This window comes from Marinobacter alexandrii, assembly GCF_005871205.1.
In the GTDB taxonomy this organism is placed as follows: Bacteria; Pseudomonadota; Gammaproteobacteria; order Pseudomonadales; family Oleiphilaceae; genus Marinobacter; species Marinobacter alexandrii.
Genome location: NZ_SWKM01000014.1, coordinates 169,782 through 400,467, shown reverse-complemented (window position 1 = coordinate 400,467; position 230,686 = coordinate 169,782). Strand labels below are relative to the sequence as shown.

The following is a 230,686-nucleotide window of genomic DNA, read 5'->3' as shown; positions in this document are numbered from 1 at the left end:
ACCATTTTTCTCAATTATCGCGACATTTCTAAGAAATATTAATGACGCTCTATTTCAGGCCCGGTTTTTGCCTAAGTAATATAAAGAGGTCAAAGGGCTTCTTTCATTAGGTTAGCTACGGTCAATCATCCAGATGACAGCGATGAAGGTAGAGCAATAATGATGAAAATTCTTTTTGTAGTTCTAATTAACTTATGCTCAATAGGAGCATTTGCCGATAATTTAAAGGAAATGGAGAAAAAAATGATAGACCAAGATGAACAAAGACCAGAGGTACATGAAAGCATTGCTATAGCCTCCACAGAGACTTTTTCAGGTACCTGGCCTTTTAAAGCTCGTTATACTGATGCTCCCGGGTTCAGAATGCATTATGTGGACGAAGGCAAAGGTGAAGATACACTTTTGCTTTTACACGGAGAACCAACCTGGGGGTATCTTTACAGGCAACAAATTACTTCCTGGAAACAATATGCTCGCGTGGTAGCGCCAGATCATATGGGTTTCGGGAAGAGCGCAACACCATCATCTCGCACATATTGGCTTCAGGATCATATCGATAACCTGGAATCTCTGGTATTGAGTTTAGATTTAAATAACATCACCTTGGTTATGCATGATTTCGGCGGCCCAGTTGGCATGGGATTAGCGGCCCGTCACCCGGATAGAATTAAATCCATTGTGGCAGTCAACTCGCCGACACCTTTTGGTCAGCCCGATATCGGTGAGCGGTTATCAGCGAATGTAGCAGATTCGCCATGGTTTCAATGGATCGTAAACGCGGAATCGACGGGTATATTGGAGGAAGTTCTTGGCCATTTAGATTTCAATATTCTGTCAACCCTGAAGTTAAACGGCTTTGTCGATAACAGTATCATTAACGAAACCTGGATTTCAGCATATCGAGCTCCGTTTCCAACCCCCGCATTTGCCCTGGGCGCAATCGGATGGGCCAAGGGATTTGCGGTTGGTAAGCACCAGTTTGAAGTGCCAACGGCAGCCGCTAAAAACGAAATAATGAAGAAGCCGGCGATGGCGATTTGGGGTGTTCAAGACCACACTCTCCACGCTAATCACTTCCTTCCGCTTTTCGAAGCCATCTTCCCGTCAGGCGAAGTTCATCTAATCTCTGAGGCTGGACATTACAGCCTTGAGGATTCCCCCGAGGAGATCACCAACCTGGTTATTGAATTTTTGAGAGGGCAAAAATCATCGTAGTTATCCGCAGTTAAGTAACATGCAATTAATCGAAAATGGGTTGCCGGCGTCAATACGCGACTAAGATTTAAGAAAGAGGTGACATGCTATGAACGAACTTGATCTGCTGAATGAGGCTGACTCTCGTGGCCGTCGCTATGTCGCAAGCGTGGGTGAACGGCGCGTATACCCCGACGCCCATTCGTTGGCAAAGCTCTCTCAATTCAATGAAGCCCTACCCGAAATTGGAGCCAAGGCGATTGATACGCTGACACTTCTTGACGAGGTAGGATCGGACGCAACAAGTGTATCGAACGGACCACGTTATTTCGGATTTGTGATAGGCGCAGTGTTACCAGTAGCAGCCGCCGCAGAACGCATGGTGCTTGCCTGGGATCAATGTGCCTCATCCTTTCAAAACTCCCCTGTCGCAGACGTAATAGAACGACGAGCAGCTCATTGGATCCTGGACATCTTAGACTTACCGCGGGAAAGTGCAGTGAATTTCGGAACCTCTGCATCGACTTGTGCCCTTGGGTGTTTGTCAGTAGCAAGACGTGAACTGCTCAAGCGTCAAGACTGGAATTTAGATACCCAGGGTTTGGCGGGAGCGCCCGAGATTCGAGTTGTTCTTCCTCAAAATGTCCACGTGACGGTCAAAAAAGCGCTCAGAGTACTGGGGTTTGGCGAGCGTGATATTTCGTTCGCTCCGGTTGACCAATACGGAAGAATTGAACCGGAAAAACTGCCGAGAATTGATAGTCGCACGATTCTTTGTTTACAGGCAGGCGAAGTAAATACCGGAGAGTTTGATCTTTTCGAGCCACTGATAAAGCAAGCAAAGAATGTAAATGCTTGGGTTCACGTGGATGGCGCTTTTGGGCTCTGGGCAAGGGCCAATGGAAGGACGCGATGCCTGACGGATGGAGTGGAGCAGGCCGATAGCTGGACCACTGACGGGCATAAATGGTTGAACACTCCTTACGATACTGCCGTCGGTATTTGCCGCCACGCCACGGCCGTATCAGAAGCGATGAATAGTGATGCGGTTTACTCAACGTCTTCTGACGATAGCCAAAAAAATCTTGGTCTTGAATTTTCTCGGCGTGCACGAGGAATATCAATGTGGGCCGCGCTCCGGACTCTTGGCCGTGCGGGTGTAGCTGATCTGGTGGAGCACAATTGCGGTCAGGCCCAAAGGCTAAAAGATGGACTGGAAAGTGCGGGATTTACTATCCACAACCGTGTCGTGCTAAATCAAGTGCTCGTCAGCTTAGGATCAGAATTACAGACCAACATGCTGCGCGAAGCGGCTGAAGCGAGTGGCGAAATCTGGTTTGGGCCGACGGTTTGGCAGGGGAAAACTGTGTTTCGGTTAAGCCTTTCATCATGGAGAACCACCGAGGGAGATATCGATCGAGCAATTAAATTACTCACCGATTTACGAACGAGTATCCTTAAAACATGACGCTCAGCGATAGTAAGTCGCGTATCCCATAATCATTATGCCCATTCATGACAAGAGCGGGGTGTCTCAATCTTCAATGACTTGATGCGCCCCCTAAGCGTAGAGGCATTCATGCCCAAGAGTTGCGCGGCCCCGCCCCTGCCCGATATTTTCCAATTAGAGGCGTCGAGTGCGGCAACGATGTTGTCCCGGTATGACCGTTGCCATTCAGCCTCTGTTACAAACCGATTGGCATACCAGTCACCGGTTTCGGAAACTCGAGATGCTTCTTGGGGATTGGTAGAGAAAGCTTCCGTTAGATTTAAATGATCGGGGTCTGAAAGTATGACCGCGCGCTCGATGAGGTTTCTCAACTCCCTTACGTTTCCTGGCCACTCCTGCTTTTGCAATTGTGATTGTTGCGCGCGGTCAAGTTTCAAAAGAGGACGACCATGGGCTTTACACGTAAGCTCAAGAAAATAGGTAGCCAAGGCCACAATGTCCTCTTTACGGTCTCTAAGTGGAGGGACCTCGACGGGAAAGACGCTCAGACGATAATAGAGATCTTCTCTAAACTCCCCTAATGCTACTGCTTGCAACAGGTTTCGATTGGTAGCTGCAACAACCCGTACATCGACGGTCTGCGTTGTCTCGTTCCCGACAGGTTCATACTGCCCTTCCTGTAGAACCCGCAGAAGTTTTGCTTGCAAGTGCATTGGTATTTCGCCAATTTCATCTAGAAAGAGCGTGCCGCCATCGGCCAGCTCAAACCGCCCTGCGCGATTTCGGTGTGCACCGGTGAAAGACCCTCTAACATGGCCGAAGAATTCACTTTCGAATAGCTCTTGAGGAACTGATGCGCAATTTACTTTTACAAATGGTTTGGCGCTCCGCGCACTCGCATCATGAATTGCCTTCGCTATAAGCTCTTTCCCGACACCCGATTCACCCAAAATAAGCGCCGTTACTGGCGTCCTGGCAACAGCCCGGACCCGGTCTAGAGTTGAACGTAAGGCTTCACTTTCTCCAATAACTCCTGAAGGATTAGTTGGGAAATCAAAGGAATCCGCCGAAAATGGCTGAAGCTGTGCAACGCTCTTGGAATTGGTGGATTCCGATACCGTGAGTTTTTCATTGATGGCGCCCATCTCTAATTCCCCAAAAAACTGACTTCAACCATTAAAATAGTCCTCGATAAACGCGCTTTCTTCCAAAGATCAGCCTTACAGATTTCCGCGACTTCGATTTGGTTCTCAGGGGGTCTGATGACGGAGCGCGCCGGGAGTAACCCCTAGCGTTCTCGTAAAAGCGGTCGTCATATGGCTTTGTGATGAAAAACCTGTCGTATAGGCGATCTCAGCCAGAGACATGGTTTTGTTCCCAAGTTGCCTTGGCACGTACCTCATTGGGCTCTGCAGAACTACACATCTCGGCAATGAGCGTGATGCATAGGCTCTCCAGGTATCGCAAGGGGGGCATTTGGGCGGTCACTAGGCTACGGATTTTTTTGGCCAATGTAGTCACAAACGGTGAAGGACGGCCGAATAGTAAGTGTGGATTAAATACATCGACAGCTAACCCGGTGATACTTGAAATCATTGGACGAGCGAATTCAAAGTCGAAAACTAAGACCAATACTTCAGGGGCGAATTCGGATGATCCGCTCAAAACGAAATCTGGTGGCGCGACGAAGTATTCGAATGGTTTCCGCTCGTAGTATTTGAGGCGACCGTCGCGGACCGAACTTACTCCAGTCGACGGACCGAAGTTGATGCTTGCAAAAGTGTTGTTCAGGCGAACATTTAGAACTCGTTTCCCAGGCGGGACCAGCTCGACAAAAAAATCATCAAACTCAATACGCCTGCCCCATACGGGAAGTCTGGATGAGGGCGGCGCTGACATTGGTAACACTTGATAGCCGGCGCCTTCCAATTTTCCGCTCTCGCTTTCGTAATTGCAGACTTTGATCTTTTATCTCCATTGCTGCCATGTCAACAGTATTCCATCCGGCTCTCCCCTCAAGCTCTTCGCAGCCACTAGATATCCAAGATCAAGGACGTTCCTTTAGCCCGAGAGACACAGGGGCACATCAGCCGTTCACTATCCCGCTCGAAGGGTGTGAGTGCTTCGTCCTTGTGTTCCGGTTCCCCCGTAAGGACCTTTACGGCGCATGATTTACACTGGCCAACACGGCAACTGTTTGGAATCTCCACACCAGCTTCCAAAATCGCATCGAGAAGTGTTTGCTCTTGTGTCACTTGCACCACCATGTCGGAGCGCGCAAGCGTAACTTCAACGGGCTTGGCGCCGGCCTCTACCTGGGTATCAAAACGTTCGAACCGAACTCGCTCTCTGTTAATCCTAAGTCGGTCCGCGGCTTTCAGTACGCCATTCATCAATTTCCCGGGGCCGCAGACATAGACCTGAGCATTTCTGGGCGCGCGCATTAGAACTCTTTCGAGATCCATTCTCTGGCTCAGATCGCCAATGTAGCTGGTCATTTTCGACCCGAACGCCCTTTCCAGCCGATCAAGGTAGGCCATTGTCGACGCACTCTTACCCGCGTAGTGGAGCTCAAAATCGACTCCCCGGTCTTGCAGCGCCTGAGCCATCGATTTTATGGGAGTGATACCGATGCCACCGGCAATCAGGACAGCTGGATTGTTATCAGTCTGAATATCGAAGTAGTTGATTGGCCAGGATGTTCCCAAGACGCTACCTAATTGATAGTTCTTGTGGATCCATTCTGATCCTCCCCGCCCATCGGGCTCGCGGAGTACCGCAATTTCATAGATGTCCCGTCGATTTGGATTGGAAGCAATGGAATATCTTCGGACGTCGTTCTTACCGCCCACAACCACGGGCACTTCGATATGCGCTCCTGGGTTGATTTCAGGTAGCGATTCGCCGGAGGGGGACCTTAGTTCATAGGCCCGAATGTTTTCAGCGAGTCTTCGCACACCCGTTATGACCAACTCCAGCTCACCGTCCCCGATCTTCGAGATGTTTGGCTGTCCCAACTGCTCTCCCCGGGAACCCAGATCACGACTTTTTTCGCGCTCGGCTTCGATCAGCTTGTCGACCTCGTACTGGCTGTATCGGGGCGTAATATGCTGGGGGCAATTCCAGTCGAACGCCTCAACGTGGATGATCATCCCCCGCTCCACACGTGCTCGATAGGCATCATCTTCCAGAAGCGCCATGTTTTTGCTTTCCCCAGGATCAACCAGCTCCATTCGGCCTAGTAACTTCAGCCGGGTACGATTGGTGTAATCCATGAAAAATAGAGCAACGCGATTGTTGCCCAGCACATTACCGGCTGTAACGTATTGGCGGTTTCCTGAGTAATCAGCAAAGCCGAGCGTGGACTGGTCAAGAACTTTCATAAAGCCGACGGGCCCGCCACGATGCTGCAGATACGGCCACCCGGTCTCGCCAACGCTCGCCATATAGAAGCTGTCTCGGGCTTCAATAAAGGCCTTTTCGCGCTCACTCAGCAGGTTATTGTGATCTGGTCCCGAATCCATGGCGGCGTAACCCGAGCGACTACCCAGTGTCTCCTGAACCTGCCTTACGGTCTGAGTAAAAGCAATTTGGGCAAATTTGTGAGCCATGGTTTTCTCCCGGGAATTAGTTTTCTGCAGGAATGGCCGAGATGCGCTGTCTAATCAGGCAGTGCTCCCGGCCATCAACGTCAGTGGCTAAGCTCGAGCTCAACAGACGGGAAGTCAATCGCGACCCGGCTGGCTTTGCCCAAGATATTGGTAAGAACATTCATCCCAACGTGTGTGATAATTTCGACAATATCCGCCTCTGAAAAGCCAGCATCCCTCACTTCCTGAAGCTCAGCGTTAGTCACTTCACCATTATGTTCAGTAATCGCTCGCGCAAACTTCACTGCTGAAGCGGCCTTTGCATCCTCACTGCTCCCTGCTCTGTTGGCCTCGATTTCTGAGCTACTGAGTCCCGCCTTGCGACCAATGGCCGTATGAGCAGAAACGCAGTACTGACAGGCATTTTGCTGAGCGACGGTCAACGCAATCCGCTCGCGGGTTTGCGGATCGAGGCTGCCTTCCTCTGCAATAGAATGCAGTCCCAGAAAAGCCCGCAGTGCCGAAGGAGAGTTTGCAAACACCTTCAGAAAGTTAGGCACCATTCCGAGTTTTGTCTCGATAGCTTCTAGTAACTCCGCTTGCTCAAATGTTGCATTGCCTTTTTCAATAACGTTAATCCGGCTCATAGCTTCGATCCTCTGATGACTTCAAGCGTTCCGGAGTTATCCCGGAACGTGCGATCACTATGGCTGTTTCCCGAAAATTGGAGAATAATCGACGCCAACAGAATATTATTTCGCGTGGGGTAATAATCGAATGGATCGCATTCATCAGATGCAGGTGCTGGTTGCCGTTGCAGAGGAACGAGGCTTTTCATCAGCGGCTCGGCGACTGGGCCTCTCAGGACCGGCAATTACGCGTGCCGTTGCGTCCCTGGAAGAGGATTTGAACGTTCAGCTTTTCAAACGCACAACCAGGCAGGTTCGCATTACTGAAGCCGGAGCTCGGTATCTGGAGGACGTCAAACGAATCCTGTCCGACATAACCGAGGCAGAGGAGACAATCTCGGGAACCACCGCTGCGCCAAGGGGGCATCTTGTTGTAACAGCTCCGACAATGTTTGGTCGCCTCCACGTGATGCCTGGCATTGCAACGTTTCTCAAAAAGTTTCCAGAAATGACGGTAGACGCACTTTTCCTTGACCGAATCGTGGACATGTTGGAAGAAGGCGTAGACGTAGGTGTGAGAATTGGACGACTGCCAGACTCCAGTATTCGAGCCAGGAAGGTTGGTGAGGTCCGTACGGTTCTGGTCGCCTCCCCCGATTACCTAAAGGCCAGGGGTACTCCGCGCTCCCCACAGGATTTGGCAAAACACGCGCTAATTGCAGCCAGAACAGGCAACTTCTCGCCAGCTTGGGGATTTAGTGCTGAAAACCGGGAGATCAGCTTAAAAGTAAAACCGAAACTAACCGCCACATCGCATGACGCCGTTATCGAAGCAGCAGCCAACGGTCTCGGGATTACACGGGCATTGTCCTATCAGGTGGCACCGGCTGTCGCAGAAGGAAGGTTAATGATTGTGCTTGGAGAATGGGAGCAGGCGCCAATTCCTGTACACATAATTCATCGCGAGGATCGTAGTGCCCCTGTAAAAGTTCGTGCTTTCATTGACTGCCTTTGTGGCCATTTGGAAGCAGATCTTGTCTGAATAAGGAATCCCTGTTGATCACTCTTTGACCTGCGTCATGACGCCTAATGCCAGCCTTGTTATACAGTTAAACAGTTCATCGAGATCAATTTGCAGTACTGTGGAGTTTTGCCGCGTATTACAGGTGTTATTGCCCGTCAAGTTTGCCGTCTGAATCCCTGTGTCGGTGCTCCCCTAACCGCACAAGGGAGCAAATCATGTTTCAACGCATTGTTGTACCTCTGGATGGTTCATGCCTGGCTGAATGGGCGTTGCCTCACGCTATCAATCTCGTCAACGCTCTTGGCATCCAACTCGTTCTTATTCGAGTAATGGAGCAGGCTGAGAACAACCGTTCTCTGTACCCACCGGATCCTATCGCCTGTGACGCCATGCGGGCTGAGGCAAGGGCCTACCTGGATTCGGTCGCCTCCAGATTGGGTGGTCTTGGCATACATCCAGAAACCCGCATTCTGGAGGGCGAAACCGTTGATCAGATAATTAGCTTTGTGCGGCAGGATGGGCATACGCTTCTCGTCATGACAAGCCACGGTGTTGGTGGTATCAGCCATTACATGCTTGGCAGCGTTGCTCACAAATCGATTCTACAGGCACATGTTTCTTTCCTGCTGGTGCGCGCCTTCAATGACCAGTGCCAAGCGCTTCAGGAATACCACTACAACCGGATTACCGTTCCTTTGGACGGTAGCAGCCGATCTGAGTGCGTGCTCCCGATTGTTGAGCTTCTGTCACGCCATAATGACAGCACTGTGGATCTTGTCTCTATAGTGCCCTCACTGGTTCACCAGTATCAGATTGACAAACATGACCATCGGCTAAGCAACATTCAGGAGCTTCAGACCGAGTTAAAAAAGAAGATCGATGGGTATCTGGATTGCATCGGAGACCGCCTCAGGAACGAGAGCCTTCACGTTCAACGCCAGGTGAGAATCTCGGATTCGCCGATGTCAGCAATCTGGGAGGCCACTCGCAAAGGTCGATCAGACCTGGTGATCATGGCTGCCCACGGCCGAAACTGCGTTAGCCACTGGCCCCTCGGCGCCCTGCCCCTCAACGCACTGGTTTATGGGGAGACCCCCCTGTTGGTACTCCAGGATCTGGAGCCACATGAAATAGAACCTACTTTTGCGGAGAGAGCGTCCGCTGAAGCCTGGGGGCATTGATGACAACGGAGACTGATCGGGTTGGCGAGATCAGCCCGAAGGCCACCGACACACAGGCCTCTTGCCATCCTGATTTTCAAAGCCAATGGGCTGCTATTAGCCCGGGAGATCGGGCGGCGCACAGTGACATTGCCAGGAATTTGGGGCGGTTCACCAAGCAGTTGGATAGAACCCACGAGGACTTGCTGGCGTTACGGAGTAATCCGGCTGCTGCTGGACCGTGGATCGACTGGTATATCGATAACGAATATCTGATCCGGCGGGTTCTCCAAAGGCTTCGCAGAGACCTGTCTGCTTCCTTTGTTGCCCACTTACCCCGATTAATATCAGCGCCTGCAGCCGGTGTTCCCCGCGTCCAGGACATGGCAAGGGTGGTGCTCGACCTTTCAGAACTGAAATTCGACCAAAATGTCCTCGAGGTGCTTGTTCTTGAGCTACGAGACTCGGCGCCCTTAAACACCGCTGAACTCTGGGCCTTTCCTCTATTCCTTCAGTATCAGGCGATGAAGCTTATTCAGGAAGAGGTCCATCGCCGAATAAACGACGTGAAGGCAAGAACTGAGCAAGAAGGCATGGTGGATACTGACCGGCGCGACGTCGTTGCCGACTGTATCCAGAGCCTGCATCGCCTACAACGCACTAACTGGCAGAATTTCTTTGAGCGCACCTCCCAAGTTGAACTTCTATTGGGGCTAGATCCGGCAGGTGCTTACAAGCAGATGGATTTTGCCACCCGAGACAGGTATCGAACTCGGGTAGAGCAACTCGCCAGGCGCAGCCAACTGGATGAACTCGCCGTCGCTCGCTGTGCGCTGGAACTGGCGAATGATACCCAAGAAAATGAAACCAGCAATGGCGCCTCTACGGGCCATGTTGGCTATTTTCTGATCGGTGACGGATATCGGATTCTCGAGGAAAAGGTAGCCATTAAACCACCGGTTACGACAAGGTTGCGACGCTGGGCAGTCGATCATCGGCTAAAACTCTATTTTTCGGCCCTGACCTTGCTGACTACTGTTCTTTTTGCACTGCCGACACTCTATTCCCTGCACACCGGCAATTTGTTTAAGGCCATTCCTGTCATGCTGGTGGTCATTGTGCCGGCTCTGATTCTGGCGTCAGTGCTAATTAATTGGCAAATAACGTTGTGGATTCCGCCCAGGGTTCTGCCAAAAATGGATTTTAGCCGGGGCATTCCATCAGACCACAGAGCCGCGGTGTGCATGGCACTGCTTATCGGTCAAGAGAGTGATATCCAGAATTCCCTGGAGCAGCTCGAAAAACATTACCTGGCCAACCCCGATCACCATCTCCGCTTCGGAATACTGACTGGGCTTTTTGACGCACCCGAAGCGACCACTCAGAAAGACCAGCGGCTGCTGACTTGCCTTGATGCAGGTATCGCCGACCTGAACAAAAGGTATGAGCACGAGGGGCACGGTCCTTTTTTCTGGATGCATCGCGCACGGTGTTTTGCCTCACATGAAGCCATATGGATGGAGTGGGAACGTAAACGGGGCAAGTTGAAGGAATTCAATCATTTTCTGCTGACTGGCGAACTGGGCTCTTTCACCCACACGGGCGGTGACATTGAGTGGTTGCGACAGGTTCAGTACGTCATTACGTTGGATGCAGATACCGTGCTGCCGGTGAGAGGCGCTCAACGGCTGATTGGGACCATCGCTCACCCATTGAACCAGCCAGTCTGGGACGAAAAAACGGGCGAAGTTCTGTCTGGCTTCAGCATTCTGCAGCCCCGCATTGAGATCAACCCGATCACCGCAACCCGAAATATTTTCACCCGGATCTTTTCTGGTGATCGTGGTTTGGATCTATACACGCTGGCCGTCTCTGATGCTTACCAGGATCTGTTCGGCGAGGGCATTTTCACTGGCAAAGGGCTTTATCACGTAGGCGCTTTTGTCGCCAGTCTCCGCAACGCCGTTCCGGAAGGAGCCGTGCTCAGTCACGACCTTTTTGAGGGAATTCATGGCCGCACAGCTCTGGTCAGCGACGCTGTGATGTATGAGGAATATCCACCCGAGTACCTGTCGTTTAGTCGTCGGCTGCACCGATGGGTTCGTGGCGACTGGCAACTTCTGCCGTGGTTGTGGCCAATGGTTCCCTCGGAAAGTGGAGAGAAAATGCCGAACCGGCTGAGTGGCCTCCACCGCTGGCAGCTCACCCACAATCTTCTCCGCAGCCTTCAGGCACCCTGGCTCTTGCTTCTACTTTTTCTGGGCTGGTTTGCCCTGCCCGGATCACCACTCCACTGGACGGTACTGGCGTTGATTACATTGCTTGTCCCGAGCCTGACCGGTGTGGTGGGTTTAGCTCACGCCACCATCCGCAGAAGACGGTCCTCCGAGCATGTGCGCAATCTGAAGGGCGATTTGAAACGTTGGATTCTCGCGGTTGCCTTTCTTTCGCAGGAAGCGGCGACAACGGTGGATGCGATTTTTCGATCGGTCTATCGCACCTATGTGAGTCATCGTCACCTGCTAGAGTGGTCGCCAGCGGCGCTCGAGGCCGGGCGTTCCAATGGCTCTTCTCTGGGCCGATATTGGCGATCGATGGGAGTCGGCCCTGCCATTGCTATCATTACCGCAGCAGTACTCGCGGCAACCACGCCATCCATCCTGATCTTCGCTGCGCCGATCCTCCTCCTGTGGTTGGCATCACCACAACTGGCCTATCTGGCCAGACAGGATCGCACCCCGCCAATGGAAAAGATCCGTTTGGAAGACAGAACACATCTTAGACGCCTGGCGCGCCGAACCTGGTACTTTTTTGAACGTTTTGTTGGGCCTGAAGATCACTGGTTGCCTCCAGACCACTTCCAGGAAGACCCCAAAGGCGTTGTTGCGCACCGCACCTCTCCCACCAATATCGGCTTGCTGCTAGTCAGTAATCTGACTGCTTATGATCAGGGTTACATCGATGCGCAGGAACTGATTATACGTTCGCGAAATACGTTGAGGACGCTCAGTAAACTGCCCCGCTTTCGCGGCCATATCCATAACTGGTGCGATACTCAGCACCTGACCACGCTTCCGCCGGCGTACGTTTCTACTGTCGACAGTGGCAACCTGCTCGGGTCGTTGCTGACTCTTAAGCAGGGGCTTCTGGGGATTTCCCACGATAAGGCCTGGCGTTTTAGCCACTTTGAGGGACTACTGGACACCGTTGGCGTGCTTGAGGACTCCCTGGAGGAATACCCCTCAACCGAGCCTCGTAATGTGTTGGCAGAGGAACTCATTGACCTCCGACGGCTTGTTATGGCCGCTGCACACCGTCCTGAGCAGTGGCCTGATCTGATCGGAGAGCTGGAAGATCGCTTGAACCGACACGTGGACCCAGCCGTCCAGCAAGTGTTGAGGGAGCCCAAATCGCTGCCGCCGGAAATCCTCGCAGATTTGCGGCTTTGGCTGGAGCGCTCACACCATCACATCAAGCGAATGAAACAGAGCCGGGATCAATTCCTACCCTGGTGGTCGAGACCTGAAGCCACGCCAGATTTTCCAGCCAGTGGGGTGTCGTCGGCCCAAAAGGAGTGCTGGGAGGCCCTCACAGAGGCCATGGTTCAGCCAGCATCCTTTGCTGAACTTGTTTCCCTGCCGGATCGGCTGGAACCGGCACTCTCGGAGCTGATGCTGGATAACCGAGAGACCGCCCTGCCCGAAGCTATACGACAGTGGCTCACGACAGTGGCCGCTCAGATTCGAGAGGCAGGAAAAGCAGCGGACGCTCTTATTAAATTGGCCACTGAACTGGCAGATACCTGCGAGCTATGGTTCGAGAGTACCGACCTGGCCTTTTTGTATGACAGGGAGAAAAAGGTTTTCAGAATCGGTTACGACGTCGATCAGGGCAAACTGGACGAGAACGCATACGACTTGCTGGCGTCAGAGGCACGGTTAGCGAGTTTTCTTGCGATTGCCAAGGGTGAAGTATCAGCAGATCACTGGATTCATCTGGGCCGCCCGCTTACCCGAGAGCAAGGGCAGGCTCTCCTGCTGTCCTGGAGCGGCACCATGTTCGAATATTTGATGCCCCAATTGATGATGCGCGAACCCGCAACGACTCTGCTAGGCCAGAGTGGACGGATCGCCATTGACCATCAGATCCGCTACGCCAGCAGACATGGCCGGCCATGGGGCATATCAGAATGCGGCTATAGTCTCCTGGATGGCGCGCAGAATTATGCCTACCACGCCTTTGGTGCGCCGGAACTTTCGCTCCGCAGCAACAAGGGCGCTGAGGACTGGGTAATCACACCTTATGCCACCTTCCTTGCCATACTCTGGCGGCCACAGGCGGCCTTCGACAACCTCCGGCGGCTTGAAAAAATGGGCATGCTGGGCAGGTATGGATTTTTTGAAGCAGTGGACTTTACCGAGCGCCGCGTGGAGGTCGGCCGCACCTACAGCATTGTGCGCAGTTACATGGCGCACCATCATGGCATGTCACTGGTCAGCCTGGGCATTGCCCTTTGTGCAGAGCACGCGATTTCCCGATTCTCCCGCGATCCAAGAGTGGAAGCCTGTGAACTGATCCTGCAAGAACGGGTTGCGCTGGACGCGGACGTGGAATACCCAACCTATAGCGAACAGGAGACACTGCCGTCAGGGCTACAGCAGGTGCCACCGGTCACTCCCTGGCAAGTCCCGCTCGACAGCCCAACCCCACGCGTGCATTTACTCTCCAACGGCCGGCTGAGCGTGCTTGCGTCCAGCCGAGGTGCGGGGGGCACCAACTGGAAATCCGACGCCATCACCCGCTGGCGCCCCGATCCAACGCAGGAGCGCTGGGGCAACTGGATTTACCTTCAGGATCGGGACAGCTGGGATCTTTGGTCTATTACACGGGCGCCCATGAGCGGGAGAGGCATACGAGATTCCGTGCGTTTCTACAGCCACTGCGTCGAATACAAACGACAGGATCAGAACCTGGTTCAGGCTCTCGAGGTCGCTGTCTCGCCCTGGCATGACGTTGAATTACGTCGGATTTCATTGACCAACCACGGGGACAAAACCAGAAATCTGAGGCTGACAAGCTACGCAGAAATGGTGATGGCAGATCCGAGGGCGGACAGCCAGCATCCGGCGTTTGGCAATCTGTTCGTCCATTCTGAATTCCTCGCAGACAGGTCCCTTCTGATCTTTGAGCGCCGAACCCGGGATCCCAAGGATCAGGCACCGGTCGTAGGCGAGTGCCTGATCGGTCGCTCGGGGATTATCGCGCCAACCGCCATTGAGACAGATCGTGCCAAATTCATCGGCCGTGGAGGGTCATACGCCCATCCCAGTGCTCTGGAGCCCACTAAGGGACTCTCTGGTTCATTGGGTTATACCCTGGATCCGGTCTCAGTGCTGCAGACAGACGTGGTTTTGGAGCCGGGCGCTTCGGTCCAGCTGGCGTATCTGCGTTTTGTAGGGGAGTCTCGTGAAGACGTCCTTGCCCTGGCTGCACGTTTTGCGTTCTGGCCCCGCGTTCAGCGGACCTTCGAGGAAGGCGAAAGCCAGGCCTGCCACGACCTGTGGCGAAACGACTTGAGCAACGACGACTTCCGCAAAGTCATTGCCCTGACCTCTGCACTCATATGCTCTCCGCCACAACTCAGAGCAGCTGTGCCTGTGCTTTCCGCAAATCGATTACAACAAGCCAACCTCTGGGGCGTCGGCATCTCCGGTGATTTCCCGATTATTCTGGTCAGGGTGGGACGTGAGGCCGATGTCGATACAGCTCACCTGCTATTGAAAGCGCATTCCTTCTGGCGCAAACGCAACCTCAAAGTGGATCTGGTGCTGCTCAACATTGGCGACAGTGGTTACGAGGGCACAACACAGGACACCATACGAAGGTTGCTGGCACAACACAGTGTTGAGGCCTTTGTCGGTGGTCGTGGCGGCATCTTCCCGCTGACGGCAAACTCACTCGGTACTGAAGAAGTGGTGCTGCTGGAGACGGCCGCCAAGATGGTGCTGGATGCATCCGGGGCATCGCTTGCTCATGCACTTCAAAGTCTCGACCGGCGGGAATCACCGTTGCCAAGATTTCGGGGTAAGCCGCCCAGTGCTGTGCCTTTTGATGACCATAAGCTAGAACCAGTCAACGACCTGCATTGCTTCAATGGACATGGTGGTTTCTCCGCAGACGGTCGGGAATATGTGATCAGTGTTCGACATCGCCACCCTACCCCGGCGCCCTGGATCAATGTGATTGCCAATCCGCTTTTCGGAACCATCGTTTCCGAATCGGGAGGGGGCTACACGTGGTTCCAGAACAGCGGAGAGAATCGCCTGACCAGCTGGCGCAACGATCCTGTGCTTGATGAGCCATCCGAGTGTCTCTATTTACGCGACGAGGAAACCGGGTTGTTCTGGTCTGCCACCGCCAAGCCCGTGCCCCATGAATCTGAATACCGGACAAGACACGGTGCAGGTTACTCGTGCTTTGAACATGTTCGCCATGGCATTCATTCTGCAATGACCATTTTTGTTCCCCCGGAAGATCCGGTGAAAGTCGTGCGCCTGGTTCTTCGCAACCTATCCAGCAGGAACCGGCGAGTCACGGTGACTTATTACGCAGAGTGGGTTCTGGGGACACGCCGCGAGGACACCAGCCCCTATTTGCAGCCTGCATTTCTGCCAGAACAACGCGCCCTGATCACGGCCAATCCTTACAACCCTGACTGGCCAAACCAGATTGCCTTTTTAGCAACGGATCAGCCCGTACACGGCTACACAACCGATCGCACTGAATTCATTGGTCGCTCAGACAGTCTGGGCAATCCGGCAGCCTTGAAACGTGTGGGCCTGAACAAGCGTGTTGAACCCGGCCGAGACCCCTGTGGGGCATTACAAATACATGTGGACCTGCCCCCCAACGGCGAACACACGGCCGTGTTTTTCCTGGGGGCTGAGCAAGATTTTGAATCTGCTTTTGCTTTGATTGACCGCTATCAACAACCCGCAGCCTTCGATTCAGCCTGGCAGGCAAGTCAAAACTATTGGCAGGAAACCCTCGATGCCGTGACGCTCGATAGCCCAGATGAAAGTGTAAACTTCATCTTTAACCAGTGGCTTATTTATCAGACCCTTGCCTGTCGAATGTTCGGCCGCAGCGGTCTCTATCAGTCCAGTGGTGCTTTCGGGTTTCGGGACCAGTTACAGGATTCGATGGCACTGCTACATACCAGACCCGAGGTCTGTCGTAATCAGATTCTGGCTGCAGCGGCCCGCCAGTTCCCCGAAGGTGACGTGCTGCATTGGTGGCATCCGCCCCATGCCCGAGGTGTGCGAACACGCATCTCCGATGACCTTGTCTGGTTGCCATTAGTTGTCAGTGAATACCTTCAGGTAACCGAAGACTTCGCCCTATTGGATGAACAGGTACCCTGGCTATCCGGAGAGCCCCTTGCCGACGGAGAAGCAGAACGCTACGCCCATTTTGAGGTTTCCGACGACGAGGCGTCAGTTTACGACCATTGCCTCCGGGTTCTTGAGCGCGCTAATAGAGTAGGCCCCCATGGTATCCCCCTCATCGGCGGTGGCGACTGGAACGATGGCATGAACCGGGTTGGTCTTGGCGGCCGTGGTGAAAGTGTGTGGATGGGATGGTTCCTGATCGTAACGCTGCAGCGGTTCAATTGCGTCGCGACGGCCCGGGGCGATCAGATAACGGCTGAAAACCTTGCCGCTCGTGCGGATCACCTCGCCAAAAAACTGAATCAAAATGCCTGGGATGGGAAGTGGTACCGCCGAGCCTACTACGACGACGGTACGCCAATGGGATCTGCCGGCAAACCGGCCTGCGAGATAGACTCCATACCCCAGTCCTGGGCTGTTCTCTCAGAGGTGGCGGACACCACTCGCACGAAACAGGCAATGGCCGCGGTCTGGGAAAAACTGGTTCGCCCGGACCCTGGCCAAGTGTTGCTATTCACACCGCCATTCAGAGGCCGGGGAAAGGGACAACCCGACCCAGGATATATCGCAGCCTACCCGCCCGGAGTCCGGGAAAATGGCGGGCAGTACACTCATGCCGCCTGTTGGGCAGGCATGGCGTTCGCAGCGCTGGGTGACGCAGATAAAGCCAGCGCCGTTCTGGATTGCCTCAACCCCGTCAATCACGGGGATTCTGAGGCCCGCATTGGCCAGTATCAGGTGGAGCCCTATGTGTTGGCTGCCGACATTTATGGGGAAGCACCCCACATCGGACGCGGCGGCTGGACCTGGTATACCGGCTCTGCCGGCTGGTTATACCGGTTTATTCTTGAGGGCGTTCTCGGCATCCGGCGGGTGGGCAATGAGCTTCAGGTAAAACCGTGCCTGCCCCCCAAATGGCCGGGCTACACGCTGCGTTACCGCTATGGTCAAACGGTCTATCGAATTACGGTGAAGAAAGGATCAGAGGTGTTGTCACCTACCGACGAGCACAATACCGTATCGCTCATCGACGACGGAAAGAGCCATGAAATTACGATCAGGTTTTAGGATGGGTGCCTGAATTTTTCTCAGATTCGCTCTTAAACAAGTTGCCAGAATGAGTCGCTCAGATCGATTATAAGTGCGCGCTTGGCACTCAGTCTCATTGAAAAGTTGATTCCGCTCGCCACTTGTGCGCCGAAGCCAGGCAACTTGGAAACAATGCCATTCAGGTTTGCGACCTCAACTCCCAGGGGTTCCCCCAGCAGCCCTGACAATTTGCAACATCAGGTCGCAGCGGGAACCTGGCCCCGCTGCGACCAGGGGAATTCCTTCACCGGCAAATGGATCAGCGCAGACAAAGCCCCGACTCCCACACCTACCCACCAGACCAGCGTGTAGTCGTTGTAGAGATCGTACAAGGCGCCGCCCAGCCATACGCCCAGAAAGCCACCCAGCTGGTGCGAGAAAAACACCACACCATACAACGTACCCATATATTTCAGGCCATAGATATGCGCTACCAGTCCGGAAGTCAGTGGCACCGTTGCCAACCAGAGTGATCCCATCGAAACAGAGAACAAGACGACTGTTTCCGGTGTTATCGGCGCCATGATAAAGGCTGCGGATACCAGGGTTCGCAACAGGTAGATAGTCGCCAGCAGATACTTCCTCGAGTATTTGTGCCCCAGCCATCCGGCGAGCAGCGTTCCACCGATGTTAAACAGCCCAATGAGCGCGATAGAAATGGCGCCAAGCCCAGAGGCAGACGTAACGCCCAGTACGTAAAGCAGACTGTCTGTGCCAATTGGCCCGCACATTTCAGTGATAAAGGCCGGGAAATGCGCAGTGATAAAGGCCAATTGGTAGCCGCAGGAGAAGAAACCGATGAAGATAAACCAGAAGGTGGGGTCCTTGAGCGCACGTTTGAGTACAACCCCCATCGGTTCTTCCGCCACCGTCGACTTCGCAGGTTTCGGAGCCCGCATCAACGTGAGCGCGAACATGGACACCAGAACAAACCCGGCAAAAATAATGAACACCGATTGCCAGGGCATCTGGCTCAAAAGTGATTGGGCCACCGGCGGCCCGACAATCTGGCCTGCGGAACCCGCCGCTGTAGCTATGCCCAGGGCCATGGACCGGTTTTTATCGGAAGCCGCGCGGCCGACCACGGCCAGAATGACGCCAAAGCCGGTACCGGCAATACCGAAGCCAACTAGTATTTCCAAAAATTGATGCTGGCCTGGTGTAATGGCCAAGGATGATAGAACCAGCCCAACCACATAAACGACACCGCCTGTGAAAATCGCTTTGCGGTCGCCATAGCGTTCTGCGAACGCACCGAAAATAGGCTGGCCGATTCCCCAGAACAGGTTTTGGATGGCAATGGCCAGGGAGAAGGATTCGCGAGGCCAGGCAAATTCCAGGGCTATGGGCAGTTGGAACAGGCCAAAGGAGGCCCGAACCGCAAAACTCACAAGAATAATGATGCAGCCGGCGACCAGGACCGGATTCATCAATCGGTCATAAGGACCGGACGAGGTCTTCTCCAAGCTAATGTCTTCTCTGTCGTCACTGTCACGCATTTCGCTGCCTTTGACCATCCGTCTTACTCGGCTATATTGCTAATCAAACGTTTTCATTGCTGCTTCCCACTCCTCAAAAATCAGGTCACGCTTTGCCTGGTCGTTGTACATCAATAACGACAGGCTTAGAGGAATCGGCTGAAAACGGGTATCCGGCCGCTGGCTCAGGGAGTGAGCAGGTAAATCGCCTACGACCTCTTCACGAATTGGAAAAAGATTGGCTTCATCGGCCAGCAATTGCTGACCATCAACCGAGAGCAGGAAATCCAGAAAGCGATGGGCAATCTCGGGGTTCGGAGCTCTTTTCGGAATGAAAGCAGAACGCATAACCAACGCTGTGTAGTCGTCGGGCATTACAACAGAAACATTAGAGTACCGTTCAGACCAGGATTTGGCGTAAGAGCCGAGGACGTTGTAAGCGATGAGGATTTCGCCCGAGTTTACACTCCTCAGCATCGAAGAGCTGCTGGGAAAACGTCGAGCACGATGTGTTCCAAAGGCTTCAAGCAAACGTCCATAGCTACCTGATTGCTGGCGGTCATGGGCCCAGGTCAAATACCCCACGCCGACCTTCTCAATATCAAAGGTTCCGATCTTCCCCATCAGTCGATCACTTTCCTGGCGAATAAGATCGAGCAATTCTGAACGAGTTTTGGGCTGCTGATCTTCGGAGAGAAACTTGTTATTGATAACAATTACTGCCGGTTCGTAGGTAAAGCCAAATACCTCGTCGCGCCATTTCGCCCACTTCGGTAACGCCTGGGTTTGATCCGATTTATGGGGTCTCGCGTGTCCATCGTTGACCAGTTTGACCTGCAGATCCATTGCAGAACTCAGTACTAAATCTGGGCTCTTAGGCAATCCTTCCAGATAGCTCTCGTAGAGAACCCGCGTATTAAACTCAGAGTAGCGGATAGAAACATCAGGGTGACGCTTCTGGAATTCCGCCAACACAGGCTCAACGACGGGAAAATCAGCAGCTGCATATATCTGCAACACAGACGTCTCATTTCCAATTGCAGGCAGCTGGTACACGTCTTCTGCGAACACAGCACCGCTCCAGAGCGCCAACAACAGCGTTAACCGCCTAAAATAGTTCATCGAGTCGCTTTCCCATGGAAAAGAATTTCCACTGTGAGCCCCCGCGGAAAGTTGTCTTTTAATTGAAGGTGGGCATCATGGTGGGCTGCAACCTCTTGCGCTATGGCCAGACCGAGCCCGCTTCCTGATCGTGGATTATTCGGGCTGCGATAGAACTGCTCAAAAACATGTTCCCTTTCCTCCTCGGGTATGCCCGGACCCTGGTCGCTGATGCTAATCACTGGGCCGTCAGAATCCGGTTCGCTCCGGAGATCCACTTCAACAACGCTATTTTTGGGGCTGTACTGTATAGCGTTTTCAATGATATTCCGGACCATCTGTTTCAAAGAAAACAAGTCTCCAGAGATCACAACGCTGGCATGTCCCAAGTATGCCACTTCAACTCCCTGATGAAGCGCGGATACAGCGATCTCTCGACAAACCTCTTCGATCAACCTGTCCAGGGGTACGTCGTTAAAGGATTCGCTTCTTAACCGGTGAGCTAACTGAGCCCTATTCAACAGCTGACTAACCGTCGAAGACAGCATGTCGGTGCACTCGACCACGCGTTTTAACTGCTCCTGACGCAACTCAGGATCATGTTCGTTTAGTGCGTTTTGCGCTTGGGATTTCAAGCCGGCCAACGGCGTACGAATCTGGTGAGCGGCCTCTCCGGTGTATCTTTTTAGCCCGTCCAGAGTCGACGCAAGCTGTGACATAAAATGATTAATTGTCTGCAGAAGGGGGCGCACCTCCTGTGGCACGTTTAGATTCAGCGGTTTCAGATCGACTGGTGATCGCTTGCCTAAGGCCAGATTCAGTTTATTCAGGGGCCGAAGGATCATCCAGATACCAAACATTATGACAACCAAAGCGACCAGAATGATGCCACCCACCACTTGCAATGCCCGCCAACTGATACCGTCTGCAAGGCCGTTGCGTGCAAGCAACGTTTGGCCAATTTTTACCCGTACGGTTTTCGCCACGCCCAGGTCCTTCAGTACACGTTCCACCGTTACAAACCGGACTGGCTCACCACTGTAATCTGCTTCGAAAAAACTCACAGGTAACTGGCCTACTGACCCCTCCATACTGGGCGCTGCTTCCTGATTATCGGATTCCGGCAGACCTTCGTAACCGGTAATATGAGCACCACCGACAATATCGATGGCATAGAAAACACGATCGTCAGGAGCAAGTGCGAGGGTATCGAAGGCGGATCGCGGCAAATCCACAATTACCCTCCCTTCCTGCAGCCTTATGTTTTCCGCCATTTGAAATGCCGCACCGGTGAGCAATCGGTCATAGGACAACTGGGCCGCTCTCTGGCCGTATTTGTTGGCTCCCCAGTAACTCACCGCCGAGAATATAAACAACAGAATGATCGCCATCGTTGCCAGTTGCTGCTTTATCGAATAGCTAATAGGCTCAGCCATCTTCCCTATCCAGCAAATAACCCAGGCCACGAAGTGTTCGAATTTCTACGGTACTCGTCTGAAGTTTTTTTCTGAGACGCGCGACATAGGTTTCTATTGCATTAGGGCTGGGGGAATCATCAAAACAATAGAGATGATCGAGCAACTCTTCCTTGCTTAATACTCGTCCAAGATGACTGAGAAAAATCTCTAACAGACGGAATTCTCTCTGCTTAAGGTCTATTGGTTGCTGATCGATTGTGACCGTACACGCACTACGATCCAAGATAAGGTTGCCGTAGGTTATTGTATTGTCGGCTTGTCCCTGGCTACGCCTGAGCAGTGCGCGACTTCTCGCTTCAAGTTCACCGAAATCAAACGGTTTTGTAAGGTAATCGTCTGCCCCAAGATCAAGAAGTTGTATTCGGTCGTATATCTGATCACGGGCGGTGAGTATCAATACCGGTGTATTGGTCTTACGGCTACGCAGATTTTGCAACACTCGGTCACCACTTAGACCTGGGAGATTAAGGTCCAGAACCACAAGATCGTAGGCGGTATGTTTCAGTATGTCATTTGCCGAATCCCCTGTTGTTACCAGATCGACGCCATGACCTTGCTTAGTGGCGTGCCGGTGAAGAGCCTCTCCAAGGATTTCATCATCCTCAACAATTAATAATCTCATTAACTATCCACACTATCTTTTTGTTTTATATGAATATATGCAAAAACTCTGCTCTGCCTTACTTACTATACTAACAGGACACTCTGCCACTTCAGGAACAAAATCTATGCCCGCTATATAGCCTAGAGGGCTTTTGGTGTTGTGACAGGTCGGTGACAGGTTCACTGGTTAGCGTTGGCTCCTGTGTATTCATTTGTATACAAACAGGAGTTGAGTAAACCATGTCGGTCATCAACCAGAATTATGACTTGGTGGTAGTCGGTGGCGGAAACGCTGCGTTGTGTGCCGCGATCACTGCAGCGGAGCATGGCGCACAGGTATTGATACTTGAGGGCGCCCCCAAGACCTATCGCGGAGGCAATTCGCGCCACACCCGCAACTTCCGTTGTATGCACAACTCGCCCATGGAAGTTCTGACAGGAAGGTATGACGAAGAAGAATACTTTCAGGATTTGCTCAAAGTCACCAAAGGTAAAACCGACGAGACGCTGGCTCGCCTTGCCATTAGAGGTACTGAAGAGAGCTACCGATGGATGCAGAAACACGGGGTTCATTTTCAACCCTCTTTGTCCGGCACCCTATCCCTGTCACGGACAAATGCCTTCTTCATGGGTGGCGGAAAATCGCTGGTCAATGCCTACTATCGGGTAGCCGAGAGCCTTGGGGTTGATGTCCTTTATGAAGCTGAAGTGACCCATCTGGAGCGCCAGGACAACGTTATTGTCTCGGTCGAATTCATCTACAACGATTGCCGTGAGCAGCTCACTCCGAAAGCTGTGGTTGTAGCCTCCGGCGGATTTCAGGCAGATCTTGACTGGCTCGCCCGCGCCTGGGGACCTGCGGCCCAAAATTTCCTGATACGGGGCACGCCCTACAATCGTGGCGTTGTGTTGCGTGATTTGCTCAATCAAGGGACTGAGCAGGTTGGCGACCCAACCCAGTGCCACGCTGTGGCCATCGACGGCCGCGCGCCTAAATTCGATGGTGGGATCGTCACCCGTCTTGACTGTGTGCCCTTCTCGATTGTCGTCAATGAAAACGCGGACCGTTTTTATGACGAAGGTGAGGATGTCTGGCCTAAACGCTATGCCATTTGGGGGCGGCTTGTAGCGGCACAGCCGAACCAGGTTGGCCATGTGATCATTGATAGTAAATCTATCGACCTTTTCATGCCCTCGGTCTTTCCTCCACTCAAAGCCGAAACCATCGAAGCGCTTGCCTTGAAAATGGAACTAGATCCAGCTTCATTGCGCACAACCGTCGACCAATTCAATAACGCGTGCGCGGGCGGAGACTTCCACCCTACCGAGCTAGATGGCCTGGCTACAGAAGGCATTACACCTGCAAAAACCAACTGGGCACGCCCTATCAATAGTCCGCCCTACTACGGCTATAGCCTGCGTACCGGCGTCACTTTCACCTATCTCGGTTTGAAAGTGGATGAAAAAGCAAAAGTTCAAACCAAACAGGGTTCGCTCGACAACCTCTGGGCTGCGGGTGAAATCATGGCTGGATCAATTCTCGGCGAAGGGTACCTGGCTGGTTTTGGTATGACCATCGGGACCGTATTCGGTCGTATTGCCGGCGAGGAGGCAGCACGTTATGCAACCAATTGAAGTAGTAAATATTCAAACAAACGATGAGCCTATCCGAAACCAGGCCCTTGAAGAGGCCCGCCGCCAGTTTCAGATATGCAACGCATGCCGATACTGCGAAAGCTATTGTTCTGTCTTTCCTGCCTTGCATCGGCAACGCGAACTTGAAGACGGCGAGCTACAGCAACTCGCGAACCTTTGCCACAACTGCCGTGCTTGCCACTACGCGTGTCAATACACAGCTCCCCACGAATTTGCGATAAATGTTCCAGCGGCACTTGCAGAAGTGCGGCAACAGGTTTGGCAGGACAACGCTTCGCCTAGGTGGCTGGCGCGGCTGTTCCACCGCAGTGGTGCAGCAATTGCCGCTATCGCGTCTCTGGCTTTTGGGCTTTTACTGTGGCTCGCGCAATGGCAGTCAGGTGGCGATGGTGCGGGTTTCTATGCAGTACTCCCGCACAATGTAATGGTGGCAGTGTTTCTTCCAGCGTTTATTTTGCCCCTGATTGCCGTGGCTGTCGGGCTCCGGCGTTACTGGCAAGGTATCGGTGGCAAGAGAATTACCCTAGCGCACCTTCGAGCGGCCATGGGCTCAGTTGCGACAATGAAAAACCTGGCTGCAGGCCATGGTGATGGGTGTAACTTTGAAGACGAAGATCGTTTCTCGAATAAACGCCGTCTTTTACATCAAGCAACAATGTATGGTTTTTTACTCTGTTTCGCAGCCACAAGCGCTGGAACGATCATGCATTACCTGTTTGACCTGCCTGCCCCCTACAGCCTGTTTTCTGTTCCGAAACTGCTGGGCATTAGTGGCGGCATTTTACTCTGTATAGGTACTCTCGGCCTGGCCTACCTGAAAACCAAAGCAGACCCGGAATTGTCCGCTCAACATGTCTGGGGTGGAGAAATGGGGTTTATTCTTTTGCTTTTTGCCGTGAGTAGTACCGGGCTTCTGTTATACGCCTTTGCCAATAGTAGCTGGTTGCCAGAGTTGCTGACGCTGCATTTGGGCACCGTGCTTGCGTTCTTTGTACTCTTACCATTTTCGAAGATGGTGCATGGGTTCTACCGGATGGCAGCACTGATCCGCGACGAACAGACGAAAACTGACGGTTAGGAAGGGGAAAGCAGGATGTCCCGGGCAGAACATGCTTATCAAAGGTTATTGCAGGCCATTATCGACGGAAGCCTAAAGCCAGGTGGACGAATTCTTGAGGTTGATCTGGCCAACTGGCTTGGAATAAGCCGGACTCCCGTTCGAGAAGCGTTGAAACGGCTTGAATCAGAAGGGTTGATCTGTAACGCGCCCCGCCGAGGTATGGTCATTGCCCAGTTGGATATACAGGCGATTATGGAGCTTTATCAGATGCGCGAGGTGCTCGAAGGCACAGCTGCGCGTCTGGCTGCTCAACAGTGTTCGGAGGCAGAGGTGTATAACCTCCGCGAGTTGCTGAGCCAGGAACAGCAATCCCAACACCATGCGGCTGATCAGGCGGTCAAGAATCGCGAATTTCACAATGCAATTTACCTCGCTGCCCATAACCGGTACCTACTCAAATCCCTGAATAGCTTGAGAGATGCCATGGCACTGCTCGGACCAACCACGTACATGTTGGATAGCAGAGCTCAAACCGCACTGTCAGAACATGCAGCCATCGTTGATGCCATCGAAAGCAGAGACCCGACGGCGGCGGAAAGTGCAGCAAGAAAGCATATTCGCGCGGCGCAAATGGCTCGTATTCGGTTGGGCCGCGAGCAATCTAATGCATGCTCCACCACCAGCCGAGACAAAGTCACCGGATGACAGGTTGATGACAGGTTCCGTCATTAGGGTGTGTTGACTGGAATCCTAAAATTCCGGCAATAAAAACACCAAATTAAAAGGGGACGGTAATGTCAAAAACAAAAACAGCCAGTTGGATAGGTACGGGTATTATCACAGCACTTGTCGCCGGCCAGGCTATGGCCGCCGACGTTGGCAACGGTTATCAATTGAAAACCAAGAGTCGCTTGGTGCATTTCGATAGGGAATACGAAAATCCCACGAACGACCGGTCGCAGTCAGCTTTTGCAATCACTGCTGACTGGACTTCACCAAGGTTTGGCGACTGGATCGGATTTGGAGTTTCCCCTTATTTCGTTGAAGATCTTCACGCCGGAGGGCGAGTTCGCGAAGACGTTTTAACGGTTAAGGATGATAAAGCGCAGGGCTTCGCATTGCTCGGACAGGCTTTTGTAACACTGACTCCCTCTGACAATCTCGCCATCAAACTTGGTAGGCAAACCCACAAGTCCATGCTCCTGAGCAGTTCCGGAAGCCGTGCCGTTCCGAATACTTTTCAAGGATTAAACACTCAGTTTCATATAAATAACAACATTTCCCTGTTCGGCGCCGTTTACGACAAATGGTCGCCCCGTGCAAGTGACAGCTTTGAAGGTTTTGCCACGGACCAGTCTCGTCAAGGTGACATTGACTTCGTTTCAGTCGTCGGCATCGGTTACCGCCTGGATACGTTTCAAGCCGATATGGAATACCTCAGTGCAAAAGACTATCTCAGCAAGCTTGGCCTGAGAGTGAGTAACAGGACCAGTTTCGATGGTTCAAGCCTGAAACTGACTGCCGGACTATTTACCTCCGCTGATAATGGCGATCTTTTCGTTACAGGAGCCGAAGGTGGAGATCTGGATGATGAGGACGCAACCGGCAGCGTCGCTGGTGTGACAGATAGTGAAAACAACGGACTAGGTGCCTATATTGAAGCGCAGTGGGCCGTGAACAACTTGGAATTGACAGCGGCGGTGTCTAAATTCGATGACCTCTGGATTGAAGATAACTTTTCCGGTGATCATGGAACGAACCCCTTCCCTACTCGCTCTCGCATTGGACCCGACGTCGCGAACACCAATGAAACCGCAGTGATGCTGGCCCTCAAATACGACTGGAAAGACTACGTTCCTGGCCTGCAAACCACTGTGGCGGCAGGCCAGGGATGGGATGCAGAAAACTCGGCCAACCGATCGTTGGGTAGCGCCGATGAAGACTGGCGTGAGTTGGTCGTTGGTTACAAGGTGCCAGCCATTAAGGGGCTGAAATTTAAAGCCATTTGGCACGACTACAATTCCGACGAAGTGGGCAGTGTCGATGGTGTGAAACCCGACCAGACAGATGTACGCCTGTACCTGGATTACTCCTACGCGTTTAACTTCTAACCCCCAGCTTGCTCAAACAGTGGCTCTAGCGCCGCTGTTTGACGCTCGCGCCCGAACGCCCTCTCTCCTCTCCTCTCGATATTCCAGACATCCTTCCGTGACAGGTTGCTGACAGTTTGACCCGATAACGTGATGTGAACGCGCAGACCAGTGCGCCTTTCTCTTGAATTGATTAATTAGACAGTCACATCGGTCGGGAGTGATATCAATGTCTGTAATAAGAACACGTTCCACATCCGAGTTAACAAAGCTCGTCCCCCCGAGCATAGCCAGCCTTATCGATTTCCATAGGCCGGCCTCCGATTCCGGTGGATCAGAACATTCTGATGAACTCGAACACGTTGCGATCTTGAGTACCAACTGATTGTCATTGACCGGTGGCGAAAGTCCAGGCGATGGCACTGTTACCGGTCCTTTTTATTCCCTCTCAGGCTCATGAACCTCAGCCGCTCCGGCCGAGCAAAGCTTCTTCCCGATAGGAGAAAAATAATGCCGACTCAAACTGCAATTCCCTGCACTATGATGCGCGGAGGTACCTCCCGAGGACCTTATTTTCTGGCCTCTGATTTACCGGAGGACAGGAGTACCCAGGATCGGGTAATCCTGGCCGCAATGGGGTCCGGAAACGCTCTTCAGATCAACGGTATCGGCGGTGGTTCCAGCCTTACCAGCAAAGTGGCAGTCGTTTCTAAATCTCAGCACCCTGACGCTGACGTTGACTTTCTATTTGCTCAGGTGTCCGTTGAGGAATCGATTGTTGATACATCGCCATCCTGCGGAAATATCCTCTCGGGAGTAGGCCCTTTTGCCATAGAAAAGGGGCTGGTATCTGCAAGCGTTGGCGAAACACTGGTGCGCATTCGTAATCTGAACACCAACTCCCTGGTTGAGGCCGTCATAAAAACTCCCAACGGGACTGTCGATTACGACGGCGACGCGTCCATTGATGGCGTCGAAGGCACAGCCGCACCCATCCTTCTAAATTTCCTGAATGTTGCAGGGAGTAAGACCGGCCAGCTCCTGCCCACGGGCAAGCTCAGAGACCGCATCGACGGCATAGAGGTAAGTTGCATCGATGCAGCAGTACCTATGGTTCTCATACCGGCATCATCGCTCGGCAAGCGCGGCGACGAATCCAAAGCGCAGCTTGATGAAGACGTAGAATTATTGCGTCGTATCGAAGCGATCCGACAGGAAGCTTCCTGGAAAATGGGGCTTGGCGATGCAACAGGCAAAGTCATTCCGAAGGTGGCGCTTTTATCCAAACCGCGCCATGGCGGCACCATTACCTCCCGCTATTTTGTTCCCCATAGTTGCCACGGCGCCCATGCGGTCACCGGTGCGATCTGTGTAGCGAGTGCTATTGCCCTGCCCGGTTCTGTTACTGATGAACTGGTAATACGCCCTGAGGGAAAGCAACAGACTATCCAGATCGAGCACCCGAGCGGAAGAATCGATCTGGCTCTCGAAATCGATTACACGGCGACAGGCCCACAAATTCAACGAGCCGGCCTGATTCGAACCGCCCGAAAATTGTTTCAAGGCGATCTCTATGTGCCTTCCCAGATCTGGTCCTACTCAAGAAGCCACGCCTCGTAAATAGCGCTCATTAGTAACCCGCCAAATACGCCAAGGAGTCTCTATTGATGACAGGTTGCTGACAGGTTGGCTACGTAATTTAAAAGCTAAGCCCGGTTAAGGCTCTCTGCAATGGCCGGCATCAAAGACAAAAACAAAGCAATGCAGAATAGAGAGGATAATTATGAATCAGCTATCCAAAAATCGTTCCTGGATCGATGCGATGAAAGGTTTCACGATCATTGCCGCCATTTCACTAGTGGCTGGTACGGCAACATCGGTTCAGGCAAGTGTTGATTTCGCTGACGAACGAATTGAATGGGTTGTTCCGTTCAAAGAAGGGGGAGGCTCTGATACCTGGGCTCGTTTTTTTGCGCCGTTGATCTCCGAGAACTTGCCGGGACAGCCTCCGGTAGTCGTCAAGAACATTCCAGGTGGTGGTTCCACAAAGGGAGCCAATTATTTTGACCGTCGCGCCGAGCCGACTGGTCTGGAAATTCTGGGCACCTCCGGCTCGACCCAGTTCCCCTATCTACTGGGTGACCGCCGGGTGAAGTACGACTATAAGAACTGGACACCGGTATTGGCCTCACCCACTGGCGGTGTTTTCTATGTCAGCCCGGAGTTAGGAATCAAGTCTGCAGAGGACTTGGTAAAACTTCGGGGCGAGTCAATAAAGTACGCAAGCCAAGGCGCTACATCCCTTGATCTGGTTCCCCTTCTCGCTCTTGAGATTCTGGATATTGACGTTCACGCAATCTTCGGTATGAAGGGCCGTGGCGCTGGCCGGCTGGCGTTTGAGCGGGGGGAGGTGAATGTTGATTACCAGACCACCTCTGCCTACCTGCAAAAGGTGCTCCCTCTGGTTGAGGAAGGAAAAGCGGTGCCGATTATGTCGTGGGGGGTTCTCGATGACAACGGCGATCTGAAGCGCGATCCCACCTTTCCCGACCTGCCCCACTTTGCCGAAGTTTATGAAATGATTCACGGCAGCAAGCCCGAAGGGACGGCGTTCAAAGTTTGGAAAGCCTTTTTCGTTGCCGGCTTTGCCGCGCAAAAGGGCATCTTCCTGCCGAACAATACCGATCCAGAAGTGATTGAAGCCTGGGCTAAGGCTGTTGAAGACACTGTGGCTTCGCAAGATTTCAAGAACAAAGCCAAAGCTGTTCTTGGATCTTACCCACAAGCAGTTCAGGCAAAAGCCTCAAAAGCCTTCAAGGTTGCACTGGACATGGACGAGTCTGATCGCGCTTGGGTCCGTGATTGGCTAAGCACACGCTATCACGTCCGATTCTAATAACTGTCCAATCATTTTTCACCAGGCGGGCCTCTTCAGGACCCGCCTCGCGAACGCAACCTTGAGGTAAGGAACCATGATTGATGCATTCCTGGCCGCTCTGGCAACTGCCACCACCGGCACGCACTTACTGTATCTTGTCGGCGGCGTGGGGCTCGGGCTTGCCATCGGCATTTTCCCGGGCCTGGGGGGGATAGCGGGCCTCTCGCTCCTTCTGCCTTTCCTCTACGGCATGGAACCCACTACCGCTCTTGCCATGCTTATTGGTCTTGTCGCCGTCATTCCTACTTCCGACACCTTTACATCCGTATTGATGGGAATACCGGGCTCAAGCGGATCACAGGCAACGGTTCTGGATGGATTCCCAATGGCGAAACGTGGAGAGGCAGCCAGGGCACTGGCTGCAGCCTTTTCATCATCGTTGTTTGGCGGAATTTTTGGTGCTTTGGTACTCACGGGGTTCGTCCTCGTAGCTCGCCCAGTTATTCTCGCCTTTGGTTCTGCCGAATTATTCATGCTGACACTGCTTGGCTTGAGCATGGTCGGTGTGTTGGCCGGCAATAGCTTGCTCAAGGGCCTGGGTGCCTGTGGAATTGGATTGTTGCTCGGAAGCGTTGGCGGTGCTCCGGCAACCGGAGAGTACCGAATGACCTTCGGTAACTTTTACCTGATGGATGGGCTTCCTCTCGTCGTTGTAGGCTTGGGCATTTTTGCCCTACCAGAGATTATCGATTTGTTGCGGCAAAATCGTGCCATCTCCGAAGCATCCGAATTGGGCAAGGGTTGGTTGACCGGGGTCAGTGATCTCATAAAGCATAAATGGCTGGCACTGCGGTGTGCCGTTCTGGGATGCGTTGTTGGTGCCCTTCCCGGTCTCGGCGGAAGTGTAGTTGACTGGATCTCCTATGGTCACGCAGTGCAAACCACCAAGGACAAGGAACATTTTGGTAATGGAGATGTTCGGGGCGTTATAGCACCCGAATCGTCCAATAACGCGAAGGAAGGCGGAGCGTTAATCCCAACCCTGCTATTCGGTATCCCGGGATCAGGCAGTATGGCTGTGTTCCTGGGCGGGATGATTCTTATCGGAATCGAACCCGGTCCGTCCATGGTCACCACCAATCTGGACATCACCTATACGATCGTATGGTCACTGGCGCTGGCAAACCTGGTTGGTGCTGGTGCTTGCCTCATGCTTTCCAAATGGGTGGCGAGGATTACGACGATTCCGTACGCCTTGATGGCTCCTTTCATGATCACCATCATTTGTTTCGCAGCGTATCAAGCTACGCGTGATTTGAATGACCTTGTGGCATTGGTCGGAATCGGAACTCTCGGCGTGCTGATGAAACGATTCGACTGGCCAAGACCGGCGTTCCTGATTGGTTTCGTGCTGGCGAGCGGCATGGAGACATACCTCTATCAAGCGGTACAGTTCGACGGTTGGCAATTTCTGACCAAGCCCGGCGTGCTGATCATCGGAACCCTTACCCTCATTTCTATTTTTTTCGCGGCACGACATACGTCCGATAATTCAAAAAGTAAGGCCACCGAAAACGACAGAGCCCAAGACACTGAATCGCGACCTAAACGTGCAACCAACTTGCGGCCACAGACACTGTTCGCTACTGCAATATTCCTCACGTTCGCTTATGGACTCTACGACGCCTTACAGCAATCGTTTCTTGGTAGCGTGTTCACCGCATCTGTTTGCGCGGTCATGCTTGTCATAAGTGGCGCGGTGCTCTTCAAGCTTGCGAGCGGACGTATAGATGACCCGGTAAACCACGACAAAGAGGTGGTAGAGGAATACGTTAGTAATCAGGGCATCGCCAGTCTCTTCCACTATCTGTACTGGATTATCGGATTGGTGATTAGCTGTTACCTGTTCGGGTTCCTGATATCAGTCACCGGCTTCTTCGTCACGTTCTTGCTTGTGAAGGCGCGGACCTCGTTGGTGCGGACTGCCATGCTGACGTCCTCCATTGTGGTGTTCATGGCCAGTCTTTCACACATCATGGTACTGGACCTTCCAAACGGACTTCTGCAAAGCGCAATTGCATTACCCTGGCCTTTGGGCTGAGGGCGTCTGCGAAACTCCTGAACCTGAATCCGGAGAGTAATATGACAGTACCAAAATCAATCCTGATGCCGCTGTCCAGCAGCGGCCAGGAGAAAGAACGAATGCTCGGTGCGTTATCGGTGGCGGCCTATTTCAGCGCTCATTTGGAGGTGCTCCATGCAACCCTCAATCCACGCCGATTCATTCCGGATGAGGTAGTGGCACGCCGCATGCCCCAAAGTTTACTTCAGGAACTTGAGGCGTTGGCGAGCAAGTATTCCGTAACTGAATCTTCGGAACTACAACAATTATTCCAGTCGCTATGCGACCAGAACCATGCACCTCTTACCGAACAACTGATACATGACGCGCCAACAGCTTGCTGGCAGGAGATCGTCGGTTTGCGCAGTGAGCTTGTTGGCGAACGAGGCAAGGTCCACGACCTGATTATTGTTCCCCAACCGAAGTCCGGCACACCGACCTCGACATTCGAAGCTGCAATAATGCGCAGTGGTAAACCGGTACTGTTGATGCCGCGTACCCTGACCACTTTTTGCGCTGATCGCGTCCTGATCGCATGGAATGGCAGCACTGAAAGTGCGCGAGCTGTTGCAAGCGCGCTGCCGGTCTTGAAGGCTGCCAAACAAATCGTTGTTGGATGCAGTAATCGCTCTTCCGCTCGAGAGCCTGGCATCGACAAACTTATCCAATACCTGGCACGCCACGGCGTCGAAGCAATTGGCAAACAATTTGACAGCCATCGTCTTGCTGCGGGTGAAAGCCTACTGCAACTTTCAGATTCTATCGGCTCCGATCTCATCGTTATGGGCGCCTACACCCACAGGAGAGTTCACGAACAGATCTTTGGTGGGGTGACGCGACATATGGTTGGTCACGCAACGATACCGATTTGGATGATGCATTGAGGGCTGAATGATGCGGACCAGTTGAAGCTGGTCCGCATTGGTTACAGTGAGGCGTGGCGCTAGTCCATGCCTACCACCAGACTTCCGCCTGGGCGCCAAAGGTCAGCCCGTTACTGTCATCCGGTCCGATTGAATCGCTAGCGGCATTGTAGTCATCGCTCCAGTTTGCATAGGTGGCAAACAGGCGCAGCTGGGGCCGTGCGAAGAAGGTTTCGCCAGGTGACCATTGTTGGGCAATCGTTACCTTCTGCAGGTCTGAATCCTCTGCTCCCGATGCTTCCGGGGAAACCCGGTCAAAGCCCAGTTCAACCGCCGTACTCATCAACGGGCTCCAGTAATAAGTGGGACGGACCCCGAAGGACGTCCACTGACTACCCTGGTTATTATCCAGACTGGTGTCCTCATAAATACCCACATAGAACATATCCATATCGCTACCCAACGGAATCAGACCGTGGTCGATGACACGGACCATGGAGCCTTGGTTTGCGGCACTGCTGTTGCTCCGGCCACCACTGGCGACCAGTGAGTCCTTGGCGTACTGCAGGGTAAGCTTATTGTAGCCACCAAGAAAATTCGCCTGCTGATGTTCGGCGGTGAACATGTAGCCGTCCTGATCATCAACACCGGCGCTCTCCTGCTCGTCGTCCAGATTGGCACGGCCGTAGTCGATGCCCACTTCCAGGGTACCGCCAGGGTTGACGGGCAGGCCAGTCCAGCGCACGTCAATGATGTCGTTGGTAACCGGGTCCCCAGTTCCTAGATCGGCACCGTCACCGGTTTCGTTGTTTGCAGAGCGAGTCCAGGCTACATGCAGGAGGCCGGTGCCAACATCGATATCCTCAAGGCCCGCGCCTGGACCGGATACATCCCAGTAGAAGAAATCGTTGATGTGAACATCGTGGCGCTGATAAAAGCGTTTGCCAATCCACAACGTTGAACCTGGCAACGATTTGATGACGTTGGTGCCACGCACGTTGAACTGCCGCACGGCAATCGTTGCATCGTCGTCGTTCACGGTTTCAAAATCATTCTCCTGAGGAGTGATGTACGCGATCATCGAGTCGACGTAGAAGCTGGTGTCATCCTGCCTGAAAACCTCAGAACCCAGCTGGATCTCAGCATAGGTTTCACACTCGTTGCCCAAGCGATACTTGGAGACACCCGGTGCGGAAAAGCAGGCCTGATCACCACCACCTGCGGTGGCGCCGATACCAGACCGGAAATAACCGTGAAAATCGATTGCGAATGACGTGGTTGAAACCATCATCGCCGCGATGGCGGCAGTAAGCTGGTTTCGGTTGGGCAGAGGAAATTTTGTGTATTTGTTCATTGTATGCCTTTGTTGTTGTTAAGTGTGATGTTGGTTTTATTCGGGGCGAACTTAGCCGGCCCCGACCCGGCTTTGGTGCTCTGGTCAGCGGTCCCTGCAATGAATATTTGTCGAGATCGATCGAATCCAGATCAACAGATCACGACTAGGTGATTTGCGCGTCCTCTTGGCAGGCCATGAAAGCCGCAACTTCGTCTCGGCTTGGCAGAGATGTAAAGGCGCCTGCATGGGTGACTGCATGGGCGCCACAGGCGCTGGCAAAGGTCAATATGCTCTCCAGCCGCTGTTGATCGGTGCCCACCCCTTCCAGATCGGCAACCGACATATCCAGCTCGGACAAGCGATACAGCAAACCTCCGACGAACGCGTCTCCGGCGGCGGTGCTATCAATCATATGTACATTGGGCGGCTGGATTGAGCCGGTTTGGTGGGCGGTGTAGTAACGAAGCGGTTTACCGCCGTCAGTGATCAGAATCAGCGAAGCTCCAGCGCTCAGAATTTGCTTCAATACCGTGGCTTCGTCCGTATGTCGGCACAGGAAGGCCAGCTCTTCAGCGGACAGCTTGACCAAGTCCGCTTGCTTCACGCAGGCCCACACCGATTCAAACGGATCAGCGCCTTCGGGCCATAGATTGTGCCTGAGGTTCATGTCAAAGCTGACCAGCCAACCAGCGGCTCGCGCTGCATCCAGACCGGCTTGGGTAGCTTCCAGAATTCCAGGTTCTGTCAGCGTGTTGGAGCAGAAATGGAAGATGCCACGGTTCTCAAACCATTCCGGCTTAAAGTCGCCCGGGCCGAACAATAAATCGGCTGAAGGCCCACGATAGAACTCAAAGCTGCGCTCGCCCTCTTTGTCCAGTGATACAAAAGCCAAGGCGGTCTTTGCCTCACTGGTTTGCAGCAGGTAGTCCGTGCAGACCTGCATGGCCTCAAGCGACTGAACGAGGAAATCACCAAACATGTCCGCGCCGACTTTACCGGCAAAATAGCTGTGGCCGCCGAGCTTACCGATTGCTGCGGCAACGTTTGCCGGCGCACCGCCAGGATATTTGGTAAAGCGCTCAGTCTCTGACTCGGTGCCCTTCCCGTCCTGATCATCACTGACCCGGCTAGAGAGCATGTCTACCAACAGTTCACCGAATGAAATGACTTTGATCATTGGTCGCCACTCTCCTCAGCCACCAGGCCTGCCTTGGCTGTTGCGCCCGAATCTGCTTTGTCCCCGGCCAGATGCCGATTAACGATATCCATCAAGCCCTGGGTTGATGGGTCGTACTCGTTGCTTTTCCCATCAATATCCCGGCTGATGTCATTAGCTAACCGTTTGCCGAGCTGCACGCCCCACTGGTCGAAGGAGTTGATATTCCAGATAGCTCCCTGCACGAAGACCTTGTGCTCGTAGAGAGCAATCAGGGCGCCAAGATTTCGCGGGCTCAATTCGTCCAGCAACAGCACGTTGCTTGGGCGATTACCGGTGCAACTGGCGTACTGTTTGTCTTGTGTATCGCCATTCATAAACGCATTGGCCTGGGCCAGCATATTGGTCAGCAAGGCAAAGTGATGTTCTTTGGTGTCTTCATCGGCTTTCAGCGAAGCGATAAAATCGATGGGAACAAAACGGGTGCCCTGGTGAAGCAACTGAAAAAATGCATGCTGGCCGTTAGAACCGGTTTGCCCCCACACAATGGGACCGGTGGCATGGCTAACCGGATTGCCATCGATGTCCACTGATTTACCATTGCTCTCCATGTCCAGTTGCTGGAGAAATGCCGGCAGTTGGTGCAAGGCCTGATCGTAAGGAATGATCGCCTGGGTTTCCGCGCCCAGGAAATTGATGTTCCAGATGCCGATAAGGGCCAGAAGGACCGGCATGTTGGCCTCCAATGGCGCGTTCAGGAAGTGCTGGTCCATGGTGTGCGCGCCGTCGAGCAGTTCGATAAACGCGTCAAACCCGATGCTCAAGGCAATAGGCAGCCCGATGCTGGACCAGAGTGAGTAGCGCCCTCCCACCCAGTCCCAGAACTGGAAAATACTGTCCTCGCGAATACCAAATTCTGTAGCGGCTTTGATGTTGGTCGAGACCGCGACAAAGTGCTGGCCCATGTCGGCTGTGGTGCTCTGGGTTTGCTCCAGGAACCAGCGCTTGGCGCTGTTCGCGTTCAACAGGGTTTCCTGGGTGGAGAAGGTCTTGGTCGACACAATGAACAGCGTGGTTTCCGGGTCCAGCCCTTTCAGCACTTTTTTGAGGTGCCGGCCGTCGACGTTGGAAATGAAGTGAACGCTGAGGTCCGGGTGCTGGTAATCAAGCAGGGCCCGGCACACCATACTGGGACCAAGATCCGAGCCGCCGATTCCGATATTCACAACGTTGCGTATGCGCTTGCCGGTGTAGCCCAGCCATTGCCCGCTCCTGACCTGTTCGGTGAAGGCCCTGAGTTTTTCCAGGCTGGCCTGGACATCTGGCATTACGTCGCGGCCGTTTACGACAATCGGCTGGTTACCGAGGTTGCGCAACGCGATGTGTAGAACCGGACGTTCTTCGGTGACATTAATAGCATCGCCGGCAAACATCTGTTCCCGACGCCGCTGCAACGGCGACTGTTCAGCCAATTCAAGCAGGGCGTCCATCACCTGCGGCGAAATTTTGTTCTTGGAATAGTCCAGAAACAGCTCGCCCAATCGCAGACTCATCTTCTCGAAACGATCCGGATCCGCTTTGAAATAATCCGCAATACGGTCGTCCCCAGTCTCATCAGCGAGTTGTTCGAGCTTGGTCCAGGAATTAGATTTGCGCAGTGAGTTCATATCTGTGCTCCCTTATACTTCAGGCTTCTTGAAGTGACTGAAGGCCTGAAAAAACACCGTTCGTTTCCAGCTTGTCGAGTTCCGCCTCAAAGGCCTCTTCAAAGTCGCTGGAGTTGGCGAGGGTGGTCCCGAAAATGTCCGCCATTCCCAGGAAATCTGAGGTCAGGTTGGCCCTGTCTTTAACAGCGGATTTCAGCCGCGCAGCCAGCGGATCATTAATCTCATGGTGCTGGCCCTTCTCATCTTGGCCTCGCAGGTAAAGCGCCCAGCTGGCGATGATCATGGCTACGCGTGATAGCGGGCGCCCTTCGTTCACAAGCGTCTGGACCGTCGGTACCAGGAACTTCGGTATCTTGCTGGAGCCATCCATACAAAGGCGGGCCAACTCGTCGCCCATTTGGGGGTTGGAGAAGCGTTCGATCAGGGTCTGCTTGTACGCGGGCACATCGATGCCTGAGATTTCTCCCAGTATCGGCGTCACGTCCTCATCCATAAAGCTGCGGATAAACTGACTGAATCGTTCATCAGCCATCACTTCGTGGGTGTAGCGGTAACCGGCCAGATACCCGAGGTACGCCATCGCAGAATGGCTGGCATTCAGCAGGCGAATCTTCATTCGCTCGTAGGGCGCTACATCGTCCGTGAACTGAACGCCTACCCTTTCCCATTCCGGGCGACCGTTGCAGAAGTCATCTTCCAGCACCCATTGGCAGAAAGGCTCACAGATCACCGGCCAACCGTCCTCAAGGTCGTAATGCTCTTTCAGCCACTGACGGTGTTTGTCATTGGTTCCCGGTGTGATGCGGTCAACCATGCTGCTTGGAAAGCTGACATTGGCTTCAATCCAGCTTGCCAGGTCAGCATCTCTGAGGTTGGCAAAAGCCAATAGAGCTGCACGGGCGACGTGACCATTTTCCGGTAGATTGTCGCAAGACATGACCGTGAATGGTGGCAAATTACGCGCTCGACGCCGGTCCAGAGCCTCGGTCAGATAACCGAATACGGTTCGAGGTTGCTGAGGATTCTGCAGGTCGTAGCGAATGTCCGGATGGCCCTCGTTAAACCGCCCGGTATTGTCGTCGACGTTATAGCCGCCTTCGGTGATCGTCAGTGAGACAATTTTCACTTGGGGGCTTGCCAGTTTTTCGAGCACGGCGTCCTGTTCCTCAGGCGCGAACAGGAAATCGGTGATGGAGCCAATCACGCTCGTTGCATTGGTGTTGTCGGCGCCAAGTTCGATCAGCGTGTAGAGGTGGTCCTGCCCGGATAGCACCTGTTGCATGGTTCGATCCGCTTCACGCAGCCCAACACCACAGATCGACCAATCCGCGCTGCCACCTGCCTGCAATAGCTGGTGGGTGTAAGCCGCTTCATGGGCACGGTGAAATCCGCCCACGCCGATGTGAACGATGCCATGCCGGAGGTTACCCCGTTCGTAGGCAGGCACGGACACCTCTGGACTCAATTGGTCCAATGTTGAGTTATTCAGTTTCATAAGAGGTCACGCTGCCATTCGGCTGGGTTTCTGAACGGCGTTACCCTGCTCATCGAACAAGTGGCATTCATCCACGTGCAGGCGTAAACCGATGCGATCACCGTAGTTACAGGCAAAGTTGCCGGGCATACGAACGGTCAGCGTCTCCTGGCCATCTGTTTTCACGTAGCAGTAGGTATCGCTGCCCAAGCTCTCGGCAATGTCCATGTAGCCAGTCAGTGAACTCTCACTCGGTTCGACCACATCAATGTTCTCCGGCCGAACGCCAACGGTGACAGCACTGCCCTTGCGCAGGTGTTCACTGGCCGCAGGTAAGTTTACGGAGGCACCCGAAGTCAGCTCAACGGTCACGCTGGAGGCATCAATAGCCGTTACTTTGCCCGGCAGGAAGCTCATCTTGGGCATCCCAAGGAAGCCCGCAACAAAGCGGTTAGCAGGATTGCGGTATAGCTCCAGAGGTGTACCCACCTGTTCAATCCGGCCCTGGTTCAATACCACCACTTTGTCGGCGAGGGTCATGGCCTCAACTTGATCATGGGTAACGTAAATCATGGTGGCGTTCAGATCGTGGTGAAGGCGAGCCAGCTCCAGACGCATCTGCACCCGCAGGGCGGCATCCAGGTTCGACAGTGGCTCATCGAACAGGAACACCTTGGGCTGGCGCACGATGGCACGGCCAATCGCCACCCGCTGACGCTGGCCGCCAGACAGTTCTTTCGGTTTGCGCTCCAACAAAGGCTCCAGCTCCAGAATTCGAGCAGCTTCGGCGACTTTTTTGCCGATCACGTCCTTGGTTTCTTTCGCCAGCTCCAGTGCAAACGACATGTTCTTGCGCACGGACATGTGGGGGTATAGGGCGTAGCTCTGGAACACCATCGCCAGATCACGTTTGGCCGGGGCCAAATCTGTGATCTCTTTGTGGTCCAGCATAATGTGGCCACTGGTGACTTCTTCCAGCCCGGCAATGGAGCGCAGCAGTGTGGACTTGCCGCAGCCTGACGGCCCGACAAACACTACGAATTCGTTGTCTTTAATCTCGAGGTTAATGCCCTTGAGAATTTCGATATCCCCGAAGGATTTCTTGAGGTTCTTTATTGTTAAGTTAGCCATGGGAAATCTCCGTTATTTGACAGCGCCAAAGGACAAGCCGCGAACCAGCTGTTTCTGGCTGATCCAGCCAAAGATAAGAATAGGAGCACAAGCCAGGGTCGATACGGCTGACAACTTGGCCCAGAACAAGCCTTCAGGGCTTGAGTAAGATGCGATCAGGGCCGTCAACGGGGCCGCTTCCGAAGCCGTGAGGTTGAGTGACCAGAACGCCTCGTTCCAACTGAGAATCAGTGACAGCAGCACCGTTGCCGCCAGACCGCCCTTGCTCATGGGCAGCAGTACCCGCCAGATCTCCTGGAACAGCGTGGAGCCGTCCATTCGAGCGGCCTCGAGCACTTCTTTAGGTATCTCTTTAAAGTAGGTGTAGGCCATCCAGATCATGATCGGCAGATTGATCAGCGTGTAGATGATGACCAGTCCGGTTTTGGTATCGAGCAAGCCGGTGTCTTTGAACAGCAGGTAAATCGGCACCAGCACGCCAACCGGCGGCAGCATTTTGGTGGACAGCATCCACAGCAGTGTCCCTTTGGTACGCTTGGTCTCAAAAAAGGCCATGGAATAGGCGGCGGGTACGGCGAGCATCATTCCGATGATCGTGGATCCGAAAGACACCACCACCGAATTCCAGGCAAAGTGCAGATAGTCACTGCGTTCGTTAACCAGCGTGTAATTCTCGAGGGTCGGCGAGAAGAACAATTGCGGCGGTGTGGCGAAGGCATCGATTTCTGTTTTGAAGCTGGTCAGCAGCATCCAGAAAATCGGGAAGAAAATGGCCAGGGCCACCCCCCACGCCAACACCCCCATAAGCAGGGTGTTCAGGCTACGTCGTTGTTTTAGGCTAAGCATTTTGTAACCTCCGGAAATCATTGTTTTTCAGTCAGGCTTTTGCCAATCAGCCGCACCAGGAAGAAGGCGGCAATGTTGGCCAGCACAACGGCGATCAGGCCACCGGCCGAAGCCAGTCCGACATCGAACTGCAGCAACGCCTGGCTGTAGATGAGGTACGCAAGGTTGGTAGTCTCATAACCTGGCCCACCGCCCGTGGTGGTGAAGATTTCGGCAAAGATTGACAGCAGGAAGATGGTTTCAATCATCACCACCACCGCAATCGGACGAGCAAGGTGCGGCAATGTGAGATGGAAGAACAGAGCCCAGGGACCGGCGCCATCCAGGCGTGCCGCTTCCTGTTGTTCCTGATCCAGAGACTGCAGTGCCGTCATCAGCAGCAGAATGGCAAACGGTAGCCACTGCCAGGAAACGATCATGATGATCGAAAACAGCGGAAACTCGGAAAACCAGTCAATCGGCGTGGCGCCAAAGAACTTCCAGATGGCTGCAAAGACTCCTGACACCGGGTGCAGCAGCAGGTTCTTCCAGATCAGAGCATTCACGGTCGGCATGATAAAGAATGGCGATATCAGGAGTATCCGGACGATGCCCTGGCCCCAGAACGCCTGGTTAATCAACAACGAAATGAGTACACCCAGAACCACGGTAATCAACAGCACGGCACCGACCAGCATCAGAGTGTTGCTCATGCCCGCCATGAATCCGAAATCGGTGACAAAGAACCGGAAGTTTTCCAGTCCCACAAATTCGTTATCGCCGGGATACAGCAGGTTATAGCGAATCAAAGAAAAGTAGATGGTCATGGACAGCGGAATCACCATCCACAGTGCCAGGACGAGCACCGACGGCGACACCATGAAACGATTGATGCGGGAGGTCTTCCTCTTGCCGCCCTTGCGGCTGTCCTGTTGGGGTTCCGCGGCGGGGCTCGCGGAACCTACATTCAGAGTGGTGGTCTTCATTTCGGTTCTCCGGTGACCCCAAGCAGGCTCCGCCAAAGCGGTCCCTGCATCAGGTCATTGTTGTTTCGTCTTGGCCGGGTATTCAGTTGGAGTAATAGCGAGCGCGAGTCATCTCACGCAAGGTGATCGATTGCGCCGCCTTCAGCGCGTGATCGACCGACATCGACCCTGCCAGCGCGCCCGAGATTAGCTTGCCGACCTGGGTTGCGATCGACTGAAACTCCGGGATAGCGGCAAACTGAACGCCCACATAGGGGGAAGGATTCAACGTGGAATCGTTGGGATCGGCGTTGCCGATTGCTTCCAGGGTTCGGGTCGCAAACGGAGCAGCTTCAAGGTATTCCGCGTTGTCGTAGGTCGAGGTGCGTGTGCCAGGCGGCACATTGGCAATACCGTAGGTTTCCTCAACCAGCTGGCTATAGGCGCGGGATGTGGCCCAGGTAATAAAGGTCTTGGCCGCTTCTTTGGCGTCCGAGCTCACCGGAACCGCCAGGGCCCAGGACCACAACCAACCGGAACCTTTAGAGGTTACCTGCTCCGGCGCCAGGGCAAAGCCGATCTGGTCAGCCACCCTGCTTTGCGTTTCGTCGGTCAGGAAAGCACCAGCGACCGTAGCGTCCACCCACATGGCACATTTGCCACTGTTGAACAGCGCGAGGTTCTCGTTGAAGCCGTTGGAGCTGGCGCCAGGAGGTCCATAGTTGCCGAGCAGATCAACATAGAAGCTGACGGCGTTCTCCCACTCAGGCCCGGTGAATTCAGGTTTCCAGTTCTCGTCGAACCAGCGGGCACCGAAAGCATTGGCCATGGTGGTGATCAGCGCCATGTTCTCGCCCCATCCTGCCTTGCCGCGCAGGCAGATACCGTACTGCTCTTCTTCCGGCTTATGGAGCTGTTCGGCAAAAGACTTCATCTGATCCCAGGAAGGCTGGTCAGGCATGCTGAGGCCATTGGCCTCGAACAGATCCTTGCGATAGAAGGTCATGGAGCTTTCGGCGTAGAACGGCAGTGCGTAAAGGGTGCCCTTGGAGGACAAGCCCCCAAGAACTGAAGGGAAAATGTCTGCCATATCATAGTCCGAAGGCAGATCCTTCATTGGCGTCAGCCAACCCTTTTCACCCCAGATGGGTGCTTCGTACATGCCGATGGTCATCACATCGAATTGGCCGCCATCTGTGGCAATATCGGTCGTCAGGCGCTGCCTCAGGACATTTTCCTCAAGCACTACCCAGTCCAGATCGATGTGTGGATAAAGCTTTTCGAATTCCTCGGAGAGGCCCTGCATGCGAACCATGTCGCCATTATTCACAGTGCCGATCGTTACTTTGGTGGCGGCCATTGCGGAGGACGCAACAGCGGTCATGCCAACCGCCATAACAGCGGAAAGATATCGATTGTTGTTCATGCTCGAACCTCTGTTTGTTTTTGGAGTAGGTCGATCAAATTGCTCTTAATTCGTAGAGCTTTCTTAAACTGTAGACCTGGCGCAATCAACACGCTTGGACACAGCTAATTGCACGAGCCAATTACACGCTCTATGTGAGAACCGAACAAATACGTACCTTGTCATTTTTCTATACTTTTTTGCTGTCTATCGGGGTCGCCCACTATTGGCGCGGCGCCCCTTTTAGGCCGAAACCGAGCACCAGCGGGGGTTCTAAACGAGAATTGGCGATCAGGAAAGTGAAATACTTATAACCAGAAAGTATTGCTCTAAAAGTGATAACTAACCAATAAACAGGCGGGAGATTGCAGGTGGTCAGCTCTGGTACAGGACGTCCAGGGAGGTTTTTCGATATTCCGATGGGGTCATTTTTTTCACGTCGTAGAAGCGACGGTTGAAGTTGGCGATGTTATTGAAACCAACCAAAAAGCAGATTTCAGTAATGGGTTCGTCACTGTGAGCCAGATGCTCGCAGGCTTTGTTGATGCGGAGGCTATTAATGAACTCAATGAACCTATGCCCCGTGGCTTTTTTGAAGAACTTCGAGAAATAGGTTGGGCTGACGTTCACATGCGCTGCCACCTCTTCGAGAGAGATCCCGGTGTGGTAGTGCTCGAAAATAAGATCCAGGGCCTGGTTCAGCCTGTTGAGAATTTTTTCATCGGTGATGGGCAGGTAGGTCGAAGAGGACAGCACACGGTAATCGGTCATTGCCGCCAGAAGTTCAATCAGCGTCCAAAAACGGGTCAAGCGTCGGAATCCGGTCGATTCGGCAATTTCCTCAAACAACGCAACAGCCTCTGGTATCTTGGTAGCGTCCAGAAATTCGATGCCATACTCGGCACGTTGCCAGAACGGCGCCAGAGCTCGGGTTTCAGGAAACACCGAATCACAAGCGGTGATGAGGTCATGGGAGAAATTAATGACCCGGTCGCGCAGCTCAACCCGCTCCCCTTTCTCTATGTTGCTGATCCAGTTATGGGGGAGATTAGGGCCCACCAGAATCAAACTGTTGGGAGAAAAATTGCCAATATAATCACCAATAAAGACCTTGCCTGAAGTTTCGGTGATCAGGTGGAGTTCATACTCCTCGTGATAGTGCCAGCGCACAAGCATGTGCGGGTAGCCATGATCCAGATACCGGATCGACCGATCCCCCCGCTGCTCAACCCATTCAAACTCGGGTTTGATGCGTTGCTTTTCAGCTCCCATTACGCCCGCCTTTCAGAAGTGTTCTCTACCCGTAGTGTACCGCATTAAACTGAACCTGAAATCTGGTGATTATCATCGAGACTGATGTTAGCTATATCGCGTCATTATTATTCCATCGCGACCGAACCGGAGAGAATGACTTCAAGCCAATAAGGCGTTGTCGTTCCAATACATCCCATTCAAACAGGTGGAATTTCAAATGAAAGCTCTGAACAAACTCTTATTCGTTGTTACCGTAATATCTTTTTCTGCATTGGCCCAGGCCGAAGGCGTAAGCCAAGACGATATCGAGCGCGGCAATAATCCGCAATCCGAGACAACTGTGATCAATAGCGAAGTCTGAAACATTGCATTGCATCAGAGGCGGTCCGCGTGACCGCCTTTTTTGTGCCAGTTGAGCCGATCCAACACCTCTGGACGCCCTTACCTTCAGAAAAAAGCCCCTACTGCGTTGCCGGCAGTAGAGGCATTTTTTTACGATCATTTTTCTCATCACGTTAAGTGATGCTCCGTCGTTTAAGGTCAGGGCTCTATGAGCTCTGCTTTTTTTCTAACAGCTTTCGATGTGCGGCAGAAGACCACACCCCACTAAACTCCTCGACAACGCCCAACTGCGCCGTCGCAAACGCCAGCTTGGCAGACAGCCGGTCCTGTTGGGCTGAAATGAATGTTCGATTGGCGTCCAGCAGATCAAGATAGCCGATGGCGCCCTCGCGGTGCATTGTCGACGCGATGCTGAAGGATTCATTGGCTGCCTCGAACGCCCTACCCGTTGCGCGATCAGCCTCCAGCGCTCGTCCGTAGGCAAACACCGCCACTCGTGTATTTGCTACTGCATCAATGATGGTCTGCTTGTAACGGATATAGCTTTCTTCTGACACCGCGTTCTGGCCCTCTACGCGCTGGAGGATCAGCGGATAACTGAGCAAAGACCAGGAGATTCTCGGCGAAATACTCGCGGTGCTCTCATACCCGTCGGATACCTCTGCCAGGTTGGTAAAACCAAGGAAGCCCTCCACCGAGAACTGCGGATAGAGCTCAGCCCGCAACGCATTTCCCAGGGCCACTTCCCTGGCAAGCGAAGCCAGTGCACCGCCGATATCGGCACGCAGTCGCATGGCTTCGTTCGCCCGATCAGCTTCCGGAACCCCAACCGACGCGGCCAACACGCTGGACGCGGGGCTCAGGAGCAGTGTCTCGGGATCCTCATTGACGAGAACCGAAAGCACCGCTTTCGCCCGATACAACTGTGCCCGGGCGTCAGGCAATTTGGCCCGTTGCTGTTCCAGCAAAGTGTCTGCCCTCGCAAGGTCCAGCTTAGGGGAAATACCTTCTTTCACCCTAAGCGCCATGACCTCCCGAGTGTCTTCAAGCGCCCGGATATCGGCGCTGATCAACTCAACCCGCTGTCGCGAAGCTTCCCACTCAAGGTAGGCACGCACAACGCCGACGGTCACTTCTTTCAGCATCGCGCGCTGGTTATTGAGTGCAACTTCCAGACTGGCTTCCCCGGCATCAACCAGAGCGTGAAGACGCCCGAACAGGTCCATTTCCCAGGACGCCGCAAGGCCGACAGAGGAGGATTCCTGAACACGGTTTCGGTCGATAACCTCGTATTCACCGGCTACCTCGCCTTGTGGCAGAAACCGGTTTTCATCGGCACCAAGATCCGCCAGAGCCTGACGGACCCGCTGCCCGGTGGAAAGCAGATCCAGATTGGCTGCCTGAGCGACTTCAATCAGTCGGTTGAGCTGGTCATCCTGGTAATCTCTCCACCAGCTGACCGTGGTTGAGGCATCAGACTGTACGCCGAATTCCAGGCCTGCGAGGTAACGCTCGTTGGCGTCATGTCGTTGCTCGTAGTCAGGCGTGGCGGCACAACCGACCAGCAATAATGAACCCAGCACTATGCTGACAACGTTCTTAGGCATGGTTGGTCTCCGCGATCTGTTCGAGTGCTGCCTGGGTCTTCTCATCGGACCTTGCTTCGGTCTTCGTCCGTTGAATCACTGCGTAGAACACCGGCGTGAACAGCAGGCCAAACACCGTTACACCAATCATTCCGGAGAACACGGCAATGCCCATGGCCTCGCGCATTTCAGCACCGGCACCACTGGCCAGCACCAGCGGAACCACGCCAGCGGTAAACGCAATGGAGGTCATCAGGATCGGGCGCAACCGCAAGCGGCAGGCTTCCACGATCGCCTGATAGTGGTTGTAGCCTCTCAGATTCAGATCCCGGGCAAACTCCACCATTAGAATCGCGTTCTTGCTCGCAAGGGCCACCAGCACGATCAGCCCGATCTGGGTGAAGATGTTGTTGTCCCCCGAGGTCAGCCAAACTCCGGCCAGCGCAGACAACAGGGTCATCGGTACGATAAGGATGATGGCGAACGGCAACCGCAGACTCTCGTACTGGGCGGCGAGGACAATAAACACGAGCAGGATCACCAGCGGGAACACGTACACCATTGTGTTACCGGCCAGCTCTTGCTGATAGGTCACTTCCGTCCATTCGTAGGCCATTCCTGCGGGCAGTGTCTGAGCCAGTACTTCCTCGATGGCCGCCTGAGCCTGGTCGGAGCTGAAGTTCGGGGCTGGTGCGCCGTTCAGTTCCGCGGTGGGGTAACCGTTATAACGCATAACCCGATCCGGGCCGGTGGTGGCCTGGACATCCATGATTGCTGACAGCGGAACCATCTGCCCCTGCCGATTGCGGACTTTCAGGTTCAGTATGTGCTCCGGATCAAGCCGCTTTTCAGCCTCTGCCTGGGCAATCACCTGATAGGTACTTCCAAACAGGTTTACGTCATTGACGTAGCGTGACCCAAGGTACACCTGCAATGTGTCGAAGACCGACTCCAGGGGAATTCCCAGGAGCATCGCCCGTTCCCGGTCTATGTCCAGGTCAAACTGAGGCACCTGGACCCGAAAGCTGGAGTAAAGCCCGGTCAGCGCCGGGTGTTTGCGCGCCTCGTTCAGGGTGGTCTGCAAACTCGCGAACAGTGCTTCGAAGCCCTTGTTTCCGCGGTCCTCTATCTGCAGTTTAAAGCCGCCGGTGGTGCCCAGGCCCAGAATGGGGGGCGGCGGGAACACCGCTACAAAGCCTTCGTCGATGCCGGCAAACGCTGCATTCAGCTTACCCGCAATGGCGCCGGCGCTGAGTTCCGCGCTGTCTCGATCGCCAAAGTCATCCAGTGGCAGAAAAACAATGCCGCTGTTTGGGCTGTTGGTGAAGCCATTGATGGAGAGCCCCGGGAAGGCAACCGTATTGGCTACGCCATCCGTTTCCAGTGCAATCTGTTCCATTTCACTCACCACGGCCGTGGTTCTATCCAGGCTCGAGGCGTCAGGCAGCTGCGCAACGGCGACCAGGTACTGCTTGTCCTGCTGGGGAATGAAGCCGCCAGGAACGGTGTTGAACAAGGGGCCCGAGAAAACGGTAAGACCAACGTAAACCACCCCAACGATGGCACCGTAGCGGATCAGTTTCTTGACCAATACTTCGTAGGCCGCACCCGTCCGGTCAAAAAACCGGTTGAATGGCTGGAACACGAAACGGCCGAATACCTTGTCCAGCCCCCTGGACAACCGATCCGGTTTTTCGCCATGGCCTTTGAGGAGCAAAGCCGACAGCGCTGGTGACAGCGTGAGTGAATTGATGGCCGAGATGACGGTCGAAATGGTGATGGTCAGTGCGAACTGCTTATAGAACTGGCCGGACAACCCGGTAATAAATGCCGTCGGAATGAAGACCGCACACAACACCAGGGCAATGGCGATGATCGGCCCGGTCACCTCATTCATGGCAACCTTGGTGGCCTCACGGGGCGAAAGGCCCCGTTGAATGTTCCGTTCCACGTTTTCGACCACCACGATGGCGTCGTCGACCACGATGCCGATAGCCAGTACCAGTCCGAACAGCGACAACGTGTTGATCGACACTCCAAGCCATTGCATCACAGCAAAGGTGCCTACTAGAGAGACGGGGACCGCCACCAATGGAATGATGGATGCGCGCCAGGTCTGCAGGAACAGCACCACAACCACAACCACCAGCAGGATTGCCTCAAGCAAGGTGGTAATCACCGCGTCGATTGAGCCGCGAACGAATACTGTCGGGTCATACACGATGTCGTAGGTTACGCCCTGTGGAAACGATTCAGACAGCCGATCCATGGTTCCACGAACGCTGTCGGAGAGCTCGATGGCATTGGAACCCGGGCGCTGGAAGACCGGCATGGCAACAGCGGGATTGCCGTTCAACATAGCCCGTAGCGCGTAAGTGTTCTGGCCCAGTTCAACACGGGCCACGTCCGATAACCGGGTAATCGCCCCGCTCTCGCCAACCTTGAGCACGATATCCCGGAACTCTTCCAGCGAGGTCAGGCGACCGCGCACATTCAGCAGAAGTTGGAACTGGCTATCAGTTGGCGCAGGCTGCGCGCCCAGGGTACCGGCCGCAACCTGACGGTTCTGTGCGCGTACAGCGTTAACAACATCCGATGCGTTCAGGTTGCGGGCAGCGAGTTCATCGGGCTGAAGCCAGAGACGCACTGCATACTCACCACCACCGAACAGCTGCACATCACCCACGCCACCCAGGCGAGCTATTTCGTCTTTGACATTGAGCTCAGCATAATTGGCCAGATAGGTGATATCTCGGCTGTCATCCGGCGAGTGCAGATGCACGACCATGGTCAGATTTGGTGATGATTTCTCGGTCACCACACCCAGGCGTTGTACTTCCTCGGGCAGACGTGGCAAGGCACTGTTGACGCGGTTTTGTACCTGAACCTGGGCTTTGTCCAGATCCGTACCCAGGGCGAAGGTCACCGTTAGCGTCATGCGTCCGTCGGCGGTTGCCTGAGAGGCCATGTACAGCATGTTTTCGACGCCATTGATTTCGTCCTCAAGGGGCGAAGCCACGGTTTCGGCAATCACTTTTGGGTTTGCCCCCGGGTAATTCGCGGTGACAACAACCGTTGGCGGAACCACTTCCGGGTATTCACTGATTGGAAGCTGGAACAGCGAGATACCGCCCCCGATCAGGATGACCAGGGACAGCATGGTGGCGAATATCGGCCGATCTATAAAAAAGTGGGGAAATTTCATGGCATCGGCCTCAGAACTCTACGCCGGCAGTCTGCTGGACTTCCGGTGCGTGCTCTTCAAGTGTGAACGCAACGCCCGATGGCGACTCAGACAGCATGACCGGATCAATAGTCATACCAGGCCCTACCTTGGCCGTGCCATTGGCCACCAGTACATCACCCTCAACCAGACCCTGCTCGACAACCCGGAAGCTGCCGAATCGCTCGCCAATTTTCACAGCGGTGTAGTTGGTTTCACCCTGCTCATTCACAGTCAATACAAAGCGGCTGTCCAGGTCGGTGGCAATGGCGCGGTCTGGAACCATGATCTTGTTTTCTGTTTCTGCTACAGCGATCTTGACCCTGGCAAAGGCGCCCGGCACCAATGCGTCACCGGAGTTGCCCAATACCGCCCTCAGCCGCAGAGTACCCGTGTTGGTATCAATGGTGTTGTCAACAAAATCAATCCGGCCAACGTGAGGAAAATCCTGCTCGCCGGTTAATTGAATGCGAACCGGAGAGCTCAACGCTCGATCTCGGGCGCTGAAGAACCGGTACCAGGTGCCTTCGTCCATATCGAAATAGGCGTAACGGTCTTGATCAGAGACAATGGTCGTCAGATGGCTCTGATTGGCGATTACGGTATTCCCAGCGGTAATGTTTGCCCGGGAAATCACTCCATCGATGGGTGAACGGATAGTGGCGTAGCTCAACTGTAGCTCTGCTTCCCTGAGCTGGGCGTTCAGGGATGAAACCTCGGCTTCCGCCTGCTGCTGCACGGAGCCGCGCAGTTCCGCCTGCTCTTCAGAAATGGCGTTGCTGCGCAACAGCCGGCCCGCACGCTCGGCTTCAGCTTTTGCTTGGTGAAGCGCGGCGCGCGAACGAGCCAGTTCGGCGTTCAGCTGTTCAATGCGGGCGTTAAGGTGGCGATCATCCAATTGGAATAAGACGTTGCCCTTCTCCACCTTTTGCCCCTCGACAAAATGGACCTTGTCGATCACGCCGGACAGTCGAGGCCTAAGCTCAACACTTTCGGGTGCTTCAATCCGGGTTGTGTACGTTTTCTGGGGTTGAACCCGGGCACTGACGGCGGCGATCACCTCAACCGACGGAGATCTCGCTTCGCTCGCAGTGTCCTGCGCTGCACTCTCGCAACCTGCTAGAACAAAAACTGCCGCACTCAGTACGGCGAGAATTCGATAATTCATCGGCTAGACCCTTTTTCTTTCATGATGGGGACTTCGGCGGGGACCTGAGAGAGGACACAGATCAGTGACTGCTAAAACCCAAACCGGAGTTGTTCTTGCCGAGAATTATCTTTACTTCGTGGATGCAGGAATAATCATCATGCCGTATTGGTTTTATCACTGGGGGTGATATTGCTCTGCTGATCCGGCGAGTCACCCTGTGGCGCCCCACTCCATCGGCTAGCCCTTCCAGCGACCAACGAACCGACGACTTGAACTTTCAACGGGAGGTTCGTTCTGACGTCTGACATTTTTAATGTCCGACTTAGACCGCTTCCAGGTGCCGACCACAGGGCGAATTGGCCATGATGTCATGCCAGCGGTCCCGAAGCAGACGCTCGAGAAGTTCGCGCATCCAGATAATGCCGGGGTCACGGTCATGACGGGCGTGCCAGATCAGGTAAAGACTGGTGGGATCAATCTCGAACGGCAACGCACCCATCCAAAGTCCATTTACAAAACCACAATCCTGACTAATCAACTCCGGCACCGCCGCGATCAGGTTCGTGTCTCTCAATATCTGCGGCACAATCGAAAAGTGGTTAACCGTGGTGGCAATTCGGCGGCTCTGCCCCTTCTGATCCAGGTAGCTGTCTACGAAGCCATGAGCTTCGCCTGACATGGACACCAGCAGATGGCGCGCCGACAGGAACTCTTCCATGGTGATGGGCCTGCCCGCCAGCGGATGGCCCTCGCGCATGGCAAGAACATACCCACCCTCGAACAACCAGGTACTGCGCAGGCTGTGGTCATGCTGGTTCAACACACCAACCGCCAAATCAACATGCGCCTCTCTCAGATCGTCATAGCTGCCATCCGGGGTGTACGGAACCGCGTGCAGGTCAACGCCCGGCGCTTCTCGCTCAAGTAACTCTATGAGCGGCCGCCAGATCATTTCCACAATGACATCGGTCGCAGCGATCCGGAACTTCCGTTTGGAACTGGCCGGATCGAACTGGGTGGCACTCACCGCGTTGGTCAGAGCGTACATGGGATTGCCAACCTGGTCCCATAGGCTCAGAGCGTAAGACGTCGGCTCAATATTGCGCCCTTTTCGGACGAACAAGGGGTCGTTCCAGATCTGGCGCATCCGAGAAATAGCGTTCGACACCGCCGGCTGTGTCATGGCAAGCCGCTCTGCCGCCCGAGTAACCGAGCGTTCAGTCATAATGGCATCAAAAATATAAAGGAGTTGCAGCTCCTGCGTTTTCATCGTGTAGGTTCCTGGAACTGGATAATGACGACTGTCGCCAATAAGTCTGCCGAGCAATTACATAGGGCGCAACTGAAACGCAAAAACGCCCTGCCAAGCGACAGGGCGTTCAAGCGGCTTAGGTTGTCAGATATTACCTTTCACGAAGGTACGCAATTGACCGAGGCTACCGGCGCCAGTTTGACGGGCGATAACCCCACCGTCGCGGAACAGTGCCAGCGTCGGGATGCTCCGAATGCCCATGCGGGCTGCCGTTTCGGGGCTGTCGTCCACGTTCACCTTGGCTACAACCAATTCGTCGCCAAACTCATCGGCGATTTCCTCAACGATCGGCCCCACGGTTTTGCACGGGCCGCACCAGGGTGCCCAGAAATCCACCAATACCGGTTTGCCGTTTTGGCTCACTGCCGTCTCAAAATTGCTGTCGTTTACATCGATAATGTTTGTCATTCTATTCCTCCTTTCACTTTGATACTTGCCCTAACCATGCAGTCTGGTTCGGATTAAAACCAATTGTTCAGACGTATACATGGCATTTCCCCAGATGATGACCGCGGCCGCATCAACGACTGCTCAGTCGTTTACTGAGCACCAGGCCACCCCAAGCCAAGGTGCGATCCCCCGTACCACTTTTGATCTCCGAGCTCTGAACCCGAAGCACATAGCTCAGTTCCACTCCGTTCCAAAGCGAGTGGGTATACCCGCCCCACACCTCCGCCAATAGGATATTCAGGTCATTAGCGCCAAGTTCATGGTCGGAATCCCGGAACTGCCCCTGTAAGAACGCGTTGTAGGCGCGGGCCTTTACCGATAGCCCTCCCCAGAAATAGTTTTCCCGGCCGCCCGAGGCTGAAACACCTGGAGCCCGCTCCCCGTATGCCATCAACTCGGGGTTGAAGCGGTTATCAGGTGAGGAGATCAACCCATCACGAAACACCAGAGCGGCACCAAACTCCGTCAGATACCCCACGCTTCCGAAATAGGTCACCTTGAACTTGCTGTCCGGCTCGCTGCCATTAAGGTACTGGTGATAGGCGGCTGAGTACCGCAGGGTCGGCTCGCCACCCTCTGAAACCTGGTGGTCCCAGCCCTCCGCCTTGTCACTTCCAATGACCTTATGGATAGAATTCTGGCCCGATTCGAACAGATCCAGGCCAAGGGCACCGATCGTCAGCGAGGTGGTCCAACCGGACTTACCAGCTAGGCCCTGGTAGCTTTTGCTGGTCGACAGGTACACCAGGCTACTGTAAGGACGGTCGTCATAATCAATCCGCCGGGCGGAAATTTCCTCGGGAGTAAAGCCATAAACGCCGAACTCCAGTGAGGTACTCGCGGCCTTGTCGGGAAATGCAGTAAAGCTGCCCAGCAAACTACGATCGATACTCCCTGCCAGGCGCGAATACACATTGTTGCCAAACTCCGGAGAATTCGATGCGTAGGTAATCGCCACGCCAGCGGTGTAGTCCCGGTCCGTTTGAGTTGGGGCAAACAGATCGTTGTCCGTAGACAACGCGATCACAGAATCCGGACCAGCCGCAAGACCGGTGGTTGAGACTGCGGTAAAACCGAGTGCAAAGGCGAGTGAAAGGTAACGCATGGCCAACTCCAGTACTTCGAGATCGTTGATCGAGTTGGCGGCTATTCTTGGCAGGAAGGGCGTCGAGGACTAATAAGAAGATCGTATTTGGAGTATCACTATCCGTGATACGTACGTAGTTGTACTTCGTTTTTTAAACATGATTGGATTTCGTCACTCGTTAAGTCAGCTTGAGGAAGTCCTCCTATCTTTATGGTTTAATTTATCTTTAACATTTTTCATCGGAAAATTAGCAGTTCGCGAATGATCAAGACAAAGACCGAATGCCCAAAACCATAACCTGGCGTGATATCACCCATACTGATTCCGAATTATTCACGGCGCAAAACCGTCCGCATACTTCACTCCATCAGATAGCGACCACCTAGTCGGTATCGATTGAAGCATTAACCAATTGAAACTCAGGAGAAGATGTTATGCGTAAATTTGCTCTGGTAACCCTCGCCTCACTAATCGCCTTCGCGGCCATTCCTGCCCATGCAACTCTGGCGGATCGCAAATCTGACGAACCGCGTTCAGAAACTGCCCAGCCCGCACCTTATAGCGGCCAAGTGGTCATTCGCGGCGAAGTTCGTTCTGAGAATGCCAAGAAGGACGCTGCAGAGCCAGCACCGTACAGCGGTCAGATTGTTATTCGTGGTGAAGTTAAGTCCGAAAGCCACGGCTAAGTTTTGAATATTTCATGTGCGTCTTGGCACCAGGGACGGTGCGTTTTTCCGATGACTCCGCTTTAACCGGCTTTACCGCCCTCTTTGCCTAACCCTTTTCGCTCTTCCCTCCGCTCTTTAATCCAATCTTCCATCCACTCAGCCCTGCATCCATGGCGGCCTGCTGCCAATTCGATCCAGCAGAAAATCAATGAACACCCGAACCTTGGCCGTCAATACATTGGACTTGGGGTAGACGAGCCAAAGCGCCGGCTCCGCATCCATCTGGTAATCTGGCAGAACCTGAACCAGGGTGCCTTCGGCGAGTTCCCGATGAACGCTCCACAGAGCATGTATGGCAATCCCTGCCCCCTCCATAGTCGCTATCTTGTAGCTCAAACCGTCATCGATAATCAGCCGGTTTTGCGATGTGCGGGGATTAAATTGACTCTGCTCACTCTGGGGGCCGGTCAGGTTGATCGTAGCCTGGGACTTGAAGGCTATTAGCTGGTGGGCGCGCAAATCGTCCGGGTGCCCTGGTGTTCCCCATTTCGCCAGATACTCGGGGGAGGCGCAGAATACCCGTTGATCATCCGCCAGTTTCCGCGCTTTCAGGTTGCTGTCTGGCAGCACCGCATCTCTCAGGGCAAGGTCAAAGCTGCCCTGGATAAGATCCAGCTCCATATCCGATAACCGCAAATCGAGATTAATGCCCGGGTACTGGTCCAGAAACTCGGGTACCAGCGGCATGATGTATTGCTGGGCGAAGGTGCTGGATGCGGCAAACCGTAAGGTACCGGACACGTTTTCATTGCCAAACCCCATGGCCGCCAGCGCCGCATTCTCCTGCGCCAGAATTTCCTTTGCGAAGGGCAAAAACTCCGCGCCCTCGGTCGATAATGCCACTTTTCGTGTGGAGCGACGCAGTAGATCGGCTCCGACCGTTTTCTCCAGTTTGGCAAGCCTTGCACTGGCAACGGCCGGAGGCATGCCCAGTTCCCGACCGGCGGCACTTATGTTGAGCTTCTCCGCGGCTAGAACGAACAGTTTAATTCCCTCAGTATCCATGCCTTCACATCCGCCTGAAAATCATGAAATTCTATCCAACGTTTTTTGAGGCGATAGATCAGGCCTCAGCAGGAACGCAGTCGATGTCCTTTTGACCAGACTTCCGGGTCGATAGCCATGCCTGAGCAATACCCGACAAAATAATCAGCAGACATCCCGAGAGCTGCATAGTATTCAGACTCTGGTCAAACAGGGCCCAGGCAATTGCCACAACGGTGATGGGTTCGAGATAAGCAAGGGTGCCGAACGTAGCTGCGGGCAACTCCCTCAAAGCGACAACTGCCAACATGATCGCGAGGAATCCAGGTACCAGACCCGCGGCAATCAGCCAGCCCCACTGCGCCATAGCGATGCCCTCACCTTTAATCAGCATCAGTGGCAACATGCACAAAGCCCCTGCCAGCATTTGGAAGCCGCTGCGGCTCAACACATGAATACGATCGTCGATCAGGCGATTGGTTAACATAAACGCTGAGTAACACAGCATGGCACAACACGCGTACACCAGTCCGATAGCCTCCTCTGCTCTCCCGCTCAGACTGAAGTTAAACTCCATCATCATCGCGAACCCCAGTAACGCGAAGCCAATCAGCCCGATACTGGCGGTGGTAAGACGCTCGCCGAGGAAAAAATGGGCCACTACCGAAGCAGTCACCGGGGCCAGATACATCACCATGACAGCGTTGGCCATACTGGTGTATTCAATGGCCAGTATGTAGAACATAACGAAACCGGCAAGGAAGGCACCGGTGACAAGTACCTTTCCTCCAGGCCACATCAAGACCTTGCTGCGTTGCCCGCTTGCAAACAGATAGGCCGCCATCAAAAGCGCACCGATGAAAAGACGATAGAAGGTGACGGTCTCAGCACCGGCACCAGCATAGAGAGAGATTGCACCGATGGTACCCATAAAAACGGCTGACAGCGCTGCTGCCCAAAGAAAAACCACCGAACCCGACTTAGCCCTCATATTCCCTCTCTAACCAGAATAAACACGACGCCCAATCCTCTGAGCGCAACCGGCCAACACCATTGTCGGCAATGGGAACTGCCCTCAAAGCAAAAGGAGCGGAACGTTGCCCGGAAATCCCCGCTATGTAAATACCACCAACCGACGGCCATACGCTGAACCCAAACCAGCCCATAGCCGTGGCACTTTGGCATTTATATTCATTTTACGAATTCTGAAAACGATTATTGGCCATTTATTCTGCTTTTACGAATCAATAATCTGTTCGATAGATTTTTGAACAAACCACAGAATGAATTGGAGGCACACAATGAAAGCGATGGTTCTCAATCAGTACGGCGAGCAGGCAGCGTTTGAGCAAACGGAAATGACAGCACCCTCGGCCCAACCCGGCCAGGTGATCGTCCGCGTTGCGGCAACAAGCATCAACACCGTCGACACCATGATCCGCCAGATGGGCAAGGATCTTCCCCTCTCCCCGGAGCTACCTGCAGTGCTCGGCATGGACTTCGCCGGAACTATTGAGGCCCTGGGTGAAGGCGTGACCGGTTTTGCACCCGGCGACGAAGTTTACGGATGTGCTGGTGGCCTGGCCGATTTGCAGGGTGCCCTGGCTGAGTACATGCCCGCCGACGCACAGCTGATTGCCCACAAACCCAAGAGCCTGACGATGCGTGAAGCCGCCGCTTTGCCGCTGGTCGGCATAACCGCCTTCGAGGGACTGCAACGTGCCGGAGTGAAAGCCGGACAGAAAGTTCTGGTTCATGGCGGAACTGGTGGCGTTGGCCATGTCGCGGTTCAGTTGGCCAAACACTTTGGTGCCACTGTTTATTCAACAGCCTCCGGTGAACAGGCATTCGACATCCTCAAAGGCTACGGCGCTACGCCAATCGACTACAAGACTGAAACCGTAAACGACTATGTCCAGGCCCACACTTCGGGAGCCGGGTTTGATGTGGTATTCGATTCAGTCGGTGGCGCAAACATGACCAACAGCTTTGAAGCGGCGGCCCTGAATGGCCATGTGAGCACGACGGTCGCCATGGTTGAGCTGGACCTAATGACAGCGCACTTCAAAGGCCTGTCGATTCACGTTGTCTTCATGCTGATCCCCATGTTGCACAACCATCATCGGGAAGCGCACGGAGACATTCTGGCGCAACTGGCGCAGATTGTGGATCAGGGTGGCGTTAAACCACTCCTCGATGATCAGCGCTTCAACCTGGCCGAAGTGGGTAAGGCCCATGATCGACTGACCAGCGGCCAGGCCATCGGCAAGGTCGTCGTGGAGATTTAACAAATGCCGGCACTGAACGAGAGCACAAAGACATTTGCCCAGATCAATCGGGGCTACAATCAGGTCTTTCAGCCGAATCGATTGAGTATTGGCCTGGTAGCTCCGCTGGAGAGTTACTCCAGCGGCCCCGTACCGTCGATGAATCGGCACCTTGAACGTGTGCGATTGGCCGAGAAGTCCGGTTTTTCCGCGGTATGGTTGCGCGATGTCCCATTCAATGTGCCCTCGTTCGGTGATGCCGGCCAAGTATTCAATCCGTTCGTTTATCTTGGTTTTCTGGCGGGGCAAACCGATCGGATCGCCCTCGGTGTCGCGAGTCTGATATTGCCACTTCGCCACCCTGCGCATGTTGCGAAAGCCGCAGCAAGTGTCGACCAACTGTCCGGTGGTCGTTTGATACTTGGAATCGCATCCGGCGACCGACCCGATGAATACCCGGCCCTCAACGAGAGCTACGCAAACCGGGGCGAGCGTTTTCGGGACAGTTTCGAGTACATCCGCAAGATGGCCGCAACCGCACCGGCATTTGAAAACCGCTATGGTAAAACGAACGGGGAGATGGACCTGCTTCCCAAGCCAGCGGCAGGAAAGATTCCGATGTTGATTACCGGCGGAAGCCAACAGGAGCCACAATGGGGCGCTCGCCACAGTGATGGCTTGATTACTTACCCGCGCAATGTTGACGACCAGGCAAACGCCGTGAGGTCATGGCGTGACGGTATTCCCGATAAAACAGGGGTTTCAAAGCCCGTGATGCAATCCCTGTACATCGACTTGGTGGCAGATCCCGATGCACCGCCTCAGCCCATTCATCTGGGCTTCAGATCGGGCATCAAGTTTCTGAAGACTTACCTGAAATCGTTGGAAGAAATTGGTGTAAACCATGTGGCGCTGAACCTACGGTTCAATCAGGCGGACATTGAGGAAACGCTCCTGTACCTCGCAGAAGACCTGCTCCCCGAATTCCCGGCATAAGGACACAAACCATGACCAAGAAAATCCTGATCACCGGCGCTACTGATGGCATCGGGCTGGAAACCGCAAAACGTCTCTACTCCGAGGGACACACGCTTCTTTTGCATGGAAGAAATGCAGAAAAGCTGGCGGCGACAGAAAGAACGTTGGCTGACAGCAGAGGCGCGGGACTGATCTACACCTATAAGGCGGATCTGTCGCGTCTGGCTGAAGTGGATTCTTTGGCAGAAGCCATCACCACAGAGCATGACCAGTTGGACGTGATCATCAATAACGCCGGTGTCATGCGTGTTCCTGAAACCGTCACCCAGGACGGACTGGATGTCCGGTTCGCCGTGAATACGGTTGCACCGTATCTGCTGACAAAGCGCTTGCTACCCGTTCTGGCGCCCGATGCCCGGGTTGTGAACCTGTCATCCGCCGCACAGGCGACGGTTGAGCTTGACGCCCTTCGGGGGAAGAAGCGCTTTCTGGACGACATGTCGGCTTACGCCCAAAGTAAGCTGGCTTTGACCATGTGGAACCATGCCCTCGCGCAGTCCAGCAGCCATCAGGGGCTGGTTTTTGTGGCGGTCAATCCCGGCTCCCTGCTGGCGTCAAAGATGGTCAAAGAGGGTTTCGGAATTGCCGGAAAAAGCCTGTCTATCGGAGCCAATGTGCTTGTCCGCGCAGCGCTTTCAGAAGAGTTTGCCAATGCTTCGGGAAAGTATTTCGACAACGATAAAGGTGGGTTCGGAGCGCCACACGCGGACGCTCTGGATGACAGGAAATGCCGAGAGGTTGTAGCAGCTATCGAAACGTTAGTAGCCGCTGTTGGTACGAATATAGATGGTCACTTCATCACCGAAAATGAATAATCCAGTTGCGGAAATTGGATGACAGATGTAGCAATTTGTGTGGGAAAAGGCTTTGTCGCTCACACCTGAAATCACGACGAACAGCTGTAGTGCGACGACCCACCAACGCCAAAGAGTTCCAACGGCTTTAGCCGGTAGTATTTTTCTTCCACGTCTTTCGATTGCTCGGCGTATGGTTGCGTGAAGACTTCCTGTAACTCTCGCAGCAAAGAATAGTCTCCCGCAGCCGCTTGTTGATAGGCAGGTACCACGAACCATTCCCGCAAACTGTATTTTGGATTAACCAGTTTCATCTGACGAGAAAGCTCCTCGCGAGACTGCAAAGCCGTCAGTGATTTCCATTTCGTAAACCACTCTGACCAGGCTGCATCCATCGCTTCCGGATTGGCACCGTGCCTCGAGCCGGTATAAAAGCTCTTCTTCAGAGGGGTAATATCATCAGGCACGCCGGAGAGCTCTCGAAAGAAAATGGTGTAATCAACAGGTGTGTTCACCATCAAGCTTTCGAGCTCGCTGAACAAGGCCGCGTCAAAGGTGGCAAGCCCGAGTTTGGTCGCCCACATTTGCTCCATTTGCTCTATCATCACCCTTGAAAAACCACTTTGAATCTCTTCGAGCTGTTGCAGATGCTCTGGATCTGCCGTCAGCAAGGGCCGGAGTGTCGAGCAGAACGTGTGGAAATTACGCTCTGCTGCCGCCGGTTGATTCAGGAACGAATAGTGGTGTCCGCCACCCGTCCATGGCTGGTACTGCGGGTTAAAAACGTCACAGAATCCAAATGGACCGTAGTCGAGAGTGAAGCCCCCGGCGGCACAGTTGTCACTGTTAAAGTTTCCCTGGCAATAGCCGACGCGGACCCAGTTGGCCACAAGCGACGTGAGCCGACCGCGGAACTCACGCGCGAGCAGTACCAGTTTTTCGGCAGTGATCAGTGTTTGGTCAATGACGTCACTGTACTCACGATCGATCAAATGCAGCACAATCTTCTCAAGCTCCTCCATGGCCTGCGGATGCTCATTCTTGCGAGCACGGCGACTAAAAAGCTCGAGTTGGCCAACCCGAATGAAAGAGGGTGCGACGCGGGTCGAGATCGCGACTGGCTCAGATATCAGTACATCTGGATTCATCGAACGTGAAGCCTCTGAGTACCAGGGGCGCCTGACCTTCTCTGTTTTCGAAACGTACAAACTCAACGACCGAGACGTTGGAACCCCGAGCGCGTGCATATGCTCTTGTGCCAGGAATTCCCGAACACTTGACCGAAGAACCGCCCGGCCATCCCCACCCCGGCAGTAGGGCGTCCGGCCGCCACCTTTAAGCTGCATTTCCCAACGCTGTCCATTGATAACCGCCTCAAGCACCGAAATGGCGCGACCGTCGCCGTATCCGTTGCCGGTTTGGAACGGGCACTGTTGGCTGTATTCGGTGCCAAAGATGGAAAGAGCGTAGCCGCACGCCCACCCTACCCGGCGCATCGGCTCCGGAACCTGCGATAGGTCGCCGGAGAATACGCGCACAAAGTCGTCGGACTGCACCATGTTGTCAGCGAAGCCCAGTTCGCGAAACAGAGTTTGGCCGTGCGCAATGTACTCGGGGTTCTCGATGGGTGTGGGATTTACCGGAACATAGTGGCCCGAGAAGACTTGACGCGGCTCGTGGTCGGCCCCGTTTGCTTTCGCCTCAGGGTCACAGTTAAGAGTGTCCATGAGCGAAAAGTCAGCCAGCTCTGCGACATCCTCGAAGTTCGAGATAAAAGGAGATCTCTCCTGGGGCGGTCGCTTTAGCATAGGGGCTCCTCGCACGTAGATTTGATGACGGTCAGCAGTGTGCATGGATAAGTGAGTTCTGTCTTGCGTTGACTGGGTTGTCTGCAAAATCTGACCTGCTTCCTCATGCCCTACTCCTGACGCCATAGCCGATTCGTTTTTCATCGCCAGCGCTTTGCCAAGGACTCTGTAGAAGACTAGATTAGATGCCCAAAGGAAGGGAAAACAAGACAGATGAAACCGCTCTTTTTGATCGTCGGTTACCTGGTCGTTGTCACATTGCCGTTGGTCCTGTCCTGGTGGGTCGGCGGACCGCCGCGCCAGTTCCAGCAGGAACTGGCCTCCGGCATGGGCATTCTTGCCTTCTCGATGGTCCTCATGGAATTCATCTTGTCAGGCCGTTTCAAGGCCATTTCAAATGGCGTAGGCCTGGATGTAACCATGCGGTTTCACCAGATCATGGCCCGTACGGCACTGGTCTTCGCTCTGCTGCACCCGTTTCTTTACCAGGGGACGCCCTCAGGTGGTCAACGCCCATGGGACCCCACGCGTGCATTGACGATTACGACAGATTTTTCCGCTCTGTCGACAGGCATTGCCGCCTATCTGCTTCTTCCAAGCCTTGTGCTGCTGGCCATCGGGCGCGCCCAATTAAACTTCAGATACGAGACATGGCGTCTCTTACATGGGATAGGCGCGCTTTTGATTGCAGTTCTTCTGTTGCACCACACCGTGTATGCAGGGCGGTACGGATCGCAGCCTGTGATGAGCTGGGTGTGGTTGGCAATGACTGGACTGGCTATCGGGTCTCTACTTTCTGTTTACCTCCTGGTTCCCCTTCTGCAAAGGGCCCGCCCCTGGCGGGTGACCGCCGTCGCCCGATTGACGCCCAAGCAGTGGGAAGTGACCGTAAAACCAGACGGTCATCGTGGGCTGGATTATAAAGCCGGGCAATTCGTCTGGCTCAATGTGGGAAACAACCCTTTCTCGCTGAAAGAAAACCCGTTCTCCATTTGCTCAGCGCCAGCGGCCGGACCGGAACTATCGTTCATGATCAAAGAACTTGGCGACTTCACACGGACAATCGGCCAGATAAGAACTGGAACAGTCGCCTATCTTGATGGCCCTTATGGCAATCTTTCTCTCGATGGTCGCACTGAACCTGGGGTCGCTCTCATCGCAGGGGGCGTCGGCCTTGCCCCGCTGCTGGGCATACTCAGGCAAATGCGCCTGACCGGCGATGCGCGCGAGGTAAAGGTGATCTATGGAAATCGGATAATCGATCAGATTGCCTATCGTGAGGAGTTGGATACGGAGGACGTCTTCTATGTTCTTCAGGAACCGCCAGAAACCTGGCATGGAGAGACAGGCTTCATAGATGCGGCGCTAATCGATCGGGTATTTACCGAGAAAGAGTTCAGCGAATGGGTCTTCGTGATGTGCGGGCCGGCAATCATGATGGATATCGTTGAAGATCACCTGATTGAGAGGGGCACGCCCTCTCATCGTATCCTGTCGGAGCGGTTCAGCTATGACTAATCCAATCAAACGCCTGAGCACACGGCGAAGGGTTTCATGGATAATCTGGGCCCTCAACATCACACTATGCTCGATACTTCTTGTTTTCGTATTGCGCTAGTGAGGGTCTAAGTCTTGACCTTAATAGCCAGCTTTCCCGAAAAGCGCTTGGCCATGAAGTCCTCCTGAGCCTGCACCACATCGCGCAAAGCGTAGGTTTTTGCCACCACCGGACGAATTTCATTCCGCTCGATATAGCCGATCAGGTTCTCGAATACGCGTTTTGGCTGCCAGGTAGACCCGAAAAAGCTCAGGTCCTTCAGGTACAGAGTGCGCACATCCAGTTCCACAATGGGGCCGGCGATCGCACCGGATACCACGTAACGCCCGCCTCGGCTCAGCACCTCAAGCAGCTCCGGCCACTGCGGGCCAGCAACCAGATCCGCCACCACGTCAACGCTGTCCTTCTCAAGCGTTTCAAGCAGAGATTGACCTCTGGGGATCACCTTATCCGCCCCCAGCTCTCGAACCTCATCGAACTTGGCTTCCCCACACACTGCAATGACCTCAGCGCCACGACGCTTGGCCAATTGAACCGCAGCCGATCCGACACCGCCGGAAGCACCGGTAATCAGAATGCGTTCACCTGCCTTCAAACCGACTCTGTCCAGCATTCCCTCCGCCGTGGAATAGGCACAGGGGAACGAAGCCAGTTCGGTGTCAGTCAGGTTGCTGTTCACCGCAAACACTTCGCTGGCGCGTGCCACGGCGTATTCCGCGTAGCCGCCATTAAACTCCGAACCGAACGTGATGAGGTTGTAGGAAGAGGGATCATCAGGCGCCTGTTGCATGGGGCGCACCAGCACCCGCTCGCCGATCCGGCCCGGGTCCACGCCCTCACCTACGGCAACAATACGGCCACAAGCGTCAGCACCCTGAATGCGCGGAAAGCTCAGAGGCTGTCCAGACCAGCCACCGTCTTCCTCGTTGGCGGACTCAAAACCGGCTGCGCCCTGGTCCGTCCCGGTCGTCACGCCTTTGGAGTACCAGCCAGTGCGGGTGTTGATATCGGTATTATTGATTGCGCTGGCACCCACTTCGATCAGCACCTCGCCAACACCGGCCTTGGGGACCGCGAGATCGTCCCGGTACTCGAGCTTGTCCAGACCACCATGACCTGTAAGCACTACGCCCGCCATTACCTCAGGAATGTCGTTCTGTTTCATGCTGCTGCCCTCAATCATCGCTTTGCAAATGCCCGCCAGCGCGGAATGTCAGGCTGACATCATAAGAGCCCCCTATAATTCATTCAAACAAATAAATCTGATATCGTAATTCACCTTTCGTGAACAACAAGCCAACTGGTTTAACCAGCACTTAAACCTTACTCCGGAACGCGCCATGAAACCCCTGCTAGACCTTGAGTTGCTGAATACTTTCTCCGTTGTCGTTGAAGTGGGAGGGTTCAAGGAAGCCGCTGTAAGGCTGTATCGGTCGCAAGCGGCTGTGAGCATGCAGATAAAGCGCCTGGAAGAACAACTGAGTCAGCGACTGCTGGAGCGAAGCAATCAGGGCATCAAGCTGACCGATCCTGGAAAAACGCTCCTGGCCTACATCGATCAGCTGCTGCGCTTGAACAACGAAACCCTAAGCGCCTTGAGCTCAGAGCCCCTTCGGGGGCCGGTGCATTTCGGCATTCCTACCGATTACGCCCAGACCTTTCTGGATCATTTCCTACCGCGCATGCGGGATTCCTTCCCCGAGCTGGTTCCGCGCATCACCTGCGGCCGCAGCCGCAAACTTCGAGAGTTGGTGAACACCGGCGATCTGGATCTTGCTATTGTGACCGACGAAGCCCAGTTTCCCAATGAAAAGAACCTGTGGTCAGAAAGGCTATGTTGGTACGCGCCAACAGGAATGCCCCTTGAGCAACAGGGCTCCCTGCCCGTGGCACTGCTGGAAAGCGATTGTGCACTGCGAGACCTTGCCCAACTGGACCTGAAACAGTCTGGCCTGGCCCATCACCTGGTGATCACAAGCCCAGACATGGCCAATCTGTATTCTGCAGTAGAGAGCGGCCTGGCGGTGTCACTGCTACCGGAGTCGTCAGTTTCCTCGGAGAAGGTCCGGCCACTGCGCATGGACAGCCTGCCAGACCGGCGCCTGCTCACCATGAACCTGATTGAGGCAGGAACACTCGGCAAGACGTTTCTGGAGCCATTGGAGAACTGCATTCTCGAGGCGGCGCGAGCCGTCGACGCACACCGTTAAACGACTAAGCTTAGCGATTAACAAACTCGGGTGCCGGCTTGGCGCCAAACTCCCGGCTCTTGGCCATGATCAAAAACAAGGCGCCCACAACCATTGCAGCGGAAGCCGTATAAAGCCCTGCGGCATAATCTCCGTTGTACTCTCGCAGCAGTCCGGTGATCGCCGGGGCGATAATTTGAGCAACGCCATAGAAGATGGTCATCTTTCCCATGAATTTAGCGGGCCTGGAGGGATAGAAGCGGCCCGCCATGGTGAGCACCAGGCAAACAATGCCGACAAAGGTGCCGCCGAACAGAATGGCGCCTAGCATCGTAAACACGATATTGGGTTCAATGATCGGCAACAAAATGCCCACAGCTTGCAGTAGGCTCGCAACTATCATCGCATTCAGGTTGCCAATCCGGCGTGCAATGAGATCCCAGAGCATGGCGCTCGGCGCTGCGGCCAGCCCCATCACGAGAAAAGCCCAGACGCCCTTACCTTCCAGTCCGGGCAATTCATCAACCAGCGCAACGATGAAGGTCGCGCTGACCACATAACCAATGCCGGCACAGAAGTAAGCAACGGTGAACAGTCTCATGAAGGCGGCACTGGGTGGCGAATCCTCCATGGATTTGTGGTTGAACCCGACGGGCACCGGCACCGGTCGCGGCAACCAGCCCAATGCCGGAATCAGAAGGATGGCACCAATCGCGGTCAATACCAGCCACTGCTCGCGCCAATCAAAAACCGTGTTCATTAGCTCAACGGCGGCAGCACACAGAACCATACCCAGGCCAACGCCACTAAACTGAATGCCCAACTCACTACGATGGTTATTCCGCATCAGCCAATTCAGCACCAACCCCGAACCTATAAGCATACCGGCGGCGCAGCTCAAACCAGCCACGAAGCGCAGGATCGACAAAAGCCAGAAGTTTTCAGTCAGCCCCATGCCCGCTGTTGTAACCACGGCCAAGAACAGGCCTATCCGATACAGCCGGTCCTTGAGTTCCAGGTCACTGATCATCGACGCGATTAACGCGCCACACAGGTAACCCAGATAGTTAATCGCCGCCAACCAACCGCCTTCAGCCGCTCCCAGGTCTGTGTTCTCCAGCATGGCCGGTAACAGTGGCGTGTAGGCAAAGCGGGAAATACCCATCACCAGGATCAGGTTCAAAACCCCTGCGGTCAGAACCTTATAACGTTGGGCTGGGTCATTCATGAACACCTCAAAAGCCGGCTAGCCGGAAATGATTGAAGAAAAGCGGGGTCCGAAACATCAGATGAGCGCCCTTTTAACCCAATCCATGCGGTCCTGCCCGAAAAACAGCTCGTCGTTGACAAAAAAGGTGGGTGCTCCGAACACGCCTCGGGCTACTGCCTCATCTGTGGCTTCTATCAACTCACTTTTTATCGCGGGTTGCGCGATGGCCGCCATCGCTTCATCAGCATCGAAGCCCGCCCGGTTAAGGATGTCCGCGAGAACCTCCGGGGACGACAGATCCCGACCCTCCGCCCAGGCGGCAGAAAACATAGCTCGATTGTATGCCTCTATCCGTCCTGCCGAAAGCGCCCAAAGCGCGCCTCTCATGGCGTTCACCGTGCTGAAGATAAAATGTGGGTTTAGTTGGAAAGGAAGGCCATAGTAATCGGCGTGCCGCTGAAAGTCGGCTTTGATCCACTCCCACTTCGCGGGGACCGTTACCGGAGAGGTGTTGCCTGTCGCTTTGAAGACCCCCCCGAGCAGAACCGGCTTGTAGTTGATTGTGGCGCCGGTTTCTTTGGTGAGTTCCGGTAGCCGCATGCACGCGAAATAGGATGCGGGGCTTATAAAATCGTAATAGAAATCAACACTCTTGCTCATACTGAATACCTCTTTTTGGTCAGGGGCTACCAGGACTCGGAGAACGGACGGGCATCCTGCTCGAACGTCCAGGCCGAGCGGGGCTGGTTATGGAGGTGCCAGTAAATATCAGCGAGATCATCAGGCTCGATGATGCCGTCCTCTCCTTTACTCGTATAAAGGTCTGGTAGAAATTCAGCGGTTGCCTCGTTACGGATAAGACCATCAACAACCACGTGGGCTACGTGAATGCCCTGTGGCCCCAGCTCCCGGGCCATGCTTTGCGCCAACGCCCTCAGGGCATGCTTGCCTCCGGCAAACGCAGCAAAACCACGGCCACCTCTGAGGCTTGCCGAGGCTCCGGTGAACAGGATGGTTCCCTCGTTGCGGGACAACATTTTCCTGGCAACTTCCCGCCCCACCAGAAAACCCGCCAGCGCGCACATTTCCCAGACTTTTCGATAGATCCGGGTGGTGGTTTCACAGAGATCGAACCGGACATTTCCGCCGACATTGAACACAGCCACCCGTATTGGACCCAGCTCCGATTCCACCCGGTCGATCAGTTCGCTGACCTGGTTCTCATCGCGGGCATCGGAATGAATGGCGGTGGCACTTGACCCCAAGGCGCTGATTTCAGCCTTGAGCGTATCCAGATCTCCACGTCGACGAGTGACCACGAGGTGGTAACCCTCCTTGGCAAAGCGGCGCGCAATTGCTGATCCCAGATGGTCTCCTGCGCCGATGACCAAAGCGATTGGCTGGTCTTCGGTTGCCATTCCCGTCTCCTGATTCAGTGATGGAACTGGTCAAAGCCTATCCCACCGAATAACATATAGGAAATCGATTATTTGAATCCTTACCACAACCAACGGTTATGACATGGAACTGCAGCAACTGCGCCTGTTCCTCGCGGCGGCCGAATCGGAAAGCTTCACTCGGGGAGCCAAGAGAGCCTTTGTTTCTCAACCGGCACTATCAGCATCGATAGCAAAACTGGAGGGTGAACTTGGCGTAAAACTGTTCACGCGAAACAAGCGCAACGTAGTATTAACGCCCGCCGGCAGAACCCTGTTTGAGCGCGCCACGCGCATCGTAGACGAATGCAACAGAGCTCGCGATGAGCTCAAGAATCATGACCAGCAACGGATGCTGAGGCTCGGGGTCATCAACACTTTGTCCATTGCCAACGTTGCCCGACTGATCGAACCCTACCGCCGCGAAAATCTCAGGCTAAGACTCCAGGTTTTCGACGCCAGCAATGATGAAATGGAGCAGTTAGCCAGGAAAGGCAGAATTGATCTGGCGTTCACCGTGCTCTCTGGACGTTCCGCCAGCAGACACAGCTTTATACATTCAAAATCTCTGTTTACCGAACCGTACATGGTCGCCATGGCAGCGCATCACCATCTGAGTGAATCGCCTTCACTGACTCTTTCCGATCTTGAGAGCGAACCCTTCGTTTCCCGCTCCCACTGTGAATATCGCCTGATGTTGCAGGAGTTAATGAGATCGGCAGGTACCCGGCTAAACGTGGCTTATGTGACTAATCAGGACGACCGGGCGCTATCTTTGGTCCAACAGGGCGTTGGGATAGCGATCGTTCCGGCGCATTATGATGCCCCGAACGTTGTAAAACGCCCTCTTACAGAACTGTCGGCACAACGATCCATTGGTTTTGAGTGGGCGGACAGTGACAATCAGGAGGAGATCGATCGATTTATCGATTTCGCCTCCACCGTTCGCTGGCCTGACAAATAAGGAAGTCGAATGCCAATGCAATTAGTCTGGCTTCATGGCCCACCAGCCGCGGGGAAGTTGACCGTCGCAAAAGCCTTGCAGAGAAATCACAATTTCAAGCTTTTTCACAATCACCTGGCGGTTGATCTGAGCATGGCCATTTATGACGCCTTCGGTGATAAAGACTTCCACCACTTTACCAATTCAATCAGACGCCAGACGCTGTCCAAGGCGAATGAACTTGGGGTTGCGCGCATGGTGATGACCTTCATGACCTGCGCGCAGGAAGATGAAAAGGAAATCCGTCGATACCTGGATTTTTTTGAATCTGAAGGCATTGAAGTCTACCCAGTTCAGCTTCACCCGAGGCATGACGTACTACTCAGCCGTTCAGTGTCAGTAGAGCGGCAGCAAAGTCACAAGATCTCCTGCCGGGACCACCTTTCCGAGTTGCTGTCTGAGTGGCAATTCCTACCCATTGAGCACAAAAATGCGCTCCAGATCGATAATTCCGAGCAGTCTCCGGAAGATGTGGCACGGCAGATCATCGCGGATTTATTGACGCGCTGAAAACCCATGGGCCGATTGCTCGATAACTCTCCTGAGAGCGGCACGTTGGCCGCTCTCAGGAACATTCTTATTGGTTATCGGGCTGGCCAATTCCCAGTAAGTTATTCGCCGAATCACGAATTTCCCGGTAGCGCTCCGGGTTGTTAATCAACGTGTCCAGATCGTCCTCGGGAAAGATCTTTTTCTTCTTTTGCTGGGCTTCGTCTTTGGTAAAGATCGAGGGCAATAGCCGCTCCAGACACCGCAACATAACCTCAGGCGAAACTGAGGCCCCGGGCGACGCGCCTAGCAACGTGCCATAGGTCTTGTCGCTGGACACAAGAATCTCAGTGCCCATCTGTAAATCACCGTCTTTAATGATTTGCACGCGCTGGCCAGCCTCTATGGCTTTCCAGTTGAATTTCTTGCTCATGCCTGGTGCGAAGCTTTCGAGCTCCTCGAACATGCTTTTCTCGCCTTTAAAGGTCTCCGAGACCAGATACTTAACCAGCGGAAAGTGCTCCAGGGCGACGTTCAGCAGGCCTGGAATATCGTGCAATCGCATAGAGCTGAGGTAATCAAAGAACCCGCGCCCTTTCTCCAATACCGGTTTGAAGGACGCGAAAGGCCCGAACAGAAGATAGTGCTGACCATCCGCGACCCGTAAATCCAGGTGCGGCACCGACATGGGAGGCGCGCCAACGGCCGCCTTGCCGTAGGTTTTCGCCCGGTATAGCTCGGCCTGCTCTGCACTGATCGGTGCCTGCAGGAACCGCCCGCCAACTGGAAACCCGGTAAATCGACTGCGGAATGGCAGATGGCTTTTCTTCAACAGCGGGAAGGCGCCGCCACCCGCGCCCACAAACAGCACATCGGCCCGATGTTGTATCGCGGCCCCGTTCTGCTCGGCTTCGATCAGCCAGCGGCCGGTGGGGCTGCGGTGCACACGCTTCACGTGAGTGCCGTATTCGATTTTCACACCAAGCTCCTGCACGGCGTGGGCGGCCATCTGCTCAGTCAGGGCGCCAAAATTGACGTCGGTACCGGTTTCAATCACCGTCGCCGCCATCTTTTCGTGGCGCGGGCGCTCCTCCATCAGATACGGAATCCAGCTCTTGATCTCGTCGAAATCCTCGGAGTACTGCATGTTCTCGAAGAAATGATGAGCTGACATTTCCTTAAACCGCAGTCTTAGCTCTTCAATGGACGACTCAGACACAATGGTGCAGTGCTTGGTGCGGTTGATGAAACTCTTCGGGTCCTTAATGGCGCCCCTTTCGATCAGATGCGCCCAGAACTGCTTGGCGATATTGAACTGAGCGTGGATCTTCAAAGCCTTCTCAACTGAAATGACCTCTTCATCCACGGGGGTGTAGTTAAGCTCGCAGTTGGCCTCGTGCCCGGTACCGGCGTTGTTGAATACCCAGGAGTTACCCGCCCCGGCATGATCCAACCGCTCCAGAATGGTCACTTCCAACTCGGGAGCCAGCTCTTTCGCCAAGGTCGCAAGAGTGGTGCCCATAATCCCCGCGCCGATGATGATCACGTTCATAAACTTTATCCATCCGCCTGAATTTTCGTGAGTTTAGTCCACAGGTTTAGTCTACAAAGGGACCGTACCAAAAAGTACTAGGGCCCGAAGGTACCATGCTTCACCCCTTCCCTGGGAACCAGTTTTGGCCGATCCTTAAACAGGAACCAAGACACTCTTGCCCACCGGCATGCCATTGTTATTGAAGAGGCCCCACAAATTTTTAGCCGCCAAAAACCCTTAAAATCCCGCAACAGGTCTACCCCAACACGGAAGTTTACGTTAAGGTAAACGCGTTCCAACCCTGACACAGATCTCACCCGATCCCGTCAGGCTGTCTTTCGAGACTTTAACTACACTCCCAAAAGGAGTGTTTTGTTCCTCAGGCCATCACCCCAGGAAGAGGATTATGACAACAACAAAATCCAAAGTTGTATATTCCCCAGTGTTTACCGATGGTGCGGAATTCCGGATTCCCACCTTCAAGTTACTGAAACAGGACGGCTCGCTCTACAAGAGCGCCAAGGCTCCTGATCTTGATAAAGAGAAGGCCCTGCGTATCTACCGGGCCATGGTCACCACGCGGATTCTCGACGAGCGCATGCTTGCCGCTCAGCGCCAGGGGCGTTTGAGCTTTTACATGCAGTGCACCGGTGAAGAAGCCGCCGTTATCGGCAGCACCGCTGCGCTGGATGATGGTGACATGATCATGGCGCAATACCGGGAACAGGGCGCCCTCGCCTATCGCGGTTTCTCCATCGACGAGTTTATGAACCAGTTGTTCGGTAACGAGCTGGACTATGGCAAGGGCCGCCAGATGCCCGTCCATTATGGTTCCAAAAAACTCAACTACATGACCATTTCATCGCCCCTGGCCACTCAGATTCCTCAGGCCACAGGCTACGCTTACGGCCAGAAAATGGCGGGCGAAGGTCATTGCACCATTACTTACTTCGGCGAAGGCGCCGCCTCCGAAGGCGACTTCCACGCCGCCCTGAACATGGCCGCCGTGCACCGCGTGCCGGTGATCTTCCTGTGCCGCAACAACGGCTATGCCATTTCAACACCCGCCGCTGAACAGTTTGCGGCCGACGGTGTTGCACCCCGCGCCTACGGCTACAAGATGGACGTGATCCGGGTGGACGGCAACGACATCCTGGCCATGTACCAGGCCACTCAGGAAGCACGAAAGCTGGCGGTGGAGCATAACCGCCCCGTGTTGATAGAAGCCATGAGCTATCGCCTGGCTGCCCACTCCTCCTCCGACGACCCCTCAGGTTATCGCAGCAAAGACGAAGAAGCCGTCTGGCGCGAGAAAGATCCGATCCTGCGCATGCGTTTGTGGCTGGAAAGCCGCAAGTGGTGGAGCGAAGACGACGAAAAGCAACTTCAGGAAAACATGCGCCGCGAAGTGCTTGAAACCATGAAGCGGGCGCAGAAGCGGCCACCTCCCGCACTCGATACGCTGGTTACCGATGTTTACGACGAAGTTCCGCCGCACCTGGCAGAACAGTTCGAAAAGGTAAAAGCGCACATCCGCAAGTATCCGGATGAGTACCCAAAGAGTGCCGAACACGCGAAGGGAGGGGCCTGAGATGAGTAGGATGAACATGCTCCAGGCCATCAACAATGCCCTGGACACGGCGATGGCCGAAAACGAGAAAGTACTGTGTTTTGGCGAAGACGTCGGTGTATTTGGCGGCGTTTTCCGAGCCACCAGCAACTTGCAACAAAAGTACGGTAAGGCCCGCTGCTTTAACACCCCACTGGTGGAACAGGGCATCATCGGCTTTGCCAACGGCCTGGCCGCGCAGGGCTCGGTGCCCGTGGCCGAGATTCAGTTTGCGGATTACATCTTTCCGGCGTTCGACCAGATCGTTAACGAATCCGCCAAGTTCCGGTACCGCTCTGGCAACCTGTTTGATGTAGGTGGCCTGACCATTCGAGCGCCCTATGGCGGCGGTATTGCCGGTGGTCTTTACCACTCGCAGTCACCGGAAGCCTATTTCGCTCACACACCCGGTCTGAAGATTGTGGTACCGCGCAACCCTCATCAGGCCAAGGGCCTGTTGCTGGGCGCGATTCATGATCCCAACCCTACCCTGTTCTTCGAACCCAAGCGGCTGTATCGCGCCTCCGTTGGCGAAGTGCCTGATGAGGATTACCGCCTGCCGCTGGGCGAAGCCGAAGTAATCAAGGAAGGCTCGGACATTACCCTGCTGGGCTGGGGCGCCCAGATGGAAGTGATCGAGAAAGCCGTGGAAATGGCCGAAAAAGAAGGCATTTCCTGTGAGATTATCGACCTGAGGACCATCCTGCCCTGGGATGTGGAAACCGTTGCCAACTCGGTGTTTAAAACCGGACGCCTGGTGGTCACTCACGAAGCTCCCCTGACCGGCGGTTTCGCCGGTGAAATCGCCGCCACCATACAGGACCGTTGCTTCCTGTATCTGGAGTCTCCGATTGCACGGGTTACCGGGATCGACACACCGTTCCCGCTGGTGCTGGAAAAAGAGCACCTGCCCAATCACCTGAAGGTCTATGAGGCCATCAGGGCGAGCGTCGATTTCTAGGCTGGTATCAGGACAGGAGAGTAACCATGAGTGATTTTATACTGCCCGATATCGGCGAAGGTATCGTGGAATGTGAACTGGTCAAATGGCTGGTCAGTGAAGGCGATCTGATCGAAGAAGATCAGCCGGTGGCCGAGGTAATGACCGACAAGGCCCTGGTGGAAATTCCTGCGCCCTACAAAGGCCGAGTGACTCGCCTTTATCATAAGGAAGGCGACATCGCGAAGGTGCATGCCCCGCTATTCGAACTGGTCGGCGAAGATGATGAATCCGGCGCTGGACAATCGAAGCCGGAAGCCAAAGAACCAGAGCCTTCAGCAGGACAAGAGCCCTCAGCGGGAGAAGAGCCCTCAGCGGAAGAAAAGCCGTCTGCCGAGCAGGCCTCCGTGGCCACCGCGAATCAGGGCGATGATGCCACCGAAGATTTTATCCTGCCGGATATTGGCGAAGGCATTGTTGAGTGTGAAGTGGTGGAATGGCGCGTTTCCGAAGGTGACGAGATTGAGGAAGACCAGCCCGTGGTAGACGTAATGACCGACAAGGCGATGGTTGAGATCACCGCACCCAAGGCCGGCCGAGTCACCAAGCTTTACCATCAGCAGCAGGAAATGGCGCAGGTGCACTCGCCTCTGTTTGCCTTTATCCCTCGCGAACGTGACGAGCCGGTCGAGCCGAAGGCCAAGCCCAGCCAGGCTCCCGCCCAGGATTCAGCGCCAGCCGCTGCGCAACCGGCGGCAGCACAGAACCGGCAACGCATTCCGGCCAGCCCGGCGGTTCGTCGATTGGTCCGGGAACACAGCCTGAATCTGGCCGACATTAGTGGTTCCGGTAAAGACGGCCGCGTGCTGAAGGCCGATGTGCTGGCTCATCTCGATAAGCCAGCAACCAAGCCCGAAAGCCAGGCACCTTCTGCTGAGGCCAAACCGGCACCCACTAGCGGTCGCCGGCAAGCAGCGGGCGAGCAAGAAGTTCGCGTTGAGCCGATCAAGGGCATGAAAGCTGCCATGGCCCGCAACATGGTCACCTCGGCAACCACGATTCCCCATTTCATCTACAGTGAGGACATCGATGTCACCGACCTGCTGGCCCTGCGCGAGAAGCTTAAAGTAGAGGCCGAAGCCAAAGGCTCGCGCCTCACCCTGATGCCTTTCTTTATGAAGGCCATGGCTCTGGCGGTGCAGGAATTCCCGGTGCTCAACAGCCGTATCAATGACGATGTCAGCGAGATTCACTACCTGTCCCAATGCAACATCGGCATGGCGGTGGACGGCAAGGCCGGCCTGATGGTCCCCAACGTCAAAGGCGTTGAAAGCCTGACTATGCTGGGCGTTGCTGACGAAGTGGCGCGACTGACCGAAGCCGCACGATCAGGTCGGGTCAGTCAGGAAGACCTCAAGGGCGGCACCATCACCATTTCCAACATTGGCGCATTGGGCGGCACCTACGCCTCACCCATTATCAACGTGCCGGAAGTGGCCATCGTTGCCCTTGGCCGGACCCAGAAGCTGCCGCGCTTTGATGCCAATGGTCAGGTCGTGGAACGGGCTATCATGACAGTAAGTTGGGCCGGTGATCATCGCATTATTGATGGCGGCACCATTGCCCGCTTCTGCAATCGATGGAAAAGCTACCTGGAATCGCCGCAGTCGATGCTGCTGCATATGGGCTAACGGGCAATCATGACGCAGGCAAAACAGATCCAGCAGTTCTACATACCCGAAGAGCAATCTGTTTACCTGCTCAGTCATGACGATGCCAAAAAGCTCAAGGACTGGGTGGCGCTGTGCGCCGCCCAGCTCCGCCAGCTCGGTTACCATGACATCGAGATGATTGGCAAAGGTGCCTACGGGTTCGTGTTTTCCGGCCGCCTCAGTCTGAAAGGCACGAGCGATCTGGAGCACGTATTCAAGTTCACCCGCATCAACCTGCCCCAGCACCTCCAGGATCGGCTGGAAGATGAAGCCTACATTCTCGAGCAGGTTCGGCACCCGAGAGTTCCCCGACTGATTTCCTACCAGCGCGCCCACAACCAGCCCATTCTGGTGATGGAACGGGCCGCAGGTCTTAATCTTGAAGAAGTATCCCTCCGTGAGGGTCGCCTGAAACCGCGGCTCATCATTCGAATTGCCGATCAGCTTGCGGACATACTGCGCAACCTGCGGCGTGAATCCGGCCCGGCCGGACGCCCCATCGTGCACGGCGACATCAAGCCTTCGAACCTGGTCTTCGACGCCAGCACCGAAAACATCGCCCTGATTGACTGGGGCTCGTCGGTGTTCGCACAGCTGGATGCCAACCAGCAGTTCATCACCGCCAATGTGATGGAGCTGATGTCCGATAACCTTCAGCAAACCAACGCCCGGCTCGGCGATGTCTATTTCATTGGCTCGGAACAGTTAAACGGCGGGCTCTCGTCACCGCGCTTTGACGAACAGGGCGCGGCCGGCACCCTGTATGCCCTGGCCTCGGGCCAGTCCTGCCGGTTCGGCCATCAGGCTATTCCGGCGTCTTCGCTCGGGCTACCCATGGAATTTGCGCGCATGCTGGATGGCATGCTGTCACCGGATCCGGAAACCCGCCGCATAGCCGGCGATTACTACCTGAGTGAAATGCCAAGAATGGCACACACCGTGATGATTGACCTGCCGGCCAAACCAGTCACGCCGCAGGTTCCGGTGTGGGTGCGGGCCTCGGACCAGGAGATTGATACAGTCGTTTACAGCTCCCGGAAGTCTTTCCTGAGGGAAGAAGGCGCGCCGGAAACCCTGAACGACGTCAACGACGTACAGCTGGACCGTTACTACAAGAACTTCATGCAAGGCATGGGCGAAACCGAAAAAGCCTTCCTGGCGGCGGTCAGTCGGTTAGGCCGATACCCGGTCGAAGGTGGCCTCGCGGTGCGCTGGGAGACCGACGGCGTGTACATCGACACCTCCCTGAACCTGCACGACCCGAGCCTTAAAACGGCCTTTGTGCAGGCGGTCAACAACATGGTGTATCTGGCCCAGGCAATCTATCGCAAGGGTATCTTCAAGAGCTGTCTGTTCAACGCCCGAAACACCCTGCACATTGATCGCGCCGACCCAGATCAGCCATTCCTGGTAACACCCGACATGAACCTGCACTACGAGGTCAGTTCGGCACCGGAGGTGGAAGACGAAACCCGCGTTCACTCCTACTTCGAGGACGGCCCGGATCCCGAAGAGTTTCTGGTACTGCCGGAAACCATCATCCATGCGTTGGAAGCGCTGAACAATATCCATCATACCGGGATGATCATCTTTGAAGCCCTGCCCAAGCACCTGAAGATTCACAGCCATTACCGGCTGCTGGATCCGGACCAGGAGCCGGAATTCAGCCGGCTGCTGGATGAAATCCTGTCGGCGGTGGAACAAATCACCGGGTTGGGCGTGTCCGGCTTCATGAAAATGCCCTACAAAGACACCCGATTTTTCCCCCACATCGAGCACCTGCCCGAGAGTTATTACCCCCGGAATCCCAGATCCACCGGCGTTACTTCTTGACCGACTACCTGAATGACCGGCCTGCCCTACAACTGTCCTGAATGACGGACAAAACCTGTACGTAAAGCCGGACATTTGTATCCAGAATTCAGGACAAGTTTGCACCTGTACGCTGACAATCCCCTATAAATCATACACGTGCGGATATGGTGCAGTTTTTGAATAGTTTTTAGTCGCAACTGTTGAGTTTTTTCAAAAATTCCAGGCACGCCTCAATAACAACAAGGAACATTGCATGCGACTATTTCTCCTGACCTTTTTGCTGTTCAGCCCGATGTGTTTTGGCAAGACCGTGGTCGTGATAGAAAGCTATCACGGCGGCTACAAATGGGATGCCGACTACGTTGCCGCTGTAAAATCGGTATTAGGAACAAAGCACGATATTCACATCCTCGAATTGGACACCAAGCGGCTGAAAAAATCGGAATGGCCCCAGAAAGTTGCCGAGATTCAGCAGGCCGTTGCCAGCATTCAGCCAGATGTTGCCATTCTCGGCGACGACAACGCCTTTACCCTTATGGCCGAGCATTTGGTGAGCCAGCAGATTCCCGTTGTGTTCCTGGGTGTCAACGGCGGCCCGGAACAGCACCCGACACTAAACCACCCTCTGGTGACGGGCATCCTCGAGCGGCCATTTTTCGGAGAGAGTATTCGACACCTGCGCAAGGTGCTGAAGAAGAATGAACGCTTTCTGGTCCTGATGGATGATTCACCAACCATGCGCAATGCGGTAAATGAGTATTTCGGGGATGAGCGCCAGCCTACCCTCTACGGGTCGCGTCTCGATATTGTCCTGACCAATGACAAGCAAACCTGGCTGGAATCGGTGTTTAACGCCCATTACCGGTACGACGCGATTGTTGTTGGCACCTACCACACCATCCGCGACGAAAACGACAACTACGCGCCGCCGAAAGAAATCATGACCGAGGCCTACAACCGCGCCCAGGTGCCGATCTTCTCATTCTGGGACATCTTTGTGGGTGAGCAGGCAGGCATAGGCGGCTTCACCGTATCTGCCCATCAGGAAGGGCTGACCGCAGCGCGCCTGGCGTCGATGATCCTGAATGGGATGAAACCGGACCGCATTCCGCAGATGAAATCCCTGAGCGGGCATTACGTGTACAGCCGCAGCGGCATGGAGCACTGGGATCTGGAGCTGTCCTCGCTGATTTCCAGCCAGTCCAATTTTGTGGATTAGCTTCGCCGCCCTGCTCCTTTAACTTGGTAGCCACTCAGCGCTGAGTGGCTTATCACTGGGCCTGGTCAGCGGGCTGCGGGTTTCGCTGGCTCTCCATCGTCAGTAACGCCTGTTTACGCTCAAGCCCCCAGCGGTAGCCTCCGAGCTGACCATCGCCCCTAAGCACCCGGTGACACGGAACCAGCAAGCCAATCCGATTCTTGCCGCAAGCCGTCCCGACGGCACGGGTAGCCTTGGATTTGCCAATGCCATTGGCCACATCGCTGTAGCTGAGCACCGAGCCTTCCGGAATGGTCCGCAGGAAGTTCCAGACCTTGATCTGAAATGCGGTACCACGGATATCGAGAGGAATATCAGGTCTTGGCGCCGCGTTATCAATGTGACGATCCAGCGCTTCAATCCATTGATCCAGCTCCGGGGCGTGTTGCGCTGAGGAAGCACTCAGGTCTGCCTTGGGAAATTCGCGTTGGAGCGCATCGAGCAGTGAATCAGCAGTATCGTCAAACTGCACAAAACACACGCCCTGGTCGGTGGCCGCCATCATCACCAGGCCCAGTGAGGTATTCCGATAGGCGTAGCTGATACGCTCGCCCTCGGCACCTGCCCGGTACGCCGTTGGCGTCATTCCCATGCTGCGTTTTCCCTCGCCATACACCCGGCTCACAGAGCCATACCCGGATTCAAAAATGGCATCCGTTACGCCACTGCCCTGCCTGAGCGATTGCTTGAACTGGCGCATCCGCGCAGCGTCTTGATAGGTCTTGGGCGACACCCCGAGAACGTCCTTGAACACTTTCTGCAGGCGCGACGGAGACAGCCCCACTTCCTCAGCCAGACTTGCCAGCGTGAGTGGTTGGTCGGCTCGCTGTTCAATGGTACGCGCCAGCTGAATCATCTGGGCACGACGTTTATCGGAATCGCGCCCGGAATTGGTACCTTGCATTGTCGTTTCGCTTGGCATTGGCATCACCGCATCCTCATTCCTGAAACCATACAACCATCAGAACCGGTTTCCTATGCTGATGCCATCCGAATCTTGCCCGATTCTTGCTGCCACGAATGCATGAACCCGTCGCCGTTGTTGGCACACTGTGTGGTGGTGCACGGAATACAGTAAAGATCTGGTCGATACTCAACCCATTCGCACAACCCCATCACATCCAGAGAGGGTTACTCGTATGAATTCCGCCAAACTCAGCACCGTCAGCACCGTCAGCAAGGGCCTGTTATTGTCCGCTGCACTCGCCGTCAGCTCTCAGGCCCAGGCCAACAGCGTTAACGTCATTTTTGCGGCCGAAAACGCCCTTTACGGCGCCGGCTATTACATTGGCCGGGCCGATGGCTGGATGGACAAAGCCCTGCGACAAGGCATTCGCGATTTCCAGACTCGTAATGGCACACTGGAAGCTTCCGGTGTTCTGGACCCAGACACTCTTTCTGCACTTGGGATTTCCAACAGCTCCGGGCAAGCAATATCAGGTAACGTCGTCGCCAACAAAACAGCGGCCCTGGCCGCCTTAGGCATCTCTGAACCCAAGCCCGGTTCCAAGGCTCAACCTCAGCGCCGCCTCCAACCCAAGCCTGCGTTCTCGGTGAAGGAAATCGCGCCCGAGCCAGCCGCTGCGCCAGTTGCTGCCAGCACACCCGCTGAATCTGATAACACGCAGGGCTTGGCCGTTGCTGAGAAACCCAAGCCACAGGTTCAATCCCAGAGCCAGCCCAACAAACCGGCGGACGCCGTTGTTTCCGAGCCGACTCCCAAAGCTGCTCCCCAAACTACCGCCACCCCGCCAACCAAAGTTGTGAGCGAGTCGGCTCCAGCGCCCGCAGCACACTCATCCCCCTCAGCACCCAAGGCGGAACCGGTACCACAGTCCGTTGAAAAGCCTGCGCCTGGCACCGATGTGGCCAAGGTGAAGTCTCCAGCCCCCGAAACCGCAGAGCCCACTAACGCGGAAACCGTCGCATGGATGAGGCAATTGCCAAACGAGGCGACTGCCGCCGAAAAGACGGAAGTGGACGAGCCGGTTGCACAAGCCCCGAAAACAGAGGCGCAGGAAACGCCAACAGCACAGACAGCGCAGAGAGAAAAACACGCTGAGCCAAAGGATGACCGCAACATCTTTGGCAGCCTGTTCCGCTTCCTCTTTGGCTGGATGGTGTAACGCCATCCCGGTTGTTTTGGCGTAAACAGGCAGCGCACCGCGCTTAGGATTTATTGGACCTATCTTCTTCAGTTTGCTTCTAATCGGCCGTTAAGTTACCCATCATTAGAACAACTAGAAGGTAAAAAAATGGCTGCCTCTGCGCTGGAATCGATTGAGCGAAAACTGGGTGTACCCGGCAAACTTCTCATTGCCCCGGTCTTCATCCTGCTGCTTTTTGCGTTTGTCACCTTTTACAGCGTCCGTGAGTTCCAGATACTCGACGAAAGCATGGACACTGTCGCTCGGGATCTGGCGCCCGATACGGCCACGGCTACAGACGCGTTAATCAACCTCTACCGAATGAGGCTTCGGGTTTTCGACTACTATTCCACCGGCAACGAAGAGCTTCTCTCGTCGTTTTCCGAGCTGGAAGACGAATTCGAAGAAAGTATGGCGAGCGCCCAGGAAGACATCCACGATCCGGAACGCGCCCGGCTCGTTGACGAAATCGAAAGGGCCACCCGGCAATACGCAGCTGCTTTTAAAAACGAGCTGGTGCCAGCCAAGAAACAGGTGTTGTCGATCATCCGGGATGAACTGGATGTTCACGGTCCTAACGCCTCTAAAGCGCTGCGGCGCGCACTGGACGGTGTCGCCAACCGAAACCCGGATAGCCGGTTAAGGGCCGTACTTGAGCAACTCATCAGCGATACCCTGATGATGCGCATGTCCGCCCAACGCTATTTCGCTAATGGTGATGAGGCCTCCAAAAAATCGCTTGGCTACGCCATTGAAGATCTTCAGGACGCACTCGGTTTGATCGACGAGTCGGACGTGCCCGACTTCGTTCGGGAGTATTTCGACACGGCAGTCCAGGAACTTGCAGGTTATCAGGCCGCGGTTGAGAAACTGCTGGTCCAGCAAAATATCGTAATACAGGTAAAAAACCAGAAGCTGGATACTCTCGGACCTGAAATAGCCGAGATGGCTAGAAGACTCGAAGACAATGTATTTGGGGCTCTTGAAGCAGTAGCTGACGACGCCGACGCAAAAACCGACAAAGCTTTGCAGTTCACCATCGCCGCCTTCGCCGTGTCGGTAGTACTTGGCTTAATCGTTGCCATTCTGATGAGCCGATTGATGGGCTCGAGCGTGAAGCGGGCAAGACGGGAAATCCTGGATTATCTGGAAGCGATCAGTGCCAATAACGGCGATGTCTCTACCCGACTGACGAAGGGCCGGCCCGACGAAGTCGGCGATTTCATTGGCGCCGTTAACTCCTTCCTTGAAACCCTGGAAGACACCATCAGCCAGATTGTGACTGCCTCGCACCAGCTGACAACCGAATCGGAATCACTGTCCGGGATTACTAACCGTACCACCGCCAACTCCGAGCAACAGCGGGATCAGATCACTCAGGTGTCTGCCGCCATGCAAGAGATGGTGTCTACCTCGGAGGAGATCGCCTCCAACACCAACGATACCGATGAGTCTGCACGACAGGCAGCCTCCCTGGCCGAAAACGGCCAAGAGACGGTGACAACAGCCATCAAGGCGGTGTCGGATCTGGCCCACCAGGTGGAAGAAGGCTCGACTCGAATTCAGCGCCTGGAAAACGAATCCGGCGAAATCGGCAGTGTTCTAGAGGTGATTCAAAACATCGCAGAACAGACCAACCTGCTGGCTTTGAATGCCGCCATTGAGGCTGCCCGCGCTGGTGAGGCAGGTCGTGGCTTCGCCGTGGTCGCCGATGAGGTTCGCGGATTGGCTAAACGAGTGCAGGACTCAACGGTCGACATTGAGCGCATTGTCTCCAACCTGCAGGAAGGTGCCGCCGGAGCAGTTGTGGACATGAGCCGGGCCAAGCAAATGGCCAGTGAGGCAACCACAGAAGCCGGTAAATCCGGGACTGCCCTGTCGAACATTCTTTCCGCCGTACACCGCATCGTTGAAATGACCACACAAATCGCCAGTGCAACGGAGCAGCAACGAGCTACTGCGGCAGAGATGACGCAAAATGTTGAAGCAAGCAGTGGGGCTATCGACAAGCTCGCCGAGGACATCGGGCATGTAAACCAGTCGAGCAAATCGCTGGCCGGAATGGCAGACGATCTGGACGTTCTGGTGCGCCGGTTCAGGGTTCGCTAGGAAAGATTTTTTACAATCGAAGGAAGGCATGGATTGCCCGGGGCCGGCCGAGGGTTAAACGGCCAGATTACTACTACCCCGGGCATGTCTGGAAGACATTAAAACTTCCAGAAAGGCGTGCTCAGCTTTTGATGAACCACGTCAGGTGAAAAACCAACGTCATTCAGCAGGCGACGGTCAGTGGTCATCACCAGGTGAACGAAGTTGCGTTTCATGCGCCAGCCTTTATAGAAAGAAGCAGCTCTTTTCATATCGTATCTCCAGTTTCAGTAGTCATGAGTTTCGGAATTCGAAACCCTGTTTGATTAGGCACCTATTCTAATGACTTGACGTTACAGTCTGAATACTTGGAAACACTTATCAGAGCCTCTGCAAGGCCGTTTTAACGCAATTTAATGAAAAAAACCGGGCCTGAAATGGCCCGGTTTTCAGAGTTCGTGAGTTTTCTTCAGGAGGCATGTCCATTCTGCACCAGAGTCTGGTAAATCTGGTCTTTCAGGTGTGCCCGCTTTTGCTTCAAACGATGGAGTTTGTCATCTCCGATTGGCGCATCACGCCTTTCCAGCCCCTCGATTTCCTGGTCCAGCTCTGAGTATTGCCTGAACTTGTCCCCGAACTTGGGGTCGTTGGTTTTCAATTGATCAATCAGATCGCTGTACTGAGGAAACTCTTCGTGAAGCTCGTGACTGGAAATTCCCATAACGGTGCTCTCCTCTCCGATTCTGAGTTTGGTTCGGTGGCTTCTTTATAATAGCTGAGGCTGCCATTTTCGGGGGGCCTTTGACAAATCGCTAATAACGCTCTGTGCTTGGTGGGTATAGCATGGGAATACGACACACAGCCTTACCTCGGGACACGCACGAATGACGTTTGCACGAATTGCCGGCACTGGTTCTTACCTGCCTGAGAATATCGTTACTAATCAGGACCTCGAAAAGATGGTCGATACCACCGACCAATGGATTCGGGAGCGCACTGGCATTGAACGTCGACACATCGCCGTGGAGGGCCAAACAACAGTTGATCTGGCCGAGCCCGCCGCCCGTCGCGCGATTGAAGCCGCAGGCATTGAGCCCGGCGATATTGATCTGATCGTCTTTGCCACGTCCACGCCTGACAAAATATTCCCCAGTTGCGCCTGCATCCTTCAGGCCCGCCTAGGCATTCGTGGCTGCCCCGCCTTTGATATCCAGGCAGTTTGCAGTGGCTTTGTCTACGCTCTCGCTACCGCAGAAAAGTTCGTCAAAACCGGAACCAGTAAGAAAGCTCTCGTGATTGGCGCCGAGGTATTTTCCCACATCATCAACTGGGAAGACCGTGGCACCTGCGTACTGTTCGGCGATGGCGCCGGCGCCGTGGTTCTCGAGGCCAGTGAAGAAACCGGCATTCTCTCCACCCACCTCCACGCCGATGGCCAGTACGAAGATCTGCTCCATGTGCCTTATGGCATTGCCGACGGCTACGACCAGGTGAAAGCCGGTAAGGCCTTTGTGGAGATGAAAGGCAACGAAGTCTTCAAGGTAGCCGTAAACACTCTCGGGAAGATTGTCGACGAAACCCTCAACGCCAATCAGATGCAGAAATCCGATGTGGACTGGCTGGTGCCCCATCAGGCTAACCTCAGGATCATCTCGGCGACCGCCAAGAAGCTCAACATGCCCATGGATCGTGTGGTGGTGACCGTCAACGAGCACGGTAACACCTCGGCCGCCTCTATTCCGCTGGCACTCGACGTTGCGGTTCGGGATGGTCGCATCCAGCGCAATGAAGTCCTGCTGCTGGAAGCCTTTGGCGGCGGATTTACCTGGGGTTCCGCACTGCTGCGTTACTAAGCCAGGCCCTGCGCGCCTGGTTGCCTGATCCAGTCCCAAATCCTTATTGTCGAGACAGGCTCGCCTCCTGTACACTGTATTTTTATACAGCATTACGCATTCACTGCGAGGAGTAACCATGGCGGTACAAGCAGTCTATTTTTCCGAGAGGGACGGCCTTGATATGGCGCTTAAACATCCTGACACCATGCTCTTTACGTCTAAAGCCGATGCGGATGCTCGGGATAAGATTCTGGAGCTGGCGGAAGAAATACAGGTGTTTCTAAGCCGGAAGGTTGAAGGATTAAGCGATGACCAGGCAGAGCAGTGTGCCATGGCCATCGCCGAAGAGCGGGATTTGTTTCAGAAAGCCCTGAAAAAGCCGGAGCTGCTAAACGCCGGGGATCAAGCTTAAAACCGACGTTCAGATGGGCAGCCTCGCTGCCCTTTTCAGTTGGAGTTCCAGTTACCATCCCGGTAGCTCTCCAACCCTCCGTCTCCCCACCGAAACAACCAAAGCCAGCGATTCTCGACCAACTGCCTGACATCAGCCTGCTTCCGCAAGACAGCCTCTATCCGCTCAGGCGGGGCATCAATGACCACATGAAGCCGGATAGGCTCGTGCCTCCACTTCTGGTCATCATGGACCGACTGGAGTGACAAGCCCAATCGCAAGTCCGGGTTATTGCCCTCAACGACACCCATGTTCCCGCCAACCACCGAATGCAGCAATTTGTTACCCGCTCCAAAGGTATCCGGTGCAGAGACCGACCCCAGGTACTGCAAATTTATCCAGTTGGCAACAATCATTGGCGCGCTCATTAGTGACTCCAGAATTACACCATCGGCATCCAGAACCGGATCGTAGTCATGCAGGAAGACCCGGCCCTGGAGATTGATACCGCGAGTGCGAGAACGCTTGGCGAAGATGATCGCGGCGTTGTTGGCGAGCCCCCATTCGGGCCGGATTTCAGACCAGCTTGAAGTCCGTTTCACCATCGAATTCAACAAAATCTCATCATTGAGGCCATTGAGCCCAAGCGCGGTGGCACGTTCACGGCGGGTGCGTTTACCTGCTTCTTCGAGACTCTGTTCCAGCTGAATCACAGCATCCAGATAGGCATTCGGGATCAAATCTCTTTGCAGGATCGTCACGCAGTCCGTCACCGTGCAGTGTTCAGCGGCAACAGCAATGGTGAAATCCGGAATCCGTATGCCCCTGTCCACCAGTCCGGCACGAATAACCGGATCGTTGATCAAATCAGCGGCAACACAGGCATTCAATCCACCGTTTTGGCCACCACAAGCACCGCAGGCCAGGCTCGCCCGATGTGGGTTGTTGTCGCCGTGGCTGCCGTGACCCACGAAAACCAACAAGGACGGAAAGTCAGTGGTTTTCGACATTCCTCGCAACAGTTTTTCAGCCAAGCTGACTCGCTCGCTATCTGAGACCGGATCACCACCGTGACAATGATAGAGACGACGATTGGCGGGTTCGAAGCTCGCGCCAGGTGTCTTAGCCTGATTCAGGCTGTCGCGGAGGAGCTTCCAGGCCCAGGCCAGCCCAGTGCTTTCCACGAGGGTGAAGCTTGAGAAGCTGCTGTACTTGGCCTTTCGAATCGATTGCCGAATGGTCTCCCTCGAATCTGCAGACCTGCACGTGTTGAGATCCTGCGCCAGGCTCCCGGTTGAATCCACCAATCGGTACGCTGGTGCCAACAAACCGGGCAGTCTGACCTCACCTTCGTTCGGAGTGAGCGTCTGGTGCACCACGGGCATGCCAAAGAACCCGGCAAAGCCAATGGTCTCAATATTCGAGGAGCAATCCTCAAGATGACGACGCATCAGCTCTGACCGGACATCAATACAAAATACCGCTTGGACAGTGGCTGGTTTGTTGGTCGGTTTCCCGGATTCTCCACCCTTGCCACGGCGAAACAGCGATGCGGTTAACTGGCACTTGTACCCGTATTCGTAGGCCCTGTGCCATACCCTTTCATAACCTTTGACGGACTTGCCCGGATCGGTAACAAAATCCAGGTTACGGAACCTTCCCCAGGCCCGTTGCCACTGATAGCGCTGATCTGTATTTGCACTGTCAACAGCGATGGCCTCCCAAACCAGAAACACCACCAGCAGCTCGCTTGCGATACTGCTTTCTCGTCCTTCCAGGCTTTCTCTCCAGTCCACACCTCGACACCAGGATGCCCAGCCCACCAATTCAAACAACAATCTGGACGCCAGTTTTTCGATGTCGGAGCCTGAAAGGCTAAGAATTTTATGCGCCCATTCATAGGCTTGAAGATGGTTCTTTGAAATCGACTTTAACTCTTCACGAGCGCGTTTCACGCCCACTCTGCGATCAAGCGTTATGTCATGGATGGACTGTTCCAGCCAGCTTTTGAACAACGAATGCGAGGTGTCTCGCAAAAAGTCCCGTGACTGTTGCTGATCGAAGAACAACCCACAGGCGCGCGCCACTTGCTCTCGTACCGTTTCGATCGCTGGTAAGCCATCAGCCCCCCGGATCTGTTCAAGCATGAGCGGAGCAGACTGAGATGGGTCTGACTCGTCTTTCTCCAAAGCGAGAAAAAGCTGTTCAACCGGGAGGGAACTTCCCAGTTCCTCGATAGCCCCACTGAGGTCCTCCTGTTTAATGCGTCCACCCCGCCAGGCGCTGCGGTAGAAAGCCATGGGCATGAACATAGATGTCTTTGGTTGAACACCAGGTATCTGGCTGGCCTGCTCCGCGGGACAATGCCTGACGCCCCACCATGGGTTCACAGCAATCCAGCGGTTCAACGGCCAGCTTGGCGGAATCATTGAACAAGACGGGAGAACCGTCGGGGGGCTTGGCCACCCACCAAGTTCCGCCTTGTTTCCGGAAAAGGCTGTGTTCAACATGATTTTTCTCCCAGTACGGAAATACCGTTTTTCGATGGTAGAGCGCCGGTCTGTTTTCCTCGGAAGTGGCTGGATAGCCGAGCCGTCATGCGATCAAACGGCAACATCAGATAGAACCCGTGACTGACATGGATTCTGAGCAACGTCGCAGCACGACCTGCAGGACAGAAAACGATCACGGAGGAGAGCAATAGAAGAACGAGCAACACCACCATGCCGATTACCAGGGCAAAAAACGGTAATTGGGCATTGGCGGGCTGGAAAAGGATCGGATCTAACAGCCAATGAAGCACACCGTAGATCGGCAGAAGTGCCAATGCCAGAGAACCGAGCAGTAGCCTGCTGCCAACTCGGGTTCCTGAAGGGATTCCCGCAACCGCACCGCTGATCGCCAAAATCAGAATTCCAGCGAGCACGGGATTGTTGTTAACGAGACCCGGGATAAACCAAAGCACTGCAGCCGCCAAGCATCCGGCCGCCAAAGCCCAGCTCAATCTCACCCGGTTGGCGGCCTCCCGGATTGGCATGACACTCGATGCGGCCACAGTGCGACCCGATGCCAGAAACGAATGAGCTTTGTACAGGGAATGTGCGAGAAGATGGAGAAATGCGAGGGTGTAGGCGCCCATGCCGATCTCGAAGAGCATAAAGCCCATTTGAGCCGAGGTCGACCACGCCAGCGCGTGCTTTACAGACGACTGGCTCATCATGGCAAGAACCGCAACCACGGCCGTGAGCCCACCAATACTCAGCAACAACAGGTGTCCGGCGGTGAAGCCCTCGAAGACCGGGTAAAGCCGAAGCCAGAGGAACCCGCCCAGATTAATGACGCCCGCGTGCAGCAGAGCGGAGACTGGGGTGGGCGCTTCCATGACCCGCAACAACCAACCGTGAAAGGGAATTTGGGCGCATTTGAGAATGGCCGCGACAGCAAACAAAACACTGGCCACGTCCAGCGCCAGGGAGCCGGACACTCCTGTGTGCGCTACCTGTAACATTTCCGGAAGGTGGAAGGTGCCGTAGTGGCGGTATAAAAGCAACACGGCACCGACAACACAAATATCCCCCACGCGGCTAATGATGAACTTCTGCAGAGCCGCCAGCCGCGCTTCCGGGCGATGCCCATAAAGCGTGAGCAAATGATGCAGGGCGAGGCTGACGCCCACCCAGGCTCCTGCCAGTACCAGAAGGTTGTCGGTGAAGAGTAATAACAGCACGCTGGCCAGTGTTGTCAGGAACCATGGCAAGAACCGGGCGCGTGTTGGATCGCCTCGAAGGTAGTTTTCCGCGTACCTCAAGATGACCCACCCGATGAATGCCACCAGCAACGCCATCCAAACGGCCAGCCCGTCCGGATAGAGACCAAACTGACGCCCCAGTTCCGGCACGCCGCCCCCCAGCAACAAAAGGATGCCCACCATTACCGTCGACACCATGGATGCTTCAAAAAGGCGGGACGCTATCCGCCAGCAATGATCCAGTTTTAACGGATTGCGGGTCCAACTGCTGAATGCCGCTAGCACCAATAATGCGACCGGCAAAATCAGCCAGACCAGCAACGCCGGCATGGACAAAAAAATCAGAAATTCCTGCATAAAAGCCCCCTCAAGTATGAGGTTTACTGTGCAGGGGATAGCTTTATATAAAAAATAGTTTATAAAGATTGAATCGTTCGTTTTAAAAGAACAGTTAAGAGGCCCCTGGCATGAGACTCAATTACCACCACCTCTTCTATTTCTGGACCGTCGCGAAAACAGGGCACCTCACCCGCGCAGCCGAGTCCTTACACGTGTCTCAGTCGGCACTGTCCGGTCAGATCCGGAAGCTGGAAGACAGCCTCGGTTACCAACTGTTCGTTCGGGAGGGGCGCCGACTGAAGCTTTCAGAAGCCGGTCGAGTGGCGTTTGAATACGCAGAAGAGATCTTCAGGCAAGGCGAGGAACTGACCGAACTGTTCCGCTCAGGAGCGCAAACCAATCGGGAAAGCCTGAAAATTGGCGCTGTGGCGACCCTGTCCCGAAACTTTCAGGAAGGGTTTCTCCGACCGCTGCTGGGCCGGGAAGACCTGGAGCTCATTATTCAAAGTGGCACCCTGGATGACCTGCTACGCAGGCTTTCAGCACATCGCCTGGATCTGCTGTTGTCGAATCAACCCGTGCACGGGGATGAAGAAAATCCCTGGCGCTCCCGACGCATTGCCCGTCAGCCAGTCAGCTTGATCGGACGCCCTGATAAAGCCAACAGCGGATCCTTTTCGGATCTGCTCTCCAATCGAAGCCTTATTGTTCCGGGCCGGGAGAATAATATTCGCCATGCCTTTGACCAGCTATGTGACTACCACAAGCTCAGCCCACGCATCGTTGCTGAGGTGGACGACATGGCGATGATGCGGCTTCTGGCGAGGGACACTCACCATGTCGCCGTTTTGCCACCGGTCGTGGTCCGGGACGAGTTGAAATCCGGAACCCTTCAGGACTATGGGGCATTACCCGGTGTGTTTGAGGAATTCTATGCCATCAGCATCCGACGACAATTTGAGCCGCCGCTGCTGACGAGTCTGTTGTCTCAGCCAGCGGACGAGCTATTGACCAGCTCGGCAAATTGGTCGTTCTGACTAGCCCCACTGGCAAAACCTGCCATCCAACAAGGGCTGGCACAACCGTATACTCAATTTCAAACGACCTAAACAAAAAAACGTCCCGGGCCCTTTTTATGACCAGATCCAGCGCCGCTTCCTCCCCATTAATTATCATCATTGGTGCCGGCTTTGGTGGGCTAGGCATGGCCATTAAACTCAAGAAAGCAGGCATCGACTCCTTTACTGTGCTTGAGAAAGGCTCGGGTGTGGGAGGAACCTGGCGAGATAACACCTATCCCGGTGCCGCCTGCGACGTGCAATCCCACTTTTACTCCTATTCCTTCGAACCCAAACACGACTGGACCCGCAAGTTCGGACTGCAAAACGAAATTCTTGGATACATGGAACATTGTGTTGAGAAGTACGCATTAGCCAACCACATCCGTTTCAATTCCCCTGTCGGTAAGGCCCACTTTAATGAAGCCCAGAACCAATGGTCGGTTACGTTGACCAATGGCGAGGAGCTGACAGCCAATGTAGTGATCACCGCAACAGGTCAACTGAACCAGCCGGCCTGGCCCCGGATTGAAGGCATGGATCGGTTTGCAGGAACGCTGTTTCATTCCGCCCGCTGGGACCACAGCTACGACTTTGCTAACAAACGCGTAGCGGTGATCGGCACTGGCGCCAGTGCCATCCAGTTTGTGCCAGAGCTGGCGAAAACCGTAAAATCCCTGAACCTGTTTCAGCGATCGGCCGCCTGGGTACTTCCCAAACCGGACCGGCCGTTCAAGCGCTGGGAACAGGCGCTGTTCCGTGCCATTCCGGCCTGGGATCGGCTTTACCGCTACCTGATCTATTGGAAGAACGAAAGCCGGGCCCTGGTCTTTACCAGGCTCAGCGGCTTGCTGGAGATCTTTGCCCGCAAAGCCCGGCGAGAGGCTAAAAAACACGTCACCGATCCGGAAAAACTGAAACACGTTATTCCGGATTACCAGATCGGCTGCAAGCGCATCCTGATTTCCAATGACTGGTATCCGGCCATTAACCAGTCCAACGTCAGTCTGGTGACTGACGCCATTGATCACATTGATACTGACGGCATAGTTACCCGCAATGGTGAGCACCACCCTGTCGATGCGATTATTTGCGGCACCGGATTCCAGGCCTCGGATTTTCTCGCGCCTATGGAAATTACCGGTCGAGCCGGGGTGAACCTGAACAAGGCCTGGGAAACGGGCGCGTCGGCCTTCAAAGGCATTACCGTTAGCGGATTTCCCAACCTGTTCATGCTCTATGGCCCGAACACCAACCTTGCCCACAACTCCATTGTGTTCATGCTCGAATCCCAGATTCGCTACGTTCTGGACGCCCTGGAGGCGCTAAAAAAATACCCGGGTTCAGCCATGGATGTCCGGCAGGATCGGCAAGAGCGTTTTTCTTCGGTGGTGCAGGAAGGCTTGGAGCATAGTGTCTGGAGTTCTGGCTGTACCTCCTGGTATCTGGATGCCAACGGCAAGAACACCGTGAACTGGCCTGGCTTTACCTTTACCTACCGGCTGGCTACCCGCCGCGTGGACACTGCTGATTACCAGTTTATTGACCCGCCTCGGGGCGCTTGAGCATACGTACTGAGTAACTCCCCCTCTAATCCAGCGTTGTCGATGGGTTGCAGACTCACCAAATTCATAGGATGATTGGTCTATTGGTTATAGGATGATTGGTACATGCTCGAAAAAATACGCAAAGGCTCGCTGGTAAACACGGCCATCGAAAGTCTCAGACAAGCCATTGAATCCGGTCATTGGCCCCTCGGCAGCAAGCTGCCGGTGGAATCCGAGCTGTCCGAGGCGTTAGGCGTAAGCAGAAACACTGTGCGTGAAGCGGTTCGGGTTCTGGTGCACGTGGGGATACTGGAAACCCGCCAGGGCGACGGCACTTACGTTCGCTCAACCCGGGACGCCGGCGAAACCCTGAGAAGAATTGGCAGGACTCACCTCGCCGACCAGTTGGAAGTGCGTCTTATGCTCGAGACCGAGGCCGCCAAACTTGCAGCCACGAGGCGGACAGATCGAGATCTGAGAGTGATGGAAGAAGCGCTGGACGCCCGTGCCAAAGCCGGTGCGTCAGTGGCAGACCGGGTTCGACACGATCAGGCCTTTCACCATAGCCTGGTGGCTGCGTCCCATAACTCCGCGCTATCTGAGCTCTACGATTACTTTTCCCATGGCATCCGGGAAACCATCGAGCGCACGGAAACAGAAGCCGATCTGCCCGAGCCCTCCCAAGAAGATCACGAACTCCTGCTGGCCGCTGTTCGTCGCCGGGATCCAGTCAAGGCAGAACAACTGGCCAGATCCCTACTCCAACCCAGCCTTCGGGCCTTGCAAGGCCGGGAATCCTGATTCATGAAATTCAAGATCGACACCTTCACCCTACTGTTACTTGGCGCCATCGTTCTTGCCTCGGTGGTGCCAGCCACGGGTGACATCGGTGACGCACTGGCAATAGCTGGGACCGTCGCCGTTGCCCTGCTCTTTTTCTTCCACGGTGCCGCGCTGTCGCGGGAACAGATTATTGCCGGTGCCATGCACTGGCGGCTCCACATTCTCATCACCGCCATGACCTTTGTGTTTTTCCCGCTGGTGGTTCTGCCCATCAATGGCCTGAGCAGTCTGGCACCCTCCTGGATGCCCAAAGATCTGGGGCTTGGCTTTTTATACCTAGGCGTGCTGCCCTCAGCGGTGTCGTCTTCAATCGCCTATACCGCCTTGGCTCGGGGCAACGTTCCTGCTGCGATCTGTAGCGCCGCGGCTTCCAACGTGTTCGGAATGATGCTGACTCCGTTCCTGTTGCTTTTGCTGGTGAGCACATCAGGCGCCGGTGATTTTTCCATAGCGGAGGCGTTCAAGGACATCATGCTGCAACTGCTTCTGCCCTTCGCTGTGGGCCACGCTCTGAGGCCTTGGCTAGGTGGTTTTCTGGGTCGCAATGAGGGGTTGATGGCGCGTTACGATAAATGTGTTATCTGGCTGATTGTCTATTCAGCGTTTTCATATTCCGTGGAAAGCGGGCTGTGGCAGAACCTGCCGGCGAAAGCGATCATCCTGACCATTGTGCTCTGTGTCGCTTTGCTGACTTTATTCATGATCATAGCGAGGTTACTTGTCCGCTATTTTGGGTTCAGTTTGCAGGATGAGGCGGCGGTTGTTTTTTGCGGGTCGAAGAAGAGCCTGGCTTCTGGCTTGCCAATGGCAAAAGTACTTTTTTCGGGCCACCCAGGCTTTGGGATGATCGTGCTGCCGATCATGTGCTACAACCAGACTCAGGTCATTCTCGGTGCTATTCTGGCCCAGCGCTACCGGGCCAAAATGGATGCGATGGCGGGCACTGCGCAGGATTAACTCCCTCCGGCCATGCCGCCAAACAGGCTCGCAAGGATCGCCAGACCGACAATCCAGCCGATTACGGCGGGCCAGAAGTTAACCAGTTGAGGGGGCTGGTCTGCCTCCTCAGCATCCATCTCCGCATTGCCGGCTTGTGACTCATCGCCTTGCTCAACAATACCCTGCAGACTGGTCCATTCAAACCAGTCGCCCAGAAACTGGGCCACCGGAGCAGGCAGACTGCCATTGTCAGCCATCGGCCTGACCTGTGGTTCGAGTTGACGGGCAATCTCCCGGCGCACTGGTGCCTGATCTGCCGGCGGCTCACAGAGGATCGCCTTCCAGATACCCACATCCCGGCTCCGTCCTGAATCATTCAGCAGGGCGTTAATCTGAATGACAACCTCCCGGACAATCTGCCCCTCATTGGCATCCAGGGCGCGATCAGGCTCCAGTGGCTGATTGCTCGCCAAAGGTCGCGGGGTCTCAGGTTTCGGAGCGCCCCCGGTTGCTTCTCGAAAAGCACGATCCAGTTTTTCAGCTTCCTCGCCCGAGGCAAACTTCAGTTGCTGCTCGTAGGCCAGCTGTATTCGTTGACGATCTTCCGTTGGCTCAATTCCCAGTACTTCCCAACAATTCATAAAGCTGCAGCTCCCAGCTCTCAGATTCATTACATTTTTGAGAGACAAACCGTGTGTAGTCCCCTACGATAGTTCAAAACATTAACGTGATGCGCCCCTCTTTGGCTTGGCAAAGTATAGATCTTCACCCATAACGAGTTCGACAGTGACGTCACTAAATAAAACACCTCTGGCTATCAACGCCGCCACCTGCGCGTTTGTCGCGGCACTTACCCTACCCGCCCCAACCTCGGCTCAAACTGGAGAACTCGGGCTATACGCGGAGTTTCTTACTGCAGAGGGTGAGCAATCCAAAATACCTGAGGTATTAACCACAACTCGGCTGCGCCAATCGAAACTGAAAGTGCCGGGCACCACAACCATTATTACCGGCGACATGATTCGCGACCTTGGAATCATGAACCTGGTGGAGGTGTTCCGGCTTGTCCCCGGCATGGTGGTCGGCGAATACGGCAGCAACAACCAGGTAACCACCTACCATGGCACTTCCCAATACGAACAACGGCGGCTTCAGGTTCAGATTGACGGTCGAACAGCCTACAAAGCAAGCCTGTCTGACGTCGACTGGATCGCGATACCGGTTGCTCTCGAAAACATCGAGCGAATCGAAGTTAGCCGTGGCCCAAATGCCGCCGCCCATGGCATCAATGCCTTTCTCGGCAGCATCAACATAATTACCCGTTCCCCTTATGATACCGCAGGTGCCGAAGCATACACCTCGGTCGGCTCCCGGGGCCACTTGCGAACCTTTACCTCGGTCGGTGACAGCTCTGAAGAGGGTAGCTGGCGCTTATCCTACGAAAAACGCAAATCGAACGGATTCGACCGACAAAAGGATGACGAGAAAGAGAAGTTCCACGATGGCTTCGACATCAACAACTTCAACTTTGACAGCCTGCTGGCCATTGATAACGACCATTCGATCGACTTTCGGGCTGGCGTGGTCGATGGCGTAAATGAAGAAGACAGTGAAAAATCAGGCAAGCTGGAATCCACCACCAATCCAGACATCATTCTTGACACTTACTATCTGCAAACCCGGTTCAACGGGGCCATTTCCGACAGCCATTTCTACCACCTTCAAGCCAGCTACCAGAACCAGCGACGGCGTCAGCGGTGGTCGATCTCAGTTCCTGCCGACGAGTTCATCCAGCTATTGCCACCGGGCGCGCCATTTCCGACGGATCAGGGTCCCTTTGTAGCGGACCTCAATGAGGATGCCGAAGAATCCCGTCTCGAGTTCGAGCTGCAGAATACCATCATATTCAATCCCGAATTCAAACTGGTATCTGGCCTGGGCTATCGGAAAGACACCTTTGACTCGGAGACCTTCTTCAACGGTCGCGGCAACAATTACCAGAGCCGGGTATTTGCCAATGCTGAGTATTCGCCCTTCAATTGGGTCACGTTCAACGCGGGTGGCAACTGGGAGACTACCACCACAACCGATGAGGGCTATTTTTCGCCGCGGGTTGCCACAAACTTCATCATCAATGACAACCACGCCATACGCTTTGTCTTCTCCAGGGCCGTGCGAACACCGGATGCCTTTGAACAGGACCCGGATTGGTCCTACCGGCCGCGCAACGTCCAGCCTCCATTCGAGGCTTTGGAGGGCATTCGTTTCGAGGTTAAGGATCTGGTGGATCAAAGCACCTCCACGTTTGGCGAAGAGCTGGAAGAGGAAACCATCACCTCTCGTGAAATCAGTTACTTCGGCCAGTACCACCTGGGCTCTGCCCTGATGAGCGTTGAAGTACGGTATTTCAATGACTATCTTCGAGATATGATCAGCGGAGTGATCAACGAAGAGGACTGGTACATCGACAACAACGTCGCAGTGGATCAGGAAGGAGTCGAGCTCGAAAGTTCACTGGAGTTCTCAGGTACCCTGTTGCGCGCGACCTACGCCTATCTTGATCAGGACAGTCGCTATACGGGCGATCCCGATAAGCTTCCACCTAGCACCCAATCACGAGCCGTAGACCTGATGGGACGACTTTCCGCTCGCCATTCAGGGAGCATGGCATGGATCCAGGAGCTACCCTGGTCGCTAACCTCCTCCGCCGCTTTTTATCTTGCACACGAGGTGCGGGGAACCCGTTTCAAACGCGCTGACTTCCGACTCGCCCGTCGGATAGACCGGCGTAATTTCAGCTATGTACTGGCATTCACCATGCAGCATTACATCAATATGGAGCCGTGGATGAGCCCCGACAACATCATTGATGAACCTAATCAGTATTTCGTTGAGGCCGGAATTCGCTTCTGAACGCAGTCCAAGGAAAGCATGTAACCCAGGATGGTATGACACCACACGGCAGATTCATATGGGGAAGTTTGCTGCACATGACCCGCGACACTTTCAGGCGAGCCGTGGCGACTCTCTTGGGCCTCGTCTTCGTGGTGTCAGCCTACGGCCAGGAAACACAGGGCCGACTCGTATATTTTGCGGGGTCAGGCAACATCGCTCTTGACCAGCACGTTCAGACCTTACTCGCCGACCAATTAAAAAGTGATATTACCCTCACCCCGATTTCCAGCGATCAAATTCCTATGGTCGAGAACACTCCCGTTATTTCCATCGGCCCAGCAGCGTTCTCCAGGGTGCGCCAGGCCAATCGCTCGATACCGATTTTAGCCATGTTGGTGAACAAATCATTCATCGACGGGTTTGCTGCCCGGAACCCGGGCCAGATCTCCGGGGTCCTCTACGACGTTCCTTTGCTTCGCCAGGCTCTGACGGGCAAAGCGATATTACCCCACGCCAACAATGTGGCCATCCTCGCCACGACGGCGTCGGTTGAACTATACGAACCCCTGATTGATGAATTGCCAGCTCACGGGATGAGTGCACGGGTTTTTGTCGTCGACAATGAAGACGACCTGATTCCCTCCCTTGTACGAGCGCTTCGCTACGGCGACTTCCTCCTTGCCGCGCCTGACGATGCCATCTATAACCCTCGCACCATCAAACACATTCTGTTGACAGCTTACCGCCGAAACAAAATCGTTATCGGCCCGAGTCAGGCTTATGTCAAAGCGGGCTCGCTCGCCTCAAGCTACGCTCCCTTTGTGGAAATGGCTGCGCTGGGCGCCAATTTCATCGAACAGTATTTCGTAGCCGGCGCATTTCCTGCCCCGGCTTATCCGCTAATCTATCGGGTTGACGTGAACGATCAGGTTGCTCGCTCAATGAATATCCCGGTTCCGGACCCTGCACTTTTAAACCGGGCCATACAGCAGGAACTTGCCGAGAATGGAGGGCCGCAGGGTGAATGAACCAGACATCGCTCGATCGACGCTGACCCGCAAGCTCCTGCTGCTTGGCGCTGTCCCTGCCATCGTCATGTTTATTGTTTTGATTGCATTTTTCACCTCGGCACGACTGGAGGACGCCCGGCAGCAGTTGTTTGATAGCAGTCAGATGTTTGCGGACAGTTTGGCGCCGACTCTGGAATACGCTGTGGTTTCGGGTAACCGTCAGGCACTTGAGCAGGTTTTGTCCCAAGCGCTGAAGCGAAGCAAAGCGGACTGGATCGAGGTGACCAATGTCATGGGCGACCCGATCGGTTTCGTTGTCAACAGTGAAACCAGTACCCCGATTGATCCTGATCTGTACAACGTCTTCGAAACGGAGATATTGCAACAGCCGCTGGAGCTGGATGTCGGACGGACTACCGAATGGTTCACGCCTAAGTCCGGTCTAGGAGTGAGCGCATTGCGAATGGGCACAGTTCACGTTGGTGTCAACCAGGATCTGCTAGCTAACCGGCAAAGAGATATCCTCTGGACATCGCTGGCAGTGGGAGCCTCCCTCCTGCTGTTCACGATGCTGATCATCCAGCACCACCTGAACACCATACTCTCTCCCGTCCGACAGTTATCTGGCCGAATTTCCCGCTTGATCAACCGGGACTATGAAGAAGTCACTATCGGCAATCGGGGCAGCGCGCAGGAGGTTGTCGAAATTGAGCGACAATTGAACGAACTGGCAACCCACCTATTTAGCCTGGAGGCTTCCCGCGAGCAAACCCTGGCGGCCTCAGAGAACGCACGCCAGAAAGCGGAATCAGCCAATCTGGCGAAGTCGGAATTTCTGGCAACTATGAGTCATGAACTGCGCACGCCACTGAACGGTGTGCTGGGTATGATCGATCTGATTCAGGAGGATTCCCTGACCCCTAGTCAGCAGGATTACCTGACAACCGCCCGTCAATCCACCGAGGATCTCTTGACGGTCATCAGTGACATCCTTGATTTTTCCCGCATGGAAAGCGGCACTCTCAAGCTTTCCAGCCAGGAGTTCGAGCTTCAGAAGCTAATCCAGAACTGCGCAGCCACCTACCGTCAAGTAGCCGAAGAGCGAGGCCTGGCGCTCAGCGTGAATTTCTTCGGCGATTGGCCAGACAAACCCATGGTGATTGGCGATGCGCCCAGACTGCGCCAGATCATCGCCAGTTTGATCGATAACGCCATTAAGTTCACCAGCGACGGATCCGTCATCATTCAAGCAGGTTGCTTTGGGCTGGAGGACAACTGCATCATTCTTAACTGCGCTGTGAGTGACTCAGGCTCGGGCATTCCAATTGAACGACTGCCGGATATCTTTAATTCCTTCGAACAACTACAGCACGGCGACGACCGCAGCCACGGCGGCACCGGCCTCGGACTAGCACTGGTGCAGCGGCTGGTGGAACTTATGGGTGGCCACATCAAGGTCGAAACAGATCTTGGAAAAGGTTCGTCCTTCCGGTTTGAGCTTCCGCTTGAGCTTGCAAGCAGTGCTGACGCCCCAACCTACGACAACCAGTCAACCAGAGAGCCCCGGGAGCCCGGTTCCGGTGTAGCCCATGCACTGGTTGTCGAGGACAACCTTGTTAACCAGCGCGTGGCAAAAGCCATGTTGACCAAGCTGGGTTACCAGGCCGATTCGGCGAACAACGGCAAGGATGCCCTGAACATGATCCGCAGTAACCACAGGGGCTACGACGTCAACTTAATGGACTGCCAGATGCCGGTGATGGACGGCTACGAAACCACCCGTCACATTCGCGAATGGGAACAGAGCAATGGCCGGTCAGGCACTCCGATCATCGCGCTCACCGCTGACGTATTACCGGGCACTGACAGAAACTGCCTGGAAAGCGGCATGAACGATTACGTCGCCAAGCCGGTACGAAAGGAAAATCTACAGAAAGTTCTGGGACGCTGGGTCCAGGGCTGAGAATATGAAGAGCAGAGAGCGAGATGAAAAGCTGAGGCATTCAGCGCCCTTCCCTGGGCATGTGGATCCGTTAGACGACAGCTTCCCTCATGGTCACAAATTCCTCGGCAGAGGTCGGGTGGATGCCCAGGGTCGAGTCGAACTGAGCCTTGGTGGCACCGGCCTTGATGGCCACGGCCAGCCCTTGAGTGATTTCCCCAGCATCTGGCCCCACCATGTGAGCACCCAACACCTTGTCGGTTTCGTCATCGACCACGAGTTTCATAAGGCTGCGCTCGTCACGGCCACTCAGGGTGTATTTCATGGGCCGGAACTCCGAGCGATAAATACGCAGCGAATGGCCGGCTGAGCGAGCTTCATCTTCCGTCAGACCCACGGTGCCAATGTTAGGCTGGCAGAACACCGCCGTCGGAATAGCAGAGTAATCCATTTCACCCTGGCCATCACCGAACAACCGCCGGGACAGCACCATCCCCTGGGCCAACGCCACCGGCGTCAGTTGCGGAGTACCAATAACATCGCCCAGAGCGCTGATGGATGGGACCGCGGTCTGGAAATGTTCATCCACCACCACATGCCCCGACTCGCTTAGTTCCACACCCAGTTCGCTTAGTCCAAGGCCTTCCACCAGAGCTGACCGGCCGGTCGCGGCCATCACCAAGCCAGTCGCCAGGGTTTCACCGTTATTCAGATGAACCCGGTACTGATTGCCTTCCGGCTCCACTGAATCGATGTTGACCCCAAACCGAAGATCAATGCCTTTCTTACGCATTTCCTGTTCGGTAAAGTTCCGGATATCGGTGTCAAACCCCCTCAGGAACAGCTCTCCGCGATACAACAGCGTCGTCTCAACGCCAAGCCCAGCCAGAATGCCCGCGAACTCAACAGCAATGTAGCCACCGCCCCAGATCACGGCACGCTTGGGAAGCTGCGGCAGGTAGAACATTTCATTAGAGGTGACCACACATTGCTTTCCGGGAATATCTGGCACCACCGGCCAGCTCCCTGTCGCCACGGTCACATGCTTTGCAGTGTAGGAGGTTCCGCCCGCTACTACGGTATTAGCATCGGAGAACGACGCTGTGCCCTCAATGATTGTCACGCCAGCGTTCTGGAGCATTCGGCCGTAGATTCCATTAAGCCGCTCAATTTCGGCGTTCTTGTTGGCCACCAGTGTCGGCCAGTCAAAAGTCACGTCTGAGGTCGGCACGTTCCAACCGTAACCGGCAGCATCTTCGAGCTCATCGTGCACATGCGCGCCATACACAAACAGTTTCTTGGGCACACAACCAACATTGACGCAGGTGCCGCCCAGATACCGTGATTCGATTACGGCAACGCGGGCGCCCCGCTGGGCCGACATCCTTGCCAGGCGCACTCCGCCCGAGCCAGCTCCAATTACAATCAGATCAAAATCGTGGTTGTCAGACACAGTGTCTCCTGTAGGTCATTCGAAATCAGTGGCGGCCTTCAGCGGCTGCTTTACTCTCCGGGTGCACTTCCCGGAACAGAACATGATCCTCAAAGTCACCGAGTCGTATTTTGCCAAGACTGCGGAACCCCTCGGACTCGTAAAATGGCAGGTATCGACTATTTCCGGTATCGAGCACCAACCCGCTGCCGCGGGGATTTTCCGAACAGAGTTTTTCAACGGTTTTCAGCAGCAGACGGCCGTAACCACGGTTCTGGTATTTGGGATTTACGCCCATCAGCGGCAATTGATGCGCCAATGGCTGGGGCAGCATATTCCGGATCTTTTCGTGGTAATCGAGGTAACGCCGTGTCGATGCAAACCCCGTCGTCAGAACCATACGAATACGCCAGCTGAACTGATCTGCCAGGTTCATCCGTAATTCGGGATCGCCAATAAACGCAACGGCCACCAGGGTATCGTCTACCATGACGCCGATGGCTTCCTGATCAAACTCAAAATACAGATCAATGAGTTCGCGGATGGTGGCCCGAATTCGCTGATCGTAGCCTGGGCGCCGGTGGTCAAACAGGTACTGGAACGTGGGTTCCTGCCGGTAAGCATGATAAAGAATGGAGCGCGCCTCGTTAGTCGCGGAGCCATCAAGACGCACAATCACGGGTTCTGATTGACTGCTGTTACCACTGCCGTTAGCCATTCTCATGCTCTCCTGCCGGTACTACCGAATCAGATTGTCAGTGTTAAACGAACAGAAACCCGGCCTGGTTCATCGGCCCGGTCCATGGCGGCCTGGTCAATGATCACGCCATTGCCCGATTTCAGTCGCTCCAACCAGGCTGCAACCTCGGCAAACGGAGCATCCTCGATCCAGACCCGGATTGCGTTTTCACCGCTTGGCTCAAACCGTTGCAGTGCCAACCCGGATTCCCGCGCAGAGCGAGTCACCAGTGCCATGAGTGCCCGGCCATCTGGTAAATTCGCGGAGCCCGGGGAGGCATCGCCACTAGCGCTGCCCAAGCGTTTGATAGTGGTTTCATTGGTTTGCATCCAGGCAAGGAGTTCAGCCGCGTTTTCCCGCTGGGCAGCCGCCGAATCGTGAAAACTGGTGGCCGGATTCCATACTGCGAAGTACAACAGCCCCAACAGGACCGCAACCATTAACACCAGCAATGCCTGCTGATCACGACGAGCCAGTTGGTCGTACTGGGCAATCAGCTTGCCAACCGAGGGCTGGTTTTTAAGTTTCTCAAACATGACCTTAACCTCCGGAAACCGTCAGTCGGCCACGTGCGCCGCTGGACTCGTTAACCACGGAACCAATTTGAGCTTCCAGCCCCTGATTGGACAAGCCATTTCGCAGCGCGCTCAGGCGATCGTAACTTTCCGCCCTGACATCCACCACCAACTCTCCCCGGGATCGGCTGAAGTTCACGGAATTGAAGGTAACCGACTGGCCTCCCGGAAGTTCCGCATATTCCTGACCGGTGTATTTCATCAAGGTGATGAAATCCAGATCGGGGCCCGCAGAGCCCGCAACTCGCAGCTGACCTTCGATAACACGGCGAACATTGCCCGCATGGGTGCGCCTATCACCAGGAAACGCCTCCCGGTAGATCGCCATTGCCCGATCCTGCAACTCACTGGCCTTGCGTTCGTAGTACATCCCCATACCTACTTCGAGCGCAATCTGGATGCCAAACCAGACCGCTGCCACAGCAATCAGGGGCTTCCAGGGCTTGAAGGGACTTGCGGTGTCTGACCGGTTGGAAAACCGGCTCTGGCAGAGATTTATCGGATGTGACAGGTGGTGATGGTGAGCATGCGCCAGCAATTCCAGCGGCATCAGCTCAAGAGTTTCCCGACGCACCAGTAACCGCCCTGGCGCCTTGAACTCGCTCACGATGGTCTGCTGCGCATCAAATTCCTGCTCGGTGGCATAAAGAGTAACCGGTACCTCGGCGACGACCTCCTCAGAGGGAGGGACGGCGAGCGTGTGCGCAAACATGCCCAGATTTACCGAATGCATACTTAGCCACTCGCCACGATCACTGACCATCAGCGCGATTTCGCCATCCAGACAGACCGACCAGCCGCCTTCGGTAACCGGCAGCAAGGAGGCATCCGGGTAGATCGCGTCCAGGCGTACGTGCTCCCAATCGCTGAACAGACTAACCCAATGCCGCATGCGTTCTTCGTCAATGGCGGCCACACGATAGCCATCGTCGGTATGCCGCCCGAGGGCCAGGTGCACCGACTCAATGTCCTGGGCAATCTGCTCTTCCACCGCGTACGGCAGGGCCTGCTGAATGTATCGGCTTTGCTTGGCTGGGATGTCGGCCAGGCAGAACAAGGCCTCATCGCCAGGAATCAGCCCGATCAGCAAGACATTGTCGAGGGCATTCTGCCCCAGTGTCTGCTCTATTTCCCGCTGGGTATCCCCGGTACCGCGTGCCTGGGTATCGCCGCTGGCATCATGCAACACCCAGTTATACGAGAACGCCTCAGGGTTCTGCGCGGGGTCGGCCAGTGGAGGCACTGGCCGCACGTATAGGCGATAAGACATGGCTATCCTTCTGAAATGGTGAACGGCTCTTTTGTAATTCGGTTTTTCTGCCCGGTATCCCGTCGAACCGTCCGAATTTCGCCTTCCGGGTTTCTGAAAACGGTGCTGACCATGTTCACGACCCGGTCATCGTAGGTAATCCTGGAGGCGACTTCAAAAAAGCGCGTTTGCAGCCCAAGCCCCGCCGAGGTTAAACCTAACCCGGCAAATTCTGGTAGCGCGAGAAAGTCCTGGAGGTTCAGAAACGGCTCCTCCTCTCTCTTTTCCAGAATAGCGGCCGCCTGGGCATCCGTCAGCTCCTCACTGAGCGAGCGTAACACCGGCGCGGTGGCAGTGTTCACGTTGATCCCCAGCCCGGAAACCGGAAGGGCCGCCACATGGGGGCTCAAGGCCTGGTAGATCTCTTCCGTCATTCCCTCCAGCAGCCGCAGCTCGGTCACGCTGATGAAGGGCTGGTTGCCCGCCCGGTAGCCGGGCTCCGCCGAGAGATACTGACCATCTTCGGCTCCATAGGCACTAACAGTCTGGTCATTTTCATCAATCCAGTCGACCAGCACGTCGACATTGATCGCCGATATATCAAGGGCAGCGAAGAGCCGGGTTAGTCGCTCTTTGGTCAGTGTATTCACCTGACCGTTAGCGGTCACCAGATCGTTCAGGTTAATTCGCCCCCCCAGATCATCGATTTGAACCTCGACCACACCGTTATCATCCAGGGGCAATATCGCCGCGTTCATGGCCCAGAACTCATCGAGACTGTCGATCATCTCGCTTTCTTCTTTATCGTCCTCGTAATCCCGGACCAGGATCTGTTTGGCGAACGCTTCTGCACCCAGCGCGATACTCGTTCCCTGTTGCTGGGCCAGGTAATGCCCGGCCTTGAACACCCGGATGCTTTGTTGCTGGGTCATTCCGGATGTCAGCATAACCACCAGTGCCATCGCCAACAGCACCATAATCAAGGCCACGCCACGTTCTCTGGCCGGAAATTGGTCAACACGGATGTGCTCCATCAGCCACCCTGCCCCTGAGTGCCAGTCGCGTCCGAATCGTCAGCGCCCTCTTCGGCTTCGGTCTCGCTGCCCGCTTCATTGGTTTGGTTAACCACGCCTTGGGCCTCTTCAGCACTAAAGTCCGGCAGTACAAAGGTGCGCACCAGATCGCCGTAGCGCTCATGTTCCAGGGTGATTTCAATCCCCATGGGAAGTGGCGTCTCTGGCCGGCTGCCGGGCGACAGGCTCGCCATGGTTTCATCCGTCGGCCACTCCGGCTCCCAGGCCCGTTGATCGTTGAGAAAGCGAACCTCAAAGTCCAGTACACCTTCCAACAGCAACACATCTCTGCTGGTGTCCTCCTGGCCCTGATCGACCAGAGGCCAGTATCGGCGCCGGAGTTCCTCACCAGTGTATTCCCAGGCTACCCGCTGCAGACCACTGCGACGTGACCCCAGAGGGTTTCGCCAACCCTGCCTGGTCAGCATCAACGCGAAATCTTCTTGCCGGCTGGTCAATGCAATCTGATAGTCACCATACACATCCCGCGCCGGACGATTTACCACCTGCATCAGATCGCGCTCCAGCAGCAGCATGGCACGCTGAAGTCCATCAAACTCTTCAGCCAGTTCGTTAACGCGATCCCGGGACGTGATGACACCGCTTAACACCTGCCACACACCCAGACCAATCACCGCAGTGATGGTGACGGCAATCAGAACTTCAAGCAGCGTGAAGCCACTCTGCGGGCGGGATGAAAGCGGGGGGAACTTCATCAGTTCTGCCCCAGGAAAGCAGACAAGGTATGCACCGGCGCGGGCTCGGATACCTCACCGCGGTAGCGGGATACCGTAACTTCGACGCGCCTCATGGTCGGCTCTTCAGTGGCCAATACGGCGGTAGTCACCTGCCACCTGAACGGACCGTAGTCCGTATCCTGGGAGTTTTCGGAGATTCCCGGCAGGTTCTCGGCGAGACGCAGCTCATTGATCCGGTTATCCGCCAGCCAGGCTGCCAGAGTTTTATCGCGGACTCGTTCGTAGCTGGAAATGTACTGGCTCGCCACCTCCGCAGCCGCCGTGGCAATCAGGCCGAAGACCAGCAACGCAACCAGCACCTCAATGAGTGTGAAGCCTTTCTGGCGGATCACAGGTCTTCCTCGTCATCACCGGGCTGGCGCCATTCAAGGTCTGATACGCCATCAGACGCCAGAATATGCAGGTAGTCGCTGTTCTTGCCGACGGTGAACTCAATCTCAAACGGCGTGGTTTCGCCGCTGGAAAAAAACACCACATCCGGGCGCAACTCATCCTCGGCCGAGGCCAATCTCGGGGCATCGCTTTCGATGAACTTTGTCACTACCAGCCACTCCGGAAAGCTGCCCGGCCGGAACAGGCGTTCTCCGGACGCCGCCCAGTCACCCGATTCGTCCTCATAGGCGACGAACTGGTAACCCTCCTCTATCACCTGCAGACCCAATTCGCGATTATTGAGAACGGCCTGCTCGGAGGCCGTTTGCATCAACAGGTACAAGTCGCGCACTTCGTTCTTCAACTCCCTTTGCTGGGAGCTGCCGCCAAAGCTAAACACCGCCAGAGACGCCAGCAGCCCGACGATGATCAGGACAACCAGGATTTCCAGCAGTGTGAAACCGGCTTGCCGTGTCGCGAAGCGCACAATCACCTATCCCTTGGTGTTCCAGGCGCTGATGTCCGCGGCGTCGCCTTCACCGCCTTCCTGGCCGTCGGAGCCATAGGAGTACAGATCATAAGGCCCTTCGGTTCCCGGGCTCACGTACTGGTATTCAGCACCCCAGGGATCTTCCGGTACACTTTTCAAGTAGCCATCGGGGTTCCAGTTCTTCGGCTCGGGGCTGCCACTGGGTTTGGACACCAGCGCTTCCAGACCTTGCTGGGTGGAGGGGTATTGGCTGTTATCCAGCCGATACAGATCCAGGGCATTGGCAATGTTGCTCAGTTGGGTTTCAGCAACCGTGACTTTGGCCTGATCACTGCGGCCCATGATGTTCGGAGCAACAATCGCCACCAGGAGCCCCAGAATTACCATCACCACCATGATCTCGATCAGGGTGAAGCCGCGACTGTTGGTGCGCAGGTTCCTATTTCGATTCGTCATTGTTTCACTCGTCATTGGAATGGAATACCTTCGTTTTAAGTGGCATTCACGAACACCCCTTGGGCCTAACCCACCAGGTTGCTCATGTTCAGAATCGGCAGCATGATGGCCAAGACAATAATCAGCACCACCACACCCATCACCAGCAGCATCATTGGCTCAAACAAACCGACGATGGCCGCAATTTTTGATTGCAGTGTGTTCTCCTGCATCCGGGCCGTTCGCTCCAGCATACTGTCCAGCTCGCCGCTGGCCTCACCGCTTGCGATCATATGCAGCATCATCGGTGGGAAGTACCCGGTTTGATCCAGCGAACGATGCAGCGAACCGCCTTCACTGACCTTTCGCGCCGCGTCCCGCAGTTCGCCCCGCAAAAAGTCATTGGATAAGACTTCGCCCGCAATCCGCATGGCCTCCACCAAAGGCACACCACTGGTGGTCAGGATACTCAAAGTACTGGCGTAACGGGCTGTACTCACGCCCCGCACCATGCCGGAAAATAACGGTAGGTGCAGCAGACGCTTATGGAACTGTAGCCGGAATGCTGGCCTGCTCAAAGCCAATCGGAAGGCGATCACCGCGATGATCAAGAGAATCAGAAGAAAAACACCGTAGCTGCCGAGGAAGTCCGATACGTTCAGCATGGCCTGAGTCAGGGCCGGCAACTCCTGCCCTTGCTTGAGAAACACCTCGATGATGTCCGGAACCACGTAGGTCAGCAGAAATACCACAATGGAAATTGCAACCACACTTAGGATGATCGGATAAATGGCGGCTAGCTGGATCTTTTGGCGAGCTTCCTGGCGGCTTTCGGTGTAGTCCGCCAACCGGTTCAATACCAGATCCAGGTGGCCTGCGTGTTCGCCCGCAGATACCGTGGAGCGGTACAGGCGTGGAAAGGCGTTGGGGAATTCCCCCAGGCTTTCAGCCAGACCGTAGCCTTCCATCACTTTCGCCCTTATCGCGATGAGCATACTACGGATACGGGGTTTGCTGGACTGCTGAGCAGCTGCAGAAAGGGCCTGTTCCACCGGTATACCAGACTGGATCAGCGTGGAGAGTTGGCGAGTCACCAGGGCAAGATCTGCAGCCGCTAAAGAGCCTCGGCGGCTTAGGGGGTTGGAGCGTACCTGTTTCTCCGTCGACGGTTCAACGGCCAACGGGGTTAAGCCTTTCTCACGGAGTTGCTGGCGAACCGCTCGCGGCGCATCCGCCTCCATCACGCCGTTTTTTTGCTTGCCCCGGGTATCAAGTGCCTTGTAATCGAAAGCAGGCATGGTTTATCGGCCCCGGTAAGTAACGCGCAGCACTTCTTCCACGCTGGTCACGCCGTCGAGTATCTTCTGCACGCCATCTGCGTGGATGCTCGGCCCTCGTTTACGGGCGGCCTTCTCCAGATCCAGTTCGCCGCCCCGCTTATCGATCAGCCCGCTTATTTCGTCGGTGATCTCCACCACCTCATAAATACCAATACGGCCGCGATAACCCAGGTTGTTGCAATGCTCGCAGCCATTCGCCCGGTAGAGAGTCGGCGACAACAAAGGGTCCAGTTGCAGGAACTCACAGTGTTCCTCAGTGGGCGTGTATGCCTCACGACATTCGGTACACAACACCCGGACCAGGCGCTGGGCGATAATGCCCACCAGACTGGAGGAAATCAAAAACGGCTCGATCCCCATGTCCATCAGACGGGTGATTGCGCCCACCGCGGTGTTGGTGTGCAACGTGGAGAGCACCAGGTGGCCGGTCAAACTCGCCTGAACTGCGATTTCAGCGGTCTCAAGATCCCGGATCTCACCAATCATTACCACGTCCGGGTCTTGGCGCAGGATGGCGCGGAGGCCGCGAGCAAAGGTCATGTCGACCTTGGTGTTGACCTGAGTCTGACCAATACCGGGCAAATCGTATTCGATCGGATCTTCAACCGTCAGGATGTTGCGGCTGCGATCGTTGATTTCCTGCAGGGAGGCGTACAGCGTGGTCGATTTACCGGAACCGGTAGGACCGGTGACCAAAAGAATACCGTAGGGCCGGTGGATCAGCTTGCGCAGCACCTTCAGATCGTCACCGGACATGCCCAGTGACTCCAGGCGAATCGCACCAGCCTGCTTATCCAGCAGACGCAACACTACCCGTTCACCACTGGACGACGGCATGGTCGAGACCCGAATATCCACTTCCCGGCCGGCCACTCTCAGGGCTATCCGACCGTCTTGTGGTACCCGCTTCTCAGCGATATCAAGCTTGGCCATAACTTTGATACGGGACACCAGCAGCGGTGCCAACGCCCGCTTTGGCTGTACCACCTCACGCAGAACGCCGTCCACCCGGAACCGGACAACCAGGCGCTTCTCATAAGTCTCAATATGAACATCGGACGCGCTGGTTTTGACCGCTTCGGTCAGGATGGCGTTGATCAGGCGAATGATCGGCGCGTCATCTTCCTGCTCAAGCAAGTCCTCTGTTTCCGGTACGGATTCCGCCAATGAGGCAAGATCCATGTCGTCACCGATGCCTTCGACCATCTGCATGGCTTCGGCGGAATCGTTTTGATAGGCAGCGTTCAGGGCGTGGTCGAACCGGTCAGGATCAATGGTGGAGAACCGTGCTCGTCCGCCACTTACGCGGTTCGCTTCCGCGAGGGCAGAATGTGAGGCACCGGGCCGAATCAGGATGATCGGATCGCCTTCCTCCGAGCGCGTCAGAATGACCCCATTGCGCTTGGCAAATGTAAAAGGAAGACGGCCCAGCGGTGCATCCTGCTGCTGCAATTCAGATTCTGTAGTCAAGGTCTTCCCCGTCCCAAAATTCTTTTTTATTCAATCAATTCAGAAAGGCTACCACAGGATATGGACCCGCTGAATAACTCTATACACTATACTGCCAATAATTCATTGCCGTCTGATAACCTGTGGACCTTTTCCGCCCACACAATTGCATCCAGGAAGATCAATGCCCTTTTACAACCAACGGCTTCCGCTTCTTCTCACCGTTATCGCGGGCACGGCCATGGTCGGTGTGACAGCCTGGCAGGTTTATAGTTTCTCCCAGGCTCAGGGCCACGGTTCATCCTCGATAAATGCCCAACAACTGGTCCGTGAAGGCCGAGATCTGAGCCAGACGCCGGAAGTGGATCTGACCACGCTTGCCCTGTTTGGCACCGCCCGCCAGGAAGGCAGCGCGGGGCCAGTGGAGACCGAAAACCTGCCAGAAACCAACTTGCGCCTGTTCTTGAGGGGCGTTTTGGCAGCCGACGGCGAGTTTCCCGGTAGCGCTCTCATTGAAGACCAGAAAGGCAACACCGAAGCATACCCGGTGGGCGAGGAGTTACCCGGTAACGCCAAGCTCCGCTCCGTGCACGCCAACCGGGTGGTCATTGAGCGTGGCGGTAAGCTTGAGAACCTGTTTTTCCCCGAAGAAAAAAACCGTTCCGGTATGACCGTAGCGTCCGGTAATCAGGATGAACCAGAACAGTCCGCACCGGAAACCCAGATACCAGCATCCAACCAGGCATCCTCACCTGCCGCCGATGAGCAGCGCAGAGAGGAAATCCGCCGACGCCTTGAACAACTCAGGGAACGGCTGCGAAACAACAGTAACTGAGGCCACCAATGGTCACCGCCGCTCCTGCGCTCCGGCACCCTGCGTCACTGTTACCAGCTCTAATGCTGGCAGCGACCTTGGTGGGGGCTTTTGAGCTTAGCAGTCGCCTGATGAACTACGTGCAGCAAGAGTTCGGCACCGAGGCCTTCGAACGGCTCGAGAACTGGCAACGCCTGCACAAACTCGCCACCAACGCCCCGGTCGAGCGCCAGCTCCAGCTTGTAAACCGCTTCTTCAACCGAGTGAATTTTGTCAGCGACATTCGGCACTGGGGCGAGGAAGATTACTGGGCCACACCGGTGGAGCTGCTGACCACCAACGCCGGCGACTGCGAGGATTTCTCCATCGCCAAGTACCTGACCCTGAAATCCATGGGCGTACCCGATGACCAACTGCGCGTTGTGTATGTAAAGGCACTGGAACTCAACCAGGCCCACATGGTTTTAGCGTGGTATTCGCAACCAGACGCCGACCCGCTGATCCTCGACAACTTAATAAATGAGATAAAAGTCGCCTCACAACGCACTGATCTTGAACCTGTTTATAGCTTTAATGGTGAAGGACTTTGGCTTAATAACTCATCCGGGGGTGAAGGCGAACGCATTGGCGAGGCACAGAAGCTTTCCCGCTGGCAGGAACTGAACCAACGCCTGACCGACTCATTACAACAGTAGCTATTCGACCTCGAATTAGCCTGCATCATTCATTCGAGCGATACCCGCCCAGATAGCTTTTCGGAAGCTGATCGCCCGTCGATTTTTCACGAGAATTCTGTATACTGTGAAAAAGCGACAAAGGAGCACTCACATGAGCACTGCACAGCTCCCCAACGAGCAAACACAGGACAAGGCACTGCTTGCCAAAGCCCTGCTCAACGCCGGAAAAGCCTTCGGCTTTAACCAGACCGAACTCGCCGACATTGTGGGTCGGAACCGTACCGGGTTGGTGCGGGACGGCATTGATCCGTCCAGCAAATCAGGTGAACTCGCCCTGCTCTTCATTCGCCTCTACCGCAGCGCGTTTGCGCTCACCGGCGGCGACCCTGCGGCCATGAAGCACTGGATGAACACCGAAAACCGCTACTTCGATGAGGTGCCCCGGCAGCTAATCAAATCGGCGGAAGGTCTGGTTCGGGTGAACCACTACCTGGATGCCATGCGAGGTAAGGTGTGAGCTATGAAGAGCGCATCGCCAAGGCCGTCGAACCGCTGCAGGGAACAGCGTTCCGGGTAGTGGAGTCCCAGGAGGACATAGCCACTACCCGCCTGGTCGACAACATACCGGAACAGGCCCGCCTGGAAGAGTTGCTGGAGGCAAGCAAACCGGCTCGCGCCAAAGGCACCGACAAGCTTCATTACCTACTGGCTACACCCTTTCGCTACCCGCCCCTGAAGCATGGTTCGCGATTCGGGCGCGCCTTCGAAAAAAGCCTGTTCTACGGCGCCATGACGATTAACACCGCATTGGCAGAGACCGCCTTTTACCGCTTTGTATTTGTTAGCCATCTGAGCGTGCCGTTTCCACAGCCCCTGCAAACCCTGCACACGGTTTTCGGCGCCAGAATTCGGAGCGATCACGGCGTGCGCCTGCAGGATACTGCCTGGCAGGACCTCCATGAAGCCCTCACCCATCCTTCGAGCTATGCCCTGACCCAAGCCCTCGGCACCCAGATGCGAGCATGCGGTGTGCAGTGCTTTCAGTTCCTGTCCGCCAGAGCCCGACAAGCGGAACTTTACGGCCTACCCTACGATGCCGGCGATGGCATGGAAGGCATCAACGTCGCACTGTTCGAGCCGAGTGCGCTGAATGACAGGAAACCACGGCAATCGTCCCGTCTGATTATCGTAACCAGCGCAGAATCGGTGTCCATGAGCCTGACGCTGGCAGATGGTTCTCGACAGGTATCAGAGTTTGCTTTGAGTAGCTTTCTGATTGACGGCGAACTACCCGACCCTGCTGCGTGATAACGAGCCGACTACCTGAAACAGGCTTAAAACTTCAGTTCAAAAACCTTACGTAGGATTCTGATAAATATAAAAAAGGGCGGAGGCCAGCTCCACCCTTTGCGATCCAACCAACAGTGTCGTCGTCACTCGCGATCAATGCGATAGTTAACGTAGGTTGGTTCGAACACACCTGACTCCAGCCACGTGCCGGTACGGGCCAGCTTGGGCGTGGGTTGGCCCTCTGAGGGATAGCGATAGTTGACGTAACCGGGCTCATAGATTCCCGCCGCAGTTATCGTGCCTGTACGCAGAATGCTAAAGGGCCCACCGGCTCTTTCCGAAGGATAATCGTAATTGAGATAACCGGGACTTGCTTCGGCAGGAATTCCCCCCGCAACCAAAGACCCAGACCAAACCAGAGCAAATAAAACCAGACTAGCAATTTTCATGTCGCACCTCCCATGGCACTGCCATGTTGTGTCTCACACCATACTGACGTGCGAACAAGCGAGGTGTTACACGAAGCTGAAGTCTTGGTGGGCGCGATCTCAAATATTATTTTAATCAACGACCTAGGTATTTTTTGAACTGCCGCAACCAGGTCAGAATCGAAGTTTAGAAGTAAATAATATCAATGAGTTACGTTGGCGTTATCGCCAAAGCGTTTCAGCGCCCCATGACCGTTCGCACCTTATGAGCATCACTGGGTATCCGGAACAGTCAGTTTCAAGACACGACACCCCGTTCCCGAAGCGCCTTAATCTCATCGGACGACAGCCCCACAACTTGCTGAAGGACCTGTTCCGACTGCTCACCTAAAAGCGGTGGTGCGTTTCGGTAGGTCACCGGTGTAAGTTTCAGCTTAATCGGATTGCCAACCATCGGCACTTCGCCCAGATCCGGATGCTGAACAGTCTGTTTCATCCCCCGTGCGAGGACCTGGGGATCATCAAATACCTGGCCCAGAGTATTAACGGGACCGCAGGGCACCCCCGCCCCCTCAAGAACTTTCACCCACTCCCGAGTCGATCGCATCACCGTCGCCTGCCGCAACATTGGGATCAGTGTCCGGCGATTTGCCACACGGGCTCGATTTGTCGCAAAGCGCTCATCGCTCGCCCACTCCGTGCGACCGAGCACGTCACAAAGCCGGGCAAACTGCTGATCATTGCCGACCGTCAGCACCATGTTACCGTCTGCGGTAGGAAAATCCTGGTAAGGAACGATGTTGGGGTGGGCATTTCCCATTCTGGTTGGAGACTTGCCTGTGGTCAGGTAATTCATGGCTTGGTTGGCAAGGCAGGCCACCTGCACGTCCAATAACGCGGTTTCCACATACTGGCCTTCGCCGGTCCGATCCCGGTGGCTAAGGGCGGCGAGTACGCCGATGGTGGCGTATAGCCCAGTCATAATATCCGTCAGGGCCACGCCCACCTTCATCGGGCCAGCACCTGGCTCGCCCTCCGGTTGCCCGGTAATACTCATAAGCCCGCCCATGGCCTGAATCAGGAAATCGTAGCCGGGCCGGCTCGCATAAGGGCCATCCTGGCCAAATCCGGTGATCGAACAGTAGATGATTTTCGGATTGATACGTTTCAAACTGTCATAGTCCAGGCCGTAGCGTTTGAGGCCGTCCACCTTGAAGTTTTCCAACACCACATCCGATTCGGCCACGAGTTTGCGGATCAGTTCCTGCCCCTCGGGATCGGCAATATCGATCGCCAGCGATTGCTTATTCCGATTAGCAGTCAGAAAGTAGGCGGAGAGCTCAGCCTTGCCATTAGTCCCCTCCATGTAAGGCGGCCCCCAAGAGCGAGTGTCGTCACCGGCTCCTGGGCGCTCAATCTTGATGACCTCGGCGCCCAGATCTCCTAAAATCTGACCCGCCCAGGGCCCGGCCAATACCCGGGAAAGATCCAGGACACGCAGGTGAGACAGGGATTCTGACATCCGATTCTCCTTTTAAGCGGCTCTCAGCGCATGCCGCCAAGACACAGATATTTGAGTTCCATAAAATCGTCCAGGCCATACCGGGAGCCTTCCCTCCCCAGACCGCTTTCCTTAACGCCACCGACGGGGGCTGCCTCGCAAGAGAGCGTCAGCCCCTCAGAGCAAATAGCTTTCAATCACATCTCGAACAAACGCAGCATACTCATCAACGGCGACATCCTGATCGCGATATTTCCTGCGTTTCAGGTACCAGTCCTGCAGCAGCGCCTTGATCATCGAGGCAACGAGGCGGGCGTTCTTTGGCCGGTATACGCCCGCCTCGATAGCATCCTCAATCACACTCAGGAAGATCCCTTCGATCTCGAGTTCGATAGCGACCGCATCCCGTTTTTCCGAAGATGGAAGGCTCTTGGCCTCCATGTAGGAAAAGTAGAACCAGGCCCGCATAAGCTCACTCAGGTACAAATGCGCCTTGATGGCGGCAAACAACCGTTCACGCTCATCCTTAGCCTCCGCAGTGTAATGGAGCAAGGTACGGCGCGTGATCGTGAACCCATGGCTCTGAATCAGGTGGATGAGGTCATCCTTGTTACGGATGTAGGCGTAGAGCCCCCCCATGCTCAATTCAGAATCCGCACATAGATCCCTCAACGTCATGGCATGGAAGCCCTTAGAGTTCGCCAGTCGCAGAGTTGACTCGATGATGCGGGTCAGATTTCTGACCGCCGTCGCCTCCTTCTTGATGCTGATACGGTCCTTGTTCTGCCGATATACATCACGGATCACATCCTCTTTGGACATGCTGAGTTCACGACGAAATGCTTCGTAATTTTCGATCATAAATGCCACGCCAGTCTGCTCCTGAGGCGGGGATTATAAGCCAATTTATGCCACCGACAGGAACCGGTCCTGGGTGGCCTGATCGGCCCGAAGTTCATCACTAGTCGCCTCATGCACTACCTGCCCCTTCTCCAGGATGTAGGCTCTCTGGGCATGCTTGAGGGCAAATCGGACACTTTGGTCGGTGAACAGAATGGTTGTGGTCCGGCTCAGGTCGTCAATCAGTTCACCAATCTGCTGCACAATGACCGGGGCCAGGCCTTCATTAGGCTCATCCAGCAACAACAGCCGTGGCTGGATCATCAGGGACCGTGCCACCGCCAGCATCTGTTGTTGGCCACCGGATAGAGTGGCGCCGTCCTGGTCCGCCCGCTCACCCAGCATCTCGTATTTCTTGAGGATGCCATCCACTGTCCAGTGCGCGGAATTGGCTTTGCGTTGATAGGAGGCCACATCCAGGTTATCCCGCACCGTCAGCCCGGGAAATATCCTACGATCTTCCGGCACGTACCCGATGCCTGCGCGGGCAATCCGGTGTGCCGGCCAACCCTGGACCGGCTTGCCTTCATAGACGACCTCTCCCGACCTCGGGGGCGTCAGGCCCATGATGCTTTTCAGGGTGGTGCTTTTCCCCGCACCGTTCCGACCGAGAATGCAAACCGTCTCGCCGGCTTCGAGCTGAAGGCTAACACCCTGGAGCGCCTGACTCTCGCCGTAGAACGTCTGGATATTGCGCACATCAAGAATCATAGGTTGGCCTCCTCGACCGCCTCGTCGTCTTCTTCGCCTAGGTAGGCGACACGAACCTCCGGGTGGTTCTTGACTTCCTCCGGTGTGCCGGCAAAGAGCTTCTCGCCACGGTGCATGACCAGAATCCGGTCCGCCAGGTTGAAGACCACATCCATATCGTGTTCGGTGATCATGAAGGTGTAGTCTCCGCTGTCGGCTAGCTTCTTGATCAGCCGGGTGGTGCGCCGGGTTTCATCCGGGGTCATCCCGGCGGTGGGCTCGTCCAACAGCACCAGCTTTGGTTGTGTGGCCAGCACCATGGCTATTTCCAGCAATCGCTTGTCGCCGTAGCTGATAACTTCAGCGCGCTGCGCCTTCAGGCTGTCGATACCCAGGCGGGTCAGAAACTCAACCGCCTCCTGCTGGATTGCAGTATTGCGGGAGGCGATGTTGAACAGCCTGCGGCTGTGGCCATGGTAGGCCGACAGCACCACTTCCACGTTCTCCTGCACCGTCATCTCCGGGAAGATATTGTTGATCTGGAACGATCGGGAGACTCCCAACCGGCTGATCTTATGAGGCGGCAGGCCAGTGATATCCTTGCCGTCCAGCATGATCCTGCCTTCAGTCGGCTGCATCCGGCCGGAAACCATGTTGTAGAAGGTGGTCTTACCGGCACCGTTGGGGCCGATAATAGCGATGGTTTCCCTGGGCATGACTTCCAGGTTGATATCGGAGACCGCCGTAACCCCGCCAAAACGCTTGGTCAGGTTGGCAATGTTGAGCACGGGGTTACTCATTTCTTCACCTCCATCCACCAGTCAATGGCGGTGCCCAGCAGGCCCTTGCGGAAGAAGATGACCATCAGCGCCAGGATGATACCCAGAACCAACATCCAGGATTCCGTGTAGGTAGTGATCCAGGTTTCCAGCAATACGAACGCCGCAGAGCCGATGAACGGGCCCAGGAAAAACCCGGTGCCACCCAGGATCGCCATCAGTATGGGTTCGGCGGACATGGACCAGTGCAGAAGTTCCGGGCTCGCCACCCGCAGGAACGGGGCGATCAGGCCACCGGCCAGGCCCGCGAAGGTTCCGGCTATAACAAAAGCCACCAGGCGGTACGTGCGTACGTTCAGCCCGGCGAAGGATACCCGCTCGGGATTCTGGCGGATTGCCTTGAGGATCATGCCGAAAGAACTACGGCAGATCAGGTACAGCACTATCGCGGCAATGGCCACAATGCCCAGCACCACATGGTAGTAGACCGAAGGGTTAGCCAGGGTAAGATCAAGACCCAGGCCGAAAGAGCCCAGGGTAAACCCGGCAAGACCGTCACTGCCGTTGGTTACCGAGCGCCACTGATAGGCGATGGCAAAAACCATCATGCCAAAAGCCAGGGTAAGCATGGCAAAGTACACCTCATTGAGGCGGACGCTCAGGAAGCCGATAACCAGCGCGAGCACTGCCGCTGCCCCCATGGAAACCAGCAGGCAGGCCAGGAACGGCCACTCCAGGTGGATCAGCACCAGGGCCGTGGCGTAAGAGCCGATACCGAAGAAGGCAGCATGCCCGAAGCTCAGCATACCGGTATAACCGAAAATCAGGTTAAAGCTGGCAGCAAACAGGCCCAGGATCAGGATCTCGGTAAAGATGAAAATGTAGAAATAGGAGGCAACCCAGGGCACCGCAATCAGCCCCGCAATCACCAGAGCCAGTATGGCCATAAGAACCTTGGTCTTCATGCGCTTGCCCCCTTGCCCATAATGCCGTTTGGTTTGAACAACAGAACCAGCGCCATACCCACGAACGGCAACAGCAGGTTCACTTCCGGCAGGTAGCGGCCACCGAAGCCGTGAATCAGGCCCAGAATAATGGCGCCAAGCAAGGCACCGGGAAAACTGCCCAGGCCGCCGATCACCACCACAATAAACGACTCGATAATGATCTTGTCGCCCATGCCCGGATCCAGCGCCCGCATGGGAGCGGCCATCACGCCACCGACAGCGGCCAGCCAGGCACCAAACGCAAAAACGCCGGTCACCACCAACCGGGTATTGATGCACAGGGCCTCGGCCATATCCCGGTCCAGTGCCGCTGCGCGCATGATGCGGCCGACGCGGGTGCGATTGAACAGGTACCAGAGCCCGGCCAGTAACAGCAGCCCAATAACAATCACAAACAGGCTGTAGGTGGCCACGGAACTGCCTAGCAGCTCCACGGAACCGGAAAGCAGCTGTGGGGGCTGAACTACATGGATGCCGCTACCCCAGATCGTTCGCACACTCTCGTTGATGATCAGCAAAATGGCGAAGGTCAGTAGCAGGCTGTCCGCAATGTCCCGGGAATAGATGAAGCGCAACAGGACGCGGTCAATAACAACCGCCAGAATGGCAACGCCAACCGGAGCCAGAAGCAGAGCCGCCCAGAAGGGCATTCCCGCTATGTTAATCAGGGTGAAGGCCAGGTAGGCCCCCAGCATGTAAAGTGCCCCGTGGGCAAAATTGATGATGTTCAGCACGCCGAAAACGATGTTCAGGCCCACTGCGATGATAAACAGCAGAAGCCCGATATCGAGACTATTCAGCAACGCCGCTCCGATGCCAGACATGGATTACCTCATTACGTTAGGGCCGGATTCGTGGCGCCCCGGAGGACGCCACGGCAAGCAAAAGAACAACAGTCAGATCAGAGCTTGCAACCGGTCTCTTCGATCGTGCGGGCGACTTCCTCGCCATTAAAGATCTGCAGATTTGTCAGCGTGCGAATGCCATGCTCTGGATGCATGGGGCCGGACACACCCCAGTTCGGGCTGACCATCGCCTGGTGATCACCTTCACGGAACGTCACCGTACCGTTCGGTGCCTCAAGGCTCATGCCGCTGAGCGCCTTGGCAACGGCGGGGCCTTCGGTGGTGCCAGCTGTTTCCATGGCGTTTTTATAGGCATAGATAGCCGCATAGGCACCCTCGGCGTTGTAGCTTGGGGCAGTGCCGTAGGCGTTGATGTACGCCTTAACGAAACGATCATTCACCGCGTTGTCATATGCTTCATACCAATACCGTGTGGACAGATGCACACCCTCTGGCATTTCCTCGCCCAGCGCGGAGAGCACCTCGGTCGCGGCACCCACAGTAAACATCACCTCCAGATCCTTTTCGAAGAACCCACGGGTATTGGCCTGGCGGATAAAGTTGACGAGATCACCTCCCCAGACGGAGATCAGCACACCCTCGGCGTCAGAGTCCATGACCCGGTCAATAAACGGGGTGAAGTCTTCGGCACCAAAACGCGGGAAGTTGGTCTCCGACATCAGGTTCACATCCGGCTTGATCTCTTTGAGGTAATTACCGAAGAACTCCCAGGACTGGTGGCCGAAGGCATAGTCCGGACCGATGGTGGTCCAGTTGGTGGCATCGGTGTCTGCAGCCACCAGGGCGGCAGCCTTCATGTTCTGGGCCACGTTGACGCTGATGCGGTAGGTAAAGGGATTACACAGATTGCCGGTGACGTCCGGCGTGGCGGCGTGGGTGATGATCAGTGGCTTCTGCAGCTCTGGCATGGTCGGGACCATCCCCTGGGCAACGCCCGAGCTGTCCAGACCCACGAGAGCGTCAACACTCTCAGAGTAAACCAGTTTCCGGGCTGCCTGGATAGCCACCGAGGCCTTGCCCTGGCTGTCCTCATAGACCATTTCGACCTGGCGACCCAGAATGCCGCCGGAACCATTGATTTCATCCACCGCTAGGTTGATGCCCTTCTGGGCAAACTCACCATAGGTGGCAGCACTGCCAGAGAGAATGTAGAGCCCCCCGATCCGGATCGGATCCTCAGCATAACTGGTACCGGCGGTGCCCAGGGTAGCGGCTGCGGTCGTCGCAACCAGCATTTTCTTGATGCTTGTTGTTTTCATGGTAATGCTCCTGTGTTCTTGTCTTTGTTGTCACTGGAACTTTCAGGCCCTTTGAATCAGGGCCGGTTTTCGTTGTTGTGAATTCCTTATTCGCGTTATCGCAACCTCCTGCCGACCATGGTCAGCCCAATTATCGGGACAGCCCAGTCATCGCGGCAGAGAGTCCCGAAGCATGTTTTTACGAATCTTGCCGGTGGCGGTCTTGGGCAATTCACCAAGCACTACCTTCCGCGGTGCCTTAAAGTGCGCCATGCGCTCCCGACAGAAGGCAATGATCTCTTCGGCGGTGGGTTCCTCACCATCGTCAACTGGATTAACAAAGGCGCAGGGTACTTCACCCCATTTTTCGTCGGCCATCGCCACCACCGCGGCCTCTGAGACTTTCGGGTGCTGATAAAGAACTTCTTCCACCTCCAGGCTGGAAATGTTTTCACCCCCCGAGATGATCACGTCCTTGGCCCGGTCCCGAATTTCGACATAGTGATCCGGGTGCATAACAGCTAGGTCACCAGTGTGGAACCAGCCGTCCCTAAACGCCTTCTCGGTAGCCTCTGGGTTTTTCAGGTATCCCTTCATGACAGTGTTGCCGCGGATACAAATTTCGCCCATGGCGTTGCCGTCGGCAGGCAGCGGCTGCCCGTTGGCTATATCCAGAACAGCGACCTCGTCCAGGCCGTGTGTGGGGACGCCCTGGCGGGACATATTTACAGCTCTTTCCTCCAGCGAAAGCTGCTGCCACTCCTGCTGGGGGACACACAGCGTTGCGGGCCCAAACGTTTCAGTCAGGCCATACAGGTGGGTAATGTGGAAGCCGATTTCCTCTGCCTTACGGATAACGCTGCTGGGAGGCGCCGCACCACCCAGAGCAAAGTGAGCGGGTCGCGAAAGTGTCACGCCCTCGCGTCCCAAATCTTGCAACAACATGTTCATCACCACAGGCGCACCGCACATGTGGGTTACACCGAAGTCTTCGATCCGGCGGTAAATTTCCATGGCGTCCACCTCCCGCAGGCAGACGTGGGTACCGCCCACAGCCGTGATCGCCCAGGTGTAGGCCCAACCGTTGCAATGGAACATTGGCAGGGTCCACAGGTAGACAGTCTCGGCGGTCATATCGAACACCATGGCATTGGTCATAGCCGCCAGATATGCGCCGCGGTGGTGGTAGACCACGCCTTTGGGGTTGCCGGTAGTGCCAGAGGTATAATTGAGAGTGATCGCGTCCCATTCATCGGATGGGCGTTGCCAGGAGGCCCCCGGATCTCCCTCCATCATCAGGCTCTCGTAGTCCAGGTCCGCCAGGCCCTCGCTAACCCCCGCTTTGCGCTCTATGGCGACCAACAACGGCGGTACCTCGAACTCAGCTATGGCCGCCTCGACCAGGTTTTCCCATTGGGTGTCATAGAACAGCACCCTCGCCTCTCCATGGGCCAGGATAAAAGACAGCGTTGCCGCATCCAGGCGGATATTAACGGAATTGAGCACGGCGCCGGCCATGGGAACGGCGTAGTGAGACTCCAGCATCTCGTGACTGTTCGGGCACAGGATGGCAACGGTGTCTCCCGTTTTGATACCACGGCAACGAAGCGCATTGCCCATCTGGCAACAACGCTGGTACAGCTCCCGATAGGACAGTGACCGGTCATCGTCAACGACCGCGCGCTTGGCTGGGAAAATCTGTGCCGAACGCTGCAGCAGGCTAAGCGGTGTCAGCGCAGAATGATTAGCGGCTGTTTTGTCGAGACTGTTGTACTTATTCATGTTTCACCGTTTCAGATAGCCCGGATTGTTGATCTCCAACCTGGCCTCTGTGAGGATCCGAAGCAAGGACCTCAGGGCCGGATCGGTTCCATCCAGGTGACGTTCTCGGATGGCCCGCGCAAGGGTTGTTTCAGCCTCACCGGCAGTGGTTTCAAGGGCCTGCTCTGCCAGGAATGCCAGGAGGGTCCGGTCGGTCTGTTCCGGCCGGCCTCGCTCACGCTGCTCAAACTCACGGATTGCCATACCCATGGCATTGGCAATCATCAATACCTGATATTTTCGCTCGCCCGTCAGCTCCGGGCGCACTGAATTCAGCAACACCTGACGGGCCTCGGTAAGCAAATCCCGGGTTTCGGGCTGATTGATCATTGCCCCTCCTCCAATTCACCAATCTGGTTCAGTAGGTCGAATTCCATCTGGGCCACCATCCGACCGGTCAATGCCAGCTCCAGTGAACGTTGTTCACCAGACATGTGCCTGCGCGCCTGCTGCAGCGCAATCATCGCCCAACGAACCAGAGCCATGACTTCCCAGTAGCGAACAGCCGAAGGGTCAAGATCAATGCCGCTCGCTTCCCGATAACCATCCAAGAGATCTTTTTTGTCCCCGATCCCACCAACCTCCCGGTCATCAGCACCAAACCGCCAGCTGCGGCAGCAGAGCCAACCCAGATCCTCGCAGGGATCGCTCCAGGCCGCGAATTCCCAATCCAGGACCGCGGTCAACTCGTCGCCGTCCATCATGTAATTGCCGGTCCGGAAGTCACAATGGCAAAGCACCGTTGGACCCGGTTCCGGCGCGTTGTCCTCAAGCCAGTTGAGCGCCCACTCCAGCACCGGATGGGGCTCACCAATTTCTTTCAAGTAACGACGATACAGCGCTACCCGGCTCAGGGCTGGATTGTCCAGATGGGGTAGCGGCAGGAACTCCAACGCCTGCTGGGGTGGCCTTACCGTGTGCAGCCTCGCGAGCTCGGTACCGAGCCGTCGCACGATATTCCGACGCTGCTTGTTGGTGAAGTTTGCTTTGACAAGCTTACGAGGAGACGCACTCCCTGCCGCGCGGGTCATCACGTAGAATACCCGTCCGCTAACGTCAGGGTTTTCGCACATCCAGAGTGGTTCCGGGGCCGTAACACCAGCACTGAATGCTGCTTGAAGGAGGCGGAATTCCTCGGGTCTGCTCAGGCTCTCTGTCACCCCGGAGGGAGCGTCCTGGCGGACCACAAATTCGTGCCGGCCCGGTCGGCTGCCGCCCTCCAGCTCTAGCGTTAACCCAAAATTGTCCTGGATAGCGCCCCCGGAAAGCTTGTCGAAATCGATCACCCGCGCACTCCGGGCATCGGTTTGCCGGACAATAAACGTGCAGAAGGTTTCGGCAAGCGCAGACATCAGTCCTTCACTCCCCAATGCCAGAAGTCCGTACGTTCTGCCAGCAGAGTCTTCGAGAACACCATCTTGTGTATTTCCGAAGCGCCATCCACCAATCGAGCCTGGCGGGCATAACGGTAGATCCACTCCAGCGGGGTATCTTTGGAGTAGCCTCGAGCCCCACAAAGCTGAATGGCAGTATCCACCGCCTTATGAAGGGTGTCGGCCACCGCGACCTTGGCCATGGACACTTCCTTGCGGGCGAAATCACCCTGGTCCAGCTTCCAAGCAGCATGCATAGTCAGTAGCCGACCGATCTGAATCTCCATCGCTGCTTCGCCTAGCAACCACTGCACGCCTTCCCGCTGGGACAGGGTCTGACCAAAGGATTCTCGGGTATCAACATACTCGGTGGCTATTTCCAGCGAACGCCGGGCCAGTCCCAGCCAGCGCATACAGTGGGTCAAGCGGGCCGTGCCCAGGCGGATCTGCGTAAGCTTAAGGCCGTCACCAACTTCCATCAGTCGATTTTCGTCCGGGATTTCCAGGCCATCGAACCGGAGTTCACAGTGGCCGCCGTGTTCTTCCGGTCCCATGATCGGAATCCGGCGGACGATCTCCCAGCCAGGATCATCCTTGTGGAACATGAAAGCGCTGAGGCCCTTACGGGTATCGTCAGAAGTCCGGGCAATCAGGATAAAATGGGATGCTTCGGCCGCGCCGGTAATATAGTGCTTGTGGCCGTGGATAACCCATCGGTCTCCTTCGCGCGTTGCAGTGGTTTGCATCATGCCCGGATCCGAGCCGCAACCCGGGGCAGGTTCGGTCATGACAAAAGATGAACTCACTTTGCCCTCAACAATGGGCTTGAGCCAGCGCTCCTGCTGAGCCTCGGTCCCCACCTTCGCGAGCACAATCATATTGCCGTCGTCCGGTGCGGCGGAATTGAACACCACAGGGCCGAAAATGGAGCGATTCATTTCTTCGTAACATGCCGCCATACCGGAGACATCGAGCCCTTGACCACCGAGAGACTGAGGAAGCTGAAGGCACCAAAGGCCCTGCTGCTTTGCCTTGGCACGCATCGATTCCAGAAAGTTAAGCTCAATGTTCTCGTGCTCATCGTAAGCCTCGGGATTCTGCTCCAAGGGCAACAGCTCCTGCTCGACAAAATCCCGAATGCGTTTTCGGTACGACTCGTTCCTGGGGTTCAAATTAAAGTCCACGGCCCACTCCTTACAGCGAGGATTGAAGATGACCGCCATCCACCACAAGGGTGCTGCCGGTCATGTATTGGGAAAGTCCGGAAGCCAGAAGCAGCAACGGACCACTGAGATCATCTGCCTGCCCCAGACGACGCTGAGGAATACGACGTATCATTTTCTGGCCGGGCTCACTGGCGAAAAACTCACGATTCAAGTCGGTTTCGATGTAACCCGGTGCCAGCGTGTTGACACGGATTCCATAACGCGCCCATTCGAGTGCAAGGGCACGAGTCAGTTGCTCAACACCGGCCTTAGCGGCTGCATAAGGCGCAACATTACCGGCTACGCGATGACCAAGAATGGAAGAAATCATAATAATGGTACCGCCACGGTTGGCCGCAGAGAGGCGGCGAGCTGCCTCAGTACCAACCAACCAGCAGCCCTTGAGATTGGTGTCGATCACCCGGTCCCAGTCCGAGCCCGTCAGGTCCAACGCCTTCTTACTGGTAGCCACGCCGGCATTCGAAACCACGACATCCGGTGTGGCGATGTCATCTGCCATGGTCTCGAACGCGTCAGCAACGCTTCCCTCGTCGGTGACATCCATGGTGACGACATGAATCCGATCAGCATACTCGGGAAATTCACCCTTAAGAGATTCCAGTGCCTCACGGCGGCGGCCACTGACAATGACCGTCGCACCCGCTTCGAGCAGGCATCGACTAAAGCTGTAGCCCAGGCCACCGGCAGCACCGGTAACCAATGCAACCTTGCCGTCAACCCGCAGGGACCAGTCCGTATTTTTAGGATTCGTGTTGTTGGAATTGTTCATATCTCGACCTCCGCCACTAAAAATAGAACGAGCGCTCGAAATATTCAAGTGTGAAATGGAATCGGAATCAGAATAGGGAATCGATTAAGCCCTTAAAGACGGTGTTAGCTGTGGTCGCATAGATTTAGCAATCGAAACCGAGGCGATATGGAATTACTACCAGCTGATTGAACGACCACCATGGACAAGCTCGACACCGTAAATCCACCGCTAACCCTGCTCATACTCCCTGACCAGTTCCTGCAAAAAAAAGAGACCGGCGGAGCTCAGGAAGCAGCGGCCGGCACCGGAACGAAACAGCAGATTGCGTTTATCCAGATAATCCAGGGCCTCCGAGAAGCCTTTGTCGAAGCGCGCAGTCCGAAGGATCTCCTGATATTCTTCATCGCCCGCCAAGGCGGCAAGGTCTTGCTCATTCAGCCCGGCATCGGGGCGACCAAGGTAATCCAGGTCCCGACCGCTGCGCGCAAAGAACCGCCCAATCAGCAGCAGTATCACTTGAACTCGAAAAGCGTTCTCATCGTGCTCATCGCCCTCCTCGTCACTACTTTCCTTCAAATAGAAAAACGCGCCAGTCTCGTTAAACACCAGTTCGCTGCCCAAGTGTTCGTAGAGAGTTCGAAAATGGGACAGGTGGTTGTACAGCAGGTTGTAGAGTCGATTAGCCCTCAACTCGGAGCGATTGCTATCCCACACATCACGAACAATCACCCGACCGGCCTGGAATTCCCGATAAATAGCCGCGCTTTCGGCAGGCAGAATCTCATCGTAAGTGCTTGAAGAATTTAAATTGTCCATGGTGCTGGTGGCTTCGATGGTGTCAGAGAATTCAGGCATGTTGATACTCTTCTTGATGGACCGGCTGATACGTTTCCAGGCGGCGTTTTCTGTAGACAAACTGATCGCTGTACGATGCCTGCTCCAGTATCCGGAAGCGGTTGGTGGTAACGACCTGCATGCCCTCCGGTGGCGAGTTCACCAGACGATTCAGGGCTGCCAGCAAATCCGGAAAGCGATAGCCCGGGATAAAACCATCCAGACGGCCGTGGAGTTCCCGCACCAGGTCTGTGGTCGGCCGCAACTCAAGGGTTTCCAGCCATTGATAGAGCTGGTTAATACGCTGAACATCGATGCGGGTGTGGCGGCCGCTTCCATCCACCTCCTGAAGAACCGGCACCTCGGCTTTCCGGCGAAGATCGTTCAGGCGAAGTTCCAATTCACTGAACAGCAATTGGTAATAACTCGATGAGTTACCAAAGGCGTAGTGTTTCGGGCGCTGCTGGGCCCGCAAGCCCACAAGAAAACCGGTACTGCGGGCAAAGTCCCCGCCCTCCAGCCATTTTCGTTTGAGACTCAGGGTCTCGGTTTCGCTCTTGAGCTCCCGCAGTTTGCCAAAGAAGTGCTCCATGGCGTTGTACTGGACCATGCCCTGGCGAGTCTTCCGCAGGAAGTGCTCCACCTCCTGGGCCACAGCCTGAATGGGCTTATACAGGGCATTGAGGCTGATGGAGGAGCGGAACAGCTGGTCCGCCAAGCTGTGGTCATCGTGGCTTTCCAGCAGCCGGACCATCGCCTCCAGAGTCTCAAACAGGTTGCTGCCATCAGGCAGGCGGGTGTCCGGGTTCAAGAACACCAGGGTCGGTTTGATGTGGCGTTCATAAAGGGTAACGATCTGCTCAAACAGGTTCTGGCGAAACTCCAGGTATTTCTCAGGCGCCCGGCTTGCATCGCCGGACAGATCCGCAAGCTGCGTACTGATGGTCTGCATGCGTAGTACATTCTGACGGAGCAGGCCGATAAGTTGGCTCACCCGCTCATTCAGGTCGTCCCTTAATTCGGTGAAGTCAGCATCGGCATCGCTGAAGCTGCTGGTTTCCAGTCGATTACGCACGTCCCGCAGGGTGACCAGATGCCCTCTCAGCCGGGCATCCGTCAATTCCTGATACAGAGACGCGTTGCAGGCCCGCATCAGGTTGATCAGGGCATCCTGAAGCACCAGTCGCCGCTCGCCTTCGGCCTTGATGATGTCGATCACCAGGCCACTGCGGAACAGGTTGTCGGTATTCAGTGCCAACCGTACCCGATCCCGTTCGGCATTACCGAGGGTGCGGGTATAGTCCATCACCTCGGCCACCAGATCACTCTCGCGAATATATCGGGCTTCGTTTCGGTCCATCCGTTCGATCATCCGGAACAGAATCTTCGGGTGATCGAACAGCAACCGAGTGGTATCCAGGGTGCTGAAGCGTTTACTCATCCACCGGCTCCAGCAGGTTGCTCTGGGCCTGATCAGCCCATTGGATCAGCAATTCGCCGTTGGTAAAACCCTCAGCACCGCCCCAGAACACAAGGCTGCGCTGCGGACTGTAGGGCCTTGCCGTGCGCATCTGCCCCACTTCCAGGTGCCGGCCGATCAGGTAAATCACTTCCGCGCTGGCGCTGTGGGTGGCGGCGGAGAACAGGTTAAAACCTTGCTTGCGTAATCGTTCCAGCAGCGAGGGCATCTGGCTGATGTCCACGCTGGCCAGTTCGTCCAGCACCATGGGGAACGACAGCTGGACGCCTGGATACAGCACCCGTTTCAGCAACCGGTACACCAGTTCCAGATTAATCAGTGCCGTGGTCGACGTGGACTGGCCTTTTTTGTCCAGGCTCGCGGCGTTTTCCTTGCGGGTGCGATAGGAAATGCCGGTAATCACCTTATCCATGGTCAGACGCTTGCTACCGCCCTGCTCCCCGAAAAAGTCCGCCACAAACACACGCAGGCGATCATAGAACGCATCAGACTGCAGTTGGTTGCCATAGGGGTCGATGTTGTTGGCTTCTTCCACCAGGTTTCGGAATTTAGGGTCTGTGTGAATATCCACGCGGATTTCCACCAGATCGTTGATCCGCACGCCGTCCAGTTCACGGTTGAGTTGCGTTTCAAAACGGGCAATGTGCTCATGATTGGATTTCAGGGCCTGTCGATAGCTCGCCACGGTCTCGTTGTGGATACCAACCTGCTGCTCCAGCACATTCCACCGCTCGACCATACCGGCAAACAGGTCCGACAGGCTCTTGAACGTTTCCCGAATGACCGATGACGCCGGGCTATCTTTCTGCAGCTGGCCCTCGGCATCTTCATGAATACCCAGGTAGACAAACTGGCGCAGGTGATCAAGGATACTGCGGCGACGCTCTTCCAGGTCGTCCAGTTGGGTTTGCAAATCATCAAATGCGGCAACCGACACATTTTCAACGGGCAAGTGCTCTTCGGCTTCCACAGCTTTCAGATGCGGGAAACGATGCTCCACAGTCCCCACGCTGCGGCTGAGGCCGGCCAGTTCCCGCTCCCGCTCTTCGATACGCTCTTTCTCGGCCCTGGCTTTGGCGGCTTTTTGTTGCACCGCGTCCTGTTTCTCCTGCTCCAGCCGGGCCTGTTCTTCCAGTTTGGCCAGCTGTTCCTCCGCCGCCTGTTTTTCCTCGGTGGCATCCCGCAGGGTGGTCGCGGCAGCCGGGTAACGCTGGAGCGTTTCCAGATCTTTCTCGATGGCGCGGATCTCTTTTTCCGTGCGCTCGATCAACCGTGGCCGGTCATGCTCCTGGTTGGCGGTGTCTGCCAGTTCCGCCCGCTCCTTTTCCAGGCCATGAAGCTCCCCTTCCAGATGCCGGCGCTGCTCTGCAAAGTCAGTCTGTCGGGCTGGCTGGGCCGCGTATTCGGCGTCGAACCAGTCAAAGCTCCTATCAGTAGGCACGAACAGCCGGGCAAACGCTTCGATGACCGCCTTGCTGTCAGCATCCAGATCCTGGCCCGGGCTGGCCATGACCAACCGGGGGTCCACGGCCCGTAGCGGCCCAGCGGTAGACTCGCCCAACTGATTTTGCAGTTGCCATTGTTGCTTGCTTTCCCGATCTCTCAAGGATTCGAGTTTGCGCTCAAGCTCCTGCTTCTTTTTCTGGATCTGCTCCAGCCGGATTTCCGCCTGGGCGGCACTCTTGAGGGCAGCCAGGTGCCCTTTCTTGCTATCAAGTTCCTCTCTCTGGATGTCCTCGATTTCCTGAAGGGTCATCTCCCCGTACTGGGACACCAGCAAATCGCCATCTTTCTGGTTCTGCTCTGCCTGCTTGAGACGACGGTCCGCGGATCGGATCTCGCCTTTCAAGCCGCTGGCGTCCTGCTCCAGTTTTTTCAGGGCTTGCAGTACATGGCGAAGCATGTCGTTCTGCTCATTGAAGGCCTCCAGAGCAGTTTTTCGCCTGGCGCCAATATCTTTCAAGGCATTGGTCACGCCATCCCTAAAAGCGGCGAAATCGTGCTGGCTGCGAAGCAGGGTCTGGTACGCCTGGTAATCCCGATAGAGTTTTTCGAACCGGGGGCGCTCTTTTTCGATTCGGGTGAGCTGGGTTTGTTGCTGTTTCAACTGGTCATGCCGGTTGAGAAACTCATCGATGTTGAAATCGAAGGCGTCATCGGCAAACTTCTTGTCCGCCTCGATAATGCTGGCCACCGCATTGGACATGGCCTGATCGTCCGCCTTCATTTCAAACAGCAGCAGGATCAGCGTGCGCAGAGACTGCACCCGGCGCTCATCGGACTCACCCAGGGGTAGTACGGAATAGCGCACGGCATCGGCGTTCATCAACTCGCTGCTGTACAGCATCTGTTTGAGTTTGGCCGGGTCATTCACTAGCCGGGTGTCTTTGGAGAACTTTTTCAGGGCCTCGGACAAACGGCTGAACGACAGCTCTGGCACAGCCTGCCCGATACCGTCCTCATCATCCCCATTCCAGAAAAGTGGCCGCAGCTGGTCGTAGCCCACCGGCACAAAAGCGCGGCCATAGCTGAGCTGGCTGGCGCTGTCCCGGTACAGAATCTGGCAATGCACGCCGGCCGGATTCTCGGCTTCCATGATCAGGAAACTGAACTGACTCGGAAAGTAATGCTGGTAGCTTTCCTCGTTGGTGTAGAAGCTGCCGGCGCTGGCATTGCGGAAAGCAAACTTCTTGCGGCTGTTCTTGAAATTGTTCTCAGGCAACAAAAACAGACGCAGTGAATTCAAGAGGCTGGACTTCCCCAGGTTGCCAGGGCCGAGGATCAGGCCGTGGTTGTCCACCGGGATTTCCACGTAACAGAAGCCGGCGGAATCGACCAGTACCAGGCGGCGAATGCCGAAGGTGAAATTGCTTGGACTGCCCTGGGAGTCACTCATCCAGAATCATCTCCTGTTCCATGAATTTGCCGGTGGCCCGAAATGTTTCAGCCAGGGACAAACATCCCAGCCCTTCAGCCAGCGAAAGTGCTTTGGTAAACCGTTCTGTGCTGTCCGGTACCTTGCAGAAACGGGCCAGCCACGGTTGCCAGTCTGTCGGCTGCACAAGCCGGGCTTTATCACCGAGAGAGGCAGCCATCGTCGAGAACATTTGCAGACCACCGGCATCATAATCGAATGCGCAGAATACGTCTTTGTAGCCCTTCAACCAGTCAAGAATTGCGGCCCGGGTAACCCGGTTGCCACCACCCAACACCACGTCGCAATTCATCAGCCGCAAATGCATTCCCAGTGCTTCACTGGCAAAATCGAGCATCTGCGAATACTGGTAGAAATTTCGCTCGTTCTCCACCACCAACACCGACGGGGCCCGGCGAAAACCCATGTCCACGGAGTCCGTTCCAATAACGACTACGTCCGGCCTGCTGGACGCCAACCCCTGATGGTAAACCAGAAGAAAGCTGACCTCGGTACCATGGCGGTGTGAGTTACCCTTTTTTGCGGCGTCTACCCTGCTTACCGGCGCTTGCGCCGCATCCTGCAGCTCCGTGAAAGCGGTTTCATCCAGGATCGTGACAAGCCAACGGTTGGTTTTCACCTTTTCCGTCGCAAACAACTCCCTATGGCGGCGCCGAAACGCCTCCGGCAGTTTCTTCAGGAAAGCTTCATAGTTAATGGGCTGGCCACGGAGGATTTTATCGAGGTAGTCGTTCAACAGCTCACCACAATCACTCTGAACAGTGTTTATGAACGTAGGTTTGACGATTAGTGTAACGCCATCAGGCGTCTACTGTATCGGGGACTTTTAATCCAGAATGTTAACCTGACTCTTTGCAAAGCGAGTGAAGGTAAGTCAATGAAAGACACGCACACTATCAGCCATGGCAACCCTATCCTGGTTACGTTCGATACTCAGGGCGAGCCACTGGATCTTGAGGACCTTGCTTCAGTCAGCCTTTTCGTTTCCGGGCGGCAGGCTGGTGAATTTCTGCTGCGGATGCAGGATTGGAGGTTGATCCGATGACCAAACTCGCTCTGATAACCGGTGCCAGCGCAGGAATTGGCCGTGAAGCCTGCGCCCATTTTGCTCAGAAGGGCTACAGGGTGATCGCCCTGTCCCGACAGCCAACCGGCGTCGAGTCAGCCGATCTGGAGCTGGCGCTGGATCTTGAATCCTTTGAGCAGATTGAAGGGCTTGCGGGCGCCCTGGACACCGAAATCGCGGGCGCCGAGCGGGTTATTCTGGTCAACAACTCCGGTTACGGGCAATTCGGCGCGCTTCGCGACCTGTCCGAATCCATGTGGCAAAAGCAGTTCAGCACCCACGTATTCGGCCCCATCAAGCTGGCTGCCGTCTGCCTCCGACTCTGCGAACAACACGGCATACCCTTGCGGGTCATCGCGGTTAGCTCCGTTCTATCCATCACGCCCCAGAAAATGAAAGGCGCTTACTGTGCCGCCAAATCCGCGATGAACACGGCCCATGAGAGCTTCTGGTTTGATGAACAGGCCAGCAAAAGCCTGGAAAGTGTTTCGCTTGTGCTCCCGGGCCCCGTGGCGACCCGGTTCAGAGAACATGCCCTGGCCGCTTTGCAGCCCTTGCTTGGCCGGGCAAGCGCCAAGCACCGGGAAAAGTACAAAGCCATGGAAGCAGCGCTGGCGCCAGGCGCCAGAATCAAGCCCTTTACAGCCAGTGCGTCGGACGTCGCGAAAAAGATTGTCAGAGCTGCCGAAGCGGGACGCCCCAAGCCCCGATATCTGGTTACACCACAGACCTACGCTGCCGAATTTATCACCCGGTTTATTCCCCGCTCGATCCAGAGAGTCATCTTTAGGTAAGGCGGGCCTTCTTCACCCGCCGGGCCTGGCTCAGTTCATCCTTCACGTATGCCCCGACGGCCTTGAGGATACCGAGGCGCGGATCAGCGTCTTGGTCAAATAGTACCGGTTGGGCTTACGCGGTTTTCTAATGTCATAAACGAAGACTACCTAATCTTTGGACTCACCCATATACGTGACCCGACCCCGGCCTCAAACGGTATGGTTTTATCGGATATCCAACGCATTTTCTAAACCTCCGTGTATTCCGATCTAAGCTTTAAAAGCAGTTCGACTTGGCCCGCAGCCTTCATCACCTGATAAATATCGATATCTTCGATGGTGGTATTGTTATCGACAAAACGAGAGAGATAGGTTTGAGACCGAGATGATACGCCAGCTCGCTTACATAAAATGTATGAGACTGACTCAGCTTCGAGTTCTCGCTGAGCATGCGAGAGACCTGTCCTTGCGGGAATTTTCAGCGCTTCATCGTCGCCCAGGTGTCCAAGATAAAGATGACCTAATTCGTGAATGAACGTGGCGAACTGGATGGGTGCGTCATGGTTCCTGTTGAGATTGAGCTGAAAACGTATCTTACCCTTGGGCTCACCGGCCAAGTACTTTCCCAAACGGTTAATAGAACCCGCACTCCGATCACCCGCATCAAAATATTCACTTCGAATCCCGCCCTTTTCGATGAGAGTGATGTAACGGGATATATTCTGCTGGGTGACATCTCCTTTGGCAGGAAAGCTAAACGCGTCATCGGGGACAGCTCTCCCCACTGTATCCATGATGTCGTAGAGCAACATCACCGGCCCGAAGGGCTTCATTATGATCAAGGGCCGGGCCTTTTTCTTCGGCTCGCGCCCAAATCTGTGCTTCCAATCCTTCACGCTAGCTGCGTAACTCAGGCCAGGCTTTTGAATCTGAAGAAGCATGGCATTGAACGGAGCGTACTGCCTAAAACGAGAAACGAAATCCAAAAGCTCGAGATAGTCCCGGCTTTGGTGATATAGCTTCGACTCAGCAAGTAGCTCATCCAAAACTTGCCTTTCTTCCTGGTGCTCAAAAAGATCCCCCTGAGTGCGTTGAGCATCCTTTCCAGCAACCATATTCCCTGTCCTTCAAACTAGCGGCATGGTGAATGCTTGCAACACATTCAGCTGAAATCACAAGTCCCAGTAAAAATCACGGATTGTTTGAGCCATCAATTTCCGCCTTGCTTCGAGAAACTGAGGGTAATTCTCAGCAGAGACTTCATTGATAAAATCAGGAATAGCATTTTCTTTAAGGTTTGCTTCGAGGTCGCTCTGCTGTGTGATCTCGCCGATTTTCAGCTCGCCCGTTTCGATCTGGCGGTTCAACCAGGCCATGTACTCTCTCGGCGGATTATCCTTAATCGCGATATTGATTGGCGTTTCGGTGAGCGCGAAGTTCGCAACCTGGTTGTAATCTCCCTGTTTGGGATAACCATTCTTAACCAAGTGGTTTTTGGGAACGATATGGTGCATGTCACCATGCCCTTCGATCATTTGGGCCACGTTGATCGATTTCGACAGAAAGCCACGCGCTGATCTATTAACTCGTGCAGCCAAATAAATCTGAAACGCGGGGCTGCGCCTGCTGGGCGAGACAAGCTCCTGCGGAAGCGCAACATCCCAAAAGCCCTCGCCAAGCTCTGAGGCCTCAATGAGACGCAAATAGTCGTCCACGCCCTGCTCTTCGATTCGACGAAGATCCGTCTCCCACGTCGACTCGAAACTTCCGACGGCTCGACCGGTGAGCAAGGTCATCACGAACCAGCGTTTAACTAGTCTCGAACGCTCGCCCTCAGACATTTTATCGTTGCTGCGAAGCCGCAAATAAAGCGCATACGCAAAGTTGAACGCGTTCTTTGAGCCAATCATGGATGAATCAATGAAGCCCGCAGACTTAATCATCATGACGAAGCGTTCAACGTGCGTCTTGCGAACCAGCTCATCCAGTGCATGTCCAAACCTAGCGAACGCATCCGGAATCCGGCTCTCATCTATTTTCCGTGTGGCCGGGTCCAGACCCGATAATTCGCTCACAATGGCACCAGCCTTACCGCGACTGAATCCGACTAATCCGGCTATGCGAATAACGTCGTTATACTCTGGCTGAAACAATTCATCAGACTGACTTTGCAGCCACTGTATTTTTGCCAAGTGGCCCGAATCGGCAAACTCGCGGTCATTCTCGCGGATATCTTCATAGGCATGTCCAGATACAGACAGATGGCAAAAGTAATCAATCAGCTTGCGTAAATTGCGGCCCTCGTCCCCATAGGTCGCGATTTTGCTCATCACAAAATCCGCGCTCGACAATGGGACACCTTTTGCGTTGATGCGAACAAAGATCTCTGCAACCGTATCCACATCGAGGTTGTCAGCCAGCGAGATCACACCAACTTGAGCATTCTCAATCGCAGCCAACCGTGTGACCGCAGACTCAACCTGAGCCTCGTCCACACCAGGGTTTCGATCGAAATACTGCCTTAAAAAAGTCAGCTGACTGTTACCAGAGAAGAATTCACTGATGTCATGAATCCACTGACTACTATTGCTGATCGCAGGAGTCCTGGTGGCGAACTCCTCGGTCAAAGGGTTAAAAGAAATCGCGATTCGTCTCTTGTCGTACTGCCTGCCCACCACGGGCTGCCCGGCGATGGCTGCGCGTAATGCGGTAACGCGCTGCTGACCATCAATCAGAATCTGTTGATGAGCCGCCACCTGCCCGCCTTTTAACTTAGCGCCAACAGACTGCCAAGTGATCAGGTATCCCACCGGATAGCCGTTGTAAAGCGAATCCATGAGGTCACGGACTTGGGAAGTCTTCCAGACGAAGGGGCGCTGTAGTTCCGGGATAGCTATCTTGTCGCTCCGAACATCGGAAAGCACTTGGCTCACCGCAGTTTGCTTAACTTCGTACTTCGCCATGAATCTCTGTCCTTGCATTCCCGTGATGAATTAAAGCTACCCGTACAGTGATCTGGAGATGCGCGAGCAGTCGCTTACACCTCCAAACTCGCCCCATGCTTCCGCAGCCATTCCTTCCGCTCTCGCCAGTCAGGCATGACTTTGTCCACCTCGTTCCAATACGCATCGGTGTGATTGCGATGGTGTAAGTGACACAGCTCATGAACCACGATGTAATCAATAATCTTTGGCGGCGCCATCATGCACTTCCAATGGAAGTTCAGAATGCCGCTTTTGCCACAACTGGCCCAGCGATAGCCCATATCTTTTACTTTGATACCAGCCACCTCTACTCCGACCTTCGGCGCGAAATATGCCACTCGTTGGGTCAGCCGTTCCTGGCCTTTATCGACATAAAAGAATTCGAATGCTTGTCTCGCAGCCTCTGACCCGCCCTTTTCAATAACTTGTCGGCTGAGTGCAAACCTGCCATCTTTTAACTGCAGCGCCTTGTCCTGGCCGGACACCAACGCCAAGCGATACGCCGCTCCCAAATAAAGAAAAGTTTCGCCGTTCACCCACTCGCGAGTAACACTCGTGGCATTAAGATCTTGCCATTCAGCAAGATTTCGATAAATCCACATCCTTTTACTGTGAACCACGGCGTCGGCTTGCTCTGGCGTATAATTTTCTGGGGGGCGAACGACGACTTTTCCGTCACGCTCTATAACGATGTCCGTTGTTTTTCGGCCGCTGCCGGGCACAAGCACATATTCAATGTCACCGACTTGCCTTGGCATCATGATTTCTTTTCTCCTTCCATACCCTGAAGAAGCTCATTGTGACGATTCTTCGCCAATTTCATGATTTCGACCGCGATGCGCTCGCGGCTTTGTTTGAGCTGCGGAATACCGGTTAGCGTCAGCGCTGTTTTGATTTCACTTCTAGTGCGCTTCTGTTTGTCGCTATTGTTCCAGTAATCGATGCTGCCGATGCTGTGCTGCAAGGTTTCAACAATTGCTTCCATCAACACTCTTATCTTGGGTTTTTCATCAGCGGGGACTTCACCATTTAGAAACGCATAGTTAGCGATGTGCTCATAGAAGGTCGTCGCCTCCTTACTCATGCCTTCCTCGCCCTGCTTTCTGCCTTCGGCGGCTACTTTGCGAAGTTTTTCCAGCTCTTCTGCAAGTTTGTCCCACTGGTCCTGGTATTGATCAATGAGGTGCTCCACCTTTTCGGAAAGGCTCTTATAAAATGCTGGATCTTCATCCTGGTGAACCGTGCAGTGTTTGCGAATCGCATGTTCCATTTCGCTGGCTTTGGCTTCGGCGTTTCCGCCTGAATGCTCATTCAGCTTGTCGATGAAATCATCAGACAGCAGTTCCACCGGCTCCACTTTTGGGTTTATCCCTAAGCTGACCAGGTGCTCATTGATCAAGTCACGCACCTTCTGGCCGGCGCTGCCTAAATCCAGGGTGTCATCCTTATAACGCTCCTTAGCCACACGCTGAACATAACCTAAGCGCTTAGCGGGAACGCGATACGATTGCCCCGCTTGGTGGGGCAGAATAATGTCGAGGCTGCTCAGGAATTTCTTTAGATAGACATCAAAGTCCGCACGAATCTTCTCATCTTTGAGAAGTTTCACCGCTTCGTGTACCACCGCTCCATCGTCTTCGATGCTTGGCAGTTTGCCCTCTACAAACGCTTGAAATTGGTTAACCCGATGCTCCGAAAACAAGCTCAGCAAACGCTGATAGCGCTCCTGCAAAACCGGAACCTCTGAGCTGATATTTTTCAACCCGTTGGCCAGTTCCTCCTGCTCGTCTGTTGCGGCGTAGAGTTTTAACGCGTCCGTCAGGTTGGATGTCAGGCCGATATAGTCAACCACGTAGCCGCGCTGCTTGCCTTTCTTAACCCGATTGGTTCGGGCGATGGCCTGCAGCAAGGTGTGCTCTCGGATTTTCTTATCCAGATACATCACCTGCTCAATAGGAGCATCAAACCCAGTTAGCAGCATGTCGCACACGATCAGAAAGGCGATGCCTGTGTGAGGTTTGTCCGGGTCATCGAACGCAAAGGGCCGACAAAAATTCTCCACCGCATCCCAGGCTCTAGCCTCCTGACGCGCATTGGTCACATAGGCTGGCTCATTGGTGCCATCGCTGGAAATGACCACTGCCGACTTCAGGAACTCGACTCGCTTGATCAAATCATGATTGGGTTCGGTCTCGCTCTTCAAGGCGTCTAATTGCTCTGATAAAGCATTGTGGATCGCTTTCTGATAGCGCACGGCCGCTAGCTTTGAGTGGCAGACCACCTGAGCTTTAAAGCCGTTCGGGAAAATATGCGTCAGGTAATGCTTGACCATATCCTTGGCAATGGCCTGAATGCGCTGCTCTGCCTCCAAAATATCGCCAGTTGCGCCGTATTTCTTTTTGATGGCCAACAACTCTTCGTCCGATCGATCCTTGAACAGATTTTCGAACTTGTCTTCGAATTCGGCTTTCTCGTTCAGTGCAGAATCCGCAGTGCGTCCTTCATACAAAATTTGCAGCGTAGTGCCGTCTTCCACCGCATCCATGAGTTTGTACTTATCGATGTAATCACCGAACCGTTTCACCGTACGCTTCTCGCCATGGCGCTCGGTGATCAGCGGTGTGCCCGTGTAGGCAATGCGGGCGGCATTTGGGAAAGCTTCAAAGATATTCTCACCCAGGTCCGACCCTTGGGTACGATGCGCCTCATCGATCATCAATACTATGCGACTGGAAGGATTTACCACGCCGAACGTTTCCTTGCCCGGAATCGCCTGGTAGGTGCCCAGTGCCTCTGCAACCGAGAGCGGCAAGCTCTGATCGGCGATTTGGAACTTGTGGACCATCACCATATTGATGTCAGAGGCATCGCTTGCAAGCTCTGATCGCAGCTTCTCGCGACTCTCAATAACGTTCACGCGCCCGCCAATTAAGGTCGCGGTTTCAGCCAGCTGCTCCTCCAAGTCCACCCGGTCGTTGATGAGCACGATTTTGTAGTCATAGAGATCTCGGGACGTGCGCAGCATCCGCGCAACAAACACCATGGTCAGGCTTTTACCCGAGCCCTGGGTATGCCAAACAACGCCGCTCTTTTCCTCCGCATTCTTTCCATGGCGCAACCGCTCAATGATTTTGTTGGCAGCCCGAAACTGTTGGTAACGGCAAACCACCTTGATGCGTGGCCCACCGTCGGTGTCCATGAACACGGAGCTTGTGCGCAAAATTTTAAGCAGGTTGGATTTATTCAGCATACCCTGGATCAGCTGCTGTTGCTGGTTCATCCCTTCGGCCACAGAGTCGTCTTCGGGCCACTGGGTCTTCCAGGGATAAAAGTGCTCATCGCCAGAGGTGATGGTGCCGTAATCGGCCTCAACGCCCGTCGTACGAATCATTAACAGATTACTGTGAAACAGACGAGGCTCACCCTCCTTGAGCCCATGTTTGGCGGTATCCTCGCGCTTGTTCATATAGCGCTGTAATTGCTTGAACGCCTCCGCCATCGGGTTGGCGCAGGTGGGGCCGCCCTTCTTACATTCCACCACCGCCAGCGGGATGCCATTCACAAACAGGACAATGTCGGGAATGATGAATTGCTTAACGCAACCGGGAGTGTCGATACGGAACTGATTGATGGCAAGGAAGTGATTGTTTTCCGGATTATCGAAATCAATCAGCCGAACCACAGGGTCCTGCTCACCGGTTTCTTCGTTCACATCCACCTGAGCCTTGAACAGTAACTTCTGGAGCGCCTCGTTAGCTTCAAGCAAGGTTCGATTGGGTTGACGAAGGATCTCTTCCTGCAGGTCGTGCAGTTGCTTTTCGGTGAGCCAGGTTTTCCCTGAGCTGCCTTTGTTTAGCGATGAGATTGCTTTTTTAAATGCATCGGTGAGCAACCACTCTCGAAAGCCAGACCGGAGGCTTTTTGAGGGGTCTGACGGGATTTCCTGACCCTGGTCGATAACCTCCCAATCCAGCGAGCAGAGCTGCTGCAAAAATGTCTGTTCGACCTCCGTGTATTCAGACATCAACCGCCTCATAATTCTCAAATTTGACTCTGACATTTCCGTTAAGAAGGTCACTCATCAGGCCACATTTCATTTTTTTAAGCTTTTTCAATTCGGCGTGGTTCTTAGAAACATAACCTGAAATTGCAGAAAGTCGCTTACCTATTTCTTTTTGTTCATTTTGACAGCTCGGACTTAATATTTGGAGCTCTCTTACTCGTCCAATACTCATTTGAGGTAAAGCTTGCCCTACAGTCATATTCTTAATTTGCTTCTGAACCGACGAGCTTCTGAGCGCGTTAAACAAAAAAACCGGATCAATATTTACCGGGTTGATCACACATAGGGAATCAAGTAAAGCAAATCTAATGTACTCAGGGAGAAAACGAATTGTCCCAATCGTTCCTTTTCGAGAGAAGGCAATTGATCCCTTTGCGAATTCACATCGTTTTTCCTGTTCTAGAACAATTTCCTCAATTACTCTTCGAGGTGTATCAACCTCTACTTGATCATCGTCTATGAACTCCACCGTGGAAATGAAAGGAAAACCATTCTCGTGATAGATTGGGTTCCTATGGCTGGGATTTGGATCAACGACATTCCCAACTTCTAAAATGCCTTTAACCCACCAATCATTTGGAATCCAACCAATCGGTGTTTCCTGGTAGAGCTCTGGCGCTTCATCACGAGGCGGACGCAATTTGCCATCGGGGCCGATGCCTCGGGTGAATAGGTCCTGCATCAGCCCGGCTTTGATTTGCTGATATTTTTCGATCAGGACTTCCGTTTTTTCGATGGCTTCGTCGATAGTTTGGAGGATTTGGGCAATTCTCTCCTGAGCCCCTGTCGATGGAACTCTCACCCTCTCACGCAGGTAATTTTCAAGCTTCAGGTTAATGATTCCAGTTGTCTGTTGCTGATACCGGTATACATACCCTGAAAAATAAAGAAAGCTGAGAAGATAGTAGGAAAACCTTGGGTCGAAGCCATCGGAAACCCGTAAAAGCTGAAGGAAGTTAGAGTGGATATGCCTCGTTTTCGGATCTTCTCTATCGAAAAAGACTACACGTCCGACAGGTTGATCCGGGCTTCCCCCAGATTTCTCTATCAGTATGTCTCCATTCTTGAGCGCCTTAGCTTCAAGCTTTCCCAGTGGAATTCGTCGTGGGACTCCAATTTCTGATCTCAGCTTACAGTCTTTCGTGAAATCAGCGGCACGAAGAGCATAGGCATTGGAGGACCCAGCTGGCTCGTTACCCCATTCTCCTGTAATTGAAACCGGAAAGATCTCTGAAAGAGAGAATTCATTCATACCCCAATTCCTCAAAAAACTCTTGAAGTTGCTTTGAAGCATTGTCTCTTTCAGATTCAATCGCCAAAGCCGTCAGTGCATACTTATTCCAGAGGTTTTCAACGCATTTGATACAAGCTCGCTGCTCCGCTCGAAGATAGCCTTTGTAGATATTCAGAAGCAGGTCTCGCAGACGCTCAATAATCACCGCTCGAGCCTCATCCACCGAAATTTTCTTCCGAGCACTTTCCACCAGGTCATCCCGCTTGTTTTCGATGGCCTTGAGCGTTGACTTCTGTTCCTTTACCTCGTCCTCGAGCGCTTTATGCCGAGCAAGACTGGCTTCCAGTCGCTGAGCGGTATCATATGCGAGCTGCCCTCGTTCAACGGCTTTTTTGACCTGACCCATCCAGTCGCTTTTAAGACCTTGCTGTTCTGCGAGCTCAACGATCCGAAGGCCATTGCCAAACTCTGCATCCTTAGCAGTCAGCCCTTCCGTGCAGTAATAGCCCTTTTTCGTGCCTTTTGGTAAGCGATCCATCGCTTTCAATTCGTCGAAAAGATTCTTTGCCAGATTCTTAGTGGTTTTCAGTGACTCTTTCCATTCAGCGGTTGCTGACTTCAGTTCATCTTTTCGGTTTTTAACCTCGTCGCTCGGAAGTACGCCAGTGTCGTCCTCATCCTCAAAATCTTCTTCATCGGCCGCTGCAAACAGTGCTTGCAGCTCCGCGAGCCTGGCTTGCGCCTGTTCCTGTTGTTCAAGCACTTCTGGGAACTGACTTTCGAGAATGTCGTCATCGGGAATCAACTCCGGCCCCCAGCCGCTGGCTGCGATGGACTTGAAGTCGGCTTTCAAGTGATCCACGTAGGTTGCGAATGCACCTCGCACCTGGAACGGCGTTAGAAGCGTCTGGTCGGCAAGCGTTTGCTCAATACTTTGGAGCAGCTGGCTCCGCATGACATACACATTGCGGGGGCGGGCTTCCTGATTATCGGCATCCGGTGCCAACGCTTCTACGATGGGGAGGCAGGATTGCCACCAGGCCTCCAGCGTATCAATGATCGTTTTATTTGCCGTCTTTACTCCGGAATGGTCATTGATAAAAGCGGGAATATCCCGCTTTTCTTCCAGTACTGGGGCGAAATCCATGTATTGATCATCACGCGGCACAAACAAGTCGTCCTTCAAGCCGACGTAATTGGCCCAATAGCTCTGAAGATCGGCAATTTCCGCGAGCGGAACGCCCCCACGCAGATGAGCGCGAACGTCGTGAGGTTCGGGAGGCGGGGCATTGTCCACGTATCGCCGGATGTTGCAGTTGTAGTCCTCTCCCTGTATCTCGGCAACGGGAACAGGGCGTGCGTATGCCGGAATTTCACCCCTAGTTCGGTAGGCGTAGATAATTTTATCGATGTCTTCCGGGCGCAGGTGGTTCTGGGCCTTGCCTTCGCGGTATTCGCGGTCCGCGTTGATGAAGAGCACAGAATCTCGGTTCGCGGCTCCATCTTTGTTCAGAACAAGAATACAAGCGGGTATACCGGTGCCGTAGAACAAGTTGCTGGGCAGGCCGATGACCGCCTCAAGGTAACCGTGGTCAATGAAGTATTTCCGCGCTTGCCGCTCTTCCCCACCGCGAAACAAGACGCCATGGGGCATGACAGTGGCCATACGTCCGTCGTGTTTCAGTACGGAAAGCATGTGCTGCACGAACATCAGATCCGCCTTTTTGCCTTTCTCGGGCATCATCACTGGAAAGCGACCAGAAAACTTGAGGTCTTTCTTGATGTAGTTCTGACTGAATGGCGGATTAGCGACTACCCGATCGAATCGCTTGAGTTCGTTGTTCACATCCAGATGCTGCGGTTCACGCAGCGTGTCTTCCTGTCGGATGTCTGCGTGAGAGATGCCATGCAGTAGCATGTTCATCTTACAAATCGACCAGGTGGTGCCGATCTTTTCCTGGCCATACAATGCCAACTCGCGGGCATCACCACCCTTCTCCCTCAGGAAATCACGCATCTGGATGAGCATACCTCCGGAGCCGACTGTGGGGTCGTAAACGCTCATTTCTTCTTTGGGATCGCAGATCTCGACGCAAAGACGTACCACTTCCCAGGGGGTATAGAATTCGCCGGCTTTTTTACCTGCGGAGTCGGCAAAGTATTTAATCAGCCATTCATAGGCTGCGCCCAGCAAATCCGGGAACTCAAAGTCTTCATCCCGCAGGGGGATCTTTTCGAAGTTCTGAACAAAATCCGCAAGCGTGTCGTCGTCCAGCGTGCGCTGACCGATCTTCCGGTTGAAGTTAATGCCACTCAGAACGTCCTGGAGCGCGTCGGGGTTGGCGTCTTCAATCGCGGCCAATGCCTTGTTTAACGTCGTACCAACGTTCTCTTTTACGTGTTTCAGGGCGGGCCGTTGAACAGTTTTCTCTTGCCCGTCTTCAACAATTTTGTCGTTCCATGGCTCGTTCCATCTGGCCCTGGGTGGAACAAAGAAGTACTTGCCGGAGTACTGGTCCGGGTCATTCAGTTCGATGGCGATATCTTCTTCTGACACCCCTTGAGCTTTGAACTGCGCACGGAGTTCATCTCTTCGCTCATCAAACAAATCGCTAGCACGCTTTAGGAACAGCATGCCGAAGATGTATTCCTTGTACTCACTGGCGTCCATGCTGCCCCGTAGGTCGTCACAGGCGCGGAGGAGTAGACTTTCTAAGTGAGAGAGTGTCAGTTTCATTCAAGTTCCAGTGTTTATAGGGTGCGCGCACCCTATGTTCAGTTACATGTAGAGTTTGCGGAGACCAGCAACATAAAGCGTCATTTCTTGGTCTACGGACAAAGTAATGTCTCAGCGAGATTAGGTGTTGCTATCTTCGTAAATCGCGATATCAGTGGCCCAGCCTCCGGAGTTAACCAAGCGGCCATCTTTTTCCAATTCCAGCATTCTGTGTACCTGAGCTTCATAACCCAGCTCAAAATCGAACCATCTTAGATCGTACCGCTGCGATCTCATGTCCCAATACCCCATGCCCTGATCAAAGGCGAGTTTTATTGTCCTCCCAGACGCCAAGCCCACACTTAGCATCCTGCGGTGAGTCAATTCGCGCTTATCGTTGTGGACTTGGAAATCTACCTGGCCGACTTTTAACGTTGCTCGGAGAAAGGCACCTGATATTACCTGATGAGCTTTGGCATCGTGCCAATCGTGCTTAGCCATCCGACTATCAAACCTACCGTCGCCGGGCGTTGTAATAACAGAGACGGACGTTTCTTCAGTCGGCTTCATGGCTTTTAAAACATTGGCGAGTAACACCACCGCCCAAGGGGACTTCAGGTACCGATCTTCATAGGTGAGCGAAACCACTTTGTCCTGGTCAATTGCCTCTGCGTAGCTGGGTGCACGTTGTTCCAACAGCTTCCAGAATTTATCGGACAAACCACCCACAGATCCGTTGAAGTCGGTTGTCAGTTCTATCACCGCAGCTCCGCTGGGCTGAGGAGACCAACCCGATACATCCAATGCTTTCGCATCAAAGACAGGTTCCTGATTAGAGTAGACCCACAATGCTTGGTCATCGCCCCTTAGCCACCCGTCGCCTGGATTCTGTGAGCTCGTGCTGTTGGTAAAAAGCGTAACTCGCTCTTCGCTGTCCAGTTCGAACTGAAGCGGCATTCTAATATCCGGGTTGGGATGGTCCTGACTCGACTCCGCAACTTCGATGCCGAACCGGCCTAAAATGGCGAGTTCCTGTTTAGCCTCTTCGCTAAGCGTGACACTCTCCGGCAAGATCAAAGTGACTCGCAACCCGTCAATCGCTCGCCAGCTCATGAGCTTGCGACGAAACTCAGGGTTTCCGAGGTCCCACTCCTCCGGGTTACCTTTTAATCGCAACGCAACGGCTTGTGCGCCCTTGTTGATCCAATGACGAACAAAGCGTTCTGGGTCGTAAGGCCAATAGGCGGAACCTGGAACTGAAGCAAATGGTTCAGGCAGGCTGAGGTGATCCCTTAGACCGCTGCTTCCTATCCATTCGAGCGCGGCTTTTCGGTTCAATTCATCGAACTCAACCCGACTGTCTTTGCTGGCCAAGCATGATGAGCACACATTGTCACAATTGGCCGGACACTCGAGCTTTTTGAGCATCGCGTCGATGAGCTCAGCGAGATTTTCTAATCCCGTGAGCACGAATCCGGCGCCGCCAGCAACATCGTCATAAACCTGTATAACGTATCGAACCGATCCTGTGTCCAAGTCTTTGTCCTGACGAACACCAAAGCCCATCTCAGTGGTCGCAATACCCAGTTGCTCAGCAATAGAATCTCGCAGGGCCACAGCAAGGGTTGTCGCCACTACCTTGCCTTCGGATGAACCCGGAATCCACTCGCCAGAAATCGGGCTTTTCAATACCAGCTCAAGAACATCGGTTTGGGCCTGGTAACCGAGGTGGACGCTGTCCATCACTCGCTCTCCCGAGCAATCTTTTTCTTTATGTCCACCAGCATTCCCACCAATTGGACGGTGGAATCTATCCGGCTGCAATTCACCTGGGACCTCGCGATTGGCCGTCATCGAGTCAGCGCGACCGCAACTCATACATACCGCGTAGCCGGTCCCATTCTCACCACCGGAGCTGTGAAAAACCCTCCCCTTATCACCAAAACGGACAAAACCACAGCGGTGATCTGGCAAGGAGATAACGTTGTCGTCGACGCTTATTTTGGGCTTTTCTACAGGTATGTACTTCTGCGAGGTAACATCGTTACTCGTCGCCTCGTAAAAGTCCGTAGTGAAGCCGGCTGGCCGCAGCACTCTTTTTACATTGCCGGCTGATACCAACGTGTGGCATTGCGTACAGGTCACCTGATCGTTGTTCACATAGGCATATTCTTTATAGCCAGGCGCGCCGCAGTTCTGACATGTCCACGCTAAATCAAATTTCTGCGCGCCACTCTGAGCGCTGTCTTGATAAGAGAAGAGTGTGACGCCCGCCGAGCGATAGACGCGACCATCAATCACGATCTGAGCACCTGGGGCATATTCGCGAATTGCCACTGGCAGACCCCGGGATGGCTTCTCTTTATAGGTGAAAATGTTGTCTTCGCGGGACTTCTCTTCTTTGCTGGCGTTTCGGTTTATAAAGTCTTCAACGTTGTAGGTATTAAGGTTCACAACGTCGGTGGGGAAGCCATAACCCGGCAGGAATGCCCGAGCTGCGAGATCTCTCAGCAAATACTCTTGTTCGTGGCGTTTCTTCTCCAGTTCAAGCGCTTTCTTGAACGCGTCATCAGTCACTTCTTGATGGCGCATATTCAGGCGCTGGTACTCTTTAAGCCAGGACGCCGAAAGCTGCTGAATGGACTCTTTGCAATCTGCGGCCAACACCGCAAAAGAGGTCGCGGATAGCGCTGTATTCTCCCGTGTAATACGGTGCGTGCCCTTTACTACTGAGTTTTCTGGCGAGCCCGCCGCTAAACTATCCAACCAGTCGATGAAGCGCTCACAGACCGATGGGTTTCCACCGAAAAACCAGTGAACGTTTAAGCGAGTGCGATCATCGTCGCTGTCGGTCTCGGCCTTCAAGAAATTCGCGAGAAGGAACGAATTAACATGGCGCTGGACCAGTGGTGCCGCGCTCAGTGTAATGACTGGTGCAGGGATAGCGGTTACCCAGGGCCACTTGGGGTTCTGGAAGGCTCGAGTATTGTGAGGGTCTGGCTTACACAAGGTGTAGGCAACGGCCCTTGGCTCACTGCGCCGACCGGCCCGACCAGCTCGCTGAAGGTAATTCGCTGGATGAGGCGGCACATTATTCATGACCACGGCAGAAATACCGCCAATGTCGACACCCATTTCCATGGTGGTGGAGCAGTTCAGAACGTTGATCTTACCTTTCTTAAAGTCGGCCTCGTATCGCTGAAGGCGCTCCGCCGCTTGCTGGGCGGAATGCTCTGCTGTGCGGTAATAGAACCCACCTTCAACGGTGCGATCCGAAATATCTGTCCAAAGGTTCCGCTCCCTGAGAGAGCTGATCACGTTGTTTTCAGAAACTCGCTTCCGAACTGCTGGCAACACGCCGCCTGCTTCGCCCTCTGGCGCAAGGTCTGTGTAATTTGGCAGATCGATCTTCTCACAGCGGTAATCTTCCGCGTCCGCTTTGCTCGGCAGATAGGGCGTAAGGCCTCGGAACGTAGTGTCAATAAGCCGGTTTGTGACTGGGCACACCCAGCCCGACTGAGGCAGAGAGAACGTCAAAGTCTCCCGAGAAAGAGCATAGCCCTCTCCCTGCGACTGTAATATTTGAGCCCTGGTCAGCACACTCCAGGCCTCTTTTAGCCAGTCGTTTACTTTATTGCGATGGGATTCGAGTTCCGAATTGAGGCCAGAGCCCATGAACAAAAGCTTTACCAAGCGCGATTGCTGTCCTTTCTGCAGTTGAGGCCATGATTTTGTTCTGGTGCCATTCACATCGCTTCCAGGCGCAAACAGCTCTTTCGGTGCGAACCTCGCGCCCATCCACGAGCGCTCAGTCTCGTTAAAACGCAGAAACGTGTTTTCGCGAACGTAAAAATCCAAAGCGACTTTTAAAAAGTCGTGCCAGTCCTTGAGCGTGAGAGGTGTTGAATCCTTACCTGCACTGGACGGTCCTCTCGTTTCTGACCAGTGCCTCGGCACCTCCGTCACGTTTTCCAGGCCTTTGTAGCCGACCGCCACCAAGCCAAGTGTTTCCGTGCTGTTTTGGTTCTTTGGACGACGGGCATATTCCCGCAAGAGCAGCACTCTGGCCATGGAATAGCTGCCCTCACTGCCCTTAAATAGCTGAGGATTAGCGTAGCGATTGTAGTCGAGAATCGAGTATTTCAGGTCATTTGTGGCGGCTAGGTCTTCGACAAGTTCGGACCAAGGTATCTCCAGTCGATCTTCTTGAACGCTGCCGCCTTTTAGTTGCTCTGCCTTTTTCCTAACATCCGAAGCAGCAGCACCCATGCCCATTTTCTCCAGGGTTTCGACCTGCTGCATCAACTCCTCGTAACTCGCCGTAGGAGCGTCTTTAGGCCCCGCGTCTGCCTGAGATTGTCTATTCCTTAGTATCTGAAAAACCAACCCCCTCAAACGTGAACGCTCTGCTTCCTGCTGCATCCGGACCGCCATACGGGCAGTGCCCTGACGACTGTCTGTAAAGGTGATTAATTTTCGGCCGCGACCAGGAAGCGACTCCGGAGAAGCGCCATCACAATCGTCGCGGGAAGGATCAGGACAGAACTCGAGAACTGTTGGCACCGCATTGCTGACGTAGAACGGTGAACCCAAGTAGGACTTTCGAAGAAATCCGCCAGCGGACCTTCCTGCGCTATCGCAGTTCGCACATAAAGAGTCAGACTCATCTGCCTGCGAGATCGTAATGCTGTTGTCTGCATCGAGAACACCCAGCTCCGAGGTTGTTAGGTCCAAGTCCTCAGAGATAAAGGCAGCGTGCGGTTTCGGCGCAATGACTGTACGACCTCTCGCGGAACTGCCGGCCCCCTCCTCACCTGCGCCATCTTCGACATCGTCCTGGAGAGAAAACTCGTCCGCGACATAAGGGCTAGCCTGACGCAGGTACGGGTGAACATGTTCCGCTGTGAGGTGCGGCGTTTTACAGTCATTACAAAACCCGACCTCGTAGACCGGCGCATTGCAATCACATCGTCCTCTTTGCTGGACGTACACCTGCCCAAAAGGCCAATTTTTTAGCTCACTGGCTTTTTCTGAACAGTTAGGATCTACACAGCTCCACAAGCCATGGAGCATCCGTTGGAATAAATGGGCTCGCAGTTTTAGAAACGGCTCACCGCTAGTCGATTCTTTTGTTTCAGTCAGCAGGTCTAACCACTCAAGAAGTTTCTGCTGTTTCTCAACATCCGCTGTCTCCTCAAGCAAAGCCCCCACCGATTCGCTGAGGTCGGTCAAACTGACTGGTCTTTGAGAGTTTACGACTGTATTTCTAATCAGCTGAGCCGTTCGGGAACCGCGAAGTAAGCTGAATCTTTTCTCAGACACACTTTTTCCGGGCTCAATATTTTTTAGCTGCTCGAAAGACAAGCCATTGTGATCCCCATCAAAGGCTAATTCAGGAACTTGCCGCTGACCGCCAATGACCACAACTTGGCTCGTTGGAATGCCTGCAAGGCCTGCGAGATATTCCCTTAAACGCTCTTCTGCCTTTTCATCAGCGATCGTTGCCGAGGTTGCTACAAACCTAATATCTGCAGCTTGCCTTCCGAAGGCTTCGACAACCCTGCGCAAGAGTAAAGACAGCTCAGCCGCTTGGGACCCGATGTAGGTGTGCGCCTCATCGAGAACTATCCAGCGCAAGGATTGCGCCTCTCGAGATTTCTGAATAATCGGATCGTCTACCTGCCGCACCAGCATGTATTCAAGCATGGTTGCGTTGGTCATTAGTATTGGCGAGGGGTGCTCACGGAGTTCTTCGCGGGAAAGAATCTGATTGGGTAAATCTTTCTGTTCTTTGCGAACTGAAGTTCGAGAGTTTTTTGTATTCCCGTTGTACAGACAGAACCGGACATTTTTACCAAACGGCTTGGTCCAGGCATCCAACCGCTCTCTCTGGGAGTTGATCAATGCGTTTAGGGGGTAAAGAAACAGAGCACGTACACCGTCTAAAGCTTTTCCGCTTTCGCGATATTCACTGACAAGATCCTGAAGTATCGGAATCATAAAGCATTCCGTTTTTCCCGAACCGGTGCCTGTGGTGATGACGGCTGACTTAGGTTGTGGTGCAAGTAACGTATGCCAAGCTGTTAACTGGTGCGTATAGGGTTTGATGTCCCGGTCAAACCGATAATTTTCATCTGATGATTCGGCCAGTGCATTGACGACTTCTTCACTTAACAATTTGCCCGACAACGCTTGGAACGTTGTTGTTCCAGGTTCCCAGCCAAAGGTATGTTCAAAAACCGGCGGAGCGAGGAAACACCCTTCTGCTCCGAGATCGCTACCCATTTGTTTGCCAAGGTGTTCACGCAAACCAGAATCCGCCACGCTCAGAATGCTAAGCGTTGACTCACGGGTACGCTCCAGCGACTGATTTATTAGATCCTTGAAATAACCGCTCATAAAAATCCTTGTTATTCGGGTTGAAGCAAGAGGTTCGACAGCACGAGTGAATAAGTAGGCTCGTACCAACCGTAGCGATCGAAGTCTGAGAGAACTCGCGCACCCAGTTTTAATTCGGGCAATGAAGGCGTTAAGTCTTCAAAGCGGGCTTTACCTGCGGTAACAGCGGCCATGAAGATCGGTAGATATGCGACCGCTCTTGAAAACCCAACATCCGGCAAACGCTTCAGTTCGTCGGGGAAGTCTTGCTGATGTATCCAGTTCGTCAGTTCTACTTTGAACCACTCCGGCCACCTTTGATCATCGGCGTGGTTGCGACGCAGATCTTCAAAACAATATTTCGCGAACACATAGGGGGCTTGCTGCAGATTCTGATGCTCTGGCTCTTTCAGATACTCCGCAAGATGTGCAAAACATGGGATGTATTCAGAAACGCTTTTAATTCTATCTTGGACAACTTTTTCGGCGAATTCTTCTGGAAGCCCCTTTTCGACCAGGAGTTTCTTCTGCGACCCTCTGACATGTGCCCATGTGTGAACATCCACCGTCTCCCAGATGACCGCAAGCTCGTTGCTCATCCGCCGACAGTAATCTGGATCAAATTCCAGGCGGAAAACGGCGACCGCCAATGCGGCGGAATTGGCCGCTAACGCTTTCCAAGCCTCAAATGCGGACAATGGAAGGGTGCTGAAGCGATCTTTAAGCGATCGCAGATAATCCCAACCGCTATGAAACAGGTCCTCCGCCATGGTCGCAATTACACCATCGAAAACATGAGGGTTGTGTTTCGGATGAAAGAGCTTCGCAGCAGCATGTAAAGTTTTCGGAGCGCTTTCGTAAGCCTCAAGAGAGCTTTCCGTGACCCAAACCGTTGGCCGAAACTTCACTTTCGACTCGGCCGGCGGAAAAAGTAGCCACGGGCCGTTTTTCATCATTTTCGTGGGAATCTCGAAAACACCCATTCCGACACCTTCAGACATGCGCTCGGTTACAGCGACTGATTCAGCCTGAGGATCATCTAGACGCATGCCAGAAACGCCGGAAAAATTGCTCGCAGCGACAAACCTATCTGCAACAACTTCTAACCGGCCAATTGAATTAGGACCTTCAAGGCGAGCGTTGTAACGAACAACATCAATCTGCTTCAGCATCTGATCGGTTTCAATTCGGATTCTAACAAACGCATCCTGGTTGATAGCCGTGCCCAACATCTGCTGGATGTCTTCCTCAAACGCATAGAGACTAATTCGTTGTGACTGCTTGTTAACGGTGAACGGGTAATATCTTCGGAAATTAGGAAGGTCCTGCGATATAAGTTCGAGGCAAACAAAAAACTGTTCTCGGCTGTCAGGCCTGGGCGTCAACGTCATTGACGTTTCGATTAACTGGTCAAGCGAAATCAAGCCGCCTTTGATCTCGTTGCCCTCATCGTCAAAAAGCTGAACTCCTGTTTTCGGGTACGGCAATCTCAGAACGACAGGTTCTGAAGACTTAACACCATCGGTTAGTGCAATGCTGATTTTTTCAGGCGCACATTGGCTAGTTTTTGGCTCCATCGTTATGCCGTAGCCGTCTTCGGAATCCTGGACCTCGGTTTTAAGGGAACTATCGAGAACCTGAAGCGTGAGTCGCCGGGAGCTTTTAAGGATGATGCGGGCCGGACTATTTCTGGAAGCAGGCACAGATAAGACTCTTAAGTCTTTCGGTATCACGCCGATTCTTCGCCTTAAAAGCGTTTCCCCAGAACCTCCAAGCACACTCAAAGCAAAGCTGCCTACCTGGTTCTGTTGATAGTCGAAAAGCAGAGGTTCACCGTTTGCCAGAATGCGAAAGTCGTTTTGTTCGCCACTATCTATCCCAGAGACACTAGGCCACCCCCGATAGCAAAGGTTCGGCAAAGTACTGTAGAGCGAAACGGTGCCAAGAAGAAATGGCTTTTGGAAACGGGCATTAGGGTCAAATCGCACCAACACGCGAGTGTGCTTACCAACAAGCACCAGATCTGATGAAACGCCTATCCATTGAGCGCCCTCTTCTTCGTGAGCTAAATCCTCATGCGCTATTTTAGTCTCGAGATGAATTTCAGGAGGAACTCGAAGAATGGCTTGCTCACCAGGCACCACTACGGAAGCGGTTGATAGTAGCCTCAGCTCTTCATTTTCATTCACAAAAACCATAGGCGAAAAACGGTAATCAACTTCACTCCCTTCGAAGTAGGACGCGTGAATGCGATGACCATTGGAGAGGAACTGGATAGTAAGAGGCAGCTCCGGATTGGTGCGATTAACCGTCACCGAACGGGACTGGATATTTACGGAAATCGAAGAGCGATCATCGTTAACCTTGCCGTGGGCGATGCCCGACCGCTTCAGCAGGACATCGCCCTCATAGAAAGCGATTTCTAGTCTTGTACTCTGAATTCGGTGCCCTTCTAACTCAATTTCGATCCTTTCTGGGAGGAAGACCTCAGTGCTAATCGACCAGTTAGCGTAACTGCCCTGCAGCCAGTGCTCGCAGGTGTAATTCTTTTCGTCCGCTTCTAACCGTTTTTTCTCAGAGCGGCTACGGCCAGCATCTCTTAGCCAATCGTTGATAAGATTCCGAGCATTGTGCTCACTCAGTGGCAGAGGCGACTTCTTTCGCCAATCTGGAGCATGCTCGTCGAGATAATCTACTGGTTCATCAACGAAGGAAATAGGATGTGCTTCAGCCAGCTGCATCAGCCATTCTACAATTGATCCAATAAGGAGATATTTTTCAGAGGTACGAAACGTTTGCGGGAAGGAATATGCGTAGTTCTCTATCACCGAAGCGACTTCACCGCCGGCCTGCTTCACTCGGTAGTACTGATTTACAGCACCCCTAACGGCTCTGCCAAACCCATGTGTTTCGCTCTGGACCAGCCGCCAGGGAAGACCACCTTCGTCAAAAAGAGAACCCAAGTAATCATAACCATTGGTGCGAAAGCGAATCGGGCGCTTCCAAAATTCCAACCCTTTTTTGACGATCTCACTGTGAAGCCGGCTCGGAAGTTCAACTGAGAGCGGCTTCTCGAAGCCACTCCACGACCAGCTTAGGTTCGAACCGTCGTACTCTCGTCGGTATTTTTCAGCGACAAACAAGCAGAAAACGGCTGACCAATAACCGGAATAGGAAGGGCTCTCGATGTCTGGAATGGATTGCCGGAGTATGGTTGGCAGTTCTGAGTATTCCTCATCGGTAACGTGGTACTGATAAAGAGGACTGGTATCAGGTCCTCCAATCATTCCCCTCACGAACAGGAACTCATTGATCCAGGCTTTGGATTTACTGCGTCTACCGACGTCCATGTTTAAGTCCTTTTATCTCAATTATTATTAGTTTTAACGCTGCTTGTCTTCGATGGACTCTAGCGGCTATGCCCATGCAATAAAATTCGCAAAAACAACCTTTTTCCTAAATTTACGAACGGTTACGCTTCAACCCAAACGAACTTGTTGCATGAAAGCGTATTCTCTCCGTCAAACCGATAAGCGCACAATTTTCCGCCGTGGTTGCCCGCAATGCTGTAATCCAGGCAGACAATATGATCGCTCAAAGGTTTAGGCTCGCCGCTCATCCAGTAATGACCAACAAACACCGGTTTTTCGCAGTCGTAACCCGGCAAAATATGGGAGGCCACAGGCTCGTGAGGGATCTTGTCGATGACGTTTGAGGACACCATGGCCAGATCACGGTAAGTTAATTCACCTTGCCGCCACCATTTCGCGCGAATATTAGTTCGTTTGTTTTTATCTTTATCGAAAAAATGATGATCGCCCGGCAGCGGAATTTCCAAACCTTTTAGCAGAGTCTCTATGGCCTCATAACCTTCTGTATTCTTTCGGGTTGTTTGCTCCCAGGCTTCCGGTAGCAGCTGATTTTTGGCATTTATGTATCTGGCTATGGCGGCTATCTGTTCCGGATGCCAGCAGGCATGCACCACTCGCAGATCCGGTAAATCCAAATAAACGGGCAAGGTTTTGAACCACTCGATCATGCTGTGGTGGAGTTCACTGCCTTCACCTACTTGTTCAAGAAAGGCTTGGTGCTGCCCGAGGTTTTTATCGGTATGGGGCCGGAGGAATTCGCCAGGGATTTGCGGGTCTTCCTTGGACCAGGCTACAGCATTAAATTCATGGTTGCCCATCACGGCCAAAGCCTTACCCTTATTCACCATGTTGCGGGCGATGGTGACGGTTTCCACCTGTTCCGGGCCGCGGTCGACAAAGTCCCCGAGAAAAATCACTTTGCGCTCGAAGTGCTGCCATATCCCGTCGATCTCACGATAATCCATTTTTTTGAGGAGATTTTTAAGTTCAGCTGCGTGGCCGTGGACATCGCCGATCAAGTCATACATCTAAATTGCTCCCTAGGCTATAACTACTGAGCGTCGCGAGTCGCTAGAGAGATAACATCTAGCTCACCTATGCCCTCGCCTGGATGGGCATGGGCCCTTCATGCTTTCCAATCACCTCACCATTCCGGCCAATGAGTAGGCTGCATCGTTTCTGTAGTAAAACCAATACTGCTTGATCTGACCCCAAGTGCCTATATAACCAGCGATTTCGTAGACATGTTCACGAGCACGACACTGCGCGCGACTCAGTTGCCTGTCAATAGAAATCCGGCAGAAGCCCTACAGATAATTCAGGCAGCATTAATGGTGGCAGACAGCCAGTTCCAATAAGGGCTAATTTTGGCGCTGGACGTTATTTATCCAGCTCAGTTGCGGTGATGGATTTCGCGGCCCGTGGGCACCATCGGGAGCTATTCCTTGTTCGTTTTAAGGAACTACGCCCCTATACCTTCAATGCCTGAATATCCAAAGGCGGCACACCCAGGTCCTGCCACTTCTCCGGATGGCAGGTGAACAGCAATATCTGATGCCGGCTGGCTGCATCGAACAGAATGCGTTTCATGTCTTCCAGGCGGTCGCTATCACTGTGCACCAGGGTGTCGTCCAATATCACCAACGTCGGCCTTCCTGCTTCCCGCAGCAGATCGGCATAGGCCAGGCGGCTGATGAGGCCCATCTGTTCCCGAGCGCCAAAACTCAGTTCAGTGATCTGCCCCAGTTCCGAACCCCGGCTGAAGGTGCCCGGGCGTAGCTGTTCGTCCACTTCCAACGACGCTTCCGGAAACAGCACTGAAAGGTAGTGGTTCAGGTGTTTCTGTAGAGGCGCTTGAAGTCGACGCGTCAGGGCCTGGCGCTTTTCGGTGAGCAGGGTCAGCAGCAGGTCCAGCGCCTGGGCGCGGCGATGCAGTTCTTGATAGCGGCGATTGCACTGATCGTACTCCGCCTCTTTCTCGTTGAGCTGTTCTTCCAGCCCTTCCGCGCCCCAGGCTTCCAGCCTGACTTTGATATCGCGGAGTTCGCGGCCCCGGTTCTCCTGGGTCTGGCGCAGCTGATTGACCGCATTCTGGTAGCGTTCGATATCCTGCCGGAGAAACTCCGGGCGGGCTTCGCGGATTTCCAGTTCGCGGCGCTCGAGGCTGTCTTCCAGTTCGGCCTGCTGTTTCTCGATGGTCGCCAGGTCGGTGGTTATCTGGCGCAGTTGTTGTTGCCTCTCCGGGCTCTTTTCTTCATCCGCCAGCCGCTGCCATTCGGTTTTGGCATTGTCACGGGCCTGTTTCAGGGCAGACAGACGGGACTGATGCGCGCGCTCATCGGATTCGGCTTTGTCCAGTGCGGTGCCAGCCCGGGTGAAGGCGGCCTCCGCTTCTTCCAGGGCAAGCACATCTTCTTCCGAATCCGGTTTGGGAGTGGCTTCCAGTTGTTTTTTGGCTTTCTCCAGCTCGCCCTCCGCCTCGCTCTGGTCGGAGACAAGTTGCTCAAGGCCTGCGGGCGCCAGAGATTTAAACAGCTCGTCGGCATGCTTCACGGCTCGTCCAGCACTTTCAAAGGCGGAAAGACGGTCCTCCGCCTGTTCCACGGATTCCACACCAAGAGTCTTCAGTTGTTCTTCCAGATCTTCCTCAAGGGCTTTAAGCTTCCTTCGCGTGCTGGCCAGCTCTTCCCCGCCCGGCGTTATGCCCAGGGTGCCAACACCCGGAATCACCAGGGTCGACTCTTCCAGAAGCTGCTGCTCACCTTGCCCGGTAAGCGATTCATCGTTCAGCGTCAGTGATGCGCCAGCATCCAGCTGCCAGTTCAATCGGGTGGCGATGGTCCGTGAGCGAATAGTCTCTTCGTTCAGCTGGTTCCCCGTTGCTCGCAGTTTCTTGACCAACTCTGAATCGATACGATTTTCCCTGGCCTGCTGCCTGGCTTGCTCAAGCTGCTGGTGGTATTCCTTTGCTTTGGCAAGGTTCTGGGTCAGCACCTGTTTTTGCTGTTCAAGCCGGCGGACATCCTGCTCTAGTCGCTCCCGGGTTTGCAGCAAACCCGCCAGTTTGCGTTGCTTTTCCGCCTGCTCATAGGCGGTTCTGGCTTCGGTTAAACGGCCTGTGACCGCAGGCGTTTGTGCTTCTGCCACCGAGAAGTCTCGCTCGGCACGATCCAGTTCTGCCTTTCGCCCCTCAATCTGGCGACTGAGCCCTTCCAGGTGTTCCTTGTTCTGCTGCAAAAGGCGGTGGTTTTGCTGCAGCTGGCTTAGAGTGGCTTTCTCCTGGTTCTGTTGTTGCTCCAGGCGCTCAACCTGCTGATAACGCACCCGGGCTTCCTCCAGCTGGCGCTGGGCGTCTTCCCATGGGCGCTCGGCCTCGGCCTGATCATAGTCCTGCGCCAGTTTGCCAAGCCGGTCGACCTGTTCCTGGTATTTATGCACCCGCTCCTTCAGCTCTTCAATTTCAAGTTCATATTGGGCGCGGTCTTTTTCCAGTTTCAGGTAATCGCCCCGGGGCTTGCCGGTTCCGGTCAGCAGGGTGTCCCGTTGGCTGCGAACCGTCTCGATCAGGTCATCGCCTCCGGAACTGGCCACCTCTCCCACCATGGAATTCAGGGCGGACTTCAGATGATCACCGGCATGCTCTATGGCCTGCTCGATGTCCTGCCCGGTGCCCTGTTCCACCCACAGCAGTCCCGGTATGCCCCAGTGTTCAGCTTTGCTGGCGCCACGTTTCGGGTACTGGTAGCCCAGCAATTCGGCCAGTTTTTCTTCGGCGTCGTCTTCGCTGTAGGTTTCGGTGCCGACAGCCAGGTCGCACCGTTTGCGCTGGAGAAAGCTTTTGATGAGGCGCCAGGTTCGGTCGTCCTGCTCAAACTCCAGCTCAATGGTGGGGGCCGCCGCGGAGTCACCCCACGGGCGTAAATCGTCTACGGCCGTGGAACGGTAGCGTTCGAAAAACGCGGCACGGATGGCACGCACCAGGGTGCTCTTGCCGGACTCATTGGGGCCATGAATCAGGTTGAGCCCGGGTTGCAGGTTGTCCAGAACGAAGGGTTTGCGGAACTGGCGCAGCTGTTCAATGCGCATACGCTGCAGCTTCATTGCCCCACCTCCTGTTCCCGCTCCCTGAGCAGACCCGCCAGGATAGCCAGAGCATCCCGGGCGACATCGTCCTGCGCCCCTTCTTGCCGCTCCCGCAGGCTTTCGACCACCTCGCCCACGTAGCCATCCGCTTTCAGGGCCGCGATGTCTTCATCAGTCGGCGCAAGCTGAAGCCCGCTCCGTTCGCAGCGAAGGCTGCGGAATCGCGCTTCGGCAACCGACAAAGCCTTTAGCAGGGTTTCTTCGCCGGTCAGGGTCACCGAACCGTCAAGGCGCAGATCAACAACGGCGGATTCGGGCAAGGCATTCAAACGCTCCAGTAGTTGCTCAAGATCGGACTGGACCGCCAGGGTTTCCCGCCACTGGTGCCACTGATACCGCCCCGTTGGGAGTGAGGTTACTTTCGGGGTTGCCCCGGGCGCAGCAGCTTCAACGATCAGGGCATTCCCCGCCTCGTTGTTCCGGAACCGTTCCGGCTCGGGGGTTCCACTGTACCAGGTGCGTTCATCGATCTGTTTGGTGCCGTGCCAGTCGCCCAGGGCGAGATAGTCCAGCCTGCTGGCTTCCGCCCGGTCCGGTGCAATGGGGTTGGTGGAATCAATCTCGTCCGGTAACAGGCCCTGTACACTGCCATGGGCCAGACCAACTCTGAGAAAACCTTCAGGTGTTTCGTAGCCGCCGAACGGCTCGGTCAGATCCCCATAAGTGTGGCGCTGAGTCAGCGGCGCGCAGAGTATGCTGAGGTTCTGAGGTTCCAGATCGATAACGCCGGGCTGAAGCGCCAGATGCACATTCTCCGGCACTGCACCCAGGCGTTGCGCTCTTGTCCACACGCTCTCTGCCAGGGCGGCGTCGTGGTTGCCTGGCAGCATGACCCAGGGGCCGGTGAAACCTTTTGTGGCGTTGAACACCCTGCGAATGGTTCGGTCGGAGACCGTTTGCGCATCAAACACGTCACCCGCTACCAATACCGCATCGCACTGGTGTTCATTGGCCAGTTGGGCAAGCGTTTCAATAACCTCAAACCGGGCCTCGACCAGGGCTGCACCGTCTTCGGTCTCGAAACGGGTAAAGGCCCGGCCCATCTGCCAGTCTGCAGTATGCAAAAACTTTGGCATTTTATGTACCTGAAAGATCTCGGAATTTTGGCGTTATTCTAGACTACCCGCGCCTGTTTTACAGACGCGGTGCGACGATGAAGGTCGTCTTGGAGGAGTTTGTTTGCTTCAGAAGCTACGCCGGGCTCAGCCTGCAGGCTGCATACTTGAACTCCGGGATCTTTCCGAACGGGTCCAGTGCCGGATTGGTGAGTAAGTTCGCCGCTGCCTCAACAAAGGCGAAGGGGACGAACACCATGCCCTCCGGCATGGTCTGATCGGCCCGCGCCGTCAGGGTGATGGTGCCGCGCCGGGTGGTAATTTGAATGTCATTACCCGAGGTCACGCCCATGCGATCCAGCTCCGCTGGTGCCAGATAGGCTGCGGCTTCGGGCTCCCGCTCGTCCAGCACCAGGCTTCGACGGGTCATGGCACCGGTGTGCCAGTGTTCAAGCAAACGCCCCGTGGTCAGCACGATGGGATAGGCCTCATCCACTGGCTCGTCCGGGGGCAACGGCCGAGTTGGCGAGAATCTGGCTCGGCCTCCAGCGCGAGGGAAGGCATCGGAGAAGACAACGTCCTGGCCCGGGGCGTCGTCGGCGCGGCATGGGTAGGTCACGGAACCTTCGCGCTCCAGGCGGGACCAGGTTATATGATCGAGGGAGTGCATGCCCTGCTTCATCTCGGCAAACACCTGCTCAGGCCCGGCGTAGTTCCAGGCCAGTCCAAAACGCCGGGCAATTTCCTGAATGATCCACCAATCGGGCTTGGCCTCCCCCGGCGGGGACAACGCGGCACGGCCCATTTGCACCTGGCGGTTGGTGTTGGTGACGGTGCCGGACTTTTCCGACCAGGCGGCGGCAGGCAGGATAACGTCGGCGAACTGGGCGGTCTCTGTGACAAACAGGTCCTGAACCACCAAGTGTTCCAGGGCGGCGAGCGCGGCCCGGGCGTGGGTTAGATCCGGATCGGACATCGCTGGGTTTTCGCCAAGGATGTACATGCCCTTGATCGTACCCGCCACGATAGCGTCCATAATCTCCACAACGGTGAGCCCCGGCTCAGGGTCAAGCGCGGTATCCCAGAGTTCTTCAAAGGCGGCGCGAAGTTGGGCATCCCCCACCGGTTGGTAGTCGGGCAATACCATAGGGATCAGGCCGGCGTCTGAGGCGCCCTGGACGTTATTCTGACCACGCAACGGATGTAGGCCAGTGCCGGGCCGCCCCGTGTGACCGCATGTCAGTGCCAGTGAAATCAGGCAGCGGGCGTTGTCGGTGCCATGCACGTGCTGGGAAATGCCCATGCCCCAGAAGATCATCGCTCTGTCGGCCCCCGCATAGGCACGGGCCACGTCGCGAATGGTCTCTGGTTCAACGCCGCAGAGCGGGCTCATCACCTCCGGCGACATATCCGCAACATTGGCTGCCAGTGCCTCGAAACCTTCGGTATGAGCATCAATGTAGGCCTGGTCAAAAAGTGCCTCATCAATGATCACATTGAGCATGGCGTTGAATAACGCCACGTCGCCACCCGGCGAGAAACGCAGGCTGCGCCAGGCATAGGCATCCAACGCCTGGCCCCGGGGATCGATGATGATCAGCTTGGTACCATTTCGTGCCGCCTGCTTGAAGTAGGTGGCGGCCACCGGGTGGTTCACGGCCGGGTTGCAGCCGATGAGGATGACCACATCTGCCTGAAGCGCCTGCATGAAGGAGGCGGTAACTGCGCCAGAGCCCAGGCACTCCATCAGCGCTGCCACAGAGCTGGCGTGGCATAGCCGTGTGCAGTGGTCAACGTGATTAGAGCCGAAACCGGTGCGCACGAGCTTCTGAAACAGCCAGGCCTCTTCGTTGGAGCATTTGGCACTGCCGAAGCCGGCGAGCGCACTCGGGCCGTTCAGAGCTTTGAGTCGGGTTAATCCGGTTGCCGCAAGCTCCAGTGCCTCTTCCCAACTTGCCTCGCGAAAATGGGTTAAGGGGGAAGCCGGATCAAAATTGGGGTCCAAGCTCTTGGGTACGCCCTCCCGGCGGATCAGCGGCCGGGTAAGCCGTGCCGGGTGCGCGGGGTAATCGAAGCCGAAACGCCCCTTTACACAAAGCCGGCCCTGATTTGAGGGGCCGTCTCTACCTTCAACAAAAAGGATACGCCCCCGCTGCTCGCCTGCCCCTGCTTTGGCGTGGGAAGGCTCGTCTTTCACGTGATAGGTCAGCTGGCAGCCCACCCCGCAATAGGGGCAAACGGAGTCAACGGTGCGATCGGCCATGGCGGAGTCTCCGCGACCTTGGCCATCAATCACGGTGGCGGGCATCAATGCCCCGGTCGGGCAGGCCTGCACGCATTCGCCGCAGGCAACGCAGGTGCTTTCTCCCATGGGGTCATCGAAATCGAACACGACCTTGGACGCTGCACCACGGTGCGCCAGGCCAATGACGTCGTTGCCCTGCACTTCGCGGCAGGCGCGCTCGCATAAGCCGCAGGTGATGCAGGCGTCGAGATTGACGCTCATTGCGGAATGAGATCTGTCATGACCCCAGGCATGGGCCAGTGCATCCGATCGAGGCGCGACATGGTGAACCGTGGGCTCGTTGCGCTCAGAACGAGCGGGGAGCCGCTGGCGCACGCTGCTTACATCGATAGCCAGTTCGTCTGCCAACTTCCACAGGTGGCTAGCACGATCGGGGCTTTCTGCCCGCTCGGGCTGGTCGGCCAACAGCAATTCCAACACGCTTCTGCGGGCTTCCTGAACACGGACTGAACCTGCACTGCGTACCACCATGCCGGGAGCCGCCTCGCGAATACAGCTTGCTGCGAGCACTCGCTCGCCTTCTACTTCCACCATGCAGGCCCGGCAATTGCCATCAGCCCGGTAACCCGGAGTGTCTTTGAAGCACAGGTGAGGAATGGTCTCGCCGGCGCGCTTGGCGACCTGCCACAGGGTTTCGCCCCGGTGTGCCTGAACCTCAACGCCGTCCAGCGTCAGGGTAAACCTTGTGCTCTCATCGCTCATGGCTGCCCCCTACTCCTACCCTTTGGCGATCAGGTTGCGGCTGGCGAGTTCGCTGCGGAAGTCTCGCAGCAGACTCAACACCGGATTGGGTGCGGCCTGACCAAGACCGCAGATGGAAGCATCGGCCATCACTCTAGCCAGTTGCTGGAGCGTCTGCTCATCCCAGGTATCCCATTCCAGCAAGGTAAGCATTTTCTCGGTGCCCACACGACAAGGCGTGCACTGGCCGCACGACTCATCCGCGAAGAAGCCCAAAAGGTTTGAGGCCGCGGCGGCCAAATCGTCCTGATCAGACAGAACGATAACCGCGGCAGAACCGATGAAGCAGCCGTGCTCTTGGAGAGTGTCGAAATCCAGTGGTATGTCGGCTTTGCTGGCCGGCAGTATGCCGCCCGAAGCCCCGCCGGGCAGATAGGCCAGCAGGCGATGCCCTTCCGCCATGCCGCCGCAGTATTCCTCAATCAACTCATTGAGGGTGATACCCGCAGGCGCAACATGAACACCGGGCCGTGCGACCCGCCCGGAGACCGAGAAGCTCCGAAGACCGCGACGGCCGTGCCGCCCCTGACCGGCGAACCACTCGGCGCCCTGGGCGTGGATGCGTGGAATCCAGTACACCGTCTCGACGTTATTGACCAGGGTGGGCTGACCGAACAGCCCTTTCTGGGCAACGAAGGGTGGGCGAAGGCGCGGCTTGCCGGGCTTGCCCTCCAGGGACTCGATAAGAGCGGACTCCTCACCGCAGATGTAGGCGCCCGCGCCACGGCGCAGGATTACGAAGCCCTGCTCGACGATGGCGGCTGATTCCAGCTCGGCAATGGCCTCTCTCAGCACACGATGCAGGCCGGGATACTCGTCTCGCAGATAAATGTATAGGGCCTTGGCCTCAACCGCCCAGGCGCTAACCAACGCACCCTCGAGGAATACGTGGGGTTCACGTTCCAGGTAATAGCGATCTTTGAACGTTCCTGGCTCCCCCTCGTCGGCATTGATCACCGCGTAGCGTGGGCCCGGCTCGGCCAGCACGGCCTGCCATTTTCGGAAGGTGGGGAACCCGGCGCCGCCGAGGCCGCGCAGGCCCGCATGCTCGAGTTCCTTCGCTAGCGATTCAATGCTCACCCGGCTTTCACGGAAATCTGCCAGTAATTGATAACCACCGGCCGAACGATACTCCGAAAGACGCTGCCAGGAGGCCTCCTCTGGCTGCACCTGCCCCTGCTCTACCGCCGCCTCAACATTCCGGGTGTTGGCATTCAATACATGATGATGCCCCACGGATACCACGGGCGCCGTGTCGCAGCGCCCCATGCAGGGCGCGCGCAGCACCCTCACCGCTTCGGGATCAGCTCCATCAGCCAGCGCTTGATGCAGCGCCACCGCACCTGCCAAACGACAGGAAAGCGAGTCACACACCCGGAGAGTTAGCTTGGGTGGTGGAGTTTGTTCATCGTGAATTACGTCGAAATGGGCGTAGAAAGTGGCCGTTTCATAAATGGCGGCCATGGGAAGATTCATGAAAGCGGCCAGCGCCCGCAGACGAGGCATGGAGAGGTAACCATAGACATCCTGCAGTGCATGCAGGTGCTCGATCAGGCGATCACGGCGGCGCAGTGTCGAATCGATGCGTTCGTCACCGATCAGGTTTCGCAGCTCCGACAGTATGGCCGGTTCCAGTTGACGGCCACGCGCTGAGGCGCGCCGGGATTTGACCTTCTTAACGTCTGTTCTCATTGTTTTTAACCAGGCCCCGAAGCACGAAAGACAGCCTTGTTGGCTGGCCTGACTATTTACAATTCATTGAAGCATATCAGGGTGTGTTGGCGCCAGATGATCGTAAATGGTTTGAACAGGGCGACGCCGCTGATTTAAAACCATCAGCGTGCGAGAAACAGAAAAACGTAGGAGAAACAGGGGTAAAAATGGAGGCGCGGGTCGGAATCGAACCGGCGTACACGGAGTTGCAGTCCGCTGCATAACCACTCTGCCACCGCGCCGGGTAAAAGTCCGTATAGGAGGAGGACTTTCATGCTCTCAGGTGGGCGTTGAGAGACTGTGTTGACTTTTCAACCAGTTGAACTGGAAAAATGGAGCGGGAAACGAGATTCGAACTCGCGACCCCAACCTTGGCAAGGTTGTGCTCTACCAACTGAGCTATTCCCGCTTGATCAACGAGGGCGTATTCTACGGATTCGTCGGATTGCGTCAACCTCTTTTTTCAACTTTTTGTTTTATAGGGATTTCTGGACAAATTTTAGCCGACCACGCTGTCAGAGTAGCCCGCTTCAGGCAGACCACATAGCAGCATGGTATACTGCAGCCAACTCAACGGGGTGCCCTTTTAAGCGCAGGGCTGAGACCAGACCCGCGGAACCTGATCCGGATTATGCCGGCGAAGGGATTGAGTGCTCACCTCGGTTGGTGGCCCGCGTCATGGTTGCTCCCCCAGATTTTTCGGAGGAATCTACAACCATGCACTTCCCTGCTGCACGCTTTCTGCTTGCCCTGCTTCTGCCGCTCGCGGCCACAGCGCAGACGGGCAGCGAACTGACTGTTTATACCTATCCGTCCTTTGCCTCTGACTGGGGGCCCGGCCCTGCAGTAAAAGAAGCGTTTGAGCAGCAGTGCAGCTGCCGGGTGAATTTCGTTGTTCTGGAAAGCAGTGGCGACATTCTCCAGCGGCTCCGCCTGGAAGGCGACAGCAGCGAGGCAGATGTGGTTCTGGGGCTGGATACCGGCACCATGGATACCGCACGACAAACCGGCTTGCTGACTACCCATCAAATTGATACAAGCTCCCTGGACCTGCCCATCACTTGGGCCGACAACCTATTCGTGCCCTTTGACTGGGGCTATTTTGCGTTCGTCTACGACACCGAGCAATTGCCCAATCCGCCCGTCAGCCTGGAAGCACTTATTGCTGCGCCAGATGACCTGAAGATCATAATCCAGGACCCCCGCACCAGCACCCCGGGGCTGGGACTGCTGTTGTGGCTGCGGCATGTCTACGGAGACCAGGCGCCGGCGAAATGGACACAGCTCAAGGACAAGATTCTGACCACCACCAAGAGCTGGAGCGATGGCTACTTTTCGCTGTTTATGAATGGCGAAGCACCGATGATCCTGTCTTACAGCACCTCACCCGCCTATCACATGGCGATCGACAAAACCGACCGGTATCAGGCGGCGAATTTTGCCGAGGGGCACTACCTGCAAGTGGAAGTAGCCGCTTTGGTAGGCTCCTCCGATCAGAAAGCGCTGGGCCGGGAATTTCTGCGGTTTATGCTGACTGACGGCTTCCAGCGTCACATTCCCCTAAAGAATGTGATGTATCCGGCCATCGACCTCGGACCTGAGTTGCCCGATGTCTTCAATAAACTGATCACTCCAAGCAAAACCCGCTACTTTAAGCCCGCCGAAGTGGCCGAGAATCGACGCGACTGGCTTGACGAATGGCTAAACGCCATGACTCGATAAACGGGTCGGTAGTTTATGCCTGAGGTTGTTCGCGCCCCCCTGAGTCACCCAGCCTGGCAGCACTGGCCAGGCAGCCTGTTGGCGGCGGCGATTATCCTGCTGGCAGTCTGCGGCGCCGGCGCCTTGTTCTGGCAGGCGCCGGCACTGGATATCGGCGATCTATGGGCCAGCCGTTATCTGCGCAGCGTGGTGCTGTTCACGCTCTGGCAAGCGTTCCTGTCGGTATCTCTCAGCGTCCTGCTCGCCCTTCCCATTGCCCGGGCACTGGACCGCCATCGGAACTTTGTCGGGCGCGGCCTGCTGTTAAGGCTGATGGAACTCAGCCTGGTGGTGCCCACCATCGTTGCCGTGTCTGGGCTGGTCAGCATGTATGGTCGGCAAGGGTGGCTGACCGTTGTCCTTCAAGAGTGGCTGCCGTTTCTGAGTTGGAATCTGTATGGTCTCAACGGAATTGTGCTGACCCATGTTTTCTTCAATGCACCTTTAGCTACACGCATTCTGCTGCAAGCGTTGGAAAGCGCCCCATCAACGCAGCGCCGCATTGCCAGCCAATTGGGACTTGGCTCGCTCTGGCTCTGGCGCAGCCTGGAGTGGCCCAGTATCCGGCCAGTTCTACCGGGGATCGTGGCCTTGGTGTTCACGCTCTGCTTCACCAGTTTTGCCATTGTCATGACTTTGGGTGGCGGGCCGGCAACTTCCACCATCGAAGTCGCTATTTACCAGGCGCTACGCTTCGAGTTTGACGCCGGCCGGGCGGCACTACTGGCACTGATACAGCTACTGATCTGCGGAACGCTCTGGTGGCTGGTGTTGCGCAAGGGCCTCAACACCGCCCTGGTCCCCGATCGACAACTCGTCATTAGCCATGCTCGCCCGGATGCGAAAGGTGTCAGGAAGCTGCTTGATAGCTTCCTGCTCGCGGCGTTTGTGCTGTTCCTGACCCTCCCTCTGCTGGCAGTGCTGGCCCGAGGCTTGCCAGGGCTGGCCGATGCGATGATGCCATCCGGCTTTGCAAATCAGGGCCTGCAACTTCTGCAGGCAACCGCGCTCAGCCTCGGCATTGCCCTGCCCGCCGGTGTGGTCTCAGTGGTAACGTCACTGCTGATCCTCGGGGTAAAACCGCGCAGCGCCAACACGCCTATTTCCCGGTTGCTTGAAACTTCAGCTTATTTACCGCTGATCATTCCTCCCCTGGTGCTGGCCACCGGTCTATTTCTGTTGCTGCGACCCAAACTCGGAATAGCCAGCGAAGGGCTGGCCTTAGTCGCTCTGATCAATGCCATGATGGCCCTGCCCTTTGTCATGCAGCTCTTACGCGGACCGCTCCGCAACCTGGACCCGGCGAGTACCCGCCTGGCAGACCAATTGGGCATCAGGGGCTGGTATCGCTGGCGCTGGTTACACTGGCCGAGACTCAGACGCCCCCTTGCCCTCGGCCTCGCCTACGGCACTGGTTTGTCGCTGGGCGATTTTGGCGTGATTGCGCTGTTTGGTTCGCCCAGCGCGCCGACACTTCCGGTGCTGCTGTACCAGCAACTGGGAAGCTATCAAATCAACGCAGCGGCAGGCACCGGGCTCTGGTTAATGGTGGTGCTGCTGGCCTTATTTGGCCTGTTCAACCTGATTGGGAAACCATCCACAAAGTCACAGCGGCTTCACAGCCCAAAGCCAATTCAGCTGGAGACGTCGGATGCTTGAAGTTCGCAACTTGACCTACACTTACCCGTCCAATGACCGTACATGGTGCTTTGATTTTCAGGTTTTTCGAGGCCAATGCATTGCGATCGATGGGCCCAGTGGGTCTGGCAAATCCACCCTGTTGGGATTGCTCGCCGGATTCCTTCGACCTACCGCTGGCACAATCACCTGGCAGGGACAAAACGTTGATCAGCTGGCTCCGTGGCAACGCCCCATGACCAGCGTGTTCCAGGAACACAATCTGTTTGAACACCTGGATGTGCAGACCAATATTGGTCTTGGCATTCACCCCGGCATGAAGCTGTCCCGCGAACAGAAGCAGTCTATACAAATGGGACTGGCGCGGGTTGGTCTCGCCGGGTATGGCGAGCGGATGCCATCGGCGCTGTCTGGCGGGCAACGCCAGCGGATCGCACTGCTGCGGGCACTTCTGCGCAACCAACCTTTGCTGCTACTTGATGAGCCCCTGACCGGGCTGGATCAGGATACCCGAAGTACCCTGCGGGCCATGCTGGTGGAACAAAAAGCCCAAGGCGTCACCATGGTTCTTGCTAGCCACGATGAAGAGGACCGGCAGGTGCTGGCGGATAGCCAGTGGAGCCTCTAAGCTAGTGATTAACCGCCAAAACAATCAATGGATTGTCGACCAACGTGACCAGCACCGCGAGCAAGAAAAAGTCGGTTTTCGCGGCAAGCGCTTCGTCGCCTGGCGAAGCGGTTGTCACCGACAATTCACTGCGGATCCGTGGCGACTGGACGCTGCAGAATTATCCGGTGCTTCAGCAAGCCGTTGCTGCTGCGTCGACCCAGGCATTTGAGAGCGTAGATCTCTCGGGTCTGGAGCGCCTGGATACCGCGGGAGCGTCTCAGCTGATAGCACTGCTCGGCCCTGAGCGCCTGCATTCCCTGGCGTCGGCACCGGATGCATTACCAGCCGAACGATCGGCACTGCTCTGCGCCGTGTGCGACGCCGTGATGAATCGCCCCGAGCCAGAATTGCCCGCCATCCCCGTGATCACCCGATTCCTGGCCGAAACCGGTCAGCGGACTGACGGCATCTATCAATTACTCAAGGCGCTCAACGGCTTCATCGGGCAAACCCTGGCCGTCCTGTTTTCAGTACTTCTGCGGCCATGGCGATGGCGTGTCACGCCCTTCATCGCGGCAGTTCAGGAAACCGGCTTGAACGCGCTGCCCATCGTCGCACTGCTCACCTTCCTGGTAGGTGCCGTGGTCGCCTTTCTTGGAGCAACGGTGCTTGAGAGCTTCGGCGCAACTATTTATACCGTCAACCTGGTGGCGTTTTCCTTCCTGCGGGAGTTTGGCGTGTTACTCGCCGCTATCCTGTTGGCCGGCCGCACCGCCAGTGCGTTCACCGCACACATTGGTGCGATGAAGGTTAACCAGGAACTGGATGCCATCCGGACTCTCGGCCTGAACCCCATTGAACTACTGGTCATCCCGCGGGTATTGGCGATGATGGTCAGCCTGCCCATCCTCGCGTTTGTCGGCATGATTGCCGGTATGGCGGGCGGCGCCACGGTGTGCGCCCTGGTGTTGGACATCTACCCGCCGCAGTTCATAGCGATTGTCGAGCGGAGCGTGGAGCTCAGGCACTATCTGGTTGGGCTTTCCAAGGCGCCGATATTTGCCTTTCTGATCGCGGTGATCGGCTGCCTTGAGGGCTTCAAGGTCAGCGGCAGTGCGCAATCGGTTGGCGAGCACACCACCTCCAGCGTGGTTCAATCGATCTTCATGGTGATACTGATTGATTCGATCGCCGCCATGTTCTTCATGGAAATGGGGTGGTAGGCCATGTCTAAACACCATCAGCTTGCGCCCCACCCTGACCTCCAGAGCCAGACCGTGATTCAGGTTCGCGAGCTCTGCAACCGGTTTGGCAGTCAGGTTGTCCATGAACACCTGGACCTCGATGTAATAAACGGTGAAATTCTTGGCGTGGTCGGCGGATCCGGTACTGGGAAAACAGTGTTGCTGCGAAGCATTGTCGGCCTGAACCGTCCAACCGCCGGTCATATTCGGGTGTTTGGCGAAGATCTCCAGGAGCTCTCGGCGGGTGACCGCTCGCTAATTGAGCAGCGGCTTGGCGTGTTGTTTCAGGGCGGTGCCCTATTCACGTCATTGAACTTGCAGGAAAACGTGGCGGTGCCTCTTATTGAACACGCCGGATTGAGCAGGCCAGACGCAGAGCACCTGGCCCGGCTAAAACTGGCCTTGACCGGATTACCGCCAGAAGCGGCACTGAAATACCCGGCAGAGCTGTCGGGTGGCATGGTCAAACGGGCAGCCCTGGCGCGGGCACTGGCTTTGGATCCAGAAATTCTATTCCTGGATGAGCCAACCGCGGGCCTGGACCCCATTGGTGCGGCTGCGTTTGATCGACTGATCCTGACCTTGCGGGACGCACTGGGCTTTACGGTGTTTCTGGTCACCCACGATCTGGACACACTTTATGCCACCTGCGATCGCATCGCGGTGCTGGCAGACAAACGCGTTCTGGTTGCCGACCGGCTGGAGCGCGTAGCCACCATCGACGACCCCTGGATTCAGGATTACTTCAACGGCCCGCGTGGGCGCGCAGCGAGCAGCGCCAGCGGGGCGAACACACCGAGGCCACAGGAGTAGTCACCATGGAACCGAAGGCCCATCACGTTATTATCGGCCTATTTACACTTCTGGCATTTGTAGCGGCACTGCTGTTTGCTCTGTGGCTCGCGAAATCGACTGCTGATCGGGATTGGTCGTACTTTCAGATCGGATTCAATCAACCGGTCAGCGGCCTTTCAAAGGGCAATCCGGTGCTGTACAGCGGCGTGCAGATTGGCGATGTGGTGGACTTGAAGCTGAACCCCCTAGACCCCAGCCAGGTGCGCGTCCTGATTCGAGTCGATCAGGACATTCCGATTCGGGAAAACACCCAGGCTTCCCTCGTGCTTGCCAACATCACCGGCAGCATGAGCGTGCAGTTCAGTGGCGGCAGCCCGGACAGCCCGGAGCTGATCGGTGATATCAATGACCCGCCCCTTATCATCGCAAAGCCGTCCGCGTTCGACAGTCTGCTGGCCAATGGTCAGAGCCTGCTGAAAAAAGCCGAGGCGCTTCTCGTTGATGCCAACAAGATGTTCTCGGACAGGAACATAGAGAATCTGACCGCCGTACTCGACAACACCCGGGAAGTATCCGATGCCCTGCTGGACCAGCGCGGCCGGCTGAACGACTTGCTCACCCGACTCGATTCCGCCAGCCAGCGGGCCGGTGAAGCGGCAGTGAAGGTCTCCAAGGTATCCGACAACACCAATGCCCTCTTGCAGAACGAGGGTCGTGCGGTATTGGCCTCCCTGAACGCGGCGCTGAAAACCATTGAGACAACGTCGACACGCATTGACCAGCTGACCCAGAACAATCAGGGCGCTATTGAAGCAGGCCTGCAGGGGATGGGCGACCTTTCACCGGCGTTACGGGAGTTGCGCAGTACCTTGCGTAATCTCAATCAGCTCACCCGCAGACTGGGTGAGGACCCGACACGTGCCATCTGGGGTGGCGAGACAATACAGGAGCTATCACAGTGAGCTTGAGGCGAGCGGCCTACGTGGCCACCACGGTGTTTCTGGGTACGATCACGGGGTGCACAGTGTTTCCAAACCTGGAGCCGCCCCGGGTCATGGATTTTGCGGCGCCCTCCTCGGACATTCGCGCAGATCAAACACGCCCGCTGAGTTTACGGGTGGATACGCCCTACGCCTCTGATCCACTGGGCACCAACCGGATTCTGGCCAAACCCACGCCCCTGGAATTTCAGATATACCCGGCAGTGCGCTGGCGGGACACCGCGCCCGTGGTCATGCGCGATCTGCTCGTTGAGACGCTTCGGGAGAGTAACGGTTTTAGTTTGGTGATCAGCGACACCAATCCGGCCAATGCGGACTGGACCCTGGTGAGCGAATTGACCGCGTTTCACACCGAGTATCAGGCCGAGAACATTCAGGCTGTGATTGAATTGCATGGTCTGCTGGTGCACAACCAGAGTCGCAAGACCCTGTGCGCGAGCAGCTTTCAAGTGCAGGAGCGCTCAGAAAGCGTGGCCATTGAACAGGTCGTTGAGGCATTTAGCCGCGCCGGGCTGGAGCTGTCAGAGTCCGTCGTGCGCTGGGCTGGCAAGTGCCACCAACCCAACCCCTAGCCTGCCGAAAGTTATTTGGCGGGAAACAGATCGGCCCAGGCAGCCTTCAGGTAGAGACCCATGGACCAGAGCGTCAAGCCGGCGGCGATGTACAGCAGTGCGATCGCTACGTTCGACCCCAGCACGCCCGGGGGGAACGCCAATAATCCCACGATGGCCGCCATCTGGGCCGTGGTCTTGATCTTGCCGATGTAGGAAACGGCGACGCTGGCACGACTGCCCATTTCCGCCATCCATTCCCTCAGCGCGGAAATGACGATCTCACGACCAATAATAACGGTCGCCGGAATGGTCAGCAGAATCGCCGCGTGCTCTTCAATCAACACCGCCAGGGCGACTGCCACCATCAGTTTGTCCGCCACCGGATCCAGAAAGGCCCCGAACGGCGTGCTCTGGTCCAGTTTGCGGGCCAGGTATCCATCCAGCCAGTCGGTCACCCCTGCCAAAGCGAAAATGCCGGCGCTTACCAGGTAACTCCACTCCACCGGCAAATAAAAGATCACCACAAACACCGGGATCATGATGATGCGTGAGAGCGTGAGTATGTTGGGTAAATTCATGCTGTCCTTACTCGTCGTGCAATGCTGCGTAGATGTTTTCCGCCAATGACTTGCTGATGCCCGTAACCTTGGTCATCTCATCCACACTGGCTTTGCGGATTCCCTGTATCCCGCCAAAATAGCGAATCAAATCGCGACGGCGCTTGGGGCCCACCCCTTCAATGCCTTCAAGGGTGGACTGCCGGCGTTTTTTATCCCGGCGTGCCCGGTGGCCGGAAATGGCGAACCGGTGCGATTCATCCCGGATGTGCTGAATCAGATGCAAAGCCGGCGAATCCGCCGGTATCCGGAATACATCGCCGGTCATGGCGTCGATCAACTGCTCCATACCCGCCCTACGGGTCACACCCTTGGCGACACCAATCAGCGGAATTTCGGAGATTTCCAGCTCGTCAAAGACCTCTCGCGCAATGTTCAACTGGCCCTTGCCACCGTCGATGAAGACCAGATCGGGACGCTTGCCCTCGCCGGCCACCATACGCTTATAGCGCCGGGTTAACACCTGGCGCATGGCGGCATAATCATCGCCACCGGTTACGCCCTCGATGTTATAAAGTCGATAGTCGCTTTTCAGCGGGCCATTCTCGTCGAAAACCACGCAGGATGCGACGGTATTTTCGCCGTGGCTGTGGCTGATGTCGAAACACTCCATCCGGGAGGGCGTTTCCGACAGCTCCAGCGTATCGCGCAAGGCCAACAACCTGCGGTATACGGTTTCCTTGCTGGCCAAGTGCGTCAGCAGGGTCTGGTGGGCGTTGGTCATTGCCAGTTCCAACCAGCGACGGCGCTCGCCGCGGACATTACCGCGAATCCGGGTTTCCCGGTTGGCCGCTTTGGTCAGCGCTTCCGCCAATAACTCCTGGCCATCGACATCCACCGGCACCAGTACATCCCGGGGAATTTCCCGGCGAGTGTTACCACCAAAATAATACTGGCCAAGAAAGGCGCTAAGCAATTCGCCTTCGGTTTGTTCAATAGAGTAACGGGGAAAATAATCCTTGGTTCCCAATACCCGGCCACCGCGCACAATGATTACCACAATACAGACGATGCCAGCGTCTTGGGCAATGGCGATCACATCGGCATCGCCGCCCTCGCCGTCTACCGATTGTTGCTCCTGCACATGCCGGAGGTGATTGATCTGGTCCCGGTAGGCCGCCGCCTTTTCGAAATCGAGGCTTTTGGACGCGGCCTCCATGGCATTCATCAGATCCTGGATGATCTCCGGGTTCTTGCCCTCCAGAAACATGCTGGCGTGACGGATGTCTTCGCGGTAATCCTCGGGGCTTATGTACTCCACACAGGGGGCGGTACACCGATTGATCTGATACTGCAGGCACGGACGGGTTCTGTTTTTAAAATAGCTTTCACTACATGACCTTATGCGGAAAACCTTCTGCAACACATTAAGACTTTCCTTGACTGCTCCGGAGCTTGGAAACGGCCCGAACCAGGTGCCACCACCCTTTTTTGTGCGCCCACGCCGAAAGGTCAGCGATGGATAATCGCTGTGGGACGAAAGGTAAATATAGGGGTAGGACTTATCGTCCCGCAGCAGGATGTTATAGGGAGGCCGCAGGGATTTGATCAGGTTCTGCTCAAGCAGCAGCGCCTCGGTTTCACTACCGGTGATGGTCACTTCAATGGAGGCAATCTTGCCCACTAGCGCTTCAGTCTTGGGCGCCAGACCGGTTTTTCGGAAGTAGCTGCTGACCCGGTTTTTGAGGTTGCGAGCCTTACCGACATACAGGACGTTGCCGCCCTCATCGAACATTCGATAGACGCCGGGCCGTTCCGTGAGCTGTTTCAGGAAGTTCTTACTGTCGAACTCCGCTGGTTGAGTGGCGGGGTCAGACCTTGTCTGCATCAAGTAGCCCAAGCCGGACGGCCATCAAGGCCAGTTCAACATCACTGGAGATTTCGAGCTTTTCGAAGATTCGGTAGCGGTAACTGTTCACCGTCTTCGGGCTCAGACACAGCTTGTCGGAAATGTCCTGCACTTTCTGGCAATCAACCACCATCATGGCAATTTGCATTTCCCGCTCGGACAACCGCTCGAACAGCGACAGCTCGCCGTCGTCTCCGTGGTCGCCGCTCATCTGCTTGAGAGCCATCTTTTGGGCAATTTCCGGGCTGATGTAGCGTTGCCCCGAATGGGCCATGCGAATAGCCCGGACCATTTCTTTGATATCGGCGCCCTTGGTGATGTAGGCCGAGGCCCCGCTCTGCATGACTCGGGTGGGATACGGATCGTCGGCACAGGCAGTGACAACGATGACACGAATGGAATCATCAATCCGAAGGATACGGCGGGTAGCCTCAAGCCCGCCAATGCCAGGCATCCTGATGTCCATCAGAACGATGTCTGGCCGCGTCTGGCGAACGAATTCTATGGCGTCCTCGCCCGAGGATGCCTTTCCGATAACGTCCAGGTCGGGGTTATCAGCCAGCATGCGGGTAATACCCGAGCGCACCAACTCATGGTCATCGACAACCAATACCCTGATCAAAATTCACCTCGCACACGGACTACGGGACACTGCAGAATTGTACTGACTACCTTACCACCGTAATAGGGCCAAAATCCTGAATTGCCGCAAATTATCAAGCCGGAGCACCTAAGCCCGCTGTGTTTTCGACCGGATCAAACCAAACCACAAGATCGCCGCGCTTGACCGCAGCCGCAACCTTATCACGCTCAGCCAATGGGCTCTCGGTCTCGTTCAGCCCATGGTAGCGGGTGCAATACTCCTCCACTAACCCATTCAACTGGTCTTGAGTCAGCAACTCGGTTTCAACTACAAACTTTTCTTCCCGGGGGTCGGGCTGGGCCTGGTTAGCGGCATCGTCGGTCGCTGCATCTTCGGTCATAGATCCTCCCTTATGACCGACATGGTAAGGATTATGGCGGTGCGCGAGAAGTCCTAATCAGAAATTGAGGGCGCCAACGGATCAGGCAGCGTCGGACGCAGTCCGGAAATGCGCGATCAATTGGCGCATGGAGAGGGATTCCTGACGCAGTGCCTCACTGATGGAGCGGGTATTTTCAACACTTTCGATAAGAAAATCGGCGCTTTCGTCCAAGACAGCGGATCGACGCCCCACCCGGCCAATTTCGTCGTGCTGGGTGGTGATGGCAGCGGTGATCTCTGCACTATGCTCCTCAAGCCGGACAAACCGATCACCCAGGCCTTCGAGGTGTCCCCGCAGGGCAACCAGATGCTCGCGGTTCTGGCTGCCAGCCTCGCCCATCTCACCGAGTAAGCCGTCTACGCCGCTCACACCTGACACCAGATCCTGAACCCACTGCGAGATATTCTGGGTCGATTCAGAGGTGCGCAAAGAGAGCGTGCGCACTTCATCCGCCACCACCGCGAATCCGCGACCATGCTCACCCGCTCGTGCTGCTTCGATCGCCGCATTAAGCGCCAGCAGATTGGTTTGCTCCGCAATCTCGGCAATCACACCGATCACCTGCTCAATTTTTCCGGTTGATTCATTCAGCGCATGAATGGAGGCCGACACACGGGATATCACTTCTACGGTGTTCTCTGCGGCTTTTTCGCTGGTTACCAGACGCTCCTGCACCCCTGCGTTGGCAGCAACGGCCTCTCTAACAGTTTCTGCGGAGGCGTTCGTGGCGTGATCGATCGCTGAGGCCTGATCGGCAATGGCCGCCATGGACTGGCTGACATCCTGGATCTGCTGCCTGGTTTTCTCTGAGGCCTGCTGTAACGATTCTGCCCCATGATCCAGGGTACTGGAGCGCTCATTCAACCCACCGGCCGCGCCGCGAACGTCGCCAATGAATTGCTCAAAACGACTCACCAGGGCGCCCAATGCACGGCTGACGCCAGCCACCTCATCCTTGCCGTTCAGCACCGGGACTCGAGTCAGGTCGCTGTGCTCTTCCATGGCCTCCAGTTCCCGGGCAATCCGCCGCAGCCTCTGGATTACAGACACTCGCAGCCATAGGGTCATCAGAATCACCAATGCTAAGAAGCCGACCGAGCCGGCCACCAGGAAGGTTTGCTGATCGGACAGAAACGCCAGCAATTCGTCGGCGCCGTTTTTAACCGATTCGCGACTGGTCACCTGGCGTTCGTTGATGGCCGCCAGCATAGGCTCAAGCGCGGGGAACAGATCGAAGTCCACCACCTGACCGACCCGGTAATAGCTTTTCTGCTCTATACCCGCGCTCATGGCGGCCATCAGCGCCTGAACCCGCTCGAAATCCGCGGCATGGCTCTCAGCCCAGTTTTGCAAACCGGTGTTGGCCTGTACCGCCTCCCAGTGTTCCGGTAGCGCCAGTTCCAGGTTCGCAAAAGCCGGCTGGATCTCATCCCACAACAGGAGCTGGGCTTTCACTTTATAGGCCAGATCCTGGAGCTTACGGTGAGACTGCTCCAGGTCTGCAAGCAGCCAGGTTTCTTCAAGGTTGGTCCGAATCAGTGCATCCGAGGCCTCTTCGGCCTTTAGAATGATGGTCCAGGACAGAGCGGCCAACCCGGCCAGAGCAAAGACACAAAGAAAGGCAAAACAGAATATACGGGCGCGAACAGTGCCTAACATGACGACTCCATCTACAGACTAATACCTGCAGAATAAGACGACACTGTGACGCTTTTATGTCAAACAGACGTTTGACGGTTGTTCTGGCACGGCAATCAAGCCCGGAATCGCTTCAAAAACAGGGGCTAATTGCCTATTATCGCGGCTTTCAGACAGACTGGATGCTAATGAATCACTCCGTTTTCCGACTGACTTTACCCATCCTCTTCGGCTACCTGCCTCTGGGCATGGCGTTCGGCGTGCTGTTTGCGACGCAGCTGGACTACGCCTGGTGGGTTGCGCCGTTGATGGGCGTGGTAATTTTCGCCGGCGCGGGACAGATCCTCGCGGTAAGCCTTCTGGCAGCCAACGCCGGAATGGTTGAGGTGTTTGTCGCGATGTTTGTGCTGAACGCCCGCCATCTGTTTTATGGCCTGTCGCTGCTTGGCCAGTTTCGAGGCGCCGGCTGGCGTAAGGTGTACCTGATCTTTGGCCTCACTGACGAAACCTACTCGCTGCTGACCAGCCGACCACGAGGGCCAGACCGGGCCTACGAGCAAACTGTTGATTTTCGGATTACTGCGTTTAATCAGGGCTACTGGGTCATCGGATGCGCGCTGGGTGCCTTGCTAGCAGATAACGTGGCGTTCAATAGCACCGGCATCGAGTTTGCCCTGGTGGCACTGTTTATCGTCCTGACCATTGAGCAGCTCAAGGCGCTCGGAGACAGTTTTCCGGTTTGGCTGGGAGCGGCTGCCGCAGGCGCAGCCATGATTGCCCTGCCCCCGGCTCATCAACTTATCGGGGCCATAGCCATCGTTACCGCAATTCTGCTGCTGCACTATCGGCGAATTCGGGGAAAGCAATCATCGGAAGGAGAAGTGAATCGTGGCTGAAACGACTTATCTAGCCGCCTTCATTGCCGTTGCTGCGATCGCGACCTTCGCAACACGCGTCATCCCGTTTCTGTTTTTCGAGCGGCACACTGAGCACCCACTGATTCAACACCTGGGGCGTTACCTGCCCGCTGCGGTGATGGCCCTGCTGGCAACCGTGTTTCTTCAGCGTTCTGGCACCTGGAGCGCTGACCTGCCGGGTTTCGACGCCCTCATCCCTGGCTTGCTGGTGGTCGCCGTACACCTCTGGCGGCGCAATGCCCTGCTGTCCATTGCCGCGGGCACCGCCAGCTACATGGTTATTCAACAAACCGGCGTATTTTGACGTCAGCCAGGGTTTTCCAGGTTGGCAACCAGTCGGGAATCCTGAACGGCGGCAGTCCGGTGTTTAACCACACCCTTGTATTCCGGGCTTTCAATCATTGCCATGAAGGCATCAATAGACGGGTATCGGACTAGCAGGACCTGGTCCCAGGATTCTTCCGGTGGTGCTATGAGGGAGCCAACACTGTTGCCAGACCAGATTACCTCGGCACCCACGGCACTGACGCAGGCCCCCGCCTCTTCCATGTAGAGCTTGTAGGCTTCGCGGCCTGACCGCTCCATGGCTTCATCGGGGTAGCTGGCCCGGTCACGGAATCTCAGTAGGTTCAGCATGACCACCGGCTGATCCTTTGGCGTATCCGCCAGGACTTTCTGTAATTGCTCTGGGGTCGGATTGACGGCTTCCATCCTGATCCTCTTCTTCTGCGGCGATTGGCGCCCACTATAGCCCAGCCCGCTGCCTCCAAGGCAAGGCTTTTCGACCGCTTTTGCTCATAACGCCGGTTATCCGTCGCGAGGCCCGGCACATGACGGAAGTAAATGGGCTTCGAACAGGCTGAGCAAGATCAGGCCAAGGGACGGGTATTGGACATTAGGGGTACAAAGATAGCTTACTATTTAGCGAGCACATACAATTAACCCTCCCGCGGAACCCGTTTACGAAACCCTAGTTCACGCAGCCCATTCGCCGACCAACGGAACTCACAACCGGCATGAACCTGACGGACATTTTCCTGCAAACCCTGGAAACAACCCTGCCTGTATTTGCCATGGTCTTTATTGGCTTGGGCCTGCGCAGGATCGGCTGGATCGACAGTGCGTTCGTCAACACAGCCTCGGCCCTGGTGTTCAAGGCCACGCTGCCAACACTGGTATTTCTGAGCATCATCCGGGCGGATCTGGACACGGCACTGAACTTCAGCCTGCTGGGCTTTTATCTGGCGGCAACCCTGGCAAGCTTTGCACTGGCCTGGCTGTGGGCTTACTGGCGGGTTCCCCATGCTGACCGGGGCGTTTATGTTCAGGGCGCGTTTCGGGGCAACTGTGGCATTGTTGGCCTGGCTCTGGCAGCTAACCTGTACGGCGACTTCGGTTTGTCCGCGGGCGGCATCCTGCTCGGGCTGGTAATCATTTCCTACAACGCGCTGTCGGTCGTCGTGCTTATTGCCTATCAGCCGGGACAAACCGCCAGCTGGCGCCGGATCGGCCACGACATTATCCGGAATCCGTTGATCATAGCGGTCATCATTGCCATTCCCGTGGCCTGGCTGGATATCCGGTTCCCGGAGTGGGTTATGACCTCCGGCGATTATTTCGCATCCCTGACCCTGCCCCTGGCTCTGTTATGTATTGGCGCCACCGTGTCGCTTAGCGCCATCCGCAGCGATAGCGCCACGGCCTTGGGCTCCAGTTCGCTGAAGATGGTTGTGTTGCCGGCCCTCTGCACGGCCGCGGCCTGGCTAGTAGGCTTCCGGGGCGCGGAACTGGGGCTGATGTTCCTGTATTTTGCGAGCCCCACGGCTGCAGCGAGTTTTGTCATGGTGAAGGCACTGGGCGGCAACGATCGCCTGGCCGCCAACATCATTGCGCTGACGACACTGATGGCCAGTGTTACCGTAACCCTTGGCGTGTTTGCCCTGCGCAGCGCCGGATTGATCTAGGCGGCGCGCGCACACAGCTCCTGCATCGCTAAAAACCCGCGCTCGCAGCCACACTGGTAGCTGCTGCCAAACAGGTTGTAGTGATTCAGGTAGTGGTAGAGGTTGTAGATATCGCGCTTCTGCTCGTACACCGAAGTTCGCGAGAAGGCGCGGTCATAGGCCCGATAAAACGCAGACCCAAAGCCTCCGAACATTTCTGTCATCGCCAGATCCGCCTCGCGATCCCCGCAGTAGATGGCCGGGTCGATCAGCCAAGGGCCTTCCGAATCAAACAGCACGTTGCCACTCCAAAGGTCGCCGTGCAGCAGGCTTGGTTGGTCGCAATGCTCGTTCAGCCAACTAATCAGGGTGTCATCACACTGATCCAGAATGTCTTCGAACCGATTGCGAACGCTGCTAGCCCGGACTCGGGATACCTGACAGCGCAGACGCTCCTGAACAAAGAACTCGCCCCAGTATTCGGCCCAGCGGTTCGGCTGCGGCGACAGCCCGATGTAGTTGTCCCTGCGCCAGCCATACATCGACTGCGGCAGCCTGTGCAGCGCCGCCAACCCTTCACCCAGCGCTTCAAGCGCTTCATCGCCAGCCCGGGCAGGCTCTATGGCAGTAATCTCAAGCGTCGACTCGTCTACCCTGACAACCTCGGGAACCCGAACAGACTCAACCCCTGCCGCTTTCAAACCATCAGAAAGTCGGCTCAATCCCTCTGCCTCGCAGAACAGAGCGTCAGCGTATGCCGTAGTGTTTCGTTTACGAAAAATACCAGACATTCCAATCCAGCCTCCTTGAACATGTCCACCAACAGCCGGTAGATTAAAACATAGCTGACATTCCCGCCTGACAAGGACATTACATGCACGCCAAGCGTTGGTCCCTGCTCATTTCCGGACTCGTTCAAGGGGTCTACTACAGAGCTTCCACAGAAACTCAAGCTACCAAACTCGGGCTTACCGGCTTTGCCCGCAATCTCGCCGACGGCAGAGTGGAAGTTGTCGCGGAAGGTACCGAAGATCAATTGCAGCAGCTAAAAAGCTGGTGCGAAATCGGCCCGACGGCCGCAAGGGTAGACTCTGTGGAGGTTTCGGAACAAGAGGCCACCGGGGAATTCAATGACTTTGGCATTCGGCATTAACGGTGCCAATGTGACCCACAACCTACCGTTTTCCCAAGCCTGCGAGAATAACAAGGGCCCCATTCTCGACAAGCTGGCAAACATCTTCAGCGCGCCCGGGCTGGTTCTGGAAATTGGCACCGGCACTGGCCAGCACGCCGTGCATTTTGCCGGGCACCTGCCCCACCTTACCTGGCAGCCCAGCGATCATCCTCAGAATTACCAACTCTGCCTGCCCAGAATCAGGCAGGCGGGCCTGGCAAACCTATATCAGCCGAGACAACTGGACGTTCGCCAATCAGACTGGGACTTACCCGACACCGTGGATGGCGTGTATTCAGCCAACACCGCCCACATCATGTCATGGCCGGAAGTGGAACGGATGTTTGAAGGCGTCGCTGGCATCGTTTCGCCGGGATCAGCATTCTGCCTGTACGGTCCGTTCCGGTACGATGGCCAACACACCAGCGCCAGCAACCTGAATTTCGACCAGCATCTTCGGTCCCAAAATCCAAGCATGGGCATCCGGGATATGATTGATTTGATAGCCCTTGCTGACCGTTGCCAGCTGTCGCTGGACGAGGATATCGAGATGCCGGCCAACAATCGAATGACCGTCTGGCGGCGTCAGTCATGAGGTCAGCCAGGTCTCGCCATGGCTCCTTCCACGCCATTGGCACGGGGCTCGTCCTGACCGCAGCTTTCTCAGCCGCTCACGGGGCACCCGTTGCCAACATCGTGGTCACTGCACCGTTATTGGAGCGCACACTCTACGAGACCCCCGCCGCGCTGTCGGTTGTCCATCGCCCCACCATTCAACAGGGCCAGCTGCGAAACAAGCTGGATGAGTCCCTGGTACTGGTCCCTGGCGTGTACCTGCAGAACCAGGAGAACTACGCCCAAGGGGAGCGCATTGCCATTCGGGGATTCGGTGCCCGGGCCCCCTTTGGGGTTCGGGGAATCACCGTGATCGTCGATGGCATTCCCTACACCCTGCCCGACGGACAGGCCCAGCTGGACGCCATTGATTTGGACAACGCCGAGCAGATCGAAGTGATCCGAGGCCCGGCATCGGTACTCTATGGCAACGCCGCCGGCGGTGTTATCAGCGTGACTACCGCCGATGGCCGCCGGGCCCCCGAAGGCTCCAGCATTCGCCTCACCGGGGGCAGTCATGGCTTTGGAAAACTTACTGCCCGCAACAGCGGTACTGACGGAACCTGGGCCCATAACATCAGTTTCACTGCGTTAAATGTGGACGGGTACCGGGACCAGAGCGAAGTCGAAAAATACCTGTTCAATTCGAAGCTGAGCCGGGACCTGGGTGACGATCAGTCCCTGACGGTTATCCTGAACCTTCTCGATAACCCCCGCTCGGAAGACCCCGGCGCTCTCACCGCTGAACAGGTTGAAGACGACCGCACCCAGGCCGGGCGCTTCACCGAGGAGTATGACACCGGCCAGACCGTCGACCAGCAGGTGCTCGGTCTGCAATACCAGGACTTGTCAGCCGGCTCCGGCGAATGGCGGGCAAAAACCTTCTACCTGCGCCGGAACTTCGAGCAGCAACTGCCCTTCCCCGGCCCCAGCCGAATCGACTACAACCGCGATTACTTCGGTTTCAACTCTGACTATCGCCAGCCGTTGGCATTGGCCGATTTCCCTGTCCGGACAGTCACAGGCATTGAGGCGCGTCGACAGCGGGATGATCGCAGCCGACGCGAAGTAAGCTTCGACGGCACATTGCAGGGAAAAACCGCGGACGAGGTGCAAACCGCCACGGCTCTCAGCGTTTTCAGCCAAGGCGATCTGGACCTAACCCCGCAGTTGACCCTTTCCGCGGGCGCACGCTTTGACCACATCCATATGGAAGTGGACGATCAGTTTACGGAGGATGGCGATCAGTCCGGTGACCGCTCCTTTGGTGAATGGAGTGGCTCAGCCGGCCTGAGCTATCGATATCGCCCCAATCACCAGGCCTACGCCAACGTCAGCACCGCGTTCGAGACGCCCACCTTCTCCGAGTTCGCCAACCCTTCAGGCCAGGGCGGATTCAATCCGGACGTTGAGCCACAAAAAGCGGTGAACCATGAATTGGGTTTACGGGGCGAGTTCGACGGCGGCGTCGACTATGACCTGACCCTGTTCTGGATCGATGTACGGGACGAGTTAACCCCCTATACCTTGCCCGGTGATAACGACCGGACCTTCTATCGAAACACCGGCGACACCACTCGCAAGGGTGTTGAGGCAGCTGCAGGCTGGAGTATTTCGCCAGCCTGGCGGGTTGAGACGGCTCTGACGCTGGCCCGCTACAGCTTTGATGACTATCAGGTAGGCGGCAATAACTTTGCCGGTAATCGGCTGCCCGGCTTGCCGGAACAGGTCTGGAGTAACCAGCTTCAGTGGAATGGTCTCGGCGGCCTATTCGGCAAACTCGAAACCCGCTATGTCGGGGATCTGGTCGCGGATGATGCCAACGATGTTCGTGTGGATGATTACTGGCTGGTAAATCTGCGAGGGGGTGATACCTGGCACGTCAGCCGGAACAGCCTGCTGAAGGCCTTCGTGGGCGTCCGCAACCTGCTGGACGAGGAGTATTTCGCCAATGTGCGCATTAACGCCAGCAATGGCCGTTATTTCGAACCGGCGGCAAAGCGCACCTATTACGCGGGGCTGGAACTCACATTCTGAACCCATAAAAAAAACCCTGACCTTCTGCAAGGTCAGGGCTTTCTGTTGGCGGAGAGGGAGAGATTACTCGGGCCTCCGGCCCTCACCCCTTCGGGGCCGTCGTCGCAACGCTCCGACGTTCCTCAGCCTGCTGGACAGGCTTCGGTCGAACCCGCGAGGGATCTTCTACCCACCCAATCGGCCAATAAAAAACCCCAGCATGCGCTGGGGTTTTGTATTGGCGGAGAGGGAGGGATTCGAACCCTCGAAACGCTATTAACGTTTACACACTTTCCAGGCGTGCGCCTTCAGCCACTCGGCCACCTCTCCAATAAACTGTTTCAAATCAGCGATCTCGTCGCTCATTTGAGGGCGCAAACTCTAATGGTTTTTATGGCGTTTGGCAACTCCCTTTCTGCACTTCGGGAATTTTTTTCTTTTTGGGTGGGTTTTCGTTTACCCGTTGTTAGGATTGGACACTATAAGGTGACAGACCACGCTACACTCGAATCTGACCAATCTCGCCTAAGGAGCCAACCAATGATGATGAAAGCCGAGCAATCAACCCTGCTGTTGATCGATGTTCAGGAACGACTGATGCCTGCCATCGCCCATGGCCAGGAAGTGGTCGACCAGTGCCTCACGCTCGCCACCATCGCCGGGCTACTGGGTGTGCCGATTCTGGCCACAGAGCAGTTGCCGGAAAAGCTCGGCCACAACGTGGAAGACATCCGGGAGCTGTGCGATCAGGTCATTACCAAGGATCACTTCGACGCCTGCCCCGACGGTCTCATCGATAAGCTTCCGCAAGGGCGCAAGGAGATCGTGATCTCCGGCTGCGAAACCCACGTATGCATGCTGCAGACCGCACTCAGCCTGCTCGATGCCGGCTTTACCGTATGGGTAGTCGCAGACGCCACCGGGTCACGTAACGAATTTGACCGGGACGTTGCCCTGGATCGGCTAGCACAGAGTGGCGCACGGATTGTGACCCTCGAAATGGTTGCGTTCGAATGGATGCGTCACTGCAGGCACCCGCACTTCCGGGACATACAGAAACTGATCAAGTAGCTATTAATTACGAGGCCAGCGATGCTGAACATGGATTTCTCCAAGCGTGTGGTGATCCGCACCGAAGAACAGGAGTGGGTATCCAGCCCGGCGGGCGGCGTGCTGAGAAAACCGCTGGCCCGCGAGGACGCCGAACGCGGTCACGCCACCAGCGTGGTCCGCTATGAGGCGGGCGCCTCATTCAAACGGCACGAACATCCGTTGGGCGAGGAGATCCTGGTTCTTGACGGCGTATTTTCCGACGAAACCGGCGACTATCCCGCCGGAACCTATTTCCGGAACCCGCCCGGAACGGGACACGCGCCTTTTAGCCGCGATGGCTGCACCTTGCTGGTCAAATTGCATCAGTTTGATGAGCGCGACCTGACGCCGGTGCAAATAGACACCCATTCCCAGCCCTGGCTTCCGGGTATTGGCGGGCTTGAGGTAATGCCTCTGCACAATTTTGAGCACGAGCATGTCGCACTGGTGAAATGGCCGGCCGGCGAGCGGTTTCAGCCGCACCGGCACTTTGGCGGGGAGGAAATCTTTGTGCTCTCGGGCGAGTTTTGTGATGAAAACGGCCGCTACCCGGTAGGTACCTGGATCCGCAGCCCTCACCTCAGTCAACACCATCCGTTTGTGGATGAGGAAACCGTTATCTGGGTGAAAACCGGCCACCTACCACTCCAGGTCTGATCCGCTAGCGCTCCCCGGAGAGCCCATTCCAGTCTCCCTTAGGCCCTTAAGACGCTTCTGAGTCCTGCCAATGCCCGCCAGAGAAATCGTGATTACTGGCACTGCTAGCCGCAATCGACCGCTCGCCCTCTGGCACCTCAAACACGTGGTACGCTTCCGGGCCGAAAGGATCCAGAGCTGTGCCCCGATACTGATAGGAATCCGGAACCGGCTCGCCCGAAAAGGCCACGCGGAAATGATGCTCGCGGGTCTGAGCACCTACCTTTAGCGGTTGCTCAACCCAGAGGTAAACGGATTTATCCGGCACGATGTACTCACACCGAACTACTCGATAGCCTTCATGGAGCGAAAGGCTGGTAGGCTCCTTACCGGCATCCAGTCGAAATTTGTGGATAGTCTTCATGGCGGTGACTCCTCTGAAAATGTGGTCAACACACCCCTATCATGTTCCGAAACACGGCTCGATAAAATAAGATTTTATAAGCCTTTTAGATCGATTTTTCCGAGCTTTTTATGAAGGCTATTGAGAGAGTTATTGAGAGATATTCCGAGCGGATTGAATACTCGCACTGCGCTCGCAGATGGCACGAACCCCTTCGTGTGCGGGATTCTTGCTACGGGTAATCGCAAACAGCTCATCCTTTACGTCATTAATTGAGGCAATCTCTTCGACCTCGTACTGCCTGCAAACTTCGGCCCGGATCGCCGTCGGTGCCGCAAACACGCCGAGGCCCTGCCGGCCGAACACTTTGATCAGGGCACTGTCATCAATTCGAGCCACCACGCTCATACGCACCCCCTGCAGTGAAAACCAGTTCATCAGCTTTTCGAAATAAGGGGCATTGGTGGCATTCGCCAGCAGGGGCTCGCCGTTGAGTGAGCCCGGAAAACCCTTCTTTAGTCGCTCGGCCATATCGGATCGGGCGAACAGACTGATGGTGGAACCTGAGAGCGGATGCGCGGTAAAGCCGCCGTGTTCAGCCAGCCCGGGCATCCGATCGGTCAGCACCACATCGAGATCCTTGCGCTTGAGGCGAAGCATCAGGTCATCGGTGCCACCGGTCTGGCAGTTGAGCTGAATAGTACGTTGCAGCGCCATGGCGGGCTGCAGAAGTGAGTAGGCGATCAGCTTGTGGATGGAGGCCGAAATCCCTGCCGACAGCATTAACGGACGATCGGCCGGCGCCAGCTTCAGAGTTTCAGTGAGTTCGCCCGTGAGCGCAAAGATTTCGTCTGCATAGACCAGGACGGTCTTGCCCAGATCCGTCAGGATAAGCTGGCGCTGTTCGCGGCGGAACAGCAGGCCATCCAGGGACGATTCGAAGGTCGCGAGCTGCCCGCTCAAGGTTTGCGGGGCAAGCTCCAGCACCTCGCTTGCGCGGGCAATAGAGCCTTCCCGGCTGATCATCCAGAAGTAATAGAGGTGTCTGAGGTTGAGCTGATCCACTGGCAACTCCTCAGTTCGCATTCAGGAGGGGCGAGGCACCTTCAGAATATCACCGAAGGTCACGTATTCGCTGCCTCCCAGGCGACCGATCGGGTCCACTGCGGCTCCATCGATTTTTAACCGGTCCTTGTCATCATAGTGAGCCGCCTGGTCCGCCACGTAGACGCCTTTAACCAGGCCAAACAACAGAGTTTGCGGTGCCGCTCCGATTTCCTTGATGTCATAGAGTTCACAGGCAAACGCGACGTGGCAATCCTTGAGCCGGGGCAGGCGGGAGCCCTGCATAGGGGTCAGTTCCAGCCCAAGATCCGCCAGCTCCGATTCACCGTGCGGCAAGGTGCGGGAAGTTGCCGTCATGGCGCTTGCCAACTCCCGGTGCGCGATATGGACGACAAAATCCTTGCGAGCTTCGATATTCACCCGCGTGTCCTTGAAGGCATTGTCCGTAGGCTTTCGGCCCACCGAGAACATCAACAGCGGAGGATTACTGGTGATCGGGGTGAAGAATGAAAACGGCGCCAGATTGTAGTCACCATCGGGGTTCTCGCTCAACACCCAGGCAACCGGCCGAGGCACCACAGTCTGGGTGAGAATGTGGTAAACCTCGGTCGGATCCATGTTCTCGAAATCGATAAACATCAGGTTATTTCTTCCTGTAAATGATACCCGGGTGGCACTGCACCATCTCGTACAGGTGGGGCAAGCCGTTCAGCGATTCGGAGGCACCGAGGATGAGATAGCCACCAGGGTTCAGGGTGGCATGAATGCGGGTCAGGATGTCTTTCTTGAGTTCTGCCGAGAAATAGATGAGGACATTGCGGCACATGACGATGTCGAATTTACCGAGCATGTAACGCTCCAGCAGATTCAGCTCCTTGAACTCGACCATACTCTTGAGCTGCGGCCGAATCTGCCAGCCGCCGTTCAGTGACGGAGTGAAAAACTGCTTTTGCCGTTCCGGGGAGAGTCCGCGCCCGATGGCGATCATCTCGTATTCGCCCCGGCGCGCCACTTCAAGAACGCTCTTGGAGATATCGGTGGCGGTGATCTTTACATCCCGAAGCCGGCCCGGCCGCTGGCGCCGAAACTCTTCCACGATCATGCCCACCGAATAGGGCTCCTGCCCTGTGGAACAGGCCGCGGACCAGAGCCGCAGGGGCTGAGGCGTTTGACGCTCGGCGAATTCTGGCAGCAGCTTTTCTTGCAGGATTCGGAACGGGTGATTGTCCCTGAACCAGAGTGTTTCGTTGGTCGTCATCGCATCGATGACAACCTCACGCAGGCTCGCCCTTCCCGTCCGTTTCAATCGGTCGACCAGCTCACCCAGAGAGTTGAGCTCGTTTTCTTCAAGAATGCGACGGAGACGGCTCTTGACCAGATACTGCTTGTTCTCGCCCAGCAAAATGCCGCACGCATCCTGCAGGAACGTCTTGAAGGCTTCATATTCCTGTGGCGTTATTTCCGCTTTCATTGGATCTCTGTGGTTTGTGCATCAGTGCGCAATGCAATTACTTTTGGTCGATGATCTCCATCACTCGCTCGGCCAGCTCATCAGGACTGAACTTGGCCATGAAGTCGTCTGCCCCAACCTTTTGCACCATGGCCCGGTTAAAGACACCACTCAGCGAGGTGTGGAGCATGATAAACATTCCGCTGAGCGCCGGGTCACCCTTGCACTTGGTCACCAATGTGTAGCCATCCATTTCCGGCATCTCTACGTCCGAGATTATCAGTGCCAGGTGATCACCGGCCTTGGAACCGTCACTGGTGATCTCTTTCAGGTACTCATAGGCCTGTTTGCCGTCGTTCTTCGCAACCACGTCCATGCCAATCGCGGTCAGGCAACGCTCCATCTGGCGGCGGGCCACCGATGAGTCATCAACTACCAGAACCGGCAGGTTGGCAGGCTCCCGGCCAGCACTCTTACTCAAAACCGCTTCGGTTACCTCTTCCTTGAGCGGAGAAACTTCAGAAAGAATCTTCTCTACGTCAATGATTTCAACAAGCTTATCATCAATCTTGGTAACGGCAGTAAGATAAACATCATTGCCGGCACCTTTCGGCGGCGGAAGGATATCCTCCCAATTCATGTTCATGATCCGATCTACGCCGGTGACCAGGAACCCCTGGGTTTTTCGATTGTACTCGGTGATGATCACGAAACTGTTGGCCAGTTCTTCTTGGGGAATTCCCGGCAAGCCGATGGACATGCTGAGGTCAATGATGGGAATGGTCTCACCGCGAGTGTGGGCGACACCACGAACCACAGAGCGGCTATTCGGAATAGAGGACAGCTTCGGGCACTGAAGAACCTCTTTTACCTTGAACACGTTAATACCGTACATCTGACGCCCGCGCAGGCGGAACATCAGCAGCTCAAGGCGGTTTTTCCCTACCAGCTGGGTCCGCTGGTTTACGCTATCCAATACCCCTGCCATCTATGCTCTCCCAACTCACCGGAATGTCACCGGCATGTATTTTGCTGTTAATCAAAACATGAACGAACCGACGAAAAATCGTCACCAACGCAATCAATTTTTCGTTTAACGGCCGACGGGGCCAAATCCTTAGGATTTTTCCGGAGTATTGGCCGGACATTGACAGCATAGGACAAAGTGACACGTATGCGCACCACCATTTTTGGCATCGCTCTACTAATGTCCGGCCTTCCGGGCGGTGTAACTGCCGAGACTACGGCCATGGAGATTGAGCAGGCTGCGACGAACTACCTCACCGCCTTTGCCGAAGAACAGTCCGAGAAAGGCTATCAGGTGAGCTACGAGCCGAGCGGCGTAGACAGCCGGCTAGCACTGGCCAGCTGTGAGCAACCCTTAGCCGTTGAGTTCACCGGCGATCCCTGGCGCAGCACGCACCCGTCCCTGCAAGTCGCGTGCGAAGGCATACGCCCCTGGCGCATGTTTGTGACCGCATCGGTTTCCATCAATGGCCCGGCCCTGGTCGCAGCACGGCCGCTGGCCCGGGGCGAGCGCATCACCGCTGATATGGTCACCACTCAATCGGTTGTGGTAAATGCCAGCCGCCGTGGTGTGCTGGGCACCGCCGATCACATACAGGGCATGGAAGTTCGCCGGCCGATAAATGCAGGGTCCATGATCACCCCCGACCTTCTGACCGCACCAGACGCGGTGGAACGTGGCGATCATGTTATTATAACCGCCAAGAGCGGAGCCTTTGAGGTGACATCCCGAGGAAAGGCCTTGGCGAATGGCTCCGTGGGCGAACAGGTACTGATTCAAAACCTTCGATCTGCCCGGACGGTTCGGGCAAACGTGATCGCACCAGGGCGCGTTGAGATTCCTATGTAGTCGTAACAGGTAGTCGTCGCTGGCAAGTTTCTGCCGCTCGGCAATGGCCTGCCGCCGTCATCGCCCATATCGCGCAGGTTGAGACACCGCAGATGGAGAATCGGTAATAAAAGTCCGGAAAATTTCACTAAAGGTATGGACGGCGCGGCCGTTACATAGATACATACTCGAGTAAGTCGCGCTTCCGCGCGGCACTATAGGCAAGCAGGTATTGATATGTCAGTTGACTTAAATGGAATTGGCCCCGGCCAGGTCAACACCCAAAGAACCACGGCCGATAAATCCTCCAGCAGCCAGGGCGCCCAGCCAGCAAGCAGCGACCAGGCTAAAACTCAGGCCCAGTCCGCTCGCGGCGAAAGCGTCAGCCTCAGTAACCAGGCCAAGAACCTGAAGCAGCTAGAGCAGAAGCTTGGTGATTACCCTGAGATGGATGATGATCGAATTGCAGAAATCCGCTCAGCACTCGAAAATGGAACCTACAAGATCGATGCAGAGAAACTGGCCCAGAAAATGCTTGAGATGGATGAAAGCATTTTTGGGTGAGTAGATCATGGCTGCTATCGATGAATTGAAAGAACTTTTGTTGCAAGACGCGCAACAACTTGCGGTTTTGGTGGACATCCTTGATAAGGAAAAAGCCTGTCTGTCTGCCTCTGATGTTCGTGCGCTGCAAGCGCTGACCACAGAAAAGAATCAGGTTCTGGAGCAGGTTCGGGAGCGGGCGAAACGGAAGATCCATGCTCTCGTGGCCATGGGCTACAAGCCAGAGAGCGGCGCACCTTCCCGCTTTATTCAAAGTGCCGGCATGACCGAACTGTTCGATCTTTGGAAACGGGCTGATGAGCAGATGCGTCAATGCCAGGCTCTGAACCAGCACAACGGTCGAGTTATGGGCCACCTGCAGAAACGCCTCTCACGCCTGACTGATATCTTCCGCGGGGCCACCGGCCAGCAAAAACTCTACGGCCAGCAAGGCCAGCAAACCTCGGTATCCAGCCGAACCATGCTGGCCAGCGCCTAAGTACACCAGATCTGAGATAACGCCCGGCAAGCCGGGCGTTATTTTTTTTAGCGGGTATAAATAGTCATCTGTGACGACGGACTGAAGCGAACGTCATGGATACTGACGTTTCCAAACGACGGCCCCTGGCTGCCGCTGACCCGAATGTTGTTCATCCGAATTTCCTCGATGCGCTCCGGAAACGCCAGGGTTAGGCCGCCATCCTCTTGCAGGGTATAGCGAGGCTCTCCCTCCCGGTAATGAACGCCCGTAATGGTCAGGTCCGAATCCAGAAAGTTCAGGACCGGCACGAACACATTGGCGGTAAGCTCCAGCCCTTCCATGACATCCGCCTCCGATCCATCACCCTGTTCCGTTGCGTCCGCCATGTTGCCCACCCGAGCCATACGCTCCAGCAGCGAGGGATCCCCCTGGCCCGACACGGCCGCCAACTCATCGTCCTCCAAGGGCGTGAAGCCGGCCTCCTCGTACATCTCGCCAGACTCCGACGAAGTGGAGTTCGTGTTGTTGACATGGTTAGTGGCCGCGAAACCGACCAACGGCTGTAAAGGCAGAGCAACAACGGCAACGAGCGCAGCGGCGTTGCGATAGCGGGACTGATGCTTCAGAACCCGACGCAACTCCTTTTCGCTGATCCAGCCAGCGTGAATGAATACCTCACCCAGTCGCTCTCCGGATTTCCGTTGCAGGCGCAGGCCTTCTTCAAGCTGCGCTTCAGACAGGTAGCCTCGACCGACGAGCAATCGTCCTAATCGCGACTTTTCTTCAAATCCCTGACGGATTCTCACTGATTTCTCCTTCTTATTAGTGAAAACCGTACAACCCGGCCCGGCATGGCGTAATGGAGCATGCAGCAACCACTGAGCGTAGCTTAGTCTCACGATTCCGTATCCCAAGAGTCGCCGAAACAGCCCAAGCTTCTGCTAAAATCCTGCGGTAACTGAAGATTCAATGGATTATTGCAGGAAACCACTCTGCAGCTCACCAGGAGATAAGTAATCAAATGCTAAATTCCGTAAAACCGGTTCGTAGTGTGATCCCTGCCCTGATTCTGGCGATGTCGACTTTACTGCCCATTGGCGGAGCCCACGCCGAAACCTCTGTGGAGACAGCTTCTGAGGCTTTACCCAGCGTGAGAGTTATCACTAGCAAAGGCCCTTTTGTTTTACAATTGCGCCCGGACGTCGCTCCAAAGACCGTTGAGAATTTCCTTGAGTACGTCCGCGGTGGCTTCTACAACAACACCGTCTTCCACCGCGTAATACCCGGATTCATGATTCAGGGTGGCGGCTTCACTGCCGACCTGGCCCGGAAGCCCACCCAGGATCCAATCGTTAACGAGGCGAAGCCGACCCTGAAGAATCTCCGTGGCAGCATTGCCATGGCACGCACCAGTGCTCCGGACAGCGCCACCTCTCAGTTCTTTATCAATCTGGTGAACAACGGCTTTCTGGATGCCGGTGTCAGGGGGGCGGGCTATGCCGTTTTCGGCAAAGTGACTGAAGGGATGGGCGTGGTTGAAGCGATTGCGGGCGTGGATACAAATAATGCCCGTGGAATGGCTAACGTACCGGTACAGCCAGTGATGATTGAATCCGTCTCGGTGCTTGAGCCCGCTAACTGATTCCATGTCCGACGAGCTGCTCCCACCCAGTATCGAAACCGCTGAACTGACCTGGCAAGACGGCGTCCCGGAATCATCCCGGTTCGGGGACGTCTATTTCAATCGCGAGGACGGGCTGGCTGAGAGCCGGCATGTTTTTCTTCGCCCCAACCGGCTGTCAGAACGGTTTGAGTCGGTTCCGGCGAGGGGCAGTTTTGTGGTCGCCGAATCCGGGTTCGGCACAGGGCTCAATTTCCTTGCGACCTGGCAGGCGTGGCGGGAGCGTGCGACCAACCCGACTGCTATCCTGCATTTCGTGTCGGTAGAGCGATTTCCTTTACAACGGGAAGACCTGGTTCGCGCCCTTGCCCTATGGCCGGAACTGACCCCGCTGGCGGCCGAACTGGCCGACAAGTACCCGCCACTGACCCGCGGCGCGCATCGCATTCTTCTGGATGGTGGCCGCGTTCGGTTGACTCTATACCTGGGAGATATCCAGGAGGCCTGGCAGGCCCTTCAATTTAAGGCCGACGCTTGGTTCCTGGACGGTTTTTCCCCGGCCCGAAATCCGGAGATGTGGCTCGACCAGGCCCTGGCCATGATCAGAGCTCACAGCAAACCGGGCGCGACACTGGCCACCTTTACCTCCGTGAGCCGAGTTCGGCGGACACTCGAAAGTGCCGGCTTTACCATGCAGGTCATTCCCGGATTCGGACGAAAACGAGACATGCTGGTAGGCACCCTGCCGGTTGAAGTCGAGCTTAACCAAGATCAGGCCCCGCCATCAGTTGCGATCATCGGCGCGGGCATTGCCGGTTGTCTGCTGGCCCGAAACCTCGCCGAGCGCGGTATTCCGGTGACGCTGATTGACTCGGCTACCGGGCCTGGCGCGGGTGCCTCGGGAAACCGTCAGGGCGCGACCTATGTGAAGTTGGGCGTTGAATTCAACGATCAAACTGAGCTGGCACTGACCGCGCTATGCTTTAGTCAGCGCTTCTACGCCCGCTTCCGGGATCAATATTGGCATCCAACCGGCTTGCTCCAGCTGGCCTGGAGCGAGCAAGAACAGGACCGACAGCGGCGCTTCCTGAACAGGAACGCCTACCCGGCGGAGGTCTTCTACCCGGTGGACCAACACCAAGCTGGGCAACTGACCGGCGTGCCGACCCAAACCGGCGGGCTTTGGTTTCCTGGCAGTGGCTGGCTGGAGCCGGCAAAGCTCTGCACGGAGCTAGCGGCACACCCCCTGATCCGCCAGCACTTCCAAACCGACGTCCGGCAACTGCAAAGACTGAACAGCACCTGGGCGATCAAGCCTGCCACCGGGCCAGACATGATCACCGATCGCGTGGTGATTTGCGCTGGCCACCTAACGCCGGCGCTGCTCCCGGTTTCGGGTCGGTTCCGCCTCAAGAAGATTCGCGGTCAGGTCACGCACCTTGAATCACAAACCCTGACAAGCCCTCGATCAGTGATCTGCGGCCCTCGTTACCTGAATCCCGTGCAAGACGGTGTGGCCGTGGTTGGCGCAACCTTTGACCTGCGCGATGACAACCCGGATCCTACGGTGGCCAGTCATGAACAGAACCTGAAAGAGCTGACCGATCTGCTGCCGGGTATTTTAAGAGACACAGAAGGGCTTGGAGAATCTGTTGAAGGGCGCGTGAGCTTCCGCTGCGCCACCCACGACTACCAACCCGTGGCCGATGAACTGTGCGACTCTCACGGGCAAGTAAGCCAGAACCTTTTCATGTTCACCGGATTGGGTAGCAAGGGGCTCACCTATGCCCCGCTGCTTGCGGAATACCTGGCGGACCGACTGTCTGGTCAACCACAGTGCCTGCCAGCACGCCTGATGCGTCGGCTGGCAAGTCAGCGCCTGCATCAGGCAGAAAAATCAGAAACGAATTCAGGGTAAACTACAGAACACAGCCTCGTGGCCGATAAGCAAATAATGCCAGTATAAAACTTGGGGATTCTGCTTCATGTCCATCTTCGTTAGTGAGCCAGGCCGTCCCATCGGGACTCGCCTTCCGGAATCCTTCCGGGCACGGCGTGTGGACGATGTGACGGAACTGACCGAAGGCCACGCTATCAACCTCAGCCACAGCGAGGCAACGGATGCGGAGTTTCAGCAGGCAGCCAACTCGGGGCGGCATCGTGCGCTGGAAGAATATGGCGCCGCTGCCGCAGGCGAACCCAGAGCGGAACGGGCCTACCTACCGGTATCGATGATCTGCTCCCCCGCGCTTTATTCGATACCGGCGGCGTCTACCATCTCGGATGCCATGGCACTCATGGAAGAACACGGCGTTCACCATCTGGTCATAACCGCCGAGGACAACATTGCAGGCCTGGTTGACCTCCGCTGGCTCCTTGATTGGCTGCATCGCAATCGCGCCAACGCGTTCGACCAGAACCTGGTCCATGTGGAACTGCCCGCGTTTCTCACGGCCTCCCCGGAAACCGACGCCCACCAACTGGCCAGACTGATGCTCGCACACCAGTTGAATGCTGCCCTGGTGGTAGGCCCTGACGGTAAGGCCTCAGGCATCGTGACCAGCACCGATTACCTGAGACTTTACGCCAGCGCCAGCAGGCATGAGGGTTCGGTCTAATCCAGAGCTGAGAGCAGCTCACCTTCCGGGCTGAATACCAGCACCATCCAATCTCTTCCTACGCGGGTCAGGGCCACAATTTCGTCATCGCGATAATTGGCGAGCGCAGTAAATTCCGAGTCACCTTTAGCCAACTGGTAACGCCATTCATTCTTGTAGGGCTCTTCCTCGGAATCGGACGCTGAGCCGTCTTTGTCATCTGAGTCAGGATCGTCTTCAACCAGGGATAACCTGGCCAGAATACCCTGGTCGCCGTTGACCACTTCTGCGCTCCCATCGAACCTACCCTCCGTGGCCCCACTGGTTACCATGTCATTGCCAAACGCCATCAGAACCGTGAGCCGCTCGTTCGACTGATCACCTGCATCGTTGAGGGTGAACGCCCGTCTGATCAAACCGGTGGTGGTGTAAGCAATCAGGAAGCCAGACTGGCTGTTTAGGGGCCCGCGCTCCAGGCTGCGATTGCCCTCCTTGTCTTTCAGTAACCGATAGCTTCCTGACGTGGTGCCGAGTAGCCACATTTGGTTGCTTTCATAGATGGCATCAGTGAGCGGATCGTCGGCCTCAGAGCCTACCTGGAACACTGCGAGTCCCCGCTCGCCTGAGGTCGTGCTGTAGAAGAAAGCATCCACGCCTCCCAATACCGGTTCGCCATTTACGGAACCGGCCACGGACCCAAAGAGCAGAGGCGCCACCGAGCGTGCAGCGGCGCCGACCACGGCGTCGTTGGCGGACGAGCCTACCTGCCGAGTCCAGGCAACCTTGGGAACTTCGTTGGCGCCATCCAGCTCCGAATCGATGCGCTGCAGGAAGCTGTCCATACCCCCGGCGTTAGTTTGTTTGGGCCAGGTTCCCGCGGTTTCCCCGGCGATCAGGACGTAGCCACTTTCGGCATTCATTCGCACCGACTGTACCCGGTCGTCGGCGCTGGTGCCGGTTCGAATCGTCCAGCTCTCAACATACTCACCACCGTTGGATGAGTCATCAAACCAGTACCTGGTCGTCACAATATCAGCTCCACCCTGGGCGGACGTGCCCGCCACAGCCGAATCGGTGCTGTATGAGACGACGAATTCGAAGCGGTCGACCTTGCCTTTATCCCTGGCCACCTCACGCTTGACGGTGGCAATTCGCGGCTTTGGCCGGGACAGCGTGTCGCCTGGGCTGGAAATTAGAATATCTTGCAGTTGGCTGCCTTTCTGGCTGTATACCCTGACCCGCACACGATCGCTATTGAGACTGTCATAACCGGCGACAAAGACCCTGCCCTGGTGGGACACATCAATGTCGGTTGCGACAAAGCCATCGGATTCATTCAACACCAGAGCCTTGATCTGCTCATTTACGCTTACTCTCAGGACACTTTCATCAATGGCCCGAGCGTAGTTTTCCCGGCCCGCCTGATACTCCTGATCCAGGCCGAGCAAGAGAAAGCGGTCGTCCAGTTCCGGATTGGAATAGCTACCATCAGGAACCCGGATGCGGAACCTGACTTCGTTGACGCCAACCGGAAACTCCAGCTCATCGGAAGGCGACCAACTGCCATTGATCCAGCGCTCGGTGACCACTCCAGCGCCCAGCTTGACGTCCGACTCCCTTGTTTCCTCGAGCCTGGCCAGAATCGGCTCGTCCCTGTCGCCGGTCAGCACCGCCAGATACTCCCTTGCATCGCCAACGTTCAGGGCATCTCGCGCGCCACCATCCTCGGTTTGAATGCTTACTAGTGGCTCGTTATCGTCAATTTTCAGGGCGGTATCGGCTTCTTTGTTATTGGGGCCCAGGCCCGCGAGCCCGGAGCGTACTTCGGTGAGCTTGAGCTCGGCAGTCTCCTGCTTTTCAGGGAAAGAATCGTCGATCACTTCCAGCCGGATATAGCACTCGGTAATGCCTGGTTCCAGTGTCACCACACCACGGCTGTAAGTACCAGACTCGTCCTGCTGATAGACAAGGTAATCCAGCTCTTCCAGACGGGATCCACTGTCGCTGCCCAGGGCGACAATGTCGTGACCAACGGTGGCATCGGCCTCGTTGGCCTTACTGTGCTCACAACGCTGATGTGGCGGGAGGAATGCAGTGTCGGGGGACTTGTCGCAGCTGTTCGGGTTGTACTGGGACGTTAGCTCAAAGGCCACGGCCACTCGGGTAACCGATGGTTGATCGAGCAGAACTCGAACCAGAACTGGCTGGGTTTCGGCGGTGACGGTCTTGGTGCCGGAAACCGAGCCGTCTTCAGCGTACTGGTTTATGGTAAAACTATGTTCACCTGAGGTATCCAGATCAGGGACCTCACAACGCTCGTCACTTTCTTCCGGATCGGCGCCACGGTCGGCATTCTTCCCCTCCGTGAAGGTGTCGTTCGCAAGCGATAGCGCGTTGTACTTAACCTCAATATCGAACGGCTGCACACCAGCCATTTCACCGTCTGTGCTTACCAGATTAATACCCAACTGGCGTCCCAGGTCCGCCTCGCCCCGACTACCCCCGCCCAGGCCAGGGACGCCCCGCATGATGATGCCCTGGCGGGCCTTGTTGTTGGTGTCCTCAAGGGCCAGCCAGGATGGCGCATTGGTAAGGGTGTAATCGAGAATGCTTTCGCCACCATAGGCGCCAAAGTTATAGTAGTACTCTACGCCGAGATAGGCTTCTGCCGGCGGCACTCCAATGATGGTGGGGTCGTCCGGGTCTTTTTCGGTCTTGCAGGCAACCAGGGCCGAAGCAAAAAAAAGCGTCGCCAGAAAACGGCTGGCGGAAGCTGTGCGGGAGACTAAATCGGCGCGCATGGAGAAATCCGTTTTAACGTTGTTGTTATCGGGTGCCCTGGCTCTCGATTGAAAGTCCACTTACACTCCGTTACAGAACAACGCCATGGTAGCCAATTTGCGGTACAGGCGATCTGCGCGAGTTCTCAGATTTTTCCGCCAGCCAGGGTCCCTTCTGGCCGGCGCTGCAACTGGAACAGGCTTTATCTAGGCCTCCAGCCCATGTTGTTTCAACAACGCCAGCAACCCGGCCTCGTCCAGCACCGGCACGTCAAGCTGCTCAGCCTTTGCGAGCTTGGAGCCGGCCGCCTCGCCAGCAACCACGCAGGCCGTTTTTTTGGAGACACTGCCGGACACTTTGGCGCCGAGGCTCTCCAACTGCTCCTTAGCTTCGTCTCTGGTCATCTCAGACAGGGTTCCGGTCAGCACCCAGGTCTGGCCCTGAAGCGGCTTTTCAGATTCCTCAATGACCTCGTCCTGCCATTGCACACCCGCATCTTGCAGCGCTGTCAAAGTTTCCTGATTGTGGGGCTGCTCAAAGAAACTGCGAATATGCCCGGCAACGATGGGCCCGACATCAGGCACCGACTGCAATGTCTCTTCATCGGCGCTGGCGATCGCCTCAAGCGTGCCGAAGAACGACGCCAATGACTTTGCCGTCGCCTCACCCACCTCACGAATCCCGAGGGCGTACAGGAATTTCCACAGCACCGGCTGACGGGAGCGGTCGATGGCAGCAATCAGATTACTTGCAGACTTGTCCCCCATCCGCTCAAGGCCAACCAGATCCTGCTTCTTCAGGCGGTAGAGGTCAGCGACCGTTTCCACCAGCTCGTGACCAACCAGAATATCGATCCACTTATCACCCAAACCTTCAATGTCGAGGGCTTTGCGGGAGGCGTAGTGGCGGATGGCTTCCTTGCGCTGGGCCGGGCAATAAAGCCCACCGGAGCAGCGGGCGACCGCTTCGCCCTCAATCTGGACGACGTCAGAGCCACACACCGGGCAATGTTCAGGCAGGACTACCTCGCGAGCGTTTTCAGGCCGCTTCTCGGGGACTACTTTAACCACCTGAGGAATGACGTCACCGGCACGCCGGATGAAGACGGTATCGCCGATGTGGGCATCAAGCCGTCGGATTTCGTCCATGTTGTGCAAAGTGGCATTACTCACGGTCACACCACCGACAAAGACCGGTTTCAGGCGCGCCACCGGGGTAACGGCGCCAGTACGGCCAACCTGGAATTCAACGTCTTCAATGACGGTAAGTTCTTCCTGGGCCGGGAATTTGTGTGCTATTGCCCAGCGCGGTGCCCGGGACACAAAACCGAGCCGCTGTTGCAGATCCAGCCGATCAACCTTGAACACGATGCCATCGATTTCATAAGGCAGGGAATCGCGCTTTTCCATCAGCTCGGTGTAGGCCTCAAGGCATTCCTCGACACCACGGGCCTTGCGCATCTCGGGGTTGATGCGAAAGCCCCAGCTTTTCACCTGCTGCAACCCGGCCCAGTGATTGTCCGGTAGATCGCGCTCATCAATCACCGCCACACTGTAGGCACACATTTCCAGCGGTCGCTTTGCCGTGATCGTGGACTTTTTCTGGCGCAGACTGCCCGCCGCCGCATTACGGGGGTTTACGAAGGTTTTTTCCCCCTGATCCGCCAACCGCTTGTTGAGTTTGTCGAATCCGGCCTTGGGCATGTAAACCTCACCCCTGACCTCAACCAGCTCCGGAAAACCTTCGCCCCGGAGTTTCAACGGTACCGATGGAATGGTGCGGATGTTGGCGGTGATATCTTCGCCGGCATAGCCGTCACCCCGGGTCGCGGCCTTGGTCAGCCGGCCCTGCTCATAGTGAAGGCTGACAGCAAGGCCATCGAGCTTGGGCTCGCAGACATACTCGATATCTTCCCCGGCGCCCAAGCGCTCCCGGACACGGCGATCAAAATCCCGTAATTCGTCCTCGCTGAAGGCATTATCCAGCGACAACATGGGAATCCGGTGAACAACCTCTTCGAAACTGGTTTCGGCAATGCTCCCCACCCGGCGCGAGGGCGAATCATCCGAAGCCAACTCGGGATACTCCGCTTCCAGGGCCTGCAGTTCACGGAAGAGCCGATCGTATTCAGCATCCGGGATGCTCGGATCGTCCAGCACGTAGTAATGGTAGTTGTGCTCTTCAATCAAAGACCGGAGTTCTTCGACCCGCTGGATAACCTCGGGCGTGACTTTACTCATGGGGTTGCGCTCTCACTGTCAAAAAAAATGCCCGGAACACTCCGGGCATCATCCGTCATTCTGTCGCCCGGCGTTAAACCGGCTGGGAACGTTGCTTCCGGTCGAATTCCCGGATTCGCTGTCGGCAGTGCTCAATGGTTTGGGGTGTCATGACACTGCGCCGCTCATCTTTTAGATCGCCACCCAGGTTGCGAACCACACATTGCGCCGTTTCCAGCATGAACTCAAACGCCTGTAGCGAATTCGAGGGCCCGGGCATGCTCATGAAGAAACTGATTCCCGGAGTGGTCATTGCGGGTATGTCCTTTGGCCTGAAAGTGCCCGGCTCTACCGCATTGGCAACACTGAACTGAACTGGGCTAGTGGTGTCAGTCGACTCATGCCGGTGATAGATGTCCATATCTCCCAATTCTAGGCCGCAGGCCTCGAACAGGTTTTTCAAAGCCGTGCCAGTGAAATCGTCACCGGCACGAGCCAGCACGTTGATTACGATCACCTCCCGGGCTTCGGGACGGTTAGCACCCGCAAGCGGCTGGCCGTGGTTGTGCTCCACCGGGCTCCGACGAGCGGTATCTTCTTCCACTTCTGTGGTGACCGTCGGCGGTACCGAGGCCTCTGCTGGATCGGCTTCCCCAGTCACTGACTCGTGCTCAGGGTCTTTCTCTGCCCAGGGCTCTGTCTGCCTCTGGTCATCGTCAGCCGGGTGATCATCGTTCGCGCCCCAGCCGCCGTCTACCGGAGCGTCGGTTTCTTCCCGGGCGGAAAAACCAGACGTCCAGGACGAATCATCGGCTTCGCTGGCCGGGTTTTCCTTGGCCGGAGTACTGGCCGACGCGGTAACCGGGCGTGTCGGCTTGGGTTTTGGCGAGCCAAAACGACCCGAGCGTTCAGGCTTAACGTAGCCGCGCTCCTCGAGGGTGTCCCGGGATATCGTGCGGGCGCCACCGTTCGGCAGCTCCGGATTGAAATGGTCGTCCAATGGCGACTCTTCCAGCTCATCGGCTCCCATGCCGGAGGAAATAGCCAGGGATTCCTTGCGCGCACGCCGAACGCGGCGGATTCCGTCAATAACAATACCAATAATGACGAGGGTACCTATGGCGATTAACCATTCCCTAAGTGACATAGTCCTGCTGTCCTGTTTGCGGATCGGGTAACAGTGTTACTCTAAAAAAAGCCCGTTGCGAATACAACGCGCAGGCGGGCCAGATGGCGTTATTGTCATCCTTGACGGTTTTCTGTCCAGTCACGGCATTCAGGCTTCCGCCAATGCCGCCGCTTCTTCCACATCCACCGAAACCAGTCGCGAACAACCCGGTTCGTGCATGGTTACCCCCATCAACTGATCCCCTAGCTCCATGGCAATCTTGTTGTGGGTAATGTAGATAAACTGCACATGTTTCGACATCTCTTTGACCATATTGGCGTAGCGGCCAACGTTGGCGTCATCCAGGGGTGCGTCGACCTCGTCGAGCATACAGAACGGCGCCGGATTCAGCTGGAAGATCGAGAACACCAGGGCAATCGCGGTCAGGGCTTTTTCACCACCAGACAGAAGATGGATGGTGCTGTTCTTCTTGCCCGGCGGGCGCGCCATGATGGTAACACCGGTTTCCAGCAAGTCTTCCCCGGTCAACTCCAGATAAGCATTACCGCCGCCGAAGACTTTCGGGAATAGCGCCTGCAACCCGCTGTTGACCTGGTCAAAGGTCTCCTTGAAGCGCTGACGAGTCTCCCGGTCGATTTTACGGATGGCATTATCCAGGGTCTCCAGTGCCTCCATCAGGTCCTCGTTCTGGCTGTCGAGGTAGGTCTTACGCTCGCTCTGGACCTGGTATTCCTCAATGGCAGCAAGGTTGATGGCACCCAGGCGCTGGATACGATTGCCGATCTTTTCCAGTTCCTCGGCCCAATCTTTCTCGTTGGCTCCTTCAGGCAGCTGCTCCAGAATTTCCTGCAGCTTCACGTCCAGCTCTTTCAGCTGTTCGATGTGGTTACCAGACCGGATTTCCAGGGCCTGGGATTCCATCTTCAGCTTCTCAAGACTCGAACGGACATCCTGTATCTGATGGTCAACCCGGCTGCGGCCTTGCTCCTTGTCCCGCACTTCGCGATCGATTTCCTCAAGCGCGTCTCGGGCACCGCCAAGCTTTTCCTCTTCCGCCAGACGACGATCCAACAACCCTTCCAGTTGCATCTTCAGATCTTCGATAGGCTCTTCCGCACTTTCCCGAGATTCCCGGAGTATTTCCAGGCGCTCTTCAATGCGCTCCTTCTGCATCTGCATTCGCTCGATGGTCTGCTTCAGACCATCACGCTGACTGTGCAGGGACTGCAGCTGTAATTGCAGCTGGTGGGCATGATCGCGGTCATGACGGGCATCGTGCCGGAGCCGGTCCAGATTCTCCCGCAGGCTGTCGCGCTGCTCCAGCAGGCGCTCCTTTTCCTCATCACTGTCCTCGCTGGAGGCCAGAGCCTGTTGCCACTCTTCCCGGGCACTCTGCAAGCTCTCTTCCTGGTCTTCCAGATTCAGGGACACTTCAGACAGGTCTTCGCGAATGCTCTTCAAACGGGCATCAATCTGCTCTGCCCGGGCCCGCAGGCCACTGATCCGGGACGACAAACCACTCAGTTCGCGTTCGGCATCACTTAAACTGGCCTGAGCGTCATCACGCTCGGCTTCCGCTCGCTCGGCGCGTTCTTGCAGGCTGTCGAGCCGATCGTTGGTCAGTTCAAGGAATTCTTCCGCCTGGGCCAGCTGTTCGCTCAATTCGCTGACCTTTTTCTGACGCTCAATAACGCCTATCTGACCCGCCTCAGAATCCGGCATCAGCAGCCAGTCACGGGATGCCCACACACCTTCAGGCGTTATCGCGCTCTCACCGTCGGCCAGGGACGTTCGAAGCTCGAGGGCGTGATCCAGCGTTTCAACTGTTTTGATGCGGGCCATCAGGGTGGCGACCCCCGGCAGACCGGAAACCTTGGCAGCCAGGCTATCGCCATCAAATTCGCCCATTTGAGTCTGCGCCGAATTCACCAGGGCCAGACCTTTTGGCGCCGACGCCATGGCCGTGGAGAGGGCTTCGATGCGGGGCAGCGTCAGCCCGTGAGTGAATCGGCCGATGACCTGCTCAACCGCAAATTCCCAACCATTCTCGATACTCAGCTTGCCAGCCACGCGGGGCGAGTCGACAAGGCCATGCTCAGACAACCAGCCCTGCAAGGCATCGTCTTGGCCGCCTAGCTGCTCATCCAGCAAGGCCTGCTGCGATTCCAGAGACGCCCTCAGGCTCTGCACCCTCTGGCGATCCTCGGCAGCAGCCTGCTCGGCCTCACGCTGATTCTGCCGGGCCTCGTAGAGAGTCTCCTGAATCGTCGCGATGCGCTCGGCAGCTTCCTCCCGCTGTAGTTCCAGGGTTTCCTGCTGCTCGTGCAATTCCTCCAGTTCGGCACGATCCATCTGGCCGTCCAGCAGTGCCTGCTCATCTTCCAGCTTGCGGTAACGATTCCGCAGTTGCTCGATGGCATCTTCCAGAGAACGAATACGGGATTGCGAGAGCTCAGCCTGACGACGGGCGTCGGAGGAGCGACCACTGAAGTCCTCCCACTGCTGCTGCCACTCGCTCATAGCGTCTTCTGCCATCTGGAGCTTCTCCCCCGACTCTTCGGAGCGCAGCGAGAGCGATTCCTGTTCGGGCTCGATCATATCGAGCTCTTCCTGGATGCCGGCCAGCCGGCTTTCGTCCTGCTCGAGTTCCCGGGCCAGTTCGCGCTGGTTGGCCATGGCCTGGTCCAGCTCCGCTGCCGTCTGGCGGCTGCGCTCGCGCTGGTGCTCAAGGCTCTGCTCAATCCGGGCAATATCGGCGCCGGCCTCGTAGTAACGGGCCTGCGCCTTGTTGAAGTGCTCGGTTCGGTCCAGGTGGTTGTCCCGCAGGGATTCCAGGGAGGTTTCCAGGTTAACCCGCTCGGTGAGCCGTTTTTCCAGCTCGAGTTCTGTGTCACGGATTTTGCCGCGCCAGCTTTGCAAATCGTTATCAAGGGCCTGCCAACGTAAGACCGTGAGTTCGGCTTTTTTCTGACGCTCTTCGTGTTTGTAGGCCTTGTACTTTTCAGCCGCCGCAGCCTGACGCTCCAGGTGCTGCAACTGTCGCCCCAACTCGTCCCGCAGGTCGGTCAGACGCTCAAGGTTTTCCTGGGTGCGGCGGATGCGATTTTCGGTTTCCCGGCGCCGTTCCTTGTATTTGGAGATGCCGGCCGCTTCTTCGATGTAAATCCGGAGCTCCTCCGGTTTGGCCTCGATCAGGCGGGATATCATGCCCTGCTCGATGATGGCGTAGCTACGGGGGCCCAGACCCGTGCCCAGGAACAAATCAGTAATATCCCGGCGCCGGCATTTGGAGCCATTCAGGAAATAATCGGACTGGCCTTCACGGGACACCCGGCGGCGCACGGAAATCTCGTTAAAGCTGACAAACTCGCCCGGGGCCGAGCCGTCGCTGTTATCAAAGACCAGCTCAATGGAGGCCTGACCGACCGGCTTGCGGGCACTGGAGCCGTTGAAGATGACATCGGTCATGGATTCGCCGCGCAGGTACTTGGCGGAGCTTTCACCCATTACCCAGCGAACGGCATCAATGATGTTGGACTTGCCACATCCGTTCGGACCAACCACCGCGGTCATATTAGATGGAAACGGCACCGTAGTTGGATCAACGAAGGATTTGAAGCCGGCCAGCTTGATCGATTTCAGGCGCATATCAGGTGTTCTCCTCATCCCTGAGAATGGTCAAAACCTGCTTGCGTTGGTGCTCACCAAAGGACTCAATAACCGACTGCAGCTTAACCACGTCATCATTAACTGCGGCATCGGCCAACTGACGGAAAAAGGTCGCGGTTTCACCAATCTCTTCCCGGAAATGTTCCAGAGCAACGAAATAAGTCCGACTGATGGCTGGCCGGAAATTTTCCAGGGTTTCTTCCAGAAACGGGTTTTCAACCAGTTTGTAAGCGTACCGCATGACTCCGAAACCGGCATCGATGACCTTCTCCGCAGCGTCGGAGCCGGTCGAGTTCAGCGCCGCAATCACTGCCTGCAATTCGCTAACCTGGCCCATTACCCCACCTAGTTCCTTCCCGGACCAGCGTTCCAGAACCTTCCGGCCAAGCATGCACAGGAGATCGATATAGATGTCGTAAAGGCTGTTAACGCTCTCAGGAGTCAGGCTCGAAACCACCGCGCCACGGCGAGGGTAGATGTTGATCAGGTGACGCCGCTGGAGAATCAGGAGGGCCTCGCGCACGGAGCCGCGACTGACATTGAGCTCTCCCGCCACTTTCAGTTCCTGAATTCGCTCGCCTGGCTCAAGATCCCTGGTGATGATCCTTTGGCCCAGGTGCTGGGCGATTTGTTCGGACAGACTTTCCGGGGCCTGGAACCTCATAAAAATGGTTGCTCACTTCTGCAGACGTCATAGGTATAAGCGCCGCAGTTTACCACAGGCGTTCACCAGCCCAATGCCCTTACCAGACTTTTCGGGTTCAACCGCTAAACAAGGCGGCAAGCCATTGCCGGCAATTTGACGCTTCGCAATACCAGAAAACGCCAGACCTTATGGCAACTCTCAATTACATCTTCTATCAGTATGTATTTATTGAAATTTTTGACGATGGCACAAGTTCTGCTTCAGCACCCTAAAAGCACGCAAATCCCACTGACCAAGTGAGCACCAGTGAAACAGATACCTTCCATCGAGAGATCCATAGCCCAGCCCCACAAATTGGCAGAGCTGCGGCAGGCCCAGAAGGACTGGAGCACTACCCCTGATGTGCTCACACGGCTGACCCAACGACTGCTCACGACCCTCTCGCTAGAAACCCAATTGGGCATAGTCGCTGACGAATTGGGAGGGATCGTGCCTTTCGATTCCCTGAATTACCGGCATCGGATCGCGCGGCAGGATTTCATTTTCGCCTCTGGCTTGGGCGGTCAGCACAAGTGCGAGTACCGGCTTAACCTGGAGGGAGTATCTTATGGCACCCTCACCCTGTTTCGCCGTCGGAAATTTTCCGACGAGGAGCTGGAGGGCATAGAAACCATCCTCGGCGCCGCCATCTGCCCACTACGCAATGCCTGCCATTACCTCACGATAGAGCAGGCCGCACTGACCGATTCCTTGACTGGAATTCCCAATAAACGCGCACTGGACGATACCCTCTTGCGGGCCAGTCAGCTATCGGATCGCCACGATGAATGCTACTCCCTGATTCTCTGTGACCTGGACCACTTCAAATCAGTTAACGACAACCACGGTCACGTAGTTGGCGACCACCTATTGCAGGAAACGGCAGAAGGCATTGAGCGAACCTTACGCACCTCCGATAGCGTCTACAGGTTTGGAGGTGAGGAATTTGCAATTTTACTACCGCACACTTCAGAGCAAGGAGCACGTGATGTGGCGGATAGAATTCGCAAAGCAATTAAAGACATCCTCGTCGATTGCGGGGACGGTAAGCTTTCAGTGACGGCCAGCTGCGGGGTGGCCACTCACCTTGAGAATGAACCCCCCGAGCACTGGCTTGCTCGGGCGGATGACGCCCTGTATCACGCCAAACGCCAGGGCCGTAACTGCACGCGCGTTTTCGCCTCTATCGGCTAATGACTACTTCTTTATTGGCTTATGCTTGGAGCCTGCCGCTTTAGCCGAAGGTTTGGACGGCTTCGAGTCGCTCACTTGCCAGCGACTGCCACCGCGCTTCTGGCTCCGGGCCGGACTTTTCCGACGCTGACGATCTTGAGCAGCCTGTTCACTCGGCGTTTTTTGCGGGATGGCGAGTGTCTCCAGACCAACGGTTCGGCTCAGCGAATCAACCGCCTTCTGATCGAGCTCTTCCCACTTGCCCAGGGTCAATCGGCTGGGCAGAAAAACCGGCCCATAACGAACCCGCTTCAGGCGACTTACCCTCACGCCCTGGGATTCCCAGAGACGCCGGACTTCGCGGTTTCGCCCTTCGAGCAGGGTCACGTGGAACCAGCGGTTTATGCCACTGCCACCAGCCGGGCTGATGTCGGTAAACTTTGCCATGCCATCATCCAATAACACGCCCTGCATCAGGCGTTCGACCATGGCATCATCCACTTCACCAAAGATACGCACCGCGTATTCACGGTCAATCTGGCTGGACGGATGCATCAATCGATTAGCGAGCTCGCCGTCGGTGGTAAACAGCACCAAGCCGGTGGTGTTGATATCCAGACGACCAATGGAAATCCAGCGGTGATCTTTCAGACGAGGCAATCGGTCGAACACCGTCGGCCGGCCTTCCGGGTCCTTACGGGTGGTCACTTCCCCCTCAGGCTTGTTGTAGATCAGAACCCGACGCACGACTTCACCGGCGCCGGAGACGTCCAGGCGCTTGCCATCAAGCTCAAACCGGTCCGCAACGGTCGCTTTCTGTCCGGGCGAGACCGCATGACCATTCACAGTCAGGCGCCCGGCTTCCATCCAGCCCTCGATTTCACGCCGTGAACCTGCGCCAGCCCGCGCCAGGAGTTTCTGGATGCGCTCGGGACCAGCATCACTGGCTGCGTCAACCGCTGCCTTAGCGGCTTTTCTTGGGCGTTGTGAACCCATGTATCAATCCTTAGTAACTGACCGAAACCGTGGCGGTCTCAGTGAAGTGTCTGCTCGTTCGTGCCGTCGTCTTTTGGCGACTCAAACTCTATTTCCGCCTGCATGTTCTTTTCAATCTCGCGCCCGATCTCTTCAAGGTCCCGCACTTCCGACAACGGTGGCAACTGATCCAGGCCACTGAGATTGAAATAATCGAGGAACTGTTTGGTCGTTGCGTACATTGCAGGCCGCCCTGGAACATCCCGGTGCCCGACGACGCGCACCCACTCTCGCTCAAGCAACGTCCGAATGATATTGCTGCTTACCGTAACGCCCCGGATATCTTCAATTTCGCCCCGGGTAATGGGCTGGCGATAGGCAATCAGCGCCAGGGTTTCCAGCAATGCCCGCGAGTAGCGCTGAGGCCTCTCCTCAAACAGGCGACCCACCCAGGGTGCGAACTCTTCGCGGATCTGGAGGCGGTACCCACTGGCAACCTTCTTCAGCTCAAAGCCGCGATTCTCGCACGCGGCTTCCAGCAGCATCATGACATGTTCCATAACCTGTCGCGCCGGCCGTTCATCCTCAGTGAACAGCTCTCGCAACTGATCCAGCGACAGCGGTTTACCGGCTGCCAGCAGGGCCGCCTCGGCAATCGCCTGGATACGTAACAGATGCTCTTCATTCATAACGGTGACCCGTGCTCCACACGTCTCTCAAATAACAGCCAGCGGGCACCATCAGCTCGCCGCCCTGGCCCGAACATGGATTGGCCCCAGGACCTCGGCCTGAACCACCTCAATCAGCTGCTCTTTTACCAGCTCCAGGGTCGCCAGAAACGATACCACCACGCCCAGCTTGCCCTCTTCCGGGGTAAACAGGCTTTCGAAAGAGACGAAGTGATCATCCTGCAGTACCGACAGTATCGCCGACATGCGCTCCCGTGTGGACAACTTCTCCCGCTCAACATGGTGACTGGTGAACAGATCCGCACGCTGGAGCACGCCCTGCAATGCCAGCAGCATCTCCCGCAAGTCCACGTCCGGGTGCGGCTGACTCGACGGCAACTTAGGAAGTGCTGCCGAGACAGTGAAATTGTCGCGTTCCAGTCGTGGTAGCTCGTCGATATCCTCGGCCGCCTTCTTGAACCGCTCGTATTGCTGCAATCGGCGGATCAGTTCGGCCCGCGGATCAACCTCGTCGTCGTCTTCGCTCTCCTGTCGCGGCAGCAACATGCGCGATTTGATCTCTGCAAGAGTCGCCGCCATCACCAGATACTCGGCCGCAAGCTCGAAGCGCATGGCCTCGACGGCACCGATGTAGTCCATGTACTGACGGGTGATTTCGCTGACATCGACATTCAGAATGTCCATGTTCTGACGGCGGATCAGGTAAAGCAGCAGGTCGAGAGGCCCCTCAAAGGCCTCAAGGAACACCGCAAGGGCATCGGGTGGAATGTACAGGTCCTTGGGCAGATCGACGACAGGCTTACCTGAAACCCGGGCAAGCTGCGACTGCTCGGGCGTCACTTCTTCGTCGGCCACTGGTGTAGCTGCGCTGTCGTCCATCACCACTCTCTCCACTGGAAGGCCATCACTGCCCTGACCATCACATTTGCACAGACCACTTAACGGTAATGCAGACCCATTGCCGCCCGTACTTCCTCGAGTGTATCGCGGGCCGCATCACGTGCGTGCTCCCGGCCTTCCTGAAGGATTGAATGCACCAGGTCCGGGTTGCTTTCGTACTCGCGAGCGCGTTCATGCAGTGGGCGCTGTTCCTCGACAATGGCGTCGATCAGCGGTTTCTTGCAATCCAGGCAGCCAATGCCGGCACTCCGACAGCCGTGCTGAACCCAATCCTGGGTATCCGCGTCGGAATAGATCTTGTGCATCTCCCAGACCGGGCACTTTTCCGGATCGCCCGGATCGGTTCTGCGCACCCGCTGGGGATCGGTCTGCATAGTGCGGATCTTCTGGGCTACACTGTCCGGCTCTTCCCGCAGACCGATGTAGTTGTTGTAGGACTTGGACATCTTCTGACCGTCCAGCCCCGGCATCTTCGATTCCGGCGTCAGCAATGGCTGGGGCTCTGGCAGAATGACCTTGCCGCCACCCTCGATGTAGCCGTACAGCCGCTCGCGATCACCCAGGGAGATATTTTGCTGCTCCTTGAGCAAGGCACGGGCAGTTTCCAGTGCCTCCAGATCGCCCTCTTCCTGGTAACGCCGCTTGAGGTTGCGATACAGCTTGGCGTTCTTTTTCCCCATCTTGACGATGGCGCCCTCTGCCTGCTCTTCAAATCCCGGCTCACGACCATAGATGTGGTTGAAACGACGGGCAATTTCCCGGGTAATCTCGACGTGGGAGACCTGATCCGCACCTACTGGAACCTTGCCGGCCCGGTAGACCAGGATGTCGGCACTCTGCAGTAGTGGGTATCCCAGGAACCCGTAGGTCGCGAGATCCTTTTCTCTGAGCTTCTCCTGCTGGTCCTTGAAGGTGGGCACCCGCTCCAGCCAACCCAGCGGCGTGATCATCGACAGCAACAGGTGAAGCTCGGCGTGCTCGGGCACCTGGGACTGGATGAACATCGTTGACGAGCCCGGGTTGACGCCCGCTGCCAGCCAGTCAATAACCATGTCCCAGACACTTTGCTCGATGCCGGCGGGGTTATCGTACTCGGTGGTCAGCGCGTGCCAGTCGGCCACGAAGAAGAAGCACTCGAATTCGTGCTGGAGTTTCACCCAGTTTTTCAGCACACCGTGGTAATGACCGAGGTGAAGCTTGCCGGTCGGACGCATGCCGGACAGAACCCTTTGCTGGGAATCTACAGAACTCAAAGCACGAACTCCTCAATTTGTTTTTGAACCGCCATCTTAAGACAGGCGACCCGGCATTATAAATAAAAAACCCCCGCTCTGCAGGGCAGAAACGGGGGTTTCAGGAAAGAAGACCGACTTACCAGCCAGTTACTTCCTTCAGAGCCTTGCCAATATCGGCCAGGCTACGCACGGTTTTAACGCCTGCGTCGTTCAGGGCGGCAAACTTTTCGTCTGCTGTGCCCTTACCACCGGAGATAATCGCACCGGCGTGACCCATACGCTTACCAGGAGGCGCAGTAACACCAGCGATGTAGGAAACCACCGGCTTGGTTACGTTTTCCTTGATGAATGCAGCGGCTTCTTCTTCAGCGGTACCGCCGATCTCGCCGATCATCACGATCGCTTCGGTCTGCGGATCTTCCTGAAGCAGCTTCAGGATGTCGATGAAGTTGGAGCCCGGAATCGGGTCACCACCGATACCGATACAGGTCGACTGGCCGTAGCCGAAGTCGGTGGTCTGCTTGACGGCTTCGTAAGTCAGGGTGCCTGAACGAGACACGATACCGACTTTGCCCGGCTTGTGGATGCTGCCCGGCATGATGCCGATCTTGCATTCACCCGGAGTGATAACACCTGGGCAGTTGGGGCCGATCATGCGAACGCCCTTGCGATCGACGTACTCTTTCGCGTACAGCATGTCGATGGTCGGGATGCCTTCAGTGATGCACACGATCAGCTGGATGCCAGCGTCCGCGGCTTCAATGATGGCGTCCTTGCAGAACGGAGCCGGTACGTAGATAACAGTCGCTTCGGCGCCAGTTTTCTCGACCGCGTCACGAACGGTGTTGAACACCGGCAGACCCAGGTGCTCAGTGCCGCCCTTACCCGGGCTTACGCCACCAACCATCTTGGTGCCGTACTCGATAGCCTGCTCGGAGTGAAAGGTACCCTGTGCGCCGGTAAAGCCCTGGCAGATAACCTTGGTGTCTTTATTGATCAGGATGCTCATTATTTACCCCCTGCGGCTTTAACGACTTGCTCTGCGGCATCCGCCAGGCTGGTGGCGGCGATGATGTTCAGGCCACTTTCGGCGAGTACCTGAGTGCCCTTCTCGGCGTTGTTGCCTTCAAGGCGAACAACCACAGGAACTTTAACGCCAACGTCTTTAACCGCACCGATAATGCCTTCGGCAATCATGTCGCAACGTACGATACCGCCGAAGATGTTAACCAGAACGGCTTGTACGCTGTCGTCAGACAGGATGATCTTGAACGCTTCGGAAACGCGCTCTTTGGTAGCACCGCCGCCAACGTCCAGGAAGTTGGCCGGCTGGCCACCGGACAGCTTGATGATATCCATGGTGCCCATGGCCAGGCCTGCGCCGTTAACCATGCAGCCGATGTTGCCTTCCAGTGCCACGTAGTTGAGTTCCCACTTGGCAGCTTCGGCTTCACGGGAATCTTCCTGGGAAGGATCGTGCATCTCGTGAATTTTCTTCTGACGGTACAGCGCGTTGCCGTCTACGCCAATCTTCGCGTCCAGGCAGTGCAGGTCACCGGCCGGCGTGATAACCAGCGGGTTGATTTCCAGCAGCGCCAGATCGCGGTCTTCAAACAGCTTCGCCAAACCCATAAAGATCTTGGTGAACTGACCGATCTGCTTGCCTTCAAGACCCAGCTTGAATGCCAGCTCGCGGCCCTGGTACGGCTGTGCGCCGACCAGCGGATCAACTTCGGCTTTCAGGATCTTTTCCGGAGTTTCTTCGGCAACCTGTTCGATCTCAACACCACCTTCGGTGGAGGCCATGAACACGATACGACGGGTACCACGATCCACAACCGCGCCCAGGTACAGCTCCTGGTCGATGTCGGTCAGGGATTCAACCAGAATCTTGCTCACCGGCTGGCCGTTCTCGTCAGTCTGGTAAGTTACCAGGTTCTTGCCCAGCCACTTTTCAGCGAACTCACGGATTTCGTCTTTGCTCTTGACCAGCTTTACGCCGCCGGCCTTACCACGGCCACCAGCGTGAACCTGTGCCTTGACAACCCATGCGTCACCACCAATTTCGGTGGCAGCCGCTACGGCTTCCTGAGGGGTATCGCAGGCAACGCCCTGAGATACTGGCAGGCCATATTCAGCGAAAAGCTGTTTGCCCTGATATTCATGCAAATTCATAGTTAATGTCCCGCTTTTTGATGGAGGATAACCACGTACGGAAATGAACCCGCGCAAGCCCCGCTCCGGGACTGCTGTTGCGAATTCGGTTTGGCGAGCCGGGGATCACCTCAGCTCGCCGTGAGCGCAACCGGAAGCCAGCCGTTTTTATGGCAGTGGGGCGCCGTCATTGGCGCCCCCGCTTCCTGGCTTGCGTTACTTCTTTTTGCGACGGTTGGCGACGTGAATCGCGCCACCGGCGACAGCCAGAGCTGCCTCATGCACAGACTCGGACAGAGTCGGGTGCGCGAAGCAGGTCAGCGCCAGATCTTCCGCGCTGGAACCAAACTCCATGGCAATGACGCCCTGGGCAACGATTTCCGAGGCCTGGGGACCAACAACGTGGAAACCGAGAATCCGGTCTGTTTTCGCATCAGCGATAATCTTGACCAGGCCAGATGCCGAGTTGGCAGCCATGGCACGACCGTTGGCTGCAAACGGGAAGGAACCGACATTGTACTCTTCGCCTTCGGCTTTGAGTTCTTCTTCGGTCTTACCAACCCACGCCACTTCCGGAGCCGTGTAAATCACGTTCGGGATGCAATCGTAGTTGACCTGCGGCTTGTGACCGGCGATCCGCTCGGCAACCATGACACCCTCTTCCGAAGCCTTGTGCGCCAGCATCGGACCACGAACTACGTCGCCGATAGCCCAAACGCCAGGCGCTTCGGTCTTGCAGTTGTCATCAACAAAGATGAAACCGCGCTCGTCCATCTGGACACCCGCGTCTTCAGACAGCAGGTTGTCGGTGTACGGACGACGACCAACCGCGACAATCAGCTTGTCGAACTTGGCTTCGTGCTTACCCTTGGTATCTTCATAGGTAACGTTAACCAGCTTACGCTTAACCTCGGCTCCGGTCATGCGTGCGCCCATAACAATGTTCAGTCCCTGTTTCTGGAACTGTTTCATTGCATCTTTGGCGACCTGCTGGTCGACCGCTGGCAGGAAGGTATCCTGAGCTTCCAGTACGGTTACTTCAGAACCCAGGCGTGCCCATACGCTACCCAGTTCAAGACCGATAACGCCAGCACCGATAACGCCCAGGCGCTTCGGTACTTCAGAGAATTCCAGTGCGCCCTCGGAATCAACGATGTTTTCATTGTCGAACGGAGCCGGCGGAATCTGAATCGGCTTGGAACCTGAAGCCAGAATTACGTTATCGGCTTCGTAGGTCTTTGCGTTGCCATCCTTATCGGTGACTTCAACCTTGCGGTTGGCAAGCAGCTTGCCGTGCCCGTGAATGGACGTAACGCCATTGGCCTTGAACAGCCCGGCAATACCGCCGGTCAGCTGCTTCACGATGCCACCCTTGCGCTCCATCATCTTGCCGATGTCCATTTTGACATCCTTGGCGATGATGCCCTGCATCTCGTAATCGTGCGTGGTTTCCTCATACTTGTGAGAAATTTCCAGCAGCGCCTTCGAAGGAATGCAGCCGACGTTAAGGCAGGTACCGCCCAACACCTGGCTTTTTCCGTCCGTAGACGTCCAGGACTCTACACAGGCCGTCTTAAGACCCAGCTGGGCAGCCTTGATGGCGGCAACGTAGCCGCCAGGACCTGCACCAATGACAATCACGTCATACTTATCAGACATATTTGATCCCGTTTTCTGATTCGTTAAGTGTCAGCTCAGACGTCCAGCAGAATACGCGCTGGGTCTTCAAGCATTTCCTTAATGGCGACAAGGAATTGTACCGCTTCCTTGCCATCAATCATGCGGTGGTCGTATGACAGCGCCAGATACATCATTGGCTGGATTTCAACCTTGCCGTTGACCGCCATCGGACGCTCCTGGATCTTGTGCATACCCAGGATAGCTGTCTGCGGCGGGTTCAGAATCGGCGTCGAAATCAGCGAACCAAAGATACCGCCATTGGTGATGGTAAAGGTTCCGCCGGTCATGTCTTCGATGCCCAGCTTGCCATCTTTCGCCTTGGTGCCGTACTCGACAATCTTCTTCTCGATGTCTGCCAGCCCCATCGCGTCGGAGTCGCGCAATACCGGAACAACCAGACCACGGTCGGTGGATACGGCCACGCCGATATCCTGGTAGCCGTGGTACACCATGTCATTGCCATCGATAGAGGCATTCACTGCCGGGAAACGCTTCAGCGCTTCGGTCGCAGCTTTGGTGAAGAACGACATGAAGCCAAGCTTGATACCGTGACGCTTAACAAAGCTGTCCTGGTATTGCTTGCGCATTTCCATGATCGGCCCCATGTTCACCTCGTTAAAGGTGGTGAGCATGGCTGCGCTCTGCTGTGCGTTCACCAGGCGCTTGGCAATGCTGGCCCGCAGACGGGTCATCGGTACGCGCTTCTCAGGACGCTCACCAGAGGCCACATTGACCTCAGGCATAGCCGCAGCCGGTGCAGCTGCAGCAGCGCCGCCGGCTGGTTTGTTATCAATGTGACTCTGCACATCTTCCTTGGTGACCCGACCGTCTTTGCCAGTGCCTTTGACGGAATTGGGGTCAACGTTGTTCTCATCAGCCAGCTTGCGAGCAGCCGGACTGAGGATGGCATCGCCAGAGGCAGCGGCTTCCTCTTTTGGAGCCTCATCTTTCGGCGCTTCTTCTTTCTTGCTCTCGGCAGGCTTGGATTCGCCGGCCGCGCCTTCCTTGAATTTGCCGATTACTTCACCGCTTTCCACGGTATCGCCTTCGCCCTTCATCACTTCTTCGATCACACCGTCGGCGGGCGCAACGACTTCCAGGACGACTTTGTCGGTTTCAATATCGACAATCAGCTCGTCTCGTGAACAGGCTTCACCCGGCTGCTTGTGCCAGGTCGCAACGGTACCCTCTGCGACCGACTCCGGGAAAACGGGGGCTTTAATCTCAGTTGACATTACAGATCCTTAGTTCGGTAGCTCGTCAGATTTCAAACGCGTCGTTTACCAGCTTCTTCTGCTCTTCAATGTGCACAGACATGTGCCCACAGGCGGGAGCAGCGGAAGCCTCGCGACCGGCATACTGGAGGTACAGCTTTGGGTTCAGTCGGTGGAGCGCATTTCTCATGTGATGCTGGCTCGGGTACCAGGCACCCTGGTTCATCGGCTCTTCCTGGCACCAGACCACGTTCTTCAACTTGGTATATTTGGCCAGCATAGCGTCCAGATCGTCACCCGGGAACGGGTACAGCTGCTCGATTCGGAAGATCGCGACGTCATCGCGCTCTTCTGCCTTCTTCTTCTCGAGAAGATCGAAGTAAACCTTGCCGCTGCACATGATCAAGCGCGTCACTTTCTTCGGATCAGACGGCTCTTTCTCTGGCAGAACTGTCTGGAAGGTGCCTGAAGTCAGGTCGTCCAGATCGGAGGTAGCTTCTTTATGACGAAGCAGACTCTTCGGCGTAATCGCAACCAGCGGCTTACGCAGCGGACGCTTCACCTGACGACGCAACATGTGGAAGACCTGAGACGGCGTTGTCGGCACGCACACCTGAATATTATGCTCGGCACTCAGCTGCAGGAAACGCTCCAAACGGGCGGAACTGTGCTCTGGGCCCTGGCCCTCATAACCGTGAGGCAACAACAGCGTGAGTCCGCACAGACGGCCCCACTTGTGCTCGCCACTGGTCAGGAATTGGTCGATTACTACCTGTGCACCGTTGGCGAAGTCGCCGAACTGGGCTTCCCAGACAATCAAGCCACTGGGTGCGGTAGTCGCGTAGCCATACTCGAACGCCATGACAGCTTCTTCCGACAGCAGCGAGTCGTAGATTTCGAACAGCGGCTGATCGTCGGATAGCTGTTCCAGAGCAATGTGCGTTGCGCCATCCTTCTGATTATGCAGCACCGCGTGACGGTGGGAGAAGGTTCCCCGACCAACGTCCTGACCGGTAATCCGGATCGGATGCCCTTCGTCGATCAACGTGGCGTAGGCCATCACTTCGCCATAGCCCCAGTTGATGGGCAGCGCGCCGGCGGTCATCTTCTCGCGGTCGCTGACAATCTTGGAAACCTGGCGCTGAACACTGAAGCCTTCCGGCACGGCGGTCAGCTTCTTACCCAGCTTCTGAATCGTCTTCAGAGCAACGCTGGATTTGCACTTGGCTGTCCACTCGTGACCAAGGTACGGCGACCAGTCAACGTAAAGCTCCTTGTTGGGCTCCTTGACCAGGGATTTGACCACGTGCTCACCGTCATCCAGTGCGTCACGGTAGTCATTCTCCATCTGCTTGCCTTCTTCTTCGGTGATGACACCCTCGGCAATCAGTTTTTCGGCGTACAGGTTGCGTGTGGTCTTCAGCTTACGGATCTTCTCGTACATCTGCGGCTGGGTAGCTGCAGGCTCGTCGGCTTCGTTATGCCCACGGCGACGGTAGCAGACCAGATCAATGACCACGTCGTTCTTGAATTCGTTGCGGTAATCCATTGCCATCTGGGTGGCAAACATGACCGCTTCAGGGTCATCCGCATTCACGTGCAGGATCGGCGCCTGAACCATCTTGGCGACATCGGTGCAGTACTCGGTTGAGCGTGCATCTTCCTGCTTGCTGGTGGTGAAGCCCACCTGGTTGTTGATCACGATGTGGATGGTGCCACCCACACCGTAGCCGCGAGTCTGGGACATCTGGAATGTCTCCATGACCACGCCCTGGCCGGCAAACGCTGCGTCACCGTGCATAATAATCGGAACAACCTGGGTTCCGTCGGGATCGTTTCGGCGGGTTTGACGGGCCCGAACCGAGCCTTCAACAACCGGCGATACGATTTCCAGGTGCGACGGGTTAAACGCCATCGCCAGGTGCACTTCGCCACCCGAGGTCATCACATTCGAGGAGAAGCCCTGGTGGTACTTAACGTCGCCTGATCCGGAATCCGCAAGCTTCTTGCCTTCGAACTCATCGAAAAGCTCTTTCGGGTTCTTCCCGAGCGTGTTCACCAGAACGTTCAGGCGGCCACGGTGCGCCATACCCAGAACGATTTCCTTGGCGCCATAAGAACCAGCTCGCTGGATCAGCTCGTCAAGACACGGAATGAGTGCTTCACCGCCCTCAAGACCAAAGCGCTTCACACCCGGGTACCGAGAACCCAGGTATTTTTCAAGGCCTTCGGCGGCTGTCAGGCGCTCGAGAAGATGTTTGCGGGTCTTGGCTTCGTAGTCCGGACGTGACCGGACCGGCTCCATGCGCTGCTGGAACCACCGCTTGATACGGGTATCAACGATGTGCATGTACTCGGCACCGATGCTTTCACAATAGGTACGGCGTAGACCATCGATGATATCTCCGAGCCTCATGGTCTCGGAGCCAAAATTCAGGGAACCAGTCTGGAACTCCAGGTCGTTGTCGGAGTCTGAAAGCTCGTGAAACCCAGGATCAAGATCCTCTACCTGGCCTCGCTGCCAAACGCCCAGCGGATCCAGCTTCGCTTCCTGGTGACCACGAAAACGGTAGGTATTAATCAACTGGAGGACGCGAATCTGCTTCTTGTCGGCATCGCTGGTGGCACTGGCGGGGACACCTCCACTGGCAAGAAAGCGCTGATTACGGGAGATGTGTTCAAACTGTTCGCGGATTGAAGAATGTGCGACGTCGCGGCCATGAGAGCCATCGACGCTGGGAAGCTTGTCAAAATAGCTACGCCACTCTTCGGGAACGGCATTGGGGTCTGTCAGGTAGGTTTCAAAAAGCTGTTCAACGTAGGCCAGATTTCCACCCTGCAAGTGGGAAGTCTGCCATAACTGCTCCATGATGCTTTCGTGCATTTTGAATAGCTCACCTTGGGCTGGTGCGGGGGAGCGCAATATGGTCGGCCAGGGGTAATTCTTAGTCAATACGGGTTTTTACGGGATCGACTTTGGCCACCACACTCGACGTGGATGTTTTCCATTCCCCGGTGGTTTTTATACTCAGCAATCCGTGCATCAACCTTTTAAGCTTCAGTCACGGCCTGCGTAGTGTGCACCCGGGTAAGACTTTTGACTATAAGCCTTTGGTTGAAGGCCCCGCGTCGTTGCGGGGCCTTCAGGGTGCCTAACCTAGTCAGGACAGTATAGCGCCTGGTCCAGATCTTGCTGGTTAGGAAGCTCTCTGCAACAGGAGGTTGCGAATGTGGCCGATAGCCCTCGTGGGGTTCAGGCCCTTCGGGCAGACGCTAACACAGTTCATGATACCCCGGCAGCGGAAGACACTGAACGGGTCATCAAGATCCTCCAGTCGCTCGGCCTGTGCGGTATCGCGGCTGTCCGCCAGGAATCGATAGGCCTGGAGCAGACCAGCCGGGCCAATGAACTTGTCCGGATTCCACCAGAACGATGGGCAAGAGGTGGAGCAGCAGGCACAGAGAATACACTCGTACAGGCCATCCAGCTTCTGCCGATCTTCAGGCGACTGCAGCCGCTCAATGGCGGGTGCAGGGTTATCGTTAACCAGGTACGGCATAACCTTCTCATACTGCTTGTAGAAAAGGCTCATGTCGACGACCAGGTCACGAATCACTGGCAGGCCGGGCAACGGGCGCAGAACCAGCTTGTTGTTTTTAACAACCTGGGAGAGCGGCGTAATGCAGGCCAGACCATTCTTGCCGTTCATATTCATACCATCGGAGCCACAGACCCCTTCACGGCACGAACGGCGGTAGGACATTGACGCATCCCGCTCCTTGATGAGATTCAACACATCAAGAACCATCAGGTCTTTGCCTTCCGGGATCTCGACTTCCACGTCCTGCATGTAGGGCGCGTTGTCAGCTTCCGGATTGTAACGATAAAGGCTTACTAACATCTTTGGCACTCCCCTTTAGTAAGTCCGAATCTTCGGCTCAAAAGTGTCCACGGTCTTCGGCGCGAAATTCACCGCGCGCTTTCCGACACGCTTGTCAGCCGGAAAGTACATGGAATGCTTCAGCCAGTTTTCGTCGTCACGCTCGGTGAAATCGTTACGGGCGTGAGCGCCGCGACTCTCTTTACGCTCGAAGGCGGAAATCGCGGTCGCCAATGCAACCTCGTACAGATTGTCCAGCTCCAACGCTTCGATCCGCGCAGTGTTGAACGCGTTACTGGTGTCTGCCAGCTTGGTGTTGCGAACACGCTCACCAATAGCTTCCAGCTTCTTAAGGCCCTCTTCCATGCTGCTGCCATCGCGGAATACACCGAAATACAGCTGCATGCAGCTTTGCAGGTCCTTGCGAACGTCCGCTACGCTTTCGCCCTCGGAAGCACCATCCAGACGTTCAAGGCGCGCCATGGCACGCTTGATGTCTTCTTCGCTGGCGCCGTCGACTTCAAAACCACCGCGCAATTGCTCTTCGATGTGCAGACCGGCAGCCCGGCCGAAGACAACGAGGTCAAGTAGCGAGTTGCCACCCAGGCGGTTAGCACCGTGTACCGACACACACGCAGCCTCACCACAGGCAAACAGGCCAGCGATCGGCTTGTCGTTACCGTTTTCATCTTGCGTCAGCGCCTGACCACCAACGTTCGTTGGAATACCGCCCATCATGTAGTGACAGGTCGGAACCACCGGAATGGGCTCTTTGACCGGATCCACGTGGGCAAAGGTGCGCGACAGCTCACAGATACCCGGCAGGCGCAGATTCAGGGTCTCTTCACCCAGATGATCCAGCTTCAGCAGTACGTGATCCTTCTCGGGACCGCAGCCGCGACCTTCCAGAATCTCGATAACCATGGCCCGGGCGACAACGTCACGACCGGCGAGGTCTTTAGCGTTCGGAGCGTAGCGCTCCATGAACCGCTCGCCTTCGGCATTGATCAGATACCCACCCTCACCGCGACAACCCTCGGTAACCAGCGTACCAGCACCGTGGATACCGGTCGGGTGGAACTGCCACATCTCCATGTCCTGCATCGGGAAACCGGCGCGCAGCGCCATGCCAACACCGTCGCCGGTATTGATCAGTGCGTTCGTTGTGGATGAATAGATTCGACCAGCGCCGCCCGTGGCAAGCACGGTAGCCTTGCTCTTGATGTAGGCAACTTCACCGGTTTCGATCTCAATGGCGACTACGCCAACCACTTCGTCTTTGCTGTTCTTGACCAGATCTACCGCATACCACTCGTTAAGGAACGTGGTACCACCCTTCAGGTTAGCCTGGTACAAGGTATGCAGCAGCGCGTGCCCGGTACGGTCCGCTGCGGCGCAGGTACGGGCTGCCTGAGTCGGGTCATCTGGACCCTTGGACTGACCACCGAACGGGCGCTGATAAATGCGACCCTGCTCAGTACGGGAGAAAGGCAGACCCATGTGCTCCAGCTCGAAAACGGCCTGGGGGCCAACCGAGCACATATACTCAACCGCGTCCTGATCGGCGATGTAGTCAGAGCCTTTCACCGTGTCGTACATGTGCCAGCGCCAATCATCATTGGGGTCAGCGCTTGCGATTGCGCAGGTGATACCACCCTGGGCAGACACAGTGTGCGACCGAGTCGGAAATACTTTGGTGATACACGCGGTGTTTACACCAGACTCCGTGAGTTGCAGCGCGGCCCGCATACCGGAACCACCGCCGCCAATAACAATCGCATCAAAAGACATGGTCTTTATGTTAGACATCGATTAAAGCCCCCAAATAATCTGAATACCCCAGACCACATAAATAAAAATTACCAGGACGGTAACCGCCTGAAACAGCATGCGCTGACCTGCGGATTTTATGTAGTCGGTCGAAACGGTCCAAAGCCCAACCCATGCGTGACCACCGATGGACAACAATGCCAGCAGAGAGAAGATCCGGAACCACACTTGCTCAAAAAGTGCTGACCAGGACTGATAATCGACGTCGGTGGTGACAAAAAAGCCGAGCAGGAACAAGGTGTACAACGCCAATACGTAGGCAGAGACACGCTGGATGATCCAATCCTGGATACCGTTACGGCCAATGTTCGTTACGCTGTTCATGCCCATACCCAAACTCCTGCCAGAACGATGAGGATGACGGAAACCACAACCGTGATCTTCGAGGCGAGACGCCCGCTTTCCAGCTCTTCACCAATGCCCACGTCCATGAGCAGGTGCTTGATACCGGCAACCAAGTGGTACAGCAGAGCAGACAAAATGCCCCAGGTAATCAGCTTTGCAAGGAAGCTGTCCAGCAGGTCACTTACACGACTGAAGCCCTCTTCCCCGGACAGGGAAAGCTGAAGCCCATAAAGCATGAACGCAACACCAACAAAAATGATGATGCCGCTGATGCGGTGCAGAATGGACGTGATGGCTGGCAGCGGAAAATGAAACTTGCCGAGATCGAGATTTACTGGTCGTTTGCTATTCACAGCGCTCTCACACTCTCTCTTTATTCCACATATCCGGAAACCCGGTTGCGGATGGTTGGTATGTAAGGATCAGCGATCAATACGAGACTGATACGCGATTGGCTCAGGAGGAAGGATCATACTCATGAATCCGGCAGCTACGTGGCGCCAGAGTGAGGCATATCCCCGATTCCGGGCTACGGATTATAAGGAGTACCCCTATTAATTACAAACGCGCAACTCGCCGCACGCCACGGAATTCAGGGGTTTAAGCCAGCTATAAGACCTATTGACAAGGCCGATTTGGCGGCTTTTTCTACTCTGTGGGGGATATCCCTGATTTACAGCAGCGACTAAAAACCGGGTTTTCCGGACTCTTTCATTGACAAAAAAAGCCAACGCCCTATATTTTGCCGCCAGTTTTGCGATAATACGCGCCTTCTAGCGCATCTAAAAAAGTAGATATAGCTGACAAGCTGACATATAGGAGAGCACCATGACCGACAGGAAAGCCACGCTCTCGGTGGGTGATAAGTCCATTGAGTTACCGGTATATTCCGGCACCGTCGGCCCTGACGTTATCGACGTACGAGGCCTAGTCCAGGAAGGCGTTTTCACTTACGATCCAGGCTTTGTATCCACAGCGGCCTGCGAATCAGCCATTACCTACATTGATGGTGCAAAAGGCGTCCTCCTGCACCGGGGCTACCCTATTGAGCAGCTTGCAGAGCACTCCGATTACCTCGAAGTTTGCTACCTGCTGTTGAAAGGTGAACTGCCAACCGCGGAAGAGAACAAGCGGTTCCATGACACCATCAAGAACCACACCATGCTTCACGACCAGATGCGCAATTTCTTCCAGGGCTTCCGCCGTGACGCGCACCCGATGGCTATCATGTGTGGCGTTGTTGGCGCCCTGTCGGCGTTCTACCACGACCAGATGGACGTGACCGACGAGCATCAGCGTGAAATTACCGCGCATCGCCTGATTGCAAAGATGCCCACCATTGCAGCCTGGTGCTACAAGTACAGCATTGGTCAGCCGTTCATGTATCCGCGCAACGACCTGTCCTACTCCGAGAATTTCCTGCAGATGATGTTTGGTGTTCCCTGCGAGGAATACAAGCCGAACCCGATCCTGGCCAAGGCCATGGACAAGATCTTCATTTTGCACGCCGATCATGAGCAGAACGCCTCCACCTCTACCGTTCGCCTGGCCGGCTCTACCGGCGCCAACCCGTACGCCTGCATCGCCTCGGGCATCGCTGCGCTGTGGGGCCCGGCACACGGCGGCGCTAACGAAGCGGTTCTGGACATGCTGGCCGAAATTGGTGACGAGTCCAACATTGAAAAGTTCATCGCCAAGGCCAAGGATAAGGACGATCCTTTCCGCCTGATGGGCTTTGGCCACCGCGTTTACAAGAACTTCGACCCGCGCGCCAAAGTCATGGCGAAAACCGCACACGAAGTGCTGAGCGAACTTGGCCTGGAAAACGATCCACTGCTGCGCATCGCCCAACGCCTTGAGAAGATTGCTCTGGAAGATGAATACTTCGTCCAGCGTAAGCTGTACCCGAACGTGGACTTTTACTCTGGCCTGATCCTGAAGGCCATTGGCATCCCGACATCCATGTTCACGGTCATCTTCGCCATGTCGCGCACCATTGGCTGGTTCTCCCACTGGAACGAAATGGTCAGTGGCGACTACCGCATTGGCCGTCCGCGCCAGCTGTACACTGGCTCCGATTCTCGCGACTATCCGGTTAAGTAACCCGGGAATCAGCGTCTACCGCGACGCAACAATGGAAAGGCCGCTGACTGTAGCGGCCTTTTTTTTGCCTGCTAACGGCTTGCTCGGGGCAGAATCGGGAGTATTCACCGAGCCTGTGATACCTTTTAGAACAGCCGCTTAAAATCACGTCACTTAACACAGAACAACACTGGAAAACCGGGAGACACTGACTATGACAACTACCGTCAGCTTTATCGGGCTGGGCGTAATGGGCTATCCAATGGCTGGACACCTGGCAAAGGCCGGGCTCAATGTCAGAGTCTGGAACCGCACCCCAGCCAAAACCACGCAATGGGCGCAGGAATACACCGGAACGCCCTGCCAAACCATCCCTGAAGCCGTCGATGGCGCCGATTTTGTCATGACCTGCGTCGGTGCCGACAAAGACCTGGTTGAAGTTTTCAAGGGCGATGATGGCATCATTGCCAAAGCCCCCAAGGGCGCTATCCTGGTGGACCATACCACCGCTTCTGCCGGGATTGCCGAGCAGCTGGCCGCATCCGCCAGCCAAAATGGCCAGGGCTTTATTGATGCGCCGGTGTCAGGCGGCCAACAGGGCGCCGAGAATGGCCAACTGACTATTATGTGCGGCGGCTCAGACACGGACTTCACCAAAGCCAAGCCGATTCTTGAGCTCTACGCCCGCGCCCTGACCCTCATGGGGCCCGCAGGCAGCGGTCAAAAGACCAAAATGGTCAACCAGATTGCCATCGCCGGACTGGTTCAGGGCTTGTCCGAGGCCCTGCACTTTGCTGAGAAGGCCGAGCTGGACGTCCAGAAAGTGGTGGATGTGATCTCCAAGGGAGCTGCCCAATCCTGGCAGATGGAGAACCGCTCCGGGACCATGATTGCCGGGGAATTCGACCACGGCTTCGCGGTCGATTGGATGCGCAAGGATCTCGGCATTTGCCTGGCCGAAGCCAACAAAGTGAATGCCTCGCTACCGGTCACCGCACTGGTTGATCAATTCTATGGTGACGTCCAGGCCATGGGCGGACGTCGATGGGACACATCCTCCCTGATCCAGAGACTTCGCAAACTGCGCTAGGAGCGTTGCCGAACAACAGCGCATAGAAAAAGGGGGCCGAAGCCCCCTTTTCTTTTCACTGCCGATCACTCAGATCAGCGGCAGTTACTGACTACTTTTCTTTAGGCTGCCATTTCCCGTTCACATACCAGGCAGACCAACCCGTCGCCTTGCCATCCTTTTCAGACATGACGTACTGCTCCTTGGACTTCCTGCTGTAGCGAATAACAGTTGGATTGCCCTCGGGGTCCGCTTCCGGCGCCTTCATCAGGAACTCGTACTTGGGGTCGATCTCGTCGCGATGCGGCTTGATTTCCTTTACCAGCGGCGGCCGTGTTTCCCGGTTCTTGGGGAATTTGCTCGCAGCCAGAAACAACCCGGAGGCACCATCACGCAGTACGTAGGTGTCATCCACCTTCTGGCATTGCAGCTCCGGCATGGGCACCGGATCCATTTTCGGCGGCGCAGGCTCACCACTTTTCAACAGCTTACGAGTATTTTTACAAGTATCACTTGTACACCCAAAGTACTTGCCGAAGCGCCCGGTTTTAAGCTGCATCTCAGAACCGCACTTGTCGCAATCCAGCGTCGGACCATCATAGCCCTTGATGCGGAAGGTGCCCTGCTCGACCTCGAAGCCAGAACAGTCCGGATTGTTGCCACACACGTGCAGCTTCCGGGTTTCGTCGATCAGATAGCTGTCCATCGCGGTACCGCACTTGGCGCAGCGGCGCTTCTTGCGCAGCAATCGGGTTTCGCCCTCACCCTCGACATCTTCGTCAGCGCTGACCACTTCATCCCCTGAGGTAAGGTTGATGGTGGTTTTGCAACGCTCCTTGGGCGGCAGCGAGTAACCGGAACAGCCCAGGAAGACCCCTGTGCTAGCGACCCGGATCTGCATATTGCGAGAACAGGTCGGACAAGGAATATCGGTCTCCGTTGGCACGTTCGCGCGCATGCCACCGTCCTCAGAGCTCTCTGCGGTTTCCAGCTGCTGCCGGAATTTGCCGTAGAAATCATTGAGCACCTTCTTCCACTCGACATCGCCTTCGGCAATCTCGTCCAGCTCGCCTTCCATCCGGGCGGTAAAGTCGAAATCCATCAGATTCGGAAACGACTCGGACAGGCGCTCGGTGACAATTTCACCCATCTTTTCAGCGTAGAATCGGCGGTTCTGCAGCCGGACATAGCCACGATCCTGAATGGTGGAAATGATCGATGCATAGGTCGAGGGCCGGCCAATACCCTGCTTCTCCAGCTCTTTGACCAGACTTGCCTCAGTGTAACGCGGCGAGGGCTTTGTGAAGTGCTGGCTCGGATCCAGCTTCTTCAGGTCCAGAACCTCGTCTACCTTGATATCCGGCAGAGCCACGTCTTCGTCTTTTTTGGACGCCTGCGGTGCCGCTTTCAGGAAGCCGTCAAACTTGATGATCCGGCCCCGGGTACGGAGCTCGTAATCGCCATTAGCGACCACAATGGAGGTGCTGAGAAATTCCGCATCCGCCATCTGGCAGGCAATGAACTGGCGCCAGATCAGGTCGTAAAGCTTCTCCGCATCCTTTTCGAGACCACTGATATCCGCCGGACGACGGCTAACCTCAGTCGGACGGATGGCCTCGTGCGCCTCCTGGGCACCCTCCTTGCTGCCATACACCCGCTGCTTCTCGGGCAGGTAACGCTCACCGAACTGCTTCTGGATGAACTCCCGGCAGTTGGTCACGGCGTCCTGGCTCAGGTTGGTGGAGTCGGTACGCATGTAGGTAATGAAACCCGCCTCATACAACCTCTGGGCCAGCATCATGGTTTTTTTGACGCTGAAACCCATCCGGTTACTGGCTGCCTGCTGCAGGGTTGAGGTAATAAACGGAGCGGAGGGCCGCGACTTGGTCGGTTTGTCTTCGCGCTTGGCAACCTTGAAGCTGCCAGATTCCAGCCGGGCAACATGGTCATTGCTCTGCTGCTCATTCACCGGCCGGTAAGGCTTGTCGTCGTATCGGGTTACTTCAAACCGCACAGGCTCGGACTTGCCGGGCGCCAGATCGGCGTGCAACTGCCAGAATTCTTCCGGTACGAACTTCCGGATCTCACGCTCACGTTCGACAATCAGCCGCACCGCAACGGATTGCACCCGGCCGGCAGAAAGGCCGCGGGCAAGCTTTGCCCACAACAGGGGCGACACCATATAGCCAACCACACGGTCGAGAAAACGACGGGCCTGCTGGGCATTAACGCGGTTGTTATCGAGGGTACCCGGGTCTTTAAACGCGTCCTGGATGGCTCGCTTGGTGATCTCGTTGAAGACAACACGACGGTATTTTTCAGGTTCACCGCCGATGGTCTGCTGCAGATGCCAGGCGATGGCCTCTCCCTCGCGATCCAAATCCGTCGCGAGATAGATGTGGTCCGCAGATTTCGCCAGCCGTTTCAGCTCGCTGACCACCTTCTCCTTACCAGGCAACACCTCATACCGGGCATCCCAGTTCTTGTCGGGATCAACACCCATCCTTGCAACCAGCTGCTCACGGGCCTTACGCTTTTTGTGCGCAGCCTTTTCTTCCGGGGCCATCTTTCGGGTTGCCGCCGCTTGGCGGGCCCGCTCTTTGGGATCGGTTTGGGACCCACTGCCACTTACGGGAAGATCACGGATGTGCCCGACGCTCGACTTAACAATAAAGTCGGAGCCCAGGTATTTGTTGATGGTCTTCGCTTTCGCAGGTGACTCGACAATTACGAGACTTTTTCCCATATCGGAGATCTGTATCCTTGGCGATAAATCGGTCAATTCGTCAGCAAACCGTAAACTCGCTGCAAAATCAGTCGGCTAGAAAGAACAAAATAGCCGCTATTCTGTGTAAGCCCACTGTTTTACAGGGTCAAGAATAGCAAGACAACCCATTATTTCACTTACACCCTGCTTTTTTGCCAGACTATAAATAGGAAAGCCCGGCATGGTGCCGGGCCTTCCTGGAACGCTCTTGCTCAACGTATTGAGCAGATTAGAGACGTTCCCACACCGTTGCGATGCCCTGCCCCAGACCGATACACATGGTGGAAACACCAAGCTTACCGCCTTTGGCCTGCATAACATTCAACAGGGTTGTGGAGATTCGCGCACCAGAACAGCCCAGCGGATGGCCCAGGGCAATCGCACCACCGTTCAGGTTCACTTTCTCTTCCATTACGCCCAGTAGCTTCAGGTCCTTCAGAACCGGCAGAGACTGACCCGCAAACGCTTCGTTCAGTTCCCAGAAGTCGATATCTTCAACTTTCAGGCCTGCGCGCTTCAGGGCTTTCTTGGTAGCCGGAACCGGACCGTAACCCATGATCGCGGGATCACAGCCGGCAACCGCCATGCTGCGAATCCGGGCCATCGGCTTCAGGCCCAGGGCTTCGGCACGCTCTGCGGACATCAGCACCATGGCAGCAGCGCCATCGGTCAGCTGTGATGAAGTACCCGCAGTCACGGTGCCGTTCTTCGGATCAAACGCCGGACGCAGCTGACCCAGGGACTCGGCCGTGGTCTCAGGACGGATGGTTTCGTCATGCTCGATCAGCACTTTGAAGCCATTTTCGTCGTGACCTTCGATCGGCACGATTTCGTTCTTGAAGCGACCTTCTACGGTTGCTTCCTGGGCCAGGCGGTGAGACCGGGCACCGAACTCATCCTGCTGTCCGCGGCTGATGCCGTGCATCTTGGCCAGCATTTCAGCAGTCAGGCCCATCATGTTCGAGGCCTTGGCTGAGTACTTGGACGCCGCCGGGTTGTGGTCGAAACCTTCGGTCATGGGTACGTGCCCCATGTGCTCGACACCACCCACCAGGAACATATCGCCATTGCCAGTCTGGATAGCCTGGGCTGCGGTATGAATGGCGGACATGGCCGAACCGCACAGGCGGTTGACGGTCTGGGCAGCAGACTCGTGAGGAACACGGGTCAGCAGGGAAATCTGCCGAGCCACGTTAAAGCCCTGTTCCTTGGTCTGGTTTACACAGCCCCAGATCACATCTTCTACTTCTTTCGGGTCAAGCTTCGGGTTGCGCTCAAACAGTGCTTCGATCAGCGCAGCTGACAAAGTCTCGGCGCGCACGTTTCTAAAGCAACCGTTCTTGGCACGACCCATCGGAGTCCGCACGCAATCGACGACGACAACGTCTCTCGGATTAAGGCTCATAGATCTGTCTCCGTTCGGAAATCTCGTTCAGGGTTAACCAAAGAACTTTTCGCCAGTCTTGGCCATTTCACGCAGCTTCTCGGTCGGGTGATAAAGAGGACCAAGGTCTGCGTACTTGTCTGCCAGCTCGACGAATGCGTCTACACCCATGTCGTCGATATAGCGCAGGGCACCACCGCGGAACGGCGGGAAGCCGATACCGAAGATCAGACCCATATCCGCATCAGCCGGATCCTCAACGATGCCATCTTCCAGGCAGCGAACGGTTTCCAGGCACAGCGGGATCATCATCCGGGCAATGATGTCTTCGTCATCAAAGTCCTTCTTACCCTGAACAACAGGCTCAAGCAGCTTGTAGGTTTCTTCATCTACAACCTTCTTGGGCTTGCCCTTCTTGTCGGTTTCATACTTGTAGAAACCCTTGTCATTCTTCTGACCGTAGCGGTTGTTCTCGAACATTACGTCGATGGAGGACTTGCTCTCGTCCTTCATGCGGTCCGGGAAGCCTTCAGCCATAACTTCGTTGGCGTGCTTGGCGGTATCCATGCCGACTACGTCGAGCAGATAGGCAGGACCCATCGGCCAGCCAAACTTCTCCATGACCTTGTCGACTTTCTGGAAGTCGGCGCCGTCACGGACCAGACCAGCAAAGCCACCGAAGTACGGGAACAGTACCCGGTTAACCAGGAAGCCCGGGCAGTCGTTGACTACGATCGGAGTCTTGCCCATGGCCTTGGCGTAGGCAACGGTGGTCGCGATAGCGCGATCACTGGTCTTCTCGCCACGGATAACCTCAACCAGCGGCATCATGTGCACCGGGTTAAAGAAGTGCATGCCACAGAAGTTTTCCGGACGCTTCAGGTTCTTGGCCAGAAGGTCAATGGAAATGGTGGAGGTGTTGGACGTCAGGATTGTATCGTCGCGAACCGCATCTTCGGTCTCACGCAGTACAGCGTCTTTTACTTTCGGATTCTCAACAACCGCTTCAACGACCAGGTCTACGCTCTTGAAATCACCGTAGTTCAGGGTCGGCGTAATGCTGTTGAGAACGTCCGCCATTTTGCTGGCGTCCATCTTGCCTTTGGCTACGCGCTTGGACAGCAGTTTCTTGGCTTCTTCCAGTCCGAGCTTGATGCCGTCCTGGTTGATGTCCTTCATGACGATCGGCGTACCCTTCAGCGCAGACTGGAAAGCGACACCGCCACCCATGATGCCAGCGCCCAGCACGGCCGCCAGGTTGACGTCACTGGCTTCTTTTTCCCACGCCTTGGCCTTCTTCTTCAGCTCCTGATCGTTCAGGAACAAACCAACCAGGCAAGCCGCCACGTTGGTCTTGGCCATCTTGGCAAAGCCCTTGGCTTCAACTTCAATGGCTTTGTCGCGGGTCAGGCCAGCGTGCTTCTGCATCACTTTGATGGCTTCAACCGGAGCCGGGTAGTTCTTGCCGGCTTTACCAGCAACGAAGGCTTTGGAGATCTCGAAGGCCATCATGCTTTCCATGGCATTCAGCTTGATCTTGCCCTTCTTCTCTTCGCGACGCGCCAGGTTATCCAGCTTGCCTTCATTGCACTGGTTGATGATGCCAACGGCAGCGGCGACCAGCTTGTCGGATTCCACAACGGCATCAACTGCGCCGACTTTCAGAGCAGCGTCGGCACGGTTCTCGGTACCACCGCTGATCCACTCAACGGCATTATCAACACCGACCAGACGAGACAGACGCACTGTGCCGCCAAAGCCCGGGAAGATACCCAGCTTCACTTCCGGCAGACCAACCTTGGCCGTCTTGTCGATAACCCGGTAATCGGTGGCCAGACACATTTCGAAACCGCCACCCAGTGCCATGCCATTGATGGCGGTAACAGTTGGGAATGGCAGGTCTTCAACGGCGTTGAATACTTCGTTGGCCTTCAGGTTGTTGGCTACCAGATCCTCTTCCGAACCGGCAAACAGCTCGGTGAATTCGGTAATGTCGGCACCAACAATAAAGCTGTCTTTGGAACTGGTTACGACCAGGCCCTTCAGATTCTTTTGCGCTTTAATTGCGTCAGTTGCGGCACCCAGTTCTTCGATAGTGAGACGGTTGAACTTGTTGACTGACTCGCCCTGCAAGTCGAAGTTCAACTGAGCGATCCCGCCTTCGATCTCTTTAACCGTGATGGCTTTACCTTCGTAAATCATCAACTGATCTCCAGTCTGTGTTAGGAACTGCTTCCAGTCATCCACACGTTGCGGTGCGATGACTGTTTGTGCAGCGAGATTTCGGTCACTGCCCGATCATTCGATCCAAAATTCATACAGTCGTTTGAATCGCGAGGGCACACGATGAAAAAAAAACGGGCGTTTGTCAATTTGTTTCTTGCGACGGATTTGAAAAGTGGGCGCCGGCCACAGACTCCGGAACGCTAACTCCCGGATTTGATACTTGTTTACAGTTACCGCCGTTGCAGCGGCCAAAACCGCTTGCTTGGCCAGCGAAGTTACTTTAACTTCGACCTGCGACTTTAGTCCACAATAATAAAACAGCATTACGGAGACTCATCCGATGGAAGACACCCGCCTGAGAGTTCGCTCCCTGGTAGCCGCACTGATCCTGCTCGCACTGACCTCTCTGGGTGCCCGCGCCCAGGAAACAGGGGGAGGGTTTCTGTCAGAACTGCACGAATTCCGCGTCAACAACTACATGGCCCTGGATGCCTACTACCGGTTCAGCGGCAGCGGCGACACCGACACCCTCAACGAGATCGTCATCGGCATCAATGCGGCCAACGATGCGATGAACACCATTATAAAAAGCACCAGCGGCGTGCTCTCAACCGAACAGATCGAAGGCCTGAACCAGGAGTTTGATCAGTTCAAGGCCCTGATGCGCAGCAACATCAATGACGTTCGAAAGACTGGCTACCCCGACCTGCGCCTGGTATCCGATATGGCCAATCAGGCTCTTGCCATGAACAACCTGGCAACAGACCTTTATCAGGTTGCCCAGGAAAACGTGCAAACCAAGACCAACCCAAGGGTTGAGGCGGCCCGATCAGCGGCAGTAAAGATGGCCCAGATGATGGCCAAGTATTCGGTGCGCACCAATTCGTCGGTTTCTCAAACCTTCCAAGGCTCCGCTACTGAAAAGCCGCTGGACGAACAGGCCCGGGAGTTCGACCAGTTACTGGCTACCGTCATGCGGGGTGACGCCGGTGCCGAGCTGAAGGAGATCATGGGTGATGTATCGTCCAAGTGGGAATTCATTCGCGGCTCCTACATCAACTACAACGAAAAGAACGTTGGATTTGTGATTGACCGATACTCAAAAGGTATCCTCAAAGGGCTTGCAACCACGATTACCCTGCTGCAAGGCAACGCCTGACCCCTTCTTTCTAAACCTGGCGGGCGCACCACAGCCCGCCAGCCTCCTGAATTTCTTGCCGTTCATTGATGTGCATCAGTTACCAACTACACTGTTCGGATCAGAATAGACCTACTATTCTGAAGCTATGTCCGGCATTAAGGAGTGACGCAATGTCCGCTTACAGCAAAATGCTTGTTGCTATCGATCTGACAGAGGAGGCGCCACAGGTCCTGAACAAGGCCAAAGCAGTCTGTGAGGCCCACGGCGCTGAATTGCTACTAATTCATGTGGTTGAGCCGGTCGGCTACGCCTACGGTGGCGATATCCCCATGGACCTGACGGAATTACAGGATCAACTCGACAAGGCCGCCCATGATCAACTTGCCGGCTATGGAGACCAGTACGACATACCAAAAGCCAATCAGGTGGTTACCGTTGGCCGTCCGGAATCAGAGATTCACCGCCTCGCCAAGGAACACGAAGTGGACCTGATCATCGTTGGCAGTCACGGCAGGAAAGGTTTCCAGCTCTTGCTGGGTTCCACCGCCAATGGGGTATTGCACGGCACCGAATGCGACGTGTTGGCGGTGAGAATCAACTAGGGCCAGCCCCTGAAGAAAACCATCAGGGCCATTAAACTGCGGCAGCGCACTGAGCCGATCAGTGCAGCTCGCCGCCCATTTTGGCTTCGAGTTTGCGAAGCTGGCTTTCCAGAGAGAAGCTCACACTGGAGGCCATCGAGAAGAAGTTCAGCAAAGCCTTGAGATTGCTGTCGCCCTTACAGACCGAATGGATTCGCTGCCACAACGCCTGGTTAA

Annotated in this window: 184 protein-coding genes, 3 tRNA genes, 1 pseudogene and 1 riboswitch (1 of these 189 running past the window's edge); of the genes and pseudogenes, 70 read left to right on the top strand and 118 right to left on the bottom strand. The window is 55.5% G+C overall.

Annotated elements, in window-relative coordinates:
* The first annotated feature begins 159 nt into the window (after positions 1–159).
* Together FCS96_RS15660 and FCS96_RS15655 are read left to right on the top strand one after the other, a co-directional pair.
* Positions 160–1,215 (top strand): alpha/beta fold hydrolase, encoded by a 1,056-nt coding sequence (locus FCS96_RS15660; protein ID WP_212747095.1) that lies wholly within the window; start codon positions 160–162, stop codon positions 1,213–1,215.
* Between the two features lie 88 nt (positions 1,216–1,303).
* Positions 1,304–2,662 carry a pyridoxal phosphate-dependent decarboxylase family protein gene (locus tag FCS96_RS15655; RefSeq protein ID WP_138441311.1) on the top strand — a complete coding sequence of 453 codons (1,359 nt, stop codon included), beginning with the start codon at positions 1,304–1,306 and terminating at the stop codon, positions 2,660–2,662.
* Between the two features lie 35 nt (positions 2,663–2,697).
* Here FCS96_RS15655 and FCS96_RS15650 read toward each other — a convergent pair whose 3' ends face one another.
* From FCS96_RS15650 to FCS96_RS15635, 5 genes are all read right to left on the bottom strand, one after another.
* Complete coding sequence (locus FCS96_RS15650) at positions 2,698–3,789, bottom strand: sigma-54 interaction domain-containing protein (protein ID WP_138441310.1); 1,092 nt, start codon at positions 3,787–3,789, stop codon at positions 2,698–2,700.
* Between the two features lie 105 nt (positions 3,790–3,894).
* Complete coding sequence (locus FCS96_RS15645) at positions 3,895–4,011, bottom strand: helix-turn-helix domain-containing protein (RefSeq protein WP_212747094.1); 117 nt, start codon at positions 4,009–4,011, stop codon at positions 3,895–3,897.
* Positions 3,998–4,573 (bottom strand): hypothetical protein, encoded by a 576-nt coding sequence (locus FCS96_RS20090; RefSeq protein ID WP_171040792.1) that lies wholly within the window; start codon positions 4,571–4,573, stop codon positions 3,998–4,000. Before FCS96_RS20090 ends, FCS96_RS15645 begins: the two co-directional genes overlap by 14 nt.
* Positions 4,574–4,677: 104 nt before the next feature.
* Positions 4,678–6,255, bottom strand: coding sequence for a 2Fe-2S iron-sulfur cluster-binding protein (locus FCS96_RS15640; protein ID WP_138441308.1), 1,578 nt, complete (start codon positions 6,253–6,255; stop codon positions 4,678–4,680).
* 80 nt (positions 6,256–6,335) lie between these two features.
* Positions 6,336–6,881 carry a carboxymuconolactone decarboxylase family protein gene (locus FCS96_RS15635; protein ID WP_138441307.1) on the bottom strand — a complete coding sequence of 182 codons (546 nt, stop codon included), beginning with the start codon at positions 6,879–6,881 and terminating at the stop codon, positions 6,336–6,338.
* Between the two features lie 130 nt (positions 6,882–7,011).
* Here FCS96_RS15635 and FCS96_RS15630 point away from each other — a divergent pair, with 130 nt between their 5' ends.
* The 3 genes from FCS96_RS15630 to FCS96_RS15620 all read left to right on the top strand — a co-directional run bounded on the left by FCS96_RS15630 (position 7,012) and on the right by FCS96_RS15620 (position 17,566).
* Entirely contained in the window at positions 7,012–7,905 is an 894-nt protein-coding gene (locus FCS96_RS15630) for a LysR family transcriptional regulator (RefSeq protein ID WP_138441306.1), read from the top strand.
* A gap of 197 nt (positions 7,906–8,102) precedes the next feature.
* The gene (locus FCS96_RS15625; protein WP_138441305.1) at positions 8,103–9,068 is read left to right on the top strand and encodes a universal stress protein; all 966 of its coding nucleotides are present in this window, start codon (positions 8,103–8,105) and stop codon (positions 9,066–9,068) included.
* Positions 9,068–17,566: a GH36-type glycosyl hydrolase domain-containing protein gene (locus tag FCS96_RS15620; protein ID WP_138441304.1), complete on the top strand. Its 8,499-nt coding sequence runs from the start codon at positions 9,068–9,070 to the stop codon at positions 17,564–17,566. Before FCS96_RS15625 ends, FCS96_RS15620 begins: the two co-directional genes overlap by 1 nt.
* A gap of 218 nt (positions 17,567–17,784) precedes the next feature.
* On the opposite strand, the gene FCS96_RS15615 is transcribed toward FCS96_RS15620, so the two are convergent.
* The 4 genes from FCS96_RS15615 to FCS96_RS15600 are packed head-to-tail and all read right to left on the bottom strand — an operon-like array spanning position 17,785 to position 22,266.
* The gene (locus tag FCS96_RS15615) at positions 17,785–19,104 is read right to left on the bottom strand and encodes an MFS transporter (RefSeq protein WP_228264128.1); all 1,320 of its coding nucleotides are present in this window, start codon (positions 19,102–19,104) and stop codon (positions 17,785–17,787) included.
* A 21-nt stretch (positions 19,105–19,125) separates the two neighbouring features.
* Entirely contained in the window at positions 19,126–20,136 is a 1,011-nt protein-coding gene (locus FCS96_RS15610; RefSeq protein ID WP_212747093.1) for an ABC transporter substrate-binding protein, read from the bottom strand.
* Positions 20,137–20,183: 47 nt separating this feature from the next.
* Complete coding sequence (locus tag FCS96_RS15605) at positions 20,184–21,602, bottom strand: sensor histidine kinase (RefSeq protein ID WP_138441302.1); 1,419 nt, start codon at positions 21,600–21,602, stop codon at positions 20,184–20,186.
* A complete protein-coding gene (locus FCS96_RS15600; RefSeq protein ID WP_138441301.1) occupies positions 21,595–22,266 on the bottom strand; it encodes a response regulator transcription factor in 672 nt (223 codons plus the stop codon). Before FCS96_RS15600 ends, FCS96_RS15605 begins: the two co-directional genes overlap by 8 nt.
* 221 nt (positions 22,267–22,487) lie before the next feature.
* On the opposite strand from FCS96_RS15600, the gene tcuA reads away from it, so the two are divergent.
* The 8 genes from tcuA to FCS96_RS15560 all read left to right on the top strand — a co-directional run bounded on the left by tcuA (position 22,488) and on the right by FCS96_RS15560 (position 32,937).
* Positions 22,488–23,882, top strand: coding sequence for an FAD-dependent tricarballylate dehydrogenase TcuA (gene tcuA, locus FCS96_RS15595; RefSeq protein ID WP_171040817.1), 1,395 nt, complete (start codon positions 22,488–22,490; stop codon positions 23,880–23,882).
* Positions 23,869–24,981, top strand: a complete 1,113-nt coding sequence (gene tcuB, locus FCS96_RS15590; protein ID WP_138441300.1) for a tricarballylate utilization 4Fe-4S protein TcuB — start codon at positions 23,869–23,871, stop codon at positions 24,979–24,981. The genes tcuA and tcuB overlap by 14 nt, the downstream gene beginning before the upstream one ends.
* Before the next feature lie 15 nt (positions 24,982–24,996).
* Positions 24,997–25,668 (top strand): GntR family transcriptional regulator, encoded by a 672-nt coding sequence (locus tag FCS96_RS15585; RefSeq protein WP_138441299.1) that lies wholly within the window; start codon positions 24,997–24,999, stop codon positions 25,666–25,668.
* An 89-nt stretch (positions 25,669–25,757) separates the two neighbouring features.
* Complete coding sequence (locus FCS96_RS15580; RefSeq protein WP_138441298.1) at positions 25,758–27,074, top strand: OprD family outer membrane porin; 1,317 nt, start codon at positions 25,758–25,760, stop codon at positions 27,072–27,074.
* A 489-nt stretch (positions 27,075–27,563) separates the two neighbouring features.
* Complete coding sequence (locus FCS96_RS15575; RefSeq protein ID WP_138441297.1) at positions 27,564–28,673, top strand: 4-oxalomesaconate tautomerase; 1,110 nt, start codon at positions 27,564–27,566, stop codon at positions 28,671–28,673.
* Positions 28,674–28,836: 163 nt separating this feature from the next.
* Positions 28,837–29,949 carry a Bug family tripartite tricarboxylate transporter substrate binding protein gene (locus FCS96_RS15570; protein ID WP_138441296.1) on the top strand — a complete coding sequence of 371 codons (1,113 nt, stop codon included), beginning with the start codon at positions 28,837–28,839 and terminating at the stop codon, positions 29,947–29,949.
* Positions 29,950–30,025: 76 nt separating this feature from the next.
* Positions 30,026–32,032, top strand: a complete 2,007-nt coding sequence (locus tag FCS96_RS15565; RefSeq protein ID WP_138441295.1) for a tripartite tricarboxylate transporter permease — start codon at positions 30,026–30,028, stop codon at positions 32,030–32,032.
* A 41-nt stretch (positions 32,033–32,073) separates the two neighbouring features.
* Positions 32,074–32,937 (top strand): universal stress protein, encoded by an 864-nt coding sequence (locus tag FCS96_RS15560; RefSeq protein ID WP_138441294.1) that lies wholly within the window; start codon positions 32,074–32,076, stop codon positions 32,935–32,937.
* A gap of 70 nt (positions 32,938–33,007) precedes the next feature.
* Here FCS96_RS15560 and FCS96_RS15555 read toward each other — a convergent pair whose 3' ends face one another.
* From FCS96_RS15555 to FCS96_RS15515, 9 genes are all read right to left on the bottom strand, one after another.
* Positions 33,008–34,270, bottom strand: coding sequence for a maltoporin (locus FCS96_RS15555; protein WP_138441293.1), 1,263 nt, complete (start codon positions 34,268–34,270; stop codon positions 33,008–33,010).
* Positions 34,271–34,415: 145 nt separating this feature from the next.
* The gene (locus FCS96_RS15550) at positions 34,416–35,429 is read right to left on the bottom strand and encodes a carbohydrate kinase family protein (protein ID WP_138441292.1); all 1,014 of its coding nucleotides are present in this window, start codon (positions 35,427–35,429) and stop codon (positions 34,416–34,418) included.
* The gene (pgi, locus tag FCS96_RS15545; RefSeq protein ID WP_138441291.1) at positions 35,426–37,075 is read right to left on the bottom strand and encodes a glucose-6-phosphate isomerase; all 1,650 of its coding nucleotides are present in this window, start codon (positions 37,073–37,075) and stop codon (positions 35,426–35,428) included. The genes FCS96_RS15550 and pgi overlap by 4 nt, the downstream gene beginning before the upstream one ends.
* 19 nt (positions 37,076–37,094) lie before the next feature.
* Entirely contained in the window at positions 37,095–38,570 is a 1,476-nt protein-coding gene (locus FCS96_RS15540) for a mannitol dehydrogenase family protein (protein ID WP_138441290.1), read from the bottom strand.
* 6 nt (positions 38,571–38,576) lie between these two features.
* Positions 38,577–39,680: an ABC transporter ATP-binding protein gene (locus FCS96_RS15535; RefSeq protein WP_138441289.1), complete on the bottom strand. Its 1,104-nt coding sequence runs from the start codon at positions 39,678–39,680 to the stop codon at positions 38,577–38,579.
* 12 nt (positions 39,681–39,692) lie between these two features.
* Positions 39,693–40,526, bottom strand: coding sequence for a carbohydrate ABC transporter permease (locus FCS96_RS15530; protein WP_138441288.1), 834 nt, complete (start codon positions 40,524–40,526; stop codon positions 39,693–39,695).
* 17 nt (positions 40,527–40,543) lie between these two features.
* Positions 40,544–41,491: a carbohydrate ABC transporter permease gene (locus FCS96_RS15525; RefSeq protein WP_138441287.1), complete on the bottom strand. Its 948-nt coding sequence runs from the start codon at positions 41,489–41,491 to the stop codon at positions 40,544–40,546.
* Between the two features lie 82 nt (positions 41,492–41,573).
* Positions 41,574–42,896, bottom strand: a complete 1,323-nt coding sequence (locus tag FCS96_RS15520) for an ABC transporter substrate-binding protein (protein ID WP_138441286.1) — start codon at positions 42,894–42,896, stop codon at positions 41,574–41,576.
* Between the two features lie 354 nt (positions 42,897–43,250).
* Positions 43,251–44,147 carry an AraC family transcriptional regulator gene (locus FCS96_RS15515; RefSeq protein WP_138441285.1) on the bottom strand — a complete coding sequence of 299 codons (897 nt, stop codon included), beginning with the start codon at positions 44,145–44,147 and terminating at the stop codon, positions 43,251–43,253.
* A 199-nt stretch (positions 44,148–44,346) separates the two neighbouring features.
* Here FCS96_RS15515 and FCS96_RS20085 point away from each other — a divergent pair, with 199 nt between their 5' ends.
* Positions 44,347–44,490 carry a hypothetical protein gene (locus FCS96_RS20085; RefSeq protein WP_171040815.1) on the top strand — a complete coding sequence of 48 codons (144 nt, stop codon included), beginning with the start codon at positions 44,347–44,349 and terminating at the stop codon, positions 44,488–44,490.
* 187 nt (positions 44,491–44,677) lie between these two features.
* Here the strand turns inward: FCS96_RS20085 and FCS96_RS15510 are convergent, their stop codons facing one another.
* From FCS96_RS15510 to FCS96_RS15485, 6 genes are all read right to left on the bottom strand, one after another.
* Positions 44,678–46,078 carry a TolC family protein gene (locus tag FCS96_RS15510; protein WP_171040813.1) on the bottom strand — a complete coding sequence of 467 codons (1,401 nt, stop codon included), beginning with the start codon at positions 46,076–46,078 and terminating at the stop codon, positions 44,678–44,680.
* Positions 46,071–49,262, bottom strand: a complete 3,192-nt coding sequence (locus FCS96_RS15505; RefSeq protein WP_138441283.1) for an efflux RND transporter permease subunit — start codon at positions 49,260–49,262, stop codon at positions 46,071–46,073. Before FCS96_RS15505 ends, FCS96_RS15510 begins: the two co-directional genes overlap by 8 nt.
* A gap of 10 nt (positions 49,263–49,272) precedes the next feature.
* Positions 49,273–50,448: an efflux RND transporter periplasmic adaptor subunit gene (locus FCS96_RS15500; protein WP_138441282.1), complete on the bottom strand. Its 1,176-nt coding sequence runs from the start codon at positions 50,446–50,448 to the stop codon at positions 49,273–49,275.
* A gap of 304 nt (positions 50,449–50,752) precedes the next feature.
* Complete coding sequence (locus tag FCS96_RS15495; protein ID WP_138441281.1) at positions 50,753–51,700, bottom strand: LysR family transcriptional regulator; 948 nt, start codon at positions 51,698–51,700, stop codon at positions 50,753–50,755.
* A gap of 126 nt (positions 51,701–51,826) precedes the next feature.
* A complete protein-coding gene (gene trxA / locus FCS96_RS15490; protein ID WP_138441280.1) occupies positions 51,827–52,150 on the bottom strand; it encodes a thioredoxin in 324 nt (107 codons plus the stop codon).
* Between the two features lie 112 nt (positions 52,151–52,262).
* On the bottom strand, positions 52,263–53,297 hold the full coding sequence (locus FCS96_RS15485; protein ID WP_138441279.1) for a lipid A deacylase LpxR family protein: 1,035 nt from the start codon (positions 53,295–53,297) through the stop codon (positions 52,263–52,265).
* Between the two features lie 416 nt (positions 53,298–53,713).
* Between FCS96_RS15485 and FCS96_RS15480 the strand changes: the two genes are divergently transcribed.
* Positions 53,714–53,965, top strand: coding sequence for a hypothetical protein (locus FCS96_RS15480; RefSeq protein WP_138441278.1), 252 nt, complete (start codon positions 53,714–53,716; stop codon positions 53,963–53,965).
* A 138-nt stretch (positions 53,966–54,103) separates the two neighbouring features.
* Here FCS96_RS15480 and FCS96_RS15475 read toward each other — a convergent pair whose 3' ends face one another.
* On the bottom strand, positions 54,104–55,012 hold the full coding sequence (locus FCS96_RS15475) for a LysR family transcriptional regulator (RefSeq protein WP_138441277.1): 909 nt from the start codon (positions 55,010–55,012) through the stop codon (positions 54,104–54,106).
* A 58-nt stretch (positions 55,013–55,070) separates the two neighbouring features.
* Positions 55,071–55,982 (bottom strand): DMT family transporter, encoded by a 912-nt coding sequence (locus FCS96_RS15470; protein ID WP_138441276.1) that lies wholly within the window; start codon positions 55,980–55,982, stop codon positions 55,071–55,073.
* A gap of 310 nt (positions 55,983–56,292) precedes the next feature.
* On the opposite strand from FCS96_RS15470, the gene FCS96_RS15465 reads away from it, so the two are divergent.
* From FCS96_RS15465 to FCS96_RS15455, 3 genes are read left to right on the top strand one after another with little or no spacing between them, the layout of a single operon-like run.
* Entirely contained in the window at positions 56,293–57,279 is a 987-nt protein-coding gene (locus FCS96_RS15465) for a zinc-dependent alcohol dehydrogenase family protein (RefSeq protein WP_138441275.1), read from the top strand.
* Positions 57,280–57,282: 3 nt separating this feature from the next.
* Entirely contained in the window at positions 57,283–58,254 is a 972-nt protein-coding gene (locus FCS96_RS15460; RefSeq protein WP_138441274.1) for an LLM class oxidoreductase, read from the top strand.
* An 11-nt stretch (positions 58,255–58,265) separates the two neighbouring features.
* Positions 58,266–59,111, top strand: coding sequence for an SDR family NAD(P)-dependent oxidoreductase (locus FCS96_RS15455; RefSeq protein ID WP_138441273.1), 846 nt, complete (start codon positions 58,266–58,268; stop codon positions 59,109–59,111).
* 71 nt (positions 59,112–59,182) lie between these two features.
* On the opposite strand, the gene FCS96_RS15450 is transcribed toward FCS96_RS15455, so the two are convergent.
* Positions 59,183–60,898: a protein adenylyltransferase SelO gene (locus FCS96_RS15450; RefSeq protein ID WP_138441272.1), complete on the bottom strand. Its 1,716-nt coding sequence runs from the start codon at positions 60,896–60,898 to the stop codon at positions 59,183–59,185.
* A 213-nt stretch (positions 60,899–61,111) separates the two neighbouring features.
* Here FCS96_RS15450 and FCS96_RS15445 point away from each other — a divergent pair, with 213 nt between their 5' ends.
* Positions 61,112–62,416, top strand: coding sequence for a ferredoxin reductase family protein (locus tag FCS96_RS15445; protein WP_138441271.1), 1,305 nt, complete (start codon positions 61,112–61,114; stop codon positions 62,414–62,416).
* 107 nt (positions 62,417–62,523) lie between these two features.
* Here the strand turns inward: FCS96_RS15445 and FCS96_RS15440 are convergent, their stop codons facing one another.
* Positions 62,524–63,621 carry an alcohol dehydrogenase family protein gene (locus FCS96_RS15440; RefSeq protein ID WP_138441270.1) on the bottom strand — a complete coding sequence of 366 codons (1,098 nt, stop codon included), beginning with the start codon at positions 63,619–63,621 and terminating at the stop codon, positions 62,524–62,526.
* Positions 63,622–63,796: 175 nt separating this feature from the next.
* On the opposite strand from FCS96_RS15440, the gene FCS96_RS15435 reads away from it, so the two are divergent.
* Positions 63,797–64,666 carry a LysR family transcriptional regulator gene (locus FCS96_RS15435; RefSeq protein ID WP_138441269.1) on the top strand — a complete coding sequence of 290 codons (870 nt, stop codon included), beginning with the start codon at positions 63,797–63,799 and terminating at the stop codon, positions 64,664–64,666.
* A 10-nt stretch (positions 64,667–64,676) separates the two neighbouring features.
* Here FCS96_RS15435 and FCS96_RS15430 read toward each other — a convergent pair whose 3' ends face one another.
* From FCS96_RS15430 to FCS96_RS15420, 3 genes are read right to left on the bottom strand one after another with little or no spacing between them, the layout of a single operon-like run.
* Positions 64,677–65,873, bottom strand: coding sequence for a YbfB/YjiJ family MFS transporter (locus FCS96_RS15430; protein ID WP_138441268.1), 1,197 nt, complete (start codon positions 65,871–65,873; stop codon positions 64,677–64,679).
* A 57-nt stretch (positions 65,874–65,930) separates the two neighbouring features.
* Positions 65,931–66,515 (bottom strand): 2-hydroxychromene-2-carboxylate isomerase, encoded by a 585-nt coding sequence (locus tag FCS96_RS15425; RefSeq protein ID WP_138441267.1) that lies wholly within the window; start codon positions 66,513–66,515, stop codon positions 65,931–65,933.
* A 26-nt stretch (positions 66,516–66,541) separates the two neighbouring features.
* Positions 66,542–67,273 carry an SDR family NAD(P)-dependent oxidoreductase gene (locus FCS96_RS15420; protein WP_138441266.1) on the bottom strand — a complete coding sequence of 244 codons (732 nt, stop codon included), beginning with the start codon at positions 67,271–67,273 and terminating at the stop codon, positions 66,542–66,544.
* 103 nt (positions 67,274–67,376) lie between these two features.
* On the opposite strand from FCS96_RS15420, the gene FCS96_RS15415 reads away from it, so the two are divergent.
* Both FCS96_RS15415 and FCS96_RS15410 read left to right on the top strand, forming a co-directional pair.
* Entirely contained in the window at positions 67,377–68,255 is an 879-nt protein-coding gene (locus tag FCS96_RS15415) for a LysR family transcriptional regulator (RefSeq protein ID WP_138441265.1), read from the top strand.
* A gap of 15 nt (positions 68,256–68,270) precedes the next feature.
* Positions 68,271–68,804 carry an ATP-binding protein gene (locus tag FCS96_RS15410; RefSeq protein WP_138441264.1) on the top strand — a complete coding sequence of 178 codons (534 nt, stop codon included), beginning with the start codon at positions 68,271–68,273 and terminating at the stop codon, positions 68,802–68,804.
* 67 nt (positions 68,805–68,871) lie between these two features.
* Here FCS96_RS15410 and FCS96_RS15405 read toward each other — a convergent pair whose 3' ends face one another.
* The gene (locus tag FCS96_RS15405; protein WP_138441263.1) at positions 68,872–70,335 is read right to left on the bottom strand and encodes a malate:quinone oxidoreductase; all 1,464 of its coding nucleotides are present in this window, start codon (positions 70,333–70,335) and stop codon (positions 68,872–68,874) included.
* A gap of 388 nt (positions 70,336–70,723) precedes the next feature.
* Between FCS96_RS15405 and FCS96_RS15400 the strand changes: the two genes are divergently transcribed.
* The 5 genes from FCS96_RS15400 to FCS96_RS15380 all read left to right on the top strand — a co-directional run bounded on the left by FCS96_RS15400 (position 70,724) and on the right by FCS96_RS15380 (position 77,612).
* Positions 70,724–71,908, top strand: coding sequence for a thiamine pyrophosphate-dependent dehydrogenase E1 component subunit alpha (locus tag FCS96_RS15400; protein WP_138441262.1), 1,185 nt, complete (start codon positions 70,724–70,726; stop codon positions 71,906–71,908).
* Between the two features lies 1 nt (position 71,909).
* A complete protein-coding gene (locus tag FCS96_RS15395) occupies positions 71,910–72,887 on the top strand; it encodes an alpha-ketoacid dehydrogenase subunit beta (RefSeq protein WP_138441261.1) in 978 nt (325 codons plus the stop codon).
* Positions 72,888–72,913: 26 nt separating this feature from the next.
* Positions 72,914–74,557, top strand: a complete 1,644-nt coding sequence (locus FCS96_RS15390; protein WP_138441260.1) for a dihydrolipoyllysine-residue acetyltransferase — start codon at positions 72,914–72,916, stop codon at positions 74,555–74,557.
* A gap of 9 nt (positions 74,558–74,566) precedes the next feature.
* Positions 74,567–76,411, top strand: coding sequence for a serine/threonine protein kinase (locus FCS96_RS15385; RefSeq protein WP_138441259.1), 1,845 nt, complete (start codon positions 74,567–74,569; stop codon positions 76,409–76,411).
* Between the two features lie 235 nt (positions 76,412–76,646).
* A complete protein-coding gene (locus FCS96_RS15380; RefSeq protein ID WP_138441258.1) occupies positions 76,647–77,612 on the top strand; it encodes an ABC transporter substrate-binding protein in 966 nt (321 codons plus the stop codon).
* A 52-nt stretch (positions 77,613–77,664) separates the two neighbouring features.
* On the opposite strand, the gene FCS96_RS15375 is transcribed toward FCS96_RS15380, so the two are convergent.
* Positions 77,665–78,555 (bottom strand): bifunctional transcriptional activator/DNA repair enzyme AdaA, encoded by an 891-nt coding sequence (locus FCS96_RS15375; RefSeq protein WP_228264127.1) that lies wholly within the window; start codon positions 78,553–78,555, stop codon positions 77,665–77,667.
* A 235-nt stretch (positions 78,556–78,790) separates the two neighbouring features.
* On the opposite strand from FCS96_RS15375, the gene FCS96_RS15370 reads away from it, so the two are divergent.
* Together FCS96_RS15370 and FCS96_RS15365 are read left to right on the top strand one after the other, a co-directional pair.
* Entirely contained in the window at positions 78,791–79,777 is a 987-nt protein-coding gene (locus FCS96_RS15370; protein WP_138441256.1) for a peptidoglycan-binding domain-containing protein, read from the top strand.
* A gap of 129 nt (positions 79,778–79,906) precedes the next feature.
* Entirely contained in the window at positions 79,907–81,907 is a 2,001-nt protein-coding gene (locus tag FCS96_RS15365; RefSeq protein ID WP_138441255.1) for a HAMP domain-containing methyl-accepting chemotaxis protein, read from the top strand.
* Positions 81,908–82,005: 98 nt separating this feature from the next.
* On the opposite strand, the gene FCS96_RS20080 is transcribed toward FCS96_RS15365, so the two are convergent.
* The gene (locus FCS96_RS20080) at positions 82,006–82,158 is read right to left on the bottom strand and encodes a hypothetical protein (protein ID WP_171040811.1); all 153 of its coding nucleotides are present in this window, start codon (positions 82,156–82,158) and stop codon (positions 82,006–82,008) included.
* A 197-nt stretch (positions 82,159–82,355) separates the two neighbouring features.
* Complete coding sequence (locus FCS96_RS15360; protein WP_138441254.1) at positions 82,356–82,607, bottom strand: YdcH family protein; 252 nt, start codon at positions 82,605–82,607, stop codon at positions 82,356–82,358.
* A gap of 163 nt (positions 82,608–82,770) precedes the next feature.
* Between FCS96_RS15360 and FCS96_RS15355 the strand changes: the two genes are divergently transcribed.
* Complete coding sequence (locus FCS96_RS15355; RefSeq protein WP_138441253.1) at positions 82,771–83,739, top strand: beta-ketoacyl-ACP synthase III; 969 nt, start codon at positions 82,771–82,773, stop codon at positions 83,737–83,739.
* 118 nt (positions 83,740–83,857) lie between these two features.
* Complete coding sequence (locus FCS96_RS15350; protein WP_138441252.1) at positions 83,858–84,133, top strand: YebG family protein; 276 nt, start codon at positions 83,858–83,860, stop codon at positions 84,131–84,133.
* Between the two features lie 35 nt (positions 84,134–84,168).
* Here FCS96_RS15350 and FCS96_RS15345 read toward each other — a convergent pair whose 3' ends face one another.
* Both FCS96_RS15345 and FCS96_RS15340 read right to left on the bottom strand, forming a co-directional pair.
* Complete coding sequence (locus tag FCS96_RS15345) at positions 84,169–86,622, bottom strand: YbcC family protein (RefSeq protein ID WP_138441251.1); 2,454 nt, start codon at positions 86,620–86,622, stop codon at positions 84,169–84,171.
* The gene (locus FCS96_RS15340) at positions 86,616–88,217 is read right to left on the bottom strand and encodes an NADH-quinone oxidoreductase subunit L (RefSeq protein ID WP_138441250.1); all 1,602 of its coding nucleotides are present in this window, start codon (positions 88,215–88,217) and stop codon (positions 86,616–86,618) included. The genes FCS96_RS15345 and FCS96_RS15340 overlap by 7 nt, the downstream gene beginning before the upstream one ends.
* Before the next feature lie 110 nt (positions 88,218–88,327).
* Here FCS96_RS15340 and FCS96_RS15335 point away from each other — a divergent pair, with 110 nt between their 5' ends.
* From FCS96_RS15335 to FCS96_RS15320, 4 genes are all read left to right on the top strand, one after another.
* Positions 88,328–89,236, top strand: a complete 909-nt coding sequence (locus FCS96_RS15335) for a LysR family transcriptional regulator (RefSeq protein ID WP_138441249.1) — start codon at positions 88,328–88,330, stop codon at positions 89,234–89,236.
* A 98-nt stretch (positions 89,237–89,334) separates the two neighbouring features.
* Entirely contained in the window at positions 89,335–90,822 is a 1,488-nt protein-coding gene (locus FCS96_RS15330) for a flavin-containing monooxygenase (protein ID WP_138441248.1), read from the top strand.
* Between the two features lie 105 nt (positions 90,823–90,927).
* Complete coding sequence (locus tag FCS96_RS15325) at positions 90,928–91,605, top strand: FadR/GntR family transcriptional regulator (RefSeq protein WP_138441247.1); 678 nt, start codon at positions 90,928–90,930, stop codon at positions 91,603–91,605.
* A gap of 3 nt (positions 91,606–91,608) precedes the next feature.
* The gene (locus FCS96_RS15320; RefSeq protein ID WP_138441246.1) at positions 91,609–92,604 is read left to right on the top strand and encodes a bile acid:sodium symporter family protein; all 996 of its coding nucleotides are present in this window, start codon (positions 91,609–91,611) and stop codon (positions 92,602–92,604) included.
* On the opposite strand, the gene FCS96_RS15315 is transcribed toward FCS96_RS15320, so the two are convergent.
* Positions 92,601–93,227: a J domain-containing protein gene (locus FCS96_RS15315; RefSeq protein WP_138441245.1), complete on the bottom strand. Its 627-nt coding sequence runs from the start codon at positions 93,225–93,227 to the stop codon at positions 92,601–92,603. The genes FCS96_RS15320 and FCS96_RS15315 overlap by 4 nt on opposite strands.
* A gap of 145 nt (positions 93,228–93,372) precedes the next feature.
* On the opposite strand from FCS96_RS15315, the gene FCS96_RS15310 reads away from it, so the two are divergent.
* From FCS96_RS15310 to FCS96_RS15300, 3 genes are all read left to right on the top strand, one after another.
* Positions 93,373–95,499 carry a TonB-dependent receptor plug domain-containing protein gene (locus FCS96_RS15310; RefSeq protein WP_228264126.1) on the top strand — a complete coding sequence of 709 codons (2,127 nt, stop codon included), beginning with the start codon at positions 93,373–93,375 and terminating at the stop codon, positions 95,497–95,499.
* Positions 95,500–95,576: 77 nt separating this feature from the next.
* Positions 95,577–96,509, top strand: a complete 933-nt coding sequence (locus tag FCS96_RS15305) for an ABC transporter substrate-binding protein (protein ID WP_138441244.1) — start codon at positions 95,577–95,579, stop codon at positions 96,507–96,509.
* Complete coding sequence (locus FCS96_RS15300) at positions 96,502–98,454, top strand: ATP-binding protein (protein WP_228264125.1); 1,953 nt, start codon at positions 96,502–96,504, stop codon at positions 98,452–98,454. The genes FCS96_RS15305 and FCS96_RS15300 overlap by 8 nt, the downstream gene beginning before the upstream one ends.
* A gap of 70 nt (positions 98,455–98,524) precedes the next feature.
* Here the strand turns inward: FCS96_RS15300 and gorA are convergent, their stop codons facing one another.
* The 11 genes from gorA to gspE all read right to left on the bottom strand — a co-directional run bounded on the left by gorA (position 98,525) and on the right by gspE (position 108,366).
* Positions 98,525–99,886: a glutathione-disulfide reductase gene (gene gorA, locus FCS96_RS15295; protein WP_138441242.1), complete on the bottom strand. Its 1,362-nt coding sequence runs from the start codon at positions 99,884–99,886 to the stop codon at positions 98,525–98,527.
* Between the two features lie 25 nt (positions 99,887–99,911).
* Complete coding sequence (locus FCS96_RS15290) at positions 99,912–100,583, bottom strand: GNAT family N-acetyltransferase (protein WP_138441241.1); 672 nt, start codon at positions 100,581–100,583, stop codon at positions 99,912–99,914.
* A 29-nt stretch (positions 100,584–100,612) separates the two neighbouring features.
* Positions 100,613–101,140, bottom strand: coding sequence for a type II secretion system protein GspM (gspM, locus tag FCS96_RS15285; RefSeq protein WP_138441240.1), 528 nt, complete (start codon positions 101,138–101,140; stop codon positions 100,613–100,615).
* A 4-nt stretch (positions 101,141–101,144) separates the two neighbouring features.
* Complete coding sequence (gspL, locus tag FCS96_RS15280; protein WP_138441239.1) at positions 101,145–102,449, bottom strand: type II secretion system protein GspL; 1,305 nt, start codon at positions 102,447–102,449, stop codon at positions 101,145–101,147.
* A gap of 2 nt (positions 102,450–102,451) precedes the next feature.
* Complete coding sequence (gene gspK / locus FCS96_RS15275) at positions 102,452–103,462, bottom strand: type II secretion system minor pseudopilin GspK (protein WP_138441238.1); 1,011 nt, start codon at positions 103,460–103,462, stop codon at positions 102,452–102,454.
* On the bottom strand, positions 103,462–104,217 hold the full coding sequence (gene gspJ, locus FCS96_RS15270; protein WP_138441237.1) for a type II secretion system minor pseudopilin GspJ: 756 nt from the start codon (positions 104,215–104,217) through the stop codon (positions 103,462–103,464). The genes gspK and gspJ overlap by 1 nt, the downstream gene beginning before the upstream one ends.
* Positions 104,217–104,591: a type II secretion system minor pseudopilin GspI gene (gene gspI, locus FCS96_RS15265; protein ID WP_138441236.1), complete on the bottom strand. Its 375-nt coding sequence runs from the start codon at positions 104,589–104,591 to the stop codon at positions 104,217–104,219. The genes gspJ and gspI overlap by 1 nt, the downstream gene beginning before the upstream one ends.
* Positions 104,588–105,124 carry a type II secretion system minor pseudopilin GspH gene (gene gspH / locus FCS96_RS15260; protein ID WP_407658111.1) on the bottom strand — a complete coding sequence of 179 codons (537 nt, stop codon included), beginning with the start codon at positions 105,122–105,124 and terminating at the stop codon, positions 104,588–104,590. The genes gspI and gspH overlap by 4 nt, the downstream gene beginning before the upstream one ends.
* Positions 105,125–105,577, bottom strand: coding sequence for a type II secretion system major pseudopilin GspG (gene gspG / locus FCS96_RS15255; RefSeq protein ID WP_138441235.1), 453 nt, complete (start codon positions 105,575–105,577; stop codon positions 105,125–105,127).
* A gap of 65 nt (positions 105,578–105,642) precedes the next feature.
* Positions 105,643–106,854 carry a type II secretion system inner membrane protein GspF gene (gspF, locus tag FCS96_RS15250; RefSeq protein ID WP_138441234.1) on the bottom strand — a complete coding sequence of 404 codons (1,212 nt, stop codon included), beginning with the start codon at positions 106,852–106,854 and terminating at the stop codon, positions 105,643–105,645.
* 3 nt (positions 106,855–106,857) lie between these two features.
* On the bottom strand, positions 106,858–108,366 hold the full coding sequence (gspE, locus tag FCS96_RS15245) for a type II secretion system ATPase GspE (RefSeq protein ID WP_138441233.1): 1,509 nt from the start codon (positions 108,364–108,366) through the stop codon (positions 106,858–106,860).
* 163 nt (positions 108,367–108,529) lie between these two features.
* Here gspE and FCS96_RS15240 point away from each other — a divergent pair, with 163 nt between their 5' ends.
* From FCS96_RS15240 to FCS96_RS15225, 4 genes are all read left to right on the top strand, one after another.
* A complete protein-coding gene (locus FCS96_RS15240; protein ID WP_138441232.1) occupies positions 108,530–109,180 on the top strand; it encodes a type II secretion system protein N in 651 nt (216 codons plus the stop codon).
* Between the two features lie 8 nt (positions 109,181–109,188).
* A complete protein-coding gene (locus FCS96_RS15235) occupies positions 109,189–109,854 on the top strand; it encodes a transglutaminase-like cysteine peptidase (RefSeq protein WP_138441231.1) in 666 nt (221 codons plus the stop codon).
* Positions 109,855–109,987: 133 nt separating this feature from the next.
* Positions 109,988–110,353 carry an MbcA/ParS/Xre antitoxin family protein gene (locus FCS96_RS15230; RefSeq protein WP_138441230.1) on the top strand — a complete coding sequence of 122 codons (366 nt, stop codon included), beginning with the start codon at positions 109,988–109,990 and terminating at the stop codon, positions 110,351–110,353.
* Positions 110,350–111,144 carry an RES family NAD+ phosphorylase gene (locus tag FCS96_RS15225; protein WP_138441229.1) on the top strand — a complete coding sequence of 265 codons (795 nt, stop codon included), beginning with the start codon at positions 110,350–110,352 and terminating at the stop codon, positions 111,142–111,144. The genes FCS96_RS15230 and FCS96_RS15225 overlap by 4 nt, the downstream gene beginning before the upstream one ends.
* Positions 111,145–111,269: 125 nt before the next feature.
* Here the strand turns inward: FCS96_RS15225 and FCS96_RS15220 are convergent, their stop codons facing one another.
* From FCS96_RS15220 to FCS96_RS15135, 18 genes and pseudogenes are all read right to left on the bottom strand, one after another.
* A complete protein-coding gene (locus FCS96_RS15220; protein ID WP_138441228.1) occupies positions 111,270–111,575 on the bottom strand; it encodes a hypothetical protein in 306 nt (101 codons plus the stop codon).
* A gap of 277 nt (positions 111,576–111,852) precedes the next feature.
* On the bottom strand, positions 111,853–113,076 hold the full coding sequence (locus FCS96_RS15215) for a CaiB/BaiF CoA transferase family protein (RefSeq protein ID WP_138441227.1): 1,224 nt from the start codon (positions 113,074–113,076) through the stop codon (positions 111,853–111,855).
* A gap of 23 nt (positions 113,077–113,099) precedes the next feature.
* Positions 113,100–113,222, bottom strand: a pseudogene (locus FCS96_RS15210) (aldehyde dehydrogenase family protein); the annotation flags it as partial.
* A 10-nt stretch (positions 113,223–113,232) separates the two neighbouring features.
* Entirely contained in the window at positions 113,233–113,916 is a 684-nt protein-coding gene (locus FCS96_RS15205; protein ID WP_138441433.1) for a TetR/AcrR family transcriptional regulator, read from the bottom strand.
* 45 nt (positions 113,917–113,961) lie between these two features.
* Positions 113,962–114,666: an ABC transporter ATP-binding protein gene (locus FCS96_RS15200; protein WP_138441226.1), complete on the bottom strand. Its 705-nt coding sequence runs from the start codon at positions 114,664–114,666 to the stop codon at positions 113,962–113,964.
* Positions 114,663–115,445 carry an ABC transporter ATP-binding protein gene (locus tag FCS96_RS15195; protein ID WP_138441225.1) on the bottom strand — a complete coding sequence of 261 codons (783 nt, stop codon included), beginning with the start codon at positions 115,443–115,445 and terminating at the stop codon, positions 114,663–114,665. The genes FCS96_RS15200 and FCS96_RS15195 overlap by 4 nt, the downstream gene beginning before the upstream one ends.
* Positions 115,442–116,389 carry a branched-chain amino acid ABC transporter permease gene (locus tag FCS96_RS15190; protein ID WP_138441224.1) on the bottom strand — a complete coding sequence of 316 codons (948 nt, stop codon included), beginning with the start codon at positions 116,387–116,389 and terminating at the stop codon, positions 115,442–115,444. Before FCS96_RS15190 ends, FCS96_RS15195 begins: the two co-directional genes overlap by 4 nt.
* Complete coding sequence (locus FCS96_RS15185; protein ID WP_138441223.1) at positions 116,386–117,255, bottom strand: branched-chain amino acid ABC transporter permease; 870 nt, start codon at positions 117,253–117,255, stop codon at positions 116,386–116,388. The genes FCS96_RS15190 and FCS96_RS15185 overlap by 4 nt, the downstream gene beginning before the upstream one ends.
* Before the next feature lie 77 nt (positions 117,256–117,332).
* Positions 117,333–118,556, bottom strand: a complete 1,224-nt coding sequence (locus tag FCS96_RS15180) for an ABC transporter substrate-binding protein (RefSeq protein WP_138441222.1) — start codon at positions 118,554–118,556, stop codon at positions 117,333–117,335.
* 147 nt (positions 118,557–118,703) lie between these two features.
* Positions 118,704–120,317 (bottom strand): long-chain-fatty-acid--CoA ligase, encoded by a 1,614-nt coding sequence (locus tag FCS96_RS15175; protein ID WP_138441221.1) that lies wholly within the window; start codon positions 120,315–120,317, stop codon positions 118,704–118,706.
* A 3-nt stretch (positions 120,318–120,320) separates the two neighbouring features.
* Positions 120,321–120,686, bottom strand: coding sequence for a DUF6285 domain-containing protein (locus FCS96_RS15170; protein WP_138441220.1), 366 nt, complete (start codon positions 120,684–120,686; stop codon positions 120,321–120,323).
* Positions 120,683–121,708, bottom strand: coding sequence for a phosphotransferase family protein (locus FCS96_RS15165; RefSeq protein WP_138441219.1), 1,026 nt, complete (start codon positions 121,706–121,708; stop codon positions 120,683–120,685). The genes FCS96_RS15170 and FCS96_RS15165 overlap by 4 nt, the downstream gene beginning before the upstream one ends.
* Positions 121,708–122,913 (bottom strand): acyl-CoA dehydrogenase family protein, encoded by a 1,206-nt coding sequence (locus tag FCS96_RS15160; protein ID WP_138441218.1) that lies wholly within the window; start codon positions 122,911–122,913, stop codon positions 121,708–121,710. The genes FCS96_RS15165 and FCS96_RS15160 overlap by 1 nt, the downstream gene beginning before the upstream one ends.
* Positions 122,914–122,923: 10 nt before the next feature.
* Positions 122,924–123,724, bottom strand: a complete 801-nt coding sequence (locus tag FCS96_RS15155) for an SDR family NAD(P)-dependent oxidoreductase (protein ID WP_138441217.1) — start codon at positions 123,722–123,724, stop codon at positions 122,924–122,926.
* A gap of 210 nt (positions 123,725–123,934) precedes the next feature.
* Positions 123,935–124,561 (bottom strand): condensin complex protein MksE, encoded by a 627-nt coding sequence (locus FCS96_RS15150; protein WP_228264124.1) that lies wholly within the window; start codon positions 124,559–124,561, stop codon positions 123,935–123,937.
* The gene (locus FCS96_RS15145) at positions 124,554–125,981 is read right to left on the bottom strand and encodes a hypothetical protein (protein ID WP_138441216.1); all 1,428 of its coding nucleotides are present in this window, start codon (positions 125,979–125,981) and stop codon (positions 124,554–124,556) included. The genes FCS96_RS15150 and FCS96_RS15145 overlap by 8 nt, the downstream gene beginning before the upstream one ends.
* Positions 125,974–128,916 (bottom strand): coiled-coil domain-containing protein, encoded by a 2,943-nt coding sequence (locus FCS96_RS15140; RefSeq protein ID WP_138441215.1) that lies wholly within the window; start codon positions 128,914–128,916, stop codon positions 125,974–125,976. Before FCS96_RS15140 ends, FCS96_RS15145 begins: the two co-directional genes overlap by 8 nt.
* The gene (locus FCS96_RS15135) at positions 128,909–129,691 is read right to left on the bottom strand and encodes a hypothetical protein (RefSeq protein ID WP_138441214.1); all 783 of its coding nucleotides are present in this window, start codon (positions 129,689–129,691) and stop codon (positions 128,909–128,911) included. The genes FCS96_RS15140 and FCS96_RS15135 overlap by 8 nt, the downstream gene beginning before the upstream one ends.
* A gap of 141 nt (positions 129,692–129,832) precedes the next feature.
* On the opposite strand from FCS96_RS15135, the gene FCS96_RS20245 reads away from it, so the two are divergent.
* Both FCS96_RS20245 and FCS96_RS15125 read left to right on the top strand, forming a co-directional pair.
* Entirely contained in the window at positions 129,833–130,000 is a 168-nt protein-coding gene (locus tag FCS96_RS20245) for a hypothetical protein (protein WP_228264123.1), read from the top strand.
* The gene (locus FCS96_RS15125) at positions 129,997–130,815 is read left to right on the top strand and encodes an SDR family NAD(P)-dependent oxidoreductase (RefSeq protein WP_138441213.1); all 819 of its coding nucleotides are present in this window, start codon (positions 129,997–129,999) and stop codon (positions 130,813–130,815) included. Before FCS96_RS20245 ends, FCS96_RS15125 begins: the two co-directional genes overlap by 4 nt.
* A 230-nt stretch (positions 130,816–131,045) precedes the next feature.
* Here FCS96_RS15125 and FCS96_RS15120 read toward each other — a convergent pair whose 3' ends face one another.
* The 15 genes from FCS96_RS15120 to FCS96_RS15050 form a co-directional block, all read right to left on the bottom strand.
* Positions 131,046–131,912 (bottom strand): hypothetical protein, encoded by an 867-nt coding sequence (locus FCS96_RS15120; RefSeq protein ID WP_138441212.1) that lies wholly within the window; start codon positions 131,910–131,912, stop codon positions 131,046–131,048.
* A gap of 57 nt (positions 131,913–131,969) precedes the next feature.
* On the bottom strand, positions 131,970–133,760 hold the full coding sequence (locus tag FCS96_RS15115) for a GmrSD restriction endonuclease domain-containing protein (RefSeq protein ID WP_138441211.1): 1,791 nt from the start codon (positions 133,758–133,760) through the stop codon (positions 131,970–131,972).
* 74 nt (positions 133,761–133,834) lie between these two features.
* Complete coding sequence (locus tag FCS96_RS15110; RefSeq protein WP_138441210.1) at positions 133,835–134,542, bottom strand: M48 family metallopeptidase; 708 nt, start codon at positions 134,540–134,542, stop codon at positions 133,835–133,837.
* A complete protein-coding gene (locus FCS96_RS15105) occupies positions 134,539–137,805 on the bottom strand; it encodes a type I restriction endonuclease subunit R (protein WP_138441431.1) in 3,267 nt (1,088 codons plus the stop codon). Before FCS96_RS15105 ends, FCS96_RS15110 begins: the two co-directional genes overlap by 4 nt.
* Entirely contained in the window at positions 137,798–139,096 is a 1,299-nt protein-coding gene (locus FCS96_RS15100; RefSeq protein ID WP_171040807.1) for a restriction endonuclease subunit S, read from the bottom strand. Before FCS96_RS15100 ends, FCS96_RS15105 begins: the two co-directional genes overlap by 8 nt.
* The gene (locus FCS96_RS15095; protein WP_138441208.1) at positions 139,089–141,815 is read right to left on the bottom strand and encodes a type I restriction-modification system subunit M; all 2,727 of its coding nucleotides are present in this window, start codon (positions 141,813–141,815) and stop codon (positions 139,089–139,091) included. Before FCS96_RS15095 ends, FCS96_RS15100 begins: the two co-directional genes overlap by 8 nt.
* A gap of 120 nt (positions 141,816–141,935) precedes the next feature.
* Positions 141,936–148,193 carry a DEAD/DEAH box helicase gene (locus FCS96_RS15090; RefSeq protein WP_138441207.1) on the bottom strand — a complete coding sequence of 2,086 codons (6,258 nt, stop codon included), beginning with the start codon at positions 148,191–148,193 and terminating at the stop codon, positions 141,936–141,938.
* Between the two features lie 11 nt (positions 148,194–148,204).
* The gene (locus tag FCS96_RS15085) at positions 148,205–151,522 is read right to left on the bottom strand and encodes an STY4851/ECs_5259 family protein (RefSeq protein ID WP_138441206.1); all 3,318 of its coding nucleotides are present in this window, start codon (positions 151,520–151,522) and stop codon (positions 148,205–148,207) included.
* Between the two features lie 122 nt (positions 151,523–151,644).
* A complete protein-coding gene (locus tag FCS96_RS15080) occupies positions 151,645–152,571 on the bottom strand; it encodes a metallophosphoesterase (protein ID WP_138441205.1) in 927 nt (308 codons plus the stop codon).
* Positions 152,572–153,013: 442 nt separating this feature from the next.
* Entirely contained in the window at positions 153,014–155,644 is a 2,631-nt protein-coding gene (locus tag FCS96_RS15075) for an AAA family ATPase (RefSeq protein WP_138441204.1), read from the bottom strand.
* Positions 155,641–156,762: a metallophosphoesterase family protein gene (locus FCS96_RS15070; RefSeq protein WP_138441203.1), complete on the bottom strand. Its 1,122-nt coding sequence runs from the start codon at positions 156,760–156,762 to the stop codon at positions 155,641–155,643. Before FCS96_RS15070 ends, FCS96_RS15075 begins: the two co-directional genes overlap by 4 nt.
* A gap of 115 nt (positions 156,763–156,877) precedes the next feature.
* Entirely contained in the window at positions 156,878–159,748 is a 2,871-nt protein-coding gene (gene fdhF / locus FCS96_RS15065; protein WP_138441202.1) for a formate dehydrogenase subunit alpha, read from the bottom strand.
* A 15-nt stretch (positions 159,749–159,763) separates the two neighbouring features.
* Complete coding sequence (locus FCS96_RS15060; RefSeq protein ID WP_138441201.1) at positions 159,764–161,479, bottom strand: NADH-ubiquinone oxidoreductase-F iron-sulfur binding region domain-containing protein; 1,716 nt, start codon at positions 161,477–161,479, stop codon at positions 159,764–159,766.
* A 189-nt stretch (positions 161,480–161,668) separates the two neighbouring features.
* A tRNA-Cys gene (locus FCS96_RS15055) sits at positions 161,669–161,742 on the bottom strand.
* 91 nt (positions 161,743–161,833) lie between these two features.
* Positions 161,834–161,909: transfer RNA gene (locus FCS96_RS15050), tRNA-Gly, on the bottom strand.
* A 155-nt stretch (positions 161,910–162,064) separates the two neighbouring features.
* Positions 162,065–162,163: riboswitch (TPP riboswitch) on the top strand.
* Between the two features lie 54 nt (positions 162,164–162,217).
* On the opposite strand from FCS96_RS15050, the gene thiB reads away from it, so the two are divergent.
* The 7 genes from thiB to FCS96_RS15015 are packed head-to-tail and all read left to right on the top strand — an operon-like array spanning position 162,218 to position 169,121.
* Positions 162,218–163,222 carry a thiamine ABC transporter substrate binding subunit gene (thiB, locus tag FCS96_RS15045; RefSeq protein ID WP_171040804.1) on the top strand — a complete coding sequence of 335 codons (1,005 nt, stop codon included), beginning with the start codon at positions 162,218–162,220 and terminating at the stop codon, positions 163,220–163,222.
* 15 nt (positions 163,223–163,237) lie between these two features.
* Positions 163,238–164,920: a thiamine/thiamine pyrophosphate ABC transporter permease gene (gene thiP, locus FCS96_RS15040; protein WP_138441199.1), complete on the top strand. Its 1,683-nt coding sequence runs from the start codon at positions 163,238–163,240 to the stop codon at positions 164,918–164,920.
* Positions 164,913–165,527, top strand: a complete 615-nt coding sequence (locus tag FCS96_RS15035; RefSeq protein WP_138441198.1) for an ATP-binding cassette domain-containing protein — start codon at positions 164,913–164,915, stop codon at positions 165,525–165,527. Before thiP ends, FCS96_RS15035 begins: the two co-directional genes overlap by 8 nt.
* A gap of 44 nt (positions 165,528–165,571) precedes the next feature.
* A complete protein-coding gene (locus FCS96_RS15030) occupies positions 165,572–166,732 on the top strand; it encodes an ABC transporter permease (protein ID WP_138441197.1) in 1,161 nt (386 codons plus the stop codon).
* Between the two features lie 3 nt (positions 166,733–166,735).
* A complete protein-coding gene (locus tag FCS96_RS15025) occupies positions 166,736–167,566 on the top strand; it encodes an ABC transporter ATP-binding protein (RefSeq protein WP_138441196.1) in 831 nt (276 codons plus the stop codon).
* A 5-nt stretch (positions 167,567–167,571) separates the two neighbouring features.
* A complete protein-coding gene (locus FCS96_RS15020) occupies positions 167,572–168,510 on the top strand; it encodes an MlaD family protein (RefSeq protein ID WP_138441195.1) in 939 nt (312 codons plus the stop codon).
* Positions 168,507–169,121 carry an ABC-type transport auxiliary lipoprotein family protein gene (locus FCS96_RS15015; protein ID WP_138441194.1) on the top strand — a complete coding sequence of 205 codons (615 nt, stop codon included), beginning with the start codon at positions 168,507–168,509 and terminating at the stop codon, positions 169,119–169,121. Before FCS96_RS15020 ends, FCS96_RS15015 begins: the two co-directional genes overlap by 4 nt.
* Positions 169,122–169,132: 11 nt before the next feature.
* Here the strand turns inward: FCS96_RS15015 and pgsA are convergent, their stop codons facing one another.
* The 5 genes from pgsA to FCS96_RS14990 form a co-directional block, all read right to left on the bottom strand.
* A complete protein-coding gene (gene pgsA / locus FCS96_RS15010; protein ID WP_138441193.1) occupies positions 169,133–169,681 on the bottom strand; it encodes a CDP-diacylglycerol--glycerol-3-phosphate 3-phosphatidyltransferase in 549 nt (182 codons plus the stop codon).
* A 7-nt stretch (positions 169,682–169,688) separates the two neighbouring features.
* Positions 169,689–171,548: an excinuclease ABC subunit UvrC gene (uvrC, locus tag FCS96_RS15005; protein WP_138441192.1), complete on the bottom strand. Its 1,860-nt coding sequence runs from the start codon at positions 171,546–171,548 to the stop codon at positions 169,689–169,691.
* Positions 171,532–172,191 carry a UvrY/SirA/GacA family response regulator transcription factor gene (gene uvrY / locus FCS96_RS15000; protein WP_138441191.1) on the bottom strand — a complete coding sequence of 220 codons (660 nt, stop codon included), beginning with the start codon at positions 172,189–172,191 and terminating at the stop codon, positions 171,532–171,534. Before uvrY ends, uvrC begins: the two co-directional genes overlap by 17 nt.
* A gap of 94 nt (positions 172,192–172,285) precedes the next feature.
* Complete coding sequence (locus FCS96_RS14995; RefSeq protein ID WP_138441190.1) at positions 172,286–172,552, bottom strand: YheU family protein; 267 nt, start codon at positions 172,550–172,552, stop codon at positions 172,286–172,288.
* Between the two features lie 81 nt (positions 172,553–172,633).
* Positions 172,634–174,253 carry a methyl-accepting chemotaxis protein gene (locus tag FCS96_RS14990; RefSeq protein WP_138441189.1) on the bottom strand — a complete coding sequence of 540 codons (1,620 nt, stop codon included), beginning with the start codon at positions 174,251–174,253 and terminating at the stop codon, positions 172,634–172,636.
* 167 nt (positions 174,254–174,420) lie between these two features.
* On the opposite strand from FCS96_RS14990, the gene FCS96_RS14985 reads away from it, so the two are divergent.
* Both FCS96_RS14985 and FCS96_RS14980 read left to right on the top strand, forming a co-directional pair.
* Positions 174,421–175,128, top strand: coding sequence for an AzlC family ABC transporter permease (locus FCS96_RS14985; RefSeq protein WP_138441188.1), 708 nt, complete (start codon positions 174,421–174,423; stop codon positions 175,126–175,128).
* On the top strand, positions 175,121–175,453 hold the full coding sequence (locus FCS96_RS14980; RefSeq protein WP_138441187.1) for a branched-chain amino acid transporter permease: 333 nt from the start codon (positions 175,121–175,123) through the stop codon (positions 175,451–175,453). Before FCS96_RS14985 ends, FCS96_RS14980 begins: the two co-directional genes overlap by 8 nt.
* A gap of 2 nt (positions 175,454–175,455) precedes the next feature.
* Here the strand turns inward: FCS96_RS14980 and FCS96_RS14975 are convergent, their stop codons facing one another.
* Positions 175,456–175,860: a DUF1330 domain-containing protein gene (locus FCS96_RS14975; protein ID WP_138441186.1), complete on the bottom strand. Its 405-nt coding sequence runs from the start codon at positions 175,858–175,860 to the stop codon at positions 175,456–175,458.
* 305 nt (positions 175,861–176,165) lie between these two features.
* On the opposite strand from FCS96_RS14975, the gene FCS96_RS14970 reads away from it, so the two are divergent.
* A complete protein-coding gene (locus FCS96_RS14970) occupies positions 176,166–177,113 on the top strand; it encodes an AEC family transporter (RefSeq protein ID WP_138441185.1) in 948 nt (315 codons plus the stop codon).
* Here the strand turns inward: FCS96_RS14970 and FCS96_RS14965 are convergent.
* Positions 177,110–177,883, bottom strand: a complete 774-nt coding sequence (locus FCS96_RS14965) for a fructosamine kinase family protein (RefSeq protein ID WP_138441184.1) — start codon at positions 177,881–177,883, stop codon at positions 177,110–177,112. The two genes, FCS96_RS14970 and FCS96_RS14965, sit on opposite strands and share 4 nt — an antisense overlap.
* 83 nt (positions 177,884–177,966) lie before the next feature.
* Here FCS96_RS14965 and yccX point away from each other — a divergent pair, with 83 nt between their 5' ends.
* The 3 genes from yccX to FCS96_RS14950 are packed head-to-tail and all read left to right on the top strand — an operon-like array spanning position 177,967 to position 180,918.
* Positions 177,967–178,245 carry an acylphosphatase gene (gene yccX, locus FCS96_RS14960; RefSeq protein ID WP_138441183.1) on the top strand — a complete coding sequence of 93 codons (279 nt, stop codon included), beginning with the start codon at positions 177,967–177,969 and terminating at the stop codon, positions 178,243–178,245.
* Positions 178,223–178,861: a DUF938 domain-containing protein gene (locus FCS96_RS14955; RefSeq protein WP_228264122.1), complete on the top strand. Its 639-nt coding sequence runs from the start codon at positions 178,223–178,225 to the stop codon at positions 178,859–178,861. The genes yccX and FCS96_RS14955 overlap by 23 nt, the downstream gene beginning before the upstream one ends.
* Positions 178,858–180,918, top strand: a complete 2,061-nt coding sequence (locus FCS96_RS14950; RefSeq protein WP_138441182.1) for a TonB-dependent receptor family protein — start codon at positions 178,858–178,860, stop codon at positions 180,916–180,918. The genes FCS96_RS14955 and FCS96_RS14950 overlap by 4 nt, the downstream gene beginning before the upstream one ends.
* A 218-nt stretch (positions 180,919–181,136) precedes the next feature.
* On the opposite strand, the gene FCS96_RS14945 is transcribed toward FCS96_RS14950, so the two are convergent.
* Positions 181,137–181,227: transfer RNA gene (locus tag FCS96_RS14945), tRNA-Ser, on the bottom strand.
* 210 nt (positions 181,228–181,437) lie between these two features.
* Here FCS96_RS14945 and FCS96_RS14940 point away from each other — a divergent pair.
* Together FCS96_RS14940 and FCS96_RS14935 are read left to right on the top strand one after the other, a co-directional pair.
* Positions 181,438–181,968: an isochorismatase family protein gene (locus FCS96_RS14940; RefSeq protein ID WP_138441181.1), complete on the top strand. Its 531-nt coding sequence runs from the start codon at positions 181,438–181,440 to the stop codon at positions 181,966–181,968.
* Positions 181,969–181,989: 21 nt separating this feature from the next.
* Entirely contained in the window at positions 181,990–182,646 is a 657-nt protein-coding gene (locus FCS96_RS14935; RefSeq protein ID WP_138441180.1) for a cupin domain-containing protein, read from the top strand.
* Between the two features lie 46 nt (positions 182,647–182,692).
* Here FCS96_RS14935 and FCS96_RS14930 read toward each other — a convergent pair whose 3' ends face one another.
* The 5 genes from FCS96_RS14930 to FCS96_RS14910 all read right to left on the bottom strand — a co-directional run bounded on the left by FCS96_RS14930 (position 182,693) and on the right by FCS96_RS14910 (position 186,531).
* Positions 182,693–183,049 carry a DUF7352 domain-containing protein gene (locus FCS96_RS14930; RefSeq protein ID WP_138441179.1) on the bottom strand — a complete coding sequence of 119 codons (357 nt, stop codon included), beginning with the start codon at positions 183,047–183,049 and terminating at the stop codon, positions 182,693–182,695.
* Positions 183,050–183,178: 129 nt separating this feature from the next.
* Positions 183,179–184,093: a LysR substrate-binding domain-containing protein gene (locus tag FCS96_RS14925; protein ID WP_138441178.1), complete on the bottom strand. Its 915-nt coding sequence runs from the start codon at positions 184,091–184,093 to the stop codon at positions 183,179–183,181.
* Between the two features lie 21 nt (positions 184,094–184,114).
* Positions 184,115–184,732: a flavin reductase family protein gene (locus FCS96_RS14920; protein WP_138441177.1), complete on the bottom strand. Its 618-nt coding sequence runs from the start codon at positions 184,730–184,732 to the stop codon at positions 184,115–184,117.
* A 4-nt stretch (positions 184,733–184,736) separates the two neighbouring features.
* Complete coding sequence (locus FCS96_RS14915; RefSeq protein ID WP_138441176.1) at positions 184,737–185,564, bottom strand: CheR family methyltransferase; 828 nt, start codon at positions 185,562–185,564, stop codon at positions 184,737–184,739.
* A gap of 37 nt (positions 185,565–185,601) precedes the next feature.
* Complete coding sequence (locus tag FCS96_RS14910; RefSeq protein WP_138441175.1) at positions 185,602–186,531, bottom strand: chemotaxis protein CheV; 930 nt, start codon at positions 186,529–186,531, stop codon at positions 185,602–185,604.
* Positions 186,532–186,717: 186 nt separating this feature from the next.
* Between FCS96_RS14910 and flgA the strand changes: the two genes are divergently transcribed.
* From flgA to FCS96_RS14895, 3 genes are all read left to right on the top strand, one after another.
* On the top strand, positions 186,718–187,419 hold the full coding sequence (flgA, locus tag FCS96_RS14905; protein ID WP_138441174.1) for a flagellar basal body P-ring formation chaperone FlgA: 702 nt from the start codon (positions 186,718–186,720) through the stop codon (positions 187,417–187,419).
* Positions 187,420–187,635: 216 nt separating this feature from the next.
* Entirely contained in the window at positions 187,636–187,962 is a 327-nt protein-coding gene (gene flgM, locus FCS96_RS14900) for a flagellar biosynthesis anti-sigma factor FlgM (RefSeq protein WP_138441173.1), read from the top strand.
* A 7-nt stretch (positions 187,963–187,969) separates the two neighbouring features.
* Positions 187,970–188,440, top strand: a complete 471-nt coding sequence (locus FCS96_RS14895) for a flagella synthesis protein FlgN (RefSeq protein ID WP_138441172.1) — start codon at positions 187,970–187,972, stop codon at positions 188,438–188,440.
* 47 nt (positions 188,441–188,487) lie between these two features.
* Here the strand turns inward: FCS96_RS14895 and FCS96_RS14890 are convergent, their stop codons facing one another.
* Positions 188,488–189,228: a pilus assembly protein PilB gene (locus tag FCS96_RS14890; protein WP_138441171.1), complete on the bottom strand. Its 741-nt coding sequence runs from the start codon at positions 189,226–189,228 to the stop codon at positions 188,488–188,490.
* Between the two features lie 215 nt (positions 189,229–189,443).
* Between FCS96_RS14890 and FCS96_RS14885 the strand changes: the two genes are divergently transcribed.
* From FCS96_RS14885 to FCS96_RS14875, 3 genes are all read left to right on the top strand, one after another.
* Entirely contained in the window at positions 189,444–190,064 is a 621-nt protein-coding gene (locus FCS96_RS14885) for a peptidylprolyl isomerase (RefSeq protein ID WP_138441170.1), read from the top strand.
* Between the two features lie 4 nt (positions 190,065–190,068).
* The gene (gene mnmC / locus FCS96_RS14880; protein WP_138441169.1) at positions 190,069–191,961 is read left to right on the top strand and encodes a bifunctional tRNA (5-methylaminomethyl-2-thiouridine)(34)-methyltransferase MnmD/FAD-dependent 5-carboxymethylaminomethyl-2-thiouridine(34) oxidoreductase MnmC; all 1,893 of its coding nucleotides are present in this window, start codon (positions 190,069–190,071) and stop codon (positions 191,959–191,961) included.
* A 67-nt stretch (positions 191,962–192,028) separates the two neighbouring features.
* Complete coding sequence (locus tag FCS96_RS14875; RefSeq protein ID WP_138441168.1) at positions 192,029–192,661, top strand: CBS domain-containing protein; 633 nt, start codon at positions 192,029–192,031, stop codon at positions 192,659–192,661.
* On the opposite strand, the gene FCS96_RS14870 is transcribed toward FCS96_RS14875, so the two are convergent.
* From FCS96_RS14870 to FCS96_RS14850, 5 genes are all read right to left on the bottom strand, one after another.
* Positions 192,658–195,441, bottom strand: coding sequence for a hypothetical protein (locus tag FCS96_RS14870; protein ID WP_138441167.1), 2,784 nt, complete (start codon positions 195,439–195,441; stop codon positions 192,658–192,660). The genes FCS96_RS14875 and FCS96_RS14870 overlap by 4 nt on opposite strands.
* A gap of 186 nt (positions 195,442–195,627) precedes the next feature.
* Positions 195,628–197,661: an NAD-dependent DNA ligase LigA gene (ligA, locus tag FCS96_RS14865; RefSeq protein ID WP_138441166.1), complete on the bottom strand. Its 2,034-nt coding sequence runs from the start codon at positions 197,659–197,661 to the stop codon at positions 195,628–195,630.
* Between the two features lie 73 nt (positions 197,662–197,734).
* A complete protein-coding gene (gene zipA, locus FCS96_RS14860; protein ID WP_138441165.1) occupies positions 197,735–198,787 on the bottom strand; it encodes a cell division protein ZipA in 1,053 nt (350 codons plus the stop codon).
* A 129-nt stretch (positions 198,788–198,916) separates the two neighbouring features.
* The gene (gene smc / locus FCS96_RS14855; protein WP_138441164.1) at positions 198,917–202,417 is read right to left on the bottom strand and encodes a chromosome segregation protein SMC; all 3,501 of its coding nucleotides are present in this window, start codon (positions 202,415–202,417) and stop codon (positions 198,917–198,919) included.
* A gap of 1 nt (position 202,418) precedes the next feature.
* Positions 202,419–203,102, bottom strand: coding sequence for a GntR family transcriptional regulator (locus FCS96_RS14850; protein WP_138441163.1), 684 nt, complete (start codon positions 203,100–203,102; stop codon positions 202,419–202,421).
* 288 nt (positions 203,103–203,390) lie between these two features.
* Here FCS96_RS14850 and FCS96_RS14845 point away from each other — a divergent pair, with 288 nt between their 5' ends.
* A complete protein-coding gene (locus FCS96_RS14845; RefSeq protein ID WP_138441162.1) occupies positions 203,391–204,317 on the top strand; it encodes a GGDEF domain-containing protein in 927 nt (308 codons plus the stop codon).
* Between the two features lie 3 nt (positions 204,318–204,320).
* Here FCS96_RS14845 and rluB read toward each other — a convergent pair whose 3' ends face one another.
* The 13 genes from rluB to sdhC form a co-directional block, all read right to left on the bottom strand.
* Entirely contained in the window at positions 204,321–205,292 is a 972-nt protein-coding gene (rluB, locus tag FCS96_RS14840; protein WP_138441161.1) for a 23S rRNA pseudouridine(2605) synthase RluB, read from the bottom strand.
* Between the two features lie 38 nt (positions 205,293–205,330).
* Positions 205,331–205,960, bottom strand: coding sequence for an SMC-Scp complex subunit ScpB (scpB, locus tag FCS96_RS14835; RefSeq protein WP_138441160.1), 630 nt, complete (start codon positions 205,958–205,960; stop codon positions 205,331–205,333).
* A gap of 51 nt (positions 205,961–206,011) precedes the next feature.
* Positions 206,012–206,839 (bottom strand): segregation and condensation protein A, encoded by an 828-nt coding sequence (locus tag FCS96_RS14830; protein ID WP_171040802.1) that lies wholly within the window; start codon positions 206,837–206,839, stop codon positions 206,012–206,014.
* Positions 206,840–206,898: 59 nt separating this feature from the next.
* Positions 206,899–208,113, bottom strand: coding sequence for a tryptophan--tRNA ligase (locus FCS96_RS14825; RefSeq protein ID WP_138441158.1), 1,215 nt, complete (start codon positions 208,111–208,113; stop codon positions 206,899–206,901).
* A gap of 118 nt (positions 208,114–208,231) precedes the next feature.
* Entirely contained in the window at positions 208,232–209,104 is an 873-nt protein-coding gene (gene sucD / locus FCS96_RS14820; protein ID WP_138441157.1) for a succinate--CoA ligase subunit alpha, read from the bottom strand.
* The gene (gene sucC / locus FCS96_RS14815; RefSeq protein ID WP_138441156.1) at positions 209,104–210,270 is read right to left on the bottom strand and encodes an ADP-forming succinate--CoA ligase subunit beta; all 1,167 of its coding nucleotides are present in this window, start codon (positions 210,268–210,270) and stop codon (positions 209,104–209,106) included. The genes sucD and sucC overlap by 1 nt, the downstream gene beginning before the upstream one ends.
* A 195-nt stretch (positions 210,271–210,465) precedes the next feature.
* Positions 210,466–211,908: a dihydrolipoyl dehydrogenase gene (gene lpdA / locus FCS96_RS14810; protein ID WP_138441155.1), complete on the bottom strand. Its 1,443-nt coding sequence runs from the start codon at positions 211,906–211,908 to the stop codon at positions 210,466–210,468.
* Positions 211,909–211,943: 35 nt separating this feature from the next.
* Positions 211,944–213,164 (bottom strand): 2-oxoglutarate dehydrogenase complex dihydrolipoyllysine-residue succinyltransferase, encoded by a 1,221-nt coding sequence (gene odhB / locus FCS96_RS14805; protein ID WP_138441154.1) that lies wholly within the window; start codon positions 213,162–213,164, stop codon positions 211,944–211,946.
* Between the two features lie 25 nt (positions 213,165–213,189).
* Entirely contained in the window at positions 213,190–216,027 is a 2,838-nt protein-coding gene (locus FCS96_RS14800; protein WP_138441153.1) for a 2-oxoglutarate dehydrogenase E1 component, read from the bottom strand.
* 313 nt (positions 216,028–216,340) lie between these two features.
* Positions 216,341–217,045 carry a succinate dehydrogenase iron-sulfur subunit gene (locus FCS96_RS14795; protein WP_138441152.1) on the bottom strand — a complete coding sequence of 235 codons (705 nt, stop codon included), beginning with the start codon at positions 217,043–217,045 and terminating at the stop codon, positions 216,341–216,343.
* 15 nt (positions 217,046–217,060) lie between these two features.
* A complete protein-coding gene (sdhA, locus tag FCS96_RS14790) occupies positions 217,061–218,833 on the bottom strand; it encodes a succinate dehydrogenase flavoprotein subunit (protein ID WP_138441151.1) in 1,773 nt (590 codons plus the stop codon).
* A 3-nt stretch (positions 218,834–218,836) separates the two neighbouring features.
* Entirely contained in the window at positions 218,837–219,184 is a 348-nt protein-coding gene (gene sdhD, locus FCS96_RS14785; RefSeq protein WP_228264121.1) for a succinate dehydrogenase, hydrophobic membrane anchor protein, read from the bottom strand.
* Entirely contained in the window at positions 219,175–219,552 is a 378-nt protein-coding gene (sdhC, locus tag FCS96_RS14780; protein WP_138441150.1) for a succinate dehydrogenase, cytochrome b556 subunit, read from the bottom strand. The genes sdhD and sdhC overlap by 10 nt, the downstream gene beginning before the upstream one ends.
* 475 nt (positions 219,553–220,027) lie before the next feature.
* Here sdhC and gltA point away from each other — a divergent pair, with 475 nt between their 5' ends.
* On the top strand, positions 220,028–221,302 hold the full coding sequence (gene gltA / locus FCS96_RS14775) for a citrate synthase (RefSeq protein WP_138441149.1): 1,275 nt from the start codon (positions 220,028–220,030) through the stop codon (positions 221,300–221,302).
* Positions 221,303–221,495: 193 nt separating this feature from the next.
* Complete coding sequence (locus tag FCS96_RS14770; RefSeq protein ID WP_138441148.1) at positions 221,496–222,371, top strand: NAD(P)-dependent oxidoreductase; 876 nt, start codon at positions 221,496–221,498, stop codon at positions 222,369–222,371.
* 91 nt (positions 222,372–222,462) lie between these two features.
* Here FCS96_RS14770 and topA read toward each other — a convergent pair whose 3' ends face one another.
* From topA to fadB, 3 genes are all read right to left on the bottom strand, one after another.
* Positions 222,463–225,096: a type I DNA topoisomerase gene (topA, locus tag FCS96_RS14765; protein WP_138441147.1), complete on the bottom strand. Its 2,634-nt coding sequence runs from the start codon at positions 225,094–225,096 to the stop codon at positions 222,463–222,465.
* A 250-nt stretch (positions 225,097–225,346) separates the two neighbouring features.
* Positions 225,347–226,522, bottom strand: a complete 1,176-nt coding sequence (fadA, locus tag FCS96_RS14760) for an acetyl-CoA C-acyltransferase FadA (protein WP_138441146.1) — start codon at positions 226,520–226,522, stop codon at positions 225,347–225,349.
* A gap of 33 nt (positions 226,523–226,555) precedes the next feature.
* Positions 226,556–228,703, bottom strand: a complete 2,148-nt coding sequence (fadB, locus tag FCS96_RS14755) for a fatty acid oxidation complex subunit alpha FadB (protein ID WP_138441145.1) — start codon at positions 228,701–228,703, stop codon at positions 226,556–226,558.
* 364 nt (positions 228,704–229,067) lie between these two features.
* On the opposite strand from fadB, the gene FCS96_RS14750 reads away from it, so the two are divergent.
* Together FCS96_RS14750 and FCS96_RS14745 are read left to right on the top strand one after the other, a co-directional pair.
* Positions 229,068–229,886, top strand: coding sequence for a hypothetical protein (locus FCS96_RS14750; protein WP_138441144.1), 819 nt, complete (start codon positions 229,068–229,070; stop codon positions 229,884–229,886).
* Between the two features lie 152 nt (positions 229,887–230,038).
* Positions 230,039–230,470, top strand: coding sequence for a universal stress protein (locus FCS96_RS14745; RefSeq protein WP_138441143.1), 432 nt, complete (start codon positions 230,039–230,041; stop codon positions 230,468–230,470).
* A gap of 58 nt (positions 230,471–230,528) precedes the next feature.
* On the opposite strand, the gene FCS96_RS14740 is transcribed toward FCS96_RS14745, so the two are convergent.
* On the bottom strand, positions 230,529–230,686 hold the end of the coding sequence (locus FCS96_RS14740; RefSeq protein WP_138441142.1) for a DUF6901 family protein. It continues 511 nt past the right edge of the window; only the last 158 of its 669 coding nucleotides appear in the window; its start codon lies beyond the right edge, outside the window — the gene reads right to left on this strand; it ends in the stop codon at positions 230,529–230,531.

What these genes read in the sequence shown, in the direction of transcription:
- FCS96_RS15580 (WP_138441298.1), top strand. Translation starts at nt 25,758, where the DNA reads ATGTCAAAAACAAAAACAGCCAGTTGGATAGGTACGGGTATTATCACA.
- FCS96_RS15085 (WP_138441206.1), bottom strand. Translation starts at nt 151,522, where the DNA reads ATGGACGTCGGTAGACGCAGTAAATCCAAAGCCTGGATCAATGAGTTC.
- FCS96_RS15180 (WP_138441222.1), bottom strand. Translation starts at nt 118,556, where the DNA reads ATGAAAACAACAAGCATCAAGAAAATGCTGGTTGCGACGACCGCAGCC.
- sucC (WP_138441156.1), bottom strand. Translation starts at nt 210,270, where the DNA reads ATGAATTTGCATGAATATCAGGGCAAACAGCTTTTCGCTGAATATGGC.
- FCS96_RS14920 (WP_138441177.1), bottom strand. Translation starts at nt 184,732, where the DNA reads ATGTTTATCGATTTCGAGAACATGGATCCGACCGAGGTTTACCACATT.
- scpB (WP_138441160.1), bottom strand. Translation starts at nt 205,960, where the DNA reads ATGAATGAAGAGCATCTGTTACGTATCCAGGCGATTGCCGAGGCGGCC.
- FCS96_RS15220 (WP_138441228.1), bottom strand. Translation starts at nt 111,575, where the DNA reads ATGAAAATTGCTAGTCTGGTTTTATTTGCTCTGGTTTGGTCTGGGTCT.
- FCS96_RS15125 (WP_138441213.1), top strand. Translation starts at nt 129,997, where the DNA reads ATGACCAAACTCGCTCTGATAACCGGTGCCAGCGCAGGAATTGGCCGT.
- FCS96_RS14940 (WP_138441181.1), top strand. Translation starts at nt 181,438, where the DNA reads ATGATGATGAAAGCCGAGCAATCAACCCTGCTGTTGATCGATGTTCAG.
- FCS96_RS15435 (WP_138441269.1), top strand. Translation starts at nt 63,797, where the DNA reads ATGAAACCCCTGCTAGACCTTGAGTTGCTGAATACTTTCTCCGTTGTC.
- FCS96_RS15095 (WP_138441208.1), bottom strand. Translation starts at nt 141,815, where the DNA reads ATGAAACTGACACTCTCTCACTTAGAAAGTCTACTCCTCCGCGCCTGT.
- FCS96_RS15440 (WP_138441270.1), bottom strand. Translation starts at nt 63,621, where the DNA reads ATGAAACAGAACGACATTCCTGAGGTAATGGCGGGCGTAGTGCTTACA.
- trxA (WP_138441280.1), bottom strand. Translation starts at nt 52,150, where the DNA reads ATGACAAACATTATCGATGTAAACGACAGCAATTTTGAGACGGCAGTG.
- FCS96_RS15090 (WP_138441207.1), bottom strand. Translation starts at nt 148,193, where the DNA reads ATGAGCGGTTATTTCAAGGATCTAATAAATCAGTCGCTGGAGCGTACC.
- FCS96_RS14930 (WP_138441179.1), bottom strand. Translation starts at nt 183,049, where the DNA reads ATGAAGACTATCCACAAATTTCGACTGGATGCCGGTAAGGAGCCTACC.
- FCS96_RS15525 (WP_138441287.1), bottom strand. Translation starts at nt 41,491, where the DNA reads ATGAAGACCACCACTCTGAATGTAGGTTCCGCGAGCCCCGCCGCGGAA.
- FCS96_RS15290 (WP_138441241.1), bottom strand. Translation starts at nt 100,583, where the DNA reads ATGGCTAACGGCAGTGGTAACAGCAGTCAATCAGAACCCGTGATTGTG.
- FCS96_RS20085 (WP_171040815.1), top strand. Translation starts at nt 44,347, where the DNA reads ATGAAAGCTCTGAACAAACTCTTATTCGTTGTTACCGTAATATCTTTT.
- FCS96_RS14745 (WP_138441143.1), top strand. Translation starts at nt 230,039, where the DNA reads ATGTCCGCTTACAGCAAAATGCTTGTTGCTATCGATCTGACAGAGGAG.
- FCS96_RS15235 (WP_138441231.1), top strand. Translation starts at nt 109,189, where the DNA reads ATGGTCACCGCCGCTCCTGCGCTCCGGCACCCTGCGTCACTGTTACCA.
- FCS96_RS15450 (WP_138441272.1), bottom strand. Translation starts at nt 60,898, where the DNA reads ATGCTAAAGCGACCGCCCCAGGAGAGATCTCCTTTTATCTCGAACTTC.
- FCS96_RS15195 (WP_138441225.1), bottom strand. Translation starts at nt 115,445, where the DNA reads ATGAGTAACCCCGTGCTCAACATTGCCAACCTGACCAAGCGTTTTGGC.
- FCS96_RS15335 (WP_138441249.1), top strand. Translation starts at nt 88,328, where the DNA reads ATGAGACTCAATTACCACCACCTCTTCTATTTCTGGACCGTCGCGAAA.
- FCS96_RS15165 (WP_138441219.1), bottom strand. Translation starts at nt 121,708, where the DNA reads ATGTCTGCGCTTGCCGAAACCTTCTGCACGTTTATTGTCCGGCAAACC.
- FCS96_RS14990 (WP_138441189.1), bottom strand. Translation starts at nt 174,253, where the DNA reads ATGTTAGGCACTGTTCGCGCCCGTATATTCTGTTTTGCCTTTCTTTGT.
- FCS96_RS15355 (WP_138441253.1), top strand. Translation starts at nt 82,771, where the DNA reads ATGACGTTTGCACGAATTGCCGGCACTGGTTCTTACCTGCCTGAGAAT.
- FCS96_RS15455 (WP_138441273.1), top strand. Translation starts at nt 58,266, where the DNA reads ATGACCAAGAAAATCCTGATCACCGGCGCTACTGATGGCATCGGGCTG.
- FCS96_RS15380 (WP_138441258.1), top strand. Translation starts at nt 76,647, where the DNA reads ATGCGACTATTTCTCCTGACCTTTTTGCTGTTCAGCCCGATGTGTTTT.
- FCS96_RS15145 (WP_138441216.1), bottom strand. Translation starts at nt 125,981, where the DNA reads ATGAGTAAACGCTTCAGCACCCTGGATACCACTCGGTTGCTGTTCGAT.
- tcuB (WP_138441300.1), top strand. Translation starts at nt 23,869, where the DNA reads ATGCAACCAATTGAAGTAGTAAATATTCAAACAAACGATGAGCCTATC.
- FCS96_RS15400 (WP_138441262.1), top strand. Translation starts at nt 70,724, where the DNA reads ATGACAACAACAAAATCCAAAGTTGTATATTCCCCAGTGTTTACCGAT.
- FCS96_RS15035 (WP_138441198.1), top strand. Translation starts at nt 164,913, where the DNA reads ATGCTTGAAGTTCGCAACTTGACCTACACTTACCCGTCCAATGACCGT.
- FCS96_RS15325 (WP_138441247.1), top strand. Translation starts at nt 90,928, where the DNA reads ATGCTCGAAAAAATACGCAAAGGCTCGCTGGTAAACACGGCCATCGAA.
- FCS96_RS15655 (WP_138441311.1), top strand. Translation starts at nt 1,304, where the DNA reads ATGAACGAACTTGATCTGCTGAATGAGGCTGACTCTCGTGGCCGTCGC.
- FCS96_RS15025 (WP_138441196.1), top strand. Translation starts at nt 166,736, where the DNA reads ATGTCTAAACACCATCAGCTTGCGCCCCACCCTGACCTCCAGAGCCAG.
- thiP (WP_138441199.1), top strand. Translation starts at nt 163,238, where the DNA reads ATGCCTGAGGTTGTTCGCGCCCCCCTGAGTCACCCAGCCTGGCAGCAC.
- FCS96_RS20245 (WP_228264123.1), top strand. Translation starts at nt 129,833, where the DNA reads ATGAAAGACACGCACACTATCAGCCATGGCAACCCTATCCTGGTTACG.
- sdhA (WP_138441151.1), bottom strand. Translation starts at nt 218,833, where the DNA reads ATGTCTAACATAAAGACCATGTCTTTTGATGCGATTGTTATTGGCGGC.
- rluB (WP_138441161.1), bottom strand. Translation starts at nt 205,292, where the DNA reads ATGGGTTCACAACGCCCAAGAAAAGCCGCTAAGGCAGCGGTTGACGCA.
- FCS96_RS14955 (WP_228264122.1), top strand. Translation starts at nt 178,223, where the DNA reads ATGACTTTGGCATTCGGCATTAACGGTGCCAATGTGACCCACAACCTA.
- FCS96_RS15565 (WP_138441295.1), top strand. Translation starts at nt 30,026, where the DNA reads ATGATTGATGCATTCCTGGCCGCTCTGGCAACTGCCACCACCGGCACG.
- FCS96_RS15465 (WP_138441275.1), top strand. Translation starts at nt 56,293, where the DNA reads ATGAAAGCGATGGTTCTCAATCAGTACGGCGAGCAGGCAGCGTTTGAG.
- FCS96_RS14830 (WP_171040802.1), bottom strand. Translation starts at nt 206,839, where the DNA reads ATGGACGACAGCGCAGCTACACCAGTGGCCGACGAAGAAGTGACGCCC.
- FCS96_RS14935 (WP_138441180.1), top strand. Translation starts at nt 181,990, where the DNA reads ATGCTGAACATGGATTTCTCCAAGCGTGTGGTGATCCGCACCGAAGAA.
- FCS96_RS15560 (WP_138441294.1), top strand. Translation starts at nt 32,074, where the DNA reads ATGACAGTACCAAAATCAATCCTGATGCCGCTGTCCAGCAGCGGCCAG.
- FCS96_RS14875 (WP_138441168.1), top strand. Translation starts at nt 192,029, where the DNA reads ATGTCCATCTTCGTTAGTGAGCCAGGCCGTCCCATCGGGACTCGCCTT.
- gspM (WP_138441240.1), bottom strand. Translation starts at nt 101,140, where the DNA reads ATGTTTGAGAAACTTAAAAACCAGCCCTCGGTTGGCAAGCTGATTGCC.
- FCS96_RS15375 (WP_228264127.1), bottom strand. Translation starts at nt 78,555, where the DNA reads ATGCAAGGTACCAATTCCGGGCGCGATTCCGATAAACGTCGTGCCCAG.
- FCS96_RS15635 (WP_138441307.1), bottom strand. Translation starts at nt 6,881, where the DNA reads ATGAGCCGGATTAACGTTATTGAAAAAGGCAATGCAACATTTGAGCAA.
- FCS96_RS15445 (WP_138441271.1), top strand. Translation starts at nt 61,112, where the DNA reads ATGAAACCGCTCTTTTTGATCGTCGGTTACCTGGTCGTTGTCACATTG.
- gltA (WP_138441149.1), top strand. Translation starts at nt 220,028, where the DNA reads ATGACCGACAGGAAAGCCACGCTCTCGGTGGGTGATAAGTCCATTGAG.
- FCS96_RS15240 (WP_138441232.1), top strand. Translation starts at nt 108,530, where the DNA reads ATGCCCTTTTACAACCAACGGCTTCCGCTTCTTCTCACCGTTATCGCG.
- FCS96_RS15430 (WP_138441268.1), bottom strand. Translation starts at nt 65,873, where the DNA reads ATGAATGACCCAGCCCAACGTTATAAGGTTCTGACCGCAGGGGTTTTG.
- FCS96_RS15550 (WP_138441292.1), bottom strand. Translation starts at nt 35,429, where the DNA reads ATGATCAAAGTCATTTCATTCGGTGAACTGTTGGTAGACATGCTCTCT.
- fadB (WP_138441145.1), bottom strand. Translation starts at nt 228,703, where the DNA reads ATGATTTACGAAGGTAAAGCCATCACGGTTAAAGAGATCGAAGGCGGG.
- FCS96_RS15645 (WP_212747094.1), bottom strand. Translation starts at nt 4,011, where the DNA reads ATGTCTCTGGCTGAGATCGCCTATACGACAGGTTTTTCATCACAAAGC.
- FCS96_RS20080 (WP_171040811.1), bottom strand. Translation starts at nt 82,158, where the DNA reads ATGAAAAGAGCTGCTTCTTTCTATAAAGGCTGGCGCATGAAACGCAAC.
- pgi (WP_138441291.1), bottom strand. Translation starts at nt 37,075, where the DNA reads ATGAACTCACTGCGCAAATCTAATTCCTGGACCAAGCTCGAACAACTC.
- FCS96_RS15630 (WP_138441306.1), top strand. Translation starts at nt 7,012, where the DNA reads ATGGATCGCATTCATCAGATGCAGGTGCTGGTTGCCGTTGCAGAGGAA.
- flgA (WP_138441174.1), top strand. Translation starts at nt 186,718, where the DNA reads ATGCGCACCACCATTTTTGGCATCGCTCTACTAATGTCCGGCCTTCCG.
- FCS96_RS14800 (WP_138441153.1), bottom strand. Translation starts at nt 216,027, where the DNA reads ATGCACGAAAGCATCATGGAGCAGTTATGGCAGACTTCCCACTTGCAG.
- FCS96_RS15480 (WP_138441278.1), top strand. Translation starts at nt 53,714, where the DNA reads ATGCGTAAATTTGCTCTGGTAACCCTCGCCTCACTAATCGCCTTCGCG.
- FCS96_RS15330 (WP_138441248.1), top strand. Translation starts at nt 89,335, where the DNA reads ATGACCAGATCCAGCGCCGCTTCCTCCCCATTAATTATCATCATTGGT.
- FCS96_RS15105 (WP_138441431.1), bottom strand. Translation starts at nt 137,805, where the DNA reads ATGTCTGAATACACGGAGGTCGAACAGACATTTTTGCAGCAGCTCTGC.
- FCS96_RS15230 (WP_138441230.1), top strand. Translation starts at nt 109,988, where the DNA reads ATGAGCACTGCACAGCTCCCCAACGAGCAAACACAGGACAAGGCACTG.
- FCS96_RS15175 (WP_138441221.1), bottom strand. Translation starts at nt 120,317, where the DNA reads ATGAATAAGTACAACAGTCTCGACAAAACAGCCGCTAATCATTCTGCG.
- FCS96_RS15425 (WP_138441267.1), bottom strand. Translation starts at nt 66,515, where the DNA reads ATGAGCAAGAGTGTTGATTTCTATTACGATTTTATAAGCCCCGCATCC.
- FCS96_RS15485 (WP_138441279.1), bottom strand. Translation starts at nt 53,297, where the DNA reads ATGCGTTACCTTTCACTCGCCTTTGCACTCGGTTTTACCGCAGTCTCA.
- thiB (WP_171040804.1), top strand. Translation starts at nt 162,218, where the DNA reads ATGCACTTCCCTGCTGCACGCTTTCTGCTTGCCCTGCTTCTGCCGCTC.
- fadA (WP_138441146.1), bottom strand. Translation starts at nt 226,522, where the DNA reads ATGAGCCTTAATCCGAGAGACGTTGTCGTCGTCGATTGCGTGCGGACT.
- FCS96_RS15060 (WP_138441201.1), bottom strand. Translation starts at nt 161,479, where the DNA reads ATGAGAACAGACGTTAAGAAGGTCAAATCCCGGCGCGCCTCAGCGCGT.
- FCS96_RS15520 (WP_138441286.1), bottom strand. Translation starts at nt 42,896, where the DNA reads ATGAACAACAATCGATATCTTTCCGCTGTTATGGCGGTTGGCATGACC.
- topA (WP_138441147.1), bottom strand. Translation starts at nt 225,096, where the DNA reads ATGGGAAAAAGTCTCGTAATTGTCGAGTCACCTGCGAAAGCGAAGACC.
- FCS96_RS15345 (WP_138441251.1), bottom strand. Translation starts at nt 86,622, where the DNA reads ATGTTGAACACAGCCTTTTCCGGAAACAAGGCGGAACTTGGTGGGTGG.
- FCS96_RS15405 (WP_138441263.1), bottom strand. Translation starts at nt 70,335, where the DNA reads ATGAACGTGATCATCATCGGCGCGGGGATTATGGGCACCACTCTTGCG.
- FCS96_RS14965 (WP_138441184.1), bottom strand. Translation starts at nt 177,883, where the DNA reads ATGTCTGGTATTTTTCGTAAACGAAACACTACGGCATACGCTGACGCT.
- FCS96_RS15585 (WP_138441299.1), top strand. Translation starts at nt 24,997, where the DNA reads ATGTCCCGGGCAGAACATGCTTATCAAAGGTTATTGCAGGCCATTATC.
- FCS96_RS14795 (WP_138441152.1), bottom strand. Translation starts at nt 217,045, where the DNA reads ATGTTAGTAAGCCTTTATCGTTACAATCCGGAAGCTGACAACGCGCCC.
- FCS96_RS15470 (WP_138441276.1), bottom strand. Translation starts at nt 55,982, where the DNA reads ATGAGGGCTAAGTCGGGTTCGGTGGTTTTTCTTTGGGCAGCAGCGCTG.
- FCS96_RS15365 (WP_138441255.1), top strand. Translation starts at nt 79,907, where the DNA reads ATGGCTGCCTCTGCGCTGGAATCGATTGAGCGAAAACTGGGTGTACCC.
- FCS96_RS15570 (WP_138441296.1), top strand. Translation starts at nt 28,837, where the DNA reads ATGAATCAGCTATCCAAAAATCGTTCCTGGATCGATGCGATGAAAGGT.
- gspG (WP_138441235.1), bottom strand. Translation starts at nt 105,577, where the DNA reads ATGACGAATCGAAATAGGAACCTGCGCACCAACAGTCGCGGCTTCACC.
- FCS96_RS15205 (WP_138441433.1), bottom strand. Translation starts at nt 113,916, where the DNA reads ATGATCGAAAATTACGAAGCATTTCGTCGTGAACTCAGCATGTCCAAA.
- FCS96_RS14975 (WP_138441186.1), bottom strand. Translation starts at nt 175,860, where the DNA reads ATGGAAGCCGTCAATCCGACCCCAGAGCAATTACAGAAAGTCCTGGCG.
- FCS96_RS15415 (WP_138441265.1), top strand. Translation starts at nt 67,377, where the DNA reads ATGGAACTGCAGCAACTGCGCCTGTTCCTCGCGGCGGCCGAATCGGAA.
- FCS96_RS15395 (WP_138441261.1), top strand. Translation starts at nt 71,910, where the DNA reads ATGAGTAGGATGAACATGCTCCAGGCCATCAACAATGCCCTGGACACG.
- FCS96_RS15115 (WP_138441211.1), bottom strand. Translation starts at nt 133,760, where the DNA reads ATGGCGAAGTACGAAGTTAAGCAAACTGCGGTGAGCCAAGTGCTTTCC.
- FCS96_RS15185 (WP_138441223.1), bottom strand. Translation starts at nt 117,255, where the DNA reads ATGTCTGGCATCGGAGCGGCGTTGCTGAATAGTCTCGATATCGGGCTT.
- FCS96_RS15190 (WP_138441224.1), bottom strand. Translation starts at nt 116,389, where the DNA reads ATGAAGACCAAGGTTCTTATGGCCATACTGGCTCTGGTGATTGCGGGG.
- FCS96_RS15600 (WP_138441301.1), bottom strand. Translation starts at nt 22,266, where the DNA reads ATGAGATTATTAATTGTTGAGGATGATGAAATCCTTGGAGAGGCTCTT.
- tcuA (WP_171040817.1), top strand. Translation starts at nt 22,488, where the DNA reads ATGTCGGTCATCAACCAGAATTATGACTTGGTGGTAGTCGGTGGCGGA.
- odhB (WP_138441154.1), bottom strand. Translation starts at nt 213,164, where the DNA reads ATGTCAACTGAGATTAAAGCCCCCGTTTTCCCGGAGTCGGTCGCAGAG.
- sdhD (WP_228264121.1), bottom strand. Translation starts at nt 219,184, where the DNA reads ATGGGCATGAACAGCGTAACGAACATTGGCCGTAACGGTATCCAGGAT.
- FCS96_RS15605 (WP_138441302.1), bottom strand. Translation starts at nt 21,602, where the DNA reads ATGGCTGAGCCTATTAGCTATTCGATAAAGCAGCAACTGGCAACGATG.
- FCS96_RS14970 (WP_138441185.1), top strand. Translation starts at nt 176,166, where the DNA reads ATGAACCTGACGGACATTTTCCTGCAAACCCTGGAAACAACCCTGCCT.
- FCS96_RS15370 (WP_138441256.1), top strand. Translation starts at nt 78,791, where the DNA reads ATGAATTCCGCCAAACTCAGCACCGTCAGCACCGTCAGCAAGGGCCTG.
- FCS96_RS15170 (WP_138441220.1), bottom strand. Translation starts at nt 120,686, where the DNA reads ATGATCAATCAGCCCGAAACCCGGGATTTGCTTACCGAGGCCCGTCAG.
- FCS96_RS15350 (WP_138441252.1), top strand. Translation starts at nt 83,858, where the DNA reads ATGGCGGTACAAGCAGTCTATTTTTCCGAGAGGGACGGCCTTGATATG.
- gspK (WP_138441238.1), bottom strand. Translation starts at nt 103,462, where the DNA reads ATGGAGCACATCCGTGTTGACCAATTTCCGGCCAGAGAACGTGGCGTG.
- pgsA (WP_138441193.1), bottom strand. Translation starts at nt 169,681, where the DNA reads ATGAATTTACCCAACATACTCACGCTCTCACGCATCATCATGATCCCG.
- FCS96_RS15660 (WP_212747095.1), top strand. Translation starts at nt 160, where the DNA reads ATGATGAAAATTCTTTTTGTAGTTCTAATTAACTTATGCTCAATAGGA.
- FCS96_RS14995 (WP_138441190.1), bottom strand. Translation starts at nt 172,552, where the DNA reads ATGACCGAAGATGCAGCGACCGACGATGCCGCTAACCAGGCCCAGCCC.
- FCS96_RS15100 (WP_171040807.1), bottom strand. Translation starts at nt 139,096, where the DNA reads ATGAATGAATTCTCTCTTTCAGAGATCTTTCCGGTTTCAATTACAGGA.
- uvrC (WP_138441192.1), bottom strand. Translation starts at nt 171,548, where the DNA reads ATGCAGACAAGGTCTGACCCCGCCACTCAACCAGCGGAGTTCGACAGT.
- FCS96_RS15200 (WP_138441226.1), bottom strand. Translation starts at nt 114,666, where the DNA reads ATGATTCTTGATGTGCGCAATATCCAGACGTTCTACGGCGAGAGTCAG.
- gspL (WP_138441239.1), bottom strand. Translation starts at nt 102,449, where the DNA reads ATGTCTTATCGCCTATACGTGCGGCCAGTGCCTCCACTGGCCGACCCC.
- ligA (WP_138441166.1), bottom strand. Translation starts at nt 197,661, where the DNA reads ATGAGTAAAGTCACGCCCGAGGTTATCCAGCGGGTCGAAGAACTCCGG.
- FCS96_RS15515 (WP_138441285.1), bottom strand. Translation starts at nt 44,147, where the DNA reads ATGGGAGCTGAAAAGCAACGCATCAAACCCGAGTTTGAATGGGTTGAG.
- mnmC (WP_138441169.1), top strand. Translation starts at nt 190,069, where the DNA reads ATGTCCGACGAGCTGCTCCCACCCAGTATCGAAACCGCTGAACTGACC.
- FCS96_RS15110 (WP_138441210.1), bottom strand. Translation starts at nt 134,542, where the DNA reads ATGATGCCAAGGCAAGTCGGTGACATTGAATATGTGCTTGTGCCCGGC.
- FCS96_RS14915 (WP_138441176.1), bottom strand. Translation starts at nt 185,564, where the DNA reads ATGAAAGCGGAAATAACGCCACAGGAATATGAAGCCTTCAAGACGTTC.
- FCS96_RS15540 (WP_138441290.1), bottom strand. Translation starts at nt 38,570, where the DNA reads ATGAAACTGAATAACTCAACATTGGACCAATTGAGTCCAGAGGTGTCC.
- fdhF (WP_138441202.1), bottom strand. Translation starts at nt 159,748, where the DNA reads ATGAGCGATGAGAGCACAAGGTTTACCCTGACGCTGGACGGCGTTGAG.
- FCS96_RS15505 (WP_138441283.1), bottom strand. Translation starts at nt 49,262, where the DNA reads ATGAAATTTCCCCACTTTTTTATAGATCGGCCGATATTCGCCACCATG.
- FCS96_RS15555 (WP_138441293.1), bottom strand. Translation starts at nt 34,270, where the DNA reads ATGAACAAATACACAAAATTTCCTCTGCCCAACCGAAACCAGCTTACT.
- FCS96_RS14870 (WP_138441167.1), bottom strand. Translation starts at nt 195,441, where the DNA reads ATGCGCGCCGATTTAGTCTCCCGCACAGCTTCCGCCAGCCGTTTTCTG.
- FCS96_RS15080 (WP_138441205.1), bottom strand. Translation starts at nt 152,571, where the DNA reads ATGTATGACTTGATCGGCGATGTCCACGGCCACGCAGCTGAACTTAAA.
- flgM (WP_138441173.1), top strand. Translation starts at nt 187,636, where the DNA reads ATGTCAGTTGACTTAAATGGAATTGGCCCCGGCCAGGTCAACACCCAA.
- FCS96_RS15475 (WP_138441277.1), bottom strand. Translation starts at nt 55,012, where the DNA reads ATGGATACTGAGGGAATTAAACTGTTCGTTCTAGCCGCGGAGAAGCTC.
- FCS96_RS15495 (WP_138441281.1), bottom strand. Translation starts at nt 51,700, where the DNA reads ATGAAAACGCAGGAGCTGCAACTCCTTTATATTTTTGATGCCATTATG.
- yccX (WP_138441183.1), top strand. Translation starts at nt 177,967, where the DNA reads ATGCACGCCAAGCGTTGGTCCCTGCTCATTTCCGGACTCGTTCAAGGG.
- FCS96_RS15500 (WP_138441282.1), bottom strand. Translation starts at nt 50,448, where the DNA reads ATGAATTATCGAATTCTCGCCGTACTGAGTGCGGCAGTTTTTGTTCTA.
- FCS96_RS15510 (WP_171040813.1), bottom strand. Translation starts at nt 46,078, where the DNA reads ATGCCTAAGAACGTTGTCAGCATAGTGCTGGGTTCATTATTGCTGGTC.
- FCS96_RS15650 (WP_138441310.1), bottom strand. Translation starts at nt 3,789, where the DNA reads ATGGGCGCCATCAATGAAAAACTCACGGTATCGGAATCCACCAATTCC.
- FCS96_RS14910 (WP_138441175.1), bottom strand. Translation starts at nt 186,531, where the DNA reads ATGGCAGGGGTATTGGATAGCGTAAACCAGCGGACCCAGCTGGTAGGG.
- lpdA (WP_138441155.1), bottom strand. Translation starts at nt 211,908, where the DNA reads ATGTCTGATAAGTATGACGTGATTGTCATTGGTGCAGGTCCTGGCGGC.
- FCS96_RS15155 (WP_138441217.1), bottom strand. Translation starts at nt 123,724, where the DNA reads ATGAACAATTCCAACAACACGAATCCTAAAAATACGGACTGGTCCCTG.
- FCS96_RS15315 (WP_138441245.1), bottom strand. Translation starts at nt 93,227, where the DNA reads ATGAATTGTTGGGAAGTACTGGGAATTGAGCCAACGGAAGATCGTCAA.
- FCS96_RS14885 (WP_138441170.1), top strand. Translation starts at nt 189,444, where the DNA reads ATGCTAAATTCCGTAAAACCGGTTCGTAGTGTGATCCCTGCCCTGATT.
- FCS96_RS15020 (WP_138441195.1), top strand. Translation starts at nt 167,572, where the DNA reads ATGGAACCGAAGGCCCATCACGTTATTATCGGCCTATTTACACTTCTG.
- FCS96_RS15620 (WP_138441304.1), top strand. Translation starts at nt 9,068, where the DNA reads ATGACAACGGAGACTGATCGGGTTGGCGAGATCAGCCCGAAGGCCACC.
- FCS96_RS15575 (WP_138441297.1), top strand. Translation starts at nt 27,564, where the DNA reads ATGCCGACTCAAACTGCAATTCCCTGCACTATGATGCGCGGAGGTACC.
- FCS96_RS15215 (WP_138441227.1), bottom strand. Translation starts at nt 113,076, where the DNA reads ATGTCAGAATCCCTGTCTCACCTGCGTGTCCTGGATCTTTCCCGGGTA.
- gspF (WP_138441234.1), bottom strand. Translation starts at nt 106,854, where the DNA reads ATGCCTGCTTTCGATTACAAGGCACTTGATACCCGGGGCAAGCAAAAA.
- FCS96_RS15305 (WP_138441244.1), top strand. Translation starts at nt 95,577, where the DNA reads ATGACCCGCGACACTTTCAGGCGAGCCGTGGCGACTCTCTTGGGCCTC.
- FCS96_RS15150 (WP_228264124.1), bottom strand. Translation starts at nt 124,561, where the DNA reads ATGCCTGAATTCTCTGACACCATCGAAGCCACCAGCACCATGGACAAT.
- FCS96_RS15360 (WP_138441254.1), bottom strand. Translation starts at nt 82,607, where the DNA reads ATGGGAATTTCCAGTCACGAGCTTCACGAAGAGTTTCCTCAGTACAGC.
- FCS96_RS15390 (WP_138441260.1), top strand. Translation starts at nt 72,914, where the DNA reads ATGAGTGATTTTATACTGCCCGATATCGGCGAAGGTATCGTGGAATGT.
- FCS96_RS15625 (WP_138441305.1), top strand. Translation starts at nt 8,103, where the DNA reads ATGTTTCAACGCATTGTTGTACCTCTGGATGGTTCATGCCTGGCTGAA.
- FCS96_RS15070 (WP_138441203.1), bottom strand. Translation starts at nt 156,762, where the DNA reads ATGCCAAAGTTTTTGCATACTGCAGACTGGCAGATGGGCCGGGCCTTT.
- FCS96_RS15385 (WP_138441259.1), top strand. Translation starts at nt 74,567, where the DNA reads ATGACGCAGGCAAAACAGATCCAGCAGTTCTACATACCCGAAGAGCAA.
- FCS96_RS15460 (WP_138441274.1), top strand. Translation starts at nt 57,283, where the DNA reads ATGCCGGCACTGAACGAGAGCACAAAGACATTTGCCCAGATCAATCGG.
- FCS96_RS15410 (WP_138441264.1), top strand. Translation starts at nt 68,271, where the DNA reads ATGCAATTAGTCTGGCTTCATGGCCCACCAGCCGCGGGGAAGTTGACC.
- gspJ (WP_138441237.1), bottom strand. Translation starts at nt 104,217, where the DNA reads ATGAAGTTCCCCCCGCTTTCATCCCGCCCGCAGAGTGGCTTCACGCTG.
- FCS96_RS14950 (WP_138441182.1), top strand. Translation starts at nt 178,858, where the DNA reads ATGAGGTCAGCCAGGTCTCGCCATGGCTCCTTCCACGCCATTGGCACG.
- FCS96_RS15340 (WP_138441250.1), bottom strand. Translation starts at nt 88,217, where the DNA reads ATGCAGGAATTTCTGATTTTTTTGTCCATGCCGGCGTTGCTGGTCTGG.
- FCS96_RS15075 (WP_138441204.1), bottom strand. Translation starts at nt 155,644, where the DNA reads ATGAAGCTGCAGCGTATGCGCATTGAACAGCTGCGCCAGTTCCGCAAA.
- FCS96_RS15535 (WP_138441289.1), bottom strand. Translation starts at nt 39,680, where the DNA reads ATGGCTAACTTAACAATAAAGAACCTCAAGAAATCCTTCGGGGATATC.
- FCS96_RS15320 (WP_138441246.1), top strand. Translation starts at nt 91,609, where the DNA reads ATGAAATTCAAGATCGACACCTTCACCCTACTGTTACTTGGCGCCATC.
- FCS96_RS14770 (WP_138441148.1), top strand. Translation starts at nt 221,496, where the DNA reads ATGACAACTACCGTCAGCTTTATCGGGCTGGGCGTAATGGGCTATCCA.
- FCS96_RS15120 (WP_138441212.1), bottom strand. Translation starts at nt 131,912, where the DNA reads ATGGTTGCTGGAAAGGATGCTCAACGCACTCAGGGGGATCTTTTTGAG.
- FCS96_RS14750 (WP_138441144.1), top strand. Translation starts at nt 229,068, where the DNA reads ATGGAAGACACCCGCCTGAGAGTTCGCTCCCTGGTAGCCGCACTGATC.
- sucD (WP_138441157.1), bottom strand. Translation starts at nt 209,104, where the DNA reads ATGAGCATCCTGATCAATAAAGACACCAAGGTTATCTGCCAGGGCTTT.
- FCS96_RS15640 (WP_138441308.1), bottom strand. Translation starts at nt 6,255, where the DNA reads ATGGCTCACAAATTTGCCCAAATTGCTTTTACTCAGACCGTAAGGCAG.
- FCS96_RS15530 (WP_138441288.1), bottom strand. Translation starts at nt 40,526, where the DNA reads ATGCTTAGCCTAAAACAACGACGTAGCCTGAACACCCTGCTTATGGGG.
- FCS96_RS14985 (WP_138441188.1), top strand. Translation starts at nt 174,421, where the DNA reads ATGAATCACTCCGTTTTCCGACTGACTTTACCCATCCTCTTCGGCTAC.
- zipA (WP_138441165.1), bottom strand. Translation starts at nt 198,787, where the DNA reads ATGTCACTTAGGGAATGGTTAATCGCCATAGGTACCCTCGTCATTATT.
- FCS96_RS14895 (WP_138441172.1), top strand. Translation starts at nt 187,970, where the DNA reads ATGGCTGCTATCGATGAATTGAAAGAACTTTTGTTGCAAGACGCGCAA.
- FCS96_RS15615 (WP_228264128.1), bottom strand. Translation starts at nt 19,104, where the DNA reads ATGGTCAAAGGCAGCGAAATGCGTGACAGTGACGACAGAGAAGACATT.
- smc (WP_138441164.1), bottom strand. Translation starts at nt 202,417, where the DNA reads ATGCGCCTGAAATCGATCAAGCTGGCCGGCTTCAAATCCTTCGTTGAT.
- FCS96_RS14850 (WP_138441163.1), bottom strand. Translation starts at nt 203,102, where the DNA reads ATGAGGTTCCAGGCCCCGGAAAGTCTGTCCGAACAAATCGCCCAGCAC.
- FCS96_RS15420 (WP_138441266.1), bottom strand. Translation starts at nt 67,273, where the DNA reads ATGGCAACCGAAGACCAGCCAATCGCTTTGGTCATCGGCGCAGGAGAC.
- FCS96_RS15140 (WP_138441215.1), bottom strand. Translation starts at nt 128,916, where the DNA reads ATGAGTGACTCCCAGGGCAGTCCAAGCAATTTCACCTTCGGCATTCGC.